Origin of the sequence: Haloplanus sp. HW8-1, assembly GCF_023703795.1 — an archaeon.
In the GTDB taxonomy this organism is placed as follows: Archaea; Halobacteriota; Halobacteria; order Halobacteriales; family Haloferacaceae; genus Haloplanus; species Haloplanus pelagicus.
In genome coordinates, this window is sequence record NZ_CP098518.1 from 2,397,246 (window position 1) to 2,623,412 (window position 226,167).

Annotated in this window: 222 protein-coding genes, 3 tRNA genes and 5 pseudogenes (2 of these 230 running past the window's edge); 108 read left to right on the top strand and 122 right to left on the bottom strand. The window is 64.1% G+C overall.

Annotated elements, in window-relative coordinates; translation table 11 throughout:
* From NBT82_RS12690 to NBT82_RS12720, 7 genes and pseudogenes are all read left to right on the top strand, one after another.
* Positions 1-824, top strand: partial view of a dihydrolipoamide acetyltransferase family protein gene (locus NBT82_RS12690; protein ID WP_251328484.1) — the 3' portion only. 685 nt of this gene lie to the left of the window's left edge; only the last 824 of its 1,509 coding nucleotides appear in the window; its start codon lies beyond the left edge, outside the window; the stop codon is at positions 822-824.
* 408 nt (positions 825-1,232) lie between these two features.
* On the top strand, positions 1,233-2,036 hold the full coding sequence (locus tag NBT82_RS12695; protein WP_251328485.1) for an IclR family transcriptional regulator: 804 nt from the start codon (positions 1,233-1,235) through the stop codon (positions 2,034-2,036).
* 916 nt (positions 2,037-2,952) lie between these two features.
* Positions 2,953-3,159, top strand: coding sequence for a cold-shock protein (locus NBT82_RS12700; protein WP_251328486.1), 207 nt, complete (start codon positions 2,953-2,955; stop codon positions 3,157-3,159).
* A gap of 456 nt (positions 3,160-3,615) precedes the next feature.
* Positions 3,616-3,750, top strand: a pseudogene (locus NBT82_RS12705) (helix-turn-helix domain-containing protein); the annotation flags it as partial.
* Positions 3,751-3,923: 173 nt separating this feature from the next.
* Positions 3,924-4,688: an SDR family NAD(P)-dependent oxidoreductase gene (locus NBT82_RS12710; RefSeq protein WP_251328487.1), complete on the top strand. Its 765-nt coding sequence runs from the start codon at positions 3,924-3,926 to the stop codon at positions 4,686-4,688.
* Positions 4,689-5,524: 836 nt separating this feature from the next.
* Positions 5,525-5,821: a DUF8011 family protein gene (locus NBT82_RS12715; RefSeq protein ID WP_251328488.1), complete on the top strand. Its 297-nt coding sequence runs from the start codon at positions 5,525-5,527 to the stop codon at positions 5,819-5,821.
* A gap of 258 nt (positions 5,822-6,079) precedes the next feature.
* Positions 6,080-6,409 carry a cupin domain-containing protein gene (locus NBT82_RS12720; protein WP_251328489.1) on the top strand — a complete coding sequence of 110 codons (330 nt, stop codon included), beginning with the start codon at positions 6,080-6,082 and terminating at the stop codon, positions 6,407-6,409.
* A gap of 313 nt (positions 6,410-6,722) precedes the next feature.
* Here the strand turns inward: NBT82_RS12720 and NBT82_RS12725 are convergent, their stop codons facing one another.
* The 8 genes from NBT82_RS12725 to NBT82_RS12760 form a co-directional block, all read right to left on the bottom strand.
* Positions 6,723-7,817, bottom strand: a complete 1,095-nt coding sequence (locus NBT82_RS12725; RefSeq protein WP_251328490.1) for an enolase-like domain-containing protein — start codon at positions 7,815-7,817, stop codon at positions 6,723-6,725.
* 117 nt (positions 7,818-7,934) lie between these two features.
* The gene (gene hepT, locus NBT82_RS12730; protein WP_251328491.1) at positions 7,935-8,363 is read right to left on the bottom strand and encodes a type VII toxin-antitoxin system HepT family RNase toxin; all 429 of its coding nucleotides are present in this window, start codon (positions 8,361-8,363) and stop codon (positions 7,935-7,937) included.
* On the bottom strand, positions 8,356-8,787 hold the full coding sequence (mntA, locus tag NBT82_RS12735; protein WP_251328492.1) for a type VII toxin-antitoxin system MntA family adenylyltransferase antitoxin: 432 nt from the start codon (positions 8,785-8,787) through the stop codon (positions 8,356-8,358). Before mntA ends, hepT begins: the two co-directional genes overlap by 8 nt.
* A 109-nt stretch (positions 8,788-8,896) precedes the next feature.
* On the bottom strand, positions 8,897-10,291 hold the full coding sequence (locus tag NBT82_RS12740; protein WP_251328493.1) for a hypothetical protein: 1,395 nt from the start codon (positions 10,289-10,291) through the stop codon (positions 8,897-8,899).
* Positions 10,292-10,461: 170 nt separating this feature from the next.
* On the bottom strand, positions 10,462-10,668 hold the full coding sequence (locus NBT82_RS12745) for a cold-shock protein (RefSeq protein WP_114587455.1): 207 nt from the start codon (positions 10,666-10,668) through the stop codon (positions 10,462-10,464).
* A gap of 163 nt (positions 10,669-10,831) precedes the next feature.
* On the bottom strand, positions 10,832-11,206 hold the full coding sequence (locus NBT82_RS12750; protein ID WP_251328494.1) for a TRAM domain-containing protein: 375 nt from the start codon (positions 11,204-11,206) through the stop codon (positions 10,832-10,834).
* A 313-nt stretch (positions 11,207-11,519) separates the two neighbouring features.
* Positions 11,520-11,750: a hypothetical protein gene (locus NBT82_RS12755; protein WP_251328495.1), complete on the bottom strand. Its 231-nt coding sequence runs from the start codon at positions 11,748-11,750 to the stop codon at positions 11,520-11,522.
* Positions 11,751-11,914: 164 nt separating this feature from the next.
* Positions 11,915-11,989: transfer RNA gene (locus tag NBT82_RS12760), tRNA-Glu, on the bottom strand.
* Positions 11,990-12,108: 119 nt separating this feature from the next.
* On the opposite strand from NBT82_RS12760, the gene NBT82_RS12765 reads away from it, so the two are divergent.
* Positions 12,109-12,840: an SDR family oxidoreductase gene (locus tag NBT82_RS12765; RefSeq protein WP_251328496.1), complete on the top strand. Its 732-nt coding sequence runs from the start codon at positions 12,109-12,111 to the stop codon at positions 12,838-12,840.
* Positions 12,841-12,853: 13 nt separating this feature from the next.
* On the opposite strand, the gene NBT82_RS12770 is transcribed toward NBT82_RS12765, so the two are convergent.
* The 3 genes from NBT82_RS12770 to NBT82_RS12780 all read right to left on the bottom strand — a co-directional run bounded on the left by NBT82_RS12770 (position 12,854) and on the right by NBT82_RS12780 (position 15,869).
* Positions 12,854-13,060: a YegP family protein gene (locus NBT82_RS12770; RefSeq protein ID WP_251328497.1), complete on the bottom strand. Its 207-nt coding sequence runs from the start codon at positions 13,058-13,060 to the stop codon at positions 12,854-12,856.
* A gap of 8 nt (positions 13,061-13,068) precedes the next feature.
* Positions 13,069-13,341 carry a hypothetical protein gene (locus NBT82_RS12775; RefSeq protein WP_251328498.1) on the bottom strand — a complete coding sequence of 91 codons (273 nt, stop codon included), beginning with the start codon at positions 13,339-13,341 and terminating at the stop codon, positions 13,069-13,071.
* A 104-nt stretch (positions 13,342-13,445) separates the two neighbouring features.
* A complete protein-coding gene (locus NBT82_RS12780) occupies positions 13,446-15,869 on the bottom strand; it encodes an outer membrane protein assembly factor BamB family protein (RefSeq protein WP_251328499.1) in 2,424 nt (807 codons plus the stop codon).
* 179 nt (positions 15,870-16,048) lie between these two features.
* Between NBT82_RS12780 and NBT82_RS12785 the strand changes: the two genes are divergently transcribed.
* Both NBT82_RS12785 and NBT82_RS12790 read left to right on the top strand, forming a co-directional pair.
* Entirely contained in the window at positions 16,049-16,711 is a 663-nt protein-coding gene (locus NBT82_RS12785; RefSeq protein ID WP_251328500.1) for a hypothetical protein, read from the top strand.
* A gap of 1 nt (position 16,712) precedes the next feature.
* Positions 16,713-17,372: a DUF2238 domain-containing protein gene (locus NBT82_RS12790; RefSeq protein ID WP_251328501.1), complete on the top strand. Its 660-nt coding sequence runs from the start codon at positions 16,713-16,715 to the stop codon at positions 17,370-17,372.
* Here the strand turns inward: NBT82_RS12790 and NBT82_RS12795 are convergent.
* Positions 17,369-17,899: a DUF7344 domain-containing protein gene (locus NBT82_RS12795; RefSeq protein WP_251328502.1), complete on the bottom strand. Its 531-nt coding sequence runs from the start codon at positions 17,897-17,899 to the stop codon at positions 17,369-17,371. The genes NBT82_RS12790 and NBT82_RS12795 overlap by 4 nt on opposite strands.
* A gap of 258 nt (positions 17,900-18,157) precedes the next feature.
* On the opposite strand from NBT82_RS12795, the gene NBT82_RS12800 reads away from it, so the two are divergent.
* The 3 genes from NBT82_RS12800 (at position 18,158) to NBT82_RS12810 (ending at position 19,797) form a co-directional block, all read left to right on the top strand.
* A complete protein-coding gene (locus NBT82_RS12800) occupies positions 18,158-18,937 on the top strand; it encodes a helix-turn-helix transcriptional regulator (RefSeq protein ID WP_251328503.1) in 780 nt (259 codons plus the stop codon).
* A gap of 152 nt (positions 18,938-19,089) precedes the next feature.
* A complete protein-coding gene (locus tag NBT82_RS12805; RefSeq protein ID WP_251328504.1) occupies positions 19,090-19,296 on the top strand; it encodes a dodecin in 207 nt (68 codons plus the stop codon).
* A 99-nt stretch (positions 19,297-19,395) separates the two neighbouring features.
* Positions 19,396-19,797: a universal stress protein gene (locus tag NBT82_RS12810; protein ID WP_251328505.1), complete on the top strand. Its 402-nt coding sequence runs from the start codon at positions 19,396-19,398 to the stop codon at positions 19,795-19,797.
* A 3-nt stretch (positions 19,798-19,800) separates the two neighbouring features.
* On the opposite strand, the gene NBT82_RS12815 is transcribed toward NBT82_RS12810, so the two are convergent.
* Positions 19,801-20,835: a mechanosensitive ion channel family protein gene (locus NBT82_RS12815; protein WP_251328506.1), complete on the bottom strand. Its 1,035-nt coding sequence runs from the start codon at positions 20,833-20,835 to the stop codon at positions 19,801-19,803.
* Positions 20,836-20,928: 93 nt separating this feature from the next.
* Here NBT82_RS12815 and priS point away from each other — a divergent pair, with 93 nt between their 5' ends.
* The 3 genes from priS (at position 20,929) to NBT82_RS12830 (ending at position 24,677) form a co-directional block, all read left to right on the top strand.
* Complete coding sequence (gene priS, locus NBT82_RS12820; RefSeq protein ID WP_251328507.1) at positions 20,929-22,086, top strand: DNA primase small subunit PriS; 1,158 nt, start codon at positions 20,929-20,931, stop codon at positions 22,084-22,086.
* Complete coding sequence (locus NBT82_RS12825; RefSeq protein ID WP_251328508.1) at positions 22,083-22,979, top strand: hypothetical protein; 897 nt, start codon at positions 22,083-22,085, stop codon at positions 22,977-22,979. Before priS ends, NBT82_RS12825 begins: the two co-directional genes overlap by 4 nt.
* A gap of 99 nt (positions 22,980-23,078) precedes the next feature.
* Positions 23,079-24,677, top strand: a complete 1,599-nt coding sequence (locus NBT82_RS12830; RefSeq protein WP_251328509.1) for a M61 metallopeptidase family protein — start codon at positions 23,079-23,081, stop codon at positions 24,675-24,677.
* Here NBT82_RS12830 and NBT82_RS12835 read toward each other — a convergent pair whose 3' ends face one another.
* The 3 genes from NBT82_RS12835 to NBT82_RS12845 all read right to left on the bottom strand — a co-directional run bounded on the left by NBT82_RS12835 (position 24,678) and on the right by NBT82_RS12845 (position 26,720).
* A complete protein-coding gene (locus NBT82_RS12835; RefSeq protein WP_251328510.1) occupies positions 24,678-24,836 on the bottom strand; it encodes an HVO_2901 family zinc finger protein in 159 nt (52 codons plus the stop codon).
* Between the two features lie 152 nt (positions 24,837-24,988).
* Positions 24,989-26,413 carry a class II fumarate hydratase gene (locus NBT82_RS12840; RefSeq protein ID WP_251328511.1) on the bottom strand — a complete coding sequence of 475 codons (1,425 nt, stop codon included), beginning with the start codon at positions 26,411-26,413 and terminating at the stop codon, positions 24,989-24,991.
* 37 nt (positions 26,414-26,450) lie between these two features.
* Positions 26,451-26,720, bottom strand: coding sequence for a BolA family protein (locus NBT82_RS12845; protein WP_251328512.1), 270 nt, complete (start codon positions 26,718-26,720; stop codon positions 26,451-26,453).
* A gap of 642 nt (positions 26,721-27,362) precedes the next feature.
* On the opposite strand from NBT82_RS12845, the gene rdfA reads away from it, so the two are divergent.
* Positions 27,363-27,980 (top strand): rod-determining factor RdfA, encoded by a 618-nt coding sequence (gene rdfA, locus NBT82_RS12850; protein WP_251328513.1) that lies wholly within the window; start codon positions 27,363-27,365, stop codon positions 27,978-27,980.
* Between the two features lie 157 nt (positions 27,981-28,137).
* Entirely contained in the window at positions 28,138-30,084 is a 1,947-nt protein-coding gene (locus NBT82_RS12855; protein WP_251328514.1) for an archaea-specific SMC-related protein, read from the top strand.
* 659 nt (positions 30,085-30,743) lie between these two features.
* On the opposite strand, the gene NBT82_RS12860 is transcribed toward NBT82_RS12855, so the two are convergent.
* Positions 30,744-31,079, bottom strand: a complete 336-nt coding sequence (locus NBT82_RS12860; protein ID WP_251328515.1) for a ribbon-helix-helix protein — start codon at positions 31,077-31,079, stop codon at positions 30,744-30,746.
* A gap of 84 nt (positions 31,080-31,163) precedes the next feature.
* On the opposite strand from NBT82_RS12860, the gene NBT82_RS12865 reads away from it, so the two are divergent.
* From NBT82_RS12865 to NBT82_RS12875, 3 genes are all read left to right on the top strand, one after another.
* Positions 31,164-32,087, top strand: coding sequence for an HhH-GPD family protein (locus tag NBT82_RS12865; protein ID WP_251328516.1), 924 nt, complete (start codon positions 31,164-31,166; stop codon positions 32,085-32,087).
* A gap of 293 nt (positions 32,088-32,380) precedes the next feature.
* Complete coding sequence (locus tag NBT82_RS12870; protein WP_251328517.1) at positions 32,381-33,265, top strand: IS1595 family transposase; 885 nt, start codon at positions 32,381-32,383, stop codon at positions 33,263-33,265.
* Positions 33,266-33,398: 133 nt separating this feature from the next.
* Entirely contained in the window at positions 33,399-37,502 is a 4,104-nt protein-coding gene (locus NBT82_RS12875; protein ID WP_251328518.1) for a PAS domain S-box protein, read from the top strand.
* Between the two features lie 116 nt (positions 37,503-37,618).
* Here the strand turns inward: NBT82_RS12875 and NBT82_RS12880 are convergent, their stop codons facing one another.
* Positions 37,619-37,927: a cupin domain-containing protein gene (locus tag NBT82_RS12880; protein ID WP_251328519.1), complete on the bottom strand. Its 309-nt coding sequence runs from the start codon at positions 37,925-37,927 to the stop codon at positions 37,619-37,621.
* A 379-nt stretch (positions 37,928-38,306) separates the two neighbouring features.
* On the opposite strand from NBT82_RS12880, the gene NBT82_RS12885 reads away from it, so the two are divergent.
* Positions 38,307-38,642, top strand: a complete 336-nt coding sequence (locus NBT82_RS12885) for a cupin domain-containing protein (RefSeq protein WP_251328520.1) — start codon at positions 38,307-38,309, stop codon at positions 38,640-38,642.
* Positions 38,643-39,043: 401 nt separating this feature from the next.
* Positions 39,044-39,670: a hypothetical protein gene (locus NBT82_RS12890; protein WP_251328521.1), complete on the top strand. Its 627-nt coding sequence runs from the start codon at positions 39,044-39,046 to the stop codon at positions 39,668-39,670.
* Positions 39,671-39,828: 158 nt separating this feature from the next.
* On the opposite strand, the gene NBT82_RS12895 is transcribed toward NBT82_RS12890, so the two are convergent.
* Positions 39,829-42,012: an amino acid permease gene (locus NBT82_RS12895; RefSeq protein ID WP_251328522.1), complete on the bottom strand. Its 2,184-nt coding sequence runs from the start codon at positions 42,010-42,012 to the stop codon at positions 39,829-39,831.
* Positions 42,013-42,276: 264 nt separating this feature from the next.
* Positions 42,277-42,996, bottom strand: coding sequence for a universal stress protein (locus NBT82_RS12900; RefSeq protein ID WP_251328523.1), 720 nt, complete (start codon positions 42,994-42,996; stop codon positions 42,277-42,279).
* A 1,204-nt stretch (positions 42,997-44,200) separates the two neighbouring features.
* Here NBT82_RS12900 and NBT82_RS12905 point away from each other — a divergent pair.
* Complete coding sequence (locus NBT82_RS12905; RefSeq protein WP_251328524.1) at positions 44,201-44,908, top strand: bacterio-opsin activator domain-containing protein; 708 nt, start codon at positions 44,201-44,203, stop codon at positions 44,906-44,908.
* 109 nt (positions 44,909-45,017) lie between these two features.
* Entirely contained in the window at positions 45,018-45,854 is an 837-nt protein-coding gene (locus NBT82_RS12910; protein ID WP_251328525.1) for an alpha/beta fold hydrolase, read from the top strand.
* A gap of 258 nt (positions 45,855-46,112) precedes the next feature.
* On the opposite strand, the gene NBT82_RS12915 is transcribed toward NBT82_RS12910, so the two are convergent.
* Entirely contained in the window at positions 46,113-47,381 is a 1,269-nt protein-coding gene (locus NBT82_RS12915) for an RNA-guided endonuclease InsQ/TnpB family protein (RefSeq protein ID WP_251328526.1), read from the bottom strand.
* A gap of 389 nt (positions 47,382-47,770) precedes the next feature.
* Between NBT82_RS12915 and NBT82_RS12920 the strand changes: the two genes are divergently transcribed.
* The 5 genes from NBT82_RS12920 (at position 47,771) to NBT82_RS12940 (ending at position 52,449) form a co-directional block, all read left to right on the top strand.
* The gene (locus NBT82_RS12920) at positions 47,771-48,058 is read left to right on the top strand and encodes a winged helix-turn-helix transcriptional regulator (protein ID WP_251328527.1); all 288 of its coding nucleotides are present in this window, start codon (positions 47,771-47,773) and stop codon (positions 48,056-48,058) included.
* Between the two features lie 154 nt (positions 48,059-48,212).
* Positions 48,213-49,058, top strand: coding sequence for a hypothetical protein (locus NBT82_RS12925; RefSeq protein ID WP_251328528.1), 846 nt, complete (start codon positions 48,213-48,215; stop codon positions 49,056-49,058).
* 146 nt (positions 49,059-49,204) lie between these two features.
* Positions 49,205-49,594, top strand: coding sequence for a winged helix-turn-helix transcriptional regulator (locus tag NBT82_RS12930; protein WP_251328529.1), 390 nt, complete (start codon positions 49,205-49,207; stop codon positions 49,592-49,594).
* Between the two features lie 189 nt (positions 49,595-49,783).
* Complete coding sequence (locus NBT82_RS12935) at positions 49,784-51,937, top strand: cupredoxin domain-containing protein (protein ID WP_251328530.1); 2,154 nt, start codon at positions 49,784-49,786, stop codon at positions 51,935-51,937.
* A 5-nt stretch (positions 51,938-51,942) separates the two neighbouring features.
* On the top strand, positions 51,943-52,449 hold the full coding sequence (locus NBT82_RS12940; protein ID WP_251328531.1) for a redoxin domain-containing protein: 507 nt from the start codon (positions 51,943-51,945) through the stop codon (positions 52,447-52,449).
* A gap of 46 nt (positions 52,450-52,495) precedes the next feature.
* Here NBT82_RS12940 and NBT82_RS12945 read toward each other — a convergent pair whose 3' ends face one another.
* A complete protein-coding gene (locus tag NBT82_RS12945; RefSeq protein ID WP_251328532.1) occupies positions 52,496-53,221 on the bottom strand; it encodes an NAD(P)H-hydrate epimerase in 726 nt (241 codons plus the stop codon).
* A gap of 118 nt (positions 53,222-53,339) precedes the next feature.
* Here NBT82_RS12945 and NBT82_RS12950 point away from each other — a divergent pair, with 118 nt between their 5' ends.
* The 7 genes and pseudogenes from NBT82_RS12950 (at position 53,340) to NBT82_RS12980 (ending at position 58,702) form a co-directional block, all read left to right on the top strand.
* Positions 53,340-54,551, top strand: coding sequence for an MFS transporter (locus NBT82_RS12950; protein ID WP_256476577.1), 1,212 nt, complete (start codon positions 53,340-53,342; stop codon positions 54,549-54,551).
* A 494-nt stretch (positions 54,552-55,045) separates the two neighbouring features.
* Positions 55,046-55,171 (top strand): annotated as a pseudogene (locus tag NBT82_RS12955) (glutathione S-transferase N-terminal domain-containing protein); the annotation flags it as partial.
* 18 nt (positions 55,172-55,189) lie between these two features.
* On the top strand, positions 55,190-55,933 hold the full coding sequence (locus NBT82_RS12960; protein ID WP_251328533.1) for a DUF7546 family protein: 744 nt from the start codon (positions 55,190-55,192) through the stop codon (positions 55,931-55,933).
* A gap of 180 nt (positions 55,934-56,113) precedes the next feature.
* The gene (locus NBT82_RS12965; RefSeq protein ID WP_251328534.1) at positions 56,114-56,275 is read left to right on the top strand and encodes a hypothetical protein; all 162 of its coding nucleotides are present in this window, start codon (positions 56,114-56,116) and stop codon (positions 56,273-56,275) included.
* Between the two features lie 61 nt (positions 56,276-56,336).
* Positions 56,337-56,606, top strand: a complete 270-nt coding sequence (locus NBT82_RS12970) for a hypothetical protein (RefSeq protein WP_251328535.1) — start codon at positions 56,337-56,339, stop codon at positions 56,604-56,606.
* Between the two features lie 65 nt (positions 56,607-56,671).
* Positions 56,672-57,259, top strand: a complete 588-nt coding sequence (locus NBT82_RS12975) for a helix-turn-helix domain-containing protein (RefSeq protein WP_251328536.1) — start codon at positions 56,672-56,674, stop codon at positions 57,257-57,259.
* An 87-nt stretch (positions 57,260-57,346) separates the two neighbouring features.
* Complete coding sequence (locus NBT82_RS12980) at positions 57,347-58,702, top strand: dihydrolipoyl dehydrogenase family protein (protein ID WP_251328537.1); 1,356 nt, start codon at positions 57,347-57,349, stop codon at positions 58,700-58,702.
* Positions 58,703-58,711: 9 nt separating this feature from the next.
* Here the strand turns inward: NBT82_RS12980 and NBT82_RS12985 are convergent, their stop codons facing one another.
* The 8 genes from NBT82_RS12985 to NBT82_RS13020 all read right to left on the bottom strand — a co-directional run bounded on the left by NBT82_RS12985 (position 58,712) and on the right by NBT82_RS13020 (position 64,562).
* A complete protein-coding gene (locus NBT82_RS12985; protein WP_251328538.1) occupies positions 58,712-59,164 on the bottom strand; it encodes a L,D-transpeptidase in 453 nt (150 codons plus the stop codon).
* A gap of 6 nt (positions 59,165-59,170) precedes the next feature.
* Positions 59,171-60,136 (bottom strand): patatin-like phospholipase family protein, encoded by a 966-nt coding sequence (locus tag NBT82_RS12990; protein WP_251328539.1) that lies wholly within the window; start codon positions 60,134-60,136, stop codon positions 59,171-59,173.
* Positions 60,129-60,992, bottom strand: a complete 864-nt coding sequence (locus tag NBT82_RS12995) for an SDR family oxidoreductase (RefSeq protein ID WP_251328540.1) — start codon at positions 60,990-60,992, stop codon at positions 60,129-60,131. Before NBT82_RS12995 ends, NBT82_RS12990 begins: the two co-directional genes overlap by 8 nt.
* A 136-nt stretch (positions 60,993-61,128) precedes the next feature.
* The gene (locus tag NBT82_RS13000) at positions 61,129-62,349 is read right to left on the bottom strand and encodes a methyl-accepting chemotaxis protein (protein WP_251328541.1); all 1,221 of its coding nucleotides are present in this window, start codon (positions 62,347-62,349) and stop codon (positions 61,129-61,131) included.
* A gap of 1 nt (position 62,350) precedes the next feature.
* Complete coding sequence (locus NBT82_RS13005) at positions 62,351-62,596, bottom strand: glutaredoxin family protein (protein WP_251328542.1); 246 nt, start codon at positions 62,594-62,596, stop codon at positions 62,351-62,353.
* Positions 62,597-62,711: 115 nt separating this feature from the next.
* On the bottom strand, positions 62,712-63,701 hold the full coding sequence (locus NBT82_RS13010) for a sulfite exporter TauE/SafE family protein (protein WP_251328543.1): 990 nt from the start codon (positions 63,699-63,701) through the stop codon (positions 62,712-62,714).
* Between the two features lie 27 nt (positions 63,702-63,728).
* A complete protein-coding gene (locus NBT82_RS13015) occupies positions 63,729-64,292 on the bottom strand; it encodes a carboxymuconolactone decarboxylase family protein (protein WP_251328544.1) in 564 nt (187 codons plus the stop codon).
* A gap of 48 nt (positions 64,293-64,340) precedes the next feature.
* Positions 64,341-64,562, bottom strand: coding sequence for a hypothetical protein (locus tag NBT82_RS13020; RefSeq protein WP_251328545.1), 222 nt, complete (start codon positions 64,560-64,562; stop codon positions 64,341-64,343).
* A 106-nt stretch (positions 64,563-64,668) separates the two neighbouring features.
* On the opposite strand from NBT82_RS13020, the gene NBT82_RS13025 reads away from it, so the two are divergent.
* The 3 genes from NBT82_RS13025 (at position 64,669) to NBT82_RS13035 (ending at position 66,672) form a co-directional block, all read left to right on the top strand.
* Positions 64,669-65,682 carry an NAD(P)/FAD-dependent oxidoreductase gene (locus NBT82_RS13025; protein ID WP_251328546.1) on the top strand — a complete coding sequence of 338 codons (1,014 nt, stop codon included), beginning with the start codon at positions 64,669-64,671 and terminating at the stop codon, positions 65,680-65,682.
* Between the two features lie 140 nt (positions 65,683-65,822).
* Positions 65,823-66,128, top strand: coding sequence for a putative quinol monooxygenase (locus NBT82_RS13030; RefSeq protein ID WP_251328547.1), 306 nt, complete (start codon positions 65,823-65,825; stop codon positions 66,126-66,128).
* Positions 66,129-66,315: 187 nt separating this feature from the next.
* Positions 66,316-66,672, top strand: coding sequence for a DsrE family protein (locus NBT82_RS13035; protein ID WP_157688163.1), 357 nt, complete (start codon positions 66,316-66,318; stop codon positions 66,670-66,672).
* A 184-nt stretch (positions 66,673-66,856) separates the two neighbouring features.
* Here NBT82_RS13035 and NBT82_RS13040 read toward each other — a convergent pair whose 3' ends face one another.
* The 3 genes from NBT82_RS13040 to NBT82_RS13050 all read right to left on the bottom strand — a co-directional run bounded on the left by NBT82_RS13040 (position 66,857) and on the right by NBT82_RS13050 (position 68,761).
* On the bottom strand, positions 66,857-67,132 hold the full coding sequence (locus NBT82_RS13040; protein WP_157688164.1) for a MoaD-like domain-containing protein: 276 nt from the start codon (positions 67,130-67,132) through the stop codon (positions 66,857-66,859).
* A 108-nt stretch (positions 67,133-67,240) separates the two neighbouring features.
* Positions 67,241-68,221, bottom strand: coding sequence for an alpha/beta fold hydrolase (locus NBT82_RS13045; RefSeq protein ID WP_251328548.1), 981 nt, complete (start codon positions 68,219-68,221; stop codon positions 67,241-67,243).
* An 87-nt stretch (positions 68,222-68,308) separates the two neighbouring features.
* Positions 68,309-68,761, bottom strand: a complete 453-nt coding sequence (locus NBT82_RS13050) for a hypothetical protein (protein WP_251328549.1) — start codon at positions 68,759-68,761, stop codon at positions 68,309-68,311.
* Between the two features lie 169 nt (positions 68,762-68,930).
* On the opposite strand from NBT82_RS13050, the gene NBT82_RS13055 reads away from it, so the two are divergent.
* The gene (locus NBT82_RS13055) at positions 68,931-70,355 is read left to right on the top strand and encodes a dihydrolipoyl dehydrogenase (RefSeq protein WP_251328550.1); all 1,425 of its coding nucleotides are present in this window, start codon (positions 68,931-68,933) and stop codon (positions 70,353-70,355) included.
* A gap of 39 nt (positions 70,356-70,394) precedes the next feature.
* Here NBT82_RS13055 and NBT82_RS13060 read toward each other — a convergent pair whose 3' ends face one another.
* The 4 genes from NBT82_RS13060 to merA form a co-directional block, all read right to left on the bottom strand.
* Positions 70,395-70,655, bottom strand: a complete 261-nt coding sequence (locus NBT82_RS13060; protein ID WP_251328551.1) for a winged helix-turn-helix domain-containing protein — start codon at positions 70,653-70,655, stop codon at positions 70,395-70,397.
* 100 nt (positions 70,656-70,755) lie between these two features.
* Positions 70,756-71,997 carry a DUF3179 domain-containing (seleno)protein gene (locus tag NBT82_RS13065; protein WP_251328552.1) on the bottom strand — a complete coding sequence of 414 codons (1,242 nt, stop codon included), beginning with the start codon at positions 71,995-71,997 and terminating at the stop codon, positions 70,756-70,758.
* 407 nt (positions 71,998-72,404) lie between these two features.
* Positions 72,405-73,499: an oxidoreductase gene (locus NBT82_RS13070; protein ID WP_251328553.1), complete on the bottom strand. Its 1,095-nt coding sequence runs from the start codon at positions 73,497-73,499 to the stop codon at positions 72,405-72,407.
* Between the two features lie 186 nt (positions 73,500-73,685).
* On the bottom strand, positions 73,686-75,194 hold the full coding sequence (merA, locus tag NBT82_RS13075; protein ID WP_251328554.1) for a mercury(II) reductase: 1,509 nt from the start codon (positions 75,192-75,194) through the stop codon (positions 73,686-73,688).
* A gap of 77 nt (positions 75,195-75,271) precedes the next feature.
* Here merA and NBT82_RS13080 point away from each other — a divergent pair, with 77 nt between their 5' ends.
* Positions 75,272-75,616, top strand: a complete 345-nt coding sequence (locus tag NBT82_RS13080) for a winged helix-turn-helix transcriptional regulator (protein ID WP_251328555.1) — start codon at positions 75,272-75,274, stop codon at positions 75,614-75,616.
* Positions 75,617-75,676: 60 nt separating this feature from the next.
* On the opposite strand, the gene NBT82_RS13085 is transcribed toward NBT82_RS13080, so the two are convergent.
* The 6 genes from NBT82_RS13085 to NBT82_RS13110 form a co-directional block, all read right to left on the bottom strand.
* On the bottom strand, positions 75,677-76,462 hold the full coding sequence (locus NBT82_RS13085) for a TSUP family transporter (RefSeq protein ID WP_425601753.1): 786 nt from the start codon (positions 76,460-76,462) through the stop codon (positions 75,677-75,679).
* A complete protein-coding gene (locus NBT82_RS13090; protein WP_251328557.1) occupies positions 76,459-77,727 on the bottom strand; it encodes a M20 family metallopeptidase in 1,269 nt (422 codons plus the stop codon). Before NBT82_RS13090 ends, NBT82_RS13085 begins: the two co-directional genes overlap by 4 nt.
* Positions 77,728-77,746: 19 nt before the next feature.
* Complete coding sequence (locus NBT82_RS13095) at positions 77,747-78,232, bottom strand: dihydrofolate reductase (protein WP_251328558.1); 486 nt, start codon at positions 78,230-78,232, stop codon at positions 77,747-77,749.
* 9 nt (positions 78,233-78,241) lie between these two features.
* On the bottom strand, positions 78,242-78,514 hold the full coding sequence (locus NBT82_RS13100; protein ID WP_251328559.1) for a hypothetical protein: 273 nt from the start codon (positions 78,512-78,514) through the stop codon (positions 78,242-78,244).
* Positions 78,515-78,592: 78 nt separating this feature from the next.
* On the bottom strand, positions 78,593-80,296 hold the full coding sequence (locus tag NBT82_RS13105; RefSeq protein WP_251328560.1) for a glutamate synthase-related protein: 1,704 nt from the start codon (positions 80,294-80,296) through the stop codon (positions 78,593-78,595).
* A 117-nt stretch (positions 80,297-80,413) separates the two neighbouring features.
* Complete coding sequence (locus NBT82_RS13110; RefSeq protein WP_251328561.1) at positions 80,414-82,399, bottom strand: thiamine pyrophosphate-binding protein; 1,986 nt, start codon at positions 82,397-82,399, stop codon at positions 80,414-80,416.
* A gap of 242 nt (positions 82,400-82,641) precedes the next feature.
* On the opposite strand from NBT82_RS13110, the gene NBT82_RS13115 reads away from it, so the two are divergent.
* Complete coding sequence (locus tag NBT82_RS13115; protein ID WP_251328562.1) at positions 82,642-85,425, top strand: PAS domain S-box protein; 2,784 nt, start codon at positions 82,642-82,644, stop codon at positions 85,423-85,425.
* Positions 85,426-85,459: 34 nt separating this feature from the next.
* Here the strand turns inward: NBT82_RS13115 and NBT82_RS13120 are convergent, their stop codons facing one another.
* Together NBT82_RS13120 and NBT82_RS13125 are read right to left on the bottom strand one after the other, a co-directional pair.
* Positions 85,460-86,098 carry an IS6 family transposase gene (locus tag NBT82_RS13120; protein WP_251328563.1) on the bottom strand — a complete coding sequence of 213 codons (639 nt, stop codon included), beginning with the start codon at positions 86,096-86,098 and terminating at the stop codon, positions 85,460-85,462.
* Between the two features lie 247 nt (positions 86,099-86,345).
* On the bottom strand, positions 86,346-87,194 hold the full coding sequence (locus NBT82_RS13125) for an FAD-dependent oxidoreductase (protein WP_251328564.1): 849 nt from the start codon (positions 87,192-87,194) through the stop codon (positions 86,346-86,348).
* 416 nt (positions 87,195-87,610) lie between these two features.
* Here NBT82_RS13125 and NBT82_RS13130 point away from each other — a divergent pair, with 416 nt between their 5' ends.
* Positions 87,611-88,135 (top strand): hypothetical protein, encoded by a 525-nt coding sequence (locus tag NBT82_RS13130; protein WP_251328565.1) that lies wholly within the window; start codon positions 87,611-87,613, stop codon positions 88,133-88,135.
* A 25-nt stretch (positions 88,136-88,160) separates the two neighbouring features.
* On the opposite strand, the gene NBT82_RS13135 is transcribed toward NBT82_RS13130, so the two are convergent.
* Both NBT82_RS13135 and NBT82_RS13140 read right to left on the bottom strand, forming a co-directional pair.
* Positions 88,161-88,655 (bottom strand): peroxiredoxin family protein, encoded by a 495-nt coding sequence (locus NBT82_RS13135; protein ID WP_251328566.1) that lies wholly within the window; start codon positions 88,653-88,655, stop codon positions 88,161-88,163.
* Between the two features lie 40 nt (positions 88,656-88,695).
* A complete protein-coding gene (locus NBT82_RS13140) occupies positions 88,696-89,445 on the bottom strand; it encodes a DUF547 domain-containing protein (RefSeq protein ID WP_251328567.1) in 750 nt (249 codons plus the stop codon).
* A gap of 132 nt (positions 89,446-89,577) precedes the next feature.
* Here NBT82_RS13140 and NBT82_RS13145 point away from each other — a divergent pair, with 132 nt between their 5' ends.
* The gene (locus NBT82_RS13145; RefSeq protein ID WP_251328568.1) at positions 89,578-91,074 is read left to right on the top strand and encodes a radical SAM protein; all 1,497 of its coding nucleotides are present in this window, start codon (positions 89,578-89,580) and stop codon (positions 91,072-91,074) included.
* Complete coding sequence (locus tag NBT82_RS13150; RefSeq protein WP_251328569.1) at positions 91,071-91,775, top strand: methyltransferase domain-containing protein; 705 nt, start codon at positions 91,071-91,073, stop codon at positions 91,773-91,775. Before NBT82_RS13145 ends, NBT82_RS13150 begins: the two co-directional genes overlap by 4 nt.
* 329 nt (positions 91,776-92,104) lie before the next feature.
* Here the strand turns inward: NBT82_RS13150 and NBT82_RS13155 are convergent, their stop codons facing one another.
* Complete coding sequence (locus NBT82_RS13155) at positions 92,105-92,704, bottom strand: hypothetical protein (RefSeq protein ID WP_251328570.1); 600 nt, start codon at positions 92,702-92,704, stop codon at positions 92,105-92,107.
* Positions 92,691-93,800, bottom strand: a complete 1,110-nt coding sequence (locus NBT82_RS13160) for a DUF3179 domain-containing protein (protein WP_251328571.1) — start codon at positions 93,798-93,800, stop codon at positions 92,691-92,693. The genes NBT82_RS13155 and NBT82_RS13160 overlap by 14 nt, the downstream gene beginning before the upstream one ends.
* A gap of 153 nt (positions 93,801-93,953) precedes the next feature.
* Here NBT82_RS13160 and NBT82_RS13165 point away from each other — a divergent pair, with 153 nt between their 5' ends.
* Positions 93,954-94,358, top strand: a complete 405-nt coding sequence (locus tag NBT82_RS13165; RefSeq protein WP_251328572.1) for a redoxin domain-containing protein — start codon at positions 93,954-93,956, stop codon at positions 94,356-94,358.
* Positions 94,359-94,519: 161 nt separating this feature from the next.
* Here NBT82_RS13165 and NBT82_RS13170 read toward each other — a convergent pair.
* Together NBT82_RS13170 and NBT82_RS13175 are read right to left on the bottom strand one after the other, a co-directional pair.
* Positions 94,520-94,677 (bottom strand): annotated as a pseudogene (locus tag NBT82_RS13170) (DUF7559 family protein).
* 383 nt (positions 94,678-95,060) lie between these two features.
* On the bottom strand, positions 95,061-95,528 hold the full coding sequence (locus tag NBT82_RS13175; RefSeq protein ID WP_251328573.1) for a hypothetical protein: 468 nt from the start codon (positions 95,526-95,528) through the stop codon (positions 95,061-95,063).
* Between the two features lie 163 nt (positions 95,529-95,691).
* Here NBT82_RS13175 and NBT82_RS13180 point away from each other — a divergent pair, with 163 nt between their 5' ends.
* The 3 genes from NBT82_RS13180 (at position 95,692) to NBT82_RS13190 (ending at position 98,808) form a co-directional block, all read left to right on the top strand.
* Positions 95,692-96,591 carry a universal stress protein gene (locus NBT82_RS13180; RefSeq protein ID WP_251328574.1) on the top strand — a complete coding sequence of 300 codons (900 nt, stop codon included), beginning with the start codon at positions 95,692-95,694 and terminating at the stop codon, positions 96,589-96,591.
* A 143-nt stretch (positions 96,592-96,734) separates the two neighbouring features.
* Positions 96,735-98,030 carry a Glu/Leu/Phe/Val family dehydrogenase gene (locus NBT82_RS13185; protein ID WP_251328575.1) on the top strand — a complete coding sequence of 432 codons (1,296 nt, stop codon included), beginning with the start codon at positions 96,735-96,737 and terminating at the stop codon, positions 98,028-98,030.
* 490 nt (positions 98,031-98,520) lie between these two features.
* Positions 98,521-98,808, top strand: coding sequence for a hypothetical protein (locus NBT82_RS13190; protein WP_251328576.1), 288 nt, complete (start codon positions 98,521-98,523; stop codon positions 98,806-98,808).
* 257 nt (positions 98,809-99,065) lie between these two features.
* On the opposite strand, the gene NBT82_RS13195 is transcribed toward NBT82_RS13190, so the two are convergent.
* Positions 99,066-99,266 carry a hypothetical protein gene (locus NBT82_RS13195; protein WP_114606780.1) on the bottom strand — a complete coding sequence of 67 codons (201 nt, stop codon included), beginning with the start codon at positions 99,264-99,266 and terminating at the stop codon, positions 99,066-99,068.
* Between the two features lie 642 nt (positions 99,267-99,908).
* On the opposite strand from NBT82_RS13195, the gene NBT82_RS20440 reads away from it, so the two are divergent.
* Both NBT82_RS20440 and NBT82_RS13200 read left to right on the top strand, forming a co-directional pair.
* Positions 99,909-100,061, top strand: a complete 153-nt coding sequence (locus NBT82_RS20440; protein WP_486617157.1) for a DUF7837 family putative zinc-binding protein — start codon at positions 99,909-99,911, stop codon at positions 100,059-100,061.
* Positions 100,062-100,130: 69 nt separating this feature from the next.
* The gene (locus NBT82_RS13200; protein ID WP_251328577.1) at positions 100,131-100,553 is read left to right on the top strand and encodes a TRAM domain-containing protein; all 423 of its coding nucleotides are present in this window, start codon (positions 100,131-100,133) and stop codon (positions 100,551-100,553) included.
* Between the two features lie 395 nt (positions 100,554-100,948).
* Here the strand turns inward: NBT82_RS13200 and NBT82_RS13205 are convergent, their stop codons facing one another.
* Positions 100,949-101,407, bottom strand: a complete 459-nt coding sequence (locus tag NBT82_RS13205) for a hypothetical protein (protein WP_251328578.1) — start codon at positions 101,405-101,407, stop codon at positions 100,949-100,951.
* Between the two features lie 3 nt (positions 101,408-101,410).
* Complete coding sequence (locus NBT82_RS13210; RefSeq protein WP_251328579.1) at positions 101,411-101,992, bottom strand: DUF7342 family protein; 582 nt, start codon at positions 101,990-101,992, stop codon at positions 101,411-101,413.
* 682 nt (positions 101,993-102,674) lie between these two features.
* Here NBT82_RS13210 and NBT82_RS13215 point away from each other — a divergent pair.
* The 10 genes and pseudogenes from NBT82_RS13215 to NBT82_RS13260 all read left to right on the top strand — a co-directional run.
* Positions 102,675-103,169, top strand: a pseudogene (locus NBT82_RS13215) (site-specific integrase); the annotation flags it as partial.
* A gap of 158 nt (positions 103,170-103,327) precedes the next feature.
* Positions 103,328-104,644 carry a hypothetical protein gene (locus tag NBT82_RS13220; RefSeq protein ID WP_251328581.1) on the top strand — a complete coding sequence of 439 codons (1,317 nt, stop codon included), beginning with the start codon at positions 103,328-103,330 and terminating at the stop codon, positions 104,642-104,644.
* 346 nt (positions 104,645-104,990) lie between these two features.
* On the top strand, positions 104,991-105,773 hold the full coding sequence (locus NBT82_RS13225; protein ID WP_251328582.1) for a beta-ketoacyl-ACP reductase: 783 nt from the start codon (positions 104,991-104,993) through the stop codon (positions 105,771-105,773).
* A 46-nt stretch (positions 105,774-105,819) separates the two neighbouring features.
* Positions 105,820-106,386: an NADPH-dependent FMN reductase gene (locus NBT82_RS13230; protein ID WP_251328583.1), complete on the top strand. Its 567-nt coding sequence runs from the start codon at positions 105,820-105,822 to the stop codon at positions 106,384-106,386.
* Between the two features lie 122 nt (positions 106,387-106,508).
* Positions 106,509-107,102 carry a YIP1 family protein gene (locus NBT82_RS13235; protein WP_251328584.1) on the top strand — a complete coding sequence of 198 codons (594 nt, stop codon included), beginning with the start codon at positions 106,509-106,511 and terminating at the stop codon, positions 107,100-107,102.
* 53 nt (positions 107,103-107,155) lie between these two features.
* Positions 107,156-109,207 carry a DHH family phosphoesterase gene (locus NBT82_RS13240; RefSeq protein WP_251328585.1) on the top strand — a complete coding sequence of 684 codons (2,052 nt, stop codon included), beginning with the start codon at positions 107,156-107,158 and terminating at the stop codon, positions 109,205-109,207.
* Between the two features lie 40 nt (positions 109,208-109,247).
* On the top strand, positions 109,248-110,936 hold the full coding sequence (locus NBT82_RS13245; protein ID WP_251328586.1) for a tRNA uridine(34) 5-carboxymethylaminomethyl modification radical SAM/GNAT enzyme Elp3: 1,689 nt from the start codon (positions 109,248-109,250) through the stop codon (positions 110,934-110,936).
* A gap of 67 nt (positions 110,937-111,003) precedes the next feature.
* Entirely contained in the window at positions 111,004-114,756 is a 3,753-nt protein-coding gene (locus NBT82_RS13250; protein WP_251328587.1) for a hypothetical protein, read from the top strand.
* Between the two features lie 43 nt (positions 114,757-114,799).
* Positions 114,800-115,333 (top strand): acyltransferase, encoded by a 534-nt coding sequence (locus NBT82_RS13255; RefSeq protein ID WP_251328588.1) that lies wholly within the window; start codon positions 114,800-114,802, stop codon positions 115,331-115,333.
* Positions 115,334-115,399: 66 nt separating this feature from the next.
* On the top strand, positions 115,400-116,302 hold the full coding sequence (locus NBT82_RS13260) for a universal stress protein (RefSeq protein ID WP_251328589.1): 903 nt from the start codon (positions 115,400-115,402) through the stop codon (positions 116,300-116,302).
* 46 nt (positions 116,303-116,348) lie between these two features.
* Here NBT82_RS13260 and NBT82_RS13265 read toward each other — a convergent pair whose 3' ends face one another.
* From NBT82_RS13265 to aglJ, 7 genes are all read right to left on the bottom strand, one after another.
* Positions 116,349-117,131: a mechanosensitive ion channel domain-containing protein gene (locus tag NBT82_RS13265; RefSeq protein ID WP_251328590.1), complete on the bottom strand. Its 783-nt coding sequence runs from the start codon at positions 117,129-117,131 to the stop codon at positions 116,349-116,351.
* 1 nt (position 117,132) lies between these two features.
* A complete protein-coding gene (dacZ, locus tag NBT82_RS13270) occupies positions 117,133-117,942 on the bottom strand; it encodes a diadenylate cyclase DacZ (RefSeq protein WP_251328591.1) in 810 nt (269 codons plus the stop codon).
* A gap of 71 nt (positions 117,943-118,013) precedes the next feature.
* Positions 118,014-119,378 (bottom strand): phosphoribosylamine--glycine ligase, encoded by a 1,365-nt coding sequence (purD, locus tag NBT82_RS13275; protein ID WP_251328592.1) that lies wholly within the window; start codon positions 119,376-119,378, stop codon positions 118,014-118,016.
* A gap of 44 nt (positions 119,379-119,422) precedes the next feature.
* A complete protein-coding gene (locus tag NBT82_RS13280) occupies positions 119,423-120,676 on the bottom strand; it encodes an MFS transporter (RefSeq protein ID WP_251328593.1) in 1,254 nt (417 codons plus the stop codon).
* Positions 120,677-120,724: 48 nt separating this feature from the next.
* Positions 120,725-121,330, bottom strand: coding sequence for an AsnC family transcriptional regulator (locus NBT82_RS13285; protein WP_251328594.1), 606 nt, complete (start codon positions 121,328-121,330; stop codon positions 120,725-120,727).
* A gap of 68 nt (positions 121,331-121,398) precedes the next feature.
* Positions 121,399-121,728, bottom strand: coding sequence for a hypothetical protein (locus tag NBT82_RS13290; RefSeq protein WP_251328595.1), 330 nt, complete (start codon positions 121,726-121,728; stop codon positions 121,399-121,401).
* 156 nt (positions 121,729-121,884) lie between these two features.
* On the bottom strand, positions 121,885-122,790 hold the full coding sequence (gene aglJ, locus NBT82_RS13295) for an S-layer glycoprotein N-glycosyltransferase AglJ (protein WP_251328596.1): 906 nt from the start codon (positions 122,788-122,790) through the stop codon (positions 121,885-121,887).
* A 316-nt stretch (positions 122,791-123,106) separates the two neighbouring features.
* Here aglJ and NBT82_RS13300 point away from each other — a divergent pair, with 316 nt between their 5' ends.
* From NBT82_RS13300 to NBT82_RS13315, 4 genes are all read left to right on the top strand, one after another.
* Positions 123,107-124,189, top strand: coding sequence for a glycosyltransferase family 4 protein (locus NBT82_RS13300; protein WP_251328597.1), 1,083 nt, complete (start codon positions 123,107-123,109; stop codon positions 124,187-124,189).
* Positions 124,190-124,259: 70 nt separating this feature from the next.
* Positions 124,260-124,796 carry a glycosyltransferase family 2 protein gene (locus NBT82_RS13305; RefSeq protein ID WP_251328598.1) on the top strand — a complete coding sequence of 179 codons (537 nt, stop codon included), beginning with the start codon at positions 124,260-124,262 and terminating at the stop codon, positions 124,794-124,796.
* The gene (locus tag NBT82_RS13310) at positions 124,793-125,272 is read left to right on the top strand and encodes an OB-like fold-containing membrane protein (protein WP_251328599.1); all 480 of its coding nucleotides are present in this window, start codon (positions 124,793-124,795) and stop codon (positions 125,270-125,272) included. The genes NBT82_RS13305 and NBT82_RS13310 overlap by 4 nt, the downstream gene beginning before the upstream one ends.
* 6 nt (positions 125,273-125,278) lie before the next feature.
* Positions 125,279-125,770 (top strand): metal-dependent hydrolase, encoded by a 492-nt coding sequence (locus NBT82_RS13315; protein WP_251328600.1) that lies wholly within the window; start codon positions 125,279-125,281, stop codon positions 125,768-125,770.
* Between the two features lie 56 nt (positions 125,771-125,826).
* Here the strand turns inward: NBT82_RS13315 and NBT82_RS13320 are convergent, their stop codons facing one another.
* The 5 genes and pseudogenes from NBT82_RS13320 to NBT82_RS13340 form a co-directional block, all read right to left on the bottom strand.
* On the bottom strand, positions 125,827-126,027 hold the full coding sequence (locus tag NBT82_RS13320; protein WP_251328601.1) for a hypothetical protein: 201 nt from the start codon (positions 126,025-126,027) through the stop codon (positions 125,827-125,829).
* A gap of 59 nt (positions 126,028-126,086) precedes the next feature.
* Positions 126,087-126,695: pseudogene (locus tag NBT82_RS13325) on the bottom strand (hypothetical protein); the annotation flags it as partial.
* 15 nt (positions 126,696-126,710) lie between these two features.
* Positions 126,711-127,490 carry an MATE family efflux transporter gene (locus NBT82_RS13330; RefSeq protein WP_251328602.1) on the bottom strand — a complete coding sequence of 260 codons (780 nt, stop codon included), beginning with the start codon at positions 127,488-127,490 and terminating at the stop codon, positions 126,711-126,713.
* 1 nt (position 127,491) lies between these two features.
* On the bottom strand, positions 127,492-128,406 hold the full coding sequence (locus NBT82_RS13335) for a dTMP kinase (protein ID WP_251328603.1): 915 nt from the start codon (positions 128,404-128,406) through the stop codon (positions 127,492-127,494).
* A gap of 2 nt (positions 128,407-128,408) precedes the next feature.
* Positions 128,409-129,437, bottom strand: a complete 1,029-nt coding sequence (locus NBT82_RS13340; protein WP_251328604.1) for a nucleotidyltransferase family protein — start codon at positions 129,435-129,437, stop codon at positions 128,409-128,411.
* 273 nt (positions 129,438-129,710) lie between these two features.
* On the opposite strand from NBT82_RS13340, the gene NBT82_RS13345 reads away from it, so the two are divergent.
* From NBT82_RS13345 to NBT82_RS13360, 4 genes are read left to right on the top strand one after another with little or no spacing between them, the layout of a single operon-like run.
* Positions 129,711-130,748, top strand: a complete 1,038-nt coding sequence (locus NBT82_RS13345) for a Gfo/Idh/MocA family protein (protein ID WP_251328605.1) — start codon at positions 129,711-129,713, stop codon at positions 130,746-130,748.
* Positions 130,745-131,824 carry an NAD-dependent epimerase/dehydratase family protein gene (locus tag NBT82_RS13350; protein WP_251328606.1) on the top strand — a complete coding sequence of 360 codons (1,080 nt, stop codon included), beginning with the start codon at positions 130,745-130,747 and terminating at the stop codon, positions 131,822-131,824. The genes NBT82_RS13345 and NBT82_RS13350 overlap by 4 nt, the downstream gene beginning before the upstream one ends.
* 42 nt (positions 131,825-131,866) lie before the next feature.
* The gene (locus NBT82_RS13355) at positions 131,867-133,045 is read left to right on the top strand and encodes a hypothetical protein (protein ID WP_251328607.1); all 1,179 of its coding nucleotides are present in this window, start codon (positions 131,867-131,869) and stop codon (positions 133,043-133,045) included.
* Positions 133,042-134,094 carry a hypothetical protein gene (locus tag NBT82_RS13360; RefSeq protein WP_251328608.1) on the top strand — a complete coding sequence of 351 codons (1,053 nt, stop codon included), beginning with the start codon at positions 133,042-133,044 and terminating at the stop codon, positions 134,092-134,094. The genes NBT82_RS13355 and NBT82_RS13360 overlap by 4 nt, the downstream gene beginning before the upstream one ends.
* 25 nt (positions 134,095-134,119) lie before the next feature.
* Here the strand turns inward: NBT82_RS13360 and NBT82_RS20050 are convergent, their stop codons facing one another.
* Entirely contained in the window at positions 134,120-134,248 is a 129-nt protein-coding gene (locus NBT82_RS20050) for a hypothetical protein (RefSeq protein WP_256476585.1), read from the bottom strand.
* Between the two features lie 249 nt (positions 134,249-134,497).
* On the opposite strand from NBT82_RS20050, the gene NBT82_RS13365 reads away from it, so the two are divergent.
* Entirely contained in the window at positions 134,498-135,277 is a 780-nt protein-coding gene (locus NBT82_RS13365; protein WP_251328609.1) for an FkbM family methyltransferase, read from the top strand.
* Positions 135,278-135,372: 95 nt separating this feature from the next.
* Here NBT82_RS13365 and NBT82_RS13370 read toward each other — a convergent pair whose 3' ends face one another.
* The 5 genes from NBT82_RS13370 to NBT82_RS13390 form a co-directional block, all read right to left on the bottom strand.
* Positions 135,373-136,281, bottom strand: coding sequence for a glycosyltransferase family 2 protein (locus NBT82_RS13370; protein WP_256476586.1), 909 nt, complete (start codon positions 136,279-136,281; stop codon positions 135,373-135,375).
* Positions 136,282-136,473: 192 nt separating this feature from the next.
* Positions 136,474-137,889, bottom strand: a complete 1,416-nt coding sequence (locus NBT82_RS13375; protein ID WP_251328611.1) for a lipopolysaccharide biosynthesis protein — start codon at positions 137,887-137,889, stop codon at positions 136,474-136,476.
* A 173-nt stretch (positions 137,890-138,062) separates the two neighbouring features.
* Positions 138,063-138,992 (bottom strand): NAD-dependent epimerase/dehydratase family protein, encoded by a 930-nt coding sequence (locus NBT82_RS13380; RefSeq protein ID WP_251328612.1) that lies wholly within the window; start codon positions 138,990-138,992, stop codon positions 138,063-138,065.
* Positions 138,993-139,008: 16 nt separating this feature from the next.
* Positions 139,009-139,191, bottom strand: a complete 183-nt coding sequence (locus NBT82_RS13385) for a hypothetical protein (RefSeq protein ID WP_251328613.1) — start codon at positions 139,189-139,191, stop codon at positions 139,009-139,011.
* A gap of 2 nt (positions 139,192-139,193) precedes the next feature.
* On the bottom strand, positions 139,194-140,270 hold the full coding sequence (locus NBT82_RS13390; protein ID WP_251328614.1) for a glucose-1-phosphate thymidylyltransferase: 1,077 nt from the start codon (positions 140,268-140,270) through the stop codon (positions 139,194-139,196).
* A gap of 179 nt (positions 140,271-140,449) precedes the next feature.
* Here NBT82_RS13390 and rfbC point away from each other — a divergent pair, with 179 nt between their 5' ends.
* The 3 genes from rfbC to NBT82_RS13405 all read left to right on the top strand — a co-directional run bounded on the left by rfbC (position 140,450) and on the right by NBT82_RS13405 (position 143,234).
* Positions 140,450-141,004 carry a dTDP-4-dehydrorhamnose 3,5-epimerase gene (gene rfbC, locus NBT82_RS13395; RefSeq protein ID WP_251328615.1) on the top strand — a complete coding sequence of 185 codons (555 nt, stop codon included), beginning with the start codon at positions 140,450-140,452 and terminating at the stop codon, positions 141,002-141,004.
* 106 nt (positions 141,005-141,110) lie between these two features.
* Positions 141,111-142,343 carry a DegT/DnrJ/EryC1/StrS family aminotransferase gene (locus NBT82_RS13400; protein ID WP_251328616.1) on the top strand — a complete coding sequence of 411 codons (1,233 nt, stop codon included), beginning with the start codon at positions 141,111-141,113 and terminating at the stop codon, positions 142,341-142,343.
* Positions 142,344-143,234: an SDR family oxidoreductase gene (locus NBT82_RS13405; RefSeq protein WP_251328617.1), complete on the top strand. Its 891-nt coding sequence runs from the start codon at positions 142,344-142,346 to the stop codon at positions 143,232-143,234. It abuts the gene before it with no gap.
* A gap of 340 nt (positions 143,235-143,574) precedes the next feature.
* On the opposite strand, the gene NBT82_RS13410 is transcribed toward NBT82_RS13405, so the two are convergent.
* The 5 genes from NBT82_RS13410 to NBT82_RS13430 form a co-directional block, all read right to left on the bottom strand.
* Positions 143,575-144,414, bottom strand: a complete 840-nt coding sequence (locus NBT82_RS13410) for a hypothetical protein (protein WP_251328618.1) — start codon at positions 144,412-144,414, stop codon at positions 143,575-143,577.
* Positions 144,411-145,571, bottom strand: coding sequence for a glycosyltransferase family 4 protein (locus NBT82_RS13415; RefSeq protein ID WP_251328619.1), 1,161 nt, complete (start codon positions 145,569-145,571; stop codon positions 144,411-144,413). Before NBT82_RS13415 ends, NBT82_RS13410 begins: the two co-directional genes overlap by 4 nt.
* A 22-nt stretch (positions 145,572-145,593) precedes the next feature.
* Positions 145,594-147,132: an alkaline phosphatase family protein gene (locus NBT82_RS13420; RefSeq protein ID WP_251328620.1), complete on the bottom strand. Its 1,539-nt coding sequence runs from the start codon at positions 147,130-147,132 to the stop codon at positions 145,594-145,596.
* Entirely contained in the window at positions 147,129-148,298 is a 1,170-nt protein-coding gene (locus NBT82_RS13425; protein ID WP_251328621.1) for a glycosyltransferase family 4 protein, read from the bottom strand. The genes NBT82_RS13420 and NBT82_RS13425 overlap by 4 nt, the downstream gene beginning before the upstream one ends.
* A gap of 129 nt (positions 148,299-148,427) precedes the next feature.
* Positions 148,428-149,570, bottom strand: a complete 1,143-nt coding sequence (locus tag NBT82_RS13430) for a glycosyltransferase (RefSeq protein WP_251328622.1) — start codon at positions 149,568-149,570, stop codon at positions 148,428-148,430.
* A 105-nt stretch (positions 149,571-149,675) separates the two neighbouring features.
* Between NBT82_RS13430 and NBT82_RS13435 the strand changes: the two genes are divergently transcribed.
* Positions 149,676-152,879 (top strand): oligosaccharyl transferase, archaeosortase A system-associated, encoded by a 3,204-nt coding sequence (locus NBT82_RS13435; protein WP_251328623.1) that lies wholly within the window; start codon positions 149,676-149,678, stop codon positions 152,877-152,879.
* Between the two features lie 6 nt (positions 152,880-152,885).
* Positions 152,886-153,830, top strand: coding sequence for a DUF368 domain-containing protein (locus NBT82_RS13440; protein ID WP_251328624.1), 945 nt, complete (start codon positions 152,886-152,888; stop codon positions 153,828-153,830).
* Here the strand turns inward: NBT82_RS13440 and NBT82_RS13445 are convergent, their stop codons facing one another.
* A complete protein-coding gene (locus NBT82_RS13445) occupies positions 153,831-153,980 on the bottom strand; it encodes a rubrerythrin-like domain-containing protein (RefSeq protein ID WP_251328625.1) in 150 nt (49 codons plus the stop codon).
* A 69-nt stretch (positions 153,981-154,049) separates the two neighbouring features.
* Complete coding sequence (locus tag NBT82_RS13450) at positions 154,050-154,613, bottom strand: class I SAM-dependent methyltransferase (RefSeq protein ID WP_251328626.1); 564 nt, start codon at positions 154,611-154,613, stop codon at positions 154,050-154,052.
* Between the two features lie 82 nt (positions 154,614-154,695).
* Between NBT82_RS13450 and NBT82_RS13455 the strand changes: the two genes are divergently transcribed.
* The gene (locus NBT82_RS13455) at positions 154,696-154,896 is read left to right on the top strand and encodes an HEWD family protein (protein WP_251328627.1); all 201 of its coding nucleotides are present in this window, start codon (positions 154,696-154,698) and stop codon (positions 154,894-154,896) included.
* A gap of 15 nt (positions 154,897-154,911) precedes the next feature.
* Here NBT82_RS13455 and NBT82_RS13460 read toward each other — a convergent pair whose 3' ends face one another.
* On the bottom strand, positions 154,912-155,586 hold the full coding sequence (locus tag NBT82_RS13460; RefSeq protein ID WP_251328628.1) for a phosphoglycolate phosphatase: 675 nt from the start codon (positions 155,584-155,586) through the stop codon (positions 154,912-154,914).
* A 91-nt stretch (positions 155,587-155,677) separates the two neighbouring features.
* On the opposite strand from NBT82_RS13460, the gene NBT82_RS13465 reads away from it, so the two are divergent.
* Positions 155,678-156,907, top strand: a complete 1,230-nt coding sequence (locus NBT82_RS13465) for an FAD-dependent oxidoreductase (protein WP_251328629.1) — start codon at positions 155,678-155,680, stop codon at positions 156,905-156,907.
* 24 nt (positions 156,908-156,931) lie between these two features.
* Here NBT82_RS13465 and NBT82_RS13470 read toward each other — a convergent pair whose 3' ends face one another.
* The 4 genes from NBT82_RS13470 to NBT82_RS13485 all read right to left on the bottom strand — a co-directional run bounded on the left by NBT82_RS13470 (position 156,932) and on the right by NBT82_RS13485 (position 161,803).
* The gene (locus tag NBT82_RS13470) at positions 156,932-157,480 is read right to left on the bottom strand and encodes a hypothetical protein (RefSeq protein WP_251328630.1); all 549 of its coding nucleotides are present in this window, start codon (positions 157,478-157,480) and stop codon (positions 156,932-156,934) included.
* Between the two features lie 69 nt (positions 157,481-157,549).
* Positions 157,550-158,740, bottom strand: a complete 1,191-nt coding sequence (gene glmU / locus NBT82_RS13475; protein ID WP_251328631.1) for a bifunctional sugar-1-phosphate nucleotidylyltransferase/acetyltransferase — start codon at positions 158,738-158,740, stop codon at positions 157,550-157,552.
* A gap of 38 nt (positions 158,741-158,778) precedes the next feature.
* Positions 158,779-160,587 carry a glutamine--fructose-6-phosphate transaminase (isomerizing) gene (glmS, locus tag NBT82_RS13480; protein ID WP_251328632.1) on the bottom strand — a complete coding sequence of 603 codons (1,809 nt, stop codon included), beginning with the start codon at positions 160,585-160,587 and terminating at the stop codon, positions 158,779-158,781.
* 22 nt (positions 160,588-160,609) lie between these two features.
* Positions 160,610-161,803, bottom strand: a complete 1,194-nt coding sequence (locus tag NBT82_RS13485) for a sugar phosphate nucleotidyltransferase (RefSeq protein ID WP_251328633.1) — start codon at positions 161,801-161,803, stop codon at positions 160,610-160,612.
* Positions 161,804-161,892: 89 nt separating this feature from the next.
* On the opposite strand from NBT82_RS13485, the gene aglM reads away from it, so the two are divergent.
* A complete protein-coding gene (gene aglM / locus NBT82_RS13490; RefSeq protein WP_251328634.1) occupies positions 161,893-163,185 on the top strand; it encodes a UDP-glucose 6-dehydrogenase AglM in 1,293 nt (430 codons plus the stop codon).
* Position 163,186: 1 nt separating this feature from the next.
* On the opposite strand, the gene ileS is transcribed toward aglM, so the two are convergent.
* Positions 163,187-166,378: an isoleucine--tRNA ligase gene (gene ileS / locus NBT82_RS13495; RefSeq protein ID WP_251328635.1), complete on the bottom strand. Its 3,192-nt coding sequence runs from the start codon at positions 166,376-166,378 to the stop codon at positions 163,187-163,189.
* A 95-nt stretch (positions 166,379-166,473) separates the two neighbouring features.
* Between ileS and NBT82_RS13500 the strand changes: the two genes are divergently transcribed.
* The gene (locus NBT82_RS13500; protein ID WP_251328636.1) at positions 166,474-167,850 is read left to right on the top strand and encodes an aryl-sulfate sulfotransferase; all 1,377 of its coding nucleotides are present in this window, start codon (positions 166,474-166,476) and stop codon (positions 167,848-167,850) included.
* Between the two features lie 17 nt (positions 167,851-167,867).
* On the opposite strand, the gene NBT82_RS13505 is transcribed toward NBT82_RS13500, so the two are convergent.
* Complete coding sequence (locus NBT82_RS13505; protein ID WP_251331289.1) at positions 167,868-168,152, bottom strand: amphi-Trp domain-containing protein; 285 nt, start codon at positions 168,150-168,152, stop codon at positions 167,868-167,870.
* Positions 168,153-168,160: 8 nt separating this feature from the next.
* Entirely contained in the window at positions 168,161-168,328 is a 168-nt protein-coding gene (locus tag NBT82_RS13510) for a hypothetical protein (RefSeq protein WP_251328637.1), read from the bottom strand.
* Between the two features lie 109 nt (positions 168,329-168,437).
* Here NBT82_RS13510 and NBT82_RS13515 point away from each other — a divergent pair, with 109 nt between their 5' ends.
* Positions 168,438-168,896, top strand: coding sequence for a DUF7992 family protein (locus NBT82_RS13515; protein ID WP_251328638.1), 459 nt, complete (start codon positions 168,438-168,440; stop codon positions 168,894-168,896).
* Here NBT82_RS13515 and NBT82_RS13520 read toward each other — a convergent pair.
* The 5 genes from NBT82_RS13520 to NBT82_RS13540 form a co-directional block, all read right to left on the bottom strand.
* Positions 168,893-170,389 carry a PAS domain-containing protein gene (locus tag NBT82_RS13520; protein WP_251328639.1) on the bottom strand — a complete coding sequence of 499 codons (1,497 nt, stop codon included), beginning with the start codon at positions 170,387-170,389 and terminating at the stop codon, positions 168,893-168,895. The genes NBT82_RS13515 and NBT82_RS13520 overlap by 4 nt on opposite strands.
* Before the next feature lie 362 nt (positions 170,390-170,751).
* Entirely contained in the window at positions 170,752-171,012 is a 261-nt protein-coding gene (locus NBT82_RS13525) for a hypothetical protein (RefSeq protein WP_251328640.1), read from the bottom strand.
* A gap of 27 nt (positions 171,013-171,039) precedes the next feature.
* Positions 171,040-171,528, bottom strand: coding sequence for an acyl-CoA thioesterase (locus tag NBT82_RS13530; protein ID WP_251328641.1), 489 nt, complete (start codon positions 171,526-171,528; stop codon positions 171,040-171,042).
* Positions 171,529-171,586: 58 nt separating this feature from the next.
* Positions 171,587-172,048, bottom strand: coding sequence for a bifunctional nuclease family protein (locus NBT82_RS13535; RefSeq protein WP_251328642.1), 462 nt, complete (start codon positions 172,046-172,048; stop codon positions 171,587-171,589).
* Between the two features lie 43 nt (positions 172,049-172,091).
* Entirely contained in the window at positions 172,092-172,724 is a 633-nt protein-coding gene (locus tag NBT82_RS13540; protein WP_251328643.1) for an ArsR/SmtB family transcription factor, read from the bottom strand.
* 180 nt (positions 172,725-172,904) lie between these two features.
* Here NBT82_RS13540 and dpsA point away from each other — a divergent pair, with 180 nt between their 5' ends.
* Positions 172,905-173,453 (top strand): DNA starvation/stationary phase protection protein DpsA, encoded by a 549-nt coding sequence (gene dpsA, locus NBT82_RS13545; RefSeq protein WP_251328644.1) that lies wholly within the window; start codon positions 172,905-172,907, stop codon positions 173,451-173,453.
* 84 nt (positions 173,454-173,537) lie between these two features.
* Here dpsA and NBT82_RS13550 read toward each other — a convergent pair whose 3' ends face one another.
* Genes NBT82_RS13550 through NBT82_RS13560 form a run of 3 tightly spaced genes read right to left on the bottom strand, consistent with a single transcriptional unit; the run spans position 173,538 to position 176,025 of the window.
* The gene (locus NBT82_RS13550; protein ID WP_251328645.1) at positions 173,538-174,311 is read right to left on the bottom strand and encodes a DUF7260 family protein; all 774 of its coding nucleotides are present in this window, start codon (positions 174,309-174,311) and stop codon (positions 173,538-173,540) included.
* Entirely contained in the window at positions 174,308-174,652 is a 345-nt protein-coding gene (locus NBT82_RS13555; protein ID WP_251328646.1) for a DUF7552 domain-containing protein, read from the bottom strand. Before NBT82_RS13555 ends, NBT82_RS13550 begins: the two co-directional genes overlap by 4 nt.
* A 47-nt stretch (positions 174,653-174,699) precedes the next feature.
* On the bottom strand, positions 174,700-176,025 hold the full coding sequence (locus NBT82_RS13560; RefSeq protein ID WP_251328647.1) for a glycerate kinase type-2 family protein: 1,326 nt from the start codon (positions 176,023-176,025) through the stop codon (positions 174,700-174,702).
* A 52-nt stretch (positions 176,026-176,077) separates the two neighbouring features.
* On the opposite strand from NBT82_RS13560, the gene NBT82_RS13565 reads away from it, so the two are divergent.
* The 5 genes from NBT82_RS13565 to NBT82_RS13585 are packed head-to-tail and all read left to right on the top strand — an operon-like array spanning position 176,078 to position 181,236.
* Entirely contained in the window at positions 176,078-177,757 is a 1,680-nt protein-coding gene (locus NBT82_RS13565; protein WP_251328648.1) for a TraB/GumN family protein, read from the top strand.
* Positions 177,754-178,383: a zinc metalloprotease gene (locus NBT82_RS13570; protein ID WP_251328649.1), complete on the top strand. Its 630-nt coding sequence runs from the start codon at positions 177,754-177,756 to the stop codon at positions 178,381-178,383. Before NBT82_RS13565 ends, NBT82_RS13570 begins: the two co-directional genes overlap by 4 nt.
* Before the next feature lie 60 nt (positions 178,384-178,443).
* Positions 178,444-179,040 carry a TetR/AcrR family transcriptional regulator gene (locus tag NBT82_RS13575; RefSeq protein ID WP_251328650.1) on the top strand — a complete coding sequence of 199 codons (597 nt, stop codon included), beginning with the start codon at positions 178,444-178,446 and terminating at the stop codon, positions 179,038-179,040.
* A complete protein-coding gene (locus NBT82_RS13580) occupies positions 179,037-180,467 on the top strand; it encodes an MATE family efflux transporter (protein ID WP_251328651.1) in 1,431 nt (476 codons plus the stop codon). Before NBT82_RS13575 ends, NBT82_RS13580 begins: the two co-directional genes overlap by 4 nt.
* 25 nt (positions 180,468-180,492) lie before the next feature.
* Positions 180,493-181,236: a proteasome assembly chaperone family protein gene (locus NBT82_RS13585; protein ID WP_251328652.1), complete on the top strand. Its 744-nt coding sequence runs from the start codon at positions 180,493-180,495 to the stop codon at positions 181,234-181,236.
* Here NBT82_RS13585 and corA read toward each other — a convergent pair whose 3' ends face one another.
* Together corA and NBT82_RS13595 are read right to left on the bottom strand one after the other, a co-directional pair.
* The gene (gene corA / locus NBT82_RS13590; protein ID WP_251328653.1) at positions 181,237-182,232 is read right to left on the bottom strand and encodes a magnesium/cobalt transporter CorA; all 996 of its coding nucleotides are present in this window, start codon (positions 182,230-182,232) and stop codon (positions 181,237-181,239) included.
* Positions 182,229-182,393, bottom strand: coding sequence for a hypothetical protein (locus tag NBT82_RS13595; RefSeq protein ID WP_251328654.1), 165 nt, complete (start codon positions 182,391-182,393; stop codon positions 182,229-182,231). The genes corA and NBT82_RS13595 overlap by 4 nt, the downstream gene beginning before the upstream one ends.
* Before the next feature lie 82 nt (positions 182,394-182,475).
* Here NBT82_RS13595 and purM point away from each other — a divergent pair, with 82 nt between their 5' ends.
* A complete protein-coding gene (purM, locus tag NBT82_RS13600; RefSeq protein WP_251328655.1) occupies positions 182,476-183,450 on the top strand; it encodes a phosphoribosylformylglycinamidine cyclo-ligase in 975 nt (324 codons plus the stop codon).
* 139 nt (positions 183,451-183,589) lie between these two features.
* Here the strand turns inward: purM and NBT82_RS13605 are convergent, their stop codons facing one another.
* Positions 183,590-184,129: a CBS domain-containing protein gene (locus NBT82_RS13605; RefSeq protein WP_251328656.1), complete on the bottom strand. Its 540-nt coding sequence runs from the start codon at positions 184,127-184,129 to the stop codon at positions 183,590-183,592.
* Between the two features lie 89 nt (positions 184,130-184,218).
* Here NBT82_RS13605 and NBT82_RS13610 point away from each other — a divergent pair, with 89 nt between their 5' ends.
* The gene (locus tag NBT82_RS13610; protein ID WP_251328657.1) at positions 184,219-184,377 is read left to right on the top strand and encodes a DUF7563 family protein; all 159 of its coding nucleotides are present in this window, start codon (positions 184,219-184,221) and stop codon (positions 184,375-184,377) included.
* A 34-nt stretch (positions 184,378-184,411) separates the two neighbouring features.
* Here the strand turns inward: NBT82_RS13610 and NBT82_RS13615 are convergent.
* From NBT82_RS13615 to NBT82_RS13625, 3 genes are all read right to left on the bottom strand, one after another.
* A tRNA-Gly gene (locus NBT82_RS13615) sits at positions 184,412-184,530 on the bottom strand.
* Between the two features lie 45 nt (positions 184,531-184,575).
* The gene (locus tag NBT82_RS13620; RefSeq protein ID WP_251328658.1) at positions 184,576-186,264 is read right to left on the bottom strand and encodes a sensor histidine kinase; all 1,689 of its coding nucleotides are present in this window, start codon (positions 186,262-186,264) and stop codon (positions 184,576-184,578) included.
* Between the two features lie 49 nt (positions 186,265-186,313).
* Positions 186,314-188,542 (bottom strand): CDC48 family AAA ATPase, encoded by a 2,229-nt coding sequence (locus tag NBT82_RS13625; RefSeq protein WP_251328659.1) that lies wholly within the window; start codon positions 188,540-188,542, stop codon positions 186,314-186,316.
* A 185-nt stretch (positions 188,543-188,727) separates the two neighbouring features.
* On the opposite strand from NBT82_RS13625, the gene larC reads away from it, so the two are divergent.
* Both larC and NBT82_RS13635 read left to right on the top strand, forming a co-directional pair.
* Entirely contained in the window at positions 188,728-190,056 is a 1,329-nt protein-coding gene (gene larC / locus NBT82_RS13630; protein WP_251328660.1) for a nickel pincer cofactor biosynthesis protein LarC, read from the top strand.
* Positions 190,057-190,093: 37 nt separating this feature from the next.
* Positions 190,094-190,501, top strand: coding sequence for a RidA family protein (locus tag NBT82_RS13635; RefSeq protein WP_251328661.1), 408 nt, complete (start codon positions 190,094-190,096; stop codon positions 190,499-190,501).
* A gap of 54 nt (positions 190,502-190,555) precedes the next feature.
* Here NBT82_RS13635 and NBT82_RS13640 read toward each other — a convergent pair whose 3' ends face one another.
* The gene (locus tag NBT82_RS13640) at positions 190,556-191,302 is read right to left on the bottom strand and encodes a hypothetical protein (RefSeq protein ID WP_251328662.1); all 747 of its coding nucleotides are present in this window, start codon (positions 191,300-191,302) and stop codon (positions 190,556-190,558) included.
* A gap of 128 nt (positions 191,303-191,430) precedes the next feature.
* On the opposite strand from NBT82_RS13640, the gene radB reads away from it, so the two are divergent.
* Positions 191,431-192,153 carry a DNA repair and recombination protein RadB gene (radB, locus tag NBT82_RS13645; protein WP_251328663.1) on the top strand — a complete coding sequence of 241 codons (723 nt, stop codon included), beginning with the start codon at positions 191,431-191,433 and terminating at the stop codon, positions 192,151-192,153.
* On the opposite strand, the gene NBT82_RS13650 is transcribed toward radB, so the two are convergent.
* Together NBT82_RS13650 and NBT82_RS13655 are read right to left on the bottom strand one after the other, a co-directional pair.
* Entirely contained in the window at positions 192,148-193,293 is a 1,146-nt protein-coding gene (locus NBT82_RS13650; RefSeq protein WP_251328664.1) for a CBS domain-containing protein, read from the bottom strand. The genes radB and NBT82_RS13650 overlap by 6 nt on opposite strands.
* Positions 193,294-194,159: 866 nt before the next feature.
* A tRNA-Val gene (locus NBT82_RS13655) sits at positions 194,160-194,234 on the bottom strand.
* Between the two features lie 241 nt (positions 194,235-194,475).
* On the opposite strand from NBT82_RS13655, the gene trpD reads away from it, so the two are divergent.
* The 4 genes from trpD to trpG are packed head-to-tail and all read left to right on the top strand — an operon-like array spanning position 194,476 to position 198,369.
* Complete coding sequence (gene trpD / locus NBT82_RS13660; protein WP_251328665.1) at positions 194,476-195,471, top strand: anthranilate phosphoribosyltransferase; 996 nt, start codon at positions 194,476-194,478, stop codon at positions 195,469-195,471.
* Positions 195,471-196,112 (top strand): phosphoribosylanthranilate isomerase, encoded by a 642-nt coding sequence (locus tag NBT82_RS13665; protein ID WP_251328666.1) that lies wholly within the window; start codon positions 195,471-195,473, stop codon positions 196,110-196,112. The genes trpD and NBT82_RS13665 overlap by 1 nt, the downstream gene beginning before the upstream one ends.
* Entirely contained in the window at positions 196,109-197,737 is a 1,629-nt protein-coding gene (trpE, locus tag NBT82_RS13670) for an anthranilate synthase component I (RefSeq protein ID WP_251328667.1), read from the top strand. The genes NBT82_RS13665 and trpE overlap by 4 nt, the downstream gene beginning before the upstream one ends.
* On the top strand, positions 197,734-198,369 hold the full coding sequence (gene trpG, locus NBT82_RS13675; RefSeq protein ID WP_251328668.1) for an anthranilate synthase component II: 636 nt from the start codon (positions 197,734-197,736) through the stop codon (positions 198,367-198,369). The genes trpE and trpG overlap by 4 nt, the downstream gene beginning before the upstream one ends.
* Here trpG and NBT82_RS13680 read toward each other — a convergent pair.
* On the bottom strand, positions 198,366-198,563 hold the full coding sequence (locus NBT82_RS13680; protein WP_251328669.1) for a DUF8029 family protein: 198 nt from the start codon (positions 198,561-198,563) through the stop codon (positions 198,366-198,368). The two genes, trpG and NBT82_RS13680, sit on opposite strands and share 4 nt — an antisense overlap.
* 501 nt (positions 198,564-199,064) lie before the next feature.
* On the opposite strand from NBT82_RS13680, the gene NBT82_RS13685 reads away from it, so the two are divergent.
* The 4 genes from NBT82_RS13685 to NBT82_RS13690 all read left to right on the top strand — a co-directional run bounded on the left by NBT82_RS13685 (position 199,065) and on the right by NBT82_RS13690 (position 203,575).
* A complete protein-coding gene (locus NBT82_RS13685; protein WP_251328670.1) occupies positions 199,065-202,169 on the top strand; it encodes an adenosylcobalamin-dependent ribonucleoside-diphosphate reductase in 3,105 nt (1,034 codons plus the stop codon).
* A gap of 155 nt (positions 202,170-202,324) precedes the next feature.
* The gene (locus NBT82_RS20120) at positions 202,325-202,444 is read left to right on the top strand and encodes an HVO_2523 family zinc finger protein (RefSeq protein ID WP_305882150.1); all 120 of its coding nucleotides are present in this window, start codon (positions 202,325-202,327) and stop codon (positions 202,442-202,444) included.
* 1 nt (position 202,445) lies between these two features.
* Positions 202,446-202,580 carry a hypothetical protein gene (locus tag NBT82_RS20055; RefSeq protein WP_256476591.1) on the top strand — a complete coding sequence of 45 codons (135 nt, stop codon included), beginning with the start codon at positions 202,446-202,448 and terminating at the stop codon, positions 202,578-202,580.
* Positions 202,574-203,575: a phytoene/squalene synthase family protein gene (locus NBT82_RS13690; RefSeq protein WP_251328671.1), complete on the top strand. Its 1,002-nt coding sequence runs from the start codon at positions 202,574-202,576 to the stop codon at positions 203,573-203,575. The genes NBT82_RS20055 and NBT82_RS13690 overlap by 7 nt, the downstream gene beginning before the upstream one ends.
* Here NBT82_RS13690 and cruF read toward each other — a convergent pair whose 3' ends face one another.
* The 5 genes from cruF to NBT82_RS13715 form a co-directional block, all read right to left on the bottom strand.
* Entirely contained in the window at positions 203,576-204,454 is an 879-nt protein-coding gene (gene cruF, locus NBT82_RS13695) for a bisanhydrobacterioruberin hydratase (RefSeq protein WP_251328672.1), read from the bottom strand.
* Positions 204,447-205,286 carry a prenyltransferase gene (locus tag NBT82_RS13700; RefSeq protein WP_251328673.1) on the bottom strand — a complete coding sequence of 280 codons (840 nt, stop codon included), beginning with the start codon at positions 205,284-205,286 and terminating at the stop codon, positions 204,447-204,449. The genes cruF and NBT82_RS13700 overlap by 8 nt, the downstream gene beginning before the upstream one ends.
* Entirely contained in the window at positions 205,283-206,785 is a 1,503-nt protein-coding gene (locus tag NBT82_RS13705) for a phytoene desaturase family protein (protein ID WP_251328674.1), read from the bottom strand. The genes NBT82_RS13700 and NBT82_RS13705 overlap by 4 nt, the downstream gene beginning before the upstream one ends.
* Before the next feature lie 87 nt (positions 206,786-206,872).
* On the bottom strand, positions 206,873-208,294 hold the full coding sequence (locus NBT82_RS13710) for an FAD-dependent oxidoreductase (protein ID WP_251328675.1): 1,422 nt from the start codon (positions 208,292-208,294) through the stop codon (positions 206,873-206,875).
* Between the two features lie 72 nt (positions 208,295-208,366).
* A complete protein-coding gene (locus NBT82_RS13715; protein ID WP_251328676.1) occupies positions 208,367-208,510 on the bottom strand; it encodes a hypothetical protein in 144 nt (47 codons plus the stop codon).
* Positions 208,511-208,656: 146 nt separating this feature from the next.
* Here NBT82_RS13715 and NBT82_RS13720 point away from each other — a divergent pair, with 146 nt between their 5' ends.
* Complete coding sequence (locus NBT82_RS13720) at positions 208,657-209,343, top strand: SDR family NAD(P)-dependent oxidoreductase (RefSeq protein WP_251328677.1); 687 nt, start codon at positions 208,657-208,659, stop codon at positions 209,341-209,343.
* 49 nt (positions 209,344-209,392) lie between these two features.
* A complete protein-coding gene (locus NBT82_RS13725) occupies positions 209,393-210,214 on the top strand; it encodes a ZIP family metal transporter (RefSeq protein ID WP_251328678.1) in 822 nt (273 codons plus the stop codon).
* Between the two features lies 1 nt (position 210,215).
* On the opposite strand, the gene NBT82_RS13730 is transcribed toward NBT82_RS13725, so the two are convergent.
* Together NBT82_RS13730 and NBT82_RS13735 are read right to left on the bottom strand one after the other, a co-directional pair.
* The gene (locus tag NBT82_RS13730) at positions 210,216-210,509 is read right to left on the bottom strand and encodes a DUF8060 family membrane protein (protein ID WP_251328679.1); all 294 of its coding nucleotides are present in this window, start codon (positions 210,507-210,509) and stop codon (positions 210,216-210,218) included.
* Positions 210,506-211,519, bottom strand: a complete 1,014-nt coding sequence (locus NBT82_RS13735; RefSeq protein WP_251328680.1) for a DUF7490 domain-containing protein — start codon at positions 211,517-211,519, stop codon at positions 210,506-210,508. The genes NBT82_RS13730 and NBT82_RS13735 overlap by 4 nt, the downstream gene beginning before the upstream one ends.
* Before the next feature lie 82 nt (positions 211,520-211,601).
* On the opposite strand from NBT82_RS13735, the gene NBT82_RS13740 reads away from it, so the two are divergent.
* Positions 211,602-212,003, top strand: coding sequence for a universal stress protein (locus tag NBT82_RS13740; RefSeq protein WP_251328681.1), 402 nt, complete (start codon positions 211,602-211,604; stop codon positions 212,001-212,003).
* 48 nt (positions 212,004-212,051) lie between these two features.
* On the opposite strand, the gene NBT82_RS13745 is transcribed toward NBT82_RS13740, so the two are convergent.
* The 5 genes from NBT82_RS13745 to NBT82_RS20325 form a co-directional block, all read right to left on the bottom strand.
* A complete protein-coding gene (locus NBT82_RS13745; protein WP_251328682.1) occupies positions 212,052-213,002 on the bottom strand; it encodes an alpha/beta hydrolase in 951 nt (316 codons plus the stop codon).
* A 1-nt stretch (position 213,003) separates the two neighbouring features.
* On the bottom strand, positions 213,004-213,345 hold the full coding sequence (locus NBT82_RS13750; RefSeq protein ID WP_251328683.1) for a DUF8159 domain-containing protein: 342 nt from the start codon (positions 213,343-213,345) through the stop codon (positions 213,004-213,006).
* A 101-nt stretch (positions 213,346-213,446) separates the two neighbouring features.
* Entirely contained in the window at positions 213,447-213,647 is a 201-nt protein-coding gene (locus tag NBT82_RS13755; RefSeq protein ID WP_251328684.1) for a hypothetical protein, read from the bottom strand.
* A 128-nt stretch (positions 213,648-213,775) separates the two neighbouring features.
* Positions 213,776-214,147 carry a hypothetical protein gene (locus NBT82_RS13760; RefSeq protein WP_486617146.1) on the bottom strand — a complete coding sequence of 124 codons (372 nt, stop codon included), beginning with the start codon at positions 214,145-214,147 and terminating at the stop codon, positions 213,776-213,778.
* Positions 214,038-214,301, bottom strand: coding sequence for a Tm-1-like ATP-binding domain-containing protein (locus NBT82_RS20325; RefSeq protein WP_425601754.1), 264 nt, complete (start codon positions 214,299-214,301; stop codon positions 214,038-214,040). The genes NBT82_RS13760 and NBT82_RS20325 overlap by 110 nt, the downstream gene beginning before the upstream one ends.
* A gap of 126 nt (positions 214,302-214,427) precedes the next feature.
* Between NBT82_RS20325 and NBT82_RS13765 the strand changes: the two genes are divergently transcribed.
* From NBT82_RS13765 to NBT82_RS13775, 3 genes are all read left to right on the top strand, one after another.
* Positions 214,428-216,140, top strand: a complete 1,713-nt coding sequence (locus NBT82_RS13765; RefSeq protein ID WP_251328686.1) for a PAS domain-containing protein — start codon at positions 214,428-214,430, stop codon at positions 216,138-216,140.
* A 151-nt stretch (positions 216,141-216,291) separates the two neighbouring features.
* Entirely contained in the window at positions 216,292-218,214 is a 1,923-nt protein-coding gene (locus tag NBT82_RS13770) for an SLC13 family permease (RefSeq protein WP_251331290.1), read from the top strand.
* 32 nt (positions 218,215-218,246) lie between these two features.
* Positions 218,247-218,567, top strand: coding sequence for a macro domain-containing protein (locus NBT82_RS13775; protein WP_425601755.1), 321 nt, complete (start codon positions 218,247-218,249; stop codon positions 218,565-218,567).
* On the opposite strand, the gene NBT82_RS13780 is transcribed toward NBT82_RS13775, so the two are convergent.
* Both NBT82_RS13780 and NBT82_RS13785 read right to left on the bottom strand, forming a co-directional pair.
* Entirely contained in the window at positions 218,531-219,262 is a 732-nt protein-coding gene (locus NBT82_RS13780; RefSeq protein ID WP_251328687.1) for an N-acyl homoserine lactonase family protein, read from the bottom strand. The two genes, NBT82_RS13775 and NBT82_RS13780, sit on opposite strands and share 37 nt — an antisense overlap.
* A gap of 68 nt (positions 219,263-219,330) precedes the next feature.
* The gene (locus NBT82_RS13785; RefSeq protein ID WP_251328688.1) at positions 219,331-219,567 is read right to left on the bottom strand and encodes a MoaD/ThiS family protein; all 237 of its coding nucleotides are present in this window, start codon (positions 219,565-219,567) and stop codon (positions 219,331-219,333) included.
* Positions 219,568-219,648: 81 nt separating this feature from the next.
* On the opposite strand from NBT82_RS13785, the gene NBT82_RS13790 reads away from it, so the two are divergent.
* Positions 219,649-219,927: a ubiquitin-like small modifier protein 1 gene (locus NBT82_RS13790; RefSeq protein ID WP_251328689.1), complete on the top strand. Its 279-nt coding sequence runs from the start codon at positions 219,649-219,651 to the stop codon at positions 219,925-219,927.
* Positions 219,928-219,949: 22 nt separating this feature from the next.
* On the opposite strand, the gene NBT82_RS13795 is transcribed toward NBT82_RS13790, so the two are convergent.
* Positions 219,950-221,623 (bottom strand): aldehyde ferredoxin oxidoreductase family protein, encoded by a 1,674-nt coding sequence (locus tag NBT82_RS13795; protein WP_251328690.1) that lies wholly within the window; start codon positions 221,621-221,623, stop codon positions 219,950-219,952.
* 363 nt (positions 221,624-221,986) lie between these two features.
* On the opposite strand from NBT82_RS13795, the gene NBT82_RS13800 reads away from it, so the two are divergent.
* Complete coding sequence (locus tag NBT82_RS13800; RefSeq protein WP_425601756.1) at positions 221,987-222,259, top strand: hypothetical protein; 273 nt, start codon at positions 221,987-221,989, stop codon at positions 222,257-222,259.
* A 162-nt stretch (positions 222,260-222,421) separates the two neighbouring features.
* Here NBT82_RS13800 and NBT82_RS13805 read toward each other — a convergent pair whose 3' ends face one another.
* Together NBT82_RS13805 and NBT82_RS13810 are read right to left on the bottom strand one after the other, a co-directional pair.
* A complete protein-coding gene (locus tag NBT82_RS13805) occupies positions 222,422-223,996 on the bottom strand; it encodes a PAS domain S-box protein (RefSeq protein WP_251328691.1) in 1,575 nt (524 codons plus the stop codon).
* Positions 223,997-224,145: 149 nt separating this feature from the next.
* On the bottom strand, positions 224,146-226,167 hold the 3' portion of the coding sequence (locus NBT82_RS13810; RefSeq protein WP_251328692.1) for a bacterio-opsin activator domain-containing protein. The gene runs 426 nt beyond the window's last position; the window shows 2,022 of its 2,448 coding nt (coding positions 427-2,448); its start codon lies off the right edge, out of view — the gene reads right to left on this strand; the stop codon is at positions 224,146-224,148.

Sequence of the window (226,167 nt, forward strand, 5' to 3'; positions counted from 1 at the left end):
GGGACGTCCGGAAGTTCCTCGATGCGTCCGTGGCGACGGAGGAGGCGTCCGCGGAGGCCGCCGACCCGTCCGCCTCGACGACCGAATCGCCGACTGAGGCGGAGGTGGAGGCGGAGACTGCCCCGTCGGTGCGAGAGGAGATCCAGATCACCGGCGGCGAGAAAGTCATGCTCGATCAGATGAGCCACGTGGCCCAGAACTACGCGAGCACGACCACCGCCGCCCGCGTGGACGTCACCGACCTCCTCGATCTGTACGGGTCGCTCAAGCCGACCTGGGTCGAAGAGCAGGGTGATTCGCTGTCGTTGACCGCCTTCGTCGCCCGTGCGGTCGCCCAGGCTCTCCCCGACTACGCCCGCCTCAACGCGGAGTACCTCGAAGACGAGAACGCACTCCGTACGTACGACGACGTGAACCTCGGCATCGCGGTCAACAGCGACGACGGACTCATCGTCCCGACCATCCGTCACGCGGACCGACAGTCGGTCCGCGAACTCTCGCGGTCGATCGAGACTGTCGCCGAGAAGGTCGAGGAGCGGCAGTTGTCCCCGGAGGATCTCGAAGGCGCCACCTTCTCCATCTCCAACGCGGGTAGTCTCGGTGCGTACATCAACACCCCGCAGATCAACCCACCCCAGACGGCCATCCTGGGTGTCTGCAAGATCTTCGATGACGCCGGCGTCGTCGACGGCGAAGTCGTGCCACGAAAGCGGATGCACCTCTGTCTGACCTACGACCACCGCGTCATCGAGGGGGCGACCGCCGTCGAGTTCCTCCAGACGGTCAAATCGAGGCTCGAATCCCCGTCCTCGCTCCTTTCGTAGGGTTTGGAGATCGCAAAACGATCTCCCCTCTCGCGTGGTGTTTTCCCTCGCGGACCCCCCCGTCGCGGCGTCTCTGGTTCTCAACGGAGCCGACGGGTGATAATCCCCGTCGAGTGGAACGTTGCGTTCCTTCATGTTTTGTCATCACAAAAGCGACTCTCGCGGATAGTGATCGACGTCCCCCATCCCCCCGACTCCGCCACCTCACTGCTCGGAACGACGATACTCTCCGTGTGTCGGGACCGTAGCGCCGGACCGGATCGGACGGTTCCGCCGGCCCGCAAGTGACGTGGAGGGCGGAACACCGAGTCACTCGAACCTCGGATCGCCGGTTCGGTCGGATTCGGCCCCGAATCGTTTTGCGAGAGCCAAATTATATACGCTCGTGGTACTTCCGTTGGAGCAAGGATGGCCCGCAATACGGACGGACGATCGGTCAAGGCGGTCGAACACAGCATGGAGATTCTGGACCTGCTACAGCAGTCCGGTGGTGCCTCGCTCTCCACCATCGCGGACGCCGTCGACCTCGCTCCGGGCACGGTCCACACCCATCTCGCGACGCTGTCGACGTACGACTACGTTGTCAAACGCGACGGCCGGTACTACCTCAGCCCCCAACTCGTCACCGTCGGGGAGCGAGCGCGGAGCCAGGAGCCACTCTACGACGCGGGGAAAGACCCGATACAGAACCTGGCGGACGAGACGGGCGAGACGGCCCACCTCATCCGCGAGTTCGACTGTCGTATCCTCCCTGTCTACGAAGTGTTCGGCGAACGGGCGATCGGGGTCGACTACCACGTCGAAAAACGGGAACGGTTGGTTCGTCACCTCCACTGTACCGCCTCGGGGAAGGCGATTCTCTCCCAGTTGCCGGCCGAAGACATCGACCGGATCGTCGAACGGCACGGACTCGTCAAGCGGACGCCGAACACGATCGACGAGAAGGATGCCTTGCTCGACGAACTCGACGCGGTGGACGAACGCGGGTTCGCGATCGCCGACGAGGAACAGATGCTCGGCATCCGCGCCGTCGGCGTCCCGGTGATGCGGGTAGACGGCACGCCCGCTGGGGCGATTAGCGTCTCGGGCCCGACCTCCAGACTCAAGGGGAGTTACCTCACCGAGGAGTTACCCGAGATGGTCACGAGGGCCACCAACGTTACTGAGATCAAACTCAACCGCGAGCGCCGGAGCGACTCCGGAGGCAAGTGAACGACGCATCCGTTCTGGGCAGTGTCGCGAAGCCTCGGTGCGTCCACGGTCGTACCGGGGACGTGGTCCGTCGTCGCCGCGGGACCGCCTCGAACCCGGACGAACTGCCGTCGTTCTCCCGTGGATTACAAACATATCGTTGTAAAGGAATGTGGGTAGTCCGAGCGACGACTTTTCGACGCGACCGATTCCCCGGGTCGGCGAACGACCTTCGGTTCCGATCCTCTCCCCGGATAGCGTCGATACCGAGGGACCAACCTACCGACGACTGGACGGGGACGACTATCTACAGCCCGCACCGTATCGATTCTATCCGCCTCGTGGTCGTCGACACACCGTAATCGGCCTGTCGAGTCGGGGGCTCCGATTCCGGTTCGTAACTCGAGAGCATCGGACGTCCAATAAACATACGATAGAGTATAAAACAACTATAATACCAATTTTCAATGTGTTTTGTTGTGCTGAGTCTGATCACAGAACAAAACAATATTGGGAATATAGTTCTTATATATCTAATCTATTCGAGTTTATACTCCATTTTTGGAAAGCAACTGCGGAAAAAATTACTATAGATAAAATTAGACTTCGTGAACGATTCGTACAGTACAGTTCCGAGGATAAAGTCGATACAGACTGCCTCTAGGACGATTGAGTCCTCGGACTACCACACGTTGAAGCGAGTTTGGTGTCAAAGTTATCGGTAACTAGTGTATCATAGAAATATTATGTATCGTATGATGCCAATCGTCACTCCTCGACGGCCGATCCCCACCCGGTGCCATCGAGCCCGCGGACGAAGGATGGGACGGCGACACGCCACTCGGCGATAACCTCTCCACGTGCGTCTCGAACGAAGGGTCGTGGTACCCTGACTCTCGGAACTGTTATACCCGAAAGGGCCATACGTTTGTTTGCAATGTCAAACGGAACGGTTGATTTCTTCAACGACACTGGCGGCTACGGTTTCATTTCGACTGACGACGGCGACCTCGACGACGACGAGGACGTGTTCTTCCACATGGAGGACGTTGGTGGTGCGGACCTCGAAGAGGGTCAGGAAGTCGAGTTCGACATCGAATCATCCCCGAAGGGACCCCGCGCGACGAACCTCGTCCGCAACTAGCGACCACTTCCGCCTGTCGTTTGTAGCGATGGTCGGCAGTTCGTTTTTTCAGATCGTCACACTGCGTAGCCAACGCACTCCGTCCCCTCTGTCGTGAGTGCTTCGGACGTTCGGCGGGAGCGGGCTATAGAGCCTTTGTAAGTCATCGCACACCTGATCGTCGGACTGCGTGCGATCAGGTGTGCAAACAGTTCCAAACGCTACTATAGGAAGTGAAGCGGGACGGATTGGGTGTGCAAACCAAGACCTCCCGCTTCGCTGGCGATGGTTGTTTCGCTCGCCAAAACAGTCGTCGTTGGCGAGCCAGCTCCGGCATACCGACCCGGAAAGGGGGGGTATGCCGACCGGGCGATTCTCGCTGTGCAAGGCTTCAAAGAATCCCTCGACCACGATTACCGGACGCTGATGGATGTTCTGCGAGAAATGCCAAGGCTCGAAAACGCACCCGTCGAGAAGCTGACACAGACCGAACTTGCCGAGTGGCACGACATCCGGCGAAGAACCATCTACAGCTGGCTGATTCGACTCGATACTGACGAACCGCTTGAGCAAGCCGTGTCTGATGCTCGTCGATCCGGAAGATCACGACGGTCGATACCGCTCTTGACCAACCTCGCTTCCAAAGTGAGCAATTACTTCTAACGCCTACTGGCGCCGTTGCTCTCGTTGATGAACTCAAATCCGCCCCATGGTGAGGATCTACTACTGACATGTCGTGTGTTGTCAATTAACTTAATAAGGACGTATGTGAATCGTGAGAGGTAATGTCTCAGAGACTTGAAAACGAGACGGCAGTAGTGACCGGAGCGTCGTCGGGGATCGGTCGTGCCACGGCCCGGCAGTTCGCCCGTGAGGGAGCCAACGTCGTCGTCGCGACACGTCACCGCGAACCGCGGTTGGGTGGGGCACCGACGGTCGAACTCATTGAGGAGGAAGGCGGGGAAGCGATGTTCAAGCAGACGGACGTTCTGCGACTCGGTGATCTTGAGGACGCGGTCGACGCCGCCGTCGAAGCGTACGGTTCGCTGGACGTTATGGTGAACAACGCAGCCGTTTTTGAGACCCGACCGATCGAGGAGGTCGACGAGGAAAACTACGACTGGATGATGGACACGAATCTCAAAGGTGCGTTCTTCGGCTGTCAGGCTGCCATCCAGCAGATGGAAGCACAGGATGAGGGCGGAACCATCGTCAACGTCTCCTCGACCTCGGGCCTCTATGGACTCCCGGAGTCGTCGGTCTACTGCGCAGCGAAGGGCGGGGTGACGAACCTATCGCGGTCGCTAGCCTACGAGAAGGGACCGGAGGGAATCCGGGTCAATTCGGTCAATCCGGGGATCATCGAGACGGCGATGACGAAAGAAGACGAGGGCGAGCTCGTCACGTTAGCCGAGGAGGTTCCGCTGAAATACATCGGTGATCCCGAAGAGGTCGCGACCGTGGTCGCCTTTCTGGCGAGCGACGAGGCCTCGTACATCAACGGTCACAATCTCGTTGTCGACGGTGGGGTTACTATCAGAGAGGTCTGACGCCCTCTACCGGTTCGACTCTGGAACGGCTTCTGACCGATCGATTGCTGTCTCATACGGATGGGACACCGACCACGAGAGAAGTGTCGGGCAAGTTACTGAATTTGCCCGTAAATCTAATGCCCCGACAGGGATTCGAACTACGGTCGCGGCGAGGCCGCTCCCCGATTCGACTCCTGTCACGTACGGTTCGCTCGCGTCACGGAGTGACGCTCGCTGTAATGCTCCGACAGGGATTCGAACCCTGGTCATTGCCGTGAGAGGGCACACCTCGCTCACGAACGGAGACTGCCTGCAAGCACGGTCAATCCGGGCTTTTCTCGTCTATATTGGCTCAAACACCGTGGCTACCAGGTACTTTCCGGGGCTTTCTATATAAATTCCCGGAGCGATGCCCAACGGGCAACTTACATTGGATTAATAAATTCAATATTTAAACTGGTGCGTGTAAATCCCCATACCTAATTCATCAATAAAGTCAGATACAGCCACTTCTGTTCTCTCTACCTATTTTTACCCTTTCAGATGTATCATATACGATATCTTATTTTTCTCGTCGAGGCCGCACGAGGCCCAGTAACTCATCGGGTTGTTGCAACAACTTTTCGCGATCAGCTACAGTAATATCGGGGTTAAAATCCGAAACTTCGAGATCAATTCATGCAATCGGTTCTGTTGAAACCCTCAATCGCTGATAGGATTCACGGGGCGTGCTGAATACAGGGCGCGAGTCGGTCAGCGCCATCAGCACCGTTTCACGATCAAACCATACTCGTCTCAGCGGCGGGTACGCGAATCCCCGCAGTATTTGAATATCGCGGGAGACGACACGCTTGGTGCCCTCCATGATCGATGAGATCGTGTTCGGCGAGCCCTCCAGAGGGGTTGGGCTGGTTTTCCTCTGTGGTGCACTTCTGCTGGCCGGGCAACAGGCGTACTACGTCATTGTAGAAGGGGCGACGCCGTTCTATGCTAGCCTGTTTCTGATCGCTGGGATGGCCCTCTCAGGCATTGCCGAGTCCTTGCCGAAATCTCGCCGACGGGCTGCTGGTGCCCTGCGACTTACGGCGATCGCTGTACTGGTGAGTCTTCTCGTAATCGGCTTCGTCACGCCCGAACTCCTCTCAGCGTAATCGAGCCGGTCGGATTGAGTTCACCGCTCTTGCTACGAGTTCATTCCCACGGAGACTCTTTTGGAGTGACCGAAAAGACAAGAGGTGAAGTTGCTACACGCAACCTCTACATTCAGCACGAGGTTCCTGACAGCCTCGGGGTAGATTTCACGGGCCGTGCTGCATAGAGGGCGCGTATCTCCCACGATGCGCGTCCGGAAGCTGATTTTTTCGAGCAAGGAACGAAGCACATATACCCGGCACCCACATATGTAAATCGTGGATAAAATCAACGTTACTGACATTGCGGACCAACTGGCCGAGGACGGGGAGATGGAAACCGAAGCGATGCGTGCAGTGTCGTTCAGCCTCCAAGTGATGCGGTTTGAGCCGGGCGACGCGGATCCGATGCACGCGCACGCCGAGGAAGAGATTTACCGTATCGATATGGGCGAGGCGACGCTCGTGACCGACGACGAGTCGGTGGAGGTCGAGCCGGGTGACGTTGTCCATCTCCGTCCCGGGACAGACCACCAGTTCACCGATTTCGACGGCAAGTTCGTGGTCACGGTTATGTACGCGCCCGCCGAAGGCTCTCAGGCAACGTAACGACAGGTCGCACCCTACGCCTGTAGTCCCGTCGAGTACGACCTTTCTGCGTCGTTCCGAACGGCCAGTTCGATCCTATCTACCGAACCAGAGCCGACGGTCTACTGAGTACACCCTCTGTATTCAGCAATCCCTTCGAGTCAGTTATTGAAGATTTCAGCAGAGCCATCTAAACCTAATTACTCCTCTGGGAGGAGAAGTCGATAACTGCGCCACCGTAACGAGTGATCCACGAGAGTCAGATATTGGAATAAACCTTGCCTCAGCCTGCTGTGCTCTAAGAACGGCACTCAGCAGAGGCTATCGAACACAATTATCTCAAATACCACCCGATACCAGACGGATCCTCAGGTGGAGCTAACGGACTCGACGGGACAGATTGGGCAGACTCGAACTGATGGTACGTAGGCGGCGCAAGGTCGTTCGGACCATCCGGGTAGAAGAGAGAAGCCAACGCTTGGTTGTGCGCGCGCCCGGCACCGAGTTCGAACATTCCACCTCCGTAGAGGTCGATGTCATTTTCCAAGGCGTAATCGAGGAACTGACAGAGAGATTCGAGCCTCCCGAACCGACACGGTTTGACGTTAATGATCTCCGGATCCAAAGGTAGTTCTCGCACGCTTTCAACGTCCGTAATCGGTGCATCCCAGGCGACGCGGCCAGCGTGTGCTTCGAGTATTCTCCTTGTCTCATCAGTTACTGCGGGATCCTCGACGATTGCATTAGGAAACATCTCGAATACTCGCCGATACAGTTCCGGATCGGCAGGTACGCCGACGTCCGATCCGTACTGCCCTTTGAGATCGAGTACTCGAACAGCATCCGTTGCTGCCAGTTCTGAGAGAAACGTCTCACTTGGATCGCCGGGTACATCGATTTTGAATCCGAGGTCCGGGACTGTTTCACGGATCCGACGTATGGGACGTACGCTCGGTGGCTCACCGAGCGAGGGACTGGCGACGAATGTCACTGGCTCGTATCTCTGATCAAGGACTGCAGCCAATGTCTGGCCCGACTGTTTGAGCGCTAGATCGAGGGCTGCACTTTCGATTGCCCACTGCTGGTGGTTGCTATTCTCTCTTCGCGGTGTGTGGTCAGCGAGATGTAATTCAGTATCGAGAGCAATCGCAAACGTGCCGACCGTATGCTCGCCAGCTGGGAGCGGAAATCGTTCGGTACGGAGTCGCTTGTGTGCTTCAACCGATGGAGTGGTATCTTCGCCGACTCCCGTGTAACCATCCCCATGAAGCTGAACGATAGTTCGTTCGAATGTCCGATGACTCGTTTCGATCCGTTTCTCTTCGAAGGTTATGTCTTCGACCGTGACTAGTAATGACTGGAGTGTGTCGTACAGGTCGGAACGTTCGTTATGGTGTTTCCAGTCATTCTCCCTCCCAGTGTCAACCATATCTCTGGTTAGGGCACTCTAGTGACGTAATCTCTTTCTGAAGTAGTAGGTCAGTAGAGTAAAACGCCTGGGCTCCTTGCCGAGTTCCCATTTCCCAGCCAGAGCGTATAGACGGACTCAGCTGGTCTCTGTCACCCACTGGGCGACCTGCTGGCTATACGTATCGTACACGGAGAGGCTTGTTTGGAGGGTTTCGTAGACCTCTTCGTAGTCAACATGCCCGTACTCGTGAGCAAGCACGTTCCGAAAACCGATTGCGGCGACGAGTGTCTTGGCCGTCTCTTCATCGATGATTCTCTCACGAGAGAGTACGCGAATCGCATCCTTGGATGTCGTTCCGTCGAACCCGAACTCGCGTGTGGCGATGTGTTGAGCGAGATCCGCACACGCCTGAATTGCGTTTTCGAACATCCGTTCGACGGCGCGTTGCTCGGTCGTACTCGAGAGAAACTCACCACGGGAGAGTGTCTCCTGCTTGGCTTTGAGTTCGCCATGATACTGCTCGATCTGTTCGAGTTTGACCGAAACGACTCGTTCGTCAACCACGTAATCCGTCCTCCGCGATTCGATCGATCACCGCACGCTGCTGGCGACGAAGCGTCTCACGCTGCTCGTCAAATTCCGCCTCGATATCTCTCTTGAACTGCTCAAATACCTGTTCATCGCCACAGAGGAGTTCACCATTCACGGCATCATGGGCAACATCCAGTGGAAGAGATTCAATATCGGAGACGTCGATGAATGGGCGTCCCTCGTGTTGGAGGTCACCGGAAAGGAAACATCGCTTCTCGAATCGATCTCGGTCCGAAAGCTCATTCGCAAACTTGATCGCAAGATCGAAATCGGAGGACAGCGTGGACTCGCCCGAGATCTGTGATCCGAACAGGACCGCGAATGTAATCTCTGGGTCAGAGCAGACTGCCTCCTCAAGAGCAGAGACCACCTGCGAATGCTCGGCACTCGGGCTCATACCTATAATCACACTGTATCGTCACAAAAGAATTCCGTCAACACGACTTGTCTTGATATGGAATATCGGGCATTATAGTTCGATGTTCGTTCGCGATACGAGCGAACCGTTACTGGGAGTTCTCGCGAAAGTCCTGATAGAGTCGGATCAACGTGTGAACATCGAGCATCGACGCGTCTGGGAGTTCCTCCTGCATCACGTCCCGAAGGTCGCGACAGGCGAGGACGATTCGATAGTACTGTCGAGCGTCGAACCCCGTTTCTAGGGACTCGATGTTACTGCAGTCGCTGAAGAACGTCTCGAATCGCTCGTACTGGAAATTCACGTAGTCATCGGGAGAGACACCCATCAGCAGGGTCGAGACGATTCGGAGTACGTTCCCGTCGGAGACGTCCTCGCTCGCTGCAAATTCGTGGAACTGCTCCAGTCGGTCGACCAGATGTTCATCCTCCGAAAAGAGCGTCGAAAGCACCGTCGCCGCCCGTTCCGGATCGTCCTCGCACGTCTCGCGGAAATCTCCAAGTTGAACGACACCCCACCGTCCCAGTAAGTACTGTGGCACAGGTGTCGACAGCATATCCGTGTCAGTGTATTCGTCCGATTTAGTCCAGAAGTCGTCGAAGAAGGGGGTGATATCGTCGGGTGACAGATTCGTGAGTTGGTACGACGTCGCGATATCCTCTGCGATGTACGTCGCAAAGTCCCACTTCCACGTCTCGTAGTGCCCGCCAGCCCAGTGATCGGTTTCCAAATCCGCGTAGGCATCGTTTCGTCGTGCAGCGATATGACCGTCGATAGCTGGGGTCGCTGCGTCGAAGTCGATTTCGATAGGGCCACGATCCGTCGTCGATGTGGAAGGGTAGCCACGTAGTGCAGAGTAGAGTTCGCCTCGCGGACCGGACGCTTCGGCAGTAATGTGGTCCTGCGTGGCCGTCGTAACGAGAGCGAACAACTGGTCGATCTCCTCGTAGACCGGAATCGGCTCTGCGGTCGACGCCGTCACGTGACCGGACACAGCAAGGTATACATCTTCGAACGACGTGAGTTGCTCAACCAATCCGTCGAACCCGCTCGCCGGTTCGATGCCGAACTTGCGGAGGCCATTCCGAGCCTGTTGGCTCACAGTGGGACCGTCTTCATTCGACCTTGAGTAGAGTTCGGGGACTACCGTCCCCCAACTCACTCGCTTTTTCCAAGACTCGTCGTACTGCTCGCTAGTTCGCATCTCGTCGAGGAATGTTGCGAGGTCGTCTAAGGTGCCGGACCAGAGGCTCCGGACGGTACTCGGAAACCACTCGTTCGCGGAAGCGAGTATCTGCTCGTTCCAGAGCGCGTCGAAATTCGCATCGGAGGGGTCCTGAGTAAAGGCCACTAAGCGCTCTCGGTACTGATCTGATCGTGTCGGTCGGGTGAGGTCGTATCCCGGGCCAGTCGGATGAGTTTCGGCGACGACACCCCACGTCTCCAGCAGATGGGTCGCCCTCGGTCCGAGCGTTAGGGCCATGTCTCACTCTCAGATCCCAGTGTGTTGGTTCCTTTGACTCCGCTGAAGGCCTCAGTAGGAGACAGACTGGACCGTGTTCGGCGTGTACGCATACCGTCGGCTGGGATCTGCAACTGTCCGAAAAATCGGGATCGTTGTCTGTCGCTACGAACGACAGTCGTGTCTGGGTGTTACTGTCGGACGACGTTCGCCGCGCGAGGCCCCTTGGGTGAGGACTCGATGTCGAACTCGACCTCAGTCCCTTCGGTGAGGTCCTCGCCGCCAACGTCCTCCATGTGGAAGAACACGTCCTCGTCGTCGTCGAGGTCGCCGTCGTCAGTCGAAATGAAACCGTAGCCGCCAGTGTCGTTGAAGAAATCAACCGTACCGTTTGCCATTACATACGAACGAAGGGTTGGCTGAGGGATAACCCTTCCGAGGGTCAAGGTACCACGACTCTTGACGCTACATTCGCAGGCCTGCTGAACTATCAGTTCAGCCTCGGAAAGATGAAACAACGGGTCTGGATGATCGATATCGCCGCTATATTCGGCACCAGTGTTAGACTTGGCCGACTACGTCTGCGAACGCGAAGTTGTCTCGTGCTTCCGTAATTTTGATCCGAACCCGGTCCCCCGGACTGGTGTTCTCGACGAATACGACGTAGCCAGGGGGTATGCGTGCGATACCATCCCCTTTCTCACCGATATCCTCGATTTCGACTTCTCGGATCTCGCCTTCATCGACAGGCGGCTGATCGAACTCCGTACTGTTATCCTGTCGCTGCCGTGTTCCCGACAGTTGACCGGTGAACTCCGACGAGTTGCTACCTACATCTTCTGCGGATCCAACCTCACCGGCTTCGAACAACGTCACTTTGTATCTCTTCCCCTCCTCCAACGATCCTACCTCGATTTCCTGCTCTGGGATCTCCAAAGTATACGACCCATTTCGGCTCGTTACCCGACTGGTGAACATGCACAGCAACGAATCTAAAAACTCCATCATCGACGGTATCTCTCCGCACCGTTAAAAACAGTCTGCAGTTTTGAAGGTACCTCTCTCGGGTAGACATGCAATGTGAGCAGAGAGTAACGGAGATTTCGGCACGAATCCCTCATTCATCGAATCCGTGTTTGTACTGTCTCCATTTCAGCAACATCCGTCTCGCCTTCTGGCAGTTGTCCTTGTGGGCATTGCTCTTCTTGATACGCCAACTCCTGCATCCACTCATCCGCGTGTTCGTGAGTTAGATCAGCGACGTATCGTCTCTCTTGCTCCCAGACCCGCCGATAGAACATGTCCATCCGATACGAACTGTCTCGAAGGCATAACCCTCGACCTTGTCCGGGTTCTTCCCGAACGTGAGTAACCATTTGAGACAGTCCTCACGCTGGGATCGATAGTCAGAAAGCTGACGTTCATTCAGCGATTCCTCGCTTGGCTCCGTGACAACCGTGATACCGTCGAGATCGGTCATGATTCACCCCTGAATCTTACGTCGAATGTAGTAGCCGGGGCAACAACATGAACCGCAAGACGGCGTCGGGGTGACACGGATTCGATCACGTGTTTGCCTTGTGGCATCGTATTCACCTGTGGTCCGCCACGGGCCAAACCCGCAAGACGAGAAAGGAATTGGAGTGCTCCGACAGGGATTCGAACCCTGGTCATTGCCGTGAGAGGGCAATATGATTGGCCGGACTACACTATCGGAGCCCGTCGACGCACGGGGCGTCGATCACATTCACAGCGAAGGGGTGCCAATATTTAAACTCCACTATATCGGTCGACCGGGCGGAGAGTAAAGGGTCTCGGGAACGAGGTGTTCGACGACTATGAGTCTCGAAGACAGCGCGACCGTCGTGACGGGTGCGAGTGCCGGCATCGGAGAGGCGACCGCCCACGAGTTGGCGAGTCGAGGGGCACGGGTCGCTCTCGCCGCACGGAGCGAGGACCACCTTGAGTCGATTGCCGCCGAGCTGGAAGCGGAGTACGGCGTCGAGACGCTCGTCGTTCCGACGGACGTCCGCGACGAATCGGCAGTCGAGTCGTTGATCGAGACGGTCGTCGACGCCTTCGGTGGCCTCGACGTCCTCGTCAACAACGCGGGACTCGGCCGCGGCGGCGAGGTGGCCGACCTCTCGACCGAGGAGTACCGGACAATGATGGACACGAACGTCGACGGCACGTTCTTCGCCACGCGGGCGGCGCTCCCGCATCTGTCGGCGTCGGCGGGCAACCTGATCTTCGTCGGGAGTTTCGCGGGGCAGTACCCACGGCCGTCCAATCCGGTCTACGCCGCGACGAAGTGGTGGGTGCGGGGGTTCGCCCACAGCGTCGAAGCCCAGGTCGGCGCCGACGGGGTCGGCGTCACGGTCGTCAACCCGACCGAGGTGCGCACGGAGTTCGGGAGCGAGGAGGGTGACGCCTTCACCGAGCGGTTCGAACCGGGCGAGGTGAGCGAGCCGGCGGAGATCGCGGACGCAATCGGGTTCGCCGCCGCCCAGAACCACTCGACGGTCCACGAGATCGACGTCTACCGGCGCGACAAGTTCGAGGGGTGGTAGGGACCGGACGGACTCACGCGGAGTCGACCGCGTCGACGCCGGCGGTCGGGGCCACGTGTTTGACCCGCTGCAATCGGCGGGCCGCCGCCTGTGGGGTCGGGGCGGCCTCGCCACTCGTCGCGAGGACCGTCCCGTCGTCGTCGCGGAGTCGCCACCGGAACCCGCCGGCGTCCGTTTCGAACAGCTGAAACGTCGCCTCGGGGAATCGGGCGTTCGTCACGGTCTTCGTTACGAGAGCTGTCGCGACCACCAACGAAGCCAATCCGCGAGCGGGCCACGCATCCCGTCGACGTGAACGCGAACGGTCCCGTCGAGGTGCCAGCGGGCGAACTCCGACTCGGAGTCCATCCGCACGGGGACGTCGACGGTCACGTCCTCGAACGTACACTCCAGTTCTTCTTCCCGATCGATCGCCGTGTCGAGTACGTCGTCGACGAGGTGGAGCCACGTCTGTTCTTCCCTCGACGCTGCCGGGACTCCGTCGGACGCTTCGTTCGGCATCGAGTAGAGATGGTCGTGGGGACGGCTTGTATCTTCGCCTCCACGCGGGACAGGTTTCGTTCGGACGTGTCGCGTCGACGCTTCTCGATCCGACGACCGCCCGCTCACCGTTCGTCGTACAGGTCCCGAAGGTCGTCCCGGAAGTACGCCACGTTGTCGTAGCGGTCGTCCTTTCGCTTGGCGAGGGCGGTCGACAGGATACCGTCCAGTCGCTTCGGGACGTCGGCCACCTCGCTCGGCGGCGTCGGGCGGTCCTCCAACACCGCCCGCATCACCGTCGTGGGCCGTCCCTCGAACGGGGGTCGCCCGGTGAACAGTTGGTAGCAGAGCGCGCCGAGTTGGTAGACGTCGGTGATGTCGTCGGCCGGGCCGTACGCCTCGTCGAACTGCTCGGGGGCGGCGTACTGCGGCGACAGTCCCTCGACGCTCCGGGAGTGTTCCAGCAGGTGTCTCGAGAGCCCCCAGTCGGCGACCTTCGGGACGTCCCACGCGTCGTCGACCGAGCGAAACAGGACGTTTTCGGGCTTGAGATCGAGGTGGGCGACCCCGCGGCGGTGGGCGTGACGCACGCCCTTCGTCACCGAGATGGCCGTCCAGAGTGCCTGCTCGAAGTCGAGGTTGCCGGCCCGGTCGCCGAGGTGGCCGGCGTCCATATACTCCATTGCGATCCAGGGGAGGGGTTCGGCGCCGTAGTCGACGACGCCCACGACGTGGTCGTGGTCGTCGAGTTTGTCCCAGGTCTCGGCCTCCTGCATGAGCCGATCGACCGCGTCCGTATGCAAGGTCCCCTGCATCCGGGGAACCTTGATCGCTAACGTCACGTCGCCGTCGGGCGTGGGCAGAGTCGCCCTCGTCACGTCGGCGTTGCCCCCGCCGCCGATGGGTTCCTCGTCGGTCAGGGCGTCGTAGTCGACCGAGACGTCGGGCGCCCGCGGAATCGTCTCGGGAACGCGCCGGACGCCGCCCCCCTTTCGACCGTCGTCGTGTGGGTCCTCGGCGCCGCCGGTCGAATCCGTCCCCTCGTCGTGGCCGGCGGCGGACGCGGTCGCTGCCCCGTTCTCCGCCGGCGGGGCGGCATCCTCCGGGAGTGTACTCGTCGTGGGTCCACCTCCGTCGGTCCCACTCCGCCTCCGCCACCACAGCGCCCCGAGTCCACCGAGGCCGACGGCCCCGGCGCCCAGCGCCAGTCGGGCAACGCCGTCGTCGTCCTGCCCGCTCCCCGGGCCGCCGGCCGGACGGTCGGTCGAGGACGGCGAAGGGGTAGACGTCGGCGTCGGCGTCGGCGTCGGCGTCTCCGTCCCCGTCGACGTCGACGTGGTACGCGTCGGCGATGCCGCCCCGCTTGCGGTCGTCTGGCCGCCGGAGCCTGACAGGGCGTACAGTCGCTGGTCGTCGCTGCCGACGTAGACGCTGCCGTTCGCCACCGCCGGCGACGAGGCGACGCTCCCGTCCGTCGCGTGGGCCCACCCCTGGCTGCCGTCGCTCGCTGCCAGCGCGTAGACGCTCCCGTCGCTACTGCCGACGTAGACGGTGTCGTCCACGACGGCGGGTGCGCCGGTCACGTTCCCCCCGGCTGCGAACCGCCACCGTACCGTGCCGTCGGCCGCGTCCAGTGCGTACACCGCATCGAAGTCACTGCCGACGTAGACGGTCCCGTCCGCCACCGCCGGCGACGAGTTCACCTCGAACGCGATCCCGTTCCGGTTCTCGATCGGGACGTGCCACCGCTCGGTTCCGTCCGCCGCGTTCAGCGCGTGGACGCCGGTCGCGCTCCCGACGTAGACGGTGCCGTCCGCCACCGCCGGTGACGAGTGAACGCCCCCCTCGGGGCCGTCGACCCACCGTTCGGTCCCGTCGCTCGCGTCGAGCGCGTAGAGTCGGTCGCCGTAGACGGGGACGTAGAGCGTCGTGTCCACGATCGCCGGCGACAGCGTACCCTGTTTGTCCGTTCCGGTGTCGTACCGCCACCGCTCGGTTCCGTCGCTCGCGTCGAGCGCGGTCACCGTACCGGCCGCGCTCGCCACGTGGACGGTGCCGTTCGCCACCGCGGGCGACGACGACACGTACCCGTCGAGGTCGGCCGCCCACCGTTCGCTCCCGTCGGCCGCGTCCAGTGCGTACGCCGAGTCGTCCCAACAGCCCACGTAGACGGTGTCGTCCGTCACAACCGGGGGGCCGCCCCCGGTGTCGAACACCCACCGGGTGGTCCCGTCTCCCGCCGCCAGTGCGTAGACGTTCCCGTCCCTGCTGCTCAGATACACCGTATCGCCGTCCACGACCGGTGACGACCGGACCCCGCGCCCGGTTTCGAGCGTCCACCGTTCGTCCACGTCGACGCTCGGGCCGGTGTTGTCCGGGGCGTGACCCGTGTTGGCGTCGTCGTAACCGAACTGGTGCCAGCCCTCGGTCGAGCGCTGGGCGGTCCCGACGTCGACCGCCGCGGGGAGTACCGCTCGCCCGACGGTCGCACCCGCCACCACGCCGCCGGTCGCCCGGATGAGGTCCCGCCGCGTTGCGTCTCGGACCATCGATTGCGGAGTCCTCACGCCGGGAACTACTAACGCTTTGGTTTCCCCCACGCCATCCGTTTCCGGCACGGTCCGTCCCTCGGAGTCGAACGACTGGGTCGTCCCCCTCGCGGCTCCGGCGGCGCTCGCCGCCGGCAGGTTCCCCAAGCGCTTTGCCCGCGGCCATCCGACCGTGTCCTATGTCATCCGTCGATCCCAGTTCCAGTCAGGGGATCGGTGTGCTGTTCGACCGCCGCGGCCTGAACGCCGCCCTCGGATGGACGTTCGTCGGCGTTCTGACCGTCGCCGTCGTCGTCGCGACCCTCGGCGGGCGACCGCTCTGGGCCGGGTTCACCCTCGGGCTGATCGCCCTCGCCGTCGCGCCGGCGGTCGCCTTTCGCCGCGTCGACGCGATGGTTCCCTGGGAGGTGCTCGTGCTCGCGTCCGTCCCCGCCCTGGGGCACGTCCTCATCGTCGGACGGACGGTCGGTGGCGTGACGCTCACGGGGCGGATCACGACGTACGTCGCCGTCGCGGCCGCCGCACTCATCCTCGCGGTCGAACTCGACGTGTTCACCCCCGTGCGCATGACCGTCTCCTTCGCCGTGCTGTTCGTAGTCGTCGCCACCGTCGCCACGGCGGGTCTGTGGGCCGAGGCCCGGTGGCTCTCAGATACGCTCCTCGGCACGTCGATCCTACTGGACGGCCGTCCGGAACACGTCATCGAGGAGGCACTCATGTGGGACTTCGTAGCCGCGACGCTCGCCGGCGTCGTCGCCGGCGTGATCTTCGAGTACTACTTCCGGCGGTTCGCCGACACCACACCCCGGTATCCGATCGACGACCGAACGGGTGGTGACTGAGATGCGTCTGCGCGACCGACTCGGCCTGAGCACCCGCCGGCAACGACAGCTCTCGCGAGTCATGCAGGTGTCGCTGATCGGCCTCGTCTTCGTCGGCCTCTACGAGGGAAACGCGGGCATCGTCCTCAACGCCGCCATCGGTCTCGGGGTGACCCACCTCCCGGCGGTGCTCGAACGGGACTACCAGATCTCGATGGACCCCGCACTGACCCTCTGGATCACCGCCGCGGTCTTCCTCCACGCGCTCGGGACGGCCGGCCTGCCGGGCGCGGCGGTCAACCTCTATCGAAGCGTCTGGTGGTGGGATCACCTGACGCATACGCTGTCGTCCTCGATCGTCGCCGCGACGGGCTATGCCACCGCGCGGGCCATCGAACTCCACTCCGACGGGGTCTCGCTGCCCGACCGGTTCATGTTCGTGTTCATCCTGCTTTTCGTCCTCGCGTTCGGCGTCTTCTGGGAGGTTATCGAGTTCGGCGTGACGGTCGTCGCCTCGCTGACGGGCACGCGGAGCATCCTCGTCCAGTACGGCCTCGACGATACGATGCTCGACCTCCTGTTCGATACGCTCGGCGGCGTCATCGTCGCCGTGTGGGGGACGGCGCATCTGACCGATCTGGTTGGCGTGCTCTCGGATCGGTTCGGCCGCACGGACGCCTAGTCGCCGCGCTCGCTGACGGCCTGTGCGACCGAGACGGCGACGAAGGCCGTACAGACGACGACGGCGTACCCGAGTCCCGGCACGGCGGCGAACGGCCGGACGCCGAGGGCGGCCAAGCCGATCGGCACCGTGGCGGCGGCGGCGGCGGCGAGATACCACCGCCACCACCGGACGTGACGTTTTCCGGCGACGGCGTCCAGATACGGCAGACAGTCCATCGCCCCGTCTGCGAGTTCGATCTTCCCCGCGCGGCGGTCGTAGGAGACGATGTTTCGGTCCGCGAGTTTGGGCAAATGCATCTGGTAGAGCGCGGTCTGTACCCGCTTGCGCTGTTTGTACGTGACCGCACTCTGCTCGCAGTCGTTCTCGATCGCGGCGATATACTCGCTCAACTCGCGCAGATCGACCGGCCCCTCGTGCTCCCGGAGGTAGTTGATAACCTCCCGGCGCCGCTCGTTTCGCAGTATCGAGAACAGTGCATCTCGGGAGAGTTCGTCGCTGTCGGCGGGAAAGAGTCGCTGTGACATCGGTTAGCCGACCTGTGTGACGCCACCGGTGGCATTCGATCCCCGTTCCCCTCGGTGCATGGTTCTACCCCCATCTTCACACGCCATAGTATTATCTCCTGCCTCGCCACCGCCACTCCTTCGACCCGTATCCGGCCCGACGGACGCCGCTCACGCCCCGAGCGACGACGGACACTACGATCACACCGTGAGCGACGAGCCGCCATCGTTTCACGAGACGAAACGTTATCCCCGTGGAGCGGCAGCCTACGACGATACATGTCCGACGATCACTCCGAGATCTGGGACACCGTTGCCCGACGCGCCGACCTGCTCGCCGAACTGCGCGAGGGACCGCGGCAAAAGCGGGTGCTAGCGTCGACACTGCCCGTCTCCCGGTCGACCGTCGACCGCGGCATCGCCGACCTCGTCGACCTCGGCCTCGTCGCCGTGACCGACGGCCGCGTCCGCTTGACCGTCGCGGGCGACCTCGTGGCGGCGCTCTACCACGATGCCACGGCGAGCGTCGACGAACTGCTATCGCTGGCGCCGTCTCTGGAGGGACTCGACGAGTGTATCCGGCCGCCGCCGAGTTTCTTCGGGGAAACGGAGGTGGTGACCGCCGACGACCGCGCCCACACGCCGGGTGAACGCCTGATCGATGCCTTCCTCGACGCGGACCGCTGTCGGCTCGTCCGGGGCGCCATCAGACCCGCCTTCTCGGCCGACGTACGCGAACGCATGGTCGACGGGTCGCTGACCATCGACGCCACCCTCTGTCCGGACTCCATCGCCTTTCTGCGCTCCTTCCACGGGTCGGACCTGGAGCGAGTTCTCGACCTGGATACCGTCACCGTCCGGGAGTACGCCGAGCCGCTTCACTCGGGACTGTACCTGTTCGATACCGACGGTCAGTCCCGGGTGTGGCTGTCGGTGCACGACGAGGCGACCGACGACGTCCGCGCGCTGTTCGGCTCCGACCGTCCCGAGGCGGTCGACTGGGCGGACCGCACCCTCAGCCGGATCCACGACCGCTCCACGCGCGTCCGGACGTCGTGAGTCGTTCCGTCCCTCGGCGCCCCGTCCACGCGACCACGCCAGCGGCCGCCGACCGTCGCCCCGTACGCAGTCGGTGACTAGCTTTTTGTCGTGGCCCTTGGTAGCAGTACCCGTCGGGATTGAGGCCTCGGCACGAACAAAAAACCCAAACGATGTCTGGCGTATTCAAGAAAATCACGCTGATCGGCCGGAGTCCGGATAGTTTCGACGACGCGGTCGACGACGCGATCGACCGCGCGACCGAGACGCTCGATCGCGTCAAGTGGATCGAGGTTGACGACCTCGGCGTGGAGATCGCGGGCGCCGAGGATCGGGAGTACCAAGCAGAAGTCGAGGTGGCGTTCGAACTCGAGGAGTGAACTGCGCCACGGCCGCGATCCGGGGGAAGTGACGGTTCGTCCTCGCCTCCCCCGTCAGAATAGAATACATTGAAACCGCCCGGGATACTCGAATCTTCCATGACGCTGGTGGTGGTCCCGGTCCGCTATCCGCTTAGTGGACACTCCCGGGCGACGCTCGCGGAGGCGATCAGGGTCGCCGAGGACCGCGACGCCGATCTCACCGTGTTACACGTCGACCTCTATCAGGAGGGACGCGAAGTGACGCGGACGGACCTGAAACGCGCCGTGGAGGCGGAGTTCGGCAACGTCGACCGCGTCCGCTACGTCGTTCGGCGGGGCTTTCTCGTCGAGGAGACCATCCTCGACGAGGTGGCCGCCGAGAACGCCGACGTGGTCGTCATCGGCTCGAAACAGGTCGGCCGATGGCGACGCACCTTCGCTCGCTTCCTCGACGATCCGGACATCGACACGTTCCTGCGGGAGAAACTCGACTGCGACGTGATCACCGTCAGCGCGTAGGCGTCATTCCGTCGGCGACCTGCCGGCCGAAGACTCCGGACCGGCGTCCGTCACGCCGCTCTCCGTCCGCGTCGTCGCTCCGTCCGCGTCCTCGCCGTCGTCCAGCCCCATCTCGGCCCCGTCTTCGAGTGCGACGCGTGCCTGCCCGCTGTTCTCGTCGAACAGGAGGTGCTGGTGGGGGTAGGCGATCTCCACGTCCGCCCCGGCGAGGTGCTCCCAGATGCGTTCGCGGACGGTCGACTCCACTCGCGGGATCTTGTACGGCGTCCGCACCCAGAACCGGAGGACGAGCCGAACCCCGCTGTCGGCGTAGGCGTCGATCAGACAGGTCGGCTTCGCGGGGTAGCGGGCGCTCCCGATGCGGATGTCCGGACCGCCCTCGATCACCTCCTCGACGCCGCGCGCGGATCGCTCCATGAGCCGCCGGGCCTCGTCGAGGTCGCCCTCGTAGGTGACGAGCAGGGGGATCGAGAGCCGGGTCCGCTCGTCCTCGGCGGAGTAGTTGGTGACGTCGCGCTCCCGCATCGACGAGTTCGGGACGACCAGAAACGTGTTTTCGAGGGTGAAGATCTTGGTGTATCTGAGCGTGATGTCGTCGACGAACCCTCGCCGACCGTCCTCCAGTTCGATCATGTCCCCGATCTCGTAGGGGTTGTCCGCGAGGACGAACACGCCGTTGATGATGCTGCCGACGATGGGCGCGAGGACGATACCGAGGACGGCGGAGAAGACGGTCACCGAGAGGACGATGTCACCGATGCCGAGGCCGAGGATGCTCCCCGCGACGAGGGTCGCGACGACGACCGTCGAGACGCGAAGTAGGCCGAGGACGGTCTGGGCGACGCTCTGTCGCTGGAACCGTCGGGCGACCGTGCGCCCGAGCAGTCGCACGAGGAACTTCGAGATGACGGCCCCGGCGACGACGATCAGGCCGGCGACGACCACCCGGACGGCGGTGACACTCCACAGCCACCGGACCCACTCCACCGTCCCGATCGGTGGTGCCGTCCCCGCCAGTCCGATCGCCCCGAGTGTCATGTCAGTTCCTCTCCGCGGCCGAAAAAAAGGGTTTCCACGCGACGGGCGCGGCGATCACAAGCTACTATACCGTCCCTCCCCCAGACGGTATCGATGGATCGACGGACGCGCGAGTATCTCGCGGGCCGCTTCGGCGATTACTACCGGGATGCCGACCCGACGCTTCCCCCCGACCCGGAGACGCGGGAGTGGGGACATATCCCGTGGACGAGCGGTTCGACGACGATGATCCGCCACCGGTCGATCTACGATCTCGGGGACGTGGCCGATTTCCTCCACCGCGAGACGCCTCGCCACGTCTACTTCTCGGCGGCGCGGTACGCCGACCCGGATGCGACCTCGATGGACGAGAAGGGCTGGCAGGGCGCCGACCTCGTTTTCGACCTCGACGCCGACCACCTCCCGGGCGTCGACCCGGAGGCGGCGACCTACGCCGAGATGCTCGCGGCGTGTAAGGACGCGCTGCTGTCCCTCCTCGACCTGTTGGAGGAGGACTTCGGGTTCGAGGACGTGACCGTCGTGTTCTCGGGCGGCCGGGGCTATCACGTCCACGTCCGGGACGAGGGCCTGGCCGGACTCGAGTCGGCTGCCCGGCGCGAGGTGGTCGACTACGTCCGCGCGGTCGACCTCGACGTCGAGGGGCTGGTACGTACCCGCGCCGTCGGCGGGACGACTCGACGCGAACTCCGTACCGAAGGCGGGTGGGGTCGTCGGACCCACCGCCGTCTCCGCGGGTTCGTCGAGGAGTTGCGGACCCTCGACGAGGACGAGGCGATGGATCGACTCACCGCGTTCGACGGCATCGGCGAGGGACGAGCGAGCACCCTGCTCGATGCCTTCGTCGACAACGAGCGCGCGGTGGCACGGGGTAACGTCGAGGTCGGCGGACCGGGCGCACGCACGCTCGTCGAGGCGATCGCCCACGAGACGGTCGAAGCGGAGACGGCACCCATCGACGAACCGGTGACGACGGACACCCACCGCCTGATCCGCCTCCCGGGGAGCCTGCACGGTGGGAGCGGCCTCGTCGTCCGCCGGATCGATCGGGACGCCATCGACGCGTTCGATCCGCTGGTCGACGCCGTCCCCGAGCGGTTCACCAGACGCGACGTTCGGGTCGAGGTGACCGAACCGGGAACGGTCGAACTTGACGGCGACAGGTTTACCTTGGACGCAGGAGTGCAAACGGTACCGGAGTGCGTCGGCGTGTTCCTGATGACGCGCGACCGGGCCCGGAAGGTCAAAGAATGAACGTGGAGGAACTGCGCACGGTCCAGCGCACCGAACGACAGAAAGACAGCCTCCAGCACCTCCGGGACTCGTTCTATCGCGACGTCGCCGAGTACGTCGCCGAGCGCAAGGCCGAACGCCAGCGGGTCGCGGAGGCGGCCGACGATCCCTTCTCCTCGCCGGAGGTCAGCCGGCTGACCGACGAGATCGAGACCGCCGAGGAAGTCGTCGAGAGCATCTACGAGCGTCGGATCGGCAAGATCGTCAAGCGGGCGACCTTCGCGGCCGCGGGCATGGCGACCGAGGACGAGGGACTCACGACCGAGGAGCGCGACCTCTTCGAGGATCTGGTCGCCCGCATCGAGCGGAACCGGGAGACGGTCCTCGATACGCTCGCCGGCGAGGCCGAGGGCGACGCGACCGGCGGGGCGAGCGCCCCCGCCCCCGCCCACGACTCCGCCGCCGATCCCTCACCCGAAGCCTCGTCCGCGGCCGATCCCTCGCCGGAGCCATCACCCCAGCCCCCGGCCGACGCCGAGGCAGATCCGGCCCCGGCGCCCGCCCCCGACGACATCCTGGCGGAGGCGATGGGTGACGAGGGGGGAGCCGACCCGAGCGCCGACGCCACGACTACCGCCGACCGCCCCTCCCGGTCGAGCGAGCCGTCGGCCGACGCGGACCCGGACGCGGACGCACCGACGCCGACCGACTCGCCGACGCCCGATGCACCGACACCCGACGGCGGCGAGACCGGGACCGATCGCACGACCCTCCGCATCACCCGCGACGTGGGCGAGATATTCGGCGTCGACGAGCGTGAGTACGACCTCGCGAGCGAGGACGTCGTGACGCTGCCGACGCCGAACGCCGAACCCCTGCTGGATCGGGACGCCGCCGAGCGTCTCGACGACTGACACGGGCGCCGCTGCATCCTGTCTCGACGAACGCCCCGATCGAACCGGTCTCAGTGATCCGGGCCACAGATACTTGCCCGGCGATTGCCTAGACAACTCATGCCAGACCGTCGGGTCCGGATGACGGGGGCCCTGTTGGTGGCCGCAGTACTCGTCGTTGCCGGGGTTTCGCCGGCACTGGCGACGACCGACGTCTACGCCGGCGGCGGGACCGACGACGCGTCGGCGTCGGCGCCGGTGGCCGCCGTCTCGGCTCCGACGGCGGCCCCACAGCGGACCGGATCGACCCTCCGTGAGCGCATCGTCGCCTCGCGCAACTCCGACCCGGGAAGCGTGACGCTGACGTTCGCGTATCGGGTGCCCGAATCGGTGAGCGGGCTTCGCGTCGGCGTGCCCCTGCTCTCCGTACCGGGCGTCACCGTCGAGAACACCGACGGGTTCGAGCGGACGGCGGCGACGCGGTTGTTGTGGGACACCGAGACGGAGCGACCGACGTTCTCGCTTCGTCTCGCCGTCGGCGACGAGCTGGGGAGCGGCGTCCGTGGCGTCGAACGCGGCGACTGGGCGCTCGTCTCACAGCCCAGCACCCGTGTCCAGGTTCGGACCGACGAGCAGCCGGTCCGAACCACGTCCTTCGGCGTCGCGGCGGACGAACCGGGGTACGCCAGCAGCCACCTCGCGTACCTCGGTCCCCACGACCGACGGAACGTGACCGTCGCCGACGAACGGGCGACGTTCGTCCTCGGGGCCGCGAACGCCGACACCGCGCGGGCTACCGACTTCCTGCGCACCGCCAACGAGCACTTCGACTTCGGCGTCCGGCACGACCGGATCACGGTGTTCGTCCTGCCCGTCAGCGACGAGGGCACCGCGAACGTCGACGCCGCCACCGTCGACACGGCGTTCTGGGTCGGAGAGTCGGGTCTCAGCCTGACGGACACGGGCGCAGTGTTCGCCCACGAGTACGTCCACACGCGACTGAGCACGGTGGGGACCGGCGACGCGACGTGGCTAACCGAGGCAAGTGCGGAGTATTACGGCCACCTGTTCGCCCTCAACGACGGCGTCGGAGACTACGAGTCCTTCCGGGCGGAACTCCGGGCCAACGAGTACGCCCCCGAACGGCAGTCGGCGACCCTGACCGACCCGGAGACCTGGCGAGGGACCACCGCCCACTACGACAAGGGTGCGCACGTCCTCGCCGCACTGGACGCGGAGATCAGGCGCCGCACCGACGGCGAACGGACGCTCCGTGACGTGTTCGCAGGGCGCACGGAATCCTTCACCGACTACCGGGCCTTCCGGGAAGCGGTGATCGAGGTGGCAGGCGACGAGTCGCTTGGCCCGTGGCTGGATCGGTACGTCACCACCGACGCTCTGCCGCCGCTGCCCGAGAACCCGCGGTACTACGTGGCCGATCCGGACCTCGACCCGGACGGCGACGGAACCCCGAGCGGCAGGGAGGTAGACAACGGCCGCCATCCGTTCGTCGCGGGCGCAGGGTCTGACGACGTCGTCGCGACCGAGACGGAGTCGACGGCGACGGCCGGGAGCGAAACTGGAACCGAGAACGAACGCGAAACCGGAACGACCCGCACGGTGACGGAGGGTTCGGGGTCCGGGTTCGGTGCGGGTGCGAGTGCCGTCGCTCTGACGCTCGTCGCGGCACTCGGCGCTTTGCGTCGACGGCGAGGGTGATCAGACCCGTCGCAGCCCCTCGCCGAGACCGGTCGCCTCGCCACACTCCGGACATTCGTAGGTCCAGCCGTCCTTCGTGGCGCGACCCTCCGGAAACTCGGCGTCGCACTTTCGGCAGACGAGGAGATCTCGGCGGGAGGAGACGTGCATCTGCGGCATAGTCCGAGCATCGACAGCATCCACTATGAACGTGTCGTTTCGGTTCCATACACGACGGGTTCGGACCGACTGTGGCGTCTCCGGGGGACGTTCCGTCGAGTTCGGTTTGTCGGGTGCTCGGGACGTGACCGTGATGGACTCGTGGTCCGGCCTCAGTCGTCGGCGCTCAGAATCCCTCGGTGGGTCATCCGCGCGGGGTCGAGCACCTCGTCGGCCTCCGTCGCCGTGAGATAGCCCTTTTCGATCGCCACCTCGCGGACGGTCTTGTCCTCTTTCAGCGCCGTCTTGGCGACGTCGGAGGCCTTGTCGTAGCCGATGGCGGGGTTGAGCGCCGTCGCGAGCGCCATCGACCGCTCGACCGCGTCGGCACAGTGTTTCTCGTTGGCCGCCAGTTTCGCCACGAACTTCTCGGCGAACGTCTCGGCGGCGTTCGCGAGGAGCGAGGTCGACTGCAGGAAGTTGTACGCGATCACGGGTTTGTAGAGGTTGAGGTCGATCTGGCCGCCCGCGGCACCGGCGGAGACGGCGGCATCGTTGCCCACGACCTGCGTGTGGACCTGGTTGACCGCCTCCGCGACGACCGGGTTGATCTTTCCCGGCATGATCGACGATCCCGGCTGGTTCTCGGGCTGTTCGATCTCGCCGAGGCCGTTACGGGGGCCCGAGGCCAGTAGTCGGAGGTCGTTCGCGATCTTGTTCAGCGACCCCGCGACCGTCCGGAGGGCGCCGTGGGCCTCGCCCATCGCGTCGTGGGCGGCTTGGGCCTCGAAGTGGTCGTCGGCCTCGCGGAAGTCGATGCCCGTCTCCTCGGCGATGTACGCGGCCGCCCGTTCGGGGAACTCTGGGTGGGTGTTCAGGCCGGTCCCCGTAGCCGTCCCGCCGAGTGCGAGTTCGGCGAGGCGCGGAGCGACCGACTCACAGCGCTCGATCCCCTTCTCGACCTGCGTACGGTAGCCGCCGAACTCCTGTCCGAGGCGGACGGGCGTGGCGTCCTGCAGGTGGGTCCGCCCGGTCTTGACGACGCCGTCGAACTCGTCGGCCTTGGCGTCGAGTTCGGCCGCCAGCGTCTCCAGTGCGGGTATCAGATCTTTCTCGACTGCCTCCAGTGCGGCGACGTGCATCGCGGTGGGAATGACGTCGTTCGAGGACTGGCCGAAGTTGACGTGGTCGTTGGGATGGACGATCCGATCGCCGACCTCGCTGCCCATCAGTTCCGCCGCACGATTGGCGATCACTTCGTTCGCGTTCATGTTCGAGGAGGTACCGGAGCCGGTCTGGAAGACGTCGACCGGGAACTGATCGTCGTGGCCGCCGGCGATCACCTCGTCGGCCGCGGCGACGATGGCGTCGGCGACGTCCGCCTCGACGAGGTCGAGGTCGCGGTTGGCCCGCGCGGCCGACTTCTTGACCACGCCGAGCGCGCGGACGAACCGGCGGCCGAACCGACAGTCGCTGATGGGGAAGTTCTCGACGGCACGCTGTGTCTGTGCGCCCCAGTACGCGTCCTCGGGGACGCGAATCTCGCCGAGACTGTCCCGTTCGACGCGGAATCCGTCCTCGCTGGAATCCTCGCTCATGCGCGAGCGAACGGGAGCCCCCTCGTAAAAGCTACCGTTACGCGTCCGGGCCGTGTTCCTCGTACGCCTCGGGGGTGTACGTCTTCATCTCCACGGCGTGGATATCGGTCGTCATGTGCCCCTCGAGCGCGTCGTAGACCAGTTGGTGTTGCTGGACTAGGGGTAATCCCTCGAAGGCGGGCGAGACGACCACGGCGGCGAAGTGGGCGTCCTCGTGGTCCTCGTCGGGGACACGCGGTTTGGTGACCGTCGCGTCCGCGTCCTCGATTCCCTCCTCGATGAGTCGTTCGACGTCAGCAGTCTCCATACCCTATGGGGGTGGTCGTCGCACAAAAACTGCGGGGTCATCGTCCGGCAGATCATCCGTGACGCCCGATCCAGGCTCCCGGCGACGTCGCCCCGCGTCGAACGTATCGAAAATATCGGCAATAGATATAATACTCAAAACACCGAAATCAGATATTCGGTCGTAGCAGGCAGAAACGTGGCTACCGAAACGATGTTTCGACATCCACGGATCCGTGGCTCAGAGACGGCCTCTACCAATATTCGTTTCTTTGGACCGACGTCGTGGGGGCGCGGCGCCGATTCCGAAGTCCTCGACTCCGAATGGACGGTCTCTGAGCGGTAGAAAACAGGTTTCGACCGATTTCGTGGCTCGTTTTCGACTACTTATCCGCGGTCGAATCGCCGTAGCGTCGATCCTGGGGTGTCGCTGGCTTCGGATCACTCTCGGATAACTAGATATTCAATAAATAATTCACTTCGGCGGCTGACGATCGACCTCGGGCCCGCCGTCACCACGTCCTACTACCCGGGCGAGAAATTACACTCATACCTCTGTAACACCGTCTCGCGACCCCTCGATTCGTGCGTTTCGCCGTCCGACCATACGCTCCGATCGGTGACCTCGTGGCTTTTTCATCATGCGGGCCGTTGTGCCGCCCCAATGGCCGAGTCACGCGACGATCGGGACCGAGACGAGACGCGGAGCAAGGTCGGTCGGGTCATACAGAAGTACGACCTTGGCGAGTTGGGTGCGGAACTCGAACGTCGGTGGCTCGCTGACGACGACGAGCGACTGAGCCTTCGTGACCTCGCCGATCTGTTGAATCGGCGTGTCCTCCAGGCCGCACTCGTCGCTGCGGGGAGAACGTCGACCGATCGCGACGTCGCTCACCTCTACGAGACGCTGCAGGGGGACGTGAGCGCGGGCGAACGGATACGGAAAGAGCGGGAACTGGAACGGGACGGCGTCGACGTCGAGGCCCTGACGTCGGATTTCGTCACCCATCAGGCGGTCCACACGTATCTGAAGAAGTACCGGAACGCGGAGTACGACCGTGAACCACAGGATCCGACGAAACGGAGCGTAGAGACGCTCCAGCGACTGCGCAGTCGGACGACGGCCGTCACGGACCGTACCGTCGCACAACTGGCGAAAAAGGACGAGATCACGGCCCAGGAGTACGAAACCTTCGTCGAGATGCGGATTCGCTGTGCGGAGTGTGGATCCGAATACGACGCCGTGGCGTTCATCGAGCGCGGTGGTTGTGACTGTGATTGAGGTAGGAGCGGTGTTCGGCGGGAACCGTCCGGCCGTCCGCCGATACCCGCCGACTGGACTATGGACGCCGCGACCGTCGTACGACCCACCGGCGTCGCCCGATGCCACCGGGAGGTGAGTGAGAAATATTAAGTCTTGTCTCTCCCATCGCGTTCGTATGGCTTCCTCGAACGTGCAGGTCCCCGACACTGTCCTCCGGGTCACCGTCGACAACATCGGCGGAATCGATCACACGGCGGTGGAGCTCGCCCCCGGCGTAAACGTTCTGACCGGAAGGAACGCGACCAATCGAACCTCGTTCCTGCAGGCGCTTATGGCCGTCGTCGGCAGCGAGGACGTCTCGCTCAAGGGGGACGCCGAGGAAGGTTCCGTCGAACTCGATCGGGACGACGAAGCGTTCACCCGGACGCTCTCGCGGACGCCCCGTGGGGTACAGTTTCAGGGCGATCCGCTCCTGGACGATCCGACGCTCGCGGATCTCTTTGCCTTTCTGCTGGAGGACAACGAGGCCCGCCGCGCGGTCGCCCGGGCCGACGACCTGCGGGAGGTGATCATGCGACCGATCGACACCGAAGCGGTCAAATCCGAGATCGAGCGAGTCGAATCGGAGAAACGACGCGTCGACGAGGAGATCGACCGGATCGAGGAGCTACGCCGGGAGCTTCCAGCGCTCGAAGAGCGCCGAACGAAGCTTCGGACCCGAATCGAGGACACGGAGGCGGAACTCGAAGCCAAGCGTGCCAAACTCGACGCCGCCGACACGGACGTCTCGGACTCTCCGGACGGGGAGTCGGATCTCGAGGACGTGATGGCCGATCTCCGGGCGGCGCGCTCGGAGCTCAACGATATCGACTTCAAACTCGACACGGCACGCGAGAGCCTCGAGGGTCTCGAGGACGAACGGACGGACGTCGAGCGTGAACTCGACTCCCTTCCCGACGACGTCCCGGGTGATCTGGACGAACTCGAGGCCGAACTCGAACAGCTCCGTGACCGCAAGCAGTCACTCGACGCCACCGTCAGCCAACTCCAGCGTATCATCGAGTTCAACGAGGAGATGCTCGACGGGACGAACCGGGAGCTCAAGGACGCCCTCACCCCGGGCACGGCCGACTCACCCTCGGAACAGCTGCTCGCCGACACCGCGGTCTGTTGGACTTGCGGTAGCGAGGTCGAGGCCGACGCTATCCAGGGGACGATCGACCGACTCCGCGAGCTTCGGCGGGAGAAGGGGACCGAGCGCTCCGAGGTCGCGGACGAAATCGAGGAACGCAAATCCGAGAAACGAGACATCGAGAACGAACGTCAGGAGCGATCGCAACTCGAGCGGCGACTCCAGCGCCTCGACTCCGAAATCGACAATCAGGAGTCCACCATCGAGTCGCTCGAACGACAGCGCGAGGAGACGATGGAGACGATCGATGCCCTGGAGGACCGCGCCGAGACACTGGAGGATCGGGAGCAAAGCGAGGTACTGTCGCTCCACAAGTCGATCAACGAACTGGAGTTCGAACGCGACCGCCTCGAGGACGAACTGGCGTCCGTCGAGGAGGAACGCGAGGACCTCGAAGACCGTATCGCCGAGAAGGACGAACTCGAATCCGAACGCGAGGAGATCAAGCGACGACTCACCGAACTTCGAACCCGCATCGAGACGCTGGAGACGGAGTCCATCGAACGGTTCAACGAGCACATGGAAACCCTCCTCGATGTCCTCCAGTACGAGAACCTCGAGCGCATCTGGATCGAGCGGACCGAAAGGACCGTTCGTGACGGCCGCCGCAAGGTACAGCGTGGCTCGTTCGACCTCCACGTCGTCCGGTCGACGGACGACGGCACCACCTACGAGGACACCGTCGACCACCTCAGCGAGAGCGAACGCGAAGTGACAGGCCTCGTGTTCGCCCTCGCGGGCTACCTCGTTCACGACGTCCACGAGGTCGTCCCGTTCGTGTTACTCGATTCGCTCGAGGCCATCGACTCCGAGCGCATCGCTCATCTCGTCTCGTATTTCGAGGAGTACGTCTCCTACCTGGTCGTTGCCCTACTGCCGGAAGACGCACGGGCACTCGACGACGAGTACCGCCGGATCACGGAGATCTAGCGCGGCGACGGACGCTCCACCGTCACTGGGCCGCCGGTGGCTTCGACGGCCTCTCTTCTGTCGCCCCGTGGTGGAGGCATCCGGACACGTCTCGGCTGTCGACGGTGGACCGAAGGCCTCCGGGGTCTCGTCGTCGCCGACCGGAACGCGGAACAGTCGTGGTGGAGCGTTGCCCTCGTCTCCAAAACTATCAACGACGAATAGTGCCTTGTACACAGATACATCATCACTGCGACTGATCACTACCGAGGAACGTGAACGATCGTGATCGGAGTGGTGGAACGCCGAATGTATGCCGGAATCTCCGCCAAATCCGGGTTCAGGGCCGAAACGTCGGTCGTATCTCTGGTTCGATCCCTACCGTTCGAACGGTCGTTCGCATCGCCACTCGATCTCGTGGTTCGACCGTGTCTACGAATCGATATCACGCGTGTAAGGCTTCTTTGGGCCCGAATTCGGGAAAAATACACCACAGTTCGGGCGCCCACGGTCGCCGTACCCCTGCGTCCGTGCGGCGACGACGTACGTATCCGCTGACCGGTACTCTAATAGACGTACTCGGGTTCGTACATGTTTATCCGGCGGCCCGTGGGCCGCCACACGCCGGATCCGGGAGATGGGCTGATCCGGAGTGCCGGGTCGGCGTCGGCCGCGTCTCCTTACTGCTGGTATCGCCGCTCGTCGTTCCCGTCGACGCCGGTGGTCGCTCTCTCGCCCGCCTGTGCGTACGCGTCGTCCAGTCCACCGTACAGATACTCGTCGTATGTCACGTCGTAGCTCTGCCGCAGGTGGAAATCCAGATCGCCGGTGTCGACCGCCGAACGGTAGAGCGCGTGGACCGCTCGTCGGACGAGTTCGTCGTGGCTCTTCGACTCGAAGGCCGCCGAGAGCATGGCGAGTTCGTTGCGCGTCTCGCGGTCGAGAGCGACCGTGAGTTCGTCACCGACCGCGCCGTAGGCGTCTTCGACGTCCGCTGTGAGTTCGTCGAGGCTCATACGTCGGGCACGACCCGGCCGCCGATACGGTTTTCGGCTCCCGGAACCGGCACGCCTAACGGGACCCGACGCCACAGTCCGACGATGAGCGAGGACGTCGCGCTGCCGGACCACGACCTGGAGGTCGTCCGCTCGGCGCTCGTCGAGTGGTACGAGTCTGATCACCGCGAGTTCCCCTGGCGTCGGACGACCGACCCCTACGAGATTCTGGTCTCCGAGGTGATGAGCCAGCAGACCCAACTCGACCGCGTCGTCGACGCCTGGGAGGCCTTCCTCGACCGGTGGCCGACCGTCGACGCCCTCGCGGCCGCGGACCGGAGCGACGTGGTCGGGTTCTGGTCCGATCAACGTCTCGGCTACAACAACCGGGCACGCTACCTCCACGAGGCCGCTGGACAGGTCGTCGACGACTTCGACGGCGAGTGGCCCGAGACACCCGGCGACCTGCAGGAACTGATGGGGGTCGGTCCCTACACCGCCAACGCCGTCGCGAGTTTCGCGTTCGACGCCGGCGACGCAGTCGTCGACACGAACGTCAAGCGCGTTCTGTACCGCGCATTTGCGGAAATCGATAATTCGGACGACCCTGAGTACGAGGAGATAGCGAACGCGTTGATGCCGGAAGGCCGATCCCGGGTGTGGAACAACGCCATCATGGAGTTGGGTGGCGTCGCCTGCCAGAAGACGCCCCGGTGTGATCGGGAGGGTTGTCCGTGGCGGGAATGGTGTCACGCGTATCAAACCGGTGACTTTACCGCGCCAGATGTTCCCACCCAGCCGTCCTTCGAAGGAAGCCGTCGACAGTTCCGCGGGCGAATCGTTCGTGCTCTGGGCGAACACGACGAACTTGAGCTAGATGAATTGGGGCCACTCATCCGCGTAGACTACACGCCTGACGGTGACCATGGGCGTGATTGGCTTCGCGAATTGCTATCTGATTTGTCCGACGATGGACTCGTCGAGATCGACGAAACCGATGGCAAAACTGTCACCAGTCTACAGCAGTGATTTCGGTGTTAGATACCCGGAATAAATCACATGGACGACATATGAGAGCTACTGCTGTAGTTGGAGTCGATGATACAGTTCTCTGCTCTGTTATGACGGACTGGCCGTCTTGAAAATTCCGGCTCTATCGAAACTCTCAGCAACTGACAGAACTCACGTGCTGACTACAGAGCGCAAAGTCAGCACCAGAGCGTTTTATTTCAACGCTCTTGGGAAGCAGGTTGTTGGTCGCGTAGATCTGGCACTGTCGATGCGTAGCGGGCAAGGGTGACGCGAACGCGTCACCCGATGCAATGTTCCCAGTTGAATTGCTGAACTCAGAGGCGAGTGCCGCGAACCTGCTCCAGCAGGTTCGCTGGCGTGATGGCCTCTACTGCCCGCGCTGCCGGTCTGAGTCGGTGATCAAACACGGCAGCTACCGAGAGTATCAACGGTACTTCTGTAAGGATTGTGACCGTACGTTCAACACCAGGACCGGCACGACCTTCGCGCACGCGAAGATCGGCCTCGACAAGCTCTTGTTCGCGTTCTACACGTTGCTTCGGTTCAACACGAGTATTCGCCAGCTAGACGCTGAACTCGATGTCTCCTACCGGTCGCTCCGGCGGCGCGTCGAGCAGTTCGCCAGAACGCTCGACGCGCCAGCCATCAACCTCGTTGGCCCAGTCGAAATCGACGAAGTGTACGTGACTGCAGGCCTGAAAGGCCGCGAGCGCGACCAAGAGTCGCACTCGCGTGGTCTTTCGAAACGTGGTCGTGGAAGCTATGCCGAGGACAAGCCACCGGTGTTCATACTCGTTGATCGTGGGAGCGATCAGCAATACGTCGTGCCAGCGAAATCCGCTGACGAATCGACCGTACGACTCCTCCTCGGCGACCACGAGGAGGAGTCGCTGACCGTCTATACTGACGGATTTCGAGCGTACGATCCACTCGAAGATGACGAGAACTTCCAGCGAGAAGCAGTGATTCACAGCGACGGCGAATACGTTGATGACGACGCACACGTGAACACCTGCGAGAGCCACGCGTCGCTGGCGCGACGGTGGCTCTCGCCGCACCGAGGCGTCTCAAAAGACAAGCTGACGCCGTATCTCAGAGCCTTCCAGCTTCGCCGACGAATCTTCCGCAAACCTGGTCGAGAAGCTCTCAAAGAAATCGTCCGAACCGTTCTCTAACTCACCAACAAAGTGCTTCGCATGAGCGTTTTTCAAATACTTGATCATGACTTAATCTCCCGTACGACAAGACCAATTTCAGTTCTTATAATGCCACAACACGTTTTTAATGATGGTCACACGTTTGTGAATCATGCAACTCAGTTCTCACCAAGAGATTCGGATTCTCCACGTCGATGACGACCCCTCAATCACGGATCTGACAGGGACGTTTCTCGAACGCGAGGACAACCGGTTCGCTGTCGAGACAGCGACCAGCGCCGACGAGGGACTGGAGAGAATCAACGACCGCCCGCCTGATTGTGTCGTCTCAGATTACAACATGCCCGGGATGGATGGGATCGAATTCCTGCAGGCTGTCCGGGAAGAGCACCCTGATTTGCCGTTCATTCTGTTTACCGGCAAAGGCAGTGAGGCCGTCGCCAGCGATGCTATCTCTGCGGACGTCACCGGCTATCTGCAAAAGGGGTCAGGGTCCGAACAGTACGAACTGCTGGCCAACCGGATCCGCAACGCCGTCCACGCACGACGCGAGAGCCAACGGGCCGACAGACAGGAACAGCTGATGCGATTAACGGAGTTTGCTGGTGAGACGGGTGGGTTTGAAATCGACGTGGACAGCGGTGACCTCCTGCTGACTGACGGCACTCACCGACTCGTCGGATTGTCCGACGACGCTCAGATTACGCTGGAGGAAGCGATCGAACTCTACCACCCGGACGACCAGGCGGACGTCCGACAGACCGTTACCCGGGCAGCCGAGACCGGCGAAGAAACGTATGGCACCTGGCGTCTCCAGACGCTGGACTGCGACGAACGCCTCGTGGACGTGACAATCACGCCAGCAACCGAGAACGACGACGTCACCACTCTTCGGGGTGCAGTCCACGACGTTACTGAACGCAAAAAACGTCGACGGGAGCTCAGAGAGAAACAACAGTTCATCGAACAGGCACTCGATACATTAGATGACTTGTTCTACGTGATCGACACAGACGGCACCCTCCGACGGTGGAACAACCAGGTCCCGCAAACGACGGGGTACGCTGACTCGGAGCTGGCCGATATGCGGGCGATCGAACTGTTCCCCGAGGACGACCGCGAAACAATTGCCGACGCGATCCAGTTGGCCGTTTCGGGTGAAACAGTCACTGTCGAGGCCGACCTGCTCACTGCCGACGGTGAGCGTCGCCCCTACGAGTTCACCGGGGCGCGTCTGACCGACGCCGATGGGAGTACGACTGGACTGGTCGGAATCGGACGGGACCTCACCGAGCGCAAACGGCGCGAACGCCGGTTCCAGGCGCTCGTCGAGGAATCCAACGACATTATTTCGGTTGTTGATGCCGAGGGGGTCTATCAGTACCAGAGCCCATCGCTGGAACGGATCTTGGGACACGACCCCGCGGAGACGATTGGCGAGCAGGTATGGGAATACATCCATCCAGAGGACCACGAGCGTGTTAGCAACGAATTCGAGGCGTGGGTGAATGATTCTGATAGAACGCCAAAAGGCATCCAGTACCGTGCTCGCCACGCTGACGGTACCTTGCACTGGATGGAGTCAAATGGAAGTGACCAACTCACCGATCCGGCCGTCGAAGGATACGTCGTCACCAGTCGTGACATTACCGATCGTAAAGAACGCCAGCAGGAACTAGAACGGACCCATGACCTCTTGTCGAACATGGAGGAGTTGGCCGACGCTGGCGCGTGGGAGTACGATTCTGAGAGTGAACAGCTTATGATAACGGATGGAACACGCCGGCTCTACGGGCTCGATTCGGAGGCAAGTCTCACGCTTGAGGAGGCGCTTGACGCTGTTCATCCTGATGACCAAGACCTGCTCGCCGACCGGTTCAACAACTGTCTCGAAACAGGCGAGCCATACGAGATGGAGGTGCGACTCACCACGCCGGATGGAGAACAGCGGTGGATCATCGCCCGAGGTGAGCGTGTCTCCGAGAGTGAAACCGGCAGCGTACTACGTGGCTACATCCGGGATATCACCGGGGAAAAAACACGGGAACGGCGATTGACCGAATTGAACCGAGCCACACAGGCACTGCTGACGGCAGAAACCAAGCAGGAGGTCGCCAACATCGGGGTTGAGGCCGCCAGTGACGTCCTTGACCTCCAGATGAACGCCATCCACATCTCCGAGGCCGACGACACGCGGTTAGTACCCATGGCACAGACTGATGAAGTGGCGTCGCTCATCGGAGAGGCATCACCCCTGCCAGTGGCGGATAGTATCGCGGGACGAGTCTACCGGAACGGCGAGCCAGCAGTGATCGCAGACGTCCAACAGGACCCGGATGTCTACGACTCCGAAACGAATCTCGGGGGCCATTTGTATCTGCCACTTGCGGACCATGGAATCCTGATCGCCGGCTCCGAGAACCGAGAGGCGTTCGATCAAGAGGACCGCACACTCGGGGAACTGCTGGCGGGGACTCTCGCTGCGGCACTTGACCGCATCGTGCGTGAACAGACGGCGCGGCAGCGACAACAACAACTCTCGCTGTTTTTCGAGGAATCCCCGCTCGGGGCAGTCCAATGGGACGACGAACTCCGGTTCGAACGATTGAATGAGCAAGCCGAATCACTCCTCGGGTACAGTGAAGCGGAACTACGCCAGGAGCCGTGGAAAGTGGTCATCGCCGACGAAGACCGCGACCACATGCGCGACACCGTAGAGTCACTCCTCGATGCCGATGGCGGAGAGTACGAACTCAATCGAAATGTCCGAAAGGACGGCGAGGTAATCACCTGCGAGTGGTACAACCGTGTCGTCACCGACGCAGATGGTGACGTCCAGTCAGTCTTTTCGAAGTTTCAGGATGTTACCGACCGCGAGCAACGTAAGACTGAATTAGAAGAGTACGAGACGATCATCGAGGCACTCAGCGATGCGGTGTACGTGCTCGACGAGGAGGGGCAGTTCAGGTACGTCAACGACGAGTTCGTGGAGTTGGTTGGCTACGACCGGGAGACAATTCTCGGGAACACGCCGTCGCTACTCAAAGACGAGGAAGCCGTCCAGCGGGCCGAGCAGGAACTAGGACGGTTACTGTCGAGTGCCGGCCCGGAAACCGTTATGTTCGAAGTGACGATCCACACCCGCGAGGGCGACCCGATTGTCTGTGAAGATCATATGGGCGTCCTTCCGTACGAGGGAGACCAATTCGATGGATCAGTCGGGACACTCCGGGACATCACCGACCAGAAAGCACGAGAGCGGAAGCTAGAAGCGGTCAACAGCCAGTACCAGACACTGATCGAGAGTTATCCCGCCGGCGCTATTTTCCTGTACGATACCGACCTTCGAGTCGTCCGTGCAGGTGGAAGTGAATTATCTGAGGTTGGTTTGTCTCTCGAAGAGATTGAGGAGACCACACCACGGGACCGGTATCCACCCGAAATCGCCGAGGAACTCGTCGGCACCATCGAGAACGTTCTGGCTGGAGAGAGCCACACGTTCGAACAGGAGTACCAGGGCGAACACTACCGGGTTCAAATAGTTCCTGTGGAGATGGGTCAAGAAGAGATCACCTATGCGATGGCCGTGTCACAGAACATTACTGACCAGACTGAGAACAGACGGGAACTCAAACGCCAGAACGAGCGGCTCGACGAGTTCGCAAGCATCGTCAGCCACGACTTGCGGAGTCCACTTGGCGTAGCCGAGGGGCATCTCGAACTGGCCGCGGAGACCTGCGAGAGTGACCATCTGGCCCGGGCAACCGATGCCATCGACCGGAGTCAGGCACTCATCGACGACCTGTTGGCGCTGGCACGAGAGGGCGACAGGGTGGACGAGACTGAACCTGTGGAGATTGCAAAGGTGGCAGAGAGGAGTTGGCAAACTGTGGAGACGCGACAAGCGACACTCGACGCTGACGAGTCAGGGGTCATCGCAGCCGACTTGAGCCGGCTCCAGCAACTGTTCGAGAACCTCTACCGGAACGCAGTCGAACACGGCGGCGAAGACGTGATAGTGTCCGTCGGCGCGGTAGACGACGGCTTCTACGTCGCGGACTCGGGCCCCGGCATCCCCGAAGCCGACCGCGAGGACGTATTCGATGCAGGATACTCGACGAACGAGGACGGGACCGGATTCGGCCTGCGGATCGTCGAGCAGATTGCCGTCGCGCACGGGTGGGAGGTTGCAATCACTGAGAGCGAGGAGGGCGGGGCCCGGTTCGACATCACCGGCGTTGAGAAAGGTGCGTGACCGACTCGCGCCCTCCATCTTGCACGAGATAGAGGGACCTCTCCGAGAGATGTCAAAAAGGCGTGCAAGATGTAGAGCCTGAGTTCGGCAGTTGTTCGCGGGATCAGATTGGATATTCAGAGACCTTGGCCGAGAACGGAGTCTTCAGCACTCGCAAAGACGACAAGGGCCGTGATTTCGTCCTCGATGTCAAAAAAGTCGTGTTCGGCTCCTCGTTCCACATAAACTACGTCACCCTCGTCGACAGCATACCGCTCATTTTCGACGTGGGCCATCCCCGACCCGGAGATGATGAAGTAGAGTTCGTCAGTTTTGTGCGCCGTTTTTGGCTCAGGATTGGGGTACCGTGCAAGTTCGACGCTCAGCGCGTCCTTGGTCAGTACTTCCAAGTAGTTCGTGTCTTCCTGTTCGAGTTGGTCGACCAAGTCGGTCGTCGAAACGTGGTTCATCGGGAGAACATATCATCTCCATATCCGATGAATACTTTGATTTCTTGCTCAAGCCGTCGCTGTCAAGCTTCTGCCCTCCATCTCTCACAATTGCTATTGACCTATCCATTCCGTGTCAGAACCAGCGTACAAGATGTAGAGCCTGAGTTCAGCACGACGATTCTACTCGTTTCAGATATTCCCAAACGAGATAACTACTCGGTGTGCGTGGTATTCGTCGAGACTCGTACCGGGCGCGACGAGACAGTGGTATCTACCAGTGTGTCGGTGGCTGAATGTACGAATGGGGTTTCACGTCCGCCGCTTCCGGACCAAACAAGCGAAGTTTGAAGCTTTCGAGAGGATAACAACAGCTATGACTCACGTTTCCACGGAAGAGTTGATAGCGGCGCTCGAAGAGGAAGATGCACAGTTCGCAGAAGTGTTTAGCAAAGAGTCAATAACCCTTGAGATAGGAAAATACCCAACGTCGTCGCCGAAGAACCCCCACACGGAAGATGAGGTTTACTACATTATCTCTGGATCGGGCATGATTCGAGTCGGGGAGGAGACGTATACTGTCGAGAGTGGGGATGTGGTTTTCGTCGAACGGGGACTCGAACACGACTTTTTTAATATCGACGAGGAGATTACTGCGCTGACTATCTTTGTCGGGTCTGCTGACCCGAGTTCGTATAGTATTCGTGAATGAAGACGACGGGACACACGTCAATAATATCGACAACGGACTCCATACTGATCGAGTAGGGTACTTTGATCCAACCAGCGAACCGGCCGAGATACGCGCCCTGTATACAGCACACCTGCTGAAATCTACTCAACTACTGTTAGAAGCCCCTGCTGGACACCGGAATAAGTAGACAGCGACCACCGCGGGTCACTAGCACAAACGGATCTTGTATCTATGATCACTGGCTTAAGTCCGTTCGTCTTAGCACCTTCATGAACAGACGAGAGTCGCTCGCGCTGGCTGTCGGTGTGGCTGCATCCTTGGCAGGATGTAGTGGATACGCCAGCAGTTCAAGCGGGACGTCGAGTGAATCGCCGGCGGCAGAGCAACCAGCCGTCGATGGCCCATCCTCGGGGACGGAGATGGATCCCGAGGTGCTACGCGTCCGAGTCGATACCGACCGCCAGCCGGTCTGGCTCGCCAACAAGGACGGCGAGGACGACGGCCGGCCGACGCCGCGTCCCGACGCGCGCCACATCGACTCCGAAGTCATCGACAGTGAGGCCCGGGCCGGCCGCCTCTCGGTCGATTCTGAAGTGGACCGCCCCCGGGTCGCGTCGTTCCTTTCGGAACCCGACTTCAGCGACGAAACGGTGGTGGTGGAAACCATCCAGGTAGAGGAGTGCTTCCGACTGAAACTCTGCCGCATCGGCTGGCAGTCGGAGATGGTGTCAACGGACTATACGCGCCGAAGCCGTCACTGGGACGAGCACTGTGCGGTCGACGAGCGCGTTTTCGAGTCACGGCTCATCCGCATCCCCGGCGCTGCAGGCGCTCGGTCGGTCGCTGAACGAAGCCCCTTGCTGGGCCTGAAACGGTCGAAATCGAGGGTTCCGAACACACTGAAAATCACTGCTGGAAAGATGTCACGATCGTACGACAGCGCCCCACGCGCTCGTAGAAAGGATGGTGCGAACTCCAGCGATCACCCGGTGGACGTCATCGGTACAACCACGGTTTCCTGCGCTCTACAGACGTGTGTCTACTAGTAGATTCTCGATGTGGAACGCCGTTTTCGGGAATGTCCCTCTCTCACCGTGTGGACTCCACAGCTGAGAACTGCTAGTAGGTCACCACGGCAATGAATCGGATGTATACTGACTATCTGCCATGAATGGCGTGACCGATACAGAGGATATATCCTGTCTCAGGATTCGTTCCATCCCCGGACGATGCCGACGTTGCTCGTCGCCTCCTGACTGATTCGTTCTGCGATCGTGCCAAACATGACCCGGGATGCGGCACTCCGTTCGGAGAGCCCGACACAGATCGTATCGAACTGATCGGCCGTCGCGAGGATGGCCGCTTCGATATCATCGTCGACGACGACCTCTCGCTCGTAGTCCTCCGGGTCGAGTCCTGCCCGCTCAGCAACATCGTCGATGACCCCATTCCCTCTTTCGGAGGCTGTAGTGTTATCGTCCCCCATCGGTTGCTGGACGTTCAGCAATGTGGGGACGGTTCCATCGATGCTCGCGAACTCGGCGGCTCGCCGGGCAGCGACCGGTGAATGTGGCCCCGGACCTGCGAGTGCAACCGGATTGCCGATCGTGTCGTCGTGGAGCGTTACGAGAGTGACTTCACACGGGGCGTCCTCGACGACGGCATCGAGGTTCGGGCCGAAGACGTGCCCCTGCCGAGTCAGTGTCCCGCCCCACCCGAGCAGCACTTGATCGGGCTCCTCGTCGCCGATCGCCTCCAGAATCGTCTCGTCGACGCGTTCGCCCGTCATTGCGACCGTCCGCAACTGCACGTCCATCTCGGCCGCGATGTCGCGGGCTCCGTCGAGAAGGTCGCGTTGATGCTCGAGCCGCTCGGCTGCAACGTTTTGTTGTGGGTCGGGATCCGCGACCTGGAGGACGTTGACGGCGACGAGTTCGGGTGTCCCTTCGTCGGTGTGCGCGTGCGCAGTGGCCGCTGCGAGCCGGATCAGATCCTGTTGGGTGTCGGGGTTCGCAACCGGGACGAGGACCCGGTAGGCATCCGTCGTCGGCGTGATGGCCTCGTCGATGAGTCCCCGGTCGATGGCGTGGTCTCTAACGTACACGAAGTACCAGCCGACACCGAGTCCGACGATCCCCAGCCCCAAGAGGATGATAATGGGCGCCATCTGTGAGATGACGACGACCGTCAGGACCACGCCAAGTACCGGGACTGCTGGGTACAGGACGTCCGGAATTTTGAACGACGGGTCGTAGTCCTCCGGGTCGGCCCGACGGAAGACGACGAGCGCGACGTGGACCAGCGAGTAGGAGACGAGGAAGCTGAAGCTCGCAACCTCAGCCAGGAGGGCGACGATGGTCTCGACCTGCAAGCCGGCGGCGATCAACACTGCGGTGACGGCGCCGGTGGCGATGATCGCCCGGTGTGGCGTGCCGAACCGGTCGTGAGTGACGTTCAGCCACTCACTCATCAGGTCGTCCCGACCCATGGCGAAGTTCACCCGTGCCGCGGCAAGAACTGACGAGTTCGAACTCGAAATTGCGGCGATGGCGGCGGCCGCCACGATTGCCACCACACCGACGGCTCCGGCGAAGACGACCGCGACATCCGAGACCGGGACCAGCGAGTCGCCAATCGCCTGGTACGGCAGCACGCCCGTCGTGACGATCATCACCAGGGCGTAGAGGATCGTCACAAGAACGACGGAGAGAATCATCGTCAGCGGAATGTTCCGACTCGGATCCTTGACCTCACCTGCGACCGTGGCGATGATCTCGAACCCGAGAAAGGAGACGAAGACGACGCCGGTCGTCGCGATGATGCCGCTCGGGCCCGTCGGCGCGAAGGGCTCGAGGTTATTCGGGTCGATGAAGAACAGCCCGAGGGCGACGTAGGCGAGGACGACGACGGTTTCGGCGCCGATCATCACGTTCTGCAGTTGGCTGGATTCCTCGGTGCCGTAGTAGTTGACGCCGACGATTAGTGACAGGCCGATGAGACCGAGGAGAACGACGAACACCCGTCCATCGAGAAACGGAATCGGCTCGACGAGATACTGCCCGAATCCGATCATGTAGAAGGCGCTCGCGAACATCAGGCCGGTCCACATCCCCCACCCGACGATGCTCCCGAAGAAGCCACCGAGTGCCCGGTTGACGTAGTGGTAGCTCCCGCCGGCAATTGGCATCCCGGTCGCCAGCTCGGATAAAGAGAGCGCTGCGAGCAGAGCGACGAACCCTGCGATGAAGAACGAGACCGAACTCGCTGGACCGGCGCCCTCGGCTGCGATCCCGGGCAGGATGAAGATCCCGGCCCCGATCATCGTCCCCCCACCGAGCGTCATCGCCTCGAGAAAGCCGATGTTGCGCTCAAGTTGTCCCTTGCTCATCGATTCACCATCCAAGAGTGTCGAATTGAACCCTCCAAGTAGCGTACAGACAGGGCGTCACGCGTCGCTGAGTGACGATCTCCGGGAGTTTGTCGCCCAGCGATAACTCTACTGTCGAAGAGCAAGACCTGGTGGTGGGCAGCCTTCAGCCAGCTACGGTCGTCTTGTTCGGTCCTCGCTGGTAGTGTAACTGGCCTTGTCGGGTATCTGGGGAGTGTCTGTGCAGTCACTACTGGTGTCTTCGTATAGATCAACTCGAACTCCTCACTCGATATCTCTCACGATGATGGCGGGCTTCTCGATTTCTTCGAGAATTGGTGTGAGTACAGCCCCGAGAATCCGATCTCTGAGCGACGGCTCTGCTTCCCCGAGCACAACGAAGTCGTAGTCCACAGCGAGATCGATGATATTGCGCTTCGGAGAGCCGCCCTCCGAGAGCTGCCAGTCAATCCGGTCGCGGTCGACCCCCCCCTCAGTTAGTCGGTCGGCCGCTCCACGGAGAATGAATTCGCCCTGACTCGGATCGGTCCCTTCGGGGACGGAGTGAAACAACGTAACTGTAGCATCACTGGCTCGGACTAACTCACCAACGAGAGAGACGATTCGTTCGAGATTCACATCGCCGCGCAACGGCACGAGAATCCGATCAATCGTGTCAGTCTCACCGGGAACGAAGACAGCGTCACAGTCGTGTTGCTCTGCGATTCGGTCGATCGTATCCTGCCGATCCTTCGTAAATACGAGAACGTCCTTGACCTCGTGGTCTCCGCGGGCGAATCTGGAGACGATACTCTCTAACCGCTCTGCTGCCTCTGCTTCGTGATCCTCCTTGAGATGTGCCGGGGCCGTCTGTTTCGGGACGGGATAGTACCCAAGGACGACGAGATTGACTGGCTTCAACAGATCAAGGATTACCTGGTCGGGTGGTTCCGTGATCGACACGTCCACGGGGACGAGAATCGTTGAGTCGCCGGTGAGAGGCATCTTATTGGTCACTTTTTCAGCGAACCGGCTTGATTGTTCGTGTCCACTACTCATACTTCAGGGTAAGAGAGAATCCACACGAGATACGCGTTTTATATGCGGCAGCGATTTCGCGTACTGAGCGCAGCAATTCGGTCTTTTTCCGAACCACGTTCGGGGGTGAATCGTCGCCCACACTGTTCGCACACATCGTGTGAAATGCGCCACCCACCCCCGGTTGTGTATCGGGCTTTGTACGACTCTGAAGCTCCGCACACAGAACACGTGTCGGGGGGAGGTCGCATAAGCGAATCTTTGTATCTACCCACTAAGCCATTCGCTTATACGGAGCGGTCTTTCGTCTATACTAAGCGATTCGCGCGCTCTATTCAGCAGCGCTTCAAACTCATATCAGAGATCGGAAAATTCAATTAAGCGCATTGTAGCCAGCGCTTTGCAGACGTGTGTCTACTAGTAGTTTCTCGATATGGAACGCCCGTAATTAACAACTGCCAGTAGATCCCACGATTGAACCACGATCTGGACACTTCGTTTTCGGGTATTATCGGAGGTTTCTCGGACAGGCTTCGTCGGAACCCTCACTCGGCGACAGTACGGAGCCTCGTAACCACTCCCAACTGTCGAAGTTGCTGGGGCCCAGTTGATTGCAGCCGAGAGACATCAACGACCCAATGATTAGCAGCCATGCGCCACGCCGTAGAGGCAGCGAACCAGAGGACGAACCCGCCGTCTGTCGGAATCGTTCAGTGGCTGAACGAAAGCAACGACATTGTACTCAGAGACGATGACATCGACCACCACCCCGCCGCTGTCGTACGATTACGAACGAGAAATCGGCGATGGGCGCTGCAGGCGCTCGTTCACGCGGTGAACGAAGTCCCTTGCTGGCCCTGACACGAGGGAAATCGGCGTTCTGAGAGCAGCAGTTTCACCCTATAGTTCTCATCCGCGGACACGAGTTTCGAGCCAATCCCATCAGGATCGGCGGTAGAAAAGTCCCCGTCCGACGAGGAGAACACTGTCACCAAAGTGACGGCCTACGTGTACCGATCCCGTTTTGGCTACGTCGTTCGGTGGTGCAGTGCACAAGGGGAGCCACGACGGTTTCATCCGTCCCCGTCGGTTCCGTATGGGCGGCGAACGAGTGTTCGAAACAGACACACGACAGACGAATGCCTATCAACGCGGTCATTGAAGGCCGGCTATGGCCGTTCAGGAACCCGTCGAGACTCCAATAACGGAGATCGAATTGGAGGTGCGGGACAGAAACTGTTTTTTTTTCGTTCGTCTCTCTGCCGATACCGACTGTCTCATCCGACTCGAGGAGTTGATCCATCGCGCGGATGGGGATCTGCTTCAATACTTCAGCATCCGTGAAACGCCTCCGGAGGACGTCCTCGACATGGCTGCGAGCGAATCCGCAATCGCAGAGGCTCGTCTCGTCAGGAACGGTCCCGACGGCAATCTCTTCCAGTTCGTCGTCTCTGGGCCGTGTGTCACCGCGATGCTCGCCGATACCGGAGCGATCACTCGTGACGTTTCGGCCGCGGGCGGCGTCGGCCGTGTCGTCGCAACTGTTCCAGCTCACGTTGCCGTTCGAACCGTCGTCGAGACGTTTCGGACACAGCACTCGGAGTCCGAATTCCTCGCCCGGCGGGAACGTGATCTATCAACACCCGTTCGAACAAAATCGGGCGTCCACACCATCCTCGCAGACCGACTTACCGAGAAACAGTACGAAGTACTTCGAACGGCGTATCTTAGCGGCTACTTCGCGTGGCCGCGCGAAAGTACGGCCGAAGGGTGTGCCGGCGCGTTGGGGGTCGCTCAGCCGACGTTTAGCCAGCACCTCCGGGCGGCTCAATCCAAGGTGTTTACCGCGCTCTTCCACGCCGCGGTCGACGACGGATGATCGGAACGTCGAGACCGGTCGCGACAGAACGAACGGCGTCCGGATACCTATCCCTATAGGCAAGAAGCGTTTGTCGGCAGAACCCGAATGTATCGACGGGTGATTCAGGATGCCAAGCTACGCGGGGTGGACTGCAGCGCAGGAGACGGCGACCGTCACGGTCGACGGACACGAACTCGACGTCGCCTACTACGACGAGGGATCGGGCGATCCCGTCGTCTTTCTCCACGGGATTCCGACGAACTCCTACCTGTGGCGGGACGTGATCGGGCCGATCGCGGCGGAACGCCGCGTCATCGTGCCGGACATGATCGGATACGGCAACTCGTCGATGTTCGACGGGTTCGATAGATCGATCCGCGCACAGGAGGAGATGATAACGGAACTGCTGTCGGCGCTTGATGTCGAAACCCCCTCGCTGGTCGGTCACGACCTCGGTGGCGGCGTGTTCCTTCGATACGCGGCCCATCATCCGGATGCTGTCGACGAGCTCGTGCTCTCGAACTCCATCGCGTACGACTCCTGGCCGATCCAGTTGATCACCGACTTGGGACTTCCCGAGACGGCACGAGAAACCGGTGTGGAGGAGTTGCAGGCGATGCTCGACGACCTCTTTCGAGACACGCTCCACGGGTCGGAGCACAGCGACGCGTTCCTCGACGGGATGACCACGCCGTGGAACTCCGAAGCGGGTGCAACCTCTCTCGTTCGAAACGCGATCTCGACGAACACGAATCACACGACTGAGGTCGATCCGGAAACGATCGAAGCCCGGACGCTCCTCCTGTGGGGGGCGGACGATCAGTTCCAGTCCATCGAGTGGGCCGAGCGCTTGCAAGCGGATATCGAGACGGCCGAACTGATCGGGCTGGACGACGCAAACCACTGGGTGATGGAAGATCGGCCGGACGCCTACCGCGACGAACTGGCCGACTTCCTGCGCTAATCAGGTCGAACGTTCGGGCTGATACTGCCGACTGTAAGTCGATCAAAATATTCGCCACCCCGAGGTGGCGAATATCTTGAAACAGTTACAGTCGGTAGTATGAGTCGCGGGCGACGGCCACGACTCGAAACGTCCGACCGCAGAGGTACCCCCTAACGCCGGGCCGTCCGTCGTGCCTTCCCCCGATTCTCCCGACGCACGCTACCAACTTGACATCCTCCCTGCCCTGAAGGGCGAGGATTCCCGAGCGTTGGGATATTACGGTTCGCAACCTGCCTGTTCCCTCGGGGAGAACGACCCCGAGGTTTGGTTGAACAGGTAGGCTACTGGTCGTGCCAAACGACCGTTACTCATATCCTCGGTTGGAGGATTCTGAGTTATCTTTCTACGAATATTCACTGCACCGTTCACGTCCGCGTTCATCGTCGCACCACACGATTCACAGACGTACAAGCCACGTTCCACACGATTCGCGTCACGCTTTCGCCCACAGCATGAACACGTCTTGCTCGTGTCTCGCTCGCTCTTCCGGTCAACGAGGATACCGTGTTCCTCCGCCTTGTACTCCAAGAGCGTCGTGAACCGGTCGAACTCCCACCCGTGGAGTTTCTTGTTCCCACCCTGACCCCAGTTCCGAGCGTCTCCGTTCTCATCCTCTCGAATCTCGCTCAGGTCACCGATGGCGATGCGACCTACCTCGCGGTCGATGCACCGCTCTACGACGTGTTTGGCGAGCGCGTGGAGGAAGTGGTCTTTCCGCCGGGACAATTTCTGTCGGGCACGAACCGCACGGCGTGAGGGGCCGTTTTCGCCTTCTGTGTCGTACTCGTCTCGGGTGAAGTAGTGCTTGTCTTGCTTCAGCACGTTCCCCGGATACAATTCAGCATCTCCATCGTCGTAGGCGATGGCGAGATAGTTCTTGATGCCGAGGTCGATGCCCGCCGTATTGTCGCCCGGTGCGTCTGCGACGGGGATCTCCTTCTTGCAGACAACGTGGAGTTCCCAACGGTCGCCGTTCCAGACGGCTCGAACCTGCTGGATGTTCTCCACAGTCACGTCCGGTCGCGTCTCGTACTCACAGAGGATGAAATCTGAGCGGTGGTTCTTCAGGTTGAAGCCCTTGCTCAGACGAAGTTGATTGTGCTTGGAATCGTGCTTGATGCCTTTCTGCTTCCACGTCACGGTGGAACGCGGGTGTTCATCGCCGTGTTTGCGATAGCCCGGTGGGTTGGCGTCCTCGTCTCCGCGTTGGCGTGCTTTGTACCAGCTGGTGAACGACTCAGCAAGCTCTTCAAGAACTCGCTGACTTGACTGCGAATGGAGGTCACTGTATCGTTCGTGGTCCTTGAGTTCGGATTTGAGTTCGCCGTCGTCGGGGATCTCCCCATCTTCGTCCCATTGGCCATGCGTGTAGTATCGGGCGACGTTCCACAGTTTCGACGCGGAGAACCCGCACTGGTCGAGGTTATCTTGCACCTGTTGGTGATTGACGATTTTCGCTCGATAGGTACGGGTTGTCTCCAGCATCAGCCTATCCATAACCAGTTATGGGAGATTGTATATTAAAATCAACGACCGGGCCGTGGAATATCCAGCAGTGCCATCGACGGTGGTTGGTGGAGGAAGTGTCGGCTGTATCCCCGCCCTGTAGGACGGGGGTTTTAGCCTTGCAACTTCCATAAATAGGTTACTCGTATTGGAAGTCCCTCTTCACACTCACAGAAGAGTAAGGAGTTCCCGGTCGAGTTGTACAACCGTGTACGACAGTTCGTGTATAAGTCGGCAGATTCACCCGCAGAACCCAGATCACCGATAACAGGTTCTCACAGATACTCATGAGTACACACTCAGAATCGAGTGATACGAAATCGACGTCGGTCGTCACACCGAGCCAGTCACAGGAAACGCTCATTTCCATGTCAAACCTCCTTGGACGCAAGTGGCACTTGATCATCCTCCACCAGCTACTGACGGAGGGAGCGATGGGATTCGGCGAACTGAAAGGAGAGATCGATCACATATCGTCGAAGGTCCTGTCGGACAGCCTCGATCGACTCGAGACGGAACACGAACTCGTCGAACGCCACATCGTGAGCAAAAAGCCGGTGCGCGTCGAGTACGCGGTGACGGACCGCGGTCGTGACTTCGCCCCCATCGTCACTCGTATCCACGAGTGGGGCGTCGAACACGTCGTGAGAGAGTAGATGCGGTGAGGTCGGGATAACGTATCAACCAAATGGTGATCGAGTGACGAATCGGTTACTACCTTACAAATGTGATACAGCTGAAATATAATAGTGGTGTGTGACGTGGTATTGTGGCCCAATACGTGCAGAGTCGGGCCACGCGGAGCAACTAATGGATCGACGCAACACACTCAAGGCCATCGGAACGGTCGGTATCGCGGGTGCGCTCGGACTCGGCACGAGCGGAACCGTGAGCGCCGATCGGGCCGATGCTGCCGGCGGCGGCGACAGTAACAATCCCGGACGGATCGGGAACTACGGCGGTGCGAAGACGCTGACTCCACCGAATCTCGGCGGATTCGACCACGTACTGGTCTATCTCGCCGAACCACTCGTCGAGGGCGACTGGAGCGTCGTCGAGAACGCGGAGCGCTTCCAGCGCGAGATCATGGGGCGAGACGAGGAAGCCATCGACGCGGATCGGCGAGCAGCAGAGGCGTTCTACGAGGAGCGCTTCGGACTGACGTTCGAGGGAGACACAGGGCTGTTCGAACCGGAGGAGAGTACCGATGGCTCGGCCGTGCTGAATCCGTTCTACCAGGATCCCGACGTGGGTTACAACGCGTACGTGGTGTCGGGGCGAGCGATGCCGAACAACCACGACGACGGGGCGACCAATCGCGACGAGATGCTGGCCGGGAAAGTCAGAGACGGTGGCTGGATCGTCTCGATCACCGAAGAGACGACGCTGGGCGGGAGTTACGGCGGTAGCGACGGCTTCGATATCGGAGCCGGCGGCACGCTAGCCTACGGACACTACAACATCAAGATGGGAGACAACGAGGACCCCATCGTGATCCAGTACGAATCCGAACACCCAATCCTGCCACTGGACATGCCGGTCGCGTTCAACTGTGACCTGTTCCACGACGAGTGGGGTGAAGGGCAGGTTCGCGGAGTTACCGGTGCGCAGAGCGGTGGTATCCGCAACGTGCTCACGTTCCCCCCGTCGCTGTAGTCGGATGCCGAACTCATTTTTTCTGGAGAGGATCTGGTAGCAATGGTTCTTGCGTTCCCGTTTCGTTCGTCTCGATACTGAATCACATCAAGTTACTTGATTTCTACAGGTAACTATTATAGCGTCCCCATCCGTATGGGACGGACATGAGCGACGATACTGAAGCGGACGCTGCCACCCAGCTCGAAGTGTGGTGTGCCGGCGAGGACTGGTGCCCGGTCACGACGACAGCGTCACTCATCGGCAAGAAGTGGCACCCCGTGATCATTCACCGACTCCTCGAACAGGGACCGAGCGGGTTCAACGAACTCAAAACGTATGTCGACGGGATTTCGAGCAAAGTCCTCTCGAGTAGTCTCGACGACCTCGAGGAGAAGCAGATCGTCGACCGCGAGATCATCAGCGAAAAACCCGTGCGGGTGCAGTACTCGCTCACCGAACACGGGCAGTCGCTCGAACCGGTGATATTTTCGATGCGTGACTGGGGTCTCGAACATCTCACGGAACCCGACGAAGACGAGTCGTCGGTCGCGTAGGAGTCTCCGGAATTACGCAGGCGGGCATGGTCGAGTCGTGCTCGACACGGTCGGTTGGTTCCTGCCGCATTCTTACTACGAGTCGGCCACCCACGGTGATCGGCGACTCACCGGGTTACACGTGCGTTACTTGTTGAGCCCGCGGTTGTCTGAGATTCATTACGGGTAGAAACTAAGTTTCGGGTAGATATGGCAATCGATGACATTGACAGGCGTACGCTCCTTCGTCTCGGTGGGGTCGCAGCGATCGGCGCACTAGCGGGTTGTAACAGTCAGCAAGGCTCCGAGGCCACCTCGACGGCGACGACGACTCCCACGTCGACCGCAACGGCGACGGCCACGGCGACGGAAGCGTCCGGGACCAACCCCCTTGGTGCGGATCAACTCGGGGGACCCGACGACCTCCAGTCGTCGGCGACGGTGGAGGCGACGATGCTTTCGTCCGACCAGGGCGCCGGCCAGCACGTGAACACGCCGGCCGTCGTCTGGGTCGAACAGGGCGCGACCGTGACGTGGAACATCGCCGAGGGATCGCACTCGATCACGGCGTATCACCCCGACTTCGACCGGTCACTCCGGATTCCAGAGGGGGCGACTTCCTTCGATTCCGGGATTCTTTCCGCAGGAGAATCTTTCGAACACACCTTCGACACACCGGGCGTCTACAACTACTTCTGTCGCCCGCACGAGGGACTCGGGATGGTCGGTCTCGTCGTCGTCGGTCAGCCACAGGGTGGGCCGGGAACGACGGCCGTCGACGACATCGAACTGAGCGCCGCCGCCCAGTCGCTCACCCGACTCCTCGACGTGGCGGGCATCGTCACCAGCGAGGGTGGGGGGGCGAACGCGTACGCGTGGCAGGACGCCACCTGGGACTCCTACTGGTACTCCCTGTACAACATGAGTACCAACATCGCCATGAGTGGGAACGGGGTTCTGTTCCCCCACAACGAGGAGCAACAGCAGGCGTTCGACCAGCGAGTGCCGGGGATGCTCCAGCATGCGGACGTCGACAAGCCGCCGATCAAGAATCCCAACCTGAACATGGCCGCGTTCACGGAGGGCGACCCCCACTTCACCCAACAGCCCGTCTTCGATTCCGGCGATGGGCGACCCGACGCCGCGACGCTGACGTGGGGCATGTCGAAGTCCTCGAAGGTCGTGAGTCCTTCCTCCGTCGCGTGGACGCACCTCAAGGGTGTGACGTGGGCGAAGAACTTCCAGAAACACTTCGAGACGCTTCCACCGGGAATTGCGGCGAAGTTCCGCGCGCAGATGCTCGCCACCCTCGCCCAGATCGGGACGAACGCGACACTCATCGCCGGCGGCCCGGACGGCAACGGAGCGCTCACGAAAGGCGACTCGCTCGAACTCGTCTCCGAGTTCCGACCGAGTGACGGCACGGTCGTCGACGACACGACCCGGCCCAACCACCACTCGGCGATGCTTTGGTTCCTGTCGGATCTCACGAGCCTCGCGGGGAACGGCTGGTTCGGCTACGTGAACCCGGAACCGCTGATTCCGAACGGAAAGATCCAGCAACTGACCGACGGGATGGCGCAGACGACGATGAACCTCTTCGATCCCTCGGATGTCGTCGACATGGGGTCGACCCGGGACCTCGGCCAGATGCTCGGGGCCGTCGGCTGGTACGGAACCCACGCAGGAGGCGACGACCTGCGTGCTGCCGCCGCGAGCTACGCCGACGATCTGGCGGCTGAAGTCGACGCCCACTTCGAGGGCAACGGATACGTGGCCGACGGCGCGGCCAACGGAGCGGCGACGCAGGGCGCGGTCGGACAGGGGCTCCTCTGGGCTTCCCAGATCGACGGCGTCGATCACCGCGACACCGCGGAGAGCGTTCTCGGCTACCTGCTCGACGAACTCTGGGACGAGGACGCGGGCACCTTCGCCACCAGTCCCGACGCCTCCACCTACCGAATCACGTCGCGTGACGCGGGCGACGTGACCGGCGGCCTCAACGCCGCCGACGCGCTCCTCGATCTCGACGTACAGGCGGTGTACGCCCGCTACTTCAACCAGACGTTCAACCGCGGGCGACTGCAACGGGCCGAACGTCCGAACAGCCGCGACGAGGGTGCCGAATTCACGCTTCCCCTCCCGCCGACTGCCGGCGGCGAGTACGGACAGGCCGCCGTGTACAACGACGCCGTCGAGTACGACGCCGGCGACGACGAGTGGACGGTCGTCGACGACACGTTCACGACGGCGTGGGCGCTGTACACCGCGAATCAGGACATCTGGATCGGGAACTGGGCCGGCGACTTCTACCAAGGCCGCGGCGTGCCCGGCCGGAGCGACCAGCCGCCTGAGGGGGCCTGATCACGATGCTCCCCGAAGGCACCACCGCACCGGAGTTCACGTTGCCCGGAACCGCGATGGACCGAGACGCGAGCGAGGTGTCGCAGTACTCGCTCGCCGACGCACTCCAGCGAGGGCCGGTGATACTCAACTTCTATCTCTTCGATTTCCACCCGGAGTGCACCGAACACATGTGCTCGCTCCACGATCTACTGTGGTTCGACCTCGACGACCGAGTGACGGTGTTCGGCATCTCCACGGATCGCTCGTTCAGCCATCGAGCGTTCGCGGAGACGGAGGAACTGGCCTTCGCCCTCCTCTCGGATAGCGACGGGAGCGTCGCCGAATCCTACGACGTGTTCTACGAGGAGTTCAACGGCCACAAACGGATCGCGAAGCGTTCGGTCTTCGTCGTCGACACCGACGGGACGATTCGGTACGCGTGGAGCACCGACGATCCCACCGTGCAGCCGGACTTGTCGGCGGTCAAGGACGCACTCGAAGGATTGCAGACCGTCCACTCCGACGACTGATCAGGGGTCGGTCTTGACCTTTTCGAACCTGTAACTCAGCGAACAATCAGTCTCCAGTCGCTAGTTCGATCCACCACTCTCGGCCGAACGGGTCGTCGTACGCGATGTCGAGGCGGTCGTACACGACCCGCGGAATGCCGATGTCGGCGAGAACGAGCTGTCCCGCACCGGTTCGTAGTCCCGTTTTCGGTAACGCGAGCGTGACCGTCGTCTCCGGGTGGACGGCTGCCCCGAGTGTCTCGCCGGTCGTGGCGTCGATACCGGAGGGCACGTCGAGGGAGACGACGCTCGATCCGCGTCGGTCCGTTTCCTCAACGAGCCCCCGTGCCGGATCGCGGAGTGGGCCGTCGAGGCCGTACCCGACGAGCGCGTCGACGACGACGCCGATCCGATCGAACGCCGCCAGTTCCTCGACTCCGATCTTGACCGGAATATCCGTGGCGTCGAGAATCCGATACTGCTGTGCCGCGGCCCCGGACAACGCGTCGGGGTCGCGGTCGAGGACGACAGCCACTCGAACGTCGTGGTTGTGGAGATGGCGAGCACACGCCAACCCGCCACCGCCGTTGCCGCCGTTTCCGGCCACGACCACGGCCGGCTCCTCACCTGTCGCAGCGACTCGATGGGCCAGCGTTCGGCCCGCGTTCTCCATCATCTGGAGTAACTGTAGTCCCACGTCCTCGACGGCAACCCGGTCGACATCGCGCATCGTCTCCGCCGTCACGGCCGGAACGTGCGTCCCCGACGCCGTCACGAACGCGTCAGTGGTCATATCGGTTCTTGGACTCTCAACCACCATTGCTGTGTGCCGTTGCGATCGCCGACTAGGGGTTACCCACGGGTTAGCTGACGCTTTTGGTAGCTCAGGTAGTTACCTATCGATACCTACAATGGTAGCCCGAAAACACCGAGTGCTGTTAGTGATCGCGCTGGCCGAACTCCTCGCCATGTCTCTCTGGTTCAGCGCGACCGCTGCGGCGCCGGAGTTGGCGGCTGAGTGGGGGCTCACCGACGGCGAGACGGCGTGGGTGACTATCGCAGTGCAGTTGGGCTTCGTCGCCGGTGCGCTCCTCTCCTCGGCCCTCACGCTCGCGGACGTGATCCGACCCCGCTACCTATTTGCGGCGTCGGCCGTCGCCGGCGCAGTGTTCACGGCCGCAATCGCTGGATTCGTCACGTCGGCCGTGCCGGCCATAGGTCTCCGATTTTTGACCGGCGTCGCCCTGGCCGGGGTTTACCCCACCGGGATGAAGATTCTCGCCGGCTGGTTCGAGGAGGGCCGCGGATTCGCAATCGGCATGCTGGTCGGCGCGCTGACCGTCGGCTCGGCGCTTCCGCACCTGCTCCGTGCCGTCGGCGGCGTCGGACAACCTCGAGTCGTGCTGTACGGGGCCGCGGGCCTGTCTGTACTCGGTGGGCTGTTGGTCCTCCTCGTCGAACCGGGACCGCATCAGGCACCGGCGGCACCGTTCGATCCGAGCGCGATCGGTCGCATCCTCCGGGACCGGGGAACGATGCTAGCCAACGGCGGCTACTTCGGCCACATGTGGGAGCTCTACGCCGTCTGGACGTGGATCCCTGCCTACCTGATCGCGAGCATCGCGGCGAACGGCGGGATTAGTGACTCGTCGAGTCTCGCCTCCCTCTTGGCCTTCGGGACTATCGCCATCGGTGGTGTCGGCGCCGTCGTCGCCGGCTCGGCGGCCGATCGGTTCGGTCGAACGGGGACGACGAGCGCGAGCATGGCCATCAGCGGCGTCGCCTGTATCGCCGCGGGATTCGTCTTCGGGTCGTCGTTGCTCGTTCTCGTCCCCTTCGTCCTCGTGTGGGGATTCGTCATCGTCGCCGATTCGGCCCAGTTTTCGGCGGCCGTCTCCGAACTCGCCGAAGGGTCCTACGTCGGGACGGCGCTGACGCTCCAGACGGCCATCGGGTTCCTCCTGACGACCGTGTCGATCCAGATGATCCCGATGATCGTGGATCTGGTCGGCTGGCGCTGGGCGTTCGCGCCGCTGGCTCTCGGCCCGATTCTCGGCACGCTGTCGATGCAGCGGCTCCGGAAACTCCCCGAGGCGACGAAGCTCGCCGACGGTCGCGGATAGGACGGCCAGAACCGCCGGGGCGACACTTACCGACCGGTAACGGCGTTACCCGATCCTCGGCTCGCACTTATGACGAAGCTGAGTGAAGGACACGCCAACCGATGGGAACGAGACGACTGTATCGACTCGCGGGCTGTCCCTACTGTGCGACCGTCGAGGGGAAACTGGACGAGTTGGGGCTCGATTACAGCGGTTCAAGGAGAAAGCCCACGGCTTCAGCCGTGGGATGAATCCGACAACAGCCGAAACAACTACCACGGTTCGTATCGTCGGTTGTGCTACCGAGTCTCGGGTAAGGATATGCACGCCAGCGCGGCGGTAGATGAAGCCCGCTATCCGAGTCGGGGGCCGGACTGGCACGGCCCACAACCCCACCGAACGACGCGAGTGGGGAACCTCTCCGTCGTGGGCACGGTCTGTGACCGTGGAACCCCACGACTTCAGTCGTGGGAGGATGTCAGGAGACACGAGACGTCTTTCCCATCCGATTCTTCCGGTCGGAAGTGAAAGAAGTCAGCGGACAGAAGGGCGTTCCAGTTCTCGTCGATCCGGAGAACGGCGTGACTGGAATGGCGGAAAGTGACGACATCGTCGCGTACCTCGAACGGACGTACGGTTGACGAGTGAGAGATTCCGAGATGAACACCGATCGATTGTCCGCCGAGACGGGCACGTGGACGGCCATCGTCGACCGAGTGCAGCGATACGGGTCCCGAGAATCGATGCTGTACGCTGGACTCGTACTGAACGTCGAGGTGACACTGGTGATGGTGTACTGGGTCGCTTCGCCGACGACGATAACGAACCCGTTGATTCTGGTGTATCCATTCGTCTGGATCAATCTCGCTCTCTGGGCCGTCAGTTCGGTAAAGCGACCCGACGTGCCGCGACGACGGCAACTCGCCGTCGGTGCACTCACAGGGCTGTATTTCGTCGTACTGATCGTCGCCGGCGGGCTGGTCGGGCCAGGGCACGCGTTTCACGGCCACTCTCACGGGACCGGCGCAGTCCGTCTCGCCCTCACGTCGATGCCTCCAGGATGGAGCCCGGCGCTCCTCTACGGCGGTGATCTGGTCCGTTTCTCGCTGTTCCCGTACAAACTCGTGGGCTATCTCGCGCTCTCCTATCTCGTCTTCGTGACCCTTCTCGACGTGAACGGGTCGGCCCTCTCCGGCGCACTCGGCTTCGCCTCGTGTGTGAGTTGCACGTGGCCGATTCTCGGGACGGCCGTGACGGCGCTCTTCGGCGGTGGATCGGTACTCGCGACGGTCGCGACGAACCAGCCGTACGGCCTCTCGACGTTCGTCTTCACGACGTCCGTCGGATTGCTCGTCTGGCGGCCGTTCTCGAACCCGCGAGGCTGGCTGTCGGGGCGCTACTAGGGAGTAGCGTAACTGTCCATAGATTCTGGCCGGGATGGTCCGGCGAGAATCTACGATGGCTTCCGATAATTCCTACAACTGTCGATGGCCGCTACGTTTTCCCTGGAGCAGTTGTAGTCCTATTGCACGGTCGCCGAAGCCGTATGTAACGACAGCGACGATATCGTTCGGAGGCCATCCGTGACACACCCCCTCGATCCACAGCGTTCGGACGCGAGTCAACCGGACGGCGTCGACCACGGACAGCGCCTCCACGTGAGAGACCACACCTGTGCGGTGTCGAGAGCAGTGGTGCCGAACGATACCCTCGCCAACGACGAAATTATCGTTCTCCTCCGATGAGGACGATACACGAGCCGAGAGTCGCGCGACGTCGTCGAGCGCCGAACGAGCAGAACGAAGAATGTCAGTAACCCGTAGGGACGTGTTGGAGGAACTCGAGAGACAGAGCGACGCCAGCACCGGGAAGCGAACGTCGGTCGAATCGCTCGCGGACGCGCTCGCCGTCGACGAGCGAACGGTCCGCGAACAGCTCGACGGACTGGAATCGTGCGCGCTAGCTGACATCGACGCCAACGGGCGGGTCAGAATAACCGTAACCGGTGAAGAACTCCTCGCGCTCGATCTCGACGAGATGATCGTCGTCGACGCGGAGGTGACCGATCGTGGGTGAGCGCACGGGGCAGAGTTATGGATTCCGCCGTCGTCTCTGGGTACGAATGCTGGGAGTGGCCACCGATGTCTGAACACGACACGAACGAGGCGACCGAGGCGGTTCAGTACGATCCGTCATCCAGCAGGTACGACGTCTTCGAGTGTCCCGACTGTGACAACGTGGTTCTCGCGCTCGGCCGCGACGACCCACCGATGTCCTGTCACGGGGAGTCGATGCAACGCGTGACCGACTGCGATATCACCGTCAAACCACCCGACGTCAGACAGGTCCTCCTCGACGCGTTCGGCCTCCCCAAAGCCGGCCTCGACATCTGTCTCTGTGTCATCGGTGAGGGTCCACTCTCGGCGAACGAAGTCGCCGAATCGCTGGGCTACGACCGGAGCACGGTGACGCGGTACCTGAACAAACTCGTCGACATCGGTCTGCTTCGCCGATCCGAACTGAACCGTGAGGAGGGCGGCGTGGTCAACGTCTATCACTCGGTCGACCTAGAGCGGATGCGCCGCGAGACGCTGATCGGCTTCTACATCTGGGCCGGGGAGGCGGCCGCACTCATCGAGGAAGCCAACGTGACGAAACAGGACTACATGGCCGAGAATCCGGACCGCGAACTCCCGGACGTGTTCTGGGAATCGTTCCCCGACGACTGAACGAGACACGCCACCTTCGGTGGTCGTGCAACGCCGTTGCGGAGTCGCTACCCCTTATTTGATTCCGCCCGGCGTATCCCGAGTCACATGAGTGATTTCGACGTGCTCGTCATCGGCGGGGGAACCGGAAACAACGTCGCCTCGGCGGCGGCAGACGCGGGACTCGACACGGCGCTCGTCGAACCGGGACCGCTCGGCGGGACCTGTCTCAACCGCGGGTGCAACCCCTCGAAGATGTTGATTCAGGCCGCGAACGCCGTCAACCACGTCCGCGATGCCGAGCGCTTCCACGTCGACGCCACGCTCGACGGCGTGGATCACGCGGCCGTCGTCGACGAGATGGACGACCTGCTGGGCGGCATCGCTGCCGACATGGAGGCGCGGTACCGCGAGCGACCCAACCTGACGCTGTTCGACGAGTACACCGAGTTCGTCGACGAACGGACGGTGGCACTCGGCGGCGAATCCGTCACCGCCGACAAGGTCGTCGTCGCGACGGGAAGTCGCCCAGTCGTCCCACCCATCGACGGCCTCGACGACATCGAGTACCTCACGAGCCAAGACGCGCTCTACCGGCGCGAACTCCCGGACAGTCTCGTCATCATGGGTGGTGGCTACATCGCCGTCGAATTAGGGTACGTGTTCGAGACGATGGGCACCGACGTGACCATCGTCGAGATGAACGACCGGCTGGTCCACCGGGAGGACGGCGACGTGGCGGACCTGTTCACGGAACTCGCCGCCGCCCGCCACGACGTGTACACCGGGCACCGCGTCACGGCCGTCGAGGAGTCGGGCGACGGCTACGCCGTCCACGCCGAAACCGAGGCCGGTGACGAACTGACCGTCGACGGGAGCGAGGTGCTGGTCGCACTTGGCCGCCGCCCGAACACTGACTCGCTGAACCTCGACGCCGCCGGAATCGAGGTCGACGACCGCGGATTCGTCGAGACGAACGAGTACCTCGAGACGAGCGCGGACAACGTCTGGGCACAGGGCGACGTGGCTGGAAACGCGCTGTTCAAACACTCTGGAGACCACGAGACGCGGCACACTGTGGCGAACGTCGTCCACGGCGACCGACGGGCGCCCGACCTCTCGGCGATGCCACACACCATCTTCACCGAGCCACAGATCGCCGGCGTCGGGAAGACCGAGGCGGAACTCGACGGTCGGGAGTACGTCGTCGGCCGGGCGGACTACGCCGACTCTGCGATGGGTCGCGCGAAGAAACTCGACGACGGCTTCGTGAAAGTGCTCGCGGCGACCGACGGGACTATCCTCGGCGCGCATGCCATCGGCTACGAGGCGTCGACCTTGCTGCACGAGGCCGTCGTCGCGATGCGACACGGCCTCACCGTCGAGGACGTCGGCGAGACTATCCACGCCCACCCGACGCTGAGCAAGGTCGTCGAAGCGGCGTTCAGAGACGCAGCGAACTGATTCGGGCGTCTACTCGTCGTCGACGATAGCCTCTGTTCCGAGGCGCCGAATGCAGTCAGCCACGGTCTCGGTGCCACTGCCAGTCGAACACGGGAACACGCCGACGAGTCGGTCGCCGGCGTAAACCGCCAGACACTGGAGCGGGAGGCGAATCACCTCCCGTCGCTCCGCCGAGACCATCGTCGACCGTTCACACCGCCCGAAGGCCGGTTCGAGGGAGTGGCCTTCGCGGTCGGCCCACGCCTCGAACTCGGCGATTCGAGCCTGGATCGGCCCCTCCTCGCTTGCGGGAGCGTCGGAAGGCGGATCGACGTACCGTCCCCAGACGCGAACCGACACGTCGTCGACGGCGCCGTCGGCTTCCAGTTCACGGAGCCGGTCGAGCACCCTCGAACGAGGACCGTCCAGCGGCGGCGCGTCTCGCATCCAGACCACGACGCGGACGGGACCGGACCGGTCCATCGTCGATCACCGCTCCTCCCTGAACTCGGCCCCCCGCCGTTCACCCTGTTCCATCAGTTCCCGGATGAACGACGGACGTCGGTCGACTTTGGTCGAACAGTGGTACGCCTCGCCCATCTCGATCCGATGAATCTCCGTCCGTTTGAACTCGCTCTCGGGCAGGTATCCCTGATCGATCCAGTCGTTCACTCGCTCGATCACCCGAAGCTCCTGGTTCAGCGAGATGTTGCCCGAGAGTTCGTTGCGGCGGTCGGCGATCTCCTCGAGCGAGGACGGTTCGCCCTCGCGCACCTGCGGGTTGATCTGGATCACCCACAACTCGTCCGGTTTGCGGGACGCCTCGACGGTCATCAGGTCGTCGATGGGGGGGTTCTGCGAGAACAGTCCATCCCAGTGGTAGTGGCCGTGTATTTTGACGGCCTCGAACAGGTTCGGCACGGCCGCGGAGGCGAGGACGGCCTCCGGCGTCACGTCCTCGTTGGTGAACGTCTCGAACGTGCCTGCGTTGACGTTGACCGTCCCGACGACGAGTTCCGGAACGTCACGCCGACAGAGCGCAGGAATCTCGTCGAAATCGATGTGTGTTCGAAGGACGCGCTCGATGCGTCGTTTCCCGAGATTCGAGCCGGGATTCTGGTACGGGCTGATCTGCGGGAAGGGCAGGCCGCTGCTCTCGATCCGCGAGAGGCCGACCACCCACTCGTTCGTGACCCGGTCCGACGGGGAGTTCGCCGCGAGATCCTCCCAGAGCGCGTCGAGGAGTTCGATCGACCGCTCGGCGTCGGCGGTGACGAGCCCGTACCACGTCGCGAGCGCGTTGAACGCGCCACCGGAGGTGCCGCTGATCCCGACCAGTTCGTACTCGTCGTCCCACTCGCGGAGCAGTTCCTTCAGCACGCCGGCGGTGAAGGCCGTGTGACTTCCACCGCCCTGACAGGCGATGGCGACGTTCGTCGGTTCGTCGTCACTCATAGGTCGTGGTGTAGCCGCCGTCGTGGAGCATGTCGCCGCCGTTGAGGTGTTTGCCGTGGCTGGAGAAGCCGAAGACGAAGAGGTTCGCCACTTCGGCGGGCGTCATCATCTCCTTCGTCCGTGCCTGTCCGAGCATCACGTCCTCGACGACTTCCTGCTCGGAGATACCCCGCTCGGCGGCCGTGTCTTCGATCTGGTTCACCATCAGCGGCGTCAGCACGTAGCCGACGCTGACCGAGAAGCCCCGCAAGGTCCCCTCACCCTCCGCGGCGATAGCGCGTGTCAGACCAGTAAGCCCGTGTTTCGCCGTGATATACGCGGGTTTGTCTTGCGTCGCGTAGTGACCGTGGACGGAGGACATGTTGCCGATTGCGCCGACGCCATCCTCGGTCGCCCGGATGTGCGGCATCGCGAGCTTCGCAGTGAGGAACGGCGCGCGGAGCATGATATCGAGCAGGAGGTCGTACTTCTCCATCGGGAAGTCGGGGATGGAGGCGATGTGTTGCATCCCGGCCACGTTGGCGACGTACCGGAGGTCGCCAGCTTCGGCTGCAGCGTCGACCATCGCCTCGACCGCGTCCTCGTCCGTGAGATCGGTCGGGACGGGATGGACGGTTCCGGGGGCATCCACGTCGTCGGCGAGTTCGACGGTACCGTCGAGGCCGTCCTCGTCGATGTCGGCCCCGACGACCGTGAGACCGTTCGCCGCGAGCGCGACAGCCGTTGCACGACCGATTCCCGAGGCCGCGCCAGTGACGATGGCGACCGTCTCGGGGGCGAAATGCTCGTCGTCGAGGACGAGCAGGTCGGCAGCGGTCAACTCCGGTTCACGGAGGTCGAATTCGTCGGTGGACATGTGTTCATCCGAACCCACTCCACGAAGCCGTATAACCACACCTCGGCTGTGCAACGGACGGACAACGAACGTTGCTCGTTCGTGACGATAGCCAGATATCGCTGGAATCGATGCACTACGGCCCCGTTCGACGCTTTCACTCGTCCACCGACGATTCGAGCAGGTCCAGTAGCTCGCGATTGCTGTCGTCGATCCCCTCGACTTCGTCGAGTATCATCTCCGTCTTCCGATTGGCCTCGTCGGCCATCATGGCGAGTTCCTCGGTGCTTCGGGCCTGTTGATCCGTCGCCGTCGCCACGTCCGCCATACTCTCCGATAGTTGGCCGTTGACCTCGTCAATCGCTTCGAACGTCTCGACGGCTCGAGCCGCCTCCTCACGCCCGGCTTCGGTCTGTTCGTGGACGCTCTCGATGTCGTCGACGACCCCATCGACGGCGCCGTCGATCGTCTCGACCAACGCTCGAATGCGTGCAGCTTCATCCTGACTCTCCTCGGCGAGTGATTTCACCTCGTCCGCAACGACAGCGAATCCCTCACCCTCGTCGACGCGTGCCGCTTCGATCGAGGCGTTGAGCGCCAGCAGGTTCGTCTGATCCGCGATGTCGTCGATCGTATCCACGAACTCGCCGATGTCCTCGGTGTGATCGGCGAGCGTCCCCACGGCCTCGCGAACGCCCGTCGCTCGCGTATGAATCTCTTCGATCCGTTCGCTGAGTTCGCTCGCTCTGACACAGCCCTCCTCGGCGAGGGCGGCCGCGTCGTCGCTCTGGGTGTCGATTTCGTCCACGGAGGCGGCGATCTCCTCGACGGCCGCGCTGATGTCTCCGACCTCTCCACTCAGGTCGTTCACGTTCGACGCCTGCTGTTCCGTGAGAGACGCAATCTCCGCGGAGCGATCGGTTACGTCCGCCACCTGCGAGTGAACCTCGTCGATCACTTCGGCCCCTCCGCGATCCGACCCGGCTCTGCTCGCCTCGGCACACGCCGCACTGATCGCAGCGATGTCGCGGCTCGTTAGTCGCCGAAGCTCGACCGCGTCGACCGACTGGAGTCGTTCCCCGCGTTCGATCAGCTGAGACTGTATCGCCACCAGTAGCTTCGAGAGCGTCTCGGATCGGACGTCGTGTTCGACACAGTACTGGGCGAACTCCCGTCGCGTTCGGTCGGTCCCGTCGGCGAGAACCGACGTGAGATACTGGGTCACGGCGGAGTCGAGGAGAGCTTCGGATACACGACCCTCGCGCTGTAGTTCCCCGGACAGTACCTCGGTGACGAACGCCTGCCGTTGCTCCGGATCGTCGGGGACGAGCGTCGACAGGCCCGAGCGGTCGCGTTCGGAACGAGTCGTGGAACTCATCTCAGCCGTAGGTGCGTTCGAGGTGGGTCACGATGGCGTCGCTGTCGGCGAGCCAGCCGTCGTCGAGCGACGGATCGAACAGCACCGGAACGCCCCGTTGTCCGGTGCGTTCGTGAACCTCTTCGCGGTCGGTGTGCTTGTCCGGCACCACCGTCTCGTCGTAGTCGACGCCCAGTTCCTCGAGTTTGTCCCGCACCTTCTTCGAATACGGACAGTCCTGCCTGTCGTACAGTTCCAGACGGCTCATCACGGCACGACCTGCGGTGGGAGTTTCATTAACGATACCGTGGGTGTGTGAATCGATTACACGAGCCGGCGTGCGAGAGACAGAGCCCGAGAGCACTCGAACACCATATCGAAGCTCACGCGAGCAGTTCGCTCGCGAGGACGATCAGACCGACGCCGACGAACACCACCCCGAGTGCCCGCTCCATGAGGTCGCTGGGAAGGTACTTTCCGATCCGGGTTCCAACCGTCCCGCCGATGAGGACGCCGGGGATCGACCACGCGACGACGTACCAGACCGGCGTCGCCGCGAGTGCGTGAACGATAGCCCCGGCCAGCGCAGCGATAGCGAGGACGAACACGCTCGTCGCGATCGCCACGCGAGGGGGAAGTCGACACCGGACGATGAGTTGTGTCGTCGTGATCTCGGGAAGCCCGGCGCTGATGAGGCCCGTGACGAACCCGCCGACGGTGGCCAGCATGACTCCGGGCAGTCGCCAGCAGGTATCGTAAGTGAAGGTCGCGCCATCGGCCGCCTCGACGACCGTCGTACCCCGGCCCGCGTTCTTTCGTTCGAGGAACTCGTTTTCTTCCTCGCCGGGAACGCACTCTTCCGGCGGGTCGTGGAGGCCGAGGAAGGCCCCGAGTCCGAGGAGGCCGACGCCGAATGCGAGCGTCAGGAGCGTCGTCGGAACGTAGTGCGCGGCGAGTGCGCCAACGACGACGGACGGGACGGCACCGAGGAGAAGCCACTTCGCCGTCGCGTAGTCGACGACGCGCTGCCGGACGTAGTTCAGGAGGCCGTTCCCCATGCCGAACACCTCGGTCATGAGCCCGGCACCGATGGCCTGCGCCGGCGACAGGCCGACGACGAGAATGAAGAAGGGGCTGAAAAAGAGGGCACCCGAGACGCCCGAGGAGAGCGCGATCATCGAAAAGAGGATCGATGCCGGGAACACCCACCAGTGCGCGAGGAACTGATCGACGGGAAACCCGGCGGGAACCGGGAGACTCGTGAGTACCGAGCCAGCCGTCCCGACATCGAGTGTTCCAAGCGCGACGAGCGGAACCCCCCCTCCGAGTACAGCGACGAGGTGCCCAGCACCGACGGCGCGATCATCCATCATGTATGTCACCGGGAGTTCATCGAGCAGTCACGCGTCATCGAATAACTCCGCCACGGTGTCAGGATCGGGATGCCAGCCGACGAACTCGCCGCCTTCGAAGGGCAGATCGACGGACGCGATGTAGTTGCACAGGCCGACGTAGAAGTCGACGAGGAGGCCGATCGCGACGATCTCCGCCGACGAGTAGTGTCGTTCCAGCGCGTCGTGGATAGGGTCGGTCACGGTCCCCGATTCGACTGCGCGGGCGTACTGGAGCAGGACGAACTCCGCGTCGTCGAACGGCGAGAGGTCGTTGCCCCCGATCGCTCGCATCTCCTCGATGGTAACGCCCTTGTCGCGGGCGATGTCGACGTGCTGGTGCCACTCGTATCGGGCGCCGCGTGCTCGCGCCACGGTGAGGATGACCAGTTCCTTGCGACGCTGACCGAGCTGTTCGTACAGCGTGTTCAGATACTCGAGCGTCGCCTGGAGAATTTCGGGGTTGTGCGCCCACGCCCGGAAGATGTGTCGGTCACCGAGGTAATCGTCCGTGAACAGGTAGTGGTACTCCTCCGGAATCTCGTCCAGTTCGAGTAGTGGTAGTCGTGACATTGGTTTCGTCTATTTGTGGTGTGATCGGTTACAATGCTATCCAGTGATTCACGCGAGGATGCCGGTCCCCAGGAACCCGACGAGGACGACGGCGTAGACCCTGTGAAGGATCATTCCCGGCGTGGCGTGGTCGTTCGGTTCGCCACCAGCGAATTTCTCGACGAGAGCAGCCGTCGGCGGTGAGCCGCCATCGCCTACCATCATCATTACGGCGGTCATGACGATCGTCGCGAGCAACCCACCGACCAAGCCAGCGGTGATCGAGGCCATGAGACGGTGTACGGTACGACAGACGTGTATTAAACCGAAGCGCGGGCGTTTAACGCCGGCACACACTCGGGATAGTACGTTTAGATCCCCCACCGACGGTCGTCGTATGGCTGTAGACCAGCAAGCGTACGAAGTCGTCGTCGTCGGTGGCGGACCAGCGGGGCTGTCGACGGCACTGTACAGCGTGCGACTTGGGCACGAAACAGCACTCGTCGACCGTGGCGGGGGCCGGGCAGCGATGATGAAAGACGTTCACAACCTCGTCGGAACGACCGAAGAGACGAGCGGGATGGAGCTCCTGCAGATCGGGAAGGAGCAACTGGAGGAGTACGGCTGTACGGTACTCTCGGATCGAATCGGATCGGCCGGCCGGACTGACGACGATCGGTTCCGCCTGTGCGGCACCGACGTGGACTACGTGGCCGACGCGGTCGCGCTGGCGACGGGAATGAACGACGTGCGACCGGACCCGCCGCTCCCTCGAACCGGTCGCGGGCTCCACTACTGCCTCCACTGTGACGCACACATGTTCGCGGACGAGTCCGTGTACGTGATGGGGTACGGCGAGAGCGCGGCCCACGTCGCTGCAATCCTGCTCAACTTCACCGACGAAGTTGACCTGCTGACTCGGGGGGACGCGCCAGCGTGGAGCGACGACACCGACGAGATGCTCGACACACATCCGATCGACGTGATCCACGAGGACGTGACCGGTGTCCAGAACGGGAGCGACGGATGGCTGAAGGCGCTGGAATTCGAAGGGGGAGCCGTCCGCGAGTACAAGGGTGGCTTCGCGCTGTACGGCGCCGACTACAACAGCGGGCTCGCGACCGACCTCGGCTGTGAACTGAACGACGACGGGACCGTGGAGGTAGACGACCACGGGCGGACGAGTGTCGACGGCGTCTACGCGATCGGCGATCTCACACCCGGGCACAACCAGGTGCCGATCGCGCTAGGAGACGGCGCGAAAGCGGGGATTTCGATCCACTGGACGTTGCGGGATTTCCCGCGAGATCCCGACCTCGTCGAGGAACAGGGGCCCGTTCGAAGCGACGAAGTGCCCGGGATGCCGGACGAACTCCTCGAACAGGCCACCGAGTTCCACACGTACGATTAGGTGTGTGAGTCCGTCGTCGATCCCCGCGGCGGTCGCCACACCGCGGAACCCCGGCGAGGATGCGAACCGATCGATCTCGTGCAACGGTGCCGCACGCCTGCCGGGTCTATATACACCCTTGCCGTTCGGGTAGGAGTGCAATGCTCGTCGTCCATGCGACGTTTCCGATCGATCCGAACCACCGCGACCGAGCGGTCGAACTGATGCGAGAGCTCGCCGAAAAGTCCCGGGCGGAGGATGGAATCATCGACTATCGGGTCAACACGGATATCGACGACCCGAACCTGTTCCGGTTCGTCGAACGGTACGAGAGCGAAGCGGCGTTCGGCGCACACGTCGAAACGGATCATTTCGGCGAGTTCGAGGCGGCGCTTCCCGAACTGCTCGACGGTGAGCCCGACCTAACCCGGTTCGACGTCGAGAGCGTCAGCGACGTCGAACTCTAGTCCTTCCGGCCGCACGTCGGTCGAATCCCGAAACCCATCCCCGACCGCGGTCTCTACCCGACTGGCCTCGAAGTCCCAGTATCGACTCTGGCCTTCGACAGGGGCCTTTTAAATCGAGTGGGACCAGGTGTGCGGATTGCACAGCCACGCGTCCCCTATATGAGGCGGCGGCGTACCAGGAGCCGGAATGGTGAAAGCAGCAGTTATCGTTCTCGCAGGCACCGACTCACACGCCGACCAAGGCCGTCTCGCGAACGGGCTCGAAACGGCCAAGGAGTTCGCCGAGACGGACGGCGACGACGTCGAACTCATCTTCGACGGAGCCGGGACGCAGTGGATTCCCGAACTCGAAGACGAGGACAGCGACTACCACGAACTCTATCGGACGGTTCGGGACGATACCTCCGTCTGTGACTACTGCGCCGGCGCGTTCGGCGTCGACGACATCGTGAACGACGCCGGACTGGTCACGCTCGACGACCACGACGGGCACCCGAGCATTCGGTCGCTCGTCGCCGACGGGTACGAAGTTATTACTTTCTGATAACTGTCGTCTCTAACACCGCGCGTGAACGTAGAGACGGACCATTCGAGGACAGTCAGTCGATTGCGGGCTATCGACGATTACGGATCGTCGTCCATCGTACGACGAACTGATTCGATACGTGATCGGATCGACCGACACTCAAGTGTCGAGTATAAATTAGAGATACGTTTTACTGCGGCGCTTATCCGCCGGCACGCATCGCTTTCTGGGCGAAGCGTTCGATAAGCGAATCGAGGGCGTTGGGGTCACCCTCGAAGATCAGGTCGACCTGCGTCAGCGAAACGGACGGGCCGATCCCGACGGTCTGTGAGGAGAGCGTCGCCGTCCAGTCGTCGGCAGCGACGCGGTCGTCGTCGACCCGTTCTGCGCCCAGGTTTTCGAGATAGGTGATCGCGAGACGTTCCGAAATACCGCGGAACGAACGCTCCCGTCGCACCCAGTTCTCGTTCGCACTCATGCGCTCTGCATCCCCCGAAGAGGAATTCGTGCTCGGAAATCCATACCGTCGATGGATGCTCCGGTATAAAAAGCCACGCGGCGGCGTGCAACGACGGTACACGACCGATCACAGGATTTCGGGGAATCCCATGTACCGGTCGGCGAGGACGTCGGTGCCCTGGTGTTCGGTGACGAAATCGATGATGGCATCGGCGCCGAGATGGGGTTGATCCACCAGCGCGAGGTGGCCCGCCTCCTGCAGCGGCTGGATGCGAACAGGGGCGTTCGTGATGTCGTATCGGAACCGGAACCGGATCGCGGAGTCCATCATGATGTCCTGCAACCCCCAGAGGAGCATCGTCGGGGCGGTGATATCCTCGTAGGGAATGTCGAGCATCCAGTCGGGATCGAGCGACGCCCCACGAAGTGCGAGGGCGCGAATGGCGTCGAGTTTCGGCGAGCCGTAGCCGGCGTCGCCGTTGAGCTGTGAGCCCCCGTCGGCGTAGTCGACTGTCTCGTACGGTTCGCGGAGTTTCCGGAGGTCGTGTGTCGTTCGCGCTGTCGAGACGCCCTCTTTGATGGCTCCACCCCGGAAGTTGCTCGGTTCGTGCACCATCGTCCGGAGGGTCTGGACGAGTTTCATCGGGAAATCCGCGACGGCCTTTCGGAACTCCTCCTCGTCGTCGATGAAGGCCAGCCGGCCGATGGATTCGATCTCCGCGACCGGCCAGTTGTCGTAGGCGACCGGGTCGACGGCGACACAGATGTCCGTCTTGTCGGGGTAGCGAGCGGCGAAGTCGAGGGCGATACCACCGCCCCAGTCGTCGCCGGCGACGATCATCGAGTCGTGGCCCCACTCGTCCATCAGCTCCGCGATGATGTGGGAGTCGTTCTCCCAGGAGTACTCCCAGTCGTCCAGTGGTTTGTCGCTCTTTCCCATACCGATGAGGTCGATGGCGTACGTCTGGAAATACGGCGAGAGGAGGTCCTGAATCGGTTCCCACTGGGAACTGTTGGTGGGCACGCCGTGGACCATCACGATCGGTGGTCCCTCGTCGCCGTCCGTTCGGTAGTGGATCTCGTGTCCGCGTACGGTTGCTGTTGGCATTGCACATACTCGGACGCAGCGTGGTATCTAATACCTGAAGCGACGTTGGGACGGCGTTGCACAGGCGACGGTGGAGGGAAAAACGACCTACGTCGACATCGCGTACGCGATGGCGAGGGGAATCGCGTAGACGATGTGGCCGATCGTCGAGACGACCGTCGCCGGGAACGCGACGTTCGGGAACGGTGGCGCAGCGGGGAAGCCGACGGCCGCGAGCCACAGCGGCATCACGAGCGCCGCGAGGACGAGCGTCGTCAAGATGCCGTAGGCGACGCCGAGACCGATCGCTCCGGTGAACTCACGGGCAGGTTCGCGTAGCGGTCCGAACTGGACGAGCGCGACGTACACGAGACCGAGGACGACACCGTGGAACTGGTGGATCGCCCAGCCTGCGAGCAACGCCGGGCCGTCGATACCGTACATGGCCGGGATTACCACCTCCAGCAGCGGGGCCGGCATGACGAACATCATCATCAGCCCGAAGAAGATGCTCCCGACGAACCCGCCGGCCGCCCCGGCGATCCATTGATCCGACGTCACGGACGATACTGACGAGGCCGTTGTGGTTTCAGTTGCCATAGTTGTCTCCGTTCCGGTCCACGCACCCCACAACAATAATCAATTCGCTAACCAATTGGTGAGTAGGTTACCACGAGGAAATGTCGGAATGCAACCGGACGTTCATACTCGAAGACGTGTGAACGGGCGTATGGAAGAGTTCGACTTTCTGGTGATCGGCTCCGGGTCGGGGCTCGACGTCGCCAACGTCGCGGCGAATCAAGGGCAGTCCGTCGCCGTGGTCGAGAAGGGGCCACTGGGCGGCACCTGTCTCAATCGCGGCTGTATCCCGTCGAAGTTACTGCTCTATCACGCGGACGTCCTCGAAACGGTCGAGCGCGCCGGAGAGTTTCACATCGACGCTCGCGTCGCCGACGTCGAGTTCGCCGACATCGTCCGGGAAGTGAACGAGGAGGTAGAGGCGGACGCGGAGTCCATCAGGCAGGGCCTCCGCTCGTCGTCCCAACACAGCCTGTTCGAGGGAGAAGGGCGGTTCGTCGACGACCACACGGTCGAAGTCGTCGACGGCGAAGACGACGGGGCCCGACTCCGGGCCGAGACGATCCTCATCGCGGCGGGATCACGGCCGGCGATTCCGTCTATCGACGGTATCGACGAGGTCGATTATGTGACGAGCACGGAGGCGCTCCAACTCGAAACGCCCCCGGACCATCTCGTGATCGTCGGGGGTGGCTACATCGCGGCCGAACTCGGCCACTTCTTCGGGACGTTCGGCAGCGACGTGACGATCATCGGCCGTCGACCGAACCTGCTTCCGGAGGCCGACGACGAAGTCGCCGAATCCTTCACCGAACGGTACGCCGACCGATTCACCGTCCACACCGGGCACACCGCGACCGCAGTCTCGGAGAGTGACGGTACCGTGTCCGTCGAGGCACGGCCGTACGAATACGGAGACGATGGGGGCATCGTCGACGACGACACAAGCGTCACCGTGACAGGCGACGAGTTGCTGATCGCCGCCGGGCGCGTGTCGAACGCCGACACGCTGAACCTCGATGCCACGGGGGTCGAAACCGACGAGCAGGGGTTCGTCGAAACCGACGAGTACCTGCGGACGGCCGCCGACGGCGTCTGGGCACTGGGCGACATCGTCGGCGAGTACCTGCTGAAACACAACGCCAACCACGAAGCACGGACCGTCGCACGAAACATCTTCGGGAGCGACCTCGAAGCGGTCGATTACAGCGCGATGCCCTTCGCCGTGTTCGCCTCGCCGGAAGTGGCTGGCGTCGGCGCCAGCGAGAGCGACCTGCGAGCCGAGGGACGGGACTACGCGACCAACACCTACCGATACGAGGAGACCGCCCGCGGCGACGCGATGAAAGCCGAAGGCTTCGTGAAGGTGCTCATCGACCTCGACGGGGAAATACTCGGTTGCCACATCGTCGGCCCCGACGCCTCCACGCTCGTGCAGGAAGTCGTCGTCGCGATGACGGCCGGCACCGGAACCGTACAGGACATCCGCGAGAGTATTCATATCCACCCGGCCCTCCCCGAAGTCGTCCAGCGGGCGTTCTCCGGGCAGTTCACCCGCGGCGGACATGATCACTGATTGCGCGGGGTGGACTGGGCTGGTCCCCTTCTCGTACCCCTACGACTCGGCGGTCGTGAGCGAGTAGACGCGCTGTCGGGCGTCGGCGAACGAGATTCGGGAGGTCACCACATCCTGGTCTTCGAGTTTCCGCAGTGCGTACCGAACTGTTCGGTCCGGAAGTCGCGTCGATTCGACGAGTTCCGCCTGTGTGAGACGGCCCTCGTACTCCAGAGTCTTGGCGACCAGTTTCGCGCTCGGTGGGAGTGCTCGTAACGACGATAGTTCCGGCGACGACGGGACGGTAGTCTGACCAACCATTAGTATCAGCGACGACGGGAACACTATTAACCCCGTATCGGCTGTGCATTGGAGCTACACGCTCGGATTTGGCCGTCTCATACGAATCTTCGTAACCGTATCACGCGCTCGATGTCGCCTCCGACGTGAACACGCGGGTATCCGGTCTGAACGCCGCCCAACTGAACCAGAAGAGGTCGTCCCAGTGGGGATGTCGGTCGAGCGTCCGCCCCGCGAGCTCCCCAGCGACGGCCTCCCCCGAGAGCGTCCAGTACGTCCCGGTTTCGTCGTCCCGAGCGACGGCCTCGCCCGGACCGTCGGGCGCGGGACGAAACGTGAGAACGTGTTCCCCAACCTGTCGGTAAAAGACGTTGCCAATTTCCCGTTCGGGATCGTACAGCACGGCGATAGCCGTCCCGCCGACCGTTTCGTTGATGACGGAGCACTCGTCGAGGACTGCCCGAGGAATCGCGACCCGCTCCCCGTCGCGTTCGATCCCGAGGACGTACGACATCGCCGGGAGTCGGTCGTCGACGGCAGTTGTGAGACCGTGGAATGGCGTTTCCCTCGCTTCGAGTTTCGGGATGGCGACCATCATATCGAGCATGACGGCGACGATTCTATCCCTGAGGGACTGCGGCGGAGCGGAAACCAGCGTCGTCTCCGGATGAAGACGTTTCCACTCTCCCCACTCGGAAATCTGGACGGGGATCGACTCCAGTGTTGTCCCCTCGTCGGGCCCCGCGACGACGCGCGCCTCGAGTTGCTGAATGTAATTTCCGGTGTTCCGGTCCAGCAATAGAATGTTGTTGTCGGGAGCCGTGATGGGCAGGATATCCATCGGCTCGCCGTCGAATTCTGCGTGAAACGCGACACCGCTGTTACAGAGCACACAGTACGTGACGACGAGCGAATCTCCCTGGACGACATCGGGAAGATAGTGGGGCCGCGCGATGTGTTTCCGCGGATACGCCCTCGCCTCGCCATCTTGGTAGAGACCGAGCACCATCTCGTCCGGACCGAGCAGTTCGTCTCCCTCCGCCGCCGAGAGCACGGTTCGTTCTTTCGGAGGCGACATGACCGAGGGGACGTAGCCGATCCAGAACGCGACGGCCGAAACGAGTGTCGTCACTCCGAGAAGCCCGATCCAGCGGAGCTGCCCGTCGACGAGCGCACGCACGAACAGGACGAGCAGAGAGAGGATGCCGACGCCTCTGAGTAGCCACCGGCGCTCGAAGAGAGCAATCTGTTTTTCGCGCGAGTACAGCACTAGGTCAACCGTCGCCGGTGAAAACGGGAGATACGTGACGGCCAACAGCGCGACACCGAAGATGTAGAGTCCGACGTTGACCAGGTCGATCATGGAGTCCCTCCGGGAGTGGACTGCGACATCTGGAAATCAAACGTGACCGACACTGACCGACAGTCGATTCGAACACCCATGACAGGGGACTGCAGGACAGGGAGGCTGTTTAATCCAGTTCGCTCGCTACAGCGACCCTCCCGTGCGCGAAAGGTATAATATCGGCGTCTACTATCCCGCCAATCGTGACTGAAGTCGTCGTGGAGACTGTCCCGAAAACGGTCGTATCAGGCCGCTTCACCTGACGTGGCAACTCATCGTGGATGTGTCCCGCCGGAGCGGCCGACAGGCTCGCTTGAACGCCTCGGAGGCTGTCAGAACCATCTGGGACGACATTCCCGGAGGGTCAAGGACACCTCGCTCTCACCACGGCCGTTTGCTAAGGAAGAGAAAACGACCGAGAAAATTCAATCGTCGCCGGGGACCGGGTCCGGAATCTCGCTGCTATTGAGTGTCGCCTCCGGCAGTAGCATGGCTTCGAAGTCGAACGCTGCCAACTCCTCGTCGGCAGCGACGCGGGCGGGCCAGTCGGGGTTGGCCAGCGCGCTCTTGGCCACGGTCACGAGGTCTGCACCGGATGCGAGAACATTCCGGGCGTCCACAGGGTCACCGAGTCCACCGTTCGCGAGTATCCGTGTGTCCGCGTGTTCGACGGCCAGTTCGGCGAGCGTCCGGTCCGTCCCCGAGAACGCCGGCGTCGTGATGTCCGGGTCGGTCACGTGGACGTAGTCGCCGGCATCGAGCGTCGACAGATAGGTCTCCGCCTCGTCGACAGTCCAGCGGTGTTCCTCGTCGTTGACCTTCGTCTGCGAGAGGCGGATACCGACGACGAAGTCGTCCGGTGTCGCCTCGATGACGGCGTCGAGAACCTCCTTCGGGAACCGGGCGCGGGCCGCAGGTGAGCCACCGTACGCATCGGTGCGGTCGTTGAGATGCTGCGAGAGGAACGTGTCGAGCAGATAGCCGTTCGCGCCGTGAATCTCGACGCCGTCGAAGCCGGCTTGGACGGCGCGTTCGGCCGCCGCGACGAAGGACGCACGGATGTCGTCGAGATCGTCGCTCGATAGCTTTCGGGGCGTTGCGAATGCACCCTCGCCGCCGTAGATCGGCAACTGCTCGCCCGTCGGGGTAACAGCCGAGGGAGCGACCGGCTCACCGTGTTCAGCCTGCGTGAGTGGCCCGGCGTGCATCAACTGGGCGACGATAGGCGATCCGGCGGCGTGAACCGCTTGGGTAACCCTCTCCCACGCGGCAGCCTGGCTGTCGGTTGCGAGGCCAGGTTGATTGTCGTACCCCTGCCCGCTCATCTCGGGATACGTCCCTTCGGTAATGAGCAGGGAGAAGCCACCCTCGGCGAACTTCGCATAGTAGCGTGCCATCTCGGCCGTCGCCGTCCCGTCGGCGTTGGCCGACGTTCTCGTCATCGGTGCCAGTCCGATACGCGAGTCGAGTTGCAGTTCGCCAAGCGACGACTCGTCGAAGAGTGGATCGGAATCAGTCATCACGAGACGTACTGTGGGACGAAAAATAAGCGGGCGGCGGACTGGCGAAGCGCGTGCACAAAATGAGTGGTGATGTCTCCCACTATTGTTCGGCAACGCGTCCATCCTATCCTTCCAGCCAGTCTAGCTCGACTGGAAGTCGCTACCGCCTCATTGCGACCATCTGTCAATCCTGCCATTGAGGGGTTACTCGACGCAGCAACTCATCGTCGACGTGTCCCTGCGGAACGCCTGGCAGGCGTGTTTGAACGCCTCGGAGAACGTCGGGAAGGGGTGGACGGTGTCGATGATGTCGTCGATGGTGAGGCCGAATTTCACCGCTAACGTCGCTTCTACGATCAGGTCGGCGGCGCGCGGGCCGACCATGTGAACGCCGACGATTTCGGCAGTCTCGTGGTGTTTGACGACCTGGACGAGGCCATCCGTGTTCTTGACGGCTTTCGCCCGCGGTACGTCCTCCATCTGGACGGTCCGGCACGAACAGGTGCCGTGCTCGGCCATGTACTCCGATTCGGTCGTCCCGACTGCGGCGACTTCGGGGCTGGTGAAGACGACTGCGGGGACCGTATCGTAGTCGATACTGACGCCTTCGCTGCCGAAGGCGTTTTTGACGGCATGGTGGCCTTCCTTGGCGGCAACAGTCTCCAGTTCTGGTTCGCCGATCACGTCGCCGGCGGCGTACACGTCAGGGTTCGTCGTCTGGAAGTGATCATCGACGTGGATCGTCCCGTCGTCGTTCGTTTCGACTCCCACTGTTTCGAGGCCGATACCCTCGCTGTTGGGCTGGACGCCGGTCGCGACGAACAGTGCGTCGCCGGTGACCGTCTGCTCGGTGCCGTGGACGATTGTGTCGACGGCGACGCCCGACTGTGTCGCTTCGACTCCGCCGTCCGTCGCCGGGGCGCGGACGCGCTGGAAGTCGTTACCGGTGATCACCTCGATGCCGTCCTCCTCGAACGCACGTTGCATCTCACGTCCGAGTTGCCCCTCCATGCCCGAAAGCACGCGCTCGGAGCGCTGCAGAAGGGTCACGTCGACGCCGACACGGTGGAGGATCTGTCCCCACTCGAGCGCGATGTAGCCACCGCCGATGACCACGATGCTCTCTGGAAGATCCCGCTCCTCGAGGATGGTCTCGCTGGTGTAGTAGTCGATCTCGTCGAGGCCCTCGATGGGCGGTGCCCAGGGTGAACTCCCGGTCGCAATCAGCGCCTTCTCCCCGGTGATGCGCGCACCCTCGTCAGGGCCGTCTACGACCTCGATGGTCGTCTCGTCACCGGAACGCGGCGCGTTCCGGTTGCCCGAGGGACTGCGTCCCTCGCTGTCGACCAACTCACCGTACCCCTCGTAGATGTCGGTCTCGAAGTGTTCGGCGACGTCGACGTAGTTTTGCTGTCGGAACCGCTCGACGATTTCGTCGGTCCTGTCGAGCGCAGCCGCCCAGTCGACGGTCGGTTTGCCGTCGCTGTACTGGACCGCATCGAACGGGTTCTCCTGTGGTGTGGCTGCCTGCTCGCTCAGCGCGAGGAGATACTTGCTGGGGACACAGCCGACGTTCACACAGGTACCCCCAATCGGCAGACCCGTGTTTACTATCGCTGTCGAGAGCCCCCGGTCGCTCGCTTCGGTGATAGCGGCGAACGCGGCTGCACCGCCGCCGAGAATCACGAGATCGTACGAGTAGTCCGCGTCCATCTTAACGAGTATTCAGAACGCGAAGTAATTATACTGTAGAGTCCAAAGCTATGGAGTAAGTTGGAGGTTCCAAAGCTATGGCAGATACCACCTCAGACGCGCCTGCCTGCGATATCGATGGAACGTGCTACTGTCCGCTCACGGGAGTTATCGACACGCTGAGCCGGAAATACGCGATGCAACTCGTCAGCATCATTGGCGCCCACGACTCGCTACGGTTTGCAGAAATCGAGGAACACCTTCCGACAGCGAGTACCTCGACCATCTCGAAACGGCTCGACGAATTCGAGGAGGCCGGACTAATCTCTCGAACCCAGTATAACGAGATTCCGCCCCGTGTCGAGTACTCGCTGACCGATGATGGGGACGAGGTGAGAACCCGTCTGGAACCACTGTTAGAGTGGGCTTCGGCGGCCGAGTGACCGCTGGACAGTGGACCGATTCACTCGAAGTGGAGACAACTAGCGTCTTGGCACCGACCTCTAGATCAGTCCCAGTCCACCGGCGACCAGACGAAACCCCACAGCCGTGAGGAGACCGAAGACGACGAGTCTGCGAGACCGCTCGCTGGCCGTGACCCGAAGGCGCTTCCCAACTGTGACTCCGATGGCGGCCGGGACGGCAGCGACGACGGACGCGAACAGGACAGTTCGGCTCGGATACAGCCCGAACAGACTCGCGACACCAACGCGAATCCCATTGATTCCCAAGAATACGAGCGCGACGACGCCGACGAATAGTCCGTGTGAGAGGTCGAAGCTCCGAAGATGCGCGATGAGTTGTACCCCGACGTTCGTCCCGCCGAACAACAGCCCCGAGATGCCGCCGACACCGACCATTCCAACTCGCGTTCGTGCGAACGTACCGATCCACCCCGACGACCACTCCGGGAGGGGGAGCCGTCGCTGAGCGGTCGCGACGAATCCGAGCGTCAATACTCCGAGACCGACACGCAGTGGGGCGGTCGGAACACTACTGAGGACGGCCATCCCGACAACCGTACCGACCAGCGCTGCACCGATGAGTGGTCCAAACCGTCGACTACAGGTTCGAAGCTCTTCACGGGAGAGATCACTGACCAGCGAGAGATTCACTGCGAGAATCGGGACGATCATGAACACGACGGCTGTCGCCGGGTCGATCACCGTTGCGAGCGCCATCGTCCCGACGAGGGCGAATCCGAAGCCAGCCAGTCCATTCGTCGTTCCGGCGATCAGAATAACGAGCGTCATCAGCACGACTGTTGGCCCCCCAATGGCTGCAATCATCCATCGACGCCCGTGAGTCGCTCGTAGAGGACCGGGAGTGTTCCGTAGCTGATGGCGTTTCGGGTCAGGGCCTCGGTCGTCGTGTACTCGTCAGTTCCGTGCGCTGTCTGGGTACCGAAGCCGAACTCGACCGTTGGAATCCCCTCATGTCGAAGCACCTTGGCGTCGCCGCCGCCGGTCGCGCTCCGTCGGTAGACCCGGTCGTCGACGACGTGCTCGGCCGCCTGCGCGCTCGCTTCGACGATGGGACTCCCCAGCGGTTCGTACGACCCACGGGTCCACGAGATGTCCGCAATCTCGATCCCATCCATCCCGGTCAAGCAGTTCCGTATCCCGCCGAGTGCCTCTCTGGTATCGACACCGGCGGTCAATCGAATATCGACTCTTGCACACGCCGAGGCCGGCACCGTGTTGATCGCCGTTCCGCCTTCGATGATGCCGAGATTGATCGTCGGGTACCGGTACAGGCTGCAGGCAGCCACGGCCCCGGCCTCCGGCTCGTAGAAGTCGACGGACTCCTCGATAATGTCGTCCATCGATGAATCGACCGACAGTTTCTGCTGTCCGAAGTCGTCTCGCAGCTGCTCGATTGCATCCGTTAGTCGGTCAACCGCGTTCTCCCCGATCATCGGCCGTGAGCCGTGGGCAGCAATGCCTGACGCTTCGAGCGTCAGCCAGATGTTCCCACGATCGGCAACCGAGACGGAATGTCGCCCGTTCCGAGCGGTGGTTTCGCCAACGACACAGGCGTCGGGATCGAATTCGGACGTCTCTAGCAGCGTCGTGAGGCCGGCGTCACCGCCGGTCTCCTCGTCGCTGACGAACGCAAACTGGAGCGTTACTGGTGGTTCGGGTTCGGTGCGAGCGTAAGCGAGAGCGACCTGCACCATCGCAGCGACGGCTCCCTTCATATCGGTCGCTCCACGTCCGTAGATGCGCTCGTCGTCTCGCTCACCCAGTGGATCGTACGCCCAACCGCTCTCGTCGAACGGGACGGTGTCGAGATGGCCGTTGAAACACAGCGTGCGGTCGCCCCGGCCGGGAAGTGTGGCGACGAGATTCGGCTTTTCCGGGTCGACTTCGAAGCGCTCGACCGACAACGCCGGTTCGTCGAGCGTGTCTTCGAGCCACTCGACGACGTCGACGGTTCGCCCGGGTGGATTCTGTGTCTCGTAGCCGACGAGCGTCTCCGTGAACTCGAACAGCTCTGAACGATTGGCGGAGAGGTACTCGGCGACAGGTGCGGGCAGATCAGACGTATCCATAGTTGGTCAGAGACACTAGTTAGCTCGATTCTCTCACCCACTCTTCGAGGGTGAAGTCGTCGTAGGGGGTGCGATCGACGACGGTCCACTCATTCGCATCCCATTCCGGGAAGTAGGTGTCACCGTCGTATTCACCCGGTATCCGGCTGAGCACCATCCGGTCGACGACGGACTGGAACAGGTCGTAGATGCCTGCCCCACCGATGACGTAGGCACGGTCGGCTCCGAACGATTCGACGACTTCGACCGCGTCGTCAAGTCCCCCTGCGTGGTGTGCTGATTCGACATCGTATTCGGACACTGACCGGCTCAGCACGACCTGTGCTGTTCCGGGAAGGTCCTCCCGCATCGAGTCGAACGTTCGACGACCGAGGATTACGGGCCAGGCTGCGATCCGGTTTCGGTACTGTCGTTTGTCGGCCGGGATGCTCGGCCACGGTAGCTCACCGTTTCGACCGATCACGCCGTTCTCTGCCACCGCAGCGACGCTGATTAGCTCCGTCATGTCAGTCCCTCACTCACAGTCCAATTTACAGTCGTATGACCTGCTGTATATCCAGTATCCGCCTTCGGACGGAGTGGCGAGGGTCGCGTGTTCGAGCGTCAGTTTCGGATCCTCGCCGTGGTCGAACGTCTCCACGAAACGCCATTCGCCGTCCGGGGCAGAGATATCGACACAATACTGCCACACGCTGATTCCCCTTTTATTCGAGTGGATGGCGTATGACCCCTCGATGACGTCGGTTTGTTCTGGATTCGGACCCCGGCGAGTCGTACTGTCGCTCATGGTTGAAACATAGTAGGCAAAAAATAATGATTATCGGGGGTCGCACAAGAGCTGGCACGGCTGCGGTAGTTTTATATATTACCTCCTGGGCTGGCGCACGCCCGCATATTCGACGCCGGTCAGGTCGGCGACATCTTTCTTCCACGTCGTCAGATCACGACGCTCGAACCCGGACAGTCTCTCGTGCCCGCAGGCACGGGCCATCACCTTCATCAGTTCGACCGTCGCCTCGAAGAAGTTCTGCAGGCCGTCGGCGGCCGAATCGATCACGAGCCGGTTTCTGAGATCCTCTCGTTGGGTGGCGATCCCGACCGGACAGTTGTTCGAGTCACAGGCCCGCATCCCGAGACAGCCGATTGCTTGCATCGCGGAGTTCGCGACTGCGACCCCGTCGGCACCGAGCGCCATCGCCTTGATGAAATCCGACCCCGTCCGAAGGCCGCCCGTCGCGATGAGCGTCACATCCGACCGGTCACGCGAATCCAGGTGCCTGCGGGCCCGAGCGAGTGCCGCCATCGTCGGAACGGAAATGTTGTTCTTGAACACGTCCGGTGCCGCACCGGTGCCACCGCCCCGGCCGTCGAGGATGAGATAGTCCGCGCCGGCCTCCAGCGCGAAGTCGATATCCTCCTGGACGTGCTGAGCGGAGAGTTTGAACCCGATCGGGATGCCGCCGCCGACGTCGCGTACCCGGTCGGCCATCTCGGCGAAGTCCTCGGGCGTCCGCAACTCCTCGAAGTGCGCGGGACTCACAGCGTCCGTTCCCGGTTCGAGATCACGAACCTCGGCGATCCGGCCCTTTACCTTTTCGCCCGGGAGGTGGCCACCGGTTCCGGTCTTCGCGCCCTGGCCGGCTTTGAAATGGAACGCCTGGACCCGTTCGACAAGGTCGATGTCCCAGCCGAACTTCCCCGTCGCGTACTCGTAAAAGTACCTAGAGTTGACCTCTTGTTCTTCGGGGAGCATCCCACCTTCACCGGAACAGATGCCCGTGCCGGCCTGGTCTGCCCCTTTCGATATCGCGATCTTCGCCTCCTCGCTGAGTGCACCGAAACTCATGTCGCTCACGAATATCGGGATGTCCAGCTGGAGCGGGTTCTCCGCCTTCGGTCCGATCACGAGCTCCGTGTCGACTGGGGCCTCGTCGTCGAGCGGGGTCCGTGCGAGCTGGGCAGTCAGGATCTGCAGGTCGTCCCAGGACGGGAGCTCCGAGCGCGGAACACCCATCGCCGAGACGTCACCGTGTTCACCGATTCCCTCGAGTCCCTTCTGGGCGAGGCTCTGGATGTAGTGTGTGTGGGGCTCTTTCTCGTCGTCGGGCTCGCCGTAGAATTCGGGGTCGACCGAACCACCCTCGATGTCGTCGGTGGCTCCCTGCATTGCCCCGTCATCGCTGTCTTCAGTCTCAGGAGGGTCGTACGGCTGCGGGTTGTCCTCCGCCCAGGCCGCCACCTCTGCCGCGTCGACGAAGACGGCGTCGTCGTCCTCGTCGACCCACGCGGTGAACGTCTCGAGGACCTCCGAGTTGTCGTACTCGCTGATCCCTGTGTCGTACCGATAATCCCAGCCATGTACGCCGCAGATGAGATTGTGCCCCTCGACGTGCCCGTCGCCGAGGAGCACCCCGCGATGCAGGCAGCGACCGTACAGGACCGACACCTCGTCGTCGTACCGGACGACCACGAGATCGACGTCCTCGACGCGAGCGTGTGTGGGTTCACGATCGGGGAGGTCGCTCCAGACGGCGACCTGTTCGGCCACCTGTTCGTCGGAGCGACTCACGTCGCGCACCCCCACGTCCGGTTAGTTCGACGCTCGATACGACTCGATGACTGCTGACCGGAAATCGATGTAGTGGGTGTCGTGCGTGTCATAACTGGAGTATCGTGTCGGAGGTGTTCACACCGGGTCCGAGTCGGTGAGGACTTCGACGAGGGCGGGGCCGTCGTACGCGATTGCGTTTTCGAGAGCGTCATCAAGTACATCGGGATCGTCGACAAAGACACCGTGACCGCCACAGTTCTCGGCGAACTCAGCGAAGTTCGGGTTCACGAGGTCGGTCTGCCAGACGTCCCAGCCGCCGGTCCGTTGCTCCTTGCTAATCTTCCCAAGTTCGTCGTCGTTCAACAGGACGTGCGTGATGTCCATGTCGTACTTGACGGCGGTGGTGAACTCGCTCATGTACTGGCCGAAGCCGCCGTCGCTGGAGACCGAGACCACCTTGCGACCGGCGAACGGGGACTCGGGTTCCTGTGTGGCCGCCCACGCGCCCAGCGCAGCCGGGAACGCAAAGCCGATCGAGCCGAGATAGCCGGACATGAGTACCGACTGGTGTTCCGGTTCGAAGTACCGTCCGAACGCGTAGGTGTTGTTCCCGACGTCGACGGGGATGATCGCGTCGTCGGGGACGAGTCGCGTCATCGCGTCGAAGGCGGTCGCGTAGTTGACGCCACGCTCGGGCGTCTGAGCGCATCGCGTCGCCTTCTCCTCTCGCCAGATCTCCCACCGGTCTGCGAGTTCTTCACGCTGACTCTCCGCCTCGACGTCACCGATGCGATCATGCAGTTCGTTGACGGTGACGCCGATCTCGCCCCAGACGGGTACGTCGATACTGTGGAACTTCCCGAGGGTCATCGCGTCGTAGTCGACGTGAATCGTCGGCTTGTACTCGGCAATCCCCGTGTGATTCGAGAAGCTCGCACCGAAGACGGCCAGTAAGTCCGCCTCGTTCATGAAGTGGCTCGCGATCGGCGTCCCACTCCGACCGAGGACGCCTCCAGCAAGCGGATGCGAGTCGGGGATCTGCCCTTTGCCCTTGAACGTCGTGAGGACCGGACAGTCGAATCGTTCGGCGAGGTCGACGATCCCCTCCATCTCGAAGCGAGCCCCGTGGCCGGCGATGATGACAGGCCGTTCGGCGGATTCGAGCAGGTCTACAGCATCCCTGATCGCGTCCTCTGGCGGGCTGATGTCGCGCTCGGTGATACGCCCCTCGGGATCACCGGGCTCAACTCCCTCCGCAGACTGGGTCTGTATCTCGTCCGGGAAGATCAGGTGTGAGACCCCTCGTTCAAGGATCGCGGTCTTGGCGGCGCGGGTCGCGAGTTCAGCGTGCTGGCTGTCCGGCAGGACAGTCGCCTCGAATTCGGCGACATCGCCGTAGGCGGCTTCGAGGTCGACCTCCTGAAAGTTGCCCGTCCCGAGGACCTGCGACTCGACCTGACCCGTGAGTGCGATGGTCGGCGCACCGTCGACGTTGGCATCCCACAGCCCTGTGAGCATGTTCGTCGCGCCAGGGCCGGCGATGGAGAAACAGGCTGCCGGCCGACCGGTGAGTTTTCCGTAGGCCGACGCGGCGAATGCGCCAGCGCCCTCGTGACGGACACCGTAGTACGCAAGGTTCCCCTGGTTGGCCTCACGGCGGAGCGCGTCGGCGAGGCCGAGATTCGAGTGGCCGACGATGCCCCAGACGTGCCGGACGCCCCAGTTTACCAGCGTCTCGGCAATCACGTCGGAGGCCGTCCGCTCGTGGGGTTCTTCCTCGGGAAAACCGACGTAGATGCCGTCGTCCCGTTCTTCGACGGGAAACGTCTGGACGCAGTCGTCGTGTGGCCCGGGCGTCTCGCCGGTCAGCGGGTCGAAGTCCCACCCGTGCCACGGACACCGGAGCCATCCGGTTTCGATAGAGCCCTCGCCGAGCGGGCCGCCCTGATGCGGGCAGTTGTTGTCGAGAGCAGCGTATTCGCCGTCGTAATGCGAGACAGCGACGGTCGTGTCGCCACAGCTGACAGCCTTGACTCGGCCCTCCGGGAGTTCATCCGGAGACAGTGCCTTGTACCACGTCAGGTCCCTATGTGGCGTGTTCGGGGATGAGCCATCAGCCATACTTTTGCCAGCCGTAGAGAATAGGGTTAATAACGCTGGGGGCGTTCAGCCACGTTCCATCTCACCATAGCATTTATATATCGATTACTATCCTACGTTTTCATCCACAGAGCTAATCATAAGCCGGTGAGCCGGCCCAAGTCATGCTCCGAGAAATTGGCCTGTGTGTCCGTGGAACTGGTATAATCACTGTCCATTTGGTTTTAGTAATCAGGACGCTATCTGATCGAATATAGGTATCAATGGAGCCTGAGATCGACAGTAATCGACGGGACCCCATCCTCGAACTCGAAGCAAACATTCGGGTACTCTATATCAAAAACGATGGGTGCAATACTCTAGAATGGTCAGAGCGCCTGGAGCGGGTAAACGACTCGTTCGACGTAACGATTAAATTCGATTTTGAGGTGGCGCTCAAAAATATTCACGACACACCCGTGGATTGTGTCCTCTGCGACTACGATCTGGAGGAATCGAACGGGTTGAGAGTATTAGAACGAGTCAGAGAGTTCGATTCAGAGTTGCCGTTCATACTGCTCACAGACGATGGGGACGAGGACATCGCTAGCGACGCGATCTCGGCCGGCGTCACAGACTATTTCCAAAAAAATCGGGAGGAGAATCAATTGGAAGTGCTGGCAAACTGCATTGAGAGGGTCGTTGAGCGATATCACTCTCAAAGAGCCGTCAAACGAGAGCGCGTACATCGCGATGCTCTGTTTGAGAACACGCCTGATCCAATCGTCAGGGTGACGTTCGACGCCCAAACACCCGAAATTGTCGACGTCAACGCCGCCTTCGAGGCGGTATTCGGGTTTGAAGAGGAGGCGGTTATCGGCTCCAGCATTCGAGACGTCATCGTTCCTGATTCGGAGCAAGTAGAGCATCGCTCGATCCGCGATGACGTAGTCGAAGGGGCACCGGTCGAGACAGAGGTTCGTCGGCAGACGAACGCTGGCATTCGACAATTCAAGCTCCGAGTCATCCCGATAGACGGGGCCAACGGGGTTCGTGGTGCGTACGCGTGGTACACAGATATCACCGAACAGAAGCAGTACGAGGAACGTCTCGAGAGCTTGAATGAGGCGGGCCAGAATCTGATGACCGCCACTACCGAGACAGAGGTCGCGAATATCACAGTCAAAATCGCTCAAGAGGTTCTCGAACAGCCACTGACGGCGATGTGGTCGTTCGACGCAGATGCGGAGGTCCTCCGCCCGCTAGCTGCTACTGACGCCGCGACCGAACTGAATGGTTCCCGCGACGTTGGCAACGCGATCGGGAAGATTCCGGCTGGCACCACTGAGATCAACATATTCCACGAAGGCAAGCTGACAGAGATCGAGGATTACAGTTCGGTCGAGAACCCGGCCCACCCCGATACACCACTTGGAACGATCCTGATCGCGCCACTCGGTCGTCACGGGCAACTCCACATCGGATCCCGGACTGTCCAGCCGTTCGACGACACAACGCGCGACCTCGTGGAGATCCTGTGTCAGAATGCGGAAGCAGCACTTGAGCGTGTGCATCGTGAACAGACGCTGAGTAATCTCAGCGAATTGACCAGCGAACTAGTACAAGCGTCGTCGACCGAGGATGTCGTAACGGTCGCAGCCGAGGCCGGAAGTGAGATTCTGGAGTTGCCGTACACGCACGTCTACCTGACTAACGACGACGGCGAGGTGCTGGAACCCGTAGCGGTAACAGACGCGACGCGCAATCGGTTTGGCGAGCTACCACGATTCCAACGGGGAGAGGGGCTGTTCTGGGAGACAATTTCGGCCGGGGAGGTTCGTCTCTACGACGACGTCCAGACCAAGCCCGGATTGGCGAGCGACGTTCCGTTCCGTGGGGCGGTCATCGCACCCCTCGATAAGAGGGGCGTGTTCGCGAGCGGGTCTCTGCAGCCCGCGGAGTTCAATGCGTTCGACAAAAAACTCGTCTCGATACTGGCAGCGACTACCGTAGAGGCTCTCAATCGGGCCGAACGCGAACAGCGGTTACGCGATCGTGAGCAGGAACTGAAGCGTGCCAGAGATCAATTCCAATCGGTGTTCGAACATAGCAACGACGCCATCATGATTTTCGACCCAGATGCCGACGAAGTACTTGAGGCGAACCCGCAAGCGAGCGAGTTGCTGGGCCACTCCTATGAGGAACTCCTCTCGATGGGACCGTCTGATATCCATCCCGAGGAGATGGACCAGTTTCGGGCGTTCCTCGATACAATCCGCACGGAGGGTAGTGGTCGGACGGACAAAATCTCTTGTCTCACGGAGTCTGGTGAGTACGTCTCGGCGGAGATCTCCGCCTCAACGCTGGAATTCGGTGGTCGTGATAGTGTTCTAGCCCTCATCCGTGATGTCAGTGAACTCCGAAAGTACGAGCGCGAACTCGAGCGAAAAAACGATCGACTCGAAGATTTCGCAAACATCATCTCTCACGACCTCAGGAACCCGTTGAACGTGGCAATGGGCCGAGTCGAAATCGCTCACAGGGAGCGTGAGATCGAATGTCTGGAAACTGCCAAATCGTCTTTAGAACGAATGGAAGAGATGATTGGCGACCTTCTGGCGTTGACCCGTGCAGGGGAATCCGTCGAAGAGACTAACCGCGTGTCACTCGATTCTATCGTCGAAGGATGTTGGCGAAACGTCGATACCCGGGAAGCGACTCTTGAGGCGTCTGTCGAGATGACGATCTATGCGGACAAGAGCCGTCTACGTCACGTACTCGAGAATCTCTTTCGAAACGCTATCGAACACGGCGGGTCCGACGTGACGATACGCGTTGGACTGCTCTCTAATGACACGGGATTCTACGTCGAGGACAACGGGCCGGGAATTTCTCCCGAAGACCGCGACAACGTGTTCGAACAGGGCTACTCAACCACCGAGGATGGGACGGGGTTCGGTCTGAGTATTGTCAAGGAAATCGTCGAGGCACATGGATGGGACATCACCGTTACCGACGGCACAAATGGTGGTGCCCGCTTCGGGATCAGCGGTGTCGATGTCGAGTGAGATCCGATCCTCTATCATAGTGGACTCGGTCGCGTTAACTTTGGCATCGATTCCACCAGACAGCGAGGGCTTGGAGCCACGATTCTGCTGTCGTCGGCTCCACGTGGCTGAACGTATTTGAAAACGAAGAGGTTCGTCGTTTTATCTCACGAAAGAGACGTTCGACGGCATTCCGATTGCCATGGCGTTCGTATCTGCAATCGAGGCCGTGTCGATCGAGGGCAGTTTGGAGCCATTGAGCATCGTCGACGAGAAACACGGCGGTTTCGACATCGTGTTTCTCGCGTAACTCGCTCAGGAAGATTTCTGTAAGGCCGGTCGTATACGTGCTAAAGAGCCGAATATGAAGGAATGTGTTTGTTTCAGGATCGATGGCGGCGTACAGCCAGTATTGCTGATCGTTGATTCGAATCACGGTTTCGTCAAGCGCAACGTGATTCGGGCTCGCACCGCCTTCGGGCTGTAGATTGGCCTTCTGCACCCAGTTGTGGACGGCCGTTCGAGAGCGTTCGACACCCAACCTTTCAAGAATCGAGATAGTATTCGAAAGTGATAGTCCAGCCACGTGCATCTGAATACCGAGCCGCATCGCGAACTCGGGTGTCCGCTGACGCTCCACAAAATCTAATTCGATCCAGTCGCTACCGTCGCTGAGGCGTGTGATTTCGGGCATAGAGCACTACGAAATCACCACGCCTCACTCTTCACGCTTAACTTGACACGACTGTGGACTCGATAAGAAAACTCACGTATGTACAAATAATTGAGGCAGTCGAAACTCACTGCTCTGCTTCGGCGAGATTCCAAGACGTAAATCTCGGTAGCTATTGCGGCTTCAGTTATGATCTGATAGATTCCCGCTACAGCCCGTATACCGGTCGCATCTAGCAGTTCAGCGCTGCAAGCGCACTATAAGAAATTCAGAAGGTGATGATTTCGTAATCGTCGTCGACCAGCGAACGGATACTCGGGTGTCCGTCGTGATCGTCGAAGGTGACTAACCCGGCCTCGGCGACGGCGTCCTCAACACCGAATGCGCCGGAACAGTAGTCACAGACCGACGTGTCGTCACGGACTGCTTGGGAGAGTTCGTGGTAGTCGCTGTCCTCGTCTTCGAGTTCGGGAATCCACTGCGTCCCGGCGCCGTCGAAGATGAGTTCGACCTCGTCGCCGTCTGTCTCGGCAAATTCCTTGGCCGCTTCGAGCCCGTTGGCGAGCCGACCGACGTTTTCGTGTCCCTCGGTTCCTGCGAGGATGATGACTGCTGCTTTTGTCATTGCATGGTAATCGACACCCCCGATGCCGTCGATGTCCGGAATCGCGGGGCGGGTTCCGGCTGCGATGAGGACCGTCTCGGCCCGAATCTGCGCCCCTTCGTCGTCGCCGCTCGCGATCTCGACCGTCCGTTCGTCGACGAACCGCCCTTCCCCCTCGTAGAGATCGTGTCGGGGGGAGGAACGGAGCCCTTTCCGGATAGAGGCGGCGTCGCCACTCACGTCCTCGTTGACCTCGCGAACCATCTCCGCGAAGTCCACATCAGTTATTTCTGCGTCAATGTGGAACGCGTCGGCACTCTCGATCGTCTCGAATACGTCAGCGTGGTAGAGCAGCATCTTGGACGGGATACACCCGCGGTTGAGACACGTCCCGCCGAGCGGTCCTTTCTCTACGACTGCGACTGACTGACCTCGGTTGGCTGCTGCGTTCGCAACGTCCAGTCCAGAGCCCGAACCGATGACCAGAAAATCGACTTCGTTAATGAGGTCCACTTTATCCCAGACGATATAATAATCGGTCGCGGGCGTGTCTTGTCGTTCCCCACCCGTACCTGACCTCGCTGATTGTGTTTTTCCGTCACACCACTATCGGTAGTTCCCAGTTCGTTCTCTGGGTACTGGGATACAGCGATTCTTCGATCGTGCAAGCAGATTACAACAGCTCAGAATGGTCATATTCGTCTCCCTCATCGATACAATTGCGCGACAATCGTACCATCTGTCGCGCCGTAGGCTTCCGGTCTCCTTCCAGACACCTGCGACCCCCCTCTCCCCCTCTCGGTCAACGATTCATAGAGTGGTTACACAGAGAAAATATCTCGAGGACTAACGGAGGGCATCGTGATACGACTCCCACTGGTTGGTTTTGTTAAGTGTGTTCTCGTTGCATCAGCCACGAGCATTAATATATGAATCATACCGAGCATCTACCGCCAGTGAACGTTTTAGAACCCCTCAATCTGACGGTCAACGCGGATCCCGATTCGACGACTCGAATCTTGGCGTACCTCGGAGCGCTTCTGACCAGCATCGTAGCCGGGATCCATCTCATCCATCCCAGTCACGCTGTTCCTAGACTGTTGATTATTGTTAGTGCGGATCCGACTCTGCTCGTGTTCGATCCGCGTCCACTCGCGTTCGTCGTTTCTGGGTTCGGACTTCTCGTTGGTCTAGCAGCGAGTAGGTCGGCACAGAACAGCGATCCGTACTACGTGGCAGGCATCCTACTAGCTATCGTCTACGTCGTTGGGTACTTTGCGTGGCACTTCACCGGCCACGGCGGCTTTTTACCCGGTCGTGAACCGCTTTTACACGGGCTGTCCCCGCTTGAGAACGTCATCGCTCATCTCACAGGGGAGCCGTGGGCGGCAATTGCGAAAGGGACGGAGTTAGCGATGATCGCTGTTCTCGGTGTACTGTACTTCAGGGACTGAACGAGAATCCGATCCATGTCGAGAGCTAGGTTTGTGAGGATTCGTCGATCTCGTCGAGAATCTCGTCAATTTCGGGTCTATCGAACGTCGAGGACCCCCGGTGGACGTACACGACTTTCGGCTCCGTACCACGTCTATCGATGATGACCACTTCGGGCATCCGGCCGAAGAAATCGGAAAACCGACCGAGGAGGCCGAACCGGACCGGCTGATCGTACGCATCTCCTGCTTCCGTGTTGGGGTCCGCCAACAACGGGTAGGGTAGATCGTACGACTCCTGCCACTGTTCGACGCGTTCGACCGGTTCCGGAACGATGGAGACAACCTCGGCATCGCGCTCTCGGAACTCGTCGATACGATCTGCGAGTTGCTGAACTTGCTTCCGGCAGTTCGTACAGTAATAATCGCGCTGAAAAAAGAGGACGACGAACGAGACGTCTTCCGAAAGCGCAGAGAGGGAGAACGGATTCGGTCCGACAGCGACGTTCGGGAGCGAGAACTCCTGGACTCGTTCGGTCATGTGGTACGATGTATGTCCGTCGTCAAAACGGTGGGGATGGCTACTCCGCGAACTTGCCAGCCGCTTTCGTCCAATCCCACGAGTCGTATCGGATCTTCGGCGTCGCGTCGTCGGGAATCGCGTCGTACGCACGCAACAGTTCACGGATCCCCGACCCCCCACCGAAGTCCCCACGGAACCACAGGAACACGCGTGGCACGAGAACGGTATTGGCACCCGAATCGTACGCCACCGTCGCGTCGAGGTAGCTACGGGTCGCCAGATCCAATTGCTCGTCGACGCGGTCCGGTTCGTACGCGCGGATCGCTGGACAGCTCTCGGCTCCGCAGTTCAGCGCGAAGTGGATTCGCGGATCACAGTCGTCGAGCCGGTAGCGTCGCTCGAAGTTCGTGACGTTGATTTTCGGGAGATAACCCAGTCCATACTTCGAGCGACCACCGCGCAAGAGCCCGTTCTCGATGCGGTCTAACGGCAGCGAGGTGCCGGCGACCGTGACTGCCGATGCGTGAAAGAACCGAACGAATCGAAGCGGGCTCTCGTAGAGATCGGAGCGCTCCTCGAGGAGGAGTTGGGTCCCCGCGTTGTAGCAGTTGAGCCAGAACGCCAGCCCCGTTCGTCGGTCCTCACGGACCCGGTGGAGGTCGGCGTCCGTGGCTTCGGCGAGCGCGGTCCGGTACCGTTCGGTCGGATCGCCACGCCGGCACGCGACGAGCAGGTCCTGTGCGAGTGCCGTCGGTGTGCTGTCGACCCCCGGCGTTGACGACCTGACCGCCGGGCTCGAACCGGTCATACGACTCCTCCGGTGCGACGGCGAAAAAGGGTTGCGCGCCATGGCAACGGCCGTGTCCAACGGCGACGGCGCTTTCGCTGCATCGCCGCACACCCCCGGCAGGCTTATTTCAGCCCATTCCTGCCTTCGACCGTGAACGGAAGCGACACGCTCGCGACGACGACCAGTCTCTGTCCGGACTGCCTCGAAACGGTTCCCGGCCGCTACGAGGAACGGGAGGGGGGCGTCTTCCTCACGCGGGAGTGTCCGGATCACGGCTCGGCCAGTCGGCAGGTCTGGGGATCGCTGGACCACTGGGAGTGGGCCGCCGACTTCGGTCCGACCCCGGAGTACGACGGCGGCGATCTGACCGTCGACCCCGACCACGCCTGTCTGGCGATCGTCGAGGTCACGGAGGGCTGTAACCTCTCGTGTTCCTACTGTTTCGCCAGTTCCGGTCCCGGCGGTGCACACCGATCGCCAGAAGAAATCGACGCGTTGCTGGACACCGTGGCCGACGCGGGCGGTCGCCCGATACAGTTCTCCGGCGGCGAACCCACGATCAGGGACGACCTGCCGGACCTCGTCGAGCGTGCTCGGAGCAAGGGAATCGACCACGTCGAGGTGAACACGAACGGAATCCGCCTGGCGACAGAAGACGGCTACGCAGGGTCGCTCGCCGACGCCGGCGTCACCGCAGTGTACCTGCAGTTCGACGGCCTGACGAGCGAGACCTACGAGCGGATCCGCGAGGTCGACCTCGTCGAGGAAAAACACGCGGCGATCGAGGCTTGCCGGAGCGCCGATCTACCGATCGTCCTCGTTCCGACAGTCGTACCCGGTGTCAACGATCACGAGATGGGTGACATCGTTCGATTCGCCCTGGAGAACAGGGACGTCGTCCGCTCGGTCAACTTCCAGCCGGTGGCACACTTCGGTCGCTACGAAAGGAACGATGGTCGGTTCGCTCTAGACGACGCCACGCGACTGCTGGCCGAGCAGATCGAGACGCTCGATCCCCGAGATATGCTGCCCGCACCGTGCTGTTCGGCGTACTGTCAGATCGGGACCGCCTTCGTTCCCAGAGACACGGACCCGAGCGACGTGGGCAACTCGGACATCGATCGATCGGATGACCGTGGCTGTGGCGACGAGTGCGCGGACGTTGACTCGTTCGTTCCACTGACGCAGTACGTCGACGACCGACTCTGGGACACGCTCTCCGGACTGGTCGACGAGGGCGACTACATGGAACTGCTGGCTGGCACCGCCGCCGGGGAGGAGTGGGCCTGCAAGACTGCCGGCTGCTGTGGAATCGACGTTCCTGGCGGTGTCGAGGGACTGTTCGACGAGGTCGTCCCGGTGTCGTTCACGGGGTTCATGGACGCCGACGCGGCCGACGTGAACCGGTTGAACAACTGTTGTCTCTCGGTGCCGACGACAGAGGGCGAGTTGGTCCCGTTCTGTGGCTACAACATGACGACCGAGGACGGCGACTACGCACTCCGGAACCGCAACGACTGGGGCGGTCGGACCACAGTCGAGGACCCTCAACCCCCAAGTGAGACCACTGTCGGCTATCGGGGCGACGGGACGACCACCGATGGGGGATGTACTCCGGACGAGAGCGGAGACGGATGCGACCGATGAACGGACTCCTCGACGCTGCCCTCGCGAACCCGTGGGGAACGCTCGACACGGTACTCGACGGGCCGCTCCATCCGGGCGGAACCGAGGCGACGGTGCGGTTGCTCGACCGAGCCGACGTCGGGGCCGGAACACGGATACTGGACGTCGGCTGTGGGGCCGGCGACGCGCTGACCGTGGCCCGGGAACGCGGTGCCGACGCCGTTGGTGTCGACCCCGACCCGGCATCGGACGCTACTCGGGTGGTCCGGGGGGATGCGACGACGCTGCCCGTCCGGGACGGGACGATAGACGTCCTGCTCGCGGAGTGTGTGCTCTGTCTCACGGACCTCCCCGTCGCCCTCGGTGAAGCCCACCGCGTCCTCGAGGGCGGCGGTCGGCTGGCCCTCTCGGACGTCGTCGTCGACGGCGACGGGCCCGCGGTTCCCGATCGGGTGGCTGAGGCGCTCTGTCTCGACGGGGCGGGGGGTCGTGACCGCCTCCTGAGGCAGGTGAGTGACGCCGGATTCGACGTGGAGACGGTGTCCGATCACCGCGACGAACTCCTCGTGATGCGTGACCGAGTGGTCGACCGCGTCGACTACGAGGGGATACTCGGTCTGCTGGGTGAACGCGGTCAGCGTGCCTTGGAGGCCATCGAAGAACTCGAAACGGCGGTCGACGCCGGAGACGTGAGCTACGTCTCGCTCGTCGCGAGGGCGTAACACGGCCGACGCCGATTGCAGGATCTATAGTAGTCTTTGTAAATCATCGCCCACCTGATCGCACGCAGTCCTGCGTCAGGTGTGAAACAGTTCCAAACGCGACTATAGTTCGCGTGGTCGGCTCGCAGTCCTGACGAACGGACCACCCTCGACGCGTTGCTGACGGCGACGAACTGCCGGGACGAGGAGTGTACTATCGACGAGTCCGAAGAGTCGGTCTGACGTGGCAAGACAGCTAATATCGTTCGTCTCGTCTATTATCATCGCGAGCGTCAGGACGGGAGGGTTGACTGCTGACGTACCATCCTCCTGAACTGCGACCGATCTGTTCAGAGCCTCGCTGGGTCGATCCGCCGACCGACTAGAACGAGACTTACGAGCAACAGTATGACTGCGATCGGCAACAGGAACTGGAACGCCGTCACGACGATGCCCGACGCTTGGATCCCGAGGACGATGAGGACGACGGGTCCACAGCAGGCGGTCCCCGACAGAATCGCCGGAATGCTCGCGAGGACTCCGGACGACGAGGATCCGATTCCACAGGCCGCGGGCCGACGCCACGCGAGATACGTGAGACCGAGATTGAGACCGACCAGGCCGGCGAGACCCAGGCCTACGACCGTGTTGAGCGAGAACAAGTAAGTCACCGGGCCGACCGACACGCGAGCGACGGGGGTGAACGAAAACGGACCGAGTTCCGGCTGGAAGAATTTACCGAGAGCCCCGGAGACGACGGTAACGTCGAACCCGCCGATACCCGGTGCGAGATGCCCGAGTGCGTACAGGTAGATCAGGAGATATCCGGCTGCCGTCCCGGCGGCGACGAGCGTCGCATCGGGGCGGTGGAATACCTCCGTCGCGGCCGCAATCGTTCGAGAGACTGCGACTCCGACACGCCCGAGAGGGTGGTCGTTACGCGTAGACATGGGTGTCTGGATAGTATCCGTGCCAGGCGAACCACATCGCATCGAACGTGTGGATCTCAGCGAGCGGCAGGGCGTCCGGTTCGTACGAGGACTCTCCAACCAACACGGTCCTGCCGTCGATCATGACCGTCCGTTCGTCGGGGTTCAGGTAGACGTACCCGGTATCTAGGCGCGTGTCGGCGACTGCGACTATCGGCGTCTCGCTCAGTTCGCCCGTCATGACCCCTTCGTCGAGGAGCGTAGATTTGTCGAACGCGACGGCCCCGTCCGCAGTCCGGGCACCCATGAACACGCGTTTCCGGCTGAATCGGTCGCCGTCTTCGAGCGTTTCGAAGAGCGTGTGCTCGTTGGCATAGTACCCCCTGGGCGGATTGTAGGAGCCGTACGGATCTCTACCGTAGTTTTTTGCGAACCCTGTCTCCGTCGAGAGGACCTGCGTATCGGGAGAGCGGTCGCGCCACTGCTCCCAGGTCGTCCACACGAGTCTGAACTCCCGTAACGATCTAGTTCCGGGGGCCGAATTCCACGGCCCGGGTATCGACGTGGCGAGAATCTGGGGCCACCAGGCCTCAGTAGCCCGATCGTACATGATCAGATTGTTGTTGAGCAGACGGCCGGAGACGCCGAAGGTCGTCCCCCCACGCTCGAACCCCTGGACGGTCCCGGTGAGTGGACAGTACGTCACTGCGACGGGGAGGTCACCGAGGCGGTCGTTGACGATCTCGTGTTGAACGAGAATCTTCTGTGGGTATGCTTTGACGTCACCGTTCAGTGCGACGCCGAACACGGGATCACCGGGGTCGAGGAAATCGACATCGTCCGGTCCGACGAACGAAGGATCGTCGATGGATGGAATCCCGTCTTTAGGTGGACCACCCGAGACCGCGAGTGATTCGAGTTCGCTGGGATCCATCGGCAGTGTTAGCGTCTCCTTTGCAGTCGGGACGGCTCCGTCGGTGACCGACGTCGATCCGGCGGCACTCGACGCTGCTGTCGTGGCCGACACTCCGGACGATCCAGGGTCTGCACCGCCGGTACACCCCGCGAGCGCACTGAGGCCGACTGTCAGCAGGAGGCGTCGTCGAGTGAATCCCATTAGGTAACAGAAGGTGTGAGAACGGATTAACGCTTGATCGATCGTGTGTCTCGTCCGCACACGCCGATTGGCTACGTCGTGTGATCTCCCGAACAGTGTCGCCTCGATCCACGATGGTGCTCGCGTTACGAATCCATACAGGAACCACTGTCGGTGAGTGCCACGACATTCGAATTGGAAACGCTGGGGCAGCGTTGTCGCCGTTCCGGCTCGAAGAGACGGCTTCGACTCCCCATATCGACGCAGTCGTTCTGTTGCTCCAGCGAGACTACCACTGCCGGAAGTGCCGGCAACAGGTGCAAGGCGTCGCCGCCCGCTACGACGACGTTCATCGAGGAGCGCGGGATCGACTACCGGCTGTTCAGCGACCCGCAAAACGGCGTCGCCGAGGACTATGGCATCGTCAACGATCTCGATGGGATGGCAGGAATCAGCGAACCACGGCCTGCCGCGTTCCTCATAGACGAGGAACGGAGGGTTCAGTACGCCTGGGTGGCCCAGAAGTGGCCGGATTTCCCCGACTACGACGAGATCAAGGACGAACTCGCTGCCCTCTGATATAGTAGGGTTTGTAACTGTCCGCACACCTGATCGCATGACAGCGTGCGACCAGGTGTGTGATGACTTACAAAGGCTACTATCGGAACGATCGAAAGTCATCAGCGGTTCCCGCCGTGACGGGTGGGCGAACCACCGGTACCGACGTACAATATGCCGTATCAGAGTGCGATTTCTCGCAACGTATCCGACTGCCCGCAGTACGGGCCTGGAAGTCGTCGATGGTGACGTCGGCGGGCATATCGTAGGTGTAGTGGAGTTCGGCCATATCGAGTTCACACTCGTCGTTCTCACACGCGATTTCGAGGGTCGCAGGCATACCGTCCAATACAGGAAGAGTGCAGATAAACAGGAGGATCACAGCAATAACGAGAGACGGTCAAAGAGGTGCGAAATTCTCCGGAAGGAACTCTTCTTGGTATTCTCTCGGTCAGTACGTTACATCCCGGTTACCGTGAGATTATACGAGACGCGTCCCAACGAACGAACTGGAATCGGTGATTGTCCCCCAACCCCCATAGATCCCCGAAACCGATTCCCTTGCTGTCCCCTTTTTGATCGCAGTATCGTTCCTGTGCATAGCTCTCTCCGGTCCACTCCGGCTAGGATCGCGGAGGATCCCGTACTCCCTGTCAGCAGTTCCGGGGGGGGCACCAACCACCGAGAGGAGCGAATATCTTGAACCAGTCACGTACAGGAGTATCAGTTGGGGGAATAGACAGTCTCCTCGGTGAAGAACAAATAGAGGAGAACGACGAGCAGCCCCGCTTCGGACGCGAGCGAGAGGAACTCGACTGGGCCGGCGACGACGTGAGCGAGCAGATACGAGACGGTCGATCCGTGATGGTGCGTTCCCGGTCCGACGACGAAGAGCGGTCGGTGGCCACTCACGTGCCAGCCGAAGTAGCCGACGATGTAGACGATCATGAGTACGCTTCCACCGACGTACAGCGGTCGCTTCGGGTACCCCGAAACCAGCGCGACGATTCCGACGACGACGGCCAAACCGGAGACGACGAAGAGCGGCCATCGAAGGTCAGGCGGGAGCAGTATCCCGGCACTCGCGTACTGCGCCCAGTTGAGTATCCCGAGTGCAAGATGAATGATCCCCGTCACGAGTGCCAGGTGGGCGGCGACGATGTGGATCGGCCGCAGTGATCGAGAGGCCATCGTTCCCCCGTTAGAACGAACTACGGAAGAAGCTCTCGACACGAGGATATACGCTTCGTTCACCGAAGATTCCCGGCACCTCCCGAATGCAGTATAGCGATCAGCGCGGCTGGACACCAGACGGACCCGCTGATTTTTGTAAGTCCACTCTGATGTACGGAGTATGCATTCGCCGTCGCTGGGTGGATTACTCGCAACCGACGGTGAGACGCCCGATGCGACATCCCACGTGGTAGGGCGATTCGATGGCAATCAGATTCTCGTTCCGCTCCTCACCCGAGCGGTTCCTGCGCTGACCGATCAGTTGAAAGTCGCAACGACGCTCGCACGCGCGACGGACGCCTCGCTGACGGTCATCAATCCGGTTAGTACTCTCTCAGGGACACCTAACGAATATCATCACGAGATATCCGACGGCGACGAAGCCGACCTTCTGGAGTGGGTGTTCGATCAGACCACCGAATCGCTTCCACGAGTGAACGGGGATTGTGTCTACACCCGCGGTGTCGTGACCGGCGTCCTCCAAGCAGTCAGAACGCGAAACGTGGATACCCTCGTCGTGCCCGGGAGCAGCCGTGAGCGTCGCCTCCGCATGGGCATCACCGAACGGATTGCGGCCCACGCCGATGCGGACGTGGTCGTCGTGAACGGTCGGACCGGATTCACGGATCCTGCATCGATTCTCCTCCCGATTGCTGGCGGCCCTCACTCGGGGCTAGCCGCCGATGTGGCCGCCTCTATCGCCACCGGCTCCGACGCTTGGATCGACATTCTACACGTTATCGACGATGACGCACCCGATCAGCGGCGAAACGAAGCCGAAGAGTTGGTAGACGACATCTACCGTCGGATCGGCCGCCCTGATACCACGACGAAGTGGGTACTCGAGACGACAGACACTCTGGCGGCGATCACCGACCAATCGCGGTGCTACGACCTCACGATCATCGGCGCTCCGACGAAAGGCCGTCTGCGGAAGTTCATGTTCGGATCGACGAATCAATCCGTCCGGAAACATGCCGGAAGCGTCGTGCTTTCGGTCCGAAACAACAGTCGACGCTAATCCGAATTCGCCACAGAGAGATGTGCGGTGTGAAACCTCTTGCAGTCTCGGTCCGGGATCATAGCACGTGCCGTGTGAACTGCGTTGCACACTCGCCGGGACTATTTGCCGTGTTTCAGTGAATGAACGATCGGTGACCATCGATGGATACTGACCTCGGACCCACCGGGACGGAAACGCTCTGTGACGTGTGTACGACCGAACTGGATCGTGTATCGAAAGTCGGACGGCTCGCCGATCGGGAACTGGACCTCCTCCGACAGCCCAAACGTCGTATCAACGTGAACATCCCGATACGGATGGACGACGGGAGCGTGGAGGTGTTCCCCTCCTTCCGGATCCAGTACAACACCGCCCGTGGACCGACGAAAGGTGGGATTCGGTACCACCCGTCGGTGAACGCCGACGAAGTCGACGAACTGGCCTTCCTGATGTCGCTGAAGTGTGCCGTCGCCAACATCCCGTTCGGCGGCGCCAAAGGGGGGATACAGGTCGACCCGTCGCGGCTCTCGGAGGGCGAACTGGAGCGCCTTTCGCGAGCCTACATCAACGAGTACCACCGGAACATCGGCCCGGAGACGGACATCCCCGCGCCCGACGTGAACACCGACGGCCGGATCATGGCGTGGATGCGGGACGAATACGAGTCGATCACCGGGGGGCAGGCACCGGGCGTGATCACAGGGAAACCGGTCGAACTCGGCGGGAGCGAGGGCCGCGAATACGCGACCTCCCTCGGTGGGGCAGTGATCCTCGACGAGTTCGTGGACGAGGTGGAGATGACACGGGAGAGAACGACCGTCGCGGTTCAGGGGTTCGGAAACGTCGGCTCCTACCTCGCGAAGTTCCTTCACGAGCGCGGATACGATGTCGTTGCGGTCAGCAACGTCGACGGCGGAATCCACGATTCGAGCGGCATCGACATGCCGGCGCTGTTCGATGCGTACGAGTCGAGCGACGACCTATTCGAGTTCGGTGCGGCGGAGATTACCAACGCCGACCTGTTGACACTCGACGTCGACGTGCTGATTCCGGCCGCCATCGAGAATCAGATCACCGAGGCCAACATGGCGGAGGTGCAGGCGGACGCAGTGCTGGAGATGGCCAACGGCCCGACGACGTCGCGGGCGGATGAACACCTCACCGAGCGGGGGATTCCGGTGATCCCGGATATCCTCGCCAACGCCGGCGGGGTCACGGCGTCGTACTTCGAGTGGGTGCAGAACACGACGAACGAGTACTGGACGGAAGAGCGGGTGCGTGAGAAGTTGGCGACACAGCTCCGAGAAGCATTCGCCGACCTTCGAGAGATCAAGACAGCGTCGAAGACGACACGCACCTGGCGAGAAGCGGCGTACACGCGCGCCGTCGAGAGCGTGTTACAGGCAGAGGCGTACCGGGGCAACGTCGCGAGGGCCGACGCCGAACGATCGGACTGATCACCGTGCCCGAGCCGGGCGGTTTATTCACTTCCCTGTGATCGGGTAGGAATCACGTTCAATGGCCCAATGATTAGATCCATCTGATTGCGGTATAGATGTAGCGAACCGCGGGACGAAACCGCCATCGGTCGGAATCGGTCAGTAGCTGAACGAAATCAACGGCAGTGCACTCAGAGCCGATGATATCGACGATCACCCCGTCGTTGTCGTGCGATTACGACCGAGAAATCGGCGATGGGCGCTGCAGGCGCTCGTTCGGTCGGCGAACGAAGTCCCTTGATGGGCCTGAGACGGTCGAAATCGGGGGTTCTGAATACACCGCTGAGAAGGATATGTCGGTCTCGGTCGCTGACACTCCGAGAGACGACTCGCATATCGCAGATCGAGGATCCGTTTCCATCGCACCGGGTTCGATCCGTGAATACAAGGCGACCCTCCTCAAAGAATAGATGTGAGCCACTCCTCGAAGTACCGCTGTATCACCTGTATGGACGAGACCGTCACGCGTGAATTCGACGTTTCACATCTTTCCCGCACGTGCGGCGTTTGCGGAGAGTTCGATCGGTTCGTCAATACCGTGGTTATCGAGCGGTTCAATGAGTTGGATGCGGATCCACCTCCACATCTCCACTGGGAGCAACTTGATCGCCTCCGGAAATTTCTGATCGCCGAACGGCTCAGTCGGCGGGACCACACGATTGATGACTTTGAGGTAGCGGGCGACGATGACCATTCAGAGCAGACAGGGAAGAGCGAGGCCAACGCCGAAGTGTGAGGCCTAGATTGCGCTGCAAGAGTCACAAGTAGTGCTCCTGAGAACGCAGATCCCGAAGAGAGATTAGCTGTTAGTTCGTGGCGGCACGGGCATCACCAAGCCACCTCGGTTCGCGCACATCAGTGGATCCGAGGTCTGTGATTTCGCCCGACTGCCTAACGATGATCACCTCACCGCCATTCTCAAGCACAACCTGATATGAGAACTCCGTGAGGACGCCTTGATCGGACACGACAGCCGATCGATAGTGGATTAGTTCACACGTCGAATCCGTTCCGCCTGAGTGCCTCCGCCAGTTCTCCATCAGGGTCAACCGTAAACTCAACCAACGATGACTCTGGTCTTGTTGTTGTATATAGATCCGAGTCAATATTGTCGGGAATCTCGTTCGTGTGTGACTCGTCTACAACTGCAACTGATATTTGTGGCTTAGTGGCAGTGTCTTCTGACTCACTCATTAACTGATAGTACGGGAGAGCGACGTTTGGCCTTTCGCATTCGAGTATAAAATGTTCTTTACGACACGCGTGCTTGACAGGATAAACCATCACAACCGCACCAATAAACTCAAATTATACTGGGCGATTGAGTTTCCCAGCCTATAGTGATGTGTCGATGGAGGATGTCAGATGTTGCTGTGTTTCCAGCCCTGATTGGAAGCGGTTGAGGACTTCTGTTTGGTGCTGTGGGCAGGCCATGAGGGCGACTGCTCCGGTGTGGATCGGGATTACTGGCTGATGTAGATTGTAGTGTGCGAGCTGGCAACTGGGGCAGCGGATACCTCCTGCCGGTCGATGCCCTATGATGTCTGCTCTACCAGTAGTAGTGAGTTCGCAGATAGAAACGAACTGGTCGACGTGGTCTCCGCAACCGATGATAGGGATGGTAAGCTGATCCAGAAGTAGGAAGGAAACACTGTCGTCGTCGCGGCTGTGGAGAGCGGACTCACAGTCCTCGCACTGGATGGGTGGATGGCCTTGGATGTCGTCGGGATCCGGTCGAGTAGCATCTGCTGGAGGCATACTGAGAGGTATACAAAGCGGTTGAGTCGCCATACAGGTAAGTTATAGGAACGCCTCACAGGCTCTCTCCTATCCCTGATAACCGGCAAGACTCCGAAACACGGGCGATGTCTGGAGTGTGATGAGAGTATTTCTGCTGCACATATCTTAGTCGAATATGAGAAAGACGATTGGACGACTAGAATCTTGGCAGAGTGTCCAGTTTGCGATGATGTCGTAAGGTCCGAGTGAGCATTCAGGACTGCGTTGCGACAGTAGAATCAAGTGTTCTGCTCTATTATCCTGCTGAGAGGCCAACTAATGGAGATTTCTGAAGAACTCGAATGTTTGTTTTCAGCCTCGATCGTAGAACAGGACGGGTCGTCCGTGATTGAGGTCCCCGAGCGCGAACTGCAACTGGGTGACCTACAGCAAGGAGAAACATATCGCGTCGCACTCGTATCTTCTCCGACACAGAGCGAGTCGGAACAGACCGAACAGGCTGAACCGGAATCACAGCAACAGCGTCAGCCACCGGAGCCACCAGTTGAGGAAGGTGAGACTCGGGAAGTCGAGATTGAAGACCTCGGCGAACAGGGTGATGGCATCACTCGAGTTGAACGTGGCTTCGTCGTAATCGTACCTGATACCAAAAAGAGTGAGCGAGTCAACATTGAGATCACCGATGTACGACAAAACGTCGCTTTCGCTGAGGTCGTCGACCGGTTGAGTTACTACGAGTGATTTCTCGCTGTGCGGTCACCACACTTGAGAACTGTTAGTATTCCGCTCCGATGACACAGCGGATACGCACCGGCTACCTGCCAGAAATAGCGTGACCGATACAGAGAGTGTAATCAGCAAAATGTCCGGACTGTATTGGGAAAATAGGAGGCGTGGATGGTGTGCCCAACTGGGTAGCAAATTCGAAGTCCTATCGGTCGTATATACCCGTCCGTGTACCGGAATCTCCGCCGGACATACGAGTTGTTCGCTCCGGAATTGGGGAGACGAATCGGGACGGCCACCGACTGAGCGATTGTCAGTATGTTGGACCATTGCTGGCGTCAGATCAACGGCCACCACTGTCGGCTCCGCCAGAAGTGACTAATCGGAACGGTTTCGAGGTGTGCCGGGAGTCATGATTCTTCGTTCGCGTACTGGTAGGTCGGACGGACGTCCTCGAGAAGCTCTTCGATGATTTCCCAAAGGACCAGGGAAGGGATTTCGTGTTCAAACGTAATCCCCCAGCGGTCCCCGGTATCGGCGGTTGAGTACTGAAAATGCGCCTGCCCGAGATCGGGATGGTCCTCGTCCTGGTGCCAGCCGGCGTGAAAGCCCGTATTCGGGTCCGTGTAGTTGATACGGAACCAATCGTCCGGATCCTGTCGATACCACTTGATGGTGAGTTCAGGTGATTCAGGGCCTGTCGGGGGATCAAGGCGGCCCGGATCGAAAATCACTCGCAGCTGCTTGGCCTCGATATCATCCGGAACGAACTCGACCGCTGCAATCTGTGGTACACGATCGAGGACGTCCCGCTTCAGCTGAGCATAGAGGTTCGCGTTCGGATCACCACCTAGATGCGGGACAGACATCCGTTAGCTGTTGGCCTCAGCAGATTCTGTCGTTGGAGTGAGGAAGTCCCATTCGCGGATGGCGAAGCCAACGATCTGGATACGTCGCTGCAGGTGCTCCCACTCACGGGCAATCTCACGGCGACGGGTTTCCTCGTCAGCGTCAAGGGACTCGTCAGCGAGCGTTCCGCGAAGTTGGTTCGGTGACTCAACGTCGAATTCGTCTTCCCAGTCGCGGATCTGCGTCTTCATATCGGCGAGACGGTCGGTGAGCTCTTCGACAGTGTGCCCACTGTCTCGAAGACGCATCGCTTCCTGCATCGCCTGACGGCGATAATCAGGGTAGTACGTCGTGTGGGTGCCGCTCTCGTCACGATGGAGAATACCGTCGTCGACGAGCCGTTCAAGGACGCGCTTGGTTGGTTCGTGTGACCAGCCCGCTTCGGAGGCGATCCAGTTGGCCGTCCGCGGCTCCGACAGCTGCCGGGCGGTCATCCGAACCCGGTCTTCACCCGTGGTCTGGCGTTCGATCAAGCTCTCGGAGTTCGACTCGTCTTCGGTCATACAATATCGTTCGGGCTTTGTCTTAATATAGGTTGAGTCCATTAGTCCTATAGCGGATTTACTCCTTTGCCATCGCCTCAGCCTCGGCCGAGGGTAACTAGAGCAAACTCGAACCCCGTGTTTGAGGGCTCTACCCGCGGACGCGTCGTCGTGAGGCGGTTACAGTATTCGTGCGTCACCGACGGCGGGGTAGTTCAAGGGACCCGTGATTATTGCTATGATCATTCCACTAAAACCGACACATCTCATTCACGAATTCCAATAAAATGTCGCTCCCGATTCATTTGACCAAATTGAAACGTAGTATTAAAATCTATCCGCCGGAGCGGGGACTACGAAGACAACCCTCAATCAGCAATAGTAGGTGGCTCGTGACCAACCACTCTCAGCTCTCAATACTGCTGGGCTCAGTTGATTGCAGCCGAGAGACATCAATGACCCAATGATTAGCAGCCATGCGCCACGCCGTAGAGGCGGCGAACCAGAGGACGAAACCGCCGTCAATCGGAATCGTTCAGTGGCCGAACGAAAGCAACGGCATTGCACTCAGAGACGGTGATATCGACGACCATCCCGACGCTGTCGTGCGATTACGAACGAAAATTCGGCGATGGGCGCTGCAGGCGCTCGGTCGGTCGCTGAACGAAGTCCCTTGCTGGGCCTGAAACGGTCGAAATCGACACCCTGAGATCGGCGGTTTGAGCCTCGGTTCGCAGCCGTAAACATGAGTCTCGAACCAATCGAACCGGACACCGCGCTTGAACTGTACCTAGCAGACAGGAAAAATAACGTGACCGAGGCGACGATATACTCGCATCGGTCTCGTCTCGGACACTTCGTCCGATGGTGCGCTGAGGAAGAGATTTCGAATCTGAACGAGTTGACTGGACGGAAGCTGCACCGATTTCGGCTGTGGCGGCGTGACGAAGGTGATCTAGCACCAGCGACCGAGAAAACTCAGATGGACACGCTTCGGGTCTTCATAAGGTGGGTTGAATCGATTGACGGTGCACCGGAGGATCTGCACGTGAAAATCAGATCGCCAACTCTGACTGGCGACGACAACGTCCGCGACGAAATGCTGGAAGACGACCGCGCCGAGGAGTTGCTGAACTACCTGCAGCGATACGAATACGCCTCACGTCCTCACGTGGTCATCGCACTGATGTGGCACACGATGATGCGAGTCGGTGCGATTCACGCCCTCGATGCCGACGACATCAGGGCCGGATCCACATCGATCGGGACCGGTGTCTGTCGGCCGGGTGGATCGGGGTCGGGAGCCACAGGCGAAAGTGGGTCCCCCCGATCGATATCGGATAGTACGCGGTCGAGAAACCCGAGCGAGACCAACACCTCGACTGGGGGTAAACAGTGATGCAGGACGAGACAGCGTCCAACACCAGCTCCCGTGGGATGACGCGCCGGAGTCTGCTTGCCGCGGCTGGTGTGAGTGCCATCGCCGGCTGTAGCTCCATCGATAGTCCGACTAGTGGCAACGACCCGACCATCAGAACCGTCGAGTTACCCGACGTTGATGCCGGTTCGGTGCCCGAACCGGTCGTCGCGCCGTCGGTCCCCGTCGATGTCGACCCCGCCTACTTCGTTGGGCGTCGAGACCGAATCAACGAGTTGCTTGCGTCCCTGCCGATACCGCTCGGCCCGGACGACGTCCCGAACGGACACGTCCGGGACCACCTCAGCGACGCTGCCGACACCGCGACGAACGGTCTCGACGAGGCCCGGACCGCCCGAACCGATCTGGTGGCACTCCAGTCGCTCCGTGACGCCCGGGGACACGCACGGTACGCGGCCGCCGGGTGGGCCGTCGCGGAGCGTAGACTGTCGGTCGGCCCGCTCCGCCGGGCACACCGGAGTGTCGTCGCCGACGCACAGTCGTTCCGGGAGGATCACGAGTACGTCGGCAGGGACCCGATCAAGGCAGCACTCGTACACGCTCGCATCGAGGAGTGGCTGGACCGGGTGACCGACGCCGACCGACCGCGTATTCACGACGAGAGGGAACTGCTGACCGTCGCAGAGTGGGGCGAGACGGTCGAATCCGCGCAGGCATATCTCGACGACGCCGCACATCTTGACGAACGGTTCAGGGAATCGCTCTCCGACGACACGGAAACCGTCGCCGACGACCTCGCCCGGGCCGCTGAAGTGCTATCCGCGGACACCCGCTCGCGGCGATCCGACCTGCCGCCGGAGCCGACTGCTGAGAAGTGGGGGCTCACTGAAGAGGTCGTTCACGAACTCCGCAGAGGGCTCGATCGGGGGCCCTACAGCGTCGCGGACGCGCACGGCCCGGCTAGTGCAGTCGTGGACCTCACGGACCGCCTGACGAGGTTCCGGGCGCTGGAGCGCGTCCAAGAACGCATCGAGGCCGGAGAGATCACTAGTGCCGAGAACGCCGGTGTGGTCCGTGATGCCCGTACCGCCGCATACGACGCTCTCGACGCCGCACTCGCGGACAGTCCGAACGCCGACCTCGCGCGGACGGTACTCAGCGATGTCTCTTGGCGGGTTTCGAACGCGGACCAGGAACTCGACCGATATCGGAGACGGGCGGAGGTCTCCGCCACGAATCTGGACGACATCATGGAGGAGTATATCATCACGGCGGCCATCGCGCGAGCAACCCCCGACGCCTGTCAGCAGACCGCCAACGCTTTCGATGCGGTCTGATTCCGGGTAGGGCGCACGTCCGGACGGTTACCGGACCACTCGAAGACGGCGAGGTCTTGTGTCGGTCGGACAATGCGCGTCCGTGGCTGTTCCTGTCGAAGTCGGGCGAGAAAAAACTGGATCAGGACAACGTCGACGACGTCTGAAAGAAGCACTCTTGGCCGGAGTACGGCCCGAATGAACGCTACCGGGGCGTCTCATCCCACTACGGGCCACATTAGTTCACGACGTGGTTCCGGATCGAACGAGAGTGGTCACGCGACCTAATTACGTACCTCCTCGTCGTCGCGGACGGCCCACGGTGGCGTGAATAGTTAACAATCAGTATGATAAACTAGAGGAACGCATGTCCGAAACGACTCAACGGCTGGAACCGATGGACCCGCGTCCGCTCGCGGATCGAACCTGCGTCGTCACCGGGGCGTCCCGTGGGATCGGTCGAGAGATCGCCTTCGAACTGGCGCGTTGTGGCGGGGAGGTCGTCGTGAACTATCGCAGTTCCGACGCGGAGGCACGGGCAGTGGCCGACCGGATCGAGGAGGCCGGCGAGACGGCGATGTGCGCGCAGGGTGACGTCTCCGACCCCGCGGCGGTCGAGCGGATGGCTGCGGAGGTCCGCGACGAACTCGGCTCGGTCGACGTCCTGGTCAACAACGCCGGCATCACCATCGACCGGAAGTTCGAAAACATGACCCACGACGACTGGCAGACGGTCATCGATGTCAACCTCGGCGGGACGTTCAACTGCACGAAGGCCTTTTTTGAGGACATCCGATCGGCCGACCACGGACGCCTGATCAACATCTCCAGTGTGGTCGGCCAGCAGGGAAACTACGGCCAGGCGAACTACGCCACCTCCAAGGGAGGGCTGTTCGCGTTCACGCGGACGCTGGCGCTCGAACTCGCCGCATCCGGGTCGACGGCCAACTGTGTCGCCCCCGGCTTCGTCAAGACGGACATGCTGGAGAAGGTGCCCGAACGGGTCCAGAATCGGATCCGGGAGAAGATTCCCCTCGATCGGTTCGCCGACCCCGAAGACATCGTCGGAATGGTCCGGTTTCTGGCCAGTGACCACGCGGGCTACATGACCGGACAGGTGCTCGGGGTCAACGGCGGACTGGAGTGGTGAGCGGTCCCACCGAGGGAGCTTTGAGCGTGGCGGCCAACCCCGATGCATGGTCACCGTCGCTGCGGTTGCCGGCAGTCTTCGGACGGAGAGCTACACCCGACTCGCGCTCGACCACGCCCTCGACGCCGCCGAGACGGCCGGCGCCGAGACGGAGCTACTCGACCTCCGCAGTTTCGACCTGCCGCCTCTCGATCCGGACGTGAACGAGCAGGGCGATGCCGCCGCCTTCTCCCGGCAGGTCCGCGCGGCCGACGCCCTCCTACTCGGCTCCCCGATGTACCACGGATCGTACTCCGGCGTGCTGAAAAACGCCATCGACCACTGCGGGTTCGACGAGTTCGAGGGCAAGACGGTCGGTCTGCTCGGCGTCGCCGGCGGCGCCTTCCCGATCACGGCGCTCGAACATCTGCGGTCGGTGTGTCGCGCCCTCGACGCGTGGGTGCTCCCACACCAGGCGGCCATCCCGCGGGCGTCCGCGGCCTTCGCGGACGGTGCGTTCGTAGACGAGGGACTGGCGGGGCGCGTTCACACCCTCGGCCGCCGAGTCGTCGAGTACGCCGCCATCGAACCAGAGCCGGCGACCTTCGAGAGCGACCAGAACGTGGGTGGCTGATACGGATTATTGTAACTGTTCACCGGTGGTTCGCCGAGACGGTCCGCCGAACCGCCGGTGATGACTTACAATAACCCGTCTGAATCAGAACCCATTTGCCGACCGACCACCCAGACCCTCCCGTGACGACGTGGGTCGAAAATCCCCGCGGTGGGCGGGACCGCGGACCGCGCGGCATCGCCCGCGCGTGGGTCGAGGTGCTGATTCGCCCCCGGCGGTTTTTCCGTCACGGGGTGGCTCCCGGTGACCAGGCGCCCGGTCTCGTCTTCGCCATCGTGATCGCCGTGACCTACGCCCTCGGCCTCGCCCTCCTCGATCCGCGCCGCTTCCCCGCGACCGGGGTACCCCGGGCGGCGGTGGTCGTCCTCCTCGTGGCCGTCCTGATCGCCCCCGCCGCCCTCCACCTGCTTGCGGCGATCCAGACCCTCTCGCTGATGGCGACCGTCCGCGATCGGGCGGGCGTCAGCGAGACGGTGCAGACCCTCGCCTACGCGACGGCGCCCTGTCCCCTGGCTGCGGTTCCCGTCCCCGAACTCCGGGCGGTCTGCTGTCTCTACGGCGCGGCGCTCCTGGTGGTCGGGCTTCGGGTCGTCCACGACACTACGACCGGTCGGGCCGCCCTCGCGGCGGCGCTCCCGTCCGCGCTCCTCTTCGGCTACGGCTTCGGCGGCTTCGACGCACTCGGCGTCCTCCTGCGGGCCTGGTACATCGTTTAGACCGTCGAGTCGTTTCGACAATCGTTTTACGTTGCGGCTGTTCGATTCCATCAATGGATTGGATCACCCACGAAGAGGACGTTTGGTTTGATTTCCGCGGCTCCACCCCGGACCAACTGGTTTCGGGACGGTACTACAAGGGAACGGTCGACGGCTTCGCCGACTTCGGCGTGTTCGTCGACCTCTCACCCGGCGTGACCGGCCTGCTCCACCGGAGCGAAGTCGACCGCCGGCTCGAAAGTCTCGACTGGGAGCCCGGCGACACCGTGTTCGTCCAGGTGAAGAACGTTCGCGACAACGGCAACGTCGACCTCGCGTGGTCGATTCGCCAGTCCACCCGCGAGTTCCGGGGCGCACAGATCCACGACCCCGAGGGTGACGCCGACGGCGACCCGATCGACGGATCGACCGAGGAGTCGGACGACGAACCTTCCGGTCCCGTCAAGACGACGCCGGCCCCGCGGGACGACGAGGCGCTGAACGGCGACGACGTGGCGGTGGACTCGGCGTCGCCGGACGAGTCGGCCGACGCGGCCGGGGCGACGGACGACACCCCGACGACCGACGCGGCCACGACGGCGACCGATCGTGACGCCGACGGCGCCCCCGAGCGCGTCGACGTGGCGTCGCTCTCGGACCGCGTCGGCGAGACTGTTCGTCTCGACGGCGAGGTCGTCGGCATCCGTCAGACCAGCGGTCCGACGGTGTTCGAACTCCGGGACGGGACCGGCGCGGTCGACTGCGCGGCCTTCGTCGAGGCGGGCGTCCGCGCCTACCCCGACGTCGAGGTCGGCAGCATCGTCCGCCTCGACGGCGAGGTCGAAGAGCGCTACGACGAACTCCAGGTCGAGACCGAGGACCTCGACATCCTGACCGACGACGAGGCGGCCACGATCGAGGAACGACTCGCGGACGCGCTGACGGCAGAAGCCCGTCCGGACTCGGTGACGACGCTGATCGACCACGACGCGGTCGACGCGGTCGAAGAATCACTGCGCGACGCCGCGGAGACGATCCGGCGGGCGGTGCTCGAATCCCGTCCGGTGGTGGTCCGCCACGCCGCGACCGCCGACGGCTACGTCGCCGGCGCCGCCATCGAGCGTGCGGTCCTTCCGCTGATCCGCGAGGAACACGCCGCCGCCGACGCCGAGTACCACTACTTCACACGCCGGCCGCTCGAGGGGTCGGTCTACGACATGGACGACGCCACGAACGACGTGACGCGGATGCTCCAGGACCGCGACCGCCACGACGAGAAACTCCCGCTGGTCCTGCTCGTCGGCACGGGCAGTACCGTCGAGTCGAGCGACGGCCTGGGACTGCTCGGCATCTACGGCGCCCGACGCGTCGTCGTCGACGCCGAGGTGGCAGACGCCGCCGTCGCCGACGACTGCGAGGCCATCGTCAACCCCGGCCTGGCCGGCGTCGACGCCGCCGACCTCTCGACCGGCGCGCTCGCGGCCACGCTCGCAGCGACTGTCGGTCCCGACGTGGCTGCCGACCTCTCGCATCTCCCCGCCGTCTCCTACTGGGACGGCGCCCCGCAGTCCGCCCTCGATCTCGCCGCCGAGGCGGGCTACGACGCGGACCGTACGCGCGAACTCCGTGAGGCCATCGCGCTGGAGGCGTACTACCAGTCCTACGAGGACAAGCGTGAACTCATCACGGATCTGCTGTTCGACGACGCTGGCGGCCTCGCCGGCCACATCAGCGAGCAGTTCCGACAGAAACTCGACACGGAGGTCGACACCGCGACGGCCAATCTCGACCGCCGCGAGGACGGCGACGTCGTCGTCGACGTCCTCGACACCGACGCCTACACCCACCGCTTCGACTTCCCGCCGACGGGGCTTCTGCTCGACGAACTTCACCGTCGCCGGAGCGGGGACGGCACCGACCTGACCGTCGGCGTCGGCACGGACGAACTCTACCTGCGGAGCGACGACGACCTCGACCTCCGCGGTGTCGCCAGTGACGCCGCGGACCGTGCTCCCGACGCCGGTATCGTCGCCGCGAGCGTCCGTGACGGCCGCATCGAGTTCCTCTCGGGACGCCGCGACGCCGCCGTCGACGCCGTCGTCGACGCCGCCGTCGACCGGCTCTGAGCGATACCCTTAACCTCGCGACCCGACGAGGAAACAACGAATGACTGCTTCCGGCGAGGGCGTCGCCGCCACGAGCGAGGCGTTCGACCGCGTCTGTGAGGACCTCGTCGAGCGCATCCTCGACGGCGACCTGGACCGCGACGGTCTGGAGTCGGCGAAACTCGACGCCTGTTCCGAACACGGCGCCTCGAAGGTTCCGAAGAACGCCCACATCCTGCAGTACGCCCCCGACGAGCGTCGCGACGAGGTGCAGAGTGTCGTCCGGCGGAAACCCGTTCGCACCGCCTCGGGCGTCTCGCCCGTGGCCATCATGACCGCGCCGCACATGTGTCCCCACGGGAAGTGTCTCTACTGTCCCGGCGGTCCCGCCTCCGAGTTCGATAGCGCCCAGAGTTACACGGGCCACGAACCCGCTGCAGCCCGGGGCGAGCAGAACGACTACGACCCCTACGGCCAAGTGACCTTACGACTGGAACAGCTCAGACATATCGGCCATCCGGTCGACAAGGTGGAACTCATCCTGATGGGGGGGACCATGACGGCGCGGAGCCACGACTATCAGGAGTGGTTCGTCAAGCGAGCGCTGGAGGCGCTCAACGACTACGACACCGATTCGATCCCGAACCCGGCGGAGGGCCGGAGTTTCGCCGAGGACGACCCCGACTTTCGATATCTGGCGGACGTGATCACCGAGAACGAGACGGCCGACGTCAGGAACATCGGCACCACCTTCGAGACCAAACCCGACTGGTGTGGCCCCGAACAGATCGACCGGATGCTCCGGTTGGGCGGCACGAAGGTGGAGGTGGGCGTCCAGACCACCTACGAGCGGATCAACCGCGAGATGCACCGCGGCCACGGCGTCCAGGCCTCAATCGACGCCAACCGCCGCCTGCGCGACGCCGCGTTCAAGATCGGTTTCCACATGATGCCCGGCCAGCCGGGAATGACGACGGAGATGTGTCTGGAGGACTTCCGGCAACTGTTCGAGGACCCGCGCTGGCGCCCCGACTACCTGAAGATCTACCCGACGCTCGTGGTCCGCGGCACCCGGACCTACGACATGTGGCGCCGGGACGACTTCGATCCGCTCGACAACGACGAGGCCGCGGACCTCGTCGCGGAGGTCATGGGCATGATCCCGAAGTACACACGCCTCCAGCGGGTGCAACGCGATATCCCCGCCGACCACATCGACGCCGGCGTCTGGAAGTCGAACCTGCGGCAACTGGCCGCTCAGCGCGCCGACGAGAAGGGGATCACGCCCCGTGACATCCGCGCCCGCGAGGTCGGACACAACGACGCCGACCCGGACCCCGACCGAATCGAACTCGACGTGCTGACCTACGAGGCCGGCGGCGGCACCGAACACTTCCTGAGCGTCGAGGATCCCGAGGCCGACCTGCTGATCGGCTTCTGTCGCCTGCGGTTTCCGAACGATCCCGTCCGGCGCGAACTCGACGGCGCCGCACTGGTGCGCGAACTCCACGTCTACGGGAGCGAGGCGGGCATCCGCGAGGAGGGCGATGGGGACTGGCAACACCGTGGCTACGGCCGTCGCCTCCTCGCGCGCGCCGAGGAACTGGCGGCCGAGGCCGGCTTCGACAAACTGAGCGTCATCAGCGGCATCGGGGTCCGTCGGTACTACCGCGACAAACTCGGCTATCACCAGGACGGGCCGTACGTCTCGAAGCGTCTCGGCCGGCGGTCGCCGGCGCGGTCGGACTGACCGGCCTTCGGATCCGCGGGTCGCTCGCCCGGAAAGTTTAATCGGCGGGTCGAATCACACTGTTGTAGTGTTACGTTCCATGAGTGCCGGGGCGAACGGAGAGACGCGGAGTCGCAGTGACGGCCACACCACCGTAACCGGAGCGGCACTTGCGGTGTTGATCGCGTCGTTCGTCGTCGTGGGTCTCGCCACGCCGTTCGTGGGGACGGTGGCGGCGGCACAGGACGACGTCGCGATGTACGACGGGGTCAACGGGAGCCAGATCAGCACTGCGACCGACGGGCAGACGGTCTACATCAACGCGAACGACAGTACCACGAACGGGACGACGGAGACGGTGACGGTGACCAACGGGAGCGGCGGGTCGATCAGCGTCACCTTGAGCGACGACGGGAGCGGCGACGATCCGACCGGGGGCGACGGCGAGTACTGGGGCTCGTTCACCGTCAACGCGACGACGACCGACGACTCGACGGACACCCTGCAGGTCCAGGACGGCGGAACGGCGAGCGTGACCGTCGACCTCGACGGGCAGAATGACGGCGCGTCGGCGTCGGTGACGGCCGACTACGGGCCGGTTCCGCAGTCGGCGACGACCCACGACAACACGACCGACGGCACCGTCGACAACGTGACGGTCACGTTCGACGAGGCGGTCGGCTCGACGTCGGTCGACGCGAGCGACTTCGGAATCAGCGACGGGTCGGTGGCCGGCGTGACCGACGTCGCCGACGAGGACGACACGCTCGTCCTCGAAGTCGACGGTGCGACGTCGAACGACACCGCGATCACGCCCGACGTGACGGTGCTGCAAGATAGCTTGTCGGACACCGGTGGCAACGTTGGCCCGGCCACCGGCGACGTAACGGTTACGGCGTCCGACGGCGCGGCACCCGCCATCGTCGCCGCCGAGACGGCCGACACGGACGCCGACGGGACGGTCGATCAGGTGAACGCGACGCTCTCGGAGCCGCTCTCCGACACCGCGTCCACCCTCGATTCGACCACCTTCGACTCGGTGACGGATGCGACGGTCGGGTCGGCGTCGACCGGGACGATGGCCGACGACGATGGCATCGTCGTCGGCGTGAGCGGAACGCCCACCGACGACACGAGCGTCACGCTCAGCGACCTCGTCCTCGCATCGGGGACGCTCTCGGACGGGACGAATGCCAACGGCGGGCAGACGGTCGGGACCGTCGCGGACGGCGCGGCGCCGACCTTCTCCGTCGTGGTGACCGACGATCTGGACGCGAACGGGTACGTCGACGTCCTGAAGGTGACCTACACGGAGTCGATCGCGTCCGGAACTGTGGAGGCGTCCGACTTCTCGATCGGATCGGCGAACGGGCTCTCGGGGACCGTCTCCGGCGTGAGCGGCGACGACGGCGATGGCTCCGTTTCGATCACGCTCTCCGAAGGCTCGACTGCCGACACGGGCGCGACGCCGACGCTGTCGTACGCGGTGAGCGGCGGGACCGACGTGCAGGACGCCGCGGGCAACCTGATGGTCGACACCACTTCGCCTGCCGCGGTGGACGCCGCCGCGCCGCAGGTGACCGCAGTGACATCGATCGACGCGTCGAGTGACGGATCGGTCGACCGGATCGACCTGACCTACAGCGAGGACGTGTCGGCGAGTTCGCCCGAGGTCGGCGACTACACGCTGGGCGGTACCGACGCCGGCAACGTCACCCTCGACTCGGCGGGGGTGACCGGGGACACCGTCGAACTATCCGTGACGGCCCCGGAGAACGACACCGCCCTCGACCTGACGCTGTCGTACGATCAGTCGGCCGGCACGCGCGACAGCGTCGTCGACTCGGTCGGCCAAGGCGCGCCTTCCTTCGCCGACCGAACCGTCGCCGACGGCGCGGGGCCGCTGATGGAGTCGGTGGGAACGCAGGATACGGATTCGGACGGCACCGTCGACTGGCTGGTGGTGTCGTTCACCGAAACCGTCGACAGCGGCACGATACAGGCGGGCGACTTCGCCTCGACCACCGGAACGGTCGACTCGGTCATGGTCCCGCTGTCGGCGGATTCGGTGAATCTGGTCGTGGACGGCTTCCCGACGGACACGAGTGTCACGCCCGACGTGACGCTCGCAGGGAATTCGATCACCGATGACGCCGGGACGCCGAACAGCAACCCGCCTCAGACGCTGACGGCCGCCGACAGCGCGCCGCCGACGATTACCGGCGCCACGACCGCGGACGCCGACGATGACGGCAATATCGACCGCATCGACGTGACGCTCTCCGAGTCGCTCGACGACGGCGCCTCGACCCTCGATCAGTCGGCGTTCTCCCTGAGTTCCGGGAGCGTCGACGGCGTGAGTACGGGCGTGTCGGCCGACGACGACGCCGTCCGCCTGACGGTGTCCGGGCTCTCGGGCAGCGACGCGACGCCGGACGTGACCCTCGCGGCCGACTCGCTCTTCGATCCGGTGGGGAACGCGGTCGGTGGGTCGGAGACGTTCGCCGGGACGACCAGTGGCGCCGCGCCCGTCGTCCAGTCGGCGACGACCCTGGATCGCGACGGCGACGGCGACGTTGACGCCGCGACGGTCGTCTTCTCGGGCGCCGTCGACGACTCGACGGTTACGGCCGGCGACTGGGCGCTCGGGGGGACGCCCGCCGATGCGGTCGACACGCTGGCGACGGCCGACGACGACACGCTCCAACTGCGCATCACGACCGACGCGAACGAGGTGTCCGGCACTGGTCCGGTCGAGGTGACCTACTCACCGGGGACGACCGCGGGCACGAACGGGAACTCCGTCGCTTCCGTCGCCGCCGGCGACGTCGCCGAGGCCGACGGCGCAACGCCGGTGATCACGGACCTTTCGGCCGACCTCTCCGACGGGAGCGGGTCGCGCATCGAGGTGACGGCGACCGCCTCGGAGGGACTCTCGACGGTCGCCGTCGATCTGAGCGGGCCACAGTCGCGAACCCTCTCCAGTTTCTCCGTCTCGGGGAGTGGGCCGTACACGCACACGCTCACCTACGACGCCGACGTCGAAGGCTCGTACACGGCAACGCTCCGAACGGCAGCCGACGACGCAGGCAACGACGGGGCGTCGGGCCGGACGGACACGGTGTCCGTCGACCTGCCCGACGGTGGCGGTGCCGGTCCCGCGCCGCCGGGGTCGGCCGCGACGCGCACGTCGTCCACGCAGGTCGCGGTCTTCTCGAATGCCCGATCAGCGACCTTCGACCTCGACGGCGGTACCATCGACGGGGCGACCGTCGAGACGTCCGGGTCGGGGACGGGATTCGCCCGAGCGACGTCGCTCTCGTCGCTGCCGAGCGGGACGAGCGCTCCCTCGACCCGCGTCGTCGGCCTCGTTGACCTCCAGATGCCCGACGGGTGGCGCGACGAGGCGGCGACGCTCCGGATACGGGTCGACCTCTCCGAAACCGACGCCGATCCGGAGCGACTGCAGCTCGTCCACCACGACGCAGCGACCGACTCGTGGTCGCCACTCGAGACGACCGTCGAGAGTCGTTCCGACGGGACGGCGACGCTCGTGGGTGAGACGACCGGATTCTCGCTGTTCGCGGTGACGGAGCGGGCCGGCCAGATCGAGGGCGGTTCGGTCTCGCTCACGGTGGAGACGGCGACGGCCACGCCCGCCGCGACCGCGACTCCGACGCAGACGGCGACGCCGACGGCCGCCGATCGAGGCCGGACGACCACGGGATCGCCGGCCACGACCGCCGGAAGCGGCCCCGGGTTTGGCCCCGTGGCGGTCGGCATCGCCCTCGGGGGACTCGCGGCGCTCGGCATGGGACGGTATCGGCGCCGGCGTCGATGACCGCGGGTCACGGTTTCAAGACGACGGCGCCCGTAGCCCGGCCGTGACCGATTCGGGCGCCGACCGCCGACACGACCGCCTCGACCGCCATCCTGCGGCGGGGCCGCGGAACTCGCTGTGGCACTGGACGGACGCGAAACACCCGCTCCGGGTCGTCGTGAACTACCTCGCGGTCTGGCTGATCCGCGTCTCGCCGAGCCTGCGGCTGAAAAACTGGCTCCTCCGGCGCCTCGGCGCGACCGTCGAGTCGGGCGTCGCCGTCGGCCTGGAGGCGACGCCGGACGTGTTCTGGCCCGAACTCGTGACGCTGCGGGCCGACGCCATCGTCGGCTACGACGCCACCTTGCTCTGTCACGAGTTCCTGCAAGACGAGTATCGTACCGGCGAGGTGGTAGTCGGCGAGCGCGCGATGATCGGCGCGGGGGTCGTCGTCCTTCCGGGCGTCGAAATCGGCGCCGACGCGACGGTGGCGGCCAACTCGCTGGTGGTCGAGGACGTGCCGCCGGGGACGACGGTCGCCGGCGTGCCGGCGCGGCCGGTCGAGGGGGGACTGCGCGAGACCGGCGAGGGTAGGTGACCGCAACCGCGTGGTCGCCCCGGATCGTCGTCCGGTTTTTTGTAAGACGAGCACCTCACGTGGTCCATGAGTCTCACGTCGCTGGGGGAGTTTCTGGGCAGCGACGACGACGCGCCCGAGGTTCTGCCGGGGATCGCAGGGCGATTCGACGGCGAGCATATCCTCGTTCCGCTTCTCACCTCCGAGGGTCCGGCGCTCTCCGACCAACTCAAGATCGCCACGACACTCGGCCGGGCGACCGGTGCCGCGCTTTCCGTCATCGATCCGGTGCCCGTCACCGAACGGACACCCGGGACGGTCGGCGACGCCGAAGACGATACCCTTCCGAACTGGCTGTTCGATGGGGCTGCCGACTCAGGGTCCCAACCGGACGGTGATTTCCTCCGCACGGGGAACGCGGCCACGGGCGTTCTCCGGGTAGTTCGGGCGAACGACGTCGACACGCTCGTGTTGCCGAGTGGTTCCCACAGTCCTCGTCTCCGCAAGCGAATCGTCGGGGCAATCGCGGTACACGCCGAGTGTGACATCGTCGTCGTGAACGGCCGGTCCGGATACGAGACGGTGCCGTCGATCCTGTTGCCGGTCGCCGGCGGCCCGCACTCGGGGGTCGCCGCCGACCTCGCTCGGGCCATCGCCGCCGACTGTGGCGCGTGGATCGACGTGCTCCACATCGTCGACGAGGACGCCTCCCGGCGTCGGCGGGAGGCGGCGAACGACCTCGTCGACGACGTCTATCGTCGCATCGGCCGTCCCGAAACGACGACCAAATGGGTGCTGGCGGCCGACGGCGTCACGGAAGCGATCATCGAACAGTCCCGGTACTACGGGCTCACGGTCGTCGGCGCCCCGACCAAGGGGCGTCTCCGTCAGTTCATCTTCGGGTCGACGACCCACTCCGTGCGAACGAACGCGGGGAGCGTCGTTCTGTCCGTGCGCAACAACAGCCGTCGACCGGCCGCCGACGACTGACCACTGCCGTGGCTTCCCGGAACGTGCCCGGGCACCCGACCGGCCGCTACGACCGAACCAGTGCGAACCCGTCGGCGAACACCGTGTTGTTCGGGAGGACGTACTCCTTGTCTTCCGCTTCGATGTGCGTGACGAACAGGTCCATCTCCTGGACGATGCCGCGAATCTCGCCGACACGGATCTCGTCGCCGATGGTGTACGGCTGATGGAGGAGGAGGTAGGCGCCGATGGCGCCCGCCGAGAGCAACTGTCGGCAAGCGAGGCCCCCGAGGAAGACGAGCGCGAAGACGTAGGCGGCGAGCAACACGATCAACGCGGCGGTGGCGACCCCGACCTGTCCGAGGGCGATCAAGGCGGCCAGGTAGAAGACGCTGTACTTCGCCACGACGGGGAGGACGTTGATCTGTGGGAGTTTCACCCCGCGGAAGCGTTCGGAGACGAGCAGTTCCACCTTGTCGCCGAGGACGACGCCGACGATGAGGACGATGATGGCGAAAAAGAGTTGGGGGAGAAAGCCCGCGACGGCGTTCCAGAACTGGGCGACGTACTCGATTTCGGCGACGGCGACGGCGGCGAACACCGCAATGCCGAAGACGAAATAGCCCGCGATGGCCCCGAGGATCGCCACCGTCGAGGTGCCGAACTCGCGGGCGGTGCGCTCGAAGGTGGTGCCCTCGATGGCGCCGGGGACGCCCGCACGTCGGAGGAGGCGGCGGCTGATCACCCGGGTCACCCAGCCCAAGACGAGGCCGAGTGCGAGCGTCGCCACGGCCAGCCAGAACCGGAGGGGGACCGCCGTGAGTGCCTCTCGAACCGTGCCGACCTGCATCTCAGTACTCCTCCGGATCGATCTCCAGAATCAGGTCGCCGCCTTTGAACGCCCGGACCATCCCGTCCGACTCCGAGAGCACGATGGCGATGGCGTTGGTGTCCCGCGTGATCGCGCCGCCGGCCATGTGGCGTGCGCCAAGCCCCTTCGGGATGTCGACGCCCTCCGCGGACGGCTCCAGGTAGCGGTACGCCGAGACGATCTTGCCCGAGTCCGAAACGACGAAGGCGCCGTCCAGCCGGGAGAACTCCTTGAGCATCACGTTCACGATGGGGTCGCCGACGTGGACGTGGGATTTCTCGAAGGGGTTGTAACTGAGCGGCCGGGACTTGTTCATCACCTTGCCGGCGTCGCCGACGACGAACAGGGCGCCCACGGGCTTGCCCTTCTGCCCTTTCTTCCCGAGGTCGATGGCCACCTCGATCACGTTACGGATGACGCCCGGTTCGGCCCGGGAGTCGGTAAAGAGGTTGTAGATACCGGAGCGCATCGACTCGTCGGCGCGCACCCGGACCAGACAGTCAGGATCGTCGCCGAACATCGCCGCCGTGCAGGCGACGACATCCCCCTCGGCGACGAAGCCCTGCTCCATCGCGCCCTCGATCCCGAACTTGATCCGATCCCGCGTGTTCTCGAACGACAGCGGGAGTTCGACGAAGTCCTCCGCGCCGACCATATTTTCGGCGTCGACGACCACACGAGTCACGTCCACGTCGTCGAAGCGCTCGTAGTAGGAAGCCGACGGGGAAAACAGGAACAGACCGTCGACGTCCGCCACGAGCTCGCCGAGAGAATCCCGTAACGTCGCCATTGGCGGAACGAGGAGACGGGCCGAAATAAAGGTTTGCGGACCGTCACACGCCCGTCATGCGCTTACCGTTATCACTCACGCAGTCGATCGACGTGGTCGATCCGTCGCTGGACGAGCGACGGTTTCCCGATATCCTCCCTGACGCGCAGGCCGTCGCCCGCAGCCGCGAGTGCACCATCGGCGATGGCCTCCGCGTCGCCGATGGTCTCGTCCACGCCGACGACGGCGAAGGCCCGGGAGGTGGTGGTGTAGAGGCCGTCCTCGCGGGCGTCGACGCTCGCATAGAAGAGGTGCGCCTCGCCCGCGTCGGTGCCGCGTTCGGCCGCCGCACGCTCGACGCTCCCCTCGTCCACCTCGATGCGCGCGCCGGCCTCGGGATCGGTCGGATAGCCCGCCGGGACGGCGTACTTACAGACAGTCGCCCGCGGCACGAAGGAGAGGTCGGGAAGCGACTCGCCGTCCCGCGCGGCCGTGAGCACGTCGATGAACGGCGTCTCCATGACCGGCAGCGTGTTCATCGCCTCGGGGTCGCCGAAGCGGGCGTTGAACTCCACGACGCGAACCCCCTCGGCGGTGAGCATGAACTGGCCGTAGAGGACGCCCGCGTAGGTCGGGAGGGCGTCGACTGTCGCTTCTAGGACGTCCACCGCGGCGTCGTAGTCGGCGGCGTCCATGAACGGCAGCGTCGGGTCGGCGTCGCTGTAACTCCCCATCCCGCCGGTGTTGGGCCCCTCGTCGCCCTCGTAGGCGCGCTTGTGGTCCTGGACCGCCGGGGTCGTCCGCACCTCGCCGTCCGTCACCGGGCTGCGTCCGGTTGCCCGAGGGGTCTCCGACCCCTCGCTGGCGACGAACGCCTGTACGGTGAACTCCTCGCCGACCAGTCGCTCCTCCAGGACGACGCGGTCGTAGTCCGAGTCGCGGAGATACGCCTTCGCCTCCGCTTTCGTCACTTGGTCGCCGGTGACGCGGACGCCCTTGCCGCCGGTGAGGCCGGCGGGCTTGACCGCCAGGTCGCCGTCGTAGCCGTCGATGTACTCGCAGGCCGCTTCGGTGTCGTCGAACGTCTCGAAGTCGGGACAGCCGGGGATGCCGTGTTCGCGCATGAACTGCCGCTGGTAGGCCTTGTCGGTCTCGATGCGCGCCGCCTCGGCCCGCGGGCCGAAGGTGTAGACGTCCGCCGCCGCCAGCGCGTCGGCGACGCCCGCCGCGAGGGCGGACTCCGGGCCGATCACCGCGAGCGTGGCCCCCACGTCCGTCGCGAAGTCGACGATACCGTCGGCGTCGCGTTCGTCGATCGACCTGACCGCCTCGGCCAGCGCGGCGATGCCGGGATTGCGGTTGCTCGCACAGGCATAGAGCTCACAGTCCGGCGCGACGGCGCGGGCGATGGCGTGTTCGCGCCCGCCGCCGCCGACGAGGAGCACTGTCTCTGACATACAGGCTGACCCCCTCGGAGCGGCCTAAACGTTGCCCTTCGCGCCTACCGGCCGTCCCCCGGCGCGTCGACGACGCCCGTCCGCCCGCCGGCGACGACGAACAGGACGCCCGCGAGGAGTCCCGCGCCGACGCCCGCGACGCCGAGTGGCAGTTCGTAGCCCAGTCGCGCCGCGGGGAGGGTAAAAAGCGGCGGACCGAGCGCCTGCGCCCCGAGGACGACGCTCGTCCGCAGGCTCATAACGCCCCCGCGGAATTCGGGGCCCGCGAGCCCCGACAGCGCCGACGCCACCGACGGGAGGACGAGGCCGTGGCCCGCCCCGAAAATCGAGAGCGCGAGGAGGATGCTCGGCACGGCGGTGGACGCCCACACCCCGACGAGGCCGAGGGCGTAGCCGACGAATCCGAGGGAGACGAGCCCGAGATTCGACAGGTGACGAGCGAACCGACCGTTGAACACGGCCACGACCGCCGCGAGCAACATCGCACCCGTCACCAGCGCCCCCACCTGACCCGACGCCAGCCCGTACGTCTCCTCCAGCAGGAACGGGACAGCGGTGAGGACGCCCCCGAAGACGAACGCGAACCCGGCGAGCGTCGCGCCGTACAGCGCCAGCGCCTCCGCCGCCGGGAGCGACGCCACCGCCGCACGCAGGTAGGACGTATCGTGTGTCCCCGTCGGTCGCGACTCGGATCGCCCGTCGCCCTCTTGTTCGCCGTCACCCCTCCCCGCCGGCGCGTCGAGATAGCGATAGACGAAGGCCGCGACGACGACGCTCGTCCCGTAGAGGGCGAAGGGTGCGTCCCACGACCGGGCGGCGAGGACGCCGCCGAGGACGGGACCGGTGGCGGCGCTGAACGAGAGCACCGCACTGAGGGCACCCATGACGGCGTTGCGGCGGGCCCCCTCGTAGTAGTCGCCGACGAGCGCCATCGACAGCGCGGCAAGGATGCTGCCGCCGACGCTGCCCTGGACGGCCCGGAGGACGAGGACGATCCAGAACTTCGTGGCCAACGTCACGGCGACGCCGGCGAGGCCGAAGAGCAACAGACAGGGGACGACGACCCGTCGCCGGCCGAAGCGGTCGGCGTACATCCCCACGACGGGTGCGAGGACCGCTCCCGGGGCCGCGAAGGCGGTGATGACGAGGCCGCTCCGGGCGCTCGAGACGCCGAACGCGTCGCCGATGGCCGGCAGCGCCGGGCCGAGGATGGTCACGTCGAGGGGTGCCACCGCCGCTGTCGCCAGGAGGAGATACAGCCGTCCGGATCGCCACGGGACGCCGGTCTCGTCCGCCATCGCTCGGGCCGAGACGCGGGACGGTAATCAACGGTTCGGGAGGCGGCGCTACGTCGGGTCGTCCGCCGCTCCCGCCTCGAACCGCTCGTATCGCGATTCGAACCGGCTCTCACAGGAGGGACAGCAAAACTGGTGGCGGTCGCCGCCGATCCGGGCGGTCGTCCCCTCGCTGGTCACCGTGTTCCCACACTCGGCACAGGAGAGGGCGAAGCCGGTGCCGCCGACCGTCGGCGTCCACTCGCCTTCCGTCAGGAGCGTCACCTCGTAGTCGTCGACGACGCCCTCCGCGAGGGTCGCGTCGAGCCACTGCGGGACGTTTCCGGCGGGGACGCGAGCGTAGCAGATCAGGTCGCGTTCGGCGGTCGTAAACAGGTGTTCGACCGCCTCGGCGTCCCGGAGCGTCGACCGCACGTCGTCGGTCGCCTCGGTCGCCGTCTCGATGCGGACCAGCACTGGCACTCCCTCGCGGAGCTTCGAGCGGTCGATGTCGACGGTGAATCGGCGGACGATCCCAATCTCGCGGAGACGGTCGACCCGATCCGACACCGCCGGTGGGGAGAGATCGACCACCTCGGCGATCTCCGCCCACGGTTTCCGGGCGTCGCTCATCAGCAACCGCAGGATCTCCAGGTCGGTCTCGTCGAGGTCGCGCATGCCCGAGCGAACGGCCGGCAGGGGGTTGTAGTTTCGGTCCCGGCAGGCTGCTCGCACGCACGCTCCCGTCAGGACCCCTCGGAGTCGGTGTCGTCGGCGTCGGACGGCAACAGGTCGTCCGGACGCCGCCGGTCCGGGGATTTGGCCAGATGCCTCCGGATCCGCTCACGGTCGGCATCGGTAATTCCGTCTCCGGCATCGTCGCCCCCGTCGGTCCCGTTTCGGGCGCCGTCCTCCCTCCCCCGTCGCTCCCCGTTTGCGTCCGTGTCCGCCTCCGCGCCCGTGCCGGGACCGTCGGGCAGGATCCCGAGGGCGACTGCCCACGCTCCCGCCGTCACCAGCACTCCCGCGGCGACGAGGGCGATCAGAACGACCGTCAGTAACGTGTACGGCTCCATGAGTGTCGGTCACGCCGTGGTACTCCCGCCGACGTAATCAATCGTGAAGAAGTGAAAATACAGGGACATCTTTAATCCGGCTTTACCCGATTTAATCGTCGCTTCATCCGTCGCGTTCCGGACCGATTCCTCCGGCGGGGGACGGCGCGTCTCTCGCTATCCATCCTCGCGCAGGCGCTCGCGATGCAACGAGAGGATCAGATCCGCGAGGACGCCGAACATCAACAGTTGGACGCCGACGAGGATGGCGAATGCGGCGACCACCGCGAGCACCTCGTGGGAGATGCCGCGGGTCACCCACTCGACGCCCACGTAGGCGGCGATCACCACGCCGGTGATCGACGACACGGTCCCGATGCTCCCGAAATAAAAGAGCGGGTTGTTGGTCTTCGCCCGACGGTAGAGTTCGAGGAGGATGATTCCACCGTCGCGGAAGGGGTGGAGGTTGGTGTTCGACCCCGACGGTCGGGGGAGGTACGTGATGGGGACCACGGCCGTCGGAATGTCGCGTTTGGCACACTCGACCGCCATCTCCGTCTCGATGCCGAAGCCGTCGGCCGTGAGATGCATCCGCTCGAAGGACTCCCGGGTGAACGCCCGGTAGCCCGAGAGAATGTCGCCGAAGGACTCGCCGTGGATGGCGGCGAAAGCGCCGTTGATGAGACGGTTGCCGACGCGGTTGAGCGCCGTCATCGCGCCCGGTCGCATGTCGGCAAAGCGGTTACCGATGACGTGGTCGGCCTCGTCCTCGCGGAGGGGTTCGAGGACTGCCGCCGCGTCCTCGGCCCGGTACGTCCCGTCGCCGTCCAGCATGAGGACGTACCCTGCCTCGACGTGGTCGCGAACCGCTTCGCGAACCGCCTGTCCCTTGCCGGCCCCCGACTGCGTGACGACGCGGGCACCCGCCTCGCTGGCGGACGCCACCGTGCCGTCGTCCGATCCGCCGTCGACGACGAGGACGTCCTCGAACCCCGCCTCCCGGAAATCCGAGACGACGTCGCCGATGGTCGCCGCCTCGTCGAGCGTGGGGATGAGGACGCAAACGGCGTCGGTGCCGGGCATACCCGTTCCTCGCCGGGGGAGCCCAAAAGTCGTTCCCATCCGTATCGACTCGGCGCCGTCGGTCGGTCGGACGGCCCGGTCGCCGATCGCGTCGGGAGCCCACTCGCAACCGGCCGTCGGCCCCCTCGCGTCCGACGGACTGCGGAGGGATTTTATTCGGCTCCCGTCAACGCCGAGCCATGTGCCAACTCGCGCCGTTGCGTACGTCGGACGGCGTCCTCCGCCGTGACCGGTGCCACGCTGTGGCCCGGGCGGATCGGGCCATCCGGCCGCCGGCCGCCGGCGAGCGAGTTACACCCGTCGAGGGGAGGTCCGCATGAAGACGCTGCTGGTCACGCACCGCTACCCACCCCGAACCGGCGGCGTCGAGACACACGTCCGGGAGTTGGCGACCCGACTCGCCGACCGCGGGGACGACGTGACGGTGTTCAGCGCCGACGCCGGGCCGGACGTGCCGACCGACACGGTCGCGGACGGCGTTCGAGTCCGCCGATTTCGCGCCGCGAGTCCCGGCGAGTCGTTCTACGTCGCGCCGGGGCTGGTTCCCGCCGTCCGCCGTGCCGACGCGGACGTGGTCCACGCCCACAACTATCACGCTCTGCCCCTCCTGCTTGCCGCCCTGGGTGTGACTGACGAGCGGTTCGTCGTGACTCCACACTACCACGGGGCGAGTGCCGACGGTGTGCGGAACGCGTTGCTGTCCGGGTACCGTCCCCTCGGCCGCTGGGCCCTGCGACGGGCCGACGCCGTGATCGCGGTGAGTGAGTGGGAGCGCGACCGGCTCCGCGCCGACTTCGGCGTCGACGCGACGGTGATCCCCAACGGCGTCGACGTGGAGCGGTTCGCGGCGGCGGACGCCGAAAAGCGAACGCGGCCGTACCTCCTCTCGGTCGGCCGACTGGAGGAGTACAAGGGCGTCCAGCACGCGATCCGGGCGCTGTCCGAACTCTCCGACTACGATCTGGTCGTCGCCGGCAGCGGGCCGTACCGCGACGAACTGGAACGGGTCGCCCGCGAGGAGGGGGTCGCGGACCGCGTCGACTTCCTCGGGTACGTCGCCGACGAGCGGCTACCGGGACTGTACGCCGGGGCCGAGGCGTTCCTGAACCTCTCGGCGTTCGAAGCCTACGGGATCACGGTGGCGGAGGCACTGGCCGCGGGGACGCCGTGTGTGGTGCGGGAGGCGGGGGCGCTGGGGGACTGGTCGAGCGCGGCGGGGTGTGTGGGAGTCTCCGCGCTCGATCCGTCGCCGATCACTGACGCCGTCCTCTCGGCCCGGTGTCGTTCCAAAACCGCCACGTCCGGCGTCGAGGTTCCGACCTGGAACGAGACCGTCGACACGGTGTACGAAACCTATACGGCCAGTTCCGACCCGCCGTCACCGTCGACGAACGGATGATCGACAGGGTTACCACGACCTCCCCTCGAACTAACTCAGACACAGGATGACGGACTTCGAGGATGTCAGCGTGATCGTTCCCACAATCAGGGAGGACAACGTCACGTTCGATACCATCCCGTCCGAAGCGGAGCGGATCATCCGACGCGACGAGGGGCTGAACGTCGCTCGAAACGCCGGCGTACGGTCTGCGACGAACGACTGGATCGTCATCGCCGACGACGACATCGAGTTTCCGACCGAGACTGTCGCCGAAACTCTCGACCGACTCGACGACTGGACGCTTGCCGGTCTTCGGGACTTCGAACCCCTTCGGTGGGTCATCGGACGACTGTTGATCTTCCACCGGAACCTGTGGGAACGGGTCGGTGGGTTCGACGAATCGAGACACCACGGGGGCGATACCGACTTCGCCATTCGGGTAGAGAAAGCCGGCGGCCGGATCTATCACCTCGATCGGGACGCGGTCCCCCATCATGACGTCGATACCGGGGAGTCGATGGCACCGCTAGCGCATCTGGAGTGGCTGCTGTATCTAACCCGCCGCCACCCACGGCGCTTCGGTCCTGTCGCCGTTCGAATCGTCCTGGGACGGCTCCGACGATGACCGTCCAGCGACCGCTTCGGGACGGCCGAACGACGCGACTCGCCGCCATAGCGATACTGGTGTGTCTACAGTTCGGCCTGCTCGTCTGGTTCGGCGGCGTCGGCTACGGGGGGGAGCCTTTCCCCGGAGGCGCGGAACTGTCAATCGACACAGAGGCATATGTCGGCGAGGAGGCCGTCGTCTACGGCCAAGTGATCGAAACGGAACCGCTCACGCTGGAGTACGACGACGACGGACGGATCGTCGAGTTTCGAGTGACCGGCGTTCGAACCTCCGTTGAGGAGGGACAGTATCTCGAGGTGTACGCGACCGTACGGGACGACGGGTCACTGGCGGCTATCGAAACCGTCGCGTACGCCGAGCGAGGACACTGGTACGCCTACGGGATCTCCGCGCTCGCGGCCGTGATCACCGGTTATCGACTGCTGGCGCACTGGACGGTAGACCGACGGACGTTCGGCCTGAAACCACGGTAAGAGAAGATGCCCGACTTACTCGCACACGCCCTGTTTGCGTACGCCGCGGCGACGTTCGCAGCCAGGCGGTTCGGCTGGATGACGCCGCCGTTCACGACCTTGACGATGGTCGGTGCGATGCTCCCCGACCTCAGCAAGGTATATCTCGTCCTCGACGACGACGTCTTGGAGGCCATCGTCGGCGGGCCGATCGAGTGGCTGGCGCTTCACACCGGTGGGGGGATCGTTCTCTCGGTCGCCATCGGCGTCGTCGCGGTCGCGGGGCGGTACCGTCGACGGGCGGCGGTGGTACTCGGCGGCGGCGCCCTGTCTCACGTCGTGCTGGACCTGTTTCTGCACACCGCGTCGGGACTTGCACCTTACGCGATCTTCTGGCCGCTGACCCCGTACCGCCCACCGACGCCAGGGGTCTATCTCAGTACGCAGCTGTGGCCGACGGCTCTCGCTGGCGCGCTTGCGGCGGTCACCTGGTACGACTCGACGTCGCGTTCCCCGTAGCGACCGGCGGACTCGCCGTCACTCCGCGACGGCGAGTGCTCATCCGAGGAACGTCGTCACTCTAGGTAGCCGAGATCCCGAAGCTTGTCCATTACTTCCTCCCGATCACCCGCCGTCCCCTCCCCGTCCCCTTCGATCCGATCGAGAACGGTGGCGACGACGTACTCGACGTACTCGTCGGCGTCCTCGAAATCGCTCGCGTCGACCCGGGACTGCACGCGCTCGTAAATCGAGTCGGAGAGGTGAACTTCGGCCATACTGGAAGCCTCGAAGACGGCGCAGTAAAGGGTTGTGTTCGGTCTCGACTAGAGAGGAATCACGAGACGGCGATCCGGCGAACCTGCCGTCTCGTCGTGGGCGAGATGGCGAAGACGACCGCGGCGTAGACACCGACGCCGAGGAGGACGAGGCCGAGGACGGTCACGATTCCGGGACCGTCGACCCACCGCAGTGCGACCTGCACGACGACGCCCATCGTGAGCGCGGATGCGAGTTGACTGGCGAGTGTCCGCCAGTGGATCTGGACGGCAACGTGCCGCCGGAGAGCATTCAACGAGAGAAACGTTGCGAGGCCGATCGACCCCGCCGTCGCGATCGCCGCGCCGACCGCCCCGATCTGCCACGTCAAGACGACGTTGCCCACGATGTTCGTGACGAAGAAGACAAGCGAGATGCGAAAGGTGACCTCGGGGAGGTCGAGTGCGTTCAGCGACTGGAGCAGGACCGTCTCGTAGGACTGGAGGATTCGCCCGGCACTGAGAACCACCAGCGGGAGAAATCCGACGACGAACGCCTCTCCGTACAGTTGGAGGATCGGCCGTCCGAGTACGAACGCACCGACGATACCGGGAATGGACAGGAAGCCGGCGAAACTTATCGAGCGGCGGATCGTCTCGGCGATCCGGTCGTACTCGTCCGTCGACTCGCTGCGACTGACGTCCTAGAACAGCACCTTGGTCATGGCGGTCGGCAGGAGGATGAACGCGGCCGAGATCCGCCACGCGACCTCGTACCCGGCGACGACACCCGGTAGCACGAAAAATCCCAACACGATGGTATCCAGCCAGGAGTACGACATCGCCTTGACCGAGCTCAGCCACGAGAACTTGGCGTACTCGTAGATCGATCGGACGTGTTCGACGGTGGGGCGACCGAACGGCCACAACAGCGCGACGAGAGCAAGGACGGTCACCGCCGTTGCGACGATCTCGCCCCAGAGCAGTCCCGTGAGCGCCGCACCGGCGAGGACGAACGCCAGTTGAACCAGTACCCGAAGGATATTCCACCCGCCCTCGACGACGCTTGCGGATTGGACGCGGCCGGCGCCTCGAAGCGACGCCAGGAGGAACGTAGATAACGACTTCGTGACGAGGACCGCCGCCACGAGTCCGGCCGCCGCCGCGCCGACGTAGGCGTCCACGTGGCCCGCAAAGACGAGGATCGCCGCCGCCTCGATACAGACGAACGAAAGCTGGATCGCGGTGCCGGCGGTCAGATACTCGTCCGGCTCGTCCCCCTCGCTGATCCGCTTCATCGTCGCGCCACGGACACCTGCGACCGGGATCAACAGCCAGTTGACGACCGCGAGTGCGAGGTAGTACTTGCCGAGGACCGTCGCCCCCAGTTCGTTTGCGAAGTACAGGGTCGCCGCGAACCCGACGATCGTCTGCAACCCCTGGGCCCCGAACTGGATCGTGGACGCACGCGCGAGCCGGCCCATCTCAGAAGCGGAAGTACGTATCGAACAGCGAGTCGCGAAGTTCTTCGTTGGTCTCTTCGATCGGCCGGGAGGTGTCCACGCGCGTGACGTGTCCGACGTCGGCAGCGTGTTTCCGGTAGAGTTCCTGCCGCCGTTCGAGATACGTTCTCGCGTCCGTGTCGATGTGGAGACGGTCCAGCATCTCTTGGGTGTCGTCTTTCCGGTCCAGTGCCGTCTCGACCGGCACCTCCATCAGCACCGTCCGCTCGGGCGACGGCAGGAGTCGGCGGAGCAGCGTCGCAGCCCGGGGATTGTACAGTCCGTCGTACTCGAGTTCGACGAGCTGGTCGAGCAAATATCTGTCCACGAACACCACCTTTCCGCGTAGCAGCGGAACGAGCAGGTGCCTGGAAAAGAAGATCAGCTGGTCCAGCGCCACCAGATATCCCCAGACGTGTCGTAACGTTCGACTGCGGTGGTAATCCTTCCGCCGCCAACCGAACAACACGTAGAGGACGCCCATGAGCGGATAGGAGACGAACGGGCGCCAGCGCGCCCACACGTGAACGGCGGGGACGTCGATCGCCTCGAACTCCTCGATCAGCCGTTCGGCCTGGGTCGTCTTGCCGGCCCCGTCGATTCCGGAGAAACTCACCAATAGCCCGCTCCGTAGGGCGCCGAGCCGTCCTCGCCGAAGCTCCGAGACCAGCCGGCCGAGAGAGACGGTCCTGGTGGAGGGGTATCTGAGGAGTTTGTATCCCGCCGGACAGAGCATCGCCGCCCACACCGTCGCGACGGTGCCGAGTGCGAACCAGCCGAGTGTACCGACGGACGACTGCGCGACTCGGAACAGGGACCCCAGAGCCAGCGCTGGCGCAGCCCCCGTCACCAGTAGTCCGAACCCGACGGCGCCGTCGGAGGTCGGGAGCCCGTCCATACTCAGGCTTCCCCCCTGACGAGCATCGATCCCAGCGTGAGTGCGTGGGACTGGAGATCCTTGTACGCCGTTCGGAGCGATCGAGTTCGAGCGATCCGCGGCAAGTGGTGGGCCGCCGAGAGCACGGTCGGCAAGTGGAGGGGAAACTGTACGGGAAACTCAACCGGGGGTTCGAGCCCGTCCCACCATCGACGGACCGCCCCGGCGACGGGTCCCGTTTCGAGCGCCTCGACGACGTCTTCCGGTATCGGTTCGCGGCCGCTCGCTCGGAGGTACCAATCGAGGGGGTAGACGTAGGCCAGCAGGGCGTCCCGGCAGCCGTATTGATCGGCCTGCTCGACGAGTCGCGACCACTCCACGTCCGAACCCTCGACGACCGCCACACCGTGGACGAGTTCTGCGAGCGTCACCGAGAGGTGGGAGTAGGCGTGTGTGGCGACGAGATAGAGGTCGTCGGCCGGTGACGGCTCCCGTGGGGGAGCCGACTCCGCCCTGACGACGACGGATTCGGGGTCACAGACCACCTTTCGGATCCACATCGCGTCCGGGTAGATGTCGACGGGACGTGGATCGCGGGCGGACCGTTTGGCCATCATCTTCCGCGGATGGGCGAGTAAGCGAAACCGGTAGAATTCGTAGTCCCGCTCGGCGAGGACCCGCGCCGCGACCGCGTGATCCCCGGGGTCCGGAACGAGCAGGTCCACGTCGCTCATCATCGCGTACGGTGCTTTGAGGTTCTTGATCGCGGCGAACGAGACGTCGGCGGCGACGAGCGCCTCGGTGACTCGTTCGAGCCGTTCCCGACGTGCCTTTCGGTGGTCGGCGTCGGTCCGCGCGCCCTCGCCGCACTCGTCTCCGAGCAGTTCCCGCGAGAGTTTGTTCGCGTCGAGTGCGGGTTCGAGGTCCGCACGGTCCATCGCGTCGTCCGTTTCGAAACGGGTCCCGCCGCTCAGATCGTCTTCGATCCGCGCGATGATCGACCGGGATCGCGGACCGGCGAAAGACGGATCGCTTCGGCGGTGCCCCTGCATACGTGTCCGGAGCCATCTCCGGATAATAAAAGAAGCGTTACACGGTTCGGCCGGTTGGTGATGGCGGGTTCGCGTGCCCGGTGTTCGATGTAGTAGCCTTCGTAAGTCATCGCACCTGACCGACTGCAGTCCTGCGCCCGGATGGTCGAACAGCTCCGAACGCTACGATACGCCATGGAGAGTACAAACGCTACTACACGCGACACGCCGCGTCGACGTTCCCGTCGACGACCGGAACAGTATTTATCGTCCACCGTCGACGATGAGTCATCGATGGATCTCGAGTCTTGCTGGCGCTCCGGCGCCGGAGGCGGGGCCGTCTCGGTCGGCGTCGTCGGTGCCGGCTCGATCACCGAGATGGCGCATCTCCCGATCCTCTCGAACATCCCGGACGCCGATATTTCGTACGTGGCGGACATCGACGCTGGACGCGCCCGACGGCTGGCACGGGAGTACGGAACGGACCACGTTGACGTCTCCGATCCGGCCGACCTTCCCCGGACGGACGCACTCCTTCTCGCGATCCCCGTGGGAGTCAGAGACGACTATTACGAGATGATCCGGGACCGGAATCGGGACCTCGCGGTGTTCTCCGAGAAGCCATTCGCAACGACGACGGCGGAACACGAGCGGTGGAGCGACAGTGCGACCCGCATCCTCTGTAACTACATGCGGACCGAATACAGTTCGACGCGACAGTTGGGACGGATCGTCGAGGAGGGCCTCTTCGGTGCGGTCGAATCGATCACGATCACCGAGTCGTACGTGGGTGCGACCGGCATTCCGACCGACCATTACCGTACGAACACCGATCTGAGCGGCGGCGGCGTTCTGGCCGAACGAGGAGGGCACACGCTTAGCCAGTTGGTTCACCTCCTCGACGAGGGAACGCTCTCGCTCGAGGACTGTACGTTCGTCACCGACGACGGTCTCGACGTGGCCGTCGACGCCGCGTTGACGGCGACGGCCAGCGGGAAAGAGGTCGACATCTCGTATCGGATCACCCGTCTCGACCGCATCGAGACGGCGCTGGCGATGGAGTGTGCGGACGCGACGGTCCGAGTCGACCACACGGATGCCGACACACGGCTCTCGGTGTTGCCCCCGGAGGAACAACAGCCCGCGTTCGAACTGGCACCGGACGGCGAGTGGGCGACGTCGTGGTCGCAGGCGATCTACCTCCGCTGGCGACGGTTCCTCGATGGAGCGGGGGAGAAGACGGACCGTGACCGCGAAACCGGCTATCCCGTGACGGCTCTGATCGAACGTATGTACGAGGATGGAACCGTTCGGAGGCGGATCGACGCGTGAACATCGCAATCATCGGTGCCAACAGCGCCGTGGGGACCGAACTCTCGGTTCTGCTGGACAGGCGCGGTCACGACGTACTTCCGGTCGTCAGAAACCGACTGGCGGCGTCGTTTCTCCGCCAGTTCGAGTTCGACGTCGAGCTGGCGGACTTCTCCGATCCGGATCCGAAGACGTCCGTGCTCGATACCGCCGACGTCGTCGTGGTGGCGGCACGGGCCGGTGACGACAACCTGCGTGTGCGATCACGGACGAATCGACGACTGATCACGAACGCCGTTCGGGCGACACCGAGGGACGGTGCCGTCGTTTTCTTCAGTTCCATCTCTGCACTGGGGCGCGAACTCCACGGATCACAGATGGATACCGTTCCGGGGATCCGGAACTACATCTACGAGAAACGGGAAGCGGAAGGAACGTTTCGGGACGAATGCGATCGCCTAGGGAAATCGGGATACACGTTCCGACTCGGACACGTCTTCGGCGCCAACCAGGAACGGACCCGGGACATCGGTCGAACCGGGAAGACGACCGATCCACTCGCGGTCACGGTCGATCCGAACGCACCCTCGAACGTCGTCAGTACCGCGACGGTGGCCGAATCCATCGTGGCGTGCGGACGGCACACGGCCGAGCCCGGCCGGTACACGGTCGTCAACGATCCTCAGTGGTCGTGGGATCACGTGCTCCGCTGTTACGTCGCACCGGGGACGACGATCCGGTATTTCGAGCCGGATACAGCGGAGTCGTCCGGACGGCTCCGGCAGGTGATCGATGTCGGCTGGAGCCTCCTCGAACGGATCGGCGGCGACCGCCTCTACCCGCTGCGTGTCCGTCTCCCGGAGCGGATCGAATCGTACGCCCTCGCGAAAGGGAAACGCGAGTACGTCGGCACACAGATCGCAGACCTTCGACAGGGCCGGGAACGTGATCTTCACCTCTCCATCTTCGAGCACGATCCGGTTCGTCCGGAATCGGTGACGGACACCCCGTCGATGGCCGAGATCGTCGGCGAGGAGCGCGAGATGGCTGACGCGTTCGACTTCCCCGGCGTCGCCCCCTCGCCGCCCGACCGTTGAACCGGTACGTTTTAATTCGGGTGCGCAGAACGCTTGGCGCAAATGGGGATCGCAACTGATCGCCTCCAGAGACACGTGGCGGACCTCTCCTACGAGTTCTACGACCTGCCACGGTTCGAACCGCTGGAGGCGTACGACGACGCCCGCGATACGTTCGTGGATCGGCTCTCGGGAGTCGACGGTGTCGTTTCGGTGTACGAATCCGGTGACGGGCCCGGAGTCCCGGGCATCTCCGACGTCGATATGGTGGTCGTCGTCGAGGACGACTACGACGACCCCGAACGCCTGCGGGAACGGATCGAGGCGGCCAAGGTCGACGAGTACTTCTTTTTCCACGGCCCCGACGTCGTCCCGGAAAGCACGTTCTCGGATTACTACAGCGTCCTGCCCGTTCCGAAGGACATGCATCTGCACTACGGGGCAGACCTCGAATACGAGAAAAACGAGAGCGCGCACAATAGACTCGCGTACCTGATTGATTCGTTCAACGACACGTATCCGCGCGAGTTCCTCGAGTTCCTGTTTTTCCCCGGTGTCCTGCTTTCCGACCGGCAGTACGATATCGCCGCGAACGACATGATCGACCTGTTCGTTCCGCGGCTCATCGCGGACCGTCTTCCCGTCCACGTCGAAACGCGGCTTGCGATCCATCGGCTCAACTCCCTGCGGAACGATATGGCCCTGTTCTGCGAGACGGCGGACGTCAGTTCCGACGTCCTGACCCAGTTCGACGAATCGATCACGGATCTCCGGTCCCGGTGGTTCGACGAACCGACGAACCGTCAGGAGACCCTCCTCCTCGATCGGTTGGCGGACGCGGTGACCGCGTGTTTCGAATTCGCGGATCTGGTCAGAGAGTACGTCGCCACCGAGGGGATCGCCCCGTCGACGGAGAGCGAAACGACGGAGAACGTCAACGTGTACGTCAACAGTTACCACGACGACTGGTCGGCCGACGCCGGGGAACGCGTGACGGTCGACCGGTTCCGGTACGGGCGGATCAAATCCCTCTGTCTCCCGAACGAGTTTCGGGTGAACATGCTCTCACGGCGGGACGATCCGCGGGTTCCCGCGGCGTACGCCGACGCTGTCGAACGCCGTGACGAGACTGCAAAGGAACGGATGCAGGCGCTCTCTACGTACCGGTTCCACCCCTTGCGCGATACGTACATGTCCCTCGTCGAGCGACTGAACCGGGCGAAAGCGTGGTACGTGCTGTGAGTGGAGACGCCTCCCAAGACGCCGAACTCGGGACCTACCGGATTCACGATTTTCTTACGGTCGAGACCAACGTCGACCTGCAGATCCCGGAGTTTCACCGTGTGTCACCGGAGTCGGCGCTTCAGGAGCCCCGGCTCCGAATCGAGGAGACGACGGACCGGTCCGCCGTCGCCCCCGACGAGGGGGCGGTGGCGTTCGCCGACGGCACCCTGCGTCTCCGTCCCGATGGTACGGGAAGCGACGCCGCGATCTCGGTGAGCGGGCTGGAAGCCGACCGAACGACCATCCGGTGGACGCCGGCGTTCCGGCGCCATCACGACTACATGAGCGTCTACGAGGGGGCGCTGACCGCCAAGCTTCTGGACCGGGACGTGGCGGTGGTTCACGCGGCCGGCATCGAACGGGACGGGAACGGACTACTGCTCGCGTCGATGGGCAGGATGGGAAAGACGACGACGACGCTCAACGTTCTCGACGCCGTGCCGTCGGCCGGGTTCCTCTCCGACAACCTCCTGTTCGTCGACCGATCCGGAACGGCGTACGCGTATCCGGCGACGCCCGTCGTCTTCCCGGGCACGAAATTCGATCGCCGGCAGCTCGGTCCGGTCGAACGCGTCGCCCTCTGGGGTCGGCGCACCGTCGCGCGCTCGGAACTCGGGAGCGCACTCCTTCTCCATCGGTACGGGATCGACCTCTCACAGTCCATCCTCGCGGAGGAGTACGCCGAACGGGTCGTCGCGTCGGCACCCGTCTCCGAACTGGTGCTTCTCAACGGCGGACGCGCGGGGCCGTCGGAACGCACCCACACGCCGGCGTCGGCGGTCCCCAAAATAGCGACGGGAACCGACATGGAACTCGAACCCGGAGACGACGCGCTGAGCCAGTACGCGCTCCGTGCCGGCGTCCCCCGGATCCACGCGAGTTCGATCAAACGCCGGCGTCACGAACTACTCGTCGACGCGCTCGACTCGGTTCCGCTTTCGGAACTGTTCCGGAACGACATCGCGGACTACGCCGACGCGCTCGTCCCTCGACTGCGGAACCTGTGAGTCCGGCCGTCAGGGGACGGCTCCCTCACGCGGGAACTTCCGTCGCTCGGTCGTCGGATCGTTCGAACACGAGCAGGTTCTCGTCCCGATACTGCATCTTCTTCGGGGAGTATTCGTCCCGCAGCGACGCCGTCAGCTCCCGTCGGAACTCCATTCCCTCCCGCTGGAACTTGTCGATCCAGTAGTCGGCTGGTTGTTCGTTGAGGTGGGGTCGTCTTGTCGGAGAAATGTCGACGAGACGACGCCCTCGTCTTTCAACGAGTCGTGAGAACGATCGTAATATAAATACACCCACAAGCAACGTGAATCCGTAGATCAATGAGTCCGGGATATAGAGGACAACCACAGATGAGCCGCTCGAACTGGCGAGAACGATATCAGAGTAACGCGACCATGAGGATAAATGTTCGAGGGGCGTAGGAGACCTCCAATAATGAATATGGGACCTCTGAAACGTAGATTGGGAGTTATCGCTGACCAGATACGATTGAAAACGGGTGGGCCTCTTCATACAGCGGACATTGGAGACTGGTCGGCGACGTTTTTGACCACGACTCCGAGAGAATATCATAACGCTCACCGCTACACGGGTGAAAAGGAAGTTCTCAGGGAATTCTTATCCTCTATCAATTCGGACGATGTTGTCCTTGATGTCGGGGCAAACGTCGGCGTGTTTTCCTGTTTTGCACTTTCTGCGATAGAAGATGGCCACGTAGTTGCCGTCGAACCTCATAAACCAACAGCTGTGCGTCTTCGGACGAACCTTGCCCAAAATGCGTCGGAAAATATCTGGACTGTATTTAATCAAGCATTCGGTGACGAGGATGCAATGCAGCACTTTCGTGTTAAAAATGACATGAGTGGATTTCCCTCGAATCGGGTCGATACGGAGGGGGATTATAAGGTACAGGTCCACCGCCCCGAGACTCTTATTACTGAGGGCAGACTCCCACAGCCAGATGTCATAAAAATCGATGTAGAAGGAGCTGAACAGAGGGTGTTGGATGGATTCGGACCGTATCTCTCCGAGGTACGCGAGGCATTTATCGAACTTCATCCGACAGCGGGCGTGGAACCGGATTCCATCGAGAGTCGACTGCATCATCATGGGTTTACGATCCATACTCGCACGACTGCAGAAAATGAAGGTACTCCATTGTGGCATGCCGTTTCTGAACGATAGCAGCACGAACTCATCAACAGTATTGCAATACTGAGGGGACGAGGCGTAGTTAGCGGACATATACTGCAGTGGCACGGTGCCCGTTAAGACCGAATCTACGGGAATTGCCGTTTGAGAACTTTCCCACTTTTCATCACCAGGTCCGATATCGAAAGTTCATCGTACTTGAGTTCCTCGCAAACGTCGCGCTCTTGAACCGCGTAAGTCCACCCCTTTCGTACTGCATCCCGGAGGGCGCGGAGATGCGCACCCATTGCATCGTGTTCTCTGGCTCGGAGGCCGAAAAGACCGATACGGTAGAGGCTATGGACGATCGCGGCGTCAGCCGGATAGTATTTCCAGTAGAACCATAGTTTGTTTCGAACACAGTAGTAGATACGCAGTGGGGTTAGGTCCGCCTCCCAGTCCCGTTTGTGTACGGTCGTCACTTCCGGAAACGTTCGGAGTGTATACCCGTGACTTAGTAAACTGGCTGCCAATTCGAGGTCGTCAACATAAACAAAGTAGTTATCATCGAAATAACCACAGTCCTGCAACGCTTCGCGCCGAGCCATGATTCCACAGCCGATGAACCAAGAGATCTCCCCTGGTTCGGTGAACAGATGTTTTTCGTCGGGCGCCTTGGGGTGATACACTTGAGGCTGCAACAAGCCGAGGGTTAAATCGGAGCGTTCGAATTCGTTCACCAATTCACTCGTCCATTGGGATCCGATTTCTGAATCGTCGTCAAGTAGTGCTATGTACTTTCCCTCCGCCGTTTCGAACCCGATATTCGAGGCACCAGTCCGACCCAAGTTTGAAGGTAGGCAAATCAACGTCACTTCCGGAAATTCGTCTCTTATTACTTCTCGGGTTCCATCGTCAGAATCGTTATCAACCACCAGTACCTCTATTTCGGGATACGATTGGTCTCTCACGGAGTGTAGACATTCCGTTATATATTCGCGGCTATTGTATGTGGGAATAACGAACGAAACAAGCGGAGGAGCACTCGTAGGATTCACTATAGTTACAGCTGTTGCCTTGCAATGTATTTCAATTTTTTCGACTAGCTCAGCGTGACATTATCACGGATCAGCAAACGATAGTTCGACGTCGAGACTGTCCTGTTCGGCTACAGTGCGGACAGGATCACAACTCCAACATGTTTCTCGGTCGTTACGGGTGCTCCAAGTTGGTACACCGGCTGTATCGTATTACTCCGATCTCATTGCGACTATTCTAAAGGCGAGCGAGCGTAACTCACTCGAAGCCAAGGAAACAACTGAGAAGTACACACCAGCGGCTACGATTATTTGGGCGACTATGCCGATCGAGGATTCCGGTAACCAGACCGTTCGAAGGATAACTAGTGAGAGTCCCATCACCGCCGCACTCACTAGCTGCGAGAGTATCGACCGATGAGAGACGTTCAATCGAATTTCGCTGGCGACGATTTTGTACGCCATCCCTGCGCTCACACTGATCGAAATAACCGTGGCAACCGCTGCTCCGACCTCGTCGAATCGAGACACGAGCAGGACGTTCAGCGTGACATTGAGTGCGATAAAGAGAACCGATATTCTGAATGACCGGTCCGGTTTGTCCAATGCATTTATCGCGCTCATGAGGAGAATTTCGAAAGATTGGGCGATGCGTGCCGTGGCGAGGATGACCAGTATCCAGAACCCTGCCGCAAATTCGGGTCCATAAATTCGCAACACGTCTGTTCCAAGGATCGACACACCGATAACCCCCGGAAAAGCGAGTAACCCGGCGAACGTAATCGCACGTCTGAGAGTCTCCTCTACACGATCGAGATCGCCTGCTGACGCATGTTGACTCATATCGGGAAACGATACCTTGGCCATCGCACTCGGTAAGAGGATCAGCAGAGCGCTAATTCGCCATGCGATCTCATATATGCCGACCGAAGACGCAGAAACAAAAAAACCGAGTACGATCGTATCCATCCAAGCAAATGATCTCGTTTTGATCGCTCCCGCCCACGTGTATTTGCCGAATTCGTAGAGGGAGCGAAAGTGGTCTCGAGAAACACGCTGAATCGAAAGAGAAACAGTGTAAAATGCGACGGCGATAGTTACCACCGCGGCGACGATCTCTCCGATTAAGAGAGAGAGTAATCCAACGCTGGCAGCGGCTAATCCAACTTGAGACAGTGATTGTAGAATATACCATCCCCCTTCATAGAAGCTGGCAATATCCAACTTCTGTTCGCTACGTAGGGCTGCCAACATGAAGGTACTCACGACGTTCAGGAAGAAGATCGCGACGACGAATTTGGTTGCGGGAAAGCCAACGTATTCACGAATGTATTGGTGGGCGCCCAGTGTGACGGCGGATAGGAGCAAGCAGAGTGTTACTAATGTAATCAAGCCAGCAGTGAAAAACGCATCAGGTTCGTCGCCTTCGCTCACTCGCTTTGACATCGCTCCGTGAACACTCAGACAGGGGATCTGCAGCCAACTAACGACCGCCATCACGAGGAAATACTTTCCAAGCGTGTCCGAACCGAGGAACCTAGCGAGAAAAACGATGGCTACGAACCCGATCGCTGTCTGAACGATCTGAATCCCAAATTGAATTCCAGAAGATCGAGCTAGCTTGGCCATTTAGAGATCAGATCAGTTCCCTTCGTTCTGTTTTGTTTTTTCGGTGTATTGTAGTCGTCCCCGCATGGGGAGGATCGACGATAGTTTCCGATCAGCACCTCCGCCCATCGAAGGTTCGCGAATATTTGGAATGGCTACGCCAAAATTTCTGATCAACCGACATGAGCAGCCGATTACTGTAGCGCCCGGAATTTATCTGCGAGTTCTTCTACCCCTTGGTCGATCGTATAACACGTTTCGAATCCTTCATTCCTGATTTTCTCGTCGCTCACGACGTATGAGAGTTGATTGAGTTGTTCGGCCTCCGTATAGCCAATGTTGACGTCCGGGAAGTGGCGTTTGATAGCATCGACGATATCCTGCAACCGGCCGTTCTGTCCGACCACATTATAGGCTTCGCCGTCACCGAGAGAATCAGCCGCGAACATCATCGACCGTACGGAATCTTGGACGTGGAGGTACGGTCGTTTCTGGTTCTCCGCCCCCTCGTAGACTGTCAGGGGTTGGCCGGATGCCGCGAGGTACGCGAACTTATCAACTACAGTATCGAACCGCATTCCGGTTGTCCACCCGTACACTGTTCCGAGACGAAGGCCAGTCACGCCCATCTCTCCCCCATATCGATCGAATATCTCTTGCTCGGCCTCAAGTTTCGCCTCACCGTACGGTGACTCCGGATCACAGTCGAAATCCTCCTTGATCTTCTCTTCAGTCGTCCCATAGACCGAACAGGTGACAGCGTTGACAAACTGATCCACGCCGGCATCTTTAGCCGCTTCGAATACGGTTAGGGAACCCTCATAATTCACATCCCAAGTCTCCTCAGGAATATCGAACGTCTGGGGTGCATTGGTGATCGCTGCCAAGTGGAACACCGTATCGACTCCCTCCATGAGATCTCGGACGAGTTCTGCGTCTCGGATGTCTCCCTCCACGAAGTTGTATTTCGTGTAGGAGGGTAGATCCCACAATGCGTGGAATCGAGGCTGTCGAAGGTTGTCTAGGATCCGAATCTCCTCGTTCGAAAAGGAGGGATGGTCGGGAAGCTCTCGAATGAGACGGGAACCGAGATAGCCAAGTCCCCCTGTAACGAGTACGGTCACCTTGTATGCTGACCGGTTACTCCGATTTGTACTTTTCCTTATTGTCCAATACGTAGTTCCGATCGTCTTCGGGGAGGTCATCGAATCGGAGGACGGACTCACAGTCCATCCGGGGACATTTCATCACGCGCTGTTTCTCAAGGACGTTTTCAGCCACGATGGTTCCACAGTCGGGGCAGCGAAGTGTGATGATCTGCATGGTTATATTTCGAGCGATGAGTTCTCTCCGACGACCAATTTATCACCCTCGGGCCGTCGTCGCTCCTTCGAAGTGACCGTCGCGTCGTAACCGAGGAGACTATCTACGATTTTTCTATCGGCTGCGATCTCGTTTTTGCCCATTGCGACACTGGCTTCGATATGAACGTTGTCCACGAACGAGTCGTCGCCGATGCTGGTGAAGGGTCCAACGTACGCGTCCGACCCGATGATCGTGCTTTCCCCGATGGATACCGGACCTCTGATGACTGCGCCTTGCTTGATGACGCTGTTTTCTCCGAGTTCGATGCGGCCGGTCACCGTGTCCTCATCTTCGATCGTCCCGCGCACGTCGGACTGTATCTCGTCCAAAACCAAACGGTTCGCGTGGAGAACATCACTCGGCTTCCCGGTGTCCTTCCACCAGCCATGCACGATGTGTGACTGGACTCGGTTTCCGTCCTCCAGAAGTCCTTGGATGGCGTCGGTTATTTCGAGTTCACCCCTCCATGAGGGTTCGATTCGTTCGATCTGGTCGAAGATCGCAGGTGTGAACACGTAGACGCCGATAAGTGCGAAGTTCGACGGCGGATCGTCCGGTTTCTCAATCAGATCGACAATATCACCCGTCTCCTCGTCAACGTCGACGATGCCGTAACGACTTGGTTCGTCGACCTCCTGCAACCCGATTCCTGCCGCATATTGCTCGGGGTCGAAATCATCGATGAGATCGCCAATCCCGTCTCGCATCAGGTCATCACCAAGATACACGACGAACGGATCGTCAGCCACGAATTCCCGGGCACATCCGACGGCGTGGGCGAGGCCGAGAGGTGCACCCTGGACAATGTATGTGATATCGACACCGAACTCCGTTCCGTCACCGAGGTGTGCTTGTATCGTATCACGTCCCTTGTCCCCGAGAATTATCCCGATCTCGGAAATACCGGATTCTCTGAGGTCGTCGATCGCATATTCGATAACGGGCTTGTTCGCGATCGGAACCAGCTGCTTTGGCCCCGTGTGGGTTATCGGTCGGAGACGGGATCCTGTCCCGCCTGCAAGTATGACGCCCTTCATAGAAGCTCGTGACGTTCAAGAAGCCAGGTGCAATATAAACCTTCGGCAACGAATACCCAACACTGTGTTTTTGAACAAGCCCGCGCCCCTCCGTGGGTTTGGAGCGGTAGTGCGTACAGCCGAAAGCGATAGACGGCACGCGAGAAACTGTTATGGCGTGCGAGAGCAGTCCCAGATGTATGCCGTTTGAATTCGAACGGACGGATATAGCCGATGTCGTCGTCGCAACGCCTCAAATATTCTCGGACGAGCGTGGATACCTGCTCGAAAGCTATGACAGAACGGTCTTTGAGGAGGTCGGGATAGACGATGATTTCCAGCTTGCTTTCTACTCACGGTCGCGTTCTAATGTGCTTCGGGGACTACACATGCAGGTCGAACCAGCCGAGCAGGCGAAACTCGTCCACGTCAGTCAAGGGAGCGTATTCGACGTGGTCGTCGATCTCCGTGGGAGCTCCGATACGTTCGGAGAACATGTCGTCCGCACGCTTTCGGGTGATAACAAGGAGATTCTGTACGTACCCGAGGGTTTTGCACACGGATATTTGGTGCAAGAAGACGACACGGTGGTGCACTACAAGGCATCCGCTCCGTATTCTCCCGAAAACGTCGAGGGGTTAGCATGGGATTCCCAAACCCTCGATGTCGACTGGCCAACGGACGGAGAGCCAATACTGTCCGACCAGGATCAGGAATGGCCGACGCTCCGGGAGTGGCGAGCGAGGCGGACTTGACCGCCCGTCCGTGTCTATCGAAGCGCGGTCGCAGTGAAAATCGCACGAGGACCCGTTCGGATTCGAGAGTCGAAGTACTATTGTCCCCTCCGCGATAGTGAAACGTATGAGCGACGATACCGAGGTACGACAAGAAGAGGGGGAAGTAGAACGTGTACTCTACGCAAAAGCAACGTACGATGAGGCAGAAAAAGAGGCGGTTCAGGATGTACTCGAGACACCCGAACGTCTCGTGGGTGGGGACTACACTGATGAGTTTCAGGAGAAGGTAGCCAAGCGCTTCGGGAAGACACACGGAGTGATGACCAATTCCGGCTCTTCCGCCAATATGTTGGCACTCACATCACTTATGCTCTCAAAGGGTGCGGAGATCATCACACCCATCACTACCTTTTCCACGACGGTTGCCCCGATCGTACAGAACGATCTTATTCCCGTGTTCATCGATATCGATGTCGGGAGTTATCAGATCCAGATCGACAAAATAGAGGCAGCGATCACGGCGGATACCGAGGCGATCATGATTCCTGCACTGGCCGGAAACATCCCCAACTGGCCGCGACTTCGTGCAATCGCGGACGAACACGATCTCTATCTCATCGAGGATTCCTGTGACACGATCGGAGCGAGGATACAGGGCGAGCCGACGGGAGAGTTCACGGACGTCTCCACGACGAGTTTCTACGGATCTCATATCATAACGGGGTTTGGAGGAGGTGGAATTGTCTGCTTCCATAGGCAGGAATACGCCGACAAGGCCAAGAAATTCCGCGCGTGGGGTCGAAAGTCAGCCGTTGATGAAAATGTCACCATCGACGAGCGGCTCGAAACCCAACTTGGCGATATCTCCTACGACTCGAAGTTCGTTTTCGACGAGGTCGGATACAACTTCCTCCCGCTGGAGGCCAGCGCAGCATTCGGAGTTGAGCAGTTGAAGAAACTGGACGATTTCGCCGAACGGCGGCGGGAGAACTTCCAGCGTCTCTCGGAATTCTTCCGGCAATACGACGAGTGGTTTGTTCTCCCCGAGGAGCGCGACGATGTCGAAACCGCTTGGCTGGCTTATCCCCTCACAATCACCGAGGAAGCTCCGTTCGACCGCGTTGACGTCGTCAAATACTTGGAAAACAACGATATTCAGACCCGCTCTCTCTGGACTGGAAACATTCTACGTCACCCCGGATTCGAGGACATCGAGTGCCGGATCCCGTTCGAAACGCCGAACGCGGACCACGTGATGAAAAACGCGTTCGTGATCGGTTGTCATCAATCTCTTACGAATCGAAAACTCGATTACGTCGAGCAGACATTTGAAGAATTTTTCGAATCCGCGACATAAATGGAACTGTTAGTTACCGGCGGTTCGGGGATCGTCGGCTGGGATCTAGTTCGGCGTGCATCGAACGCCGGTTACGATGTCACCTACACGCGGTATTCGACCGAACCATCCGCCGATGTGGACACCAGCACCGAGTCGCACTATCTCGATGTTCGTGATGACGACCGCGTTCGAGATCTCGTAAACGATCTAAAACCGGATATCATCGTTCATGCAGCTGCGATGACCAACGTCGACGAATGTGAACGAGATCCAGAGCGTGCAACTGCGATCAACGTCCGGGGAACGGAGCACGTCCTTGCTGCTGCGGAAGCGGTTGACGCTAGGCTCGTATTTTTTTCGACGGGATTCGTGTTCGACGGCAACGGTGACTCCTTCGTCGAGGATAGCCCACGCAACGCCGTGAACCACTACGGCGAGACAAAAATTAGAGGCGAAGACCTGATCCTCGATTCTACAGTCGACTCTACGATATGCCGTATCGACCAACCGTACTGCTGGTCGGCCTCCTGGCAGACACCATCGTTCGTCGAGTGGGTTCTGAATCGTCTCGACAGTCGCGACTCTTTCCAAGTCTTCAGTGACTGGTACAATACACCCGTCTACGTTCCGGACTGCAACGAGGCCGTCTTGAGACTCCTGAAGGACGGGCACACGGGGACCTTCCACGTTACTGGTTCCCAGTATACGAGTCGATATGATTGGGCGGTCAAGATAGCGGAGACGTTCGGATATGCTCCCGATATCGTGAAGACAGGATGTTCGGACGACGTCGACCTGCCTGCAGACAGACCGAACAATCACCTATCAAATGAAAAGATACGTGAAGAAGCGGGAATCGCGTTCCGGACACTCGAAGTAGGGGCACAAGAGATGCTGAACAAGCAATAACGGTACGTTTCCGATACTGATCGACGAGTGAGTGTCCGCCGTTCCTGCTATTCGTCGTCTCGGGGTGTCGCTGGGCCCGCGTACGAGTAATCATCCTCCGTGCAGGGAGCGTGATCAGAACTGCTTTGTGGACCCGCTCTTGCAGATCCTCTATTTCGCACCGATCGAAATGGTGGACTGCGATCAGAAACCAAAACCGGAGGTACTCTGAACGGGGTCACGAGGGCACGCGACGAGAGCGGACCGTCTCGGAGCCTTACGGTGTCGGGTTTGATTGTGGTAGACGTCATCGTACGCCCATCACAGGACGGGGTACGATCGGCATATCGGGTTTCAACCGCTATAGCCGTCCGTCACCGGCAACGTCACCCGCCGGAACCGAACGGCGTTCGATGCGTCCGACGCCTTCCAGTCGCTCCCGAAGGGCGTCCCGTCGGAGCGACTTGACGGCGCTCGCGTGGATCTCCGGGTCGTCACTCGCGAACGCGTACAACGACGGATAGTACTGCTCCGGATCGACGACCGCGTCGGTGACGGTTTCGAGGGTCGCCGCGGCACCGTCGGGCGTCAGCGTCCCGTCGGCGTTCGCGCTCCGGTCGTGGGGATCACACACCTCGACTGCGGTGAGCGTCTCCGACAAGACGGTGCCGGTCGAGTCGTACGTCGCGACGACAGGCCCCGCGGTGTCCGTCGTCGCCCCGTCGGTGAGAACGACGACGGACTGCGAGGAGGGATCGTCTCCGAGGGTGACCGAGAGCGTAGATTGGCCCGGGGCGGCCGACCGAAGGGTGCCGACGACCGGCACGACCGCGGCCGAGAGCAGTCCCCGGACGAACAGGGCCGACAGCAGCGAGCCGAACTGCGCCATCCGCCGGAACGCCGGCGTGTATTCGACGCGGACCGTCGGCGTCCCGAGTCCGGCGATACGGACGGCGACCGAATCACCCCACGGCAGCGACGGATACACGACGCGGAGGTCGCCGTCGTCGAACCAGAACCAGTGAGTGGCGAGTCGACGCCCCCGCGACCGGGGCGGCGTCTCCACCGCCGAGACCTCGCTCAGCCGCACCTCCGCCGTCGGCGTCGCGTCCCGTTCACGCATCGGTATCGGTGTCTCGTACGACTCCGCGGCCCGCACACCGAACCGTCCCGTCGGATCGACGTATAGGTCGCCGGTCACGGGACCACCTCGTCGTACACCTCGCGCAGCTGTGTTGCGACCGTCTCGGGAGCGTGTCGGGTCTCGACGACGTCGCGCGCCGCTCGGCCGATCCGGCGCCGCTCCTCCGGACGGTCAGCGAGTCGGCTGATGGCGTCCAACAGGCCGTCGACGTCGCCCGGCTCGCGGAGATAGCCCGTTTCGCCGTCCTGAAGGAGCGTCGGCAGGGAGAGACACCGAGTGGTCACGACGGGACGGGCGGCAGCCATCGCTTCGAGAACGGACAGCGGTGGATCGATGATGGGGGCGGAGGTCCGATCGTCGAAGTCGAACGGGAACAGCAGTACGTCACAGGCCCTGAAGAACAGCCGTTTCTCCCGCGGATCGAGATAGCGGTTGACGACTGTCACCCCGGATGCGTTCGAAAACGGGTGGTCCTCGATCAGTTTCGTCGCGACGAGCACCGTCACGTCCGATCGATCCGCGAACTCCTCGATCCGCGCCGCGACTGCCCGGGGAAAGCGGCGTTCGTTCACGTTTCCGAGGTAGCCGACGACGAAATCGCCGTCGTCAACGGCAAATTCGGCGCGGGCGTTCTCGCTCCCCGGCGTGTCGAAGTCGGTCGTGAAAACGGGTGCGTCGACCGCGTGGAGCTTCCGTTCGGGGACTCCGAGTTCGCGTAACGTTTCGAGATCACCGCGGGAACAGGAGACGTACGCGTCGATTCGGTCGAAGGTCCCGAGCCGCTTCGCCAGGTCCGCGTGTTCGATGCCGCCGAACGTCTGTGCGACGAACGCGGCGTCGCTCACGGCATCGGCGAGCGCGGAGAACATCGTGTGGCTCGCGAAGCCGGCGTGGACCACCTCGGCCTTCCGCGCCTGCGCGATGAACCGTCGAAAGAGCCGGGCGAGCATGACGACGTCCGTATTGTACCGATAGCCGCCGAGGTGCTCGACGAGGTCGCCGACGACCGACTCGCGGACGTACGTGATCGGCAGTTCTTCGGCAGGGGTTGCACCGGCACCGATCGTCGACAGGCAGGAGACGTCGATACCCTGGGTGTGGAGCAGACTACGGACGACGTCCCGGGTGAGTACCCGCGTCCCCTCGCTCCACGGCGGATGCAGTCCGTATCCGAGAACACAGACGGCCCGGTCTCCTGTCGGTGTCGCCGTCACGGTCGACTCCCCGTTTCGACGATCATAGCCCGTCTTCGAGAGCCCTGACCGCGCTATCGATCCGCGTGCGTTCCCCCCGATACTCGACCTCGCGGGTCGCCGGTTCGCTCTCCGCGGAAAAGATATCCTTCCTGACGCGTCCGTCCATCTCCTCGGCGATGGGGTATCCCATCGCGTGGAGGACGGTCGGCGCGACGTCGAAGATATCGAGATCGGCGGACGATTCGCGGATGTCGGGGCCGTTGGCGATGAAGATGCCCGGCTTCGCGTGAACGCTCCACCGTCCCTCGAGATCCGTCGTGTTCCACACGTTCGGGGAGTAGGCCGGGCTGACGAACCCCTCGTCTCTGGGCAACAGCAACACGTCGGGGACCTCGTCGTCGTCGCGCGGAAGGGTCTCGCCCGGCGCGTACAGTTCTTCGGGCCGGTACGCGTCGACAAGGACGGGGTCGCCGGTCTCCGGGGAGGTGATCTCGGTGACCCTCTCCATCAGTTCCGTTCTGACCTCCTCGTACCGGGGGCCGAGACGATCGACGTTGAGGAAGATGCCACCGCCGTACATGACCGCATCGCTCTCCTCCCAGACGAGCCGTTCCGAGAGCTGATCGACGCCGACCTCCCCCCGCGGGTTCGGCACCTTTCGCCGCGTCGACTCGGGGACGAGCGCCCGAACGAGGGGCATCAGTCCGAACCGATCGAGCCACGCGGACAGCGTCTTCGTGTCGACGGAGAGTCGTTCGAAGAGGCCGGTAGTTTCGTTCCCCTCCAGCGTGAGATAGCCCTCCTTTTCGAGCCAGCGGTTCAGGTAGAAGATCCCCGTGTCGAGCCGTTCGAACCCGTGGTCGGAGACGACAAACACGTTCGTCCCGTCCGGGACTCGGTCGAGTACGTCGCCGAGTTGCTCGTCGACGTACTCCCACATCTCGTTGAGGATCTCGGGCTGATTCCAGAAGAAGTGCTGGTACGTGTCGGTGTAGTACATCGTGAGCTGGAGGAAGTCGAGTGACAACTCGTTGAGTGCGAACTTCGCCAGCTCGAACCGGCTCTGCATCACCGACCTGATCTCCGCGCGAGCCTCGGCCGTGTCCTCGGCGAGCAGTTCCGTGTGGACCGGGAACGACACTTCCGGCCTGTAGTCGAACTCCTCTTCGACGAACTCCCGCATTTCTTCCGGATAGATCCAGTCGTCGCCCCCGATCACGTATCCGGAGGTCATGAAGCCGTCGAGTTCGGACGCCGGATAGGACGTCGGCATGTTGATCGACGCCGCGGTCCCCCCCTGTTCGCACACGTAGTCCCAGATCTCCGGTGCGTCCGTCGACGCCGGTTCCAGGTTGCCCTGTTTGAACCCGAGGAAGCTGTGGAAGCCGAGTTTCGTCGGATGCTGACCGGTGGAGTAACATTTCCACGCTGGGTACGTCGCCGGCGGAACGGTCGAGTCGAGCGTTCCGGCAGTCCCCGTCTCGATCAGGTTCTGCAGGTTCGGGAGCCGTCCCTCGTCCAGCAGTGGTTCGAGAACGTTGTACGTCGCCCCGTCGAGACCGATGACTAGTGTCTTCATTCGTTCCACTCCTCGAATCGATCGTACAGGTCGTCGGCGATGGTCTCCCAGGTGAAGTCGCGCTCGATTCGCCGACGTATCGCATCCCCGTGGTCGCTCTCGAACCCGGTCAGCAGTGCGTCACAGAGCGAATCGGTGTCACCCGGTTCCGCGTAGATGCCGTGTTCGCCGAGGACGTCTGGTGCGCCGCCGACGTCCGTCGCAACCGTCGTACAGCCACTGGCGGCGGCTTCGAGAACGTTTATCGGGCACCCCTCGGAGTACGCCGCCGAAACGGCGACGTCACAGGTATCGAACCAGCCGATGAGTTCCTCGCGGCTGACTCGCCCGGTCAGGGTGACGACGTCTTCGACACCCAGTTCCTCGATTCGTTCTTTGACGTACTCGGTGTAGCCTCCGTGGCTGTGTCCGCCAACGTGGACGATGTGGCCGGACGGATTCTTCGCTCGAACCTTCGGTGCCGCCTCGACCAGTGTGTGGATTCCCTTACGGGGGATCATGCTTCCGACGGAGAGGGCCACGTCGGCATCTTCGAGGCCGTACTGCTCCCTCACGCCTTCAACGGACGCTTCGGCGTCGAATTCCTCCAGATTGACGCCGTTCGGGACTACGTCGACGATCGACGGGTCGATACCCATCTCGGCCAGTTCCGGTTTGGCGCGCTGTGCGACAGCGTGAATGTGATCCGCGAACCGACTCCCGTACTTCTGAATCAGGTGATCGAGATACACTCCGGTGCAGTATTTCCACTTTCGATCGAACGACGGATACTCCTGGAACGATCTGATCTCGTTGAGATACGTCCCGTGAGCCGTCTCGACGAGCGTCGCGTCCACGTAGTCGAGTTTGTCGGCCAGGATCGGCAACAGGATGTAGTTTCCGTGCATGTGGATAATGTCGAAATCGTGCCGGTCATGCAGGGATCGCAGCTCTGGAAGTGCACGAACTGCGAAGGAGAAGATATTGAGCGGGAAGAGCCGGTCGGTGCGTTTTACCGTCCGGATCTCGACGTCCGGGAGAGCGGGTTCGACGTCTGCCTCCCGCTCTTGGTCCGTGATGACCCAGCAATCCGCTCCGCGATCACGAAACTGTGAGACGATATTTCTGGCGACGTAGGGCACGCCACCGTGTCGGTTGAACGCGGGTGCAACCGTACAGACCTTCACATCGGGACGGGTTAGCGGCACGGTGATTAAAACGTTCCTATACCGCGAAGCCGTGGTGAGCCACGAACGGCGTTCGCCAGTACCGTCACTGGACTGGGACCGACGGCGCCGACTCAGGTCCGCCCCGGTTCAGTCGTACACTTCGCGCAACTCCTGATCCACGGTCCAGACGGCGGAGGCGTCGCCCCGAAGCAGCGTCACGCTCGCCCTGAACAGCGATATCTGCGTATCGAACAGCGAGTACGCCGCTTGTAGCGGCCCCAGCGCGTCCCGCGAGCCGGCGAGGACGAAGCCGACGACCCCCGCAGGAACTGCGACGCCGATCGGTCCGCCGACAGCGATCGCGGCGACCGACGCTACCCCCAGTCCACCCATCAGCAGCCACGGCGACACGAACATGAACCACCAGTTGAACGGCAGCACCACCCGTCCGTAGGCGCCGAAGCGGCCGAGCATCGACCGCTGTCGCCACAGCAGTCGCAACAGGCCCATCGCTCGGCGGTCCTTCTGTCGTCGCCGCTTTCCGAACCTGGAATGTGCGGCTTCCTTGTACCGGATGGCCGGATCGAAGATCACACGCTTGCCGTTGTGCCTGATCCGCAACGCAAGCTCCGTGTCGTCGGCGATCGAATCGGGATCGACGGGAACGATTTCGTCGTTACGGAACGCCGAGAACGGCCCGTGAAAGATGAGCGTCGAATCCAGATGCGACTCCAGTACTTGGATCCGGCTCTGGATGTCTCGGTACCCCGTTTCGACGTCGCTCCCGCCGAGAACCTCGGCGTTCCGACCGGTCACCCCGCCGATTTCGGGATCGGCCAGGTTCGCGGCCGCCTCCCTGAGCGCGTCGTCGGCGATCCGTGAGTCGCAGTCCGTCTTGACCACCATTTCGTTGTCCGCGGCCGCGTACGCGTCGTTGAGCGCGGGGGCCAGCCCGCGGCGTTCGTCCTCTTCGATGAGCGTCAGCGTGGGTGCGTCCCGATCCTCGAAGAAGGCTCGGACGCGCTCGCGGGTTCCGTCGTCGCTCGAGTCGACGATCACGACTTCGACGTGTTCCATCGGGTAGTCGAGCGACACCAGCTCCGACAGTTTTCCTTCGACGATCCGCTCCTCGTTGTACGTCGGAAGGACGATGCTCACCGTGGGTTCGGCCGGCCGTTTGTCCGCGGGCGATCCGTCGGGATCCAAGACCCAGTCCATCCCGAGGTAGACGAGATACGGGAGCCCAGTCAGTCCGAAGAGGCCCGCGATGGCGGCGAGGAGTCGGCGCATACGGGTAGGTGTAACGGGTGGGAGTAAATCGGTGGCGGTCGGCCGTGGCGCCTCGACCACGAGAGATAACAAGGTTTATGCCCGTAATCCCAGTCCGTTCGGCCAATGAGCGACGATCAGCGTGAGGGGTCCCCGTCGGTCGTAGACCTCTTTTTCGACTGGTATCACGTCCCCGTGCTCGTCATCGTCGTTGCGGTGATGCTCGCCATCCGTCTCCAGGAGTACGACAACTTCATCCGGAACGGACAGGTGCTTTTCGCCGGCAACGACGCCTGGTACCACCTCCGCCAGGTCGAGTACACGGTGCGAAACTGGCCGTTCACGATGCCGTTCGACGCCTGGACGTACTTCCCGTACGGAACGAGCGTCGGGCAGTTCGGCACCCTGTACGACCAGCTCGTCGCCACGGCGGCGCTGGTCGTCGGCCTCGGAAGCCCCTCCTCGTCGACGATCGCGAAGACGCTTCTCGTCGCGCCGGCGGTGTTGGGCGCGCTCGTCGCGATTCCGACCTACGCGATCGGCAAGCGAATCGCCGGGCGGCTCGCCGGCCTCTTCGGCGCCGTCGTCTTGCTCCTCCTGCCCGGGCAGTTCCTCCAGCGGGGACTCGTCGGCTTCGCCGACCACAACATCGCCGAGCCGCTCTTCCAGACCATCGGCCTCCTCGGCCTGCTGATCGCCCTCGGGGTCGCCAAACGCGAGAAGCCCGTGTGGGAACTCGTCGTCGACCGTGATCTCGACGCCCTCCGCGAACCCCTCCTGTGGAGCGCCCTCGCGGGCGTCGCCGTCGCCCTCTACATGTGGGTGTGGCCGCCGGGCGTCCTGCTGGTCGGCGTCTTCGGAACGTATCTGATCTACCAGCTCACCAGCGACTACGTCACCGGCGGGTCGCCCGAACCGGTCGCCTTCGTCGGCGCCGTCTCGATGGGCGTGACAGCCCTCCTGATGCTGGTACAGGTCGACTCGATCGGCTTCGAACCGACGAACTTCTCCCTGTTTCAGCCACTGGCCGCCCTCGGGGTCGGCGGTACCGCCATCCTCTTGGCGGGGCTGGCACGTCAGTTCGACGACCGAAACCTCGACCGCACGTACTATCCGGCGGTCGTTCTCGGCGTGATCGCCGCCGGTGTGGGAATCGTCGCCATCGCGCTTCCCTCGTTGTTCGGGGCGATCCAAACCAACATCCTCCGGATCGTCGGCTTCAGCGCGGGCGCGGCGACGCGGACCATCTCCGAGGCACAGCCCTACCTCGCGCCACAGATCCTCCAGCAGAACGCCATGACCGCCACGGGCCGGATCATGGCCGACTACGGCTTCGCGCTCTTCACCGGCGTGGCGGCGATCATCTGGCTGGTCGCGAAGCCGCTCGTTCGCGACGGCGAGACCGAACGCGTCGGCTACGCCGTCGGGAGTCTCGCGCTCCTCGGTCTCCTGTTTTTGATCCCCGCGCCGTTCCGGGCCCTCGGCGACGCGTTCGGCGTCGTCTCCGAACTCGTCGGCGTCGCACTGGTGGCGCTGATCCTCTTCGGCGCGGTGCTGCAGACCAACTACGACGCCGAGAACTTGCTGGTCGTCATCTGGGCGGCCTTCATGACCGCCGCGGCGTTCACGCAGGTGCGGTTCAACTACTATCTCGCGCCCGTCGTCGCCGTCGCGAACGCCTACCTCGTCGGCCAGCTCCTCTCCTGGCTCGACCTGCGGGCGGCCTCCTTCGACGCCGTTCGCGACCTGCAGGGCTACCAGGTGCTCGCGGTGCTCGCGGCCGCGATGCTGATCGTCACGCCCGTCTTGCTCGTCCCGATGGGCGTGCGCAACACCGGCAACCCCTCGGTCGACCAGAGTTCCACGGCGTGGGAGGCGGCCCAGCAGAACGGCCCCCGTGCGGTCACGGAGTGGGAGGGCTCGCTCGACTGGATGGAGTCGAACACGCCGACCCCGGGGACGCTCGGCGGCGCGAACAACGAGATGGCGTACTACGGTAAATACTCCCGAACGTCGGACTACGACTACCCGGCCGGCGCCTACGGCGTCCAGTCGTGGTGGGACTACGGCCACTGGATCACCTTCCGCGGCGAGCGGATTCCGAACGCGAACCCGTTCCAGCAGGGCGCGACCCCGGCGGCGAACTACCTGCTCGCTCCCAACGCGTCCGCCGCACAGGAGGCCCTCGGCGAGCGTGATCAGGAGGCCGCGGGCACTCGGTTCGTGATGGTCGACTGGCAGATGGTCGAGCCCCAGTCCAAGTTCGGCGCGCCGGTCGTCTTCTACGACGCCGGCAACGTCTCGGCTGGTGACTTCTACCGCCCGGTGTACACCAGCAACCTCCGGGGCGTGTTCTACCTGCGCGACCAGCGCTACTACCAGAGCATGATGGTGCGCCTGTACGCCTACCACGGGAGTGCGATGCAACCGCAGCCGATCGTCGTCGACTGGGAACAGCGTCGGGCCCAGACCCAGGGCGGCGAGACCGTCACCGTCCGGGCCGGGCCACAGGGCAACCGATCGATGGTCCGCGAGTTCGGCAGCCTCTCGGACGCGCGGGCCTACGTCGCCAACGACAGCACGTCACAGATCGGCGGCATCGGCCACTACCCCGCCGAGCGCGTGCCCGCACTGGAACATTACCGCCTGGTGAAGGTGAGCAACTCCTCGGCCGCCCAGCGCTCCGGGCAGTACCAGCGGATCAGTCGACGGACGTTCGCCGCGACGGGCGTCCCGCCGTCCTCACAGACGCTCTACGAGCCCTCGTGGGTGAAGACCTTCGAGAAGGTGCCGGGCGCGACCATCACGAGTTCCGGGCTCCCGCCGAACACGTCGGTCCGGGCGACGGTCCCAATGCGCATCCCGACGACGAACGAGACGTTCACGTACACCCAGGAGACGACGACGACCGCCGACGGGGAACTGACGATGACCCTGCCCTACTCGACGACGGGCTACGACGAGTACGGCCCGTCGAACGGGTACACGAACGTGAGCGTCAGGGCAGAGGGCCCCTACCGCATCCAGTCGGCGCTCGCCGCGGACAACGACTCGATCGTCCAGTACAAGGGACAGATCCAGATCAGCGAGGGTCGGGTCAACGGCGACGTCTCGGGCGAGCGCGAGGTGACGCTGAATCGGACCAACCCGTTCACCAACCTGTCGATCGGCGGCGGCAACGAGTCCGACGGCAACACGTCCGGATCGTCGTCGCTCGAACCGGTCACGCCGACCGACGGTGACGACCCGACCGACGGCCCGACCCACGACGGCGCGTCCGCCGACGATCCGTCGTCGCTCCGGGCTCCTGCTGCCGCCGTCCGGAACTGAAACGACATGGATCGACGTCTCCGCCCCCTACTGGTCGTCTACCTCAAGGGGATCTGCATGGGGGCGGCCGACGCGGTCCCTGGTGTCTCCGGCGGCACCATCGCGCTCATCACGGGCATCTATGAACGCCTGATCGCCGCCGTCACTGCCGTCACCCCCGATCGAATCCGGCGCGTTCTCGCCGCCCCAGTTCCGGGGCGGCGCGACGACGCCCGGGCTGCCTTCCGCGAAATCGACGGCCTCTTTCTCGCCGCACTCGGCGGCGGAATCCTCACCGCGGTCCTCGTGGTGACGCGGCTCCTCCACGTCGCTCTCGGCTCCGAACCCGTCCTCACCTTCGGCTTCTTCTTCGGGCTCATCGCCGCGTCGGCGGTCGTTCTGGCGAGCGAGGCCACCCTCGATACGCCCGGACGGGCCGGCGCCGCCGTCGTCGGCTTCCTCCTCGCTTTCCTCTCGGCCGGGCAGGCCGGGACTGCGCTCCCCTCCACGCCGCTGGTCACCGTCGGCGTCGGCGCCGTCGCCATCAGTGCGATGGTGCTTCCCGGGATTTCGGGGTCGCTCATCCTCGTCATCCTCGGCCAGTACGAGTTCCTCGTCGAGCGGCTGACGGCCTTCGTCGACGCGTTGCTCGGCCTACTCGTCGGCGGGACCGCCGCCGCGGTGTTCGGCCCCGCGACGACCGTGGTTGCCTTCGGCGTCGGCGCGGTCGTCGGCCTGTTCACCGTCGCCCACGCCGTCCGCTGGGCGCTCGACACCTACCGCTACGCGACGCTTTCCTTCCTCGTGAGCCTCGTCGTGGGGGGCCTGCGGGCGCCGGTCCTACAGGCGGGCGACGCCCTGGGGTCGGGTGGGTGGACGACCGACGCAACCCTCACGTTCGCACTCGCGGCAGTGGCCGGCGCCGTCCTCGTGGTGGCGCTGGAACGCTACACCGACGGCATCGTGGTCTGATCACTCCCGCGGGACCGCGAGGTTCAGTACCTCGTCCCCACAGGCCCGACAGACGGTCAGTCGCGTCTCGCTCGCCTCGCGCCGGGTGCACGACCGGCATTCGTAATACCCTCCCTCCGGGCTGTACGGGTCGATGTGATTGTGTCTCATACTCATGGTAACGTGGGGCGCACACCGATATCACCGTTTCGCCCCGACGACGGTCACGACGCGCTTTACTCAGTCGTCGAGACGGGCGACACAGACGAACGTCTCCGGCCGCGACGCCGCGTGTTCGACGGTGAAGCCGGCGTCCGTCTGGAGGGAGACGGCGTCGCCGAGTCCGTACGTTTCCTCGCGCGGCGGGCCGGCCTCGCCCGCGCCCGCCCGATCCCAGTCGACGGTGACGAGGCGGCCGCCCGGCCGGAGGACGCGGGCCACCTCGGCCAGCGCCGCGGGGTCGGCGAACTCGTGGAACGTCATCGTCGAGACGACGGTATCGAGTTCGTCGGCGTCGAACGGCAGGTCGGCGGCGGCGGCTTCGACCAGTTCGACCCCGTCGGGAACCCCCTTCTCGCGGTAGCGGTCGTGCATCGCGGCCTGGATATCGACGGCGTAGGCCGTCCCGACGTGTGGCGCCAGGTCGTCGGTGTAGAACCCCGTGCCGCTCCCGATGTCGGCCAGTCGCATCTCCGGGTTCGGCGCGACCAGTGCGTGGAGTTCCTCCCGCGAGCAGTACCGGTATCTTCTCGCGGCGTCCTCGAGGGCGTCGGCCCGGTCGCTGTCGAAGGTGTGAAAGCCCATACGTACCGCTGTCCCCCGGCGGTGATAAGTCCCCCTGCGCGGCGACGGTAGGGTTAAATCCCCACCGACCGCTATCCCGGTCATGGGCGTGACCATCAGGAAACCGACCGCCCGCCAGTGCGAGGACTGTGGCCGGCGGGAGGTCTGGAACGACGCGACGAGTACCTGGCGCATCGCCACCGACGACGACGGCGACTCACTCGTCGGCGAGGTGTACTGTATCCACGAGTGGGACATCAACGGGACGTTCGTCCCCATCCAGCACGACGCCGCCGACGCGTAATGCCGACCGCGTTCGTCACCGATCCCGACGGGCCGCGAGCGCTTCGAGCGTCCCGTCCATGTGTGCCCCGTCAGTGACGCGGTCGGCGGCGGCTCGCGCTCGGTCGTCCGCGTTGGCGACGGCGAAGGACTCCCCGGCCACCTCGAAGGTCGAGACGTCGTTCTCACTGTCGCCCACCGCGACGAACGCCGCGGGATCGAGACCGAGCGTCGCGGCGACCGCCCGGAGCCCCTCGCCTTTCTCGACGCCAGGGAGTTTGAGATGGTAGGCGTACCCCGTATCGACCACGTCGAGGCCGAACTCCTCGGCGACGGCCCGGAGCAACGCGTCGTCGGCGTCGCGGCGGACAGCCACCTCCGTCTCCCGCCAGCGGTTGACGGTGTCGGCCGCCCCCCAGCCCAGGTCGCCGCCCCGGTCGACGAAGGCCTGCGCCGCCTCCCGGGGGCGGTCGGCGTCGGGGACCGTCACCGTCACCTCGTCGTCGGCGTAGACGACGCCGCCGTTCTCGGCGATCACTCGCTCAGGCAGGTCCATGAAGTGACAGAGCGCGACTGGGTAGGGAAACGCCTTGCCCGTCGCGAGGACGACCGGCGCGTCCCACCCGCGGAGCGCCTCGAAGGCCCGGGGGTCGATCCCTCCCGCCGACGACGTCAGCGTCCCGTCGATGTCGAGTGCGAGCGGCGGACTCATACCTCGACTCTGCCCCGCCGGCGTGATAAGGGGCACGTCACGGACCGCCGGCACCGACGCCGTGAAGTGACGGGGTCGCCCACTCCCGAACGTGCACACGACCGTCCTCGTGATCGGCGGTGGCGCCACGGGTGTCGGCGTCGCGCGGGACCTGGCGCTCCGCGGCGTCGACGTGACGCTCGTGGAGCGGGGCGGCCTCGCGGCCGGGACCACCGGCCGGTCACACGGCGTCCTCCACAGCGGCGCCCGGTACGCCGAGTCCGACCCCGACGACGCCGCCGCCTGTCTGGCCGAGAACCGGAACCTCCGGGCGGTGGCGCCCGCCTGTCTCCGCGAAACCGGCGGCTACTTCCTCCAACTCGACGGCGACGACCCCGACTACTTCGAGCGCAAGCGCGCGGCCTGTGCCGACGTCGGGATGGAGACGACGACGCTTGACGGCGCCGACCTCCGCGAGCGGATAGCCGGGGTGGGTCCCGCCGTCGAGCGCGCCCTCGCGGTCCCCGACGCCGTCATCTCGCCCGCCCGCCTGGTCGTCGCGAACGCCGTCGCCGCCCGGGAGGCGGGCGCGACGATCCACACGTCGGCGCCGGTCGAGTCGATCCGGGTCGCCGACGGCCGTGTCCGACGCGTCGCCGTCGGTGGCCGACTCGACGCCACGATCGAGGCCGAGGTCGTGGTGAACGCGACCGGGCCGTGGGCCGAGCGGTGTGCCAGCCTCGCGGGCGTCTCGGTGCCGATGCGACCGACCCGTGGCGTGATGGTCGCCGTCGAGAACCCCGGCGTCGACGCCGTGTTGAACCGGTGTCGGCCGCCGGCCGACGGCGACATCGTGGTCCCCCGTCCCGACGAGGCGGTACTCGGCACGACGAGCGTCGCCGTCGACGATCCCGACGACTTCGAGCGGACGAGGGCGGAAGTCGAGCGGACGATCTCGGAGTGTGCGGCCATGTGTCCCGCCGTCGCCGGCGCGTCGCCCGCCCGCACCTACTGGGGCGTCCGACCGTTGTATGCCCCGGACGAGGCCGGTCGCGACGGCCGCGCCATCTCGCGTGGCTTCGCCCTACTGGATCACACCGACGACGGAGGGTCGGGGTTCGTCACCGTCGTCGGCGGCAAACTCACCACCTACCGGCGGATGGCCGAGGCGACGGCCGACCTGGTCTGTGATCGTCTCGGCGTCTCGGCCCCCTGCCGGACCGCGGACCGCCCGCTTCCGGGCACGGCGGACCCCGACCGCCTCGACCGACTCGTCGCCGAGTTCGGTGTCGACGCGCCGGCCGACGGCGTTGGCGACGGTGGACGCGGGACGCGGCGCTGATCGCGGCCCCACGCGTCGGCGCCCTCACCAGTGAACCACGTACGTACAGCGGTCCCCGCCCGTCCGACGACAGGTGTCACCGCGTTCCTCGACGAAGACGAACGACTCGACGGGGGAGTAGCGTTTCGCGACGGCCCGGATCAGTCCGCGGTCGAACGGGCACGGATATGGGTTCCGGCACTCGACCCGACCGCGACCGTCCTCGATCCGTTCGAACCGGTAGTGGCCGATCTCGCCGCCGCGGTGGTTGCGGTGGTAGGCGTCGTCGATGGACTGGAGGCCGTCGGGAACGCCGGAGACTCCGCTCGGCCACCTGGCGACGTCCGGGATCTGCTCGCCCAGTCGATCCAGAAGGTGTGGCTCCAGTTCCTCCGCGATCGTCTCCAGTACCTCGAGTTCGGCGCCCTGTGCGTACCAGTCGTCCGGCCCGGGGTCGTCGATACCCTTCTCCGACAGCACCCGTCGGATCCGCGTCCGGTACTCCTCGCGGAACCGCGATAGCCCTGATTCGATGGCGATGATGACTCTCCCGCGGGCCTCGACCCCCTCCTCGAACGGTTCGTACCGGGCCATGGACTGACGCGCCGTCGGTTCGGGCAGACGTATCGCCCAGATATCAATAAACGTTCGTGCGCCCGACGCTCAGATCGACCGGTCGCGATCCCGCGTCACCGTCTCGCCCGGGGCCGTCCGGGCGTCAGTGCCGAGGACGACGCCGGCGTTCAGCGCCGTCTCGATGCCCGTCTTCACGCCGTCGCCGCAGACGACGCCGAACTTCCGCCGGCCCGTCGCGGTCGGTTCGCCGTTCACCCGCACGGTCACGTCGTCGTCGTCGTGGCGGAGGTTCGCGACGGTCGTCCCCGCGCCGAAGTTCACGTCCCGTCCGAGGACGCTGTCGCCGACGTAAGAGAGGTGGCCGACCGTCGCCCCGGCCATCAGCACGCTGTTTTTCACCTCGACCCCGTGGCCGACCGTCGCTCCCTCGCCGACGAGCGTCGCCCCCCGGACGTACGCGTTCGGGCCGACGCTCGCGCCCGCGCGAACGAGTGCCGGTCCCTCGATCACGACCCCGGCGTCGACGGCCGCACCACCCTCGACGACGACGGGTCCACGGAGGTCGGCATCGGCGTGAACCTCCCCCGCGAGTCGGCGATCCAGTTCGGACAGCCTCCACTCGTTGGCAGCCAGGAGTTCCCATGGCCGACCCACGTCCAGCCAGCGATCCACGGTCACCGCGCGCGTCGTCCCGGCCTCGCAGGCTCGCGCCAGTACGTCCGTGAGTTCGTACTCCCCGCGGTCGCTCTCGTCGACGTCCAGCCACTTCCGGGCCGCCGCGGGGAAGACGTACGCGCCGGCGTTGACGAGGTCGGAACTGGGGTCGGCGGGCTTCTCGACGATTCCCTGGACGACCCCGTCGTCGTCGGTCTGTAGTACGCCGTAGCGTTCGGGGTGCTCTACCCGTGCGGCGCCCACGCCCGGCCCCGACTCGTAGAGTCGCTCGAGCGACGCGCGGTCGTAGAGCACGTCGCCGTTCAGGACGGCGAAGGGGGCGTCGTCGAGGGCGTCGCGGGCTGCCCGCACCGCGTCCGCGGTGCCGCGCTGGCGTGGCTGTCGAACGAACTCGACGGCCGGTCGGTCGGCGAGGGCGGTCCGGACCGCGTCGGCGGCGTAGCCCACGACGACGACGACGCGACTCGCCCCCGCAGCGGTCGCGGCGTCGACGACGTGTTCGACGAGTGTGCGGTCGGCGACCGGCACGGTCGGCTTCGGTCGGCGATCGGTGAGCGGACGCATTCGCGTCCCCTCGCCGGCCGCGAGGACGACTGTCTGCATGTCCGTTCCGACGGCGAGCGTCACCAAAGGGGTTGGCCTCACTCGACGGTGACGCTCTTTGCTAGGTGTCGCGGCTTGTCGATGGACCGGTCCAACCCCGCCGCCATGTGGTAGGCCACGAGCTGGAGCTGTACGTTGGCCAACAGCGGCGCCAGACGCCCGTCGGTCGCCGGAACCTTGAGGACGTGATCTGCGTAGCGGCTGGCCTCGGCGACGCCGTCAGTGACGACGACCACCGGCGCGTCCCGCGCTTCGACCTCCTTTACGTTGCCGATGGTCTTGCGCGCCGCCTCGTCGTCCCCCGTGACGACCGCGAAGACAGGCGTGTCCGCGGTGACCAGCGCCAGCGGCCCGTGTTTCAGTTCACCGGCGGCGAACCCCTCGGCGTGTTCGTAGGTGATCTCCTTGAACTTGAGCGCGCCTTCGAGCGCGACGGGGTAGTCGAATCCCCGGCCGAGGAAGAAGAAGGTCTCGCTGTCGGCGAACTCCTCGATCACCGCCGACGCCGCGCTCCCGTCGAGGATCGCCTGTACCTGATCCGGCAGGCCCCGCAGCGCGCTCACGAGGTCGCGCTGTCGGCCGCCCCCGCCGTCGGCGAGGTGCGCGGCGAGGAGATTCACGCCGACGAGTTGCGACGTGAAGGTCTTGGTCGCCGCCACGCCGAGTTCGGGCCCGGCGCGGAGGTAGATCACGTGATCGCACTCGCGGGTGACCGTGCTGCCCACGACGTTCGTGAGCGCGAGCGTCTCGGCGCCGCGGCCGGCGCCTTTTCGGAGCGCACGAAGGGTGTCCGCCGTCTCCCCGCTCTGAGTGAGGCCGATCACGAGGTCCTCGCCCGTGACCGGCGCCGGTGCGGTGGCGTACTCGTGGGCGTAGTGGGCGGTCGCAGGGATGCCGCCCGCCCGCAGGAGCCGCGCGCCGTAGAGCGCGGCGTGATAGGACGTCCCACAGGCGACGAACTGCACCGACGCGGGCGTACCCAGGCCGTCGAGTTCGTCGACGACCACCCGGCCGCCGAGTTCGTCGACGCGACCGCTGAGACACTGCCGGAGCGAGCGGGGCTGTTCGTGGATCTCCTTCAACATGTAGTGTTCGTATCCGCTCTTGCCGGTCTGTTCGGCCTCCCACGAGACGGTGCGGACGTCCTTCTCGACCCGCCGCCCGTCGGTCCCGGTGACGGTCCACCCCCCGTGGTCGAGACGGACGAACTCGTCGTCGTCGAGATAGACCACGTCACGGGTGTGCTCGAGGAAGGCGGGCACGTCGCTGGCGACGAAGTACTCGCCGTCGCCGATACCGAGGACGAGCGGCGGGTCCCGACGGGCCGCGAAGAGGGCGTCGACGCCGGCGACGGCGACGACGAGCGCGTAGCTCCCCTCCAGACGCGTGATCGCTTCCCTGATCGCCGTCTCCGGGTCGAGGCCACGGCGGAGTTCGCGGGCGATCAAGTGGGGCACCACCTCGGTGTCGGTCTCCGACCCGAACGTGACGCCGTCCGCTTCGAGTTCGTCGCGGAGGGCGCGGTAGTTCTCGACGATGCCGTTGTGGACGACGGCGACGCGCCCGGTCTCGTCGGTGTGCGGGTGGGCGTTCGCGTCCGTCGGCGGGCCGTGCGTACTCCAGCGGGTGTGACCGACGCCGACCGGCCCCTCGAAGGCCACGTCGGCGTCGGACAGTCGCGCTTCGAGCGCGTCGAGTTCCCCCGCCCGCTTCTCGACGTGCAGTTCGTCGCCACCGACGGCCACGCCCGCGGAGTCGTATCCACGGTACTCCAGGTTCGAGAGCCCGCCGAGGAGCACGTCGAGCGTCCGGGAGGCGTCGCCGACGTAGCCGACGATGCCACACATCAGCCCTCACCCCGTCGCGGACTCATCGTCGCACCTCCGTCCCCTCGGAGACGATTCCGCTCGCGTGTGCCCCGGTGCCGACCCTCGCCTCGGTGCCGAGCAGCGTCCCCGACGCCACGGTGGCGCCGCCCCCGACGTGCGCGCGGTCGGCGACGACACAGCCGAGACGCCGGTTCTCGTGGACCGTCCGTCCGATCCGGACGTCGGCCTCGCCGCCGGGAATCGTCGCCCCCGGCCCGACGGTCGCCCCCTGCCCGGTCACGGTGTCGACCACCGTCGCGTTCGGCCCGATCCGGGTGTCGATGTCGAGCACCGACCCCTCGACGACGGCGCCGGCGCCGACGGCCGCGTGTCGCCCGAGTGCGGTGTCCGGGCCGACCACGGCACCGGGACCGACCGCCGAGTCGGGGCCGACGACGACCGGCGCCCGAAGCGCGGCATCGTCGTGAACGCTCGCCGTCCCGTCGACGTAGACGCCACGGTCCCGTTCCGGTTCGTCCACGCGGCCGTCGGCCAGTAGGTCGCGCGCGACGGTCAGCAGGTCCCACGGGTAGGTGGCGGTCGACCAGAGCCCGTCCATCCGTACTCCACGAACGGCGTCGTCGTTCCGGACGTTCGCGGCGATGGCATCCGTCAGCCGGAGTTCGCCGGCATGCCGCTCGGTCGCCTCGATTCCCGCCAGAAGCGACGGCCCGAAGGCGTAGATGCCGGCGTTCAGGAGGCGGTAGGTGTCGTCGCCCGGACGCTCGACGAGTTCGACGACCCGGTCGCCATCGAGTCGGACGGCGCCGTACTCCGGCGCTCGGTCGCTCTCGACGACCGCGAGCGTCGCGGCGTCCGTCGCGCCGTGGGCGTCGATCACCGACTCGACCATCGCGGCCGTCACCACCTCGTCACCGTTGACGACGAGAAATCCGTCGTCCAGTGTGTCGCGTGCCTGCAACACCGCGTGGCCCGTTCCGAGTTGTTTCTCCTGGACGTGGTAGGTGACGGTCCGGCCGCGGTAGGTCGGCCCGATGCGGTTCTGTACCCGGTCACGCCGGTAGCCGACGACGACGTGGAGATCCTCGACACCCGCGTCGACCAGCGCGTCGAGGACGTACTCCAGAATCGGTCGGTTCGCGGCCGGCAACAGCGGCTTCGGCCGATATTTCGTCAGCGGCCGGAGACGCGTCCCCTCACCGGCCGCGAGGACGACCGCGGAGTCCAGTCGCATGGATGTCTATTTACATTGACACCTCTTAAGCTTGATCCGAACGGTCGGTTAGCAGAATCCTCTTTGGCCCGCCGTCACTGGGGGGTTGTATGCGGATCGGTATCATCGGGAGCGGGTACGTCGGCACGACCGTCGCGGCCTGTCTCGCCGACTTCGGTCACGACGTGATCGCCGTCGATGTCGACGACGCGGTGGTCGGGCGGCTGAACGACGGGGAGTCGTCCATCTCGGAACCCAGGCTGGACGCCCTGCTCGATCGCTACGCGGGGTCGTCGTTGTTCGCGACGACCGACTACGACGACCTGGCGGACGTCGACGTCGTCTTCCTCGCGCTCCCGACACCGACGAACGACGACGGGAGCATCGACACCGCGTACGTCGAGGCGGGCGCCGAGGCGCTCGGTCGGGTGCTGGCCGACGTCGAGGGGTACCCGACCGTGGTCGTCAAGAGTACCATCGTCCCCGGGACGACCGCGGACCTGATCGCCCCGATCCTCGAACGCGAGTCCGGACTCCGGGTCGGTACCGACTTCGGCCTCGCGGTGAATCCCGAGTTCCTGCGCGAGGGGAGCGCGGTGGAGGACTTCCAGCAGCCCGACAAACTCGTCTTCGGGACGAACGACGAGCGCGCGCTCGATGCCCTGGAGACGGTGTTCGCGCCGCTGCTCGACGACGTCCCGGTCGTCCGTACCGGACTCAGCGAGGCCGAGATGATCAAATACGCCAACAACGCCTTCCTCGCGGCCAAGATCAGCCTCGTCAACGAACTCGGCAACATCTGCAAGGAGTACGGGGTCGACGCCTACGAGGTGGCCGACGCCATCGGCCTCGACGACCGCATCGGCGAGCAGTTCCTGCGGAGCGGCGTCGGTTGGGGTGGAAGTTGCTTCCCGAAGGACGTGGCGGCACTCGTCGCCGCCGCCCGCGACCGGGGGTACGATCCCCAACTCCTGCAGGCGGCCATCGACGTGAACGACCACCAGCCCGAGCGGATGCTCGACCTCCTTGACGAGCACGTCGACGTCGCGGGTGAGCGGGTGGCCGTCCTCGGCCTCGCGTTCGGGTCGGGCACCGACGACGTCCGCAACTCGCAGGCCATCCCGATCATCGAGGGACTCCGGGAGCGGGGGGCCGACGTCATCGCCTACGATCCGAATCGGGGGGCCGTCGAGAACATGCGCGGACGCTTCCCCGACGTGACGTATCTCGCCTCGGCGTCGCCGACACTCTCCGGGGCGGCGGCGGCGCTCGTCGTCACGGACTGGCCGGCGTTCGGGGCCCTCGACCGGGAGTTCGATCTGATGGCCGGCGACGTCGTGATCGACGGCCGACGGGTCGTCGAGCGCCGCGACGGGATTACCTACGAGGGGCTGACCTGGTGAGTCAGGCCGCCCGCGTCTCGGCTTCCAGACGCTCGATGCCGATCGTCACCGAGACGCCCTCCACGTCCCACTCTTCGGTCAGGTCGTCGGCGTCAGCGTCGAACTCCGCGGTTCGGGTCTCCTCGGCGATCAGGTCGCGCCGCTCGTCGACGAAGCCGGCCACCCGGTCGTCGGCCACGTCGACGCGCGTGCGGATCCGCTCGTCCACGTCGAGGTCGAGTCGCTTGCGCATCTCCTGAATCCGACGCACCACGTCGCGGGCGTACCCCTCGGCCTCGATGTCCTCGGTCAGCGAGGTGTCGACGTAGACGGTGCCGCCGGCCCGGTCACCGTCGTCGAGCGTGACGTCGAAGTCGGTGCCGGCGACGTTCTCCGGGGGCTCCGCGCGGAACGACACCATCTCTGCGGTCAGGTCGTAGCGCTCGCCCTCGACCGTGACCGCGTACGGCGTCTCCCCGTCGTCGGCCGCGAGGTCGGTGCGACGGCGCCCCTCGACGGCCGTCATGATCTCCTGGGCGTCGCCGCCGAAGGCCGGACCGATCGCTCCCATCTCGGGGTCCGCCCGTTCGATCAGTTCGTCGAAGGTAGACACCACCTCGACCGACCGGGCGTTCACCCGCTCGCCGAGCAGGTCCGAGAGCGTTCGGACGGCCGTCGAGACCCCTTCGTCGTCCGACTCGACGACGATCCGCGAGACGGGCCAGCGAAGCTTCCGCCCCCCCTGCTGGCGGGCGTTTGCCGCCGCCTCCTCGACCGCCCGGAGTACCGCCACGTTCCGCTCCAGGTCGGGATCGTGGCGCCCCTCGTCGACCGTCGGATAGGGGAGTTGGTGGATCGTCGTCGCGCTTCCGTCGAGCGTTCGGTACATCTCCTCGGTGAGGTAGGGGGTGATGGGCGCGAGCAGTCGGATCGTCTCGTCGAGGACGGTCGACAGCGTCGCGTAGGCGCCGCGTTTCGACGCCGAGTCCGCCTCCTCCCACATCCGTTCGCGAATGGCCTTCACGTAGAACCGGGAGACGTCCTCGGTGACGAACTCGAGGACGGCGTTGAGCGCGTCGTGGACGGCGTAGTCGTCCCAGGCCTCGCTCACCTCGGCTTTCACCGACTGGAGCCGGGAGAGTACCCACTCGTCGACGACCGTGCGGTCGCCGTCGTCGAGGGACGCGTCGGCGGGGTCGTAGCCGTCCAGCGCCATGTACTGCAGGGGGAACCTGAAGACGTTCCAGAAGATGTTGAGCGTCGACTGGGTCTCCGCCAGACCCTCCCACTCGAAGGAGAGGTCGACCCCGTGTTGGTCGTGACTGAGGAGGTACGCACGGAGCGGGTCCCGTCCGTAACGATCGATGGCTTCCTGTGGCGTGACGATGTTGCCCAGCGACTTCGACATCTTCCGGCCCTCGCTGTCGTTGGCGAAGCCGTGCATGACGACCTCCTCGTAAGGAATCTCGCCGAGTGCGGCGGTGCCCATCCCCAGTTGCGACCAGAACCAGCCGCGGGTCTGGTCGTGGGCCTCGACGATGAGGTCCGCGGGCCAGAGGTCGTCGAACGCCTCCTCGTTCCCCGGGTAGCCGAGGGTGCCCCACGTGGCCACCGAGGAGTCGATCCAGACGTCGAACACGTCGGGGACGCGCTCGTAGGTCGTTCCGTTCTCCGTGATGGTGATGGGGTCGACGCTCGGCCGGTGGAGGTCGATCGACTCGGGGTCGACGCGTTGGTCCGCCCGTTCGGCGAGTTCCTCGCGCGTGCCGACGACGAGGATGTCCTCGGCGTCCGGGTCCGGGTCGCCCTCGGGAACCCAGACGGGAAGGGGAATCCCCCAGTAGCGCTGGCGGGAGACGTTCCAGTCCGGGGCGTCCTCGACGAAGTTCCTGAAGCGGTTGTCACGCGCCCACTCGGGGTGCCACTCGCTGTCCTCGATGTTCGCCAGTAGTTCCTCTTTGACGTCCGTGACCGTGATGAACCACTGATCGGTCGCGAGATAGACGATGTCCGTATCACACCGCCAGCACTGTCCGTAGCGGTGGGTGGTCGTTCCCGAGGCGAGCAGGTGGCCGTTGGCGTCCAGATCCGCGATGATGTCGTCGTTGGCGTCGCGGACGAACTGGCCGGCGTACTCGCCCGCTGCCTCGGTGAACGTGCCGTCTCCCGCTACGGGCGAGAAGACTTCGAGGCCGAGTTCCTGGCCGCGCTCGAAGTCCACTTCACCGTGACCCGGTGCGGAGTGGACGAGACCGGTGCGGTCCGCCTCGACGTAGTCGGCGGCGTACACCCGGCCGGTGCCCTCGCCGTCGGCGTGGTCGGGCACCTCTTCTGCGAGCGGGTGGTCGTAAGTCCAGCCGACCAGTTCCTCGCCGGCCAGTTCCTCGACCACCTCGTAGTCCTCGTACCGTCCCTCGCGGAGGACGTCCTCGACGCAGGGCTCGGCGACGTAGAGTCGGTCGGTCTCGTCGCCCTTCTCGGCGTCGACGGCCTGGTAGGTCATCTCGGCGTCGACGGCGACGAACTCGTTGGCCGGGATGGTCCACGGGGTCGTCGTCCAGACGACGAGCGATCCCTCGCGCTCTTGCAGGGGGAATCGGACGTAGATGGAGGGCGACTCGATCTCGTGGTACTCCACCTCGTTGTCGGCGATGGCCGTCTCACACCGGGGACACTGGTTGATTGCGCGCTTGCCGCGTTCGACGAGGCCGTTCTCGTGGACGCGCTTGAACGCCCACCACGTCGCCTCCATGTACTCCGGCGACACCGTGCGGTAGGGGTCCGACCAGTCCATCCACGTCCCGATGGACCGGAAGTCCTCGTCCATCTTTTCGCGGTTGCGCTCCGCGAACGACTTGCACTCCTCGATGAACGCCTCCATCCCGTACTCCTCGATGTCCTTTTTCGAGTCGAAGCCGAGTTCCTCCTCGACTTTCACTTCGATGGGGAGGCCGTGCATGTCGTATCCGGGACGGTCGGTCACGTCGTACCCCGACATACGCTTGTAGCGGATGATGGCGTCTTTCAGCGTCTTGTTCCACGCCGTCCCGAGGTGCATCTGCCCACTCGTGTACGGCGGCCCGTCGACGAAAAAGAAGGGTGGATCGTCCGCGTGGGCCTCCTTCGCGGCCTCGTATGCGTCGTGTTCGTCCCAGTAGTCGCTCACCGAGGACTCCACCGCCTCGGGGGAATACTGGTCGCTGACGTCGTCCATACCCGTTCCAGTTTCCGCGCGTATATCAAAACGGTGGTCGCGCCGCCGTGGAACGATACCACAGGATTCAGGCCTCCCTCTTTCCACACCCGGATGTGGTCACACGTTCGTCCGCTCGTCGTGTCTTCGGCCTCGCTCTCGTCGCCCTCCTCCTTGCCGCCGCCGGGAGTTCGCTCGCGTACGATCCGGTCGACGACGGCGCACTCGGTCCCGGGACCGTCGAGCGCGATTCCGGGAACGTAACGGTCGTCAGTACCCAGGGCGTTCACTTCGCCGGGCAGTTCGACCGGTCGCGGCCGCCGCGGCTCCTCTCGATCGATCCCGACGGGTCCCTGCGGTGGCAGTACGAGGGCGACCACGACGAGGGAGCACGCGGCTGGTTCTACGACATCGACCCGTTGCCGAACGGCAACCTGCTGGTCGTGAGTCCGCGGGGCGGCGAGACGCTCGTCTACGAACTCGACCGTGAGACGCGCGAGCGCGTCTGGACCGAGCGGCTTCCGTTCACCGATACGCACGACGTGGACCGACTCGACGACGGCCGTCTGGTCGTCGCGCACATGCGAGCGGACGTCGAGAACGGCACCAGCGGCGACCGAGTCGTCGTCTGGAACCGGTCACGAAGCGAGGTCACCTGGGAGTGGCGCTTCGCCGATCACTTCCCGGCCGACACCGACGGCGGCGTCGACGACGACTGGACCCACGTCAACGACGTGGATCCGGTCGGCGAGGACCGACTACTGGTCTCGCCACGGAACTTCGACCAGGTGCTCCTGATCAACCGCACCACCGGCGAAATCGAGATACGTCTCGGGAGCGACGGCGACCTCGACACCCTCGACGCCCAGCACAACCCCGACTACCTCCGCGGCCCGGACGGCCGGCCGACGTTGCTCGTCGCCGACAGCGGGAACGACCGCGTGGTCGAGTACGCCCGCGAGGGCGGCGACTGGAACCGCACGTGGACGCTGACGGGCAACCTCACGTGGCCACGCGACGCCGACCGCCTCCCGAACGGCAACACCCTCGTCGTCGACAGCCTCGGCCACCGGGTGATCGAGGTGACGCCGCGGGGACGAGTCGTCTGGGAGTTCTACGCCACGTGGGCCCCCTACGACGCCGAGCGCCTCGGCACCGGAGACGGGTCGAACGGCCCGACCGTCCAGGAACTCAACGCGACGGGGAGGTACACCGTCCGTGGCGGTGCCGGGGAGTCGCCGGGTGTCGACCGTGCCACCCCTCAGGCGTGGCTCGACCGCGCCACCGACGGAACGCCCGCGGAGCGACTCGGATCGGGGCTCGCGACGTGGTGGGCCCACCGAGCGCCGTGGTTCCGCCCGGCGTGGCTGTCGCCGTGGGGATTTCTCGCGGCCGTCCTCGCGTTCGGCGTCGCCGCAGCGTGGCTAGCCACGGAGGCGTACTGGTGGCGGGGTGACGCGGCCGTCGTACGGCTGCTCGACGACGCCGGCTGAGTAATCGGCCCGACCGCTTACGAGATGTCGGGGGCCGCCTCGTCGGTTCGCCCCGGGAGTTCGAGTTCGATCTCCAGTTCGGGGTCCCCCACCCCGTCGAAGTCGATGGCGAGTCCGACGGGGTCCCCGAACGCGAAGGGGAGTTTCCACTCGTCGGTGCTGATGGTGAGTTCGCCGTCCGCCCGCAACTGCTCCCCGAGTTCGATCAGGAACGCTCCCGCCTCGCTCGCGTCGAGACGGTACTCCCGTTCGAACTCTCGGCCGGTTCGGATCGTCGTCCGATCTGATTCGCTATCTGACATGATGGTGCTCACCGACGTACGTCGACGGTCACGTCGCTCGCGATCCACCCATCCGTGTTCCCCGATTCGAGGAATACGGTCGTCTCGGGACCGCCCTCACAGACGGCGATGTCGGGGCTAGAAGGCTGGTTTCGCTCCGATACTCCATCGGTGTGCAAGCGGGAGTCGACGTCCATCGCCAGAATTTAGGCACACCTAAAATAAAAAGGTGTGGTTCGGTCGCGTCGCCGATCGGGCGCCGTGAACGCCACACAGCTTTATTCCCGCGCTCGACGAACGGACGCTATGACCCTCGACGTGGAGCGTCCCGACCCGCCGGAGCTCGAACAGACCGACCCGAACGAGTACGAGGACGCCGACGTGGTCGGCGACACGGACTACAAGCGGGACGAGATCGAGGCGCTGCTCCGAAACGGGGCGTGGGCCGACGCCTTCGACGAGTGGGCGGCGACGACGCCCCTCGACGAGGCGGAGTTCGAGGTCGTCACCGACCTGGGGCTGCTCGGGCGATTCGACTTCTTCTGGGACTCTTTCGCGGAGCGAGTGGGCTATCACGCGCCGGGGATTCCGGAGGACTGGAAGGAACGCGAGTACCACCCCGATCTGGACTCGTGGGGGACCGTCTCCGGCATCAACGCTGCCATGACCGAACTCGGACAGATCGTGTGTGACGTGCTGAAAGACGACTACATCGACTGGGAGACGGAGTACGAGGCCCCCGACGACCTCCCAGACTTCGACTAGTCGCCGAGCGGGATCGAGAGCGTCACGACGGTCCCGCCGTCCTCGGTCTCGCCCGTCGAGAACTTCCCGCCGGCCTTGGTGACGATCCAGTGGATCTGCCAGAGTCCGAGTCGATCCGCGTGGTTCAGCGGCGTTTCGCCGCCCTCGAGGACCTCGACCTCCCGGGCCGGAATGCCGGGTCCGTCGTCCACCACCTCGATGTCGACCCACTCTTCCTCGCGTCTCTCGACCCCGATCTCGACGGACGGGGTCGGGTCGGGGTTGTGCTCGATCGCGTTCTCGATGGCCTCCTCGAGGGCCGTCGTCACCCCACCGACGGACACCGCACACGGGTCGTCGGGGAGATCGACGGAGAGGGTCGCATCCGGGTAGCGATCCTCGAACACGGTCACCAGTTGCCGGATTCGGTCACACAGATCGACGGGTTCGGCGGTCGGCTCGGCAGTCGAGATGATCCGGTCGATCCGCCGCACCGACTCCCCGAGGTCCATGAGATCGACCGCCGCCCGCTCGATCACCGTCAGGGAGTCGATCGGATCGTCCGTTCCGATCTCCTCGCGGAGCAACGAGACGTGACCCTCGATCAGATTCATCTTGTTCTTCAGGTTGTGGCTGAGTACACGGTTCAACACCCGGAGACGTCGCTCCCTGATCTTGCGGTCGGTGATCTCCGTCTGGAAGCCGACGAAGTTCTTGACGACGCCGTCCTCGTCGCGGACGGGTGCGATGTCGAGTTTCTGCCAGAACCGTCGGCCGTTCTTGCGGTAGTTCACGATATCGACCGACACCGGCCGTTCGGCGTCGATCCGCTCGCGGAGTCTTCGACGTGTCTCCTCGTCGGTGTCTTCTCCCTGCAGAAATCCCCAGTTCCGACCGATCGCCTCCTCGGCGACGTACCCCGTCAGGTCTTGGAACTGCTCGTTCACGTAGATCATGGGATTGTCGTCGCGGTCCGGATCGGTGAGGGTGATACCGACCGGGGCCTCGTCCATCGCCCGCTCTTTCAGGCGGAGTTCCGCGACCGTCTCGGCCAGTTCCTGGGATCGGGTTTCGAGTTCGACCGCGGTCCGTCGCCGCTGGATCAGGTTGTCGACCCGCGAGAGGAGTTCCGCCTTCTCGACGGGCAGTTCCATCACGTCGTCGACGTACTCCCAGGCGGCGGCGCCGACCGTGTCGGCGGTGTCGGCTGGAACCAGTAACACGAACGGCAGGAAGGGTCCTCCCTCGCTCCGCCCGGCATCGACGACGTCCGCGATCCGGTCGAACCCGGTCCGTTCGATCCCGCTCCGATCGAACACACAGCAGTCGAATGCGGTCCCGAGCGCCGCCGAATCGGTCGCCGTCTCGATCCGGTACTGGCGCCCGAGTGTCTCCGTCAGGAGGTCGCGGTTGCGGCCGGGGCCCATGAGCAACAACACCCGTGGCTCGTCACCGGTCGACTGGCCGCTCTCCCCCCGTTCGATCGGCCCCTCGTGACCCGTTTCGTGTGACATGTGTGGTCGTCGAGGTCGGTGTCATCATTTCTCATGGTCCACCGAAAGGTAAGGCTTCGCTTCTGATGGATGGCCGTCACGACGGCTGTTCTATCAGATACCGGGCCCCGTACGGACGGCGCGGCTACGGTGTCGATCAGTCGGCTCTCGACGGGCATCACGGGTCTCGACGAGAACCTACACCGTAGCCTCATGTCGGCACAAAACTACATGTCCGGGGACTGTGGGCTCGGGTGAGACAATCCCCGGAGTTCATCCTCGAAGCCGGCCTCGCGGACGGCGAGGCGGGACTGTTCGTCGACCTCGTAGAGGGTTCGGCGATCTGAAGGCGAACGTGGCGTCGTTGGATTTCGATACGGACGTCATCGAGTTCCGCGATCCTGAGTCCGTCCGTTGACGTCAACGGCGGGTTCTCCGTCCCCCGGGAGCACATCAGCTACCTCGCCGCCACCACCGTCTTCCTCCGGCATCTCGGACTGCAGGGCGAACTCCGGGAGGCCATCGGCCTCCACTAAAAGCGGACGAGCGACGCCGAGCGGATTCTCCGAGAGTTCGAGATCACTCCAGACGGCATCGCCGTCGGCGACCCTCGGTTCTCGGATGCGTGGGATCCTGCGTGGCACACCGGGGCTCATCGGCGAGGACTGGTGTCAGGACTCCATCCGCTCGACGAGACGCTCCAGTTCGGCGGCCCGGTCGTCGAGGGCCGTCCGGCGCAGGCGGCGTTCGGCCTCCGTCGGACAGTCCAGGTCGGGCACCGGCGTCGGCTCCCCGTCGTCGTCGACGGCGACGAACGTGAAAAACGAGGAGGTGGTGTCGCGCTCGGTGCCCGCCTTCGGATTCTCGGCGCGTACCGCCACGGTCACCTCGATGCTGGTGTCGCCGGTTTCGTAGACGTACGCCTCGACGACGACCACCTCGCCGAGGTCGATCGGACTCTTGAAGTCCACGTGTTCCATCGACGCGGTGACGACGTCCTCGCTGGCGAAGCGCATCGCCGCGATGGCGCCACAGACGTCCATCCAGTGCAGGACGGCGCCGCCGAGTACCCGCCCGTACGTGTTCGTATCGTTGGGGAGTACGATCTCCGTCATCTCGGTGTGGGACTCCGCGAGCGTCGCCGTCTCGCCTGCAGTCATGGACCGAGAGTGAGCCGGCGAGGTGAAAAGTCCCCTCGATCCGTCGGTCGGCGGTCCGTCAGGGCTCGTCGTCGAAGTCGTCGATCCGCTCGGGTTCGAACTCGTCTTCGGGGCGACCGGCGCTGTCGAGGACGCCGTCGGTCACGGTGATGGGACAGTCGACCCGGACCGCGAGCGCGATGGCGTCGCTCGGGCGGGCGTCGAAGACGAACTTCCGGGCCTCGCCCTCGTCGTACTGTTCGACGTCGACCTTGGCGTAGAAGGTTCCGTCCGCGAGGTCGTCGATCCGGATGCCGTCGACGGCACCGCCGAACTCCGTGAGCATCTCGACGAGTAGGTCGTGTGTGAGGGGCCGCTCGAACGGTTCGCCCGACAGTCCGAGTTGGATCGCACGCGCCTGATCGGCCGTGACGACGATGGGGAGATACTCGGATCTGGCCGCAAGGAGAACCGCGGGAACGTTCGATCCGTCCTCGCTCGTGCCCACCCCGATACCGGTCACCTCGGCGGTGTGCTCCATACCCGACCGTTCGTACGCGGAGTATGAATAGCTACGGGGAGTGCTACCGCCGGACGTAGAACGCGACGGCGACGAGGACGAGCGCAGCGAGGCCACCGAGGAAGAAGACGAGTCCGGGCGGGAGGCCGGCGCCCGCGGCGTCGGCGGCGGTCGGCGCAGCCTCCGTGCTCATCGTCCCCATACCTCCGCCGTCGCCTCCCGCATCGCCCGCGCCGCCGGTTCGTGCCAGCCCCGGCAGTTCGCCGAACCGCCACTGGACGAGGAGGCTCGCGACGCCGAGGAGGCCAACGGCGCCCAACAGGCGCTTGAGCGCACTCTCGAGGCCGCCGCTCTCCGCCTCGCTCCCGGCGAACACCACGAGCGGCCGGTCGGCCGGTGCGTAGACGTTCATCTCCCGGCCTTTCTCGGAGTAGACGGTGTCGATGACCTCGATCAGGTCCGCCTCTTCGAGGTTGCCGAGGTGGTACTGTGCGTTCTGGAGGGACGTATCGACGCGGTCGGCCACGCGTGCGGGCGTATCCGGTTCGTCGTGGAGGGCCGCGAGCACCTCGCGAGCGGTGTCGGAGGACAGCGCCGACAGCAGGTCGTCGGCGTTCTCGTTATCGAGGCCGATGACGCGGGGGTCGGCCTCCTCGGCCGCCGAGGTGTCCGGGCGTGAGGGCAGCAAGTCTGCCATGGGTGGCCGTACGGTGTCTCCCGGTACAAACCTTCCTCTCTTCTCCTGTCAGTCCCGAGGATCCCCCGATCCCATACGGCAAAGAGAACCGCCAAAAACTCCGATATCGGCCGTCTCAAATCGTGACAACCACCCGCAGCGAAAAAGGGTAAGTGGGTGGAGCCCCTACGAAAACACGCAATGAGCACGCAAGAATCCGTCCGACAGCAGGCCGATTCGGTCGAAGCCAGCGACGCACTCCGGCTCGATCAGGAAAAAGTCGAACAGCTCGTCGAGGCGCTCAACACCGACCTCGCGGCGACGTACGTCCTCTACCACCAGCTGAAAAAGCACCACTGGAACGTCGAGGGCGCGGAGTTCCTCGAAATCCACGAGTATCTCGGCGAGGCCGCCGGGGACGCTGAGGCGGCCGCGGACGAACTCGCCGAGCGTGCCCAGGCGCTCGGCGGCGTCCCGCTCGCCGGCGGCAAGCGTCTCGAGGAGCACGCCCCCGTCACACCCGAGGACGACGACGTCTACGACATCCGGACCTCGCTTCACAACGACATGGAGATGTACGGCGATATCATCGAGACGGTGCGCGACCACGTCGAACTGGCCGAGGGGCTCGGTGACCACGCCACCGCCCAGATGCTCCGCGAGCAACTCGTGACGCTCGAAGAACACGCTCATCACCTCGAACATTATCTCGAAGACGACACGCTCGTCCTCGACGCCGCGACGAACTGAGATCGACGCAGTCTGCTGACGGACGACGCCCGACAGGTCCCGTTTCCGACGCCGTCATCGATTCCTCCCGCCGACGCCGTCGGCCTACCCACACCGGGTGAGGTGGGCCCTGACGTTGCGCTGGCACCGCTCGCACGTCGACGCCAGCGTCGCCACGCCGTCGAGAACCGGGTAGTCGACCGGGAGGTCCTCGTAGAGGAAGGCGACGAGACACCGGTGTCCGAGGCCGACCTTCGCGTGTTCGCTCGTCGACCCGTCGAGAAACGCCTGCCGGTCCCGTGCGCGCTCCGCACACCGGTCGAGATGGTCGTCGAGACGGACGTGTCGTGCCTGCAGGGCGTCGAACCCGAGCGCCCGCAGGGGTGTCTCGTCGGCCCGCTCCAGCCACTCACGGATCGCGGTGAACGCTTCGCTCGCGGCCTCGAGCGAGGCCGCCTCGCGCTCCAGTGCCGTGGCCATCGTCCGGAGTTGCCACCGCCGCTCGGTCGCCGCCTCGATCAACTGGTCACGAAACTGGGCGGTGAACGTTGCCCCCGTCGTCGGCGCCAGCGCGACCGCCACCTCCTCGCCGAGTTCGGCCGCCAGCGTCTCGAAGACGGAGGCGTCGTCGTCGACGCCCTCGATCGACCGCACCGTCGCCTCGAACGCCTCCCGGACCGCCGCAGCGCCACCGCTCCGACGCGTCGTCGCGGCGAGCGTCGTTCCGACCGGCCCCGGTGCCTCTCCGCCTCCCGCGTCGGTCGCCACGTCCCGCACCCGGTCGACGAACGTCTCGTAGGCTGCGACCTTCGCGTCCACCGTCACCTGCTCCGCGTCGACCCGTTCTCTGGCCGCCGGCACGTGCGTCTCACCGATCACGACTTCCTCCCCGCCGAGGTTGCCCCGAGACGCCCTTGTCCGGATGCCGTATCGTGGCTCGCCGACGCCGACCGGGACTCGCGAACGACCGGGTCCACCAACGCCAACGCGGGATCCCACCGTCGAAGCGCCGCCCGATACGCGCGGGTCAACCGGGCGGCCGTCGCGGCCGTCTCACGGTCGGGATACCGGAGTCCGACGACCGGTACCGGCTCCATGCCGGTTCGGGCCGACGCCACGCGGTAGCGCCCGCCCTCGGCCAGCGCCTCGATACGACCTCGCGTCTCGCGGATCGTCGCGTGTCGCCCCCGGATCGACACGTCGATACCTGCCTCGACCATATGGTTTAGGCTAACCTAAAACAAAATAAGCGTTTCGTCGACGGGAGCTACTCGACGACCATGACGCGCAGGTCGTTGACGTTCGTCCCCGTGGCGCCCGTGCTGAGGACCGCCTCGCGGCCGCCGAGGAAGCCGTAGGCGTTGCTGTTCGCGAGCGCACGGTGGGCGGCTGGGACGTCGTCGACGGTGTCGGCGTCGACGACCGCGCCCGCGAAGTCGCTGCTGCCGTCGTAGCCGTCGGTGTCGACACAGGCGAGCGTCGTTGAGGACGGGAGGTCGACAGCCGCCGCCAGGGCGAACTCGGCGTTCGGTCCCCCGACGCCGTCGCCGCGGACGGTGACCGTCACCTCGCCGCCCGAGAGGAGGACCGCCGGCGATTCGATGGGGTTGCCCGTCGAGTCCATCTCCTCCGCGACGGCGACGTGTGTCAGCGCCGCCTCCCGGGCCTCGCCCCGCACCGACGAGGAGAGGATGCAAGTGTCGTACCCCCGCTCGTGGGCCACCTCCTGGGCGGCCTCGATGGCGGTGAAGGCGTCCGCGATCACGTGGTTGTCCACCCGATCGAAGGCGGGATCGGCGGGACGCGGCGTCTCGGGAAGGTTGCCGGCCGCCCCCTGTTCCAGCCGATCCCGGACCGCCGCTGGGGGATCGACGTCGTAGCGCCGCAACACGTCGAGGGCGTCCTCGTACGTCGATTCGTCCGGCGCGGTCGGTCCGCTGGCGATCACGCTCAGGTCGTTGCCGACCACGTCGCTGAACACGAGGCCGACCACCCGGGCGGGGGCCGAGAGTTCGGCGATGCCGCCGCCCTTGATCGTCGAGAGGTGTTTGCGTACCGCGTTGAGGTCGCCGATCTCGGCGCCCGCGTCGAGGAGTGCGTCCGTCGTCGTCTGGAGGTCGTCGAGCGAGATCCCCTCCGCCGGCGACGGGAGGAGCGCGCTCGCCCCTCCGGTGATGATCGCCAGGACCAGCGTCCGGTCGTCCGTCTCGGTGACGAGATCGAGGATCCGGTCGGTCCCCTCGACGCCCGCCTGACTGGGGACCGGGTGGTCGCCCTCCCACCGCTCGATCCGACCGCTCTCCGCGGGTTCCGGAGTGACGACGGCGCCGGCGTCGATCCGTTCCCCGAGAACGTCCTCCAACGCCGTCGCGACGCCGTCAGCCGCCTTTCCGCCGCCCACGACGAGGATGCGATCCACGTTCGAGAGGTCGTAGGTCGCGTCGCCGACGTGGAGGCCGTCGTCGTCGAGGTGGACCGTCTCGTCGACGACGCGATCGGGGCGAGCGGCGTCGATGCCTGCACTCACACAATCGAGCGCCGTCTCGCGCCCGCGGGTCGATGCCAGTCGACCTTCGTTCTCGAAGGAGACCATACGTCGCCTCTCTCCGACAAGGGTAAAAAGCGTGCCCCAGTAGCGGGCGGTAATGAACGAGCAGGGGGCGTCGACCGGCCGGGAGGGGCGGGTTCGCGTCGTCGGAACCGCCCACGTCTCGGCCGAGAGCGTCCGCGACGTCGAGGACGCCATCGAGGACGACCGCCCCGACGTGGTCGCAGTGGAACTCGACGAGGGGCGCTACCGCCAACTGCAAGGCGAAACGCCCGACGACATCGAACCCGGTGACCTCCTCCGGGGCAACACGGTCTTCCAGTTTCTCGCCTACTGGATGCTCTCGTACGTCCAGTCCCGCCTCGGCGAGAAGTTCGACATCGAGCCCGGAGCGGACATGATGGCCGCCGTCGACACGGCCGAACGCCTCGGTATCGACGTGGCGCTCGTCGATCGCGACATCCAGACGACGATCCAGCGGTTCTGGGCGCGGATGGGGCCCCTGGAGAAGGCACGACTCGTCGGCGGCCTCGCCTTCGGCGTCACCGACGCCCGCGGGATCGGCCTCGCGCTCGGCGTCCTCACCGGCGTGGTCGCCGGCCCCCTTCTCGGCCTGTTCGGGCCCTCGCTCGGGCTCACCCTCCCGCTGCTCACGCGGATCACCGGCGGCGTCCTGATCGCCGTCGTCGCCGGCGTTCTGGCCCACACGCTCGCCGACACCGTCCTCGGTCCCGACGAAGCGCTCGTCGCGGCGGGCGGCGTCGGCGTCGCCGCCGGCCTCCTCGGTGGCCTCGGCCTCGGCCTCGCGGACGGCGTCGTCACCTCGCTCGGCCCACTCTTTTCCCGGATCGTCGGCAGCCTCACCCTCGGCCTCGTCGGCGGCGTAACCGTCGGCCTCCTCGGTGGCTTTCTCGCCGACCGCGCCGGCTACGGCGCCGTCGAGGCCGACGACCTCGACGACTTCGAGGTGTCAGAACTCACCGATGCCGACGTTGTCAGCGTCATGATGGAGGAGTTCCGAGCGTTCAGTCCGGCCGGCGCCCGCGCGCTCATCGACGAGCGCGACGCCTACATCGCCCACGAGCTCGTCGCCCTCCGCGAGGCGGGCCGTGACGTCGTGGCCATCGTCGGCGCGGGCCACCGCGAAGGGATCGAATCCTACCTCGAAGCGCCCGAGACGCTGCCGTCCCGGGAGTCGCTCGTCGGGGCCGACTCCGGCGGCGGCGTGCCGTGGCTGAAGGCCGCGGGCGTCCTGATCTCCCTCGGCTTCGTCGCCTTCTTCGTCCTCCTCGCCATGGCCGGCGTCCGCGACGGCTTCCTCCTCCGGCTGTTTGCCGCGTGGTTCGTCGTCAACGGCGTCTTCGCGGCCGGCCTCGCCAAACTCGCCGGCGCCCGGTGGTCGTCGACGGCCGTCGGCGGCCTCGTGGCGTGGATGACCTCGGTCAACCCGCTGCTCGCACCGGGGTGGTTCACCGGCTACGTCGAACTCCGACACACCGCGGTCAACGTCTCGGACATCGGCCGTCTCAACGAACTCCTCGGCGACGAGGAGAAGCCGATCCGTCAGCTCGTCGGCGAAATGTTCGACGTCCCCCTGTTCCGACTCATCATGATCGTCGCGATGACGAACGTCGGCAGCATGATCGCCAGCCTCCTCTTTGCCGTGTACGTCCTGCCGTTGTTCGCGACGGAGATCGGCGGGGTCGAGGGCATCTCGCGATTGATGCTCGAAGGCGCCCGCAACAGCGCCGAACTACTCTGGAGGACCGTCTCGTGACCCTGCGGTTCAGTTCGCGCGAACTCCGCGATCTGGCCGTCGCGTGGATTGCCCTCGGGGTCGCCTTCGCCATCTTCTTCGCCGGCGGCGGGAGCCGCGCGGTCTCGATGTTGTTGGAGGCGGGCGTCGTGGGGCCGCTCGTCGTCTCCCTGGTCACCGCCGGCCTCGGCTTTCTCCTTCACGAACTCGCCCACAAGGTCGTGGCGGTCCGGTTCGACCAGATCGCCGAGTTCCGCGCCGACTACAGTATGCTCTTTCTGGCCGTCATGAGCGCCCTCGTCGGATTTCTCTTTGCCGCGCCGGGTGCCGTCCACCACCGTGGTCGGCTCACCCCGCGGGAACACGGCCTCATCGCCCTCGCCGGCCCCGTCACGAACGGCCTGTTGGCCCTCGTCTTCGCGCCCGTCTACGTCGCCGGCCACTTCGTCGGCTCGCCCCTACTCGCCCTCGTCGGCGGCCGCGGCGTCGCGATCAACCTCTTTCTGGCCGCGTTCAACCTCGTTCCCTTCGGCGCGCTGGACGGTCGGACCGTCCTCGACTGGAGTACGGCGGTCTTCGTCCTCACCTTCGTCCCCGCCGCCGCCGTCACCGTGTTCGTGGTGTTCGTCCTCGGCATCGGGTTCTGACCGGCGCCCCCGCTCGCCGGCATTCCGAAGCCTTTTGCTGACTGATCGGTCAGTTACTGTGTGAACGCCGACGACTCGGTCCCCGGACCGACCGACGACATCATGTGTGCGACCTATCGCGCCCTCTGTCGGCACGGCTACGCGAACCTGACGATGCAGGACATCGCCGACGAGTGGTCGAAGAGCAAGCCCGCCCTCCACTACCACTACGACACCAAGCGCGGCCTTCTGCTCGCCTTCCTCGAGCACCTCTTTACCGCCTACACCGACCGCGTCGCGGCGCCCGACGAGGGGTCGCCCCGCGCTCGCCTCGACGCCCTGATCGATGCCGCACTGGATCCGCCGCGCGCGGACGCCCACCGCGAACTCCGGACCGCGCTGTTCGAGGTGAAAGCACAGGCCCCACACGACGAGGCGTTTCGCGAGCGACTGGAACGGTTCGACGACTACCTCGCCGCCGAGATCCGCCGTATCGTCGCCGAGGGCATCGAGGCGGGCGCGTTCCGGGCCGACGCCGACCCGGAGATGGCGGCGGTTCTTCTCGTGACACTCGTCAACGGTGCCCACTCCCGGCGGGTCGCCCTCGGCGCCGCCGACGGCGTTCGCGACGCCATCAACGCCGCCGTCGACGACCATCTCGAGGGGGGCGTGCGATGAACCTCCGGGACCTGTTCAAGTCTCGCGAGGAGTTCGACCTGACCGAGGGCAACGTGGGGCGGCCCCTGTTTTATCTCTCCCTTCCGATCGTCGTCACCAACCTGCTCCAGACGGCGTACAACCTCGCCGACACCTTCTGGATCGGGCAGTACAGCACGGACGCCCTCGCCGCGATCAGTTTCGCCTTCCCGATGGTCTTTCTCATCATCTCACTGGGGATGGGGCTGGCGGTGGCGGGAAGCATCCTCGTTGCCCAGTACACCGGCGCGGACAAAAAGCGGGAAGCCGAGTACGCCGCCTCCCAGACCATCGGGTTCGCATCCGTCGTCTCGGTCGTCATCGGCGCCGTGGCCTACGTCTTCGTCGGCGACGTCCTCGCGCTTCTCGGCCCCGCCCCCGACGTGTTGCGTCTCGCGACCGGGTACATGGAGATCATCTCGCTGGGCATCTTCTTCATGTTCGGCTTTCTGGTGTTCGTCTCGCTCATGCGCGGGTACGGAGACACGATCACCCCCATGCTCGTCATGCTCGGATCCGTCGCGCTCAACGTCGTCCTCGATCCCATCCTCATCTTCGGGTGGGGTCCCTTCCCGCAGTGGGGCATCGAGGGGGCGGCTATCGCCACGGTCTTCTCTCGGGGACTTGCCCTCGTCGTCGGCCTCTGGATCATGTTCACCGGACGACGCGGCGTCCGCATCAGGCTCCGAAGCGTCGTCCCAGACCTCTCCTACGGCCGGCGTCTGATCCGGATCGGCGTCCCTGCCTCCGTCGAGGGGACCGGGCAGGCCGTCGCGATCAACCTCCTCATGTTCATCGTCGGCACCTTCTCGACGCCGGTCGTGGCCGCGTTCGGGATCGGCGTCCGGGTCTTTTCGGTCATCTTCCTCCCCGCCATCGCCGTCTCCCGCGGCGTCGAAACCATGTCCGGCCAGAACATCGGCGCCGGCAAACCCGCCCGGGCCGCGCTGACCGCCCGCGTCGCCGCCCGCACGACGTTTGCCGTCCTCGCCGCCGCGGGCGTGGTGACGTTCCTCTTCGCCGATCCCATCGTCGCGCTCTTTACCGACGACCGGGCCGTGATCGAGGTGGGTGCCACCTTCCTCCGCTATGTCGCTCCCTCCTTCGGCTTCATCGGCATCATGCGCTCGTACAACGGGGGCTTCAGGGGTGCGGGCAAGACGCTTACCGCCGCTGCGATCGCGGTGACGATGCTCGGCGGCATCCGCCTACCCATCGCCTGGGTCGCCTCGCGGGTCATGGGCCCGCCCGGCATCTGGCTCTCCTTTCTGATCTCGAACGTCGCCGGCGCGGTCATCGCCTACGTCTGGTTCCAGCGGGGCACGTGGCGGTCCGCCGACGGCCGTGGGCCGCCGGTCGCCGACGTCACCGACGACCCCGCGACGACCGACGCCGCCGGCAACGACTAAGTGTGACTCCGGCGTAGCTCACGACATGTCAGACGACCAATTTCGGGACCCGACCTTTCACATCTCCGACTGCACGGCACCGTCGACCACGGTTGTCGCCGGCTTCTCGTCGTTCGGCCTCGCCGGCCTCACTGCCGCCGACTATCTCGTCGATCACCTCGGCTTGGAGGAGACCGGCCACGTCACCGCGGAGTCGCTGCCGTCGATCACTCCCTTCGAGGACGGCACCCCCCGCCACCACTCGCGGTTTTTCTCCAGCCCCGACGTCGATCTGACCGTCTTCGTCAACGAACTCTTCTTGCCGGCCTGGGCTGCCGACCCCTTCGCCGACGCCCTGCTCGACTGGACCGACGGCCACGACGTGAGCGAGATCCTCACCCTCTCCGGAATCCCCTACGCCCACGGCCCGGACGCTCACGACGCCTTCTACGTCGCCTCCGACGACTACCGCGAACACCTCCTCGACGGGATCGACATCCAGCCGATGGGAAAGGGATTTCTCGACGGCATCAACGGCGCGCTCATGTACCGCGGTATCGAGTCCGACCTCCGGACGGCCGTGTTCATCACGCCCGTCCACGCACAGGTGCCCGACGTCCCTGCCGCCATCCGACTCATCGAGGCCTTCGACCACGTCTATGATCTCGGCGTCGATTCCGCACCGTTGGAGGAGTTCGCCCGAAACGTCGAGCAGTACTACCAGGACCTCGCCGCCCGGCAGGCCGAGGTCGACGAGAGCCAGGTGCCCGAGGATCGGATGTACATGTGATCACAGCCACCCCTCCGAGCGGAAGTATCCGAGCATGATTCCCGCGGTGAGTGCCATCCCCAACATGACCGCCGGATAGCCGAAGCGCCAGCCGAGTTCGGGCATGTTGTACGGCTCGCCGCCGAAGTTCATCCCGTAGACGCCGACCACGAACGTCAGCGGAAGGATGATCGTCGCGACGACGGTCAGGCGCTTCATCACCTCGTTCGTCGACTGCGAGAGCGTGTTGAGGTAGATGTCCCGGGCACCGCTGGCCAGATCACGGTACGTCTCGACGAGTTCGACGTGTTGGACCAGGTGGTCGTACACGTCACGGAAGTACTTCTCCGTCGACGTTCCGACGTGCTCGGCGTCGCCCCGCGAGAGCACACTCACCGCGTCGCGGGTCGGCCAGACGATCCGCCTGATCGACAGCAACTCCCGACGCAGGCTGTTGAGGATCTCCAGGGTCTCAGTGTCGGGGTCGTCGATGATGCGGTCCTCGACGGCCTCGATGTCGCGTCCGATCTCGTCGAGGATATTGAAGTACTCGTCGACGATGGCGTCGAGGATCCGGTAGGCGGTGAAATCCGCATCGCGGCCGAGCAGACGCGGCTCCTCGCGGCTCACGCGATCCCAGACCGTTCCGACGGCGGCCGTCTCCTCGATAGCGACCGTGACGATCCAGTCGTGGCCGAAAAACAACCCCACGGGCTGATCGCTGATCTCCTCTTCGAACGTCGTCTCGCCGCCGCGGAGGCGCGCACTCTTCACCAAGACGAACGTGTGTTCCGGAAACACCTCGACTTTCGGTGCGGCGTTGCTCCGTACGTCGTCGATCTCGAGGGCGTGGAGGCCGAAGACCTCGCTCACACGGGCGAGTTCCTCCTCGGTCGGGGTCGAGAGTCGAACCCACGTCGTCCCCGTCGCAACCCGGGCCTCCTGGAGCGTCGCGGCGTCCGTTTCCTCGGCACTCTCGACGGCCCCGGAGTCGTAGACGACCGTCCGGACGGTCACGTACGCTCCCTCCGGTGGTCGCCGACCGCGACGAGCGTGATACCGACCATGACCGCCGTAAGCGAGAACGCACGTCCCGGGTAGGCAACGGCCACGCCCGCCAGGTATCCGCCGATACCGGCGACCGACAGGGCGGCGCCGGCCAGAAACGTTCGGTCCATACCACCCTTCTCACGTGGACAAGCAAATATCTCGGCCGCCGCAAACGGTGTGCTTTTGCCCTCGGCCCACGCCGTGTGGCGCATGAGCGACGACGACGAGGAGGAACTCACGTACGCGGCGGCCGGCGTCGATATCGCCGAGAGCGAGGCGGCGACGGCCGCACTCGTCGGCGCCGTCGGCGAGAGCACGGGTGACTACGCCGGACTCCTCGACATCGGCGACCGATATCTGGGGTTGGCGACCGACGGCGTGGGTACGAAGCTCCTCGTCGCCGAGGCGCTCTCCGATTACTCGACCGTCGGTATCGACTGTATCGCGATGAACGCGAACGATCTCGTCGCCGCGGGCGTCCGGCCGATCGCGTTCGTCGACTATCTGGCGGTCGACGACCCCGACGAGCGCTTCGCCGAACAGATCGGCGACGGACTCGCCGAGGGCGCCGAACGCGCCGGCATCGAACTCGTGGGCGGCGAGACGGCGGTGATGCCGGAGGTCGTCTCCGGACTCGATCTCGCGGGGACCTGTGCCGGTCTCGCGGCCAAGGACGCCATCTTTCCGGGAAGCGCCGAGGTGGGCGACGCGCTCGTCGGCGTGCCATCCTCGGGTATCCACTCGAACGGCCTCACGCTGGCTCGCGAAGCCGTCACGCGCCGGGGCGAGTACACCGATCCCTGTCCGTTCGGCGACTACGACCGCCTCGGCGACGCCCTGCTCGAACCGACGCGGATCTACACGGATCTCCTCGATCCGATGCGGACCCACGGGGTCCACGCCGCCGCTCACGTCACCGGCGGCGGATGGACGAACCTCCACCGCCTCGGCGACGCCCGCTACGTGATCGACGATCCGTTCGATCCCCACCCCGTATTCGACTTCGTGCAGGAAGCCGGCAACGTCTCCGACGAGGAGATGCACCGCACGTTCAACATGGGGACGGGGTTCGTAGCCGCGCTCGATCCGGCCGACGCCGACGCCCTGGCCGCGGCGGTCGACGGGAGAGTGATCGGCCGCGTCGAGGACGGCGACGGCGTCTCGATCCGCGGCCTGACGCTGTAGGTGGCGAGCAGGTGTCGTCGGCGACGGCGCCGGAACGGGGTCGACACGCGACTGCGTACCCGTCCCGGGCGGGCGGTCAGGTCACGCCCCGCGATGGCCGCCATCCCGTCAAAAACCCTCGGACGACGCCGTCCGTGTCTCAGGAGAGCGCCGCTGCGATGTCCGCTTCGGTGATGATACCGACAGCCTCGCCGCTCTCGGTCACGATGACCGCCTTGTAGTAGTCGAGCAGGTTACTGATTTTGTCGACCGAATCCTCGCGGGAGACCGTCGGGAACTGCTCGCTCATGATCTCGGCGACGGCTTTCTGCCCGACGTTCTCGCCCTCGTGGCGAATGTCGCTGAAGCTGATCGAGCCGACCGGCAGCCCGTTTTGCAACACCGGCAACTGTGAGAAGGCCGCTTCCTCCATCCGACGCTCGGCGTCGGCCACGGAGTCGTCCGGCGCGACGCTGACCAGCGTTTCGTTCATCAGATCCTCCGCCCGGACGACACTCCCCTCGGCCTCGTCGAGGGCGGCGACGATCCGGCGGAGCGTCGAGAGTCGCGGGTCGACGTCCCCGCCCTCGATTCGTGCGATCAGTGGCTGGGAGACTCCGGCCATCTCGGCGAGCGCGCTCTGTGTCAGATCCAGGGAGGTCCGGCGCTCCCGCAGGTCCTGCGGCGTCGGTAGATCCATGGGGCCTAATAACCAATGGTTATTAAAATTACTTTCGACCGCCGTGGCCCCCAAGACTTATGTGAAATCTGACGAGAACTGACGTCCGTATGCCCGAGTGCCAGAACTGTGGTGCGTTCGTCACGCGGGATTACGCCCGGGTGTTCACGCCGAACGGCGTCGAGGATCCGCGCGTGTGCCCCCGCTGTGAGGATATGGTCCGTGACGGCGCTGACGTTCGTAACGCTCGCTCCCCCCGCAACTCCTGACGCCGCCCCCGTCTTTCCCACCTCGTCCCGCAAGTGGAAGGGGCGGGAATCGAACCACGCGAAGCCATGCGCCGACCGGAGTCGGTCGACGACCCGTCGACCGCCCCACGTAGGCGGTGGACGGCGTACGCTCTACCACTGAGCCACCCTTCCACCACGAGCGTACGCCGACGAGTCACTAATACGCACCGGCCACCGTCAGTCCCCGTTCCCAGGTTGGAGGGCGAGCGTGACGACGCTTCCGGCGGCCTCGTCCGTGAAGGAGACGTCTCCGCCGGCGGCCGTGGCGGTCCAGTGGACCAGCCAGAGGCCGAGACCACTCCCGTGTTCTAGGGGGGTTTCGAGTCCCTCGTGCAACACGTCGCGTTCGGTCTCGGGGATGCCGGGCCCGTTGTCGGCCACGTGGATTCGCGTATACTCGTCGTCGCCGCTCGCGCTCTCGACGGTCAACCGCACCCAGGGCCGGTCGGTGTCGTTGTGTTCGATCGCGTTCTCGAGGAGATTCTGGACCGCGATAGTGAGGAGTTTCGCGCTCGGGACGATCACCGCCGTCGTCGACGGGATATCGGACTCGACGACTGCGTCGGGATGCGCCTCCCGCAACCCTTCCAGCAGCGGTTCGATGTGGGCTTTCAGGACGACGCGTTCGGCGGTGTCGCCGGTATCCTTGGCCGTCTCGACCAGTAACCGGACCTGCTCGCTCAACTCGATCAGGCACTCTGCCGTCTCCGCGATCCGTTCGGCGGCGACCGCCGCCTCCTCGTCGTCGCTCCGCCCGAGACGGTCGGCCCACCCTGTGATGAGGTTCATTCGGTTTCGGAGGTCGTGACGCAACACCCGGTTTGCGACCTTCAGACGGCGGTCGTACCGGTGACGATCGGTCACGTTCCGGTAGCGGAGGACGTATCCCACCACCCGGCCGTGGTGATCCGACAGCGTCGACCGGGTCACGTCGTAGACGCGCCGTTGCTGATCGACGATCGCCGTCAGGGTCGTCCCGTCGACGTTCTCCGGCGTCGAGCCATCCGCCGTCGCCGGGAGACACTCCCGAATCGGTTCCCCCTCGGTCGGATCGTCGAGGATCAGTGCCGCGGTCGGATTGAACGTGACGATCCGTTCGGACTCGTCGAGGACGACGAAGCCGTCGTCGGCGTCGGCGATGAGGCGCTTTCTCGCGACCGGGACGCGTTCGAGGAGGTCGAACCGGAACAGCGCCAGGCCGAAACACGGGCCGGTGACGATGAACGCGAACGGCGTGAAGTCGACGGCCGGGAGTGGGGACCAGTTCAGCCCGAGCGAGAACGTCGCGTTCGCCACGAGCGGCGGGATCGCCCCGAGTACCAGTAGTCCCGCCTGCGTCCGGTACAGCGTCGACCGGATCGTCGCCAGGACGAGGAACCCGAATCCAACCGACATCGCGATGTACGCGTACGCGATGTGGAGATAATACCCCGGACCGAAGGCGAGACCGAGGGCCTGCGTGGACCCGTACGAGACGAGCGTCGCCTCGTGCCAGACGAGTCCGTGGGACGGGTTCGTGAGCGTCAACAGGCCGAAGACGATCGGATCGAGGACTATGATCGCCCGCACGAGACGGGTGAGCCAGTCGCAGCGGTTCGTGTACTGGACCGCAAAGAGAAACCAGAGGGTTGGTACCGGCCCCCCGATGGCGAGTGCGACGCGTTGCCAGGCGAGTTGAGCGTCGAGTGTGGCGAACCCGAGTTGAACGCCGTAGACCAGCGCCCAGCCGGCAAGCGCCGTGATGAGTGCGAGAAACGCCTTCGCACCGGGCTCAGATCGGTGTTTCCACCCCGCGACGGCGACGAGACACAACAGGCCGGCCGCGGCGATACCGAGGAGGGTGTAGAGGGTCGGGTCCCACGCCACTCCCGGAGGTGAGACGAGCGGATACAAAAACGCTCCGCCGGTACACCCGCTACTGGAAGCCGATGCGACCACCGCTTCCGCGTTCGGCGAAGCTCTCGCCGCCGCCACCCTTGAACTGTTCTTCGATACGTTCGTAGTAGTCCATAATCTCGTCGGTGATCGTGGGGCGGACGTTCTCCATCGCCTGCCGGAAGTGACGCATCTCCACTTCCTCGGCGTCGTCGTCCTCGCGGAGCGCGACCATCGCCGCCTCGCGGGCGATGCTCTCCAGGTCGGAGCCGACGTAGCCGTCCGTGATCTCCGCGATCTCGCGCAGACTCACGTCGGGGGCGAGCGGCGATTGCTGTGTGTGGATCCGCAGGATCTGCTCGCGGCCCTCCTGTTCCGGTTCGCCGATGAACACGAGGCGGTCGAACCGCCCCGAGCGGAGGAGTGCGGGATCGATCATGTCCGGACGGTTGGTCGCCCCGATGACCATGACGTCACCCATCTCTTCCAGTCCGTCGAGTTCGGTCAGCAGCTGGTTGACCACTCGCTCGGAGACGTTGTTGCCGACCTCGTTACCTCGCGAGGGGGCAAGCGAGTCGAGTTCGTCGAAGAAGATGACCGTCGGGGCCACCTGCCGTGCCTTCCGGAAGGTCTGTCGGATCGCCTTCTCGGATTCGCCGACCCACTTCGAGAGGAGCTGTGGCCCCCTGACCGAGATGAAGTTGGCGTTCGTCTCGTTGGCCACCGCCTTCGCCATCAGCGTCTTCCCCGTTCCCGGCGGCCCGTACAGCAGGACGCCCTTCGGGGGCTCGATACCCATGCGGTCGAACTTCTGGGGCGAGGAGAGCGGCCACTCGACCGCCTCTTTGACGTTCTGTTTGGGCTCCTCTAGGCCCCCCACGTCGTCCCACGTGATCTTCGGGAGTTCGACCAGTACCTCCCGCATCGCGGAGGGTTCGACCTCGCCCAGCGCGCCCCCGAAGTCGTCACGCTTGACGATCATGCGGTCGATCAGGCTCGGCGGGATGTCCTCCTCGTCGAGATCGATCTCGGGGAGGTACCGCCGGAGCGCCTTCATCGCGGCCTCCTTGGTCAGGCTCTCGATGTCCGCGCCGACGAAACCGTGAGTCTCGTCGGCGAGGTGATCGAGGCTCACATCGTCCGAGAGCGGCATGCCGCGGGTGTGGATCTGGAGGATCTCCTTGCGGCCCGCCTCGTCGGGGACGCCGATCTCGATCTCGCGGTCGAACCTGCCGGGGCGCCGGAGGGCGGGGTCGACGCTGTCGACCCGGTTGGTGGCCGCGATGACGATGACCTGACCCCGGGTCTCCAATCCGTCCATCATCGTCAGCAGTTGGGCGACGACCCGGCGTTCCACCTCGCCGGTTACATCCTCGCGTTTGGGAGCGATTGAGTCGAGTTCGTCGATGAAGATGATCGACGGCGACTCGTCTTTGGCGTCCTCGAAGATCTCGCGCAACTGCTGTTCGGACTCGCCGTAGTACTTGGAGATGATCTCGGGACCCGCGATCGAGAAGAAACTCGCGGAGGTTTCGTTGGCGACGGCCTTCGCTAGCAGGGTCTTCCCCGTCCCGGGCGGGCCATGGAGGAGGACGCCCTGCGGGGGCTCGATTCCCAACTTCTTGAAGATCTGCGGGTGTTTCATCGGGAGTTCGACCATCTCCCGGACGCGCTGGATCTCGTTTTGCAGACCGCCGATGTCCTCGTAGGTGATGCCGCCTCCGGTCTTCTCGAACCCCGAGATGGGCTCTTCCCGCAGTTCGACGTCGGTCTCCTCGGTGACCAGACAGACGCCGTCGGGTTCGGTCTCGACGGCGATCAGCGGGATGGCCTGTCCCGGAGAGCGCATGAACGGGTGGTTCGTACTCGACATGACGGGCACGATGTCGCGTTCGACCACCGGGCGCTTGAGGATCTGCCGTTTCACCATGCCGGCGGCGTCGGAGCCGAACTGGACGCTCGCCTCCTCCGGCGGCGCGAGGACGAGCGTCTCCGCTTTCGTCGCCTCGGCCTTGCGGATGGTGACGCGTTCGCCGATGCCCACGTCCGCGTTCTGCCGGGTGAAGCCGTCGATCCGAACGGTGTCGGTGTTCCAGTCCTGCCGATCGGCACGCCACACCTTCGCAGCCGTCGTGTCGGCCCCCTCGATTTCGATGATATCACCTGGCGATAGCTTCAGGTGAAGCAACGTATCGGGGTCCAGTCTGGCGATGCCGCGTCCCGAGTCGTTCGGGTACGCTTTCGCCACTTCGAGTTGCACTTCGTTCATGATGTACCCGCGAGGATGGTGATGATTCGACGGTGATGCGGGATAAGTTTGTTGTTACCCGGAATCTCGGGGACCGGATCCGCAGCGGATTGTGTCATGATATAGCATACGTCCGGGCGGTACAAACCCTTGCCGATCCGGGGGCGGTCGCAAGCCGTTTGCCCGTCGAACCCGAGCGACGGAGTATGCACACGCTCGCGTTCGACGGGCGCACGGGAGCGAGCGGCGACATGCTCCTGGCCGCCCTGGTCGCCGCCGGCGCCGATCCGTCCGTTCTCGACCCCGTCGAGGCGGCACTCGACGTTCGCTACGTGGTCGGCTCGACGACGAGAGCCGGGATCGAGGCGACCACCGTCGACGTACTCGTCGACGGGGACGGCAGTGGGGCGACGGATCGTGGGGGGACGACCGACGACCACGACCACGACCACGATCACGATCACGACCACGACCACGACCATCACCACGACCACGACCATCACCACGATCACGACCATCACCACGACCACGACCACGCGGAGGGATCCGGTCCCCACCGAACCTATCCGGCAGTCGTCGCCCTCGTCGAGGACATGGATCTCCCCGCCGCCGTCGAACGCGACACCCTCGCGGTCTTCCGTCGCCTCGGCGAGGCGGAGGCGACGGTCCACGGCACCGATCTCGACGACACGGCGTTCCACGAGGTCGGCGCCGACGACGCCATCGCCGACGTGGTCGGCACCTGTCTCCTCGTCGCGGACCTCGGCGTCGAACGGATCGTAACGACGCCCGTCGCGGTCGGCGGCGGCACGGTGTCGATGAGCCACGGCACCTACCCCGTTCCGGCACCGGCGGTCACCGAGAGCCTGACCGACGCCGACTGGTCGGTCCGGGGCGGTCCCGTCGACCGGGAACTTCTCACGCCCACGGGGGCGGCGATCCTCGCCGAACTCGCCGACGGCGTCGATCACCTGCCCACGCTCGACGTCACGGCCACGGGGTACGGCGCGGGCGACGCCGACCTCTCCGACCATCCGAACGTCCTCCGGGCCGTCGTCGGCGACGGGACGGGCGGCCTTCGCCGGGAGTCCATCTCGGTGCTCGAAACCACCCTCGACGACACCACGCCCGAGGTACTCGGAAGCCTCCACGAGTCGCTGGCCGAGGTCGGGGCACTCGACGTATCGGCCGTCCCGACGACGATGAAGAAGTCGCGACCGGGCCACCTGATCAAGGTGATCGTCGATCCGGCGGACGCCGACGCCGTCGCACGCCGTCTCGCGGAGGAGACGGGAACGCTCGGAGTCCGCGAGGGGAGCGCCGACCACCGCTGGGTCGCGGACCGCGCGTTCGAGACGGCCTCCATCACGGTCGACGGCGAGGCGTACGGCGTGGCGGTGAAAGTCGCGAGCGACGCCGACGGGACGGTCTACGACGTGAGCGCGGAGTACGACGACGCCCTCGGGGTCGCCCGGGAGACGGGCCTCCCCGTCCGCGAGGTGTTGCGGCGGGCCGAGGCGGCGGTCCGGGACTGAACGACACCGTTTCCGGACTCCGTGACGAGGCACCGGTATGGAGCGAACACGCGTCTCCTCGGGCACCGAGTGGGAATCGGCGGTCGGCTACTCGCGGGCGGTCCGGGCGGGCGACGAGATTCACGTCTCCGGTACGACGGCGACCGACGACGACGGCGACGTCGTCGCACCGAACGACCCCGGCGCACAGACTCGGCGCGCCCTCGCGAACGTCGAGGCGGCGCTTGCCGAACGCGACGCGTCGCTGTCCGACGTGGTGCGGACCCGCCTGTTCGTGACCGACATCGACGACTGGGAGGCGGTCGGCCGCGCCCACGCCGAGGCGTTCGGCGACGTTCGGCCGGCCACCTCGATGGTACAGGTGGAGCGACTGATCGACCCACGCTTGGTGGTCGAGGTGGAGGCGACGGCGACGGCGCCGAGGGACGACTATCGTCGCGACTGAACCGGTGTGGACAGCCGCTCGTACGACGTGCTGCCATCGGCTGTGAAACGACGGTCAATCGCTCCCTTGGCCCTCGCGGTGTTCGTCGAGGGCCTCCTCGACGGTGAGGTCGCCGGCGGCGACCCGCCGGGCGAGTCGGTCGTCGATGGTGCGGTCGTCGGTCGAGACGCGGCGGGAGCGGTCCTTGATCCGCTGGAGTTCCCCCGCCGTGGGATCGACCTCCCGCGAGTCGACCCGTTCGCCCTCCAGACGAGCGATGTTGACCGCGGCGAGTACGTCGCCCATGCCCCGAGCGCCGGTGCCGAGATACGGCGTCGTCCCCGTCTCGTCGACGAGTTCGACGGTGACGTCGTCAAGGTCGTTGACGAGACGGGCCCCCTGCAGGCGGGCGCCGTCGCCGATCCGGACCAGCGGGTCGACCGCGTCCGCGACCTCCCGGCGGACGACGTCGACGGCGTCGGAAAGTGGGACGTGGAAGGCGGCGACGACCGTCTCGCCCGAGAGGACGGCGATGCCGGGGCGGGTGCCGGGATCGACGCCGACGACGGTTCGTCCATCGCTCCCTCGGAGGAGCGCGAGCGCCTCGTCGACGGCGCGGCGCGCCTCGTCGGCCGTCGCCGTGACGCGGTCGGCGTCCGCCACGTCGGCCGCGAGGTCGTCGTCTGGCGCCGTGACGACGACCGACGCCCGGTCGGGGAGGTCGGCGTCCGGTTCGACCGTGGTGAACGCCACGCCGCGCTCCCGGAGGCGGTCGACGACCTCGTGGTACAGCTCGAAATCCGCGGTGGCGACGACGATCACGGCCACTCTTGGGCGCCGTGGGAGGTAAAACGTGTCGTGGTCGTCGGGAGGTCCCCTCGCCACGCTCCGCCAGTCCCCGACACGGCCCGGTGTCGAGGGTTTATGATCCGGAGCGACCGAGGGGGAGTGTGTCCGAGTCAGAGCCAGCGCCAGTACCGACCGGCTGTGCCCCGCTCGACGACCTCCTGGGCGGCGGGTTCGAACGCGGGACCGTGACGCAGGTGTACGGCCCGCCGGCCGCCGGCAAGACGAACCTCGCGCTCTCGGCGGCCGTGCAGGTCGCCGCCGCCGGCGGAACCGCGGTGTACGTCGACACCGAGGGACTCTCGATCGACCGGTTCCGACAGCTCGCGGCGGCTGTGGTCGGCGACGACGGGGACGAGGACCTGGCGGCGGTCACCTCCCGCATCGTCGTCACCGAGGCCCACGACTTCGCCGAACAGGAGGAGGCCGTCCGCGACGCCGCAGACTTCGCGCCGCGGGCGGAGCTGATCGTCCTCGACAGCGCCACCGGGTTCTACCGGCTCGAACGCACCGACGGCGACGAGGGCGAAACGCTCCGGCGAGTGGGCCGGCAGGTGACCCACCTGCTGTCGCTCGCGCGGAAACACGACCTCGCGGCCGTCGTCACGAATCAGGTGTTCACCGACCCGGACGCCGATCGGGCGCGGGCGCTCGGCGGCCACACCCTGAACCACTGGACCGGGACGGTGATCCGGCTGGACCGGTTCCGCGGCGGCAACCGCCGGGCGACGCTGGAGAAACACCGGTCGAAGCCGGCCGGCGAGACGGCAACGTTCCGGATCACCGCCGACGGACTGGCCGCCGGCGAGGAGAGTCGGAGTCTATAGCTCGCCGAGCTTCCGGAGGAGCTGCCCGCGGTACTGCTCATCGGCGATCAGACCCTTCAGTTCGAGGACGTTACGCTCCAGCGTGTCGGCGGCGACGTGGAAGGCGTGGTCGGCGCCGTAGCCCTCTCCGGAGCCCGCGACCTGGCCGCGGTTGGTCCGCAGGCGGATCTGACACTGGATCAGGGGCGTACCGCGAAGCTTCTCCTTGTGTTCGTGGAACCGCACGTGGGCGTGCTGGACCTGCATCTCCTGGTACTTGTCGGCCACGTCGGTAATCCCCTCGACGATCTCCTCGCGAGCGATGGTGTCCAGCAGGGCGACGTTGGTGATCTGTACGTCCATCTGGCCCTCCTCGGTGAACGTGAGCGCGCGGAGCACGTCCGTCTTCGTGAGCACGCCCGCCACGAGGTCGTCCGCTTCTTCGCTCGGCGTAACGACCAGTCCCGACACGTCGTTGTCGAGCATCGTCCGCACGGCGTCCTCGACGGTCGCATCGGCGGTGGTCGTCAGCACCGGACTGGTCATCAGGTCGTAGACGGGCAGGTCGAGCATCCGATCGAGGTCGCCACGGCGGTCGCCCCGTCCCTGCCGATCGGCGTCGCGGACGACGAAGTCCACGATGTCGTGGGTCGTCAGGACCCCGACGAGGGAGCCGTCGCCGTCGACGACTGGCAGCCGCGAGATGCCGTGTTCGCGCAGGCGGTTGATGGCCTGCCCGACGTGGGACTTCTCCCCGACCGAAATCACGTCCTTGGTCTGGATCTGTTCGACCGTCAGTGCGTCGAGACTGTCCAGCACCGACTCCAGAATGGCGTCGGCCGTGACGATTCCCCACAGGTTCTCGCCCTCGTAGACGGGCGCGACCTTGGTGCCGCCCTCGACGAGGACGCGTGCGACTTCCCGGACGTCCTCCGTGCGATCGACTCGCGGGGCGGACTTCATCAGCACGCTCGCCTTGGTGTCGTCTTCGATCCGGGAGCGGATCAGGTCCCGCTCGCCGATGACGCCCGCATACTCGCCGTCCCGAGTCACGATGAGACCCTTCGGGTTCTCACGTTCGAAGATCGAGCGGATCTTTCCCAGCCGCTCGCCCGCGTCGACTTCGATGTACTCGGGGGTCGCAATATCGGCAATATCCATGGCTACACGTGGATCATCCGGTGGCTTGAAACTTGTTTCTTCAGCGTGACGCCGTGATAGTCGGTGCGTCGATCCATGGTACCACTCGTCTTCCCGGTCGTCCGGTGACGGCCTCGGGAGGGTAGTCGGGGACCCCGGAGCGCTCGCCGTGTGCCGACACCGGACCACGTGCGTGTCACGTCGGCGCACCGACGGTATCGAGTCGTTCCGGTGTCCGGTCTCCTCGATGAGGGGTCCGAACCGGAAACACGGGTTCGCAGACGCCCGAGTTGGCGGCCCCTACACCCGGGCAGACCGACGACGTCCATCGGCCGACTCGGCGACCCCGTCGACGGCCACGAAGTATTCAAACCCTCGGAGCGTCTCCACGGACGGGTCCCGAACTACCCCCTGTACCATCGTTCCACCCGGGACCCCTCCCTCATCGCGTGCGGTCGCCGGCGCGACCCGCGCCGACGCGCCGGTACCGCCGCCCCCTCCGCCCACGACGAACACCACGGCTACGCGACGTGTTCCAAGAGAAGAGGGCGGCAACAATGCTTTCGTGGGCAGGATTGGAGTTCCTGATCGCGAGTTGGCATGTCGCAACGGCGGGCGTCACCCACCCCAGCGCCTGCCGACCCCGGCCGCCCTCCGTTGTCTCCGTTTGGACACATTGCAATTAAATGTTCTTCCCGGAGTGGTACTTAATCATCGTTGACAACCGGTTCGCCCGGCGGCCCGGTCACTCCGACGTCCGCCGTTCGTCCTCGGTCCGATATCACAGCATCGCCCCGTAGACGGCTCCGGCGACGACCGACTGAACGATCGGTGGGCGTCAGGAGAGGCGCGTGGCTACCCTCCGTGAAAGCACCGTAGAACGGGAGTGGGTTGGGGCAGATTTGAACTGCCGGCCTCCTCCATGTCAAGGAGGTGTCATAACCGGACTAGACTACCAACCCTGTCGCGTCGCGCTTTCGAACGCATCTCTACGTACCGGCGGCCAGTAATTGAACCTTTCGGAACGCCTTCCGGCGGGGTGATTCCGGGGGAATTAAACGGCGCTCTGTGGGGGCGCGGGCCGCGACCGCACGTCTGCGTGCGATCCTGGAGAGCGCTGGCCCGGAGGACGCCCGACGATGGGTTTAAGAGGATGTATATATTTGTTCATTGTAACCCGGACTAATACACTGGTGTTCATCCATGCAGGATTATATCGAACGCGTTACCGACGGCGAGGATCTGACACGGGAGGAGGCACGGGACGCGGCCCGGATAGTCTTCGAGGAGGCGACCGAGGCCCAGATCGGGGCGCTGCTCGCGGCGCTCAGATCGAAAGGCGAGACGGAGACGGAGATCGCAGGGTTCGCCCAGGGGATGCGCGATGCGGCACGGACCATCGACCCCGAGCGCACGCCGTTGGTCGACACCTGCGGTACCGGCGGCGACGACTACGATACGATCAACGTCTCGACGACGAGCGCCATCGTCGCCGCGGGCGCGGGCGCCGCCGTCGCCAAGCACGGCAACTACTCGGTCTCCTCTACCTCGGGAAGTGCGGACGTACTGGAGGTAGCGGGTGTGGACGTCGAGGCCGAACCGCCGGCGGTCGAGGAGGCCATCGAGCGCGAGGGTATCGGCTTCATGCTCGCGCCCGTCTTCCACCCCGCCATGAAGGCCGTCATCGGTCCCCGGAAGGAACTCGGGATGCGGACGGTGTTCAACGTGCTCGGCCCGCTAACGAACCCCGCCGGCGCCGACGCACAGGTGGTCGGCGTCTACGACCCCGACCTCGTGCCCGCCCTCGCCCGGGCACTCGCCCAGATGGACGTCGAGCGTGCGATGGTGGTTCACGGCGCCGGCATGGACGAGATCACGATCCACGACGCCACGAGGGTCGCCGAGGTCGACGGCGAGGACGTGACGGAGTACACCCTCACGCCGGCCGATATGGGGCTGGAGCGGGCGCCCATCGAGGCGGTTGCGGGTGGGGATCCCGAGGCGAACGCGGCCGATCTCCGCGGTATCGTCGAGGGCGAGGTCGGGGGTGCGAAACGCGACATCATCCTCGCGAACGCGGGTGCAGCCCTCTACGTCGCCGGCATCGCCGACGACCTCTCGGACGGGGTCGACGCGGCCCGTGAAGCCATCGACACCGGCGCTGCCGCCGCGAAACTCGACGATCTGCGAGGCACCTGATGGTCCGGGCGAAGATCTGCGGCGTGACGACCGAGGCGGACCTGCAGGCGGTCGCCCGTGCGGGCGCCGACGCAGTCGGCGTCATCTCGGAGGTGTCGGTCGATACGCCCCGAGAGATCGCGCCGGAACGGGCCGCCGACCTCGTGGCCACCGCGCCCCCGTTTCTCTCGACGGTCCTGGTGTCGATGCCCGACTCGCCGTCCCGGGCGGTCGAACTCGCCGGTGCCGTCACGCCCGACGCAGTCCAGTTGCACGGCGACTTCGAGGCCGCGGACGTACGGTACGTACGCCGGGAGGCGCGGACGGACGTGATCGTGGCCGTCGACGCGGCCGACGCCGACCGCGCCCGGACCTACGACGGCGTCGCCGACGCCGTCCTGCTTGACTCGACGACCGAGTCCGGCGCGGGCGGGACGGGCGAGACCCACGACTGGGACACTGCGGCCGATCTGGTCGACGATCTCTCGACGCCGGTCATCCTCGCGGGTGGTCTGACCCCGGAGAACGTCGCCGAGGCGATCCGGACGGTCGGTCCCTACGCGGTCGACGTATCGAGCGGCGTCGAACGTCGGGGTGGCGAGAAACACCACGAGGCGGTCAGGGCGTTCGTCCGTGGCGCCGATGTGGAGGTGTCGGGATGAGCCCCGACGGCGACCGGGCGACCTTCGTCGACTCGCTCGCCGACCGCGACGAGGCGGTCGTCGCCCGCCTCGCCGTCACCCTCGACGCCGAGACGACGCCGCTGTCGGCCTACGCCGCGCTCGACGACCGCAGCGACTACGGGTTCCTCCTGGAGAGCGCGGAGAAGACGCCCTCCAGCGATCCGGAGGGCGCATTCACGTCCGGCGAGGGGACGGATCGCCACGCGCGCTTTTCGTTCGTCGGGTACGACCCCGATGCGGTCGTCTCGGTCACGGGGACGGACGTGACCGTCGAGTCACTCGGCGGGCCGGCGGCGACGGTGGTCGCCGAACGGGCCGGGACTGGCCTCGGGGACGACGCCGACGTCCTCGATGCCCTTCGCACCGCTCTCCCCGACCTCGATCGTGTCGGGTTCCCGTCCGCGGATCGCCAGCATCTCGATGGGGGCCTGGTCGGCTTTCTCGCCTACGACGCCGTCTACGACCTCTGGCTCGACGAGGTCGGCGTGGAGCGTCCCGACCCCGTGGTTCCCGACGCGGAGTTCGTCCTGACGACGCGGACGCTCGCGTTCGACCACGCCGAGGGGACCGTCCGGCTTGTCTTCACGCCGGTCGTCGAACCGGACGCCGACCCCGGCGCACTCTTCGATGCGCTCCGCGAGGAGGCCACCGAGATCGAGCGGACGCTCGTCGGCGCGGAGACGCCCGACCCTGGCGGCTTCGTGAAGACCGGCGAGAGTGCCGGTCCCCGCGAGGCGTACGAGGACGCGGTCCGTCGGGCGAAAGATCACGTCCTCGATGGCGACATCTACCAGGGTGTGATCTCCCGGAAGCGGGAACTCACCGGCGAGATCGATCCGCTCGGCCTGTACGAGTCGCTCCGTGCGGTCAACCCCTCGCCGTACATGTATCTCCTCCGTCACGACGACCGTTCGATCGTGGGCGCCAGCCCCGAGACGCTGGTGTCGGTGCGGGGCCAGCGTGTCGTCTCGAACCCCATCGCGGGCACCTGTCCGCGTGGCTCGGGCCCCGTCGAGGACCGTCGCCTCGCCGGCGAGATGCTCGCCGACGGGAAGGAGCGCGCCGAACACACCATGCTGGTGGATCTGGCGCGCAACGACGTGCGACGCGTCTCGGAGCCGGGGTCGGTCCGCGTCGAGGAGTTCATGAACGTCCTGAAGTACTCCCACGTCCAGCATATCGAGTCGACGGTGACCAGCACGCTCGCGACCGGGACGGATCCGGGCGCCGGCGGCGAGCGACTCCCGCCGTTCGACGCCTTCGACGCGACGCGAGCGACGTTCCCCGCCGGGACGCTCACGGGCGCGCCGAAGGTGCGGGCGATGGAGATCATCGACGATCTGGAACGGGAGCCTCGCGGCGTCTACGGCGGCGGCGTCGGCTACTACTCGTGGTCCGGCGACGCCGAGTTCGCCATCGTCATCCGGACGGCGACGGTCGAGCGCGGAACGGCGGATCACATCACGGTTCAGGCGGGGGCGGGCATCGTCGCCGACAGCGACCCGACGAGCGAGTACGAGGAGACCGAACAGAAGATGGGGGGGGTCCTCGACGCGCTCGAACGCTTGGAGACGACCGCCCCCGAACCGGAGGCCCGCCGATGAGGGTCCTCGTGATCGACAACTTCGACTCCTTCACGTACAACCTCGTCGAGTACATCTCGGACCACCCCGACCCGCTGACCGGCGAGCCGATCGCGGTCGAGGTGCTGAAAAACACCGCCAGCCTCGACGAGGTTCGGGCCGTCGATCCGGACGCCATCGTCGTGAGTCCGGGACCGGGACATCCGAAAAACGACCGCGACGTCGGCGTGACCAACGCGGTCTTCCGGGAGGTGAGCCCGACGGTGCCGACCCTCGGGGTCTGTCTCGGCCTGGAAGCGGCCGTCTACGCCTACGGCGGCACGGTAGGACACGCTCCGGAACCGATCCACGGCAAGGCCTACCCCGTCGACCACGACGGCGAGGGCGCCTTCGCCGGACTCCAGCAGGGGTTCCGGGCCGGGCGATACCACTCGCTGGTGGCGACGACCGTCCCCGACTCCTTCGAGGTGACGGCGACGACGACCCACACCGACGCCGAGGGCGTCGACCACGAACTCGTCATGGGGATCCGGCATCGCGACCATCCCATCGAGTGTGTCCAGTTCCACCCCGAGTCGGTGTTGACGGCTGCCGGCCACGACGTGATCGACAACTTCCTGCGGGCGGCCCGGACGCCGGACGCGACGGTCTAAAACAGGAACAGCGACGCCAGCAGCACCACCCCGACCACGACGGCGGCGATGGTGACCAGCCGCCAGGCGATTTTCAACACGACGCGACCGACCAGGATCACCACGCCGATGCCGACGATCGCCACGAGCAACTGTCCGAGCGGTCCACCGAGGACGCCATCCAACTGGAGCACCACGTGAGGCGTGAGCGACATGTTCGGCATGGTCTCACAGCGGGCGCATAAGTCTGTGGGCGGGGGCTCTCCACCGTCGGTCGATTGGATATATCACTATTAGTACAATAATCGTCCGCTCGTGAATCCCCGACTGACTGCGAGTGGTTCGCTGCCGTGACACGTGGTCGTCACGCCACCTCCTGAGGCTCGCTCGTCAACCCCCCACTCATTCGACTGGATTTCACACCGCTGTCGGGCGATTGTGATCGACGAATTTCACTTCCACTCCGGTCTACACAGCGTTATATGTGATCGGCGGTGATGTTGGAAGCGTGTAGGCGGTCCACCGCCGCAGCCGACACCGTGAAGTAGACAGGAATCGGATAGTTCGGCGCTCGCGAAGATCGAACCAACGCCTTTACACCCCCGATTCCACTTACAGCAACCGTCACAGATGAGCCGATTCGAACCAGCCACCGGACCACGCCCGACGGCAGTATGGGGTGGGGGGCCCCGAACCGCGACAACAACGAGAGACACATGAGTACGCACGACATCGACACCGACGAAGTGGAGCTACCGATCAAACGAACCGACGGGGACACGCTCGAGGAGCGACTCACCGCCAACGCGTATCACAACATTCTGCCCGCGCGCTATCTCCGGAAGGACGCCGACGGCGACCTGATCGAGGACCCCGAAGACCTGTTCCCGCGCGTCGCCAAGAACATCGCCCTCGCCGAGGCGGTGTTCGAGTCGCGCAAGCGGGACGTCGAGATCACGGTCACGCCCGATCAGTTGAAGCCGGATCACCCGCGGCGTGACGAACTCGCCGCCGAGGTGTTCGGGGCGGGCACGACCGCCGAGTCCGACGCCGAGACGACGCTCACCGAGTACAACGTCAACAAGTTCGCCTACGAGACGGTCGTTCCCGAACTTCCCGACGAGGTCAGGTCGGTCGTCGAGGAGACCCGCGACGAGTTCGAACGGCTGATGGGCGATCTCTCTTTCATGCCCAACTCGCCGACGCTGATGAACGCGGGCGACGAACTCCAGCAGCTTTCGGCGTGTTTCGTCGACTCGCCCGAGGACGACATCGACGACATCCACCAGACCGCCAAGGAGGCCGCCCAAGTGTTTCAGTCCGGGGGCGGCATGGGCTATGCCTTCTGGCGGCTCCGCCCCTACGGCGACGCCGTCGGCTCGACCGGCGGCATCGCCTCCGGTCCGATCACGTTCATGCGGACCTTCGATCAGATGTGTGAAACCATCGCGCAGGGCGGCGCACGCCGGGGTGCCCAGATGGGCGTCATGCGGATCTCGCATCCGGACGTCATCCAGTTCATCCACGCCAAGAACAAGGACGTCTCGCTGGCGCACACCCTCCGGCTCAACGACCCCGACGACTTCACCCACAACTCCTTCGCCGCGGCGCTGGAGGAGGCTCGCGAACTCATCGACGACGAGGGGAAGGTGCCGAAACACCTCCGCAACGCCGTCGAAGGCCATCTCTCCAATTTCAACATCTCCGTCGGCGTCACCGACGAGTTCATGGCGGCGCTGGAGGCGGGCGAGGAGTTCACGTTCACCAACCCGCGCACGGGCGAGCCACACGTCGCCACTGCCGAGACGGCGGAACTCTACGAGATGTTCGGCCTCGGCGAGTACGTCGAGGTGGGGGAGGAACTGTCGATGCCCGCCGAGGTCATCTGGGAGGACATCGTCGAGGGCGCCCACGAGAACGGCGAACCCGGCGTAATCTACCTCGAACGCGTCAACAAACAGCACTCCTTCGACGTGGCGGAACATCCGGAGCATCGCATCCTCGCGACCAACCCCTGTGGCGAACAGCCCCTGGAAGAGTACGAGGCCTGCAACCTCGGGCACATCAACCTCTCGACGCTCGTCGACTTCGACGCTCCCGACTGGCGGGTCTGGGCCGAGGAACACGAAGACGAGTACGACTCCGAGGCGGCGGCCGTCGAGGCGTACCTCGACGCAGCCATCGACTGGGAGGCGTTCGATCACCGCATCGACTACGGCACCCGCTTTTTGGAGAACGTCGTCACGATGTCCGATTTCCCGGTCGACGACATCGAGCAGAAGGTCCGGGAGATGCGCAAGATCGGTCTGGGCGTGATGGGGCTGGCACAGCTGTACGTCCAGCTCGGTATCCGCTACGGGAGCGATACGGGCAACGAGGTGGCCCGACAGCTGATGACCCACATCAACCACGAGTCGAAGTGGGCCTCCCACGAACTCGCCGCCGACCGCGGTGCCTTCGCCGACTGGGACGATTCGAAGTACGCCGCGCCCACCAAGCACCGCGAGTGGTTCGAACACCACACCGGGCTCGACGCCGACGAGTGGGCCGAGGGCTTCCCGATCCGCAACCACAACACGACCACCATCGCGCCGACGGGCACGACGTCGATGGTCGGCAACACCACCGGCGGCTGTGAGCCCATCTACAACGTCGCCTACTACAAGAACGTCTCCGACGACGTGCAGGGCGACGAGATGCTCGTCGAGTTCGACGACTACTTCCTGCGGACGCTGGAGGCAAACGACATCGACATCGACGCGGTCAAGCGGGAGGCCCAAGAGCAGATGGCCGACAACGCCTTCGACGGCGTCGAGGGACTCGACACCGTTCCGGACCCCATCGGCGAACTGTTCGTCGTCACCGGCGACCTCTCCGGGAAGCAACACGCCGCGGTCCAGTGTGCCTGTCAGGAGGGCGTCGACTCCGCCATCTCGAAGACCTGCAACTTCCCCAACTCCGCCACGGTCGAGGACATGGACGAGGTGTACCGCTACATCTACGACCACGGCGGCAAGGGCGTGACCGTCTACCGGGACGGCACGCGCTCGAAGCAGGTGTTGACCACCCGCGCGAAGAACACGGAGTTCGCCGACGAGAGCGAGGCCGCGGAGGCCCTGGTCGAGCAGATCGAGGACGTGTTCGGCGGCATCGAGGGCTTCCTCGACAACGAGGACGTCCAGGCGGCCCTCGACACGCAGCTCTCGGAGCTGCTCGCGGCCGCCGACGGCGAGCGCGAACCGGAACTCGGCACCAAGCGCCCCCGGCCGGACGTGCTCCACGGCGTCACCCAGCGCATCGACACTGGCTACGGGAAACTCTACGTCAACATCAACGAGGACGACGCCGGACGGCCGTTCGAGCTGTTCGCCAACATCGGCAACTCCGGTGGCTTCACCGCCTCCTTCACCGAGGCACTGGCCAAGACCATCTCGACGGCCCTCCGCTCGGGCGTCGATCCACGCGAAATCGCCTCCGAACTGCAGGGCATCCGGTCGCCGAAGGTCGCCTGGGACAAGGGCGAACAGATCAACTCCATCCCCGACGCCATCGGGACGGCGATGCGGCGCTACCTCGACGGCGAGATCGACCAGCCCTACCCCAAACAGCAGAACCTCTCGGAACTGGAGAAAGCCGAGGCGGCCGCGATGGACGAGGGTCCGGAAGCCGACGGCGGTTCGACGGCCGCGACGGCCGACGACGACACCGCCGACCTCCTCGCCGCCGGTGAGAGTCCGGAGTGTCCGGAGTGTGGCTCGATGAGCCTCTACTACTCCGAGGGCTGCAAGACCTGCGAGTCCTGTGGCTGGTCGGAGTGCTGATCGGAGGGGACTAGGATCCGACTCGATCCGTCGGGGGTGGTGCCGTTCCCACGGCGGTTCAGAAACGAACGCTTCGCACGACGCGACGTTCCGAATCCGACAGCCCTCCCGCGCTCGGCGGAACTATCATATCGATGTAGACCCGAATCGGTTGCATGCCCGCGTCAGGTGGACGACCCTGTCCCCGCTGTGAGACGGCGATGAATCGTCGTCACTGCAAGTACGTCTGTCCGAACCACGGGGTCGTCTACGACTGCAGCGATACGTTCTGGTGACATGACGAGTCACGACCCATCCCGGTCCACGGCGCGCTCGCTCGACGGGTCGACAGCCGACCCGATCGGCGACGCGGCGGCGGTCCGCGAGGGCGGAACGAACGTGTGTAGCGTGACGGGAGCGGACCGATGGTGAGCGACGACGGCGTCGCCCGTGGCAAGGCGATCCAGCGGCGGACCGGCAAGACGTTCCACCTCGCGACGCGCCTCCTCCCCGAGCGGGTTCGCGAGGCGACGTACGTTCTCTATGCCTTCTTCCGGGTTGCCGACGAGGTCGTCGACGACGCCGAGGGCGTCCCGCCGGCGGAACAGCGCGCGGAGTTGGAGCGGTTGCGCGCGGCGGCGCTCGGCGAGGAGCCGACGGACGACCCCGTCCTCGCCGCGTTCGCCGACCTCCGCGAGCGTCACGACATCGACGACGACGACGTGAACACGTTCGTCGACGCGATGCTGACCGACGTGACCAAGAGCCGGTACGAGACCTTCGAGGAGCTACGGACCTATATGGACGGGTCCGCCGCCGCCGTCGGACGGATGATGACGGCGGTGATGGACCCCGAACGGCCGGAGCGAGCGCTCCCCCACGCGACGGCGCTCGGCGAGGCGTTCCAGCTCTCGAATTTCCTCCGGGACGTGCGCGAAGATATCGTCGAACGCGACCGGATCTACCTCCCACGGGAGACACTAGACGAGTACGGCGTTGACGAGGGCGACCTCCGGAACTTCGAGATGAGCGACGACTTCCGACGGGCGATGGAGCGCGAACTCCGCCGGACCGAAGAGCTCTACCGCGAGGGCGTCGCCGGCATCGAGTATCTCCCCGCGGACTGTCGGTTCCCGGTGCTCGTCGCGGCGGTGCTCTACGCCGATCACCACCGTCTCATCCGCGAACGGAACTACGACGTGCTCTCGGCGACGCCGAGCATCGGGACGCCCCGCAAGCTAGCCCTGATCGCCAGAACGCGCTGGTACTGGCTGTGGAACCGTGATCCGGAGACCGTGTTCCGGCGGGTGAGTGCCGTGCCGGACGCCCCGGACGAACCGGCTCCCGAACGCGACCACACCCACACCCGTGGGTTCGGGCGGCGGCTGTTGCACGGAGCGGTCGAAGGGCTCCGGCGGCTGACCTGACTACGGCCAGCGGATCGGCGCCGGCACGTCGAAGCGATCGGTGTAGAGCAGTCCGAGGCCGAACAGGCCGCCCACGGCGGCCGCGCCCCAGTTGCCGAAGTAGACGTTGATCGCCCCCCAGAGCAGGACGAAACTCACCAGGTCGTCGAGGGCGAACTCGCAGGCGTCGAGGCGGGAGCGTAGCGCCGCTCGGTCGAGGACGGCATCGAGGACGAGGACGGTCACCGTCGCCGAGAGTATCCACCCCGCGAAGTTCGACAGCGGGACGCCGTACACAGGGCCGCCGCCGGGATAGGTCCAGAACCCGAGCGCGGCGGCGCCGGGGTCGAGGACGAGGTCCATGGCGACGACCGTGCCGACCACGGCGGGGAGGCGGACCCGGGCGGCGCCGGCCCGCGGGCCGAGCAAGAGCAGACAGAGCAGGTAGGCGTTACACACCAGCGGCAGGAAGAAGACGGGGAGGCCGATCGGGACGCCCGCGACGGTCGGCCCGAGGTCGATGGCGTAGTGGAAGTCGCCGTAGGGGACGCCGGTCCGCAGGCCGACGAACTCGACGGTGTAGGCGTAGCCGGCCAGGCCGACCACCCCGAGAGCCGCCCGACGGTCGATCAGTGGCGCCACGCCGACCAGCAGCGGCGACCGCATGACGAGCGTTCCGAGCAGAATCAGGAGGGGATCGAAGGTCAGCGGCGGCGGCAGGACGCCCTCGGCGCTCCCTACGAGGAGGACGGCCCCGACGACCGGAAACACGACCGCCACGGTGAACCGGTTGTCGCGGATCAGATCGTCGAGGCGGGTCTGGAGTTCGGCTCGCGCCGGACGGTGCGCAGTCGTCGTCGAGGCTGCGATCGATCCGTCGCCGCCGTCCTCGCTACCCATACAGCAGCCTCCAGAGCCCGCCCATCGTGAGTAGGGTACCGACGGCGGTGTTCAGGGCCGGATACCACCAGTATGCCCGCGAGGCGTCGACGTCCGAGGCGGCTACCGCGGCGACGGCGACGGGATACAGGCCGAGCAGAAGGCCGAGGCGCACGTCGAGGAGAGCGAAGGCGACGGCGGCGAGCGTCCAGCAGGCCATACAGTAGGCGTAGGTCCGTCTCTCGCCGAGGCGGGTGGCGGTCGTCTCGATCCCCGCCCGGCGGTCCGGATCGATGTCGGGAATCGCGGAGAAGGTATGCATCGCCATCGACCAGAGCCACCCGCCGGCGATCCCGAGGAGGGGTGGCTGACTCCCGGCGACGGCCGCGTAGGCGGCGGCGCCGGGCAGGACATACAGCCCGTTCGAGACGGAGTCGAGCGGTGGGCGCGTCTTCAGGCGGAGCGGCGGCGCGCTGTAGGCGACACCGAGTAGGAGAAAGCCAGCGAGCCACGGCCACGCGAGACGGGGGGTGACAAGCAGGGGGACGCCCGCGAGCGCCGCACTGAGCCCCACGGCACCCGGAACGAGTCGGCCGCCGCCGTATCTGACTTCCCGCCGTTTTTTCTTTGGATTCTCCGCGTCCACGTCGGCGTCGAACACGTCGTTGACGCCGTACAGCAGCACGTTTGCGGGAACCAGGAAGTATCCGAAGAGGGCGAGCGTCGTGGGGGTGAAGAGGGCCGCCGTCGAGCGCGCACCGTAGACGACGCCAACCGCTACCGGCCCGGCCAGGTAGAGCCAGAACCGCGGGCGGGAGGTCCGAAGCAGGTAGCCGAAGCGTCCGGTCGTCATCGCGCGTCAGCCATCGTCTCGGCCGTCAGGCGGCCGCTGATGAGACACATGGGAACGCCGATGCCGGGAGTGGTGAACGATCCGGTAAAGTAGAGGCCGTCGACCTCGGTGGAGGCGTGGGGCGGCCGGAGCAGCGAGGTCTGTCGAAGGGTGTGTGCGAGGCCGAGGGCGGTCCCCTGGGTGCTGTTGTATCGCTCGGCGAACTCGGAGACAGCGAAAGTCTCCTCGACGACGATGCGGTCGCGGATGTCGACGCCGGTGTGTTCGGCGATGTCCGCAAGCAACAGGTCGCGGAACGCCTCGCGGCGCTCCGGGCCGTCATCAAGGCCGGGCGCGATTGGGACGAGCGCGAAGAGGTTGCTGTGCCCCTCGGGCGCGACGGTGTCGTCCGTCTCTGAGGGAACACACAGGTAGTACGCGGGGTCCGCGGGCCACGTCGGATCGTCGCCGAAGATGGTCTCGAAGTGGTCGTCCCAGTCGGTCGGGAGGACGAGCGTGTGGTGAGCCAGCGGGTCCACGTCGCCCTCGACGCCGAGATAGAGGAGAAAGGCCGAGGGGGCGTAGGTGCGTGACTCCCAGTAGTCGGCGTCGTACTGGCGGTCCTCGGGGACGAGGAGTTCCTGTTCGGTGTGGGCGTAGTCGGCGTTCGAGACGACCTCGTCGGGGAAAAACTCCCGTCCGTCATCGGTGCGGACGGCGAAGGCACCCTCCCGGCCCCTGATCTCCGCGACTGGATGATCGACCCGGAAGTCGACGCCCAGTTCCTCGGCCATGGTGACGATGCCGTCGACGACGCCTCCCATGCCGCCCTCGGGGTAGTAGACACCGAGGTTGAAGTCGACGTGGCTCATCAGGTTGTAGAGCGCCGGCGTGTTGGTGGGCGCGCCTCCGAGAAAGACCAGCGAGTACTGGACGATCTGCTGGAGTTTGGGGTGGTCGAAGTAATCCTCGACGTGACCCTGCATCGTCCCGAGCAGGGAGAGGCCGCGGGCATAGCGGAGGACGTCGGGGTCGACGAACTCGCGCAACCGGGAGCGGTCCTCGTAGACGAAATGTTCCATGCCGACGTCGTAGGTGTAGGCGGCCTGTTCAAGGTAGTCGTCGAGCGCCGCGCCCGCGCCGGGTTCGTAGGACTCGAAGGTCTCGCGGTTGGCGTCGAGGTCGGGAACGAGGTCCACCCGATCGCCGTCCTTGAAGAAGATACGGTAGTGGGGGTCGAGCCGTTCGAGACCGTAGTACTGCTCCGGGCGGCGTCCGAAGTCGGCGAAGAAATCCTCGAACACGTCGGGCATGAGATACCAGGAGGGTCCCATATCGAACCGGAAGCCGTCGACGTGGAGGCGGCTCGCCCGCCCCCCGAGCTGTTCGTTTTTCTCCAAGACGATCACGTCAGCACCGGCGTCGGCGAGATAACAGGCCGTCGAGAGGCCGCCGAACCCGCTGCCGACGACGACGACCGACCGACCGTCGGCGTCGCCGACCGGCGAGCTATCGTTCATGCCTCATCGTATGGACGTGATCCGTATATACTGCCCGCCCCCGAGTCCGGGAGTGATCGCCCGCCTGCGCCGCGTCCGAGGCGTCGGTCAGCCATCCAATCGGCCGTTGACGACCTTGGCGGCGACGAGCACCGGATCCCAGACCGGGCTGAACGGCGGTGCGTACGCCAGGTCCTGGCGTTCGAGTTTCCCGACGGTCAGATCGCCGCCGATGGCGGTCGCCAGCGTGTCGATACGGACCGCCGCTCGGTCGCGGCCGGCGATGGCGCCACCGAGCACCCGGCCGCTCGTCCGGTCGGCCAGAAGCGTCACCGTCGTCTCGTCGCCGCCGGGGTAGTACCCCGAGCGCGACCCCGCGGTGATGGTCGCGCTCACGGGGTCGAAGCCGGCCGCCCGCGCCGCCGCCTCGTCCGTGAGGCCGACCCGGCCACACTCCATGTCGAAGGCCTTTACCACCGCCGTGCCGGCCACGTCGCCGACGGGGGTGGGATCGCCGGCGACCGTCGCCCCCACGGCCCGGCCGGTCCGGTTCGCCGTCAGTCCCAGCGGGACCCACGTCTCCTCGCCCGTCACCGCGTGGCGCGCGGTCGCCACGTCGCCGGCGGCGTAGACGGCCGGCAGACTCGTCCGCCCGTAGCCGTCGGTGTGGACGGCGCCTCCCGGTCCCCGATCCACGCCGGTCCCGTCGAGGATGGCCGCGTTCGGTTCTACGCCGATGCCGACGACCGCCATGTCGACCGCGAGGCGGTCGCCGTCGTACGCGACCGCCTCGATCCGTCCGTCACCGATCAGCCCTTCGACCGAACGCCCGGTGTGAACCGTCACGCCCCGGTCGGCGAGGTGGGATTCGACGCGTTCGCCGACCGACGTACCGAACGGGGGGAGGACGTGCTCGGAGCGTTGGAACAGGTGGACGTCGACTCCACGGGCGGTGAGCGCCTCGGTCATCTCGACGCCGACGTATCCGCCGCCGACGATGGCCGCCCGCTCCGGTGGGTCGAGCGCGGCGTTGTGGTCGACCCGCGCCTCGTCGACCGGACCGTCTCCGAGGCGGCCTCGATCGTACTCCCCGGCCGGCGTAAGGAAGGCGTCGACGGCTGCCGCCGAGTCGAGGCCGTGGATCGTGAAGACTCCGTCGAGGGTCGTATCGAACGGGTCGGTCGTCGCGCTCGCACCCGTCGCCACCAGCAACTCGCTGTAGGGTTGTTCGACGGTCCCGTCGTGGGTACGGACCGTCACGGTCCGGTCCCCGGGCGCGACCGAAACGACCTCGTGTTCGCGGCGCAGGTCGATCCCACGCTCCGCGACGTCGGCGGGGGACAGCGAGAGGAGGTCGGTGAGGCGTTCGACGGAGCCTTCGACGAAGTAAGGCTCCCCGCAGTGGGCGTAGGAGATCCACCGTCCCCGCTCGAAGACGACGACGTCGCGGTCAGTCTCGCGTCGGAACTTGCTGGCCGCACTCAGTCCGGCGGCGTCGCCGCCGACGACGACGAAGGGGTCGCGTGCCATATCTCCCGTTCGGCGACGGTGGTCAAAAGCGTGTGTCGTGGTGGTGATGAAAGCGCGGAACCGCAGACGGTGTCAGAACCGGCCGCGACGGCGGAAGAGTCGGGTCAGGAACCGCTCGACGGGACCGGACGTGTTCGATAGGCGGGGCATCCCGGGTAGGTAGGGGGCATCCTCGGACGACTGCTGGCCGCTCCCCGTTTCGGGTACTTTGCTCATGTGTTCTTTCGTCGGTCTCTGATGGATTTAAAAATTCTGAAGTTGATTTGGCAGATGGAAAACTACCTCCCGTTGTTGGAAAACGATCACGTCCCTCGCACGGTAACTGTCCGCACATTCATGTCCGTACCGTCCGATCGGCGACCATGGACGGAACGAGCGCGGTGGTCACGGGTGCGAGTCGAGGGATCGGTGCCAGCGTCGCGAAACGACTCGCCGCCGAGGGCGCACACGTCACGTGCTGTGCGCGGCGACGGGAGGTAGTCGAGTCGGTCGTCGCGGACATCACCGACGCGGGCGGCGTCGCGCGGGCCGTCCGTGCCGACGTACGCGACGAGTTCGACGTCGAGCGCCTGATGGAGACGGCCGCGCGGGAGGGAGACGGCATCGACCTGGTGGTAGCCAACGCCGCGGTCAACCACGGTGATCCGGGATCGAGCCCCCTCGACGAGGAGTCGTACTCCCGGTTCGACGACACGATACGGACGAACCTCCGTGGTGTCTTCACGACGGTTCGCGAGGCCCTACCCCACCTCGCCGGCGACGGCCGGATCCTCGTTCCGTCGGGGGCCGTCGCCCGCGAGTCGACGCCGGGTATGGGGGCCTACGCCGTCTCGAAAGCGGGCGCCGAAGCGCTCGTTCGGGGCTTTGCGGCCGACGTGGAGCAGTCGGTGGCGGCCGTCGATCCCGGCTACGTGGCCACGGATCTGAGCGGCGACAGGGGTCGCGATCCGGCGGATGTGGCCCCCATGTTCGTGTGGGCGGCCCGCGACGCCGAGGACGTCGACGGGGAGATCCTCGACCTCCGGACCTGGAAGTCGGCGACACGGTAGCGGGCGTCGAACCGAACGTATTATTAATATCCTCGTTTTGGTTGTTAACGTGACCCGCCGATCACTCGTCGGTCCCGTCGCCACCGCGACTCTCGTGGGGTTGTCCTGGTTCGCGGCGACCGAGGAGACCTGGAAACTGCTTGGAATCTCGTGGGTCGCCTTCGCCGCGATGGCGCTCGGGATTCCGCTCGGGCGGCGGTCGCTCGGTGGCCGCCCGTGGACGCTCGTCTGGGGATACGGCCTCGCGAGCGGCGCGATGGTGACGAGCGCCGCCGTCTTTCTCGTTCCCCAGGCCATCGCTCACGACTCGACGTTCGGTGGCTTCGGCGTCGCCTTCGGCCTGCTGGTCGGCTTTGCCAGCCACACCGTCGGTCACCGTCTCGCCCACCTCGACCTCCCCTTCGATCGCACCGCGACGGAACTCACGGCTCACGCCTTCTCCGCGGGCGTCATCATCGGCGTCGTCTACGGCAACATGCCGGATCTCGGCCCGATCCTGGGGCTCGCCATCGTCTCGCACAAGGGGCCGGCGGGCTACGCCGCCGCCCGCCGACTGGTGACGAACGACCGCGACCCGACCGTGTTGCTCCTGCCCGCGGCCGGCGTCGGCATCGCAGCCATCCTCGCCAGTCTGATCGCCCTGCCCGCCGCGCCGACGGTGCGGGGCGTCGTCTTCGGGTTCGCCGCCGGCATCTTCCTCCACGTGGCGATGGACTTCCTGCCGCGATGCGAACTCGGGAGCGACGTTCACGAGCTACTGACGGTGAGCGGCGACGCCCACGCTCTGCTTGATCGCCTCCGCGTCCACGCCGTCCTCAGCACGGGGCTCGGCGGCGTCGCGGTGTTCGGTGCGTGGCTCCTCGTCTCGTAGCTTACGAACCGTAGAGGCGTCGGAGCTGATAGGAGATGCCGATTCCCGCCGCCAGCAACACGACGAGGTTGAATGCGGCCTGGAACATCGAGCGGTACTCGTCGGTGACCCACGTCGCGATCACGTTCGAGACGCTGAGATATAGCCGCACGACTGCGACGAAGGCGAGCAAGCCGAGAACCAACAGGATCGCGTAGTTGGCGTACCGCCGGATTCGGACGCCGGTGTCGTCGGCGTCCGCGTCGGTACCGGTGTCGTCGATACTCGTCTCGGTGTCGGTGTTGCTCTCGCTCATTGGCGTTTCCTCCGTGCGAGTAGGGCAGCGGCGACGACGGCGACGACGGCGACGGCGACGCCGAAGCCGGGGCCGCCGCTGGCAGTCGGTTGTCCCGTCGCCTCGGGTACGGGCCGGTCGCCGCCCTCGCCGTCACCACGGGTGAAGTCCCCGACTTCCAGTTCCACCTCGCGGCGGGTCTCGTTGACGCTGATCGTCTCCGAGGGGTTGAGGTTCGCGGCCCCGCGGGCGCTGTCGATGACGACCCCGTCTCTCCAGAGGACGGCGTCGATGTAGTAGTTGTACCCCGCGGGGACGGCCAGTCGCGTCTCGACCGTCTCCGTCCGTCCGGGACGGATCGACTCGACCGTCACCGACGTGCGGTTGGCGACGATGTTGGAGTCGGCCTGCCGGAGCGTCACCGTGACCCGGAGGTCAGCCGGTCGCTCGTCGCCGCCGTTGGTCAACCCCATCTGCAGGGCGAGCGTGGTCCGCTCCTCGCCCGCCTCGGCGACCGAGAAGGAGACTGGCGGGAGGGCGTCGGCGGACGCGAACCGGACGTCGCTCCGGGCGTACGGCGGCTGGAGGGCTTCGAGGCCGCGGAGTTCCCGCGCCCCGCTGTCGATCCGCTGGCCGTCTCGGTAGACGACCGTGCGAATCCGGTAGCCGCCTTCCCGCTCGACGGTCAGGTTCGTCGGAACCGCCACCTCGCGTTCCCCGGAGAGATTCCCGACGCGAACGGTTCGGGTGGTCTCAACCAGTCCCGACTCGGTATCGACGGCCTGTACTCGCAGGCTGACGTTCCGGGCCGGCGGACCGCGGTGTGAGAGGCGGGTTGTCACGTTCAGGGTAACCGTGTCGCCGGTCACGTCGCCCGCCGCAATCTCCATGTCGGCGATGGTGACCGGGCCGGGCCGTACCGGTCGCTCCTCGCTGGGGTCGGCGAGGGCACCGGGGACCAGGACCGCCGCGACGACGGTCAGGAGGACGACACCGACCGTCCCCGCGGCCAGCGCTGTTTCGCGACGCATAGCCCCGAGAACTCCCGGCCGCCGCAAATGCTTTGCGGAGGGTGAAACCCGAATTTATGTCTCCCGCGACGGTAGCTCACCCATGCGAACCTACGTACTGGGCACCGACACGGTCGATACGAGCGCGGCGCTGTGTGACTATCTCGACGGTCGGCTCGACGCCGCGGACACGGTCCACGCCGTCAACTCCCTGAGAGGTGGATCGCGGACGGACGCGGAGACGGTCCGCGACGGCGAGGACGCCCTCAACGTGGTCCAGTCCCGACTCGGCGCCCTGGCGTCGGTCGAAACCCACCAACTCGTCCGCGGCAACGCTCCCGACGAGGACCTCCTCGCATACGCCGTCGACGTCGACGCGGACGAACTCGTCGTCGGCGTTCGAAAGCGAAACCCCACGGGGAAGGCCCTTTTCGGGAGTACGACCCAGTCGGTCCTGTTGGAGTCGTCGCGTCCCGTCGCCGTCGTCCCCCTCGACGCCGAGTGATCGCGCCGCGGCCGGACACCGGGGACCGACCCACGGGCCTCGGGAAGGCTACCGGCCGCCGACTGCATCGTCGAGGAAGGCGATCTGGTGGGCGGCGGCCGCCTCGAAGGCGTCGCCGAGGGGGTCGACGTGACCGACGGGCAAGCGGAGGTAGGTCGCGTCGTCGATGTGGTCCGCGGTCGCCGCGACCGTCTCGGGCGGGACGAGGCCGTCCCTGCCGGCCGCGAGTAGGAAGGTCGGACAGGTGACGTCCGCGGCGTCGGTACACGGTCGGTACCGAAACAGCGAGAGCACACCGCGTGCAGGCGTCTCGTTGTGCCAGTCGCTCCCTCGGGGAACGAGATCGAGATACGCTTTGCCGGCCGGCTCCCGCGGGAGGACGCCGAACTCGCCGGGACCGCCGACGACGGGGATCGACCGCGAGCGGCCGAGCGGGGCCCCGAGGCGGTCGCGCACGCCGGCGGCGACCGCCCGGGCGAGATACCGCGGCGTGCGCGAGCGAGCGAACGCACGCCCGTCGAGCATCGGCGAGACGGCGAGCGCCGCGGCGACCCGCCGTTCGGCGGCCACGCGGACGACGTGCCCGCCGCCGAGACCGAATCCCCACAGGACGACCCGGCGGCGGTCCCCGTCGAGGGTCCGGACGTGGTCGATCGCCGCGTTCCAGTCGGCCACCTGTGCGGCCGGGTCGACGAGATTTCGAGGGTCGCCGGTCTCCGTCCGGCGTCCCGTGACGCCCCGTGCTACGCTCTTTTCGACTCCTCCGTGCTCGAAGACGAAGGCGGCGTAGCCCGCGCCGGCGAACCGCTCCGCGTACCGCGGGTAGCCGAAGGTGGCTTCGGCGGCGACCGTCGGCCCGAGTACGATCACCGGCGGCGTCGACGGCCGATCCGGGCGGTAGAGCCGGCCGTGGCGTGTCCCGCCCTCGCTCTCGAACTCGACGGTAGTCGTCGCGAACGCGAATCGATCCGTGGCCGGCCGCGCACCCGTCGTCGTCATCTCAGTCGAGATCCTCGTCGAGCGTTTCGAGGACGTTCGTCGAGAACTCGGTTTCGGAGATACGATACTGGAGTAGCCCCTCGAACCACTCGGCTTTCGCGTACCACCGGTTCATGACCTCGTCCTCGAACCGAAGGACAGTCGCCTCGACGCGCTTTGGGTCCCACTCGTCTTCTCTCGCCAGGTCGAGCAGGGCGTTCAGCAGCCGCCCCATCTCCATGTGGTTGACCTCTTCGCCGGGGTACGCCGTCACGTACGACAGTTCGACGGGGCTGAGTGCGTCCACGTCGTACACGTCGATCCCGGAGTTTCGGAGTTCCTCCTCCAGTTCTGATTCGTCCATGGGACTCTCCTCGTACTCTGCGATCAAAACCCTTGTCGGATCCGGGAACGCGTCGCTCGCCGGTCGAAAGACGAAAGGGAGGGGCCGTGATCGATGGCCGGTCAGTCCCCGCCGGGCTTTGGACCGAGACCGTTGCCGTCGATCATCGGGATCCTCGTCGCCTCGGACCCACGTTCGGGGTGGGACCGGTCCCGCCGACCGTCGGTCGTCGGGCCGGTTCCGGATCGCGGCTGAAGCGGGATGATCGGCTCGATGGTGGTCGTCGAACGGTTCTTCAGGGTCGTGCGTCGGGACGTGCTCATTGGGTGGGTCGTATGCTGGGTCGGTTGCCGGGCTGGGCTGGCTCGTGGGACCGAGGTCAGCATACGAGTGCGACGCGTTGCATCGTGAACTCACCATTGCGCCCATCCATAATAAACCTTCATGACTGTCACCCGGGAATGGATGCGTCACACGATGACGACTCACACGGTGTCGGCAGGCGGGCGTTACGACGGTCCCGCTCCGACCGACCGCAGATATCCGTCGACCTTCGGGCGATCCGACGTGCGAACGCCGGGTCGTTGACGTGTCTCGCCATCTCGAACCACTCAACGCCGTCGCCGATGCCGTCGCGCAGCGCCTCGAACAGGGCGGCGTCGGCCGCCGGATCGCGGAACGGCCCGTCGGCCACGGCGAGTTCGGAGGTCCCCTCAAGCGGGAGTGCGAGCGCCGTCGGCCCCGTCGCCGCGGTGAGCTTTTCGGCGATGTCGGCGCCGATGGCGCTGGCCTCCGCGGCCGTCGTGCGGACCATCGTCACCACCGTCGCGGCCGGACGTGTCCGGGTCGAACGCCGCCTCGCCCAAGACGCCGGTATCGGCGTCGTGTGGCTCGCCCCTCGCGTCCGCGACGACGTCCCTAGCGAACGCGATTTCCTCCCCTTTCGTGTCCAGCGTGCCGACGATGACGATACTCATTGGTCGGTTCGGCTACGACCGACTCGGTGCCCCGGGAGTAACAGACGGTGGGGCTCGTTCCCCGAATTTCAGATCCGAAGTTCGGGTGCCAAGGCTTATTTAACGACCCGCGCCACTGAGGGACGAATGAATTCGATCGACTCGGCGCGAGCGGATGGTGGTGTGAGCGATGTGGTCAAGCGCCGTGCCCTCGCCGCCGGGCCGGTCGGCATCGCCATCACCGACTCGACAGCCGGGGACGCCCCTATCGTCTACGCCAACGACGCGTTCTACCGTCTCACCGGTTACGGGCCGGAGACGGTCCTTGGCAACGACTATCGGTTCCTCAGGGGACCCGAGACCGACCCCGACCGGGTCGCGGACCTTCGCGCCGCCGTCGAGGCGGAAGAGGCCGTTTCGGTGGTGCTCCGACACTACCGACGTGACGGAACGCCCTTCTGGGACCACGTCGAACTCACGCCCATCACCGACGACGACGGCTCGGTCACCCACTTCGTCTCGTTCCACCACGACGAGACCGACCTGAAGGAGCGCGAGCGGGCGCTCGCGGAACGGCAGCAACGGTTCGAAACGCTCCACGACGCGAGCCGCAGGCTCATGGACGCCACGTCGAAGGGCGAGGCGGCCCGGATCACGGCCGACGCGGCGAAACACACGCTCGGCTACCCGATCACCACGTTACGGTTCGCCGACGAGGCCGACGGGATGTTGCGTACCGCCGTCGCCACCGAGGAATCGGTCTCCGAGGCTGGCCAACGGCCGAACTACGACATCGATGGCGACACGCCCGCTGCGACGGCCTACCGGACTGGCGACGCCCTCCTGTGTCCCGAACTCGACGAGAGAGACGACGGATACGACCGCGGCGACGTCCGGACTGGAATGTACCTCCCGATCGGCCAGTACGGCGTCATGAGCATCGGCGACACCGAACCCGCCGCGTTCGACGACACCGATCTCGAAATCGCGGGCGTCCTCGCCAAACTCGTCGCCGGCGCGGTGTCCCGACTGGAGTCCGAGCGGGCGATCCAGCACCGGAACGATCGACTGGAGCGGTTCGCGAACATCGTCGCTCACGACCTGCGAAACCCGCTCGGTATCGCCCGCGGGCGCCTCGAACTAGCCCGGGAGAGCCACGACAGCGACGACCTCGCCGCCGTCGCTCGGGCCCACGAACGGATGTCGGCGCTGATCGACGACCTCCTCACCCTGGCACGGGAGGGCGGCACGGTGACCGCCGACGCCACCGACCCGATCGATCTGGCGGGGCTCGTCCGCGAGTGCTGGAAACACGTCGAGACGCCCGCCGCAACTCTCCGTGTCGAGGGCACTCGGACCATCCGGGCCGACGAAGGGCGGCTGCGACGCCTGCTGGAGAACCTGTTTCGGAACAGTGTCGAACACGGTTCGACGAGCCCTCGGTCGCAGGCTCCCGAGGACAGCGTGGAGCATGGCTCCACGAACAATCGGACGGAGTCCGATGACAGCGTCGAACACGGCCTCACGGACGACCGGGCCGACGACGTGACCGTCACCGTCGGCGTCCTCGACGACTTCGTCCGAAGCGCGTCCGCGGACACGACGGCGGGCGCGTCTCGGAGCGGGTTCTACGTCGAGGACGACGGCGTCGGCATCCCGGTGGAACGCCGCGATCGGGTGTTCGACGACGGTTACTCGACGCAACCCTCGGGAACGGGCTTCGGACTCTCGATCGTCCGCGAGATCGCCGAGGCCCACGACTGGACGGTCGAGGTCGTCGACGGTTCGGACGGCGGAGCGCGCTTCGAGTTCAGGGGCATCGAAGGCCCCCGACAGGGGTCGAACGCGCCCGAGCACTGACACCTGGCTTCGACATCTTGAAATCCGTCGCAGCCCTCGAATGCTCGCAGACGTGAGCCTCCTCGATCCCCTCGCCTCGGTCGGCTCACCCGACGGCAGTACCCTCGTGTCTCTCGCCGACGCCGGTGTCGGGATCCCGGTCACGACCGACATGCTCGTGGTGTTCGGTATCGTCGTGCTTGCGCTCGTGTTGTTCGTGACGGAACTGCTCCCGGTCGACGTGACGGCCATCTTCGTGATGGTGCTGTTGATGCTGCTCGGCCCCGATGGCTTGGTGAACCTCACCCACATCTCCGCCGCGGAGGGCATCTCCGGCTTCTCGAATCCCGCGACCATCACCGTCCTCGCGATGCTCATACTCAGTTCCGGCATCAGCCGGACGGGACTGGTGCAGATCCTCGGCCGGAAGATGGCTGCCTTTGCCGGGACGGACCGGGACCGGCAACTGCTCGCGACCATCGGCGTCGCCGGCCCCGTCTCGGGGTTCATCAACAACACGCCCGTCGTTGCCATCCTCGTCCCCGTGATCACGGATCTCGCACACGCGGGCAAGACCTCGCCCTCGAAACTCCTCATTCCGCTCTCCTACGCTTCGATGTTCGGCGGCATGCTCACCCTCATCGGCACCTCGACCAACATCCTCGCGAGCGACGTGTCCGCACGGTTGCTGGGCCGGCCCTTTGGCATGTTCGAGTTCACCCACCTCGGTGTGATCGTCCTCCTCGTCGGCAGCGTCTACCTGCTCACCGTCGGCCACCGCCTCCTCCCCGAACGCGTTCCAGTCGAGGAGGACTACGTTCGAGAGTACGCCATCGAGGAGTATCTGACGGAGGTGATCGTCGATCCCAGTTCCCCACTCGTCGGGCAGACGGTGGCACAGGCGATCGACTGCGCGACCCGTCGCCCCCGCGACGGTCGGACGGGGACCGACGGCGACGGCGAGGCCGAACTCGACGCGGACATCCTCCAGGTCGTCCGCGACGGTGAGGAGTTCATCGAACCGCTCGGTCGCAAGACGATTCGGGCGGGTGATGTCCTCCGACTCCGCGCCGACCGCGACACGGTCCGGCGGTTGATCGAGCGGGACACCCTCACGCTCACGGGCCACCCACCGCGGACGGAGGCGGAACTGGAACCCGACGCCGAGACGGCCCAGACGCTCGTCGAAGTGGTCATCCCGCGGGGCTCCTCCCTGGCCGGCAAGTCGCTCGCGAGTTCGACGTTCCGCCAGCGATACGACGCCAACGTCCTCGCCTTTCGCAGTCGGGGCGAGACGGTCCGTGATGACATGGATCGCCGACGCATTCGAGTCGGTGACACGCTCCTCGTTCAGGCCGCGCCGGACAGCATCGACCGCCTCGCCGACACCGACGACTTCATCGTCGCTCACGAGCCGTCACAACCCCACTACCGCACCGAGAAGATCCCCCACGCCATCGCCATCATGGTCGGCGTGGTGGCGCTGGCGGCCGCCCCCTGGGGTGCCGTCGGCAGCGCGCTCGCCGGCGTCACCGGCGTCGGCGCCCTCGCTGCGCTCTCCGCGCTCTCCATGCCCATCCTCGTCACCGCGCTCGCTGGCGTCGTCGCCATGGTCGCCAGCGGCGTCCTCGAACCGACCGAGATGTACGAGGCCGTCGAGTGGGACGTGATCTTCCTGCTCGCCGGGATCATCCCCCTCGGCATCGCGCTCGAACAGACCGGCGGGGCCGACCTCCTCGGCGGCCTGGTCGCTACGACTGGCGCCTATCTCCCCGCCATCGGCGTCCTCTGGGTGTTCTACATGACGACTGGCCTGTTCACCGGCGTCATCTCCAACAACGCGAGCGTGGTGTTGATGCTACCGGTCGCCATCGAGACAGCACACGGCGTCGGCGCCAACCCCTTCGCGTTCGTCCTCGCGGTGACCTTCGCGGCGTCGACGGCGTTTCTCACCCCCGTCGGCTACCAGACCAACCTCTTCGTCTACGGCCCCGGCGGCTACAAGTTCTCCGACTACCTCCGCGTCGGCGCGCCGCTCCAACTGCTCCTGTCGGTGGTCACCGTCCTCGGTATCGCCGCCTTCTGGGGACTCTGACCGCCCCGACTGTTTGTCGCGTGCAGCGTAGGATGCCCGTGGAGTTCACCACCGTCCAGGGAGATATCGCCGAACGGTCCGCCGACGCGCTGGTGAACACCGCCGGGACCAGCCTCCGGATGGGCAGCGGCGTCGCCGGCGCGCTCCACCGCGGTGCCGACGGCTCGATCGGGGAGGCAGCCGTCGCAGAGGGGGCCGAACTCATCTGCGAGGAAATTCACGACTACGCGGCGACGACACTCGACGACATGCGGGTGATCGCGTACTCCCCGGCCGACCACGAGACGCTCCGGCGGGTCGCCACAGACGTCGGGTCCTACGGTGGCTCGGCGTCGAGAACCTCCCACTCGTGACCCGGGAGAAGTTCGTCCGCCCGGTCGAGCACCTCGATCGCGCTCTCCCACCAGTCGAACTCGTCCATCGACAGCCCCCGGACTGGCGGGCCGTCGTCGGGGGCGTTCTCGAAGGTGGGCACCGCGTCGACGGCGACGACCGTCGTTCCGGCCGCCGTCTCGACGGACACCGACTGGTGGCCGACCGTGTGTCCCGGCGTCGGGAACGCCGTGACGCCCGGACAGAGCTCCGTCTCGCCGTCGAGGGGCGTCACGTCCACCGTCAGCCACGGCGGCTCCCGACCCAGCGACTTGGCGTCGTAGCGGTCCGCGTGCATCGGATACGGTGCGATGGCGTACTCGAGTTCGCGTCGCTGGACGTAGACGTCCGTCACGCCGTCGAATCGATCCAGGTTGTAACAGTGATCCCAGTCGAGGTGGCTGAGCACCACCCCGTCGAGGTCGGCCGGCGCGTACCCCTCGTCGTCGAGGATCGCTTCGAGTGACTGTCCGGGATCGCGACGACAGTCGAAGGAAGGGTGGCGTTCGGCCATCAGGTCGACCGGACCGAACCCCGTATCGACCAGTATCGTCTCCTCGGCCTCGATCAGGTAGACGATTGATGGCGCCCGGACGACCCCCTCAGCTCCCTCGACGAGCACGCTCGCGGCCGTCTCGAAGGAGCCACAGCACCGTGGCGTGACGGTCGGCGTCATGCCTCGCCCCTAACGCGCGGGAGGGATAAACGTACGACTCCCGACCGGGCTCCGGGTCGCCCCGGCCATCACTCGCGCATCGGCGCCTGCGACAGCGCGACGGTGTCGCCGTCCGACAGTGACTCGTCGCGGTCGACGTGTCGCCCGTCCCGCATCACGACCAGGCCTCCAGAGAACGTCGCCTCGTCGACGCCGAGTGCGGCGACGGCGTCGCCGACCGTCGCTCCGGCTCCGAGCGATAGCGAGCGGGTGCGCTCGCCGACCGCCGCCGCCACTTCGCCGTAACAGCGAACCTCGATCCGCACGGTCGTGGCTCGACGGCCGTCGGGGATAAATCGCCCGCTCGTGGGGACAGCTACAAGACCGTCCGGGCGCCTCCTCCCTCCATGGAGGTCCACTTCGACTTCTTCGGTCCGATGCGGGACGTCGTCGGCGAAAAGCGCGTCTCCCGGACGCTCGACGAGGGGGCGACCGTCGACGCCGCGCTCGAATCCCTCTGTGTCGCCTTCGCGGGACTGGAGGATCATCTCCGAGACGATCAGGAATGGGCCCGACGGGTGACCGTGACCGTCGACGGGACGAACGTCCAACAGCTCTCGGGATACGACACGACGCTGCAAGACGGTGCCGTCGTCCGGCTTGCCCCGCCGATCGTCGGCGGGTGAGGACGGATCGCCGCGGTGCCGATCAGTCGTCGGCGACGGCCGCTCCGTCGACCGACCCCTCGGGGACCGTCCCGTCCGCGTTCCAGCCACGAAGTTCGTAGTACTCGTCGAGGGCATCCTCGATGCCGGGGAGGTCGTATGGCAGCGTGTCCGCCTCACGGTCCATCCCCCGCTGGTTGTTGAAATGCCGTTCGAGTTCGACCGTTCTGGCGCCGACTCGCTGGAGATCTTCGTAGTCACACTCGAAGAGTCGTTCCAGGGTCTCCTCGGTCACGTGATCGGTGCCGCCGGCGAAGGCACAGACGATGCCCGAATCGCGGAAGGCGGCGTGGTTTTCGCGCCGCATCACGAGTTCCGGTTTCCCCTCCAGGGTCTCGGGATCGACCTCGCCGCTGTACTCCACCCGGAGCGTCGTGGAGTACATGTGATCGCCGCCGCGGTTGGCGACGGCGTAACTGAGTCCCTGCCCGTGGAGGACCCGGCCGTCGTGGGCGGCGAACTCCATGTCCTTGACCGTGTAGTTCCGGACGCCCAGTTCGTCCGCGGCGCGGGAGACACCCTCCGCGAGGAGGTCGCCGATGCCCTCGCGGGCCGCGATCTTCTCGACGGTCTCGTGGATCAACTCGGCGTTGCCGAACTCGTCTTGGGCTTTCAGATAGGCCGCCACCGCGTTGCCACAGGAGATGGTGTCTAGCCCGTAGACGTCACAGAGTTCGTTCGACTTCATCACGTCGACGACGTCGTCGACCTCACAGTTGCTCCCGAAGGAGAACACCGTCTCGAACTCCGGTCCCTCCGTCTCCAGCCCCGTCTCCTCGTCGCGGGTCGGGAGTTTGCAGGCGAAGGCACACATCGAACACGACCCCTTCTTGTACTTTTTCTCCTCGACGGCGTCGCCGCCGATCCGGTCGGCGTGCTCGAAGTGATACTTCTCGAAGTAGCGTGTCGGTAGCGAGAAGTTGTCGTTGATGAACTCCGTCCCGCCGGTGGTCCCCTGCCGTCGCATCAGGTCGTCCGAGGTGGCCGCGGCGCCGTGGACCTCCCGTTGGACGTCTTCGGGAAGGTTGACCGCCGGCGCGGCGTCACCCTCGAAGGTGATGGCTTTCACGTTCTTCGAGCCGAGGACGGCCCCCATGCCGCCCCGCCCGAACGCCCGGCTCTCGTAAGTCATCACGCAGGCAAACCGGACGAGGTTCTCGCCCGCGGGACCGATACAGAGGACGTTCTCCGCGTCCAGGTCACGCTCTCGCTGTACGTACTCCGTCACCTCGGGAACCGTCGCCGATCGAAGTTCGGGCGCCTCGACGAACTCGACGCCGTCGTCGGTCACGTGGATCACGAGCAACTCGTCGGACGCACCGACGACTTCCACCGCCGAGTGGCCAGTCTCGACGAAGTTCCGTGAGAGATAGCCGCCGGCGTTCGTCGAGAGGAGCCCGTCGGTCAGCGGCGAGAGCCCCGTACAGTTCATCCGCCCGGTGAAGGACATCTCCGACTGCTGGAGCGGACCCGTAGCGAAGTAGACGCGGTTCTCGGCGCCCAGCGGGTCCGCGTCGAACGGGATCCGGTCGTGGGCGAGTTTCGTACAGAGCCCCCGTCCGCCGACGAACGCCTCCCGTTCGGCAGTCACGTCGTCGATGTCCGCCTCGCGGTTCCCGACGTCGATGGTGAGCAACGATCCCTTTGCGTGGTGCATGGTTGGCCCCTTCTGGCGCCTCGGTAAAAAGGTTGTACGACGGCTGGCCGGTGCCCGTCGTGACGTTCCGGTGATCGGGGACGCCCCGACCGCCGGCCGAAGGAGTGGAAACGCTACTCCGAGCCGAACATCCGGCGCTTGGTGGGCCGAAACCGATCGATGTCTGCCCCTCTTTGGGAAGTTCGTGGCCAACGCCGACGGGTTCCCCCCGTCGGTCATGGGGACCCTCCGTTCGGTCGACCGGTCCTCGCGTATCGGACGGCCGGTGGTGTCCGTGTACAGTCCAGTAAACCATTCGTCTTGGGAATCCAATGTATCTGTATGCTCGGAGGCTCCCCCCGCCGATCAAGGTCCACCCCGCGAATGCTCCTGTCGCAAAAGCAGTTCGTCCCCGAATGCCAAAGGCCAACCGTCCCTCTCTCGTACCGGGAGGTAATGAGCGAGTCAGAAGATACGGCCACGAAGCCACAGATATCCGTCGCAGTCGTAGACGAGTCACACACGAACGAAATCCCCGACAATATCGACTCTGAACTATATACGACGACGAGACCGGAGTCGTCGATGGTTGAGTTCACGGCTGATCCTGACGGTGAGTTGGTAGCGGCGCTCAGGCGGAACGGGTTCGACGTGTGACCTAATCAATCGGGGTCGCTCGGTCTGTCGAGTTGACTCCGCTATCACTCTCAGTGGAGGCCATATTTCGGCGGTCGTCCTGAATACAGCGTGCTCATGTCGTACACGCTACGCTCGGCAGTTGAGGCCGCACTTTCCGATGCACAGATCTCGTCTAAACACTCACGCGAACTCTCCCTGTTCCGCCATCTCGAACTCAAATCGCGCCCCACCATCAGTTCCATCGGTTACGGACAGCTCCCAGCCATGTGCTTCCACGATTCGTTTTACGATGGTCAACCCGAAACCAGTACCACCCTGTGCCGACGAATGCCCCGGTTCGAACACTTCGTCACGCTGTTCGACTGGAATTCCTGGTCCATCGTCTTCGACGTAGATTCCCGTTTCATCGTGAGATCCGACACGGACGGCCACGTCTGGCCCACCGTGTTCAACGCCGTTCCGGAACAGGTTCTCGAAAACGTGCCGTAACCGCCCTGGATCGCCTTGGAAGGTCATTTCGTCGACGATCTCGATGGTTGCGTCGTCCGTGTCTACTGTTGCCCAGCACTTCCCAACGAGGTCGGTCAAACTGATCGACTCGGTTTCACTTATCGTGTCGCCTTGGCGAGCAAGCGTCAACGTGTCCTCAACGATTGCCTCCATCCGGTCGATCGCCTGCAGGAGTGGATCGAGATGATCGCTTTCCGTTTGCTCTGCGAGGAGCGTTGCACGACCCTGTGCGACGTTGAGTGGGTTGCGCAAATCGTGAGAAATAACACTCGCAAACTCTTCGAGACGCTCGTTCTGCTGACGTAATTGTCGCTCCCGTTCGACACGTTCAGTCACGTTCCGGGTACTCCCAACGAGGCGAGTTACCTCACCATCGGAGACTACCGGCGCAAGCTTCGTTTGCCAGAAGTGTGCTCCTTCACCGACCCTGAGTTCCTCTTGGTACGAGATAGGTTGACCAGCGTTGACACAGCGGTGGTAGTTCGCTTCTAACTCGGTTCCTTGCTCCTCACCGAATATCTCTCGTGGTGTCTGGCCCTGCACTTCCTCGGTCGTAATGCCGGTTTGGTGCTCGTAAGAGGGACTGAGCCGTTCGAATTCGAATCGGACAGTATCCTCTCCTTCTTCCACATTGATGAGAAAGATGGCATCCTCCACGTTGTTCAGGAGGGCCTCGTACTCTTCGGCCAGGACTTGGGATTCGAGCTCGTACTCCTTCCGTTCGGTGATATCCCGACTGCTAAGCAGAATCCCATCGATGATGTCGTCGTCGAGTCGATTCCGCATCGTGGCTTCGATCCAGCGCCACGAGCCGTCGGCGTGGCGGAAGCGGACTTCGACAGTCTCGGATTCGGATGGGTCCGAGAGAACGGTCTCCAGCGCGTCGGCGTTTCGTTCCTGATCCTCGGGATGGACGAACTCGTATCCTTCGTGACCGATCAATTCGTCGGGATCGTAGCCGAGAATCCGAGTGACGGCCGGACTGACGTAGGTTATCGTCCCGTCGGTATCGATAACTGTCGCGAGATCATTCACCCCCTCAACGAGCGTCCGATACCAGCCAGCCCCGCGTTTATGATTCTCTCGGAGAGTCGTATCGTCTTCCATTGGTCGTAATGTGTCCACCACGCGTGTATGTATTTTGAACTCGTGCTCTCTCTCTCCCGTGCAAGCGGTACTGTGTCTGGCAGATGATTGTTCGTCCGGGGTATCCCCCGGATTGAGGACCGCCTCCCCCGCGCTCACTAACCGGATCTGGCAGAGACGACAGCCTCAGCCACTCGAGAGTCGGGAACACTAGACAGCAAGCGCTGTACAGAGGGTATCGTAGAGGCGTGGCAACTGTCCACATCCCGCTTCGAACCGTCCGTCTCTAGAGGAGAGACGGGCACGAATTATCGCTGTAATCGGTCGAACAATCGCTCAAAAAGCGTTTGCTGCGCGTTTCGCAGGTGATATGAGAACGTCGATTGAGTCAGCAAGAGTGCGTCAGCGATTTCCGTGGCCGTGCTTTCTCGGGGCGATTTAAAGTACCCGCCGTACATCGCGGCTCGCAGGATCTGTTGTTGACGATCCGTAAGCTCGGTTTCGAAGATGTCTCCCAGCACCTGACCGAGTGCGTGTGCGTCTGACTTCGCAGGGGTAGTGTATTCACGTTTTGAGACCAACGTCGTTTCCGGGAACGACTCCTGCACGTGCGTCACAAGCGAACGAATGTCGCTACTGAGTGGCACTTCACAGACGATCTCAGCCCGACCGTCGGTTACCGTATCCGTCGTGACGACGGCACCGTCTGTAACGAGTGCTTGTGCCAAGGACTGCCGGGACAGCCCAATTTCGACGTCCCCGCCGGGAGGATCCTCAGTCTGTCGGAGCTGCCGCAACTGGGCAGCCCAGTCTGCACTCTCCGTGAAGTCCCTGAAGGCATCCAACGAAGCACCCCGGATAGACGCATAGTGGACGAGCATCTCATCGGAGGCCGGAATCGTGTCCCTGATGTCGATCGTACAATCGAGTCGTTCGGACGCCGAGACGAAAAACGACGCCGAGTCGGTGCTCTCGAACGTAAGCTCGGCCACTTCGTCGGCATGGAGAATGCGCTCCGTCGCAAGTGAGTGAAGCACTTGCCCAACCCTCTTACCGAACGTTGACAGGAGTGCCCGCTCGCGGTCCCGGAACGCCTTTCCACGGTCCGTATACAAGACGAGCAGCCCGTAGACGCGGCCTCTGTGCGCGAGCGGAACGATAGCTCCACCCTGGAACCCTTGCTCCAGTGTGTATGTTCGCCATCGCTCGAACCGCGAGTCCGACTGATTCCTCCGAACTGCCTGTACCTCGGCCGTTTCAACAGCGACCGCTGCCGGAGCGACCTCAGTCCGCGATTGTATCGGACGAGTTACGGACTCGTTGGCAGCGACAGCCCCCGACTCCTCCTCGAGATCCGATTCGGTCAGTTCCGTTTCCAGGGTGTACTCGTTAATCCGTGCGTACTGGTATTCGCGCGTGTCCGTCAGTAACTCACAGATGGGTCGTTCGATCTCCTCGTCAGCAGTTGCGCTATTGAGTAGCTCGCTGACCGGCTGGAACGTCTCGGTGAGTTGTTCGAGCCGTTTGGGGACGGTCACGTCTTCCAGTGCGACGATGATTTGTTCGATCGATCCGTCTTCACGCTTGACGGGAGCAACGTTGCTCGATAGCCAGCGTTCGGAGCCGTCCGGACCTGTGATCCCGTGGATGAACCCCTGGATAGCCTCGCCGGTTCTGCGGACATGCGTGACGGGATGGTTTTCGCGTGGAATCGGATTACCCGCCTCGTCCCAGATATCCCAGTCCGGGTGATCGTACGCCACGCCCTCTATCCTGCTTCGGGACAGGCCAAGCAACGCTTCTGCACGGGCGTTTGCGCGAGCAATCTCTCCCTCGCCGGTCAGGAAAACGATGCCGATGGGCGCCGTTTCCAAGATGTGATCCAGGTCCCGTTCGGCTACCTTCGAGTCGGTGATTTCGGTGAAGACGATGATGACGCCATCGTCGCTTGGGTGGACGCTAGCTTCGACCCACTGTTCCTTTTCCGTGTTGTATCGCTCGAAGGATGTCGATGACCCCGTGTCGAGAGTCGTCCGGATTTTCTCTTCGGCAATGGTGTCAGCCGCTTCGGGAAAGACGTCCCAGACGTACTCACCACGCAGTTCCTCGTTGTCCCGTCCGAGAAGCTGCTCGGCCTGCTGATTCACGTATCTATACGTGAGGTCGCAATCAAGCACGGCAACGCCGTCCGACACGCGCTTCAGACTGTCTATCTCCCGTCGATCGACTGCGGATGTGATGAGTGAGATGGTCGTTTCGGCCAGTTCTCGTTCGCTCGGGAGCCACGCCTCCCGGCCCGTGCCCGGTCGCCGGTCCGTGGAGACGACTGT

Excerpts from the sequence above, each read along its gene's own strand:
- NBT82_RS12695 (WP_251328485.1), top strand. The coding sequence starts at position 1,233 with ATGGCCCGCAATACGGACGGACGATCGGTCAAGGCGGTCGAACACAGC.
- NBT82_RS12700 (WP_251328486.1), top strand. The coding sequence starts at position 2,953 with ATGTCAAACGGAACGGTTGATTTCTTCAACGACACTGGCGGCTACGGT.
- NBT82_RS12710 (WP_251328487.1), top strand. The coding sequence starts at position 3,924 with ATGTCTCAGAGACTTGAAAACGAGACGGCAGTAGTGACCGGAGCGTCG.
- NBT82_RS12725 (WP_251328490.1), bottom strand. The coding sequence starts at position 7,817 with ATGGTTGACACTGGGAGGGAGAATGACTGGAAACACCATAACGAACGT.
- mntA (WP_251328492.1), bottom strand. The coding sequence starts at position 8,787 with ATGAGCCCGAGTGCCGAGCATTCGCAGGTGGTCTCTGCTCTTGAGGAG.
- NBT82_RS12740 (WP_251328493.1), bottom strand. The coding sequence starts at position 10,291 with ATGGCCCTAACGCTCGGACCGAGGGCGACCCATCTGCTGGAGACGTGG.
- NBT82_RS12745 (WP_114587455.1), bottom strand. The coding sequence starts at position 10,668 with ATGGCAAACGGTACGGTTGATTTCTTCAACGACACTGGCGGCTACGGT.
- NBT82_RS12755 (WP_251328495.1), bottom strand. The coding sequence starts at position 11,750 with ATGACCGATCTCGACGGTATCACGGTTGTCACGGAGCCAAGCGAGGAA.
- NBT82_RS12765 (WP_251328496.1), top strand. The coding sequence starts at position 12,109 with ATGAGTCTCGAAGACAGCGCGACCGTCGTGACGGGTGCGAGTGCCGGC.
- NBT82_RS12775 (WP_251328498.1), bottom strand. The coding sequence starts at position 13,341 with ATGCCGAACGAAGCGTCCGACGGAGTCCCGGCAGCGTCGAGGGAAGAA.
- NBT82_RS12780 (WP_251328499.1), bottom strand. The coding sequence starts at position 15,869 with ATGGTCCGAGACGCAACGCGGCGGGACCTCATCCGGGCGACCGGCGGC.
- NBT82_RS12785 (WP_251328500.1), top strand. The coding sequence starts at position 16,049 with ATGTCATCCGTCGATCCCAGTTCCAGTCAGGGGATCGGTGTGCTGTTC.
- NBT82_RS12790 (WP_251328501.1), top strand. The coding sequence starts at position 16,713 with ATGCGTCTGCGCGACCGACTCGGCCTGAGCACCCGCCGGCAACGACAG.
- NBT82_RS12795 (WP_251328502.1), bottom strand. The coding sequence starts at position 17,899 with ATGTCACAGCGACTCTTTCCCGCCGACAGCGACGAACTCTCCCGAGAT.
- NBT82_RS12800 (WP_251328503.1), top strand. The coding sequence starts at position 18,158 with ATGTCCGACGATCACTCCGAGATCTGGGACACCGTTGCCCGACGCGCC.
- NBT82_RS12805 (WP_251328504.1), top strand. The coding sequence starts at position 19,090 with ATGTCTGGCGTATTCAAGAAAATCACGCTGATCGGCCGGAGTCCGGAT.
- NBT82_RS12810 (WP_251328505.1), top strand. The coding sequence starts at position 19,396 with ATGACGCTGGTGGTGGTCCCGGTCCGCTATCCGCTTAGTGGACACTCC.
- NBT82_RS12815 (WP_251328506.1), bottom strand. The coding sequence starts at position 20,835 with ATGACACTCGGGGCGATCGGACTGGCGGGGACGGCACCACCGATCGGG.
- priS (WP_251328507.1), top strand. The coding sequence starts at position 20,929 with ATGGATCGACGGACGCGCGAGTATCTCGCGGGCCGCTTCGGCGATTAC.
- NBT82_RS12825 (WP_251328508.1), top strand. The coding sequence starts at position 22,083 with ATGAACGTGGAGGAACTGCGCACGGTCCAGCGCACCGAACGACAGAAA.
- NBT82_RS12830 (WP_251328509.1), top strand. The coding sequence starts at position 23,079 with ATGCCAGACCGTCGGGTCCGGATGACGGGGGCCCTGTTGGTGGCCGCA.
- NBT82_RS12835 (WP_251328510.1), bottom strand. The coding sequence starts at position 24,836 with ATGCCGCAGATGCACGTCTCCTCCCGCCGAGATCTCCTCGTCTGCCGA.
- NBT82_RS12840 (WP_251328511.1), bottom strand. The coding sequence starts at position 26,413 with ATGAGCGAGGATTCCAGCGAGGACGGATTCCGCGTCGAACGGGACAGT.
- NBT82_RS12845 (WP_251328512.1), bottom strand. The coding sequence starts at position 26,720 with ATGGAGACTGCTGACGTCGAACGACTCATCGAGGAGGGAATCGAGGAC.
- rdfA (WP_251328513.1), top strand. The coding sequence starts at position 27,363 with ATGGCCGAGTCACGCGACGATCGGGACCGAGACGAGACGCGGAGCAAG.
- NBT82_RS12855 (WP_251328514.1), top strand. The coding sequence starts at position 28,138 with ATGGCTTCCTCGAACGTGCAGGTCCCCGACACTGTCCTCCGGGTCACC.
- NBT82_RS12860 (WP_251328515.1), bottom strand. The coding sequence starts at position 31,079 with ATGAGCCTCGACGAACTCACAGCGGACGTCGAAGACGCCTACGGCGCG.
- NBT82_RS12865 (WP_251328516.1), top strand. The coding sequence starts at position 31,164 with ATGAGCGAGGACGTCGCGCTGCCGGACCACGACCTGGAGGTCGTCCGC.
- NBT82_RS12870 (WP_251328517.1), top strand. The coding sequence starts at position 32,381 with ATGTTCCCAGTTGAATTGCTGAACTCAGAGGCGAGTGCCGCGAACCTG.
- NBT82_RS12875 (WP_251328518.1), top strand. The coding sequence starts at position 33,399 with ATGCAACTCAGTTCTCACCAAGAGATTCGGATTCTCCACGTCGATGAC.
- NBT82_RS12885 (WP_251328520.1), top strand. The coding sequence starts at position 38,307 with ATGACTCACGTTTCCACGGAAGAGTTGATAGCGGCGCTCGAAGAGGAA.
- NBT82_RS12890 (WP_251328521.1), top strand. The coding sequence starts at position 39,044 with ATGGATCCCGAGGTGCTACGCGTCCGAGTCGATACCGACCGCCAGCCG.
- NBT82_RS12895 (WP_251328522.1), bottom strand. The coding sequence starts at position 42,012 with ATGAGCAAGGGACAACTTGAGCGCAACATCGGCTTTCTCGAGGCGATG.
- NBT82_RS12900 (WP_251328523.1), bottom strand. The coding sequence starts at position 42,996 with ATGCCTCTCACCGGCGACTCAACGATTCTCGTCCCCGTGGACGTGTCG.
- NBT82_RS12905 (WP_251328524.1), top strand. The coding sequence starts at position 44,201 with ATGGCCGTTCAGGAACCCGTCGAGACTCCAATAACGGAGATCGAATTG.
- NBT82_RS12910 (WP_251328525.1), top strand. The coding sequence starts at position 45,018 with ATGCCAAGCTACGCGGGGTGGACTGCAGCGCAGGAGACGGCGACCGTC.
- NBT82_RS12915 (WP_251328526.1), bottom strand. The coding sequence starts at position 47,381 with ATGCTGGAGACAACCCGTACCTATCGAGCGAAAATCGTCAATCACCAA.
- NBT82_RS12920 (WP_251328527.1), top strand. The coding sequence starts at position 47,771 with ATGTCAAACCTCCTTGGACGCAAGTGGCACTTGATCATCCTCCACCAG.
- NBT82_RS12925 (WP_251328528.1), top strand. The coding sequence starts at position 48,213 with ATGGATCGACGCAACACACTCAAGGCCATCGGAACGGTCGGTATCGCG.
- NBT82_RS12930 (WP_251328529.1), top strand. The coding sequence starts at position 49,205 with ATGAGCGACGATACTGAAGCGGACGCTGCCACCCAGCTCGAAGTGTGG.
- NBT82_RS12935 (WP_251328530.1), top strand. The coding sequence starts at position 49,784 with ATGGCAATCGATGACATTGACAGGCGTACGCTCCTTCGTCTCGGTGGG.
- NBT82_RS12940 (WP_251328531.1), top strand. The coding sequence starts at position 51,943 with ATGCTCCCCGAAGGCACCACCGCACCGGAGTTCACGTTGCCCGGAACC.
- NBT82_RS12945 (WP_251328532.1), bottom strand. The coding sequence starts at position 53,221 with ATGACCACTGACGCGTTCGTGACGGCGTCGGGGACGCACGTTCCGGCC.
- NBT82_RS12950 (WP_256476577.1), top strand. The coding sequence starts at position 53,340 with ATGGTAGCCCGAAAACACCGAGTGCTGTTAGTGATCGCGCTGGCCGAA.
- NBT82_RS12960 (WP_251328533.1), top strand. The coding sequence starts at position 55,190 with ATGAACACCGATCGATTGTCCGCCGAGACGGGCACGTGGACGGCCATC.
- NBT82_RS12970 (WP_251328535.1), top strand. The coding sequence starts at position 56,337 with ATGTCAGTAACCCGTAGGGACGTGTTGGAGGAACTCGAGAGACAGAGC.
- NBT82_RS12975 (WP_251328536.1), top strand. The coding sequence starts at position 56,672 with ATGTCTGAACACGACACGAACGAGGCGACCGAGGCGGTTCAGTACGAT.
- NBT82_RS12980 (WP_251328537.1), top strand. The coding sequence starts at position 57,347 with ATGAGTGATTTCGACGTGCTCGTCATCGGCGGGGGAACCGGAAACAAC.
- NBT82_RS12985 (WP_251328538.1), bottom strand. The coding sequence starts at position 59,164 with ATGGACCGGTCCGGTCCCGTCCGCGTCGTGGTCTGGATGCGAGACGCG.
- NBT82_RS12990 (WP_251328539.1), bottom strand. The coding sequence starts at position 60,136 with ATGAGTGACGACGAACCGACGAACGTCGCCATCGCCTGTCAGGGCGGT.
- NBT82_RS12995 (WP_251328540.1), bottom strand. The coding sequence starts at position 60,992 with ATGTCCACCGACGAATTCGACCTCCGTGAACCGGAGTTGACCGCTGCC.
- NBT82_RS13000 (WP_251328541.1), bottom strand. The coding sequence starts at position 62,349 with ATGAGTTCCACGACTCGTTCCGAACGCGACCGCTCGGGCCTGTCGACG.
- NBT82_RS13005 (WP_251328542.1), bottom strand. The coding sequence starts at position 62,596 with ATGAGCCGTCTGGAACTGTACGACAGGCAGGACTGTCCGTATTCGAAG.
- NBT82_RS13010 (WP_251328543.1), bottom strand. The coding sequence starts at position 63,701 with ATGATGGATGATCGCGCCGTCGGTGCTGGGCACCTCGTCGCTGTACTC.
- NBT82_RS13015 (WP_251328544.1), bottom strand. The coding sequence starts at position 64,292 with ATGTCACGACTACCACTACTCGAACTGGACGAGATTCCGGAGGAGTAC.
- NBT82_RS13020 (WP_251328545.1), bottom strand. The coding sequence starts at position 64,562 with ATGGCCTCGATCACCGCTGGCTTGGTCGGTGGGTTGCTCGCGACGATC.
- NBT82_RS13025 (WP_251328546.1), top strand. The coding sequence starts at position 64,669 with ATGGCTGTAGACCAGCAAGCGTACGAAGTCGTCGTCGTCGGTGGCGGA.
- NBT82_RS13030 (WP_251328547.1), top strand. The coding sequence starts at position 65,823 with ATGCTCGTCGTCCATGCGACGTTTCCGATCGATCCGAACCACCGCGAC.
- NBT82_RS13035 (WP_157688163.1), top strand. The coding sequence starts at position 66,316 with ATGGTGAAAGCAGCAGTTATCGTTCTCGCAGGCACCGACTCACACGCC.
- NBT82_RS13040 (WP_157688164.1), bottom strand. The coding sequence starts at position 67,132 with ATGAGTGCGAACGAGAACTGGGTGCGACGGGAGCGTTCGTTCCGCGGT.
- NBT82_RS13045 (WP_251328548.1), bottom strand. The coding sequence starts at position 68,221 with ATGCCAACAGCAACCGTACGCGGACACGAGATCCACTACCGAACGGAC.
- NBT82_RS13055 (WP_251328550.1), top strand. The coding sequence starts at position 68,931 with ATGGAAGAGTTCGACTTTCTGGTGATCGGCTCCGGGTCGGGGCTCGAC.
- NBT82_RS13060 (WP_251328551.1), bottom strand. The coding sequence starts at position 70,655 with ATGGTTGGTCAGACTACCGTCCCGTCGTCGCCGGAACTATCGTCGTTA.
- NBT82_RS13065 (WP_251328552.1), bottom strand. The coding sequence starts at position 71,997 with ATGATCGACCTGGTCAACGTCGGACTCTACATCTTCGGTGTCGCGCTG.
- NBT82_RS13070 (WP_251328553.1), bottom strand. The coding sequence starts at position 73,499 with ATGACTGATTCCGATCCACTCTTCGACGAGTCGTCGCTTGGCGAACTG.
- merA (WP_251328554.1), bottom strand. The coding sequence starts at position 75,194 with ATGGACGCGGACTACTCGTACGATCTCGTGATTCTCGGCGGCGGTGCA.
- NBT82_RS13080 (WP_251328555.1), top strand. The coding sequence starts at position 75,272 with ATGGCAGATACCACCTCAGACGCGCCTGCCTGCGATATCGATGGAACG.
- NBT82_RS13085 (WP_425601753.1), bottom strand. The coding sequence starts at position 76,462 with ATGATTGCAGCCATTGGGGGGCCAACAGTCGTGCTGATGACGCTCGTT.
- NBT82_RS13090 (WP_251328557.1), bottom strand. The coding sequence starts at position 77,727 with ATGGATACGTCTGATCTGCCCGCACCTGTCGCCGAGTACCTCTCCGCC.
- NBT82_RS13095 (WP_251328558.1), bottom strand. The coding sequence starts at position 78,232 with ATGACGGAGCTAATCAGCGTCGCTGCGGTGGCAGAGAACGGCGTGATC.
- NBT82_RS13100 (WP_251328559.1), bottom strand. The coding sequence starts at position 78,514 with ATGAGCGACAGTACGACTCGCCGGGGTCCGAATCCAGAACAAACCGAC.
- NBT82_RS13110 (WP_251328561.1), bottom strand. The coding sequence starts at position 82,399 with ATGGCTGATGGCTCATCCCCGAACACGCCACATAGGGACCTGACGTGG.
- NBT82_RS13115 (WP_251328562.1), top strand. The coding sequence starts at position 82,642 with ATGGAGCCTGAGATCGACAGTAATCGACGGGACCCCATCCTCGAACTC.
- NBT82_RS13120 (WP_251328563.1), bottom strand. The coding sequence starts at position 86,098 with ATGCCCGAAATCACACGCCTCAGCGACGGTAGCGACTGGATCGAATTA.
- NBT82_RS13130 (WP_251328565.1), top strand. The coding sequence starts at position 87,611 with ATGAATCATACCGAGCATCTACCGCCAGTGAACGTTTTAGAACCCCTC.
- NBT82_RS13135 (WP_251328566.1), bottom strand. The coding sequence starts at position 88,655 with ATGACCGAACGAGTCCAGGAGTTCTCGCTCCCGAACGTCGCTGTCGGA.
- NBT82_RS13140 (WP_251328567.1), bottom strand. The coding sequence starts at position 89,445 with ATGACCGGTTCGAGCCCGGCGGTCAGGTCGTCAACGCCGGGGGTCGAC.
- NBT82_RS13150 (WP_251328569.1), top strand. The coding sequence starts at position 91,071 with ATGAACGGACTCCTCGACGCTGCCCTCGCGAACCCGTGGGGAACGCTC.
- NBT82_RS13155 (WP_251328570.1), bottom strand. The coding sequence starts at position 92,704 with ATGTCTACGCGTAACGACCACCCTCTCGGGCGTGTCGGAGTCGCAGTC.
- NBT82_RS13160 (WP_251328571.1), bottom strand. The coding sequence starts at position 93,800 with ATGGGATTCACTCGACGACGCCTCCTGCTGACAGTCGGCCTCAGTGCG.
- NBT82_RS13175 (WP_251328573.1), bottom strand. The coding sequence starts at position 95,528 with ATGGCCTCTCGATCACTGCGGCCGATCCACATCGTCGCCGCCCACCTG.
- NBT82_RS13180 (WP_251328574.1), top strand. The coding sequence starts at position 95,692 with ATGCATTCGCCGTCGCTGGGTGGATTACTCGCAACCGACGGTGAGACG.
- NBT82_RS13185 (WP_251328575.1), top strand. The coding sequence starts at position 96,735 with ATGGATACTGACCTCGGACCCACCGGGACGGAAACGCTCTGTGACGTG.
- NBT82_RS13190 (WP_251328576.1), top strand. The coding sequence starts at position 98,521 with ATGGACGAGACCGTCACGCGTGAATTCGACGTTTCACATCTTTCCCGC.
- NBT82_RS13195 (WP_114606780.1), bottom strand. The coding sequence starts at position 99,266 with ATGAGTGAGTCAGAAGACACTGCCACTAAGCCACAAATATCAGTTGCA.
- NBT82_RS13200 (WP_251328577.1), top strand. The coding sequence starts at position 100,131 with ATGGAGATTTCTGAAGAACTCGAATGTTTGTTTTCAGCCTCGATCGTA.
- NBT82_RS13205 (WP_251328578.1), bottom strand. The coding sequence starts at position 101,407 with ATGTCTGTCCCGCATCTAGGTGGTGATCCGAACGCGAACCTCTATGCT.
- NBT82_RS13210 (WP_251328579.1), bottom strand. The coding sequence starts at position 101,992 with ATGGACTCAACCTATATTAAGACAAAGCCCGAACGATATTGTATGACC.
- NBT82_RS13220 (WP_251328581.1), top strand. The coding sequence starts at position 103,328 with ATGCAGGACGAGACAGCGTCCAACACCAGCTCCCGTGGGATGACGCGC.
- NBT82_RS13225 (WP_251328582.1), top strand. The coding sequence starts at position 104,991 with ATGTCCGAAACGACTCAACGGCTGGAACCGATGGACCCGCGTCCGCTC.
- NBT82_RS13230 (WP_251328583.1), top strand. The coding sequence starts at position 105,820 with ATGGTCACCGTCGCTGCGGTTGCCGGCAGTCTTCGGACGGAGAGCTAC.
- NBT82_RS13240 (WP_251328585.1), top strand. The coding sequence starts at position 107,156 with ATGGATTGGATCACCCACGAAGAGGACGTTTGGTTTGATTTCCGCGGC.
- NBT82_RS13245 (WP_251328586.1), top strand. The coding sequence starts at position 109,248 with ATGACTGCTTCCGGCGAGGGCGTCGCCGCCACGAGCGAGGCGTTCGAC.
- NBT82_RS13260 (WP_251328589.1), top strand. The coding sequence starts at position 115,400 with ATGAGTCTCACGTCGCTGGGGGAGTTTCTGGGCAGCGACGACGACGCG.
- NBT82_RS13265 (WP_251328590.1), bottom strand. The coding sequence starts at position 117,131 with ATGCAGGTCGGCACGGTTCGAGAGGCACTCACGGCGGTCCCCCTCCGG.
- dacZ (WP_251328591.1), bottom strand. The coding sequence starts at position 117,942 with ATGGCGACGTTACGGGATTCTCTCGGCGAGCTCGTGGCGGACGTCGAC.
- purD (WP_251328592.1), bottom strand. The coding sequence starts at position 119,378 with ATGTCAGAGACAGTGCTCCTCGTCGGCGGCGGCGGGCGCGAACACGCC.
- NBT82_RS13280 (WP_251328593.1), bottom strand. The coding sequence starts at position 120,676 with ATGGCGGACGAGACCGGCGTCCCGTGGCGATCCGGACGGCTGTATCTC.
- NBT82_RS13285 (WP_251328594.1), bottom strand. The coding sequence starts at position 121,330 with ATGCGCGACCTCGACGAGACCGACCTGGAGATCCTGCGGTTGCTGATG.
- NBT82_RS13290 (WP_251328595.1), bottom strand. The coding sequence starts at position 121,728 with ATGGAGCCGTACACGTTACTGACGGTCGTTCTGATCGCCCTCGTCGCC.
- aglJ (WP_251328596.1), bottom strand. The coding sequence starts at position 122,790 with ATGCCCGGCACCGACGCCGTTTGCGTCCTCATCCCCACGCTCGACGAG.
- NBT82_RS13300 (WP_251328597.1), top strand. The coding sequence starts at position 123,107 with ATGAAGACGCTGCTGGTCACGCACCGCTACCCACCCCGAACCGGCGGC.
- NBT82_RS13310 (WP_251328599.1), top strand. The coding sequence starts at position 124,793 with ATGACCGTCCAGCGACCGCTTCGGGACGGCCGAACGACGCGACTCGCC.
- NBT82_RS13315 (WP_251328600.1), top strand. The coding sequence starts at position 125,279 with ATGCCCGACTTACTCGCACACGCCCTGTTTGCGTACGCCGCGGCGACG.
- NBT82_RS13320 (WP_251328601.1), bottom strand. The coding sequence starts at position 126,027 with ATGGCCGAAGTTCACCTCTCCGACTCGATTTACGAGCGCGTGCAGTCC.
- NBT82_RS13330 (WP_251328602.1), bottom strand. The coding sequence starts at position 127,490 with ATGGGCCGGCTCGCGCGTGCGTCCACGATCCAGTTCGGGGCCCAGGGG.
- NBT82_RS13335 (WP_251328603.1), bottom strand. The coding sequence starts at position 128,406 with ATGGACGGGCTCCCGACCTCCGACGGCGCCGTCGGGTTCGGACTACTG.
- NBT82_RS13340 (WP_251328604.1), bottom strand. The coding sequence starts at position 129,437 with ATGCAGGGGCACCGCCGAAGCGATCCGTCTTTCGCCGGTCCGCGATCC.
- NBT82_RS13345 (WP_251328605.1), top strand. The coding sequence starts at position 129,711 with ATGGATCTCGAGTCTTGCTGGCGCTCCGGCGCCGGAGGCGGGGCCGTC.
- NBT82_RS13355 (WP_251328607.1), top strand. The coding sequence starts at position 131,867 with ATGGGGATCGCAACTGATCGCCTCCAGAGACACGTGGCGGACCTCTCC.
- NBT82_RS20050 (WP_256476585.1), bottom strand. The coding sequence starts at position 134,248 with ATGGAGTTCCGACGGGAGCTGACGGCGTCGCTGCGGGACGAATACTCC.
- NBT82_RS13365 (WP_251328609.1), top strand. The coding sequence starts at position 134,498 with ATGTTCGAGGGGCGTAGGAGACCTCCAATAATGAATATGGGACCTCTG.
- NBT82_RS13375 (WP_251328611.1), bottom strand. The coding sequence starts at position 137,889 with ATGGCCAAGCTAGCTCGATCTTCTGGAATTCAATTTGGGATTCAGATC.
- NBT82_RS13385 (WP_251328613.1), bottom strand. The coding sequence starts at position 139,191 with ATGCAGATCATCACACTTCGCTGCCCCGACTGTGGAACCATCGTGGCT.
- NBT82_RS13390 (WP_251328614.1), bottom strand. The coding sequence starts at position 140,270 with ATGAAGGGCGTCATACTTGCAGGCGGGACAGGATCCCGTCTCCGACCG.
- rfbC (WP_251328615.1), top strand. The coding sequence starts at position 140,450 with ATGCCGTTTGAATTCGAACGGACGGATATAGCCGATGTCGTCGTCGCA.
- NBT82_RS13400 (WP_251328616.1), top strand. The coding sequence starts at position 141,111 with ATGAGCGACGATACCGAGGTACGACAAGAAGAGGGGGAAGTAGAACGT.
- NBT82_RS13405 (WP_251328617.1), top strand. The coding sequence starts at position 142,344 with ATGGAACTGTTAGTTACCGGCGGTTCGGGGATCGTCGGCTGGGATCTA.
- NBT82_RS13420 (WP_251328620.1), bottom strand. The coding sequence starts at position 147,132 with ATGAAGACACTAGTCATCGGTCTCGACGGGGCGACGTACAACGTTCTC.
- NBT82_RS13430 (WP_251328622.1), bottom strand. The coding sequence starts at position 149,570 with ATGCGCCGACTCCTCGCCGCCATCGCGGGCCTCTTCGGACTGACTGGG.
- NBT82_RS13435 (WP_251328623.1), top strand. The coding sequence starts at position 149,676 with ATGAGCGACGATCAGCGTGAGGGGTCCCCGTCGGTCGTAGACCTCTTT.
- NBT82_RS13440 (WP_251328624.1), top strand. The coding sequence starts at position 152,886 with ATGGATCGACGTCTCCGCCCCCTACTGGTCGTCTACCTCAAGGGGATC.
- NBT82_RS13445 (WP_251328625.1), bottom strand. The coding sequence starts at position 153,980 with ATGAGACACAATCACATCGACCCGTACAGCCCGGAGGGAGGGTATTAC.
- NBT82_RS13450 (WP_251328626.1), bottom strand. The coding sequence starts at position 154,613 with ATGGGCTTTCACACCTTCGACAGCGACCGGGCCGACGCCCTCGAGGAC.
- NBT82_RS13455 (WP_251328627.1), top strand. The coding sequence starts at position 154,696 with ATGGGCGTGACCATCAGGAAACCGACCGCCCGCCAGTGCGAGGACTGT.
- NBT82_RS13460 (WP_251328628.1), bottom strand. The coding sequence starts at position 155,586 with ATGAGTCCGCCGCTCGCACTCGACATCGACGGGACGCTGACGTCGTCG.
- NBT82_RS13470 (WP_251328630.1), bottom strand. The coding sequence starts at position 157,480 with ATGGCCCGGTACGAACCGTTCGAGGAGGGGGTCGAGGCCCGCGGGAGA.
- glmU (WP_251328631.1), bottom strand. The coding sequence starts at position 158,740 with ATGCAGACAGTCGTCCTCGCGGCCGGCGAGGGGACGCGAATGCGTCCG.
- glmS (WP_251328632.1), bottom strand. The coding sequence starts at position 160,587 with ATGTGTGGCATCGTCGGCTACGTCGGCGACGCCTCCCGGACGCTCGAC.
- NBT82_RS13485 (WP_251328633.1), bottom strand. The coding sequence starts at position 161,803 with ATGCGACTGGACTCCGCGGTCGTCCTCGCGGCCGGTGAGGGGACGCGT.
- aglM (WP_251328634.1), top strand. The coding sequence starts at position 161,893 with ATGCGGATCGGTATCATCGGGAGCGGGTACGTCGGCACGACCGTCGCG.
- ileS (WP_251328635.1), bottom strand. The coding sequence starts at position 166,378 with ATGGACGACGTCAGCGACCAGTATTCCCCCGAGGCGGTGGAGTCCTCG.
- NBT82_RS13505 (WP_251331289.1), bottom strand. The coding sequence starts at position 168,152 with ATGTCAGATAGCGAATCAGATCGGACGACGATCCGAACCGGCCGAGAG.
- NBT82_RS13510 (WP_251328637.1), bottom strand. The coding sequence starts at position 168,328 with ATGGACGTCGACTCCCGCTTGCACACCGATGGAGTATCGGAGCGAAAC.
- NBT82_RS13515 (WP_251328638.1), top strand. The coding sequence starts at position 168,438 with ATGACCCTCGACGTGGAGCGTCCCGACCCGCCGGAGCTCGAACAGACC.
- NBT82_RS13520 (WP_251328639.1), bottom strand. The coding sequence starts at position 170,389 with ATGTCACACGAAACGGGTCACGAGGGGCCGATCGAACGGGGGGAGAGC.
- NBT82_RS13530 (WP_251328641.1), bottom strand. The coding sequence starts at position 171,528 with ATGACTGCAGGCGAGACGGCGACGCTCGCGGAGTCCCACACCGAGATG.
- NBT82_RS13535 (WP_251328642.1), bottom strand. The coding sequence starts at position 172,048 with ATGGAGCACACCGCCGAGGTGACCGGTATCGGGGTGGGCACGAGCGAG.
- NBT82_RS13540 (WP_251328643.1), bottom strand. The coding sequence starts at position 172,724 with ATGGCAGACTTGCTGCCCTCACGCCCGGACACCTCGGCGGCCGAGGAG.
- dpsA (WP_251328644.1), top strand. The coding sequence starts at position 172,905 with ATGAGCACGCAAGAATCCGTCCGACAGCAGGCCGATTCGGTCGAAGCC.
- NBT82_RS13555 (WP_251328646.1), bottom strand. The coding sequence starts at position 174,652 with ATGGTCGAGGCAGGTATCGACGTGTCGATCCGGGGGCGACACGCGACG.
- NBT82_RS13560 (WP_251328647.1), bottom strand. The coding sequence starts at position 176,025 with ATGGTCTCCTTCGAGAACGAAGGTCGACTGGCATCGACCCGCGGGCGC.
- NBT82_RS13565 (WP_251328648.1), top strand. The coding sequence starts at position 176,078 with ATGAACGAGCAGGGGGCGTCGACCGGCCGGGAGGGGCGGGTTCGCGTC.
- NBT82_RS13580 (WP_251328651.1), top strand. The coding sequence starts at position 179,037 with ATGAACCTCCGGGACCTGTTCAAGTCTCGCGAGGAGTTCGACCTGACC.
- NBT82_RS13585 (WP_251328652.1), top strand. The coding sequence starts at position 180,493 with ATGTCAGACGACCAATTTCGGGACCCGACCTTTCACATCTCCGACTGC.
- NBT82_RS13595 (WP_251328654.1), bottom strand. The coding sequence starts at position 182,393 with ATGGACCGAACGTTTCTGGCCGGCGCCGCCCTGTCGGTCGCCGGTATC.
- purM (WP_251328655.1), top strand. The coding sequence starts at position 182,476 with ATGAGCGACGACGACGAGGAGGAACTCACGTACGCGGCGGCCGGCGTC.
- NBT82_RS13605 (WP_251328656.1), bottom strand. The coding sequence starts at position 184,129 with ATGGATCTACCGACGCCGCAGGACCTGCGGGAGCGCCGGACCTCCCTG.
- NBT82_RS13610 (WP_251328657.1), top strand. The coding sequence starts at position 184,219 with ATGCCCGAGTGCCAGAACTGTGGTGCGTTCGTCACGCGGGATTACGCC.
- NBT82_RS13625 (WP_251328659.1), bottom strand. The coding sequence starts at position 188,542 with ATGAACGAAGTGCAACTCGAAGTGGCGAAAGCGTACCCGAACGACTCG.
- larC (WP_251328660.1), top strand. The coding sequence starts at position 188,728 with ATGCACACGCTCGCGTTCGACGGGCGCACGGGAGCGAGCGGCGACATG.
- NBT82_RS13635 (WP_251328661.1), top strand. The coding sequence starts at position 190,094 with ATGGAGCGAACACGCGTCTCCTCGGGCACCGAGTGGGAATCGGCGGTC.
- NBT82_RS13650 (WP_251328664.1), bottom strand. The coding sequence starts at position 193,293 with ATGGATATTGCCGATATTGCGACCCCCGAGTACATCGAAGTCGACGCG.
- trpD (WP_251328665.1), top strand. The coding sequence starts at position 194,476 with ATGCAGGATTATATCGAACGCGTTACCGACGGCGAGGATCTGACACGG.
- NBT82_RS13665 (WP_251328666.1), top strand. The coding sequence starts at position 195,471 with ATGGTCCGGGCGAAGATCTGCGGCGTGACGACCGAGGCGGACCTGCAG.
- trpE (WP_251328667.1), top strand. The coding sequence starts at position 196,109 with ATGAGCCCCGACGGCGACCGGGCGACCTTCGTCGACTCGCTCGCCGAC.
- trpG (WP_251328668.1), top strand. The coding sequence starts at position 197,734 with ATGAGGGTCCTCGTGATCGACAACTTCGACTCCTTCACGTACAACCTC.
- NBT82_RS13680 (WP_251328669.1), bottom strand. The coding sequence starts at position 198,563 with ATGTCGCTCACGCCTCACGTGGTGCTCCAGTTGGATGGCGTCCTCGGT.
- NBT82_RS13685 (WP_251328670.1), top strand. The coding sequence starts at position 199,065 with ATGAGTACGCACGACATCGACACCGACGAAGTGGAGCTACCGATCAAA.
- NBT82_RS20120 (WP_305882150.1), top strand. The coding sequence starts at position 202,325 with ATGCCCGCGTCAGGTGGACGACCCTGTCCCCGCTGTGAGACGGCGATG.
- NBT82_RS20055 (WP_256476591.1), top strand. The coding sequence starts at position 202,446 with ATGACGAGTCACGACCCATCCCGGTCCACGGCGCGCTCGCTCGACGGG.
- NBT82_RS13690 (WP_251328671.1), top strand. The coding sequence starts at position 202,574 with ATGGTGAGCGACGACGGCGTCGCCCGTGGCAAGGCGATCCAGCGGCGG.
- cruF (WP_251328672.1), bottom strand. The coding sequence starts at position 204,454 with ATGGGTAGCGAGGACGGCGGCGACGGATCGATCGCAGCCTCGACGACG.
- NBT82_RS13700 (WP_251328673.1), bottom strand. The coding sequence starts at position 205,286 with ATGACGACCGGACGCTTCGGCTACCTGCTTCGGACCTCCCGCCCGCGG.
- NBT82_RS13705 (WP_251328674.1), bottom strand. The coding sequence starts at position 206,785 with ATGAACGATAGCTCGCCGGTCGGCGACGCCGACGGTCGGTCGGTCGTC.
- NBT82_RS13710 (WP_251328675.1), bottom strand. The coding sequence starts at position 208,294 with ATGGCACGCGACCCCTTCGTCGTCGTCGGCGGCGACGCCGCCGGACTG.
- NBT82_RS13715 (WP_251328676.1), bottom strand. The coding sequence starts at position 208,510 with ATGAGCAAAGTACCCGAAACGGGGAGCGGCCAGCAGTCGTCCGAGGAT.
- NBT82_RS13720 (WP_251328677.1), top strand. The coding sequence starts at position 208,657 with ATGGACGGAACGAGCGCGGTGGTCACGGGTGCGAGTCGAGGGATCGGT.
- NBT82_RS13730 (WP_251328679.1), bottom strand. The coding sequence starts at position 210,509 with ATGAGCGAGAGCAACACCGACACCGAGACGAGTATCGACGACACCGGT.
- NBT82_RS13735 (WP_251328680.1), bottom strand. The coding sequence starts at position 211,519 with ATGCGTCGCGAAACAGCGCTGGCCGCGGGGACGGTCGGTGTCGTCCTC.
- NBT82_RS13740 (WP_251328681.1), top strand. The coding sequence starts at position 211,602 with ATGCGAACCTACGTACTGGGCACCGACACGGTCGATACGAGCGCGGCG.
- NBT82_RS13745 (WP_251328682.1), bottom strand. The coding sequence starts at position 213,002 with ATGACGACGACGGGTGCGCGGCCGGCCACGGATCGATTCGCGTTCGCG.
- NBT82_RS13750 (WP_251328683.1), bottom strand. The coding sequence starts at position 213,345 with ATGGACGAATCAGAACTGGAGGAGGAACTCCGAAACTCCGGGATCGAC.
- NBT82_RS13755 (WP_251328684.1), bottom strand. The coding sequence starts at position 213,647 with ATGAGCACGTCCCGACGCACGACCCTGAAGAACCGTTCGACGACCACC.
- NBT82_RS20325 (WP_425601754.1), bottom strand. The coding sequence starts at position 214,301 with ATGAGTATCGTCATCGTCGGCACGCTGGACACGAAAGGGGAGGAAATC.
- NBT82_RS13765 (WP_251328686.1), top strand. The coding sequence starts at position 214,428 with ATGAATTCGATCGACTCGGCGCGAGCGGATGGTGGTGTGAGCGATGTG.
- NBT82_RS13770 (WP_251331290.1), top strand. The coding sequence starts at position 216,292 with ATGCTCGTGGTGTTCGGTATCGTCGTGCTTGCGCTCGTGTTGTTCGTG.
- NBT82_RS13775 (WP_425601755.1), top strand. The coding sequence starts at position 218,247 with ATGCCCGTGGAGTTCACCACCGTCCAGGGAGATATCGCCGAACGGTCC.
- NBT82_RS13780 (WP_251328687.1), bottom strand. The coding sequence starts at position 219,262 with ATGACGCCGACCGTCACGCCACGGTGCTGTGGCTCCTTCGAGACGGCC.
- NBT82_RS13790 (WP_251328689.1), top strand. The coding sequence starts at position 219,649 with ATGGAGGTCCACTTCGACTTCTTCGGTCCGATGCGGGACGTCGTCGGC.
- NBT82_RS13795 (WP_251328690.1), bottom strand. The coding sequence starts at position 221,623 with ATGCACCACGCAAAGGGATCGTTGCTCACCATCGACGTCGGGAACCGC.
- NBT82_RS13800 (WP_425601756.1), top strand. The coding sequence starts at position 221,987 with ATGCTCCTGTCGCAAAAGCAGTTCGTCCCCGAATGCCAAAGGCCAACC.